This is a genomic window from Neorhizobium sp. S3-V5DH, from assembly GCF_004343065.1.
In the GTDB taxonomy this organism is placed as follows: domain Bacteria; phylum Pseudomonadota; class Alphaproteobacteria; order Rhizobiales; family Rhizobiaceae; genus Neorhizobium; species Neorhizobium huautlense.
This window is the reverse complement of sequence record NZ_SMCL01000002.1, coordinates 110,962-335,817: the sequence shown is the minus strand read 5'-3', so window position 1 is coordinate 335,817 and position 224,856 is coordinate 110,962. Positions and strand designations below refer to the sequence as shown.

At 61.2% G+C, this 224,856-nt stretch carries 216 protein-coding genes, 1 tRNA gene and 2 pseudogenes (2 of these 219 cut by a window edge); 120 read left to right on the top strand and 99 right to left on the bottom strand.

Annotated elements, in window-relative coordinates:
• Window positions 1-896 carry the 5' portion of a glutamine synthetase beta-grasp domain-containing protein gene (locus EDE09_RS05120; protein ID WP_105372952.1) on the bottom strand. 145 nt of this gene lie to the left of the window's left edge, so 896 of the gene's 1,041 nt are visible here — the first part of the coding sequence; it begins with the start codon at window positions 894-896; the stop codon falls past the left edge of the window.
• 443 nt (window positions 897-1,339) lie between these two features.
• On the opposite strand from EDE09_RS05120, the gene EDE09_RS05115 reads away from it, so the two are divergent.
• Window positions 1,340-1,537 carry a DUF2735 domain-containing protein gene (locus EDE09_RS05115; RefSeq protein ID WP_105372951.1) on the top strand — a complete coding sequence of 66 codons (198 nt, stop codon included), beginning with the start codon at window positions 1,340-1,342 and terminating at the stop codon, window positions 1,535-1,537.
• A gap of 57 nt (window positions 1,538-1,594) precedes the next feature.
• On the opposite strand, the gene EDE09_RS05110 is transcribed toward EDE09_RS05115, so the two are convergent.
• Window positions 1,595-2,632 carry a putative sulfate exporter family transporter gene (locus tag EDE09_RS05110; RefSeq protein ID WP_105372950.1) on the bottom strand — a complete coding sequence of 346 codons (1,038 nt, stop codon included), beginning with the start codon at window positions 2,630-2,632 and terminating at the stop codon, window positions 1,595-1,597.
• 114 nt (window positions 2,633-2,746) lie between these two features.
• Between EDE09_RS05110 and EDE09_RS05105 the strand changes: the two genes are divergently transcribed.
• The 4 genes from EDE09_RS05105 to EDE09_RS05090 all read left to right on the top strand — a co-directional run bounded on the left by EDE09_RS05105 (window position 2,747) and on the right by EDE09_RS05090 (window position 4,750).
• Complete coding sequence (locus EDE09_RS05105; protein ID WP_105372949.1) at window positions 2,747-3,646, top strand: LysR substrate-binding domain-containing protein; 900 nt, start codon at window positions 2,747-2,749, stop codon at window positions 3,644-3,646.
• Window positions 3,647-3,731: 85 nt separating this feature from the next.
• Window positions 3,732-3,911 carry a hypothetical protein gene (locus EDE09_RS05100; RefSeq protein ID WP_105372948.1) on the top strand — a complete coding sequence of 60 codons (180 nt, stop codon included), beginning with the start codon at window positions 3,732-3,734 and terminating at the stop codon, window positions 3,909-3,911.
• 73 nt (window positions 3,912-3,984) lie between these two features.
• Window positions 3,985-4,374 (top strand): group II truncated hemoglobin, encoded by a 390-nt coding sequence (locus tag EDE09_RS05095; RefSeq protein ID WP_105372947.1) that lies wholly within the window; start codon window positions 3,985-3,987, stop codon window positions 4,372-4,374.
• 55 nt (window positions 4,375-4,429) lie between these two features.
• A complete protein-coding gene (locus tag EDE09_RS05090) occupies window positions 4,430-4,750 on the top strand; it encodes a DUF423 domain-containing protein (protein WP_105373064.1) in 321 nt (106 codons plus the stop codon).
• Window positions 4,751-4,778: 28 nt separating this feature from the next.
• Here EDE09_RS05090 and EDE09_RS05085 read toward each other — a convergent pair whose 3' ends face one another.
• From EDE09_RS05085 to EDE09_RS05075, 3 genes are all read right to left on the bottom strand, one after another.
• Window positions 4,779-5,279, bottom strand: coding sequence for a DUF4405 domain-containing protein (locus EDE09_RS05085; RefSeq protein ID WP_105372946.1), 501 nt, complete (start codon window positions 5,277-5,279; stop codon window positions 4,779-4,781).
• A 71-nt stretch (window positions 5,280-5,350) separates the two neighbouring features.
• Entirely contained in the window at window positions 5,351-5,581 is a 231-nt protein-coding gene (locus EDE09_RS05080) for a hypothetical protein (RefSeq protein WP_105373063.1), read from the bottom strand.
• Entirely contained in the window at window positions 5,562-5,972 is a 411-nt protein-coding gene (locus EDE09_RS05075; protein ID WP_105372945.1) for a DUF2325 domain-containing protein, read from the bottom strand. Before EDE09_RS05075 ends, EDE09_RS05080 begins: the two co-directional genes overlap by 20 nt.
• Before the next feature lie 225 nt (window positions 5,973-6,197).
• On the opposite strand from EDE09_RS05075, the gene EDE09_RS05070 reads away from it, so the two are divergent.
• Both EDE09_RS05070 and preA read left to right on the top strand, forming a co-directional pair.
• Window positions 6,198-7,559 carry an NAD(P)-dependent oxidoreductase gene (locus EDE09_RS05070; protein WP_132409267.1) on the top strand — a complete coding sequence of 454 codons (1,362 nt, stop codon included), beginning with the start codon at window positions 6,198-6,200 and terminating at the stop codon, window positions 7,557-7,559.
• A 14-nt stretch (window positions 7,560-7,573) separates the two neighbouring features.
• Window positions 7,574-8,887, top strand: coding sequence for an NAD-dependent dihydropyrimidine dehydrogenase subunit PreA (gene preA, locus EDE09_RS05065; protein ID WP_105372943.1), 1,314 nt, complete (start codon window positions 7,574-7,576; stop codon window positions 8,885-8,887).
• A 50-nt stretch (window positions 8,888-8,937) separates the two neighbouring features.
• On the opposite strand, the gene EDE09_RS28075 is transcribed toward preA, so the two are convergent.
• Both EDE09_RS28075 and EDE09_RS05060 read right to left on the bottom strand, forming a co-directional pair.
• Window positions 8,938-9,108, bottom strand: coding sequence for a hypothetical protein (locus EDE09_RS28075; RefSeq protein ID WP_165924113.1), 171 nt, complete (start codon window positions 9,106-9,108; stop codon window positions 8,938-8,940).
• Between the two features lie 18 nt (window positions 9,109-9,126).
• On the bottom strand, window positions 9,127-9,618 hold the full coding sequence (locus EDE09_RS05060) for a low affinity iron permease family protein (RefSeq protein ID WP_105372942.1): 492 nt from the start codon (window positions 9,616-9,618) through the stop codon (window positions 9,127-9,129).
• 383 nt (window positions 9,619-10,001) lie between these two features.
• Here EDE09_RS05060 and EDE09_RS05055 point away from each other — a divergent pair, with 383 nt between their 5' ends.
• Together EDE09_RS05055 and EDE09_RS05050 are read left to right on the top strand one after the other, a co-directional pair.
• A complete protein-coding gene (locus tag EDE09_RS05055; RefSeq protein ID WP_165924112.1) occupies window positions 10,002-11,768 on the top strand; it encodes a diguanylate cyclase in 1,767 nt (588 codons plus the stop codon).
• 289 nt (window positions 11,769-12,057) lie between these two features.
• Window positions 12,058-13,041 (top strand): sensor histidine kinase, encoded by a 984-nt coding sequence (locus EDE09_RS05050; RefSeq protein WP_157949058.1) that lies wholly within the window; start codon window positions 12,058-12,060, stop codon window positions 13,039-13,041.
• A 95-nt stretch (window positions 13,042-13,136) separates the two neighbouring features.
• Here the strand turns inward: EDE09_RS05050 and EDE09_RS05045 are convergent, their stop codons facing one another.
• From EDE09_RS05045 to EDE09_RS05030, 4 genes are all read right to left on the bottom strand, one after another.
• On the bottom strand, window positions 13,137-13,946 hold the full coding sequence (locus EDE09_RS05045; protein WP_105372938.1) for a galactosyl transferase: 810 nt from the start codon (window positions 13,944-13,946) through the stop codon (window positions 13,137-13,139).
• A gap of 31 nt (window positions 13,947-13,977) precedes the next feature.
• Window positions 13,978-14,976 carry a polysaccharide pyruvyl transferase family protein gene (locus EDE09_RS05040; RefSeq protein WP_105372937.1) on the bottom strand — a complete coding sequence of 333 codons (999 nt, stop codon included), beginning with the start codon at window positions 14,974-14,976 and terminating at the stop codon, window positions 13,978-13,980.
• Window positions 14,977-15,017: 41 nt separating this feature from the next.
• Window positions 15,018-16,499 (bottom strand): lipopolysaccharide biosynthesis protein, encoded by a 1,482-nt coding sequence (locus EDE09_RS05035; RefSeq protein WP_105373062.1) that lies wholly within the window; start codon window positions 16,497-16,499, stop codon window positions 15,018-15,020.
• A 553-nt stretch (window positions 16,500-17,052) separates the two neighbouring features.
• Window positions 17,053-17,625 (bottom strand): CGNR zinc finger domain-containing protein, encoded by a 573-nt coding sequence (locus EDE09_RS05030; protein ID WP_105372936.1) that lies wholly within the window; start codon window positions 17,623-17,625, stop codon window positions 17,053-17,055.
• 124 nt (window positions 17,626-17,749) lie between these two features.
• Here EDE09_RS05030 and EDE09_RS05025 point away from each other — a divergent pair, with 124 nt between their 5' ends.
• Window positions 17,750-18,646, top strand: coding sequence for an alpha/beta hydrolase (locus tag EDE09_RS05025; RefSeq protein ID WP_105372935.1), 897 nt, complete (start codon window positions 17,750-17,752; stop codon window positions 18,644-18,646).
• A 43-nt stretch (window positions 18,647-18,689) separates the two neighbouring features.
• On the opposite strand, the gene EDE09_RS05020 is transcribed toward EDE09_RS05025, so the two are convergent.
• Window positions 18,690-19,508 carry a helix-turn-helix domain-containing protein gene (locus EDE09_RS05020; RefSeq protein ID WP_105372934.1) on the bottom strand — a complete coding sequence of 273 codons (819 nt, stop codon included), beginning with the start codon at window positions 19,506-19,508 and terminating at the stop codon, window positions 18,690-18,692.
• Between the two features lie 119 nt (window positions 19,509-19,627).
• Between EDE09_RS05020 and EDE09_RS05015 the strand changes: the two genes are divergently transcribed.
• From EDE09_RS05015 to EDE09_RS04980, 8 genes are all read left to right on the top strand, one after another.
• Complete coding sequence (locus tag EDE09_RS05015) at window positions 19,628-20,575, top strand: DUF6282 family protein (RefSeq protein WP_105372933.1); 948 nt, start codon at window positions 19,628-19,630, stop codon at window positions 20,573-20,575.
• Window positions 20,576-20,596: 21 nt separating this feature from the next.
• The gene (locus EDE09_RS05010; protein ID WP_105372932.1) at window positions 20,597-21,619 is read left to right on the top strand and encodes an NAD(P)H-quinone oxidoreductase; all 1,023 of its coding nucleotides are present in this window, start codon (window positions 20,597-20,599) and stop codon (window positions 21,617-21,619) included.
• A 16-nt stretch (window positions 21,620-21,635) separates the two neighbouring features.
• Entirely contained in the window at window positions 21,636-22,409 is a 774-nt protein-coding gene (locus EDE09_RS05005; protein WP_245422923.1) for an aldolase/citrate lyase family protein, read from the top strand.
• Window positions 22,410-22,448: 39 nt separating this feature from the next.
• Window positions 22,449-23,210, top strand: a complete 762-nt coding sequence (locus tag EDE09_RS05000) for an SDR family oxidoreductase (protein WP_245422922.1) — start codon at window positions 22,449-22,451, stop codon at window positions 23,208-23,210.
• A 115-nt stretch (window positions 23,211-23,325) separates the two neighbouring features.
• Window positions 23,326-23,778, top strand: coding sequence for a tripartite tricarboxylate transporter TctB family protein (locus tag EDE09_RS04995; RefSeq protein WP_157949057.1), 453 nt, complete (start codon window positions 23,326-23,328; stop codon window positions 23,776-23,778).
• A 16-nt stretch (window positions 23,779-23,794) separates the two neighbouring features.
• The gene (locus EDE09_RS04990; protein WP_105372929.1) at window positions 23,795-25,300 is read left to right on the top strand and encodes a tripartite tricarboxylate transporter permease; all 1,506 of its coding nucleotides are present in this window, start codon (window positions 23,795-23,797) and stop codon (window positions 25,298-25,300) included.
• 57 nt (window positions 25,301-25,357) lie between these two features.
• The gene (locus tag EDE09_RS04985; RefSeq protein WP_105372928.1) at window positions 25,358-25,981 is read left to right on the top strand and encodes a nuclear transport factor 2 family protein; all 624 of its coding nucleotides are present in this window, start codon (window positions 25,358-25,360) and stop codon (window positions 25,979-25,981) included.
• 111 nt (window positions 25,982-26,092) lie between these two features.
• Window positions 26,093-27,070, top strand: coding sequence for a tripartite tricarboxylate transporter substrate binding protein (locus EDE09_RS04980; protein ID WP_105372927.1), 978 nt, complete (start codon window positions 26,093-26,095; stop codon window positions 27,068-27,070).
• Between the two features lie 61 nt (window positions 27,071-27,131).
• On the opposite strand, the gene EDE09_RS04975 is transcribed toward EDE09_RS04980, so the two are convergent.
• A complete protein-coding gene (locus EDE09_RS04975) occupies window positions 27,132-28,043 on the bottom strand; it encodes a hypothetical protein (protein WP_105374368.1) in 912 nt (303 codons plus the stop codon).
• Window positions 28,044-28,093: 50 nt separating this feature from the next.
• Window positions 28,094-28,981 (bottom strand): 3-keto-5-aminohexanoate cleavage protein, encoded by an 888-nt coding sequence (locus EDE09_RS04970; protein WP_105374373.1) that lies wholly within the window; start codon window positions 28,979-28,981, stop codon window positions 28,094-28,096.
• Window positions 28,982-29,503: 522 nt separating this feature from the next.
• On the opposite strand from EDE09_RS04970, the gene EDE09_RS04965 reads away from it, so the two are divergent.
• Genes EDE09_RS04965 through EDE09_RS04955 form a run of 3 tightly spaced genes read left to right on the top strand, consistent with a single transcriptional unit; the run spans window position 29,504 to window position 32,832 of the window.
• A complete protein-coding gene (locus EDE09_RS04965; protein WP_105374367.1) occupies window positions 29,504-29,983 on the top strand; it encodes a (2Fe-2S)-binding protein in 480 nt (159 codons plus the stop codon).
• Window positions 29,983-32,091, top strand: a complete 2,109-nt coding sequence (locus EDE09_RS04960) for a molybdopterin cofactor-binding domain-containing protein (protein ID WP_105374366.1) — start codon at window positions 29,983-29,985, stop codon at window positions 32,089-32,091. Before EDE09_RS04965 ends, EDE09_RS04960 begins: the two co-directional genes overlap by 1 nt.
• 36 nt (window positions 32,092-32,127) lie before the next feature.
• Window positions 32,128-32,832, top strand: a complete 705-nt coding sequence (locus EDE09_RS04955; protein WP_105374365.1) for a glutathione S-transferase N-terminal domain-containing protein — start codon at window positions 32,128-32,130, stop codon at window positions 32,830-32,832.
• A gap of 248 nt (window positions 32,833-33,080) precedes the next feature.
• On the opposite strand, the pseudogene EDE09_RS28580 reads toward EDE09_RS04955, so the two are convergent.
• Together EDE09_RS28580 and EDE09_RS04945 are read right to left on the bottom strand one after the other, a co-directional pair.
• Window positions 33,081-33,254 (bottom strand): annotated as a pseudogene (locus tag EDE09_RS28580) (outer membrane beta-barrel protein); the annotation flags it as partial.
• Between the two features lie 32 nt (window positions 33,255-33,286).
• Entirely contained in the window at window positions 33,287-34,327 is a 1,041-nt protein-coding gene (locus EDE09_RS04945) for a LacI family DNA-binding transcriptional regulator (protein WP_105374364.1), read from the bottom strand.
• Between the two features lie 166 nt (window positions 34,328-34,493).
• On the opposite strand from EDE09_RS04945, the gene EDE09_RS04940 reads away from it, so the two are divergent.
• The 8 genes from EDE09_RS04940 (at window position 34,494) to EDE09_RS04905 (ending at window position 46,589) form a co-directional block, all read left to right on the top strand.
• Window positions 34,494-36,419 (top strand): ABC transporter substrate-binding protein, encoded by a 1,926-nt coding sequence (locus EDE09_RS04940; protein ID WP_105374363.1) that lies wholly within the window; start codon window positions 34,494-34,496, stop codon window positions 36,417-36,419.
• Window positions 36,420-36,556: 137 nt separating this feature from the next.
• Window positions 36,557-38,665 carry an alpha-amylase family protein gene (locus tag EDE09_RS04935; protein WP_105374372.1) on the top strand — a complete coding sequence of 703 codons (2,109 nt, stop codon included), beginning with the start codon at window positions 36,557-36,559 and terminating at the stop codon, window positions 38,663-38,665.
• A 143-nt stretch (window positions 38,666-38,808) separates the two neighbouring features.
• The gene (locus EDE09_RS04930; protein ID WP_105374362.1) at window positions 38,809-39,795 is read left to right on the top strand and encodes an ABC transporter permease; all 987 of its coding nucleotides are present in this window, start codon (window positions 38,809-38,811) and stop codon (window positions 39,793-39,795) included.
• Between the two features lie 10 nt (window positions 39,796-39,805).
• Complete coding sequence (locus EDE09_RS04925; RefSeq protein WP_105374361.1) at window positions 39,806-40,996, top strand: ABC transporter permease; 1,191 nt, start codon at window positions 39,806-39,808, stop codon at window positions 40,994-40,996.
• Between the two features lie 10 nt (window positions 40,997-41,006).
• Window positions 41,007-42,704, top strand: coding sequence for an ABC transporter ATP-binding protein (locus EDE09_RS04920; protein ID WP_105374360.1), 1,698 nt, complete (start codon window positions 41,007-41,009; stop codon window positions 42,702-42,704).
• Window positions 42,705-42,714: 10 nt separating this feature from the next.
• A complete protein-coding gene (otnI, locus tag EDE09_RS04915) occupies window positions 42,715-43,494 on the top strand; it encodes a 2-oxo-tetronate isomerase (protein WP_105374359.1) in 780 nt (259 codons plus the stop codon).
• 7 nt (window positions 43,495-43,501) lie between these two features.
• Entirely contained in the window at window positions 43,502-44,377 is an 876-nt protein-coding gene (locus tag EDE09_RS04910) for a 2-hydroxy-3-oxopropionate reductase (protein ID WP_105374371.1), read from the top strand.
• A gap of 88 nt (window positions 44,378-44,465) precedes the next feature.
• Window positions 44,466-46,589, top strand: coding sequence for a beta-galactosidase (locus EDE09_RS04905; protein ID WP_132409263.1), 2,124 nt, complete (start codon window positions 44,466-44,468; stop codon window positions 46,587-46,589).
• A 490-nt stretch (window positions 46,590-47,079) separates the two neighbouring features.
• Here the strand turns inward: EDE09_RS04905 and EDE09_RS04900 are convergent, their stop codons facing one another.
• Window positions 47,080-48,030, bottom strand: a complete 951-nt coding sequence (locus EDE09_RS04900; protein WP_105374357.1) for a LysR family transcriptional regulator — start codon at window positions 48,028-48,030, stop codon at window positions 47,080-47,082.
• A gap of 126 nt (window positions 48,031-48,156) precedes the next feature.
• On the opposite strand from EDE09_RS04900, the gene EDE09_RS04895 reads away from it, so the two are divergent.
• From EDE09_RS04895 to EDE09_RS04860, 8 genes are all read left to right on the top strand, one after another.
• Entirely contained in the window at window positions 48,157-49,680 is a 1,524-nt protein-coding gene (locus tag EDE09_RS04895; protein ID WP_105374356.1) for an extracellular solute-binding protein, read from the top strand.
• Window positions 49,681-49,788: 108 nt separating this feature from the next.
• Window positions 49,789-50,751, top strand: coding sequence for a sugar ABC transporter permease (locus EDE09_RS04890; RefSeq protein ID WP_132409261.1), 963 nt, complete (start codon window positions 49,789-49,791; stop codon window positions 50,749-50,751).
• Window positions 50,744-51,613 carry a carbohydrate ABC transporter permease gene (locus EDE09_RS04885; RefSeq protein WP_132409259.1) on the top strand — a complete coding sequence of 290 codons (870 nt, stop codon included), beginning with the start codon at window positions 50,744-50,746 and terminating at the stop codon, window positions 51,611-51,613. The genes EDE09_RS04890 and EDE09_RS04885 overlap by 8 nt, the downstream gene beginning before the upstream one ends.
• A 13-nt stretch (window positions 51,614-51,626) precedes the next feature.
• Complete coding sequence (gene ugpC, locus EDE09_RS04880; RefSeq protein ID WP_132409257.1) at window positions 51,627-52,706, top strand: sn-glycerol-3-phosphate ABC transporter ATP-binding protein UgpC; 1,080 nt, start codon at window positions 51,627-51,629, stop codon at window positions 52,704-52,706.
• Between the two features lie 18 nt (window positions 52,707-52,724).
• On the top strand, window positions 52,725-54,281 hold the full coding sequence (locus tag EDE09_RS04875) for a sulfatase (RefSeq protein ID WP_132409255.1): 1,557 nt from the start codon (window positions 52,725-52,727) through the stop codon (window positions 54,279-54,281).
• A 1-nt stretch (window position 54,282) separates the two neighbouring features.
• Window positions 54,283-55,224, top strand: a complete 942-nt coding sequence (locus tag EDE09_RS04870; protein ID WP_132409253.1) for a formylglycine-generating enzyme family protein — start codon at window positions 54,283-54,285, stop codon at window positions 55,222-55,224.
• Between the two features lie 8 nt (window positions 55,225-55,232).
• Window positions 55,233-56,735 (top strand): sulfatase, encoded by a 1,503-nt coding sequence (locus EDE09_RS04865; RefSeq protein ID WP_132409251.1) that lies wholly within the window; start codon window positions 55,233-55,235, stop codon window positions 56,733-56,735.
• Between the two features lie 60 nt (window positions 56,736-56,795).
• Entirely contained in the window at window positions 56,796-58,487 is a 1,692-nt protein-coding gene (locus EDE09_RS04860; RefSeq protein ID WP_132409249.1) for a glycoside hydrolase family 3 N-terminal domain-containing protein, read from the top strand.
• Window positions 58,488-58,656: 169 nt separating this feature from the next.
• Here EDE09_RS04860 and EDE09_RS04855 read toward each other — a convergent pair.
• The 4 genes from EDE09_RS04855 to xylF form a co-directional block, all read right to left on the bottom strand.
• A tRNA-Arg gene (locus EDE09_RS04855) sits at window positions 58,657-58,733 on the bottom strand.
• Window positions 58,734-58,929: 196 nt separating this feature from the next.
• On the bottom strand, window positions 58,930-59,715 hold the full coding sequence (locus EDE09_RS04850; RefSeq protein ID WP_132409247.1) for an ATP-binding cassette domain-containing protein: 786 nt from the start codon (window positions 59,713-59,715) through the stop codon (window positions 58,930-58,932).
• A gap of 15 nt (window positions 59,716-59,730) precedes the next feature.
• Window positions 59,731-61,056, bottom strand: coding sequence for a sugar ABC transporter permease (locus EDE09_RS04845; RefSeq protein ID WP_132409245.1), 1,326 nt, complete (start codon window positions 61,054-61,056; stop codon window positions 59,731-59,733).
• A 182-nt stretch (window positions 61,057-61,238) separates the two neighbouring features.
• Window positions 61,239-62,279: a D-xylose ABC transporter substrate-binding protein gene (xylF, locus tag EDE09_RS04840; RefSeq protein WP_105373971.1), complete on the bottom strand. Its 1,041-nt coding sequence runs from the start codon at window positions 62,277-62,279 to the stop codon at window positions 61,239-61,241.
• A gap of 199 nt (window positions 62,280-62,478) precedes the next feature.
• Between xylF and EDE09_RS04835 the strand changes: the two genes are divergently transcribed.
• Entirely contained in the window at window positions 62,479-63,711 is a 1,233-nt protein-coding gene (locus tag EDE09_RS04835; protein WP_132409243.1) for an ROK family transcriptional regulator, read from the top strand.
• 3 nt (window positions 63,712-63,714) lie between these two features.
• Entirely contained in the window at window positions 63,715-63,927 is a 213-nt protein-coding gene (locus EDE09_RS04830) for a DUF3329 domain-containing protein (protein ID WP_132409241.1), read from the top strand.
• Window positions 63,928-63,972: 45 nt separating this feature from the next.
• On the opposite strand, the gene EDE09_RS04825 is transcribed toward EDE09_RS04830, so the two are convergent.
• Window positions 63,973-64,446: a hypothetical protein gene (locus EDE09_RS04825; protein ID WP_132409239.1), complete on the bottom strand. Its 474-nt coding sequence runs from the start codon at window positions 64,444-64,446 to the stop codon at window positions 63,973-63,975.
• Window positions 64,447-64,564: 118 nt separating this feature from the next.
• Here EDE09_RS04825 and EDE09_RS04820 point away from each other — a divergent pair, with 118 nt between their 5' ends.
• Both EDE09_RS04820 and EDE09_RS04815 read left to right on the top strand, forming a co-directional pair.
• Window positions 64,565-64,813 (top strand): type II toxin-antitoxin system Phd/YefM family antitoxin, encoded by a 249-nt coding sequence (locus EDE09_RS04820; RefSeq protein ID WP_132409237.1) that lies wholly within the window; start codon window positions 64,565-64,567, stop codon window positions 64,811-64,813.
• Entirely contained in the window at window positions 64,795-65,226 is a 432-nt protein-coding gene (locus EDE09_RS04815) for a type II toxin-antitoxin system VapC family toxin (RefSeq protein ID WP_245505073.1), read from the top strand. The genes EDE09_RS04820 and EDE09_RS04815 overlap by 19 nt, the downstream gene beginning before the upstream one ends.
• Before the next feature lie 84 nt (window positions 65,227-65,310).
• Here the strand turns inward: EDE09_RS04815 and EDE09_RS04810 are convergent, their stop codons facing one another.
• From EDE09_RS04810 to EDE09_RS04800, 3 genes are read right to left on the bottom strand one after another with little or no spacing between them, the layout of a single operon-like run.
• Window positions 65,311-66,159, bottom strand: coding sequence for a transglutaminase family protein (locus EDE09_RS04810; protein ID WP_132409233.1), 849 nt, complete (start codon window positions 66,157-66,159; stop codon window positions 65,311-65,313).
• A gap of 26 nt (window positions 66,160-66,185) precedes the next feature.
• Window positions 66,186-67,127 carry an alpha-E domain-containing protein gene (locus EDE09_RS04805; protein WP_105373976.1) on the bottom strand — a complete coding sequence of 314 codons (942 nt, stop codon included), beginning with the start codon at window positions 67,125-67,127 and terminating at the stop codon, window positions 66,186-66,188.
• Window positions 67,128-67,136: 9 nt separating this feature from the next.
• Complete coding sequence (locus EDE09_RS04800) at window positions 67,137-68,546, bottom strand: circularly permuted type 2 ATP-grasp protein (protein ID WP_132409231.1); 1,410 nt, start codon at window positions 68,544-68,546, stop codon at window positions 67,137-67,139.
• A 335-nt stretch (window positions 68,547-68,881) separates the two neighbouring features.
• Here EDE09_RS04800 and EDE09_RS04795 point away from each other — a divergent pair, with 335 nt between their 5' ends.
• Window positions 68,882-69,754, top strand: a complete 873-nt coding sequence (locus tag EDE09_RS04795) for a DMT family transporter (RefSeq protein ID WP_132409229.1) — start codon at window positions 68,882-68,884, stop codon at window positions 69,752-69,754.
• A gap of 86 nt (window positions 69,755-69,840) precedes the next feature.
• Window positions 69,841-70,584: an SDR family oxidoreductase gene (locus EDE09_RS04790; RefSeq protein WP_132409227.1), complete on the top strand. Its 744-nt coding sequence runs from the start codon at window positions 69,841-69,843 to the stop codon at window positions 70,582-70,584.
• Between the two features lie 44 nt (window positions 70,585-70,628).
• Here the strand turns inward: EDE09_RS04790 and EDE09_RS04785 are convergent, their stop codons facing one another.
• Window positions 70,629-72,392 carry a DEAD/DEAH box helicase gene (locus EDE09_RS04785; protein ID WP_132409225.1) on the bottom strand — a complete coding sequence of 588 codons (1,764 nt, stop codon included), beginning with the start codon at window positions 72,390-72,392 and terminating at the stop codon, window positions 70,629-70,631.
• 396 nt (window positions 72,393-72,788) lie between these two features.
• Window positions 72,789-73,121, bottom strand: coding sequence for a hypothetical protein (locus tag EDE09_RS04780; protein ID WP_105373980.1), 333 nt, complete (start codon window positions 73,119-73,121; stop codon window positions 72,789-72,791).
• A gap of 401 nt (window positions 73,122-73,522) precedes the next feature.
• Between EDE09_RS04780 and EDE09_RS04775 the strand changes: the two genes are divergently transcribed.
• Together EDE09_RS04775 and EDE09_RS28065 are read left to right on the top strand one after the other, a co-directional pair.
• Window positions 73,523-77,221: a response regulator gene (locus EDE09_RS04775; protein ID WP_132409223.1), complete on the top strand. Its 3,699-nt coding sequence runs from the start codon at window positions 73,523-73,525 to the stop codon at window positions 77,219-77,221.
• 413 nt (window positions 77,222-77,634) lie between these two features.
• Window positions 77,635-78,513, top strand: coding sequence for a hypothetical protein (locus tag EDE09_RS28065; protein WP_207914808.1), 879 nt, complete (start codon window positions 77,635-77,637; stop codon window positions 78,511-78,513).
• 886 nt (window positions 78,514-79,399) lie between these two features.
• Here the strand turns inward: EDE09_RS28065 and mnmD are convergent.
• Window positions 79,400-80,146 carry a tRNA (5-methylaminomethyl-2-thiouridine)(34)-methyltransferase MnmD gene (gene mnmD / locus EDE09_RS04765; RefSeq protein WP_165924111.1) on the bottom strand — a complete coding sequence of 249 codons (747 nt, stop codon included), beginning with the start codon at window positions 80,144-80,146 and terminating at the stop codon, window positions 79,400-79,402.
• Here mnmD and EDE09_RS04760 point away from each other — a divergent pair.
• From EDE09_RS04760 to EDE09_RS04690, 15 genes are all read left to right on the top strand, one after another.
• A complete protein-coding gene (locus tag EDE09_RS04760; protein WP_132409219.1) occupies window positions 80,145-81,353 on the top strand; it encodes an FAD-binding oxidoreductase in 1,209 nt (402 codons plus the stop codon). The two genes, mnmD and EDE09_RS04760, sit on opposite strands and share 2 nt — an antisense overlap.
• A gap of 126 nt (window positions 81,354-81,479) precedes the next feature.
• Window positions 81,480-82,187: a DUF1045 domain-containing protein gene (locus EDE09_RS04755; RefSeq protein ID WP_132409217.1), complete on the top strand. Its 708-nt coding sequence runs from the start codon at window positions 81,480-81,482 to the stop codon at window positions 82,185-82,187.
• 59 nt (window positions 82,188-82,246) lie between these two features.
• Complete coding sequence (locus tag EDE09_RS04750) at window positions 82,247-83,104, top strand: AraC family transcriptional regulator (RefSeq protein WP_132409339.1); 858 nt, start codon at window positions 82,247-82,249, stop codon at window positions 83,102-83,104.
• Window positions 83,105-83,182: 78 nt separating this feature from the next.
• Window positions 83,183-83,920, top strand: a complete 738-nt coding sequence (locus EDE09_RS04745) for an AzlC family ABC transporter permease (protein WP_132409215.1) — start codon at window positions 83,183-83,185, stop codon at window positions 83,918-83,920.
• Window positions 83,917-84,219 carry an AzlD domain-containing protein gene (locus tag EDE09_RS04740; protein ID WP_132409213.1) on the top strand — a complete coding sequence of 101 codons (303 nt, stop codon included), beginning with the start codon at window positions 83,917-83,919 and terminating at the stop codon, window positions 84,217-84,219. The genes EDE09_RS04745 and EDE09_RS04740 overlap by 4 nt, the downstream gene beginning before the upstream one ends.
• Window positions 84,220-84,288: 69 nt before the next feature.
• Complete coding sequence (gene puuE / locus EDE09_RS04735; protein ID WP_132409211.1) at window positions 84,289-85,215, top strand: allantoinase PuuE; 927 nt, start codon at window positions 84,289-84,291, stop codon at window positions 85,213-85,215.
• Window positions 85,212-85,709 (top strand): 2-oxo-4-hydroxy-4-carboxy-5-ureidoimidazoline decarboxylase, encoded by a 498-nt coding sequence (gene uraD / locus EDE09_RS04730; protein WP_132409209.1) that lies wholly within the window; start codon window positions 85,212-85,214, stop codon window positions 85,707-85,709. The genes puuE and uraD overlap by 4 nt, the downstream gene beginning before the upstream one ends.
• Before the next feature lie 65 nt (window positions 85,710-85,774).
• Window positions 85,775-86,065, top strand: a complete 291-nt coding sequence (locus EDE09_RS04725) for a nucleotidyltransferase domain-containing protein (RefSeq protein WP_105374052.1) — start codon at window positions 85,775-85,777, stop codon at window positions 86,063-86,065.
• Window positions 86,062-86,412, top strand: coding sequence for a HepT-like ribonuclease domain-containing protein (locus EDE09_RS04720; protein WP_132409207.1), 351 nt, complete (start codon window positions 86,062-86,064; stop codon window positions 86,410-86,412). The genes EDE09_RS04725 and EDE09_RS04720 overlap by 4 nt, the downstream gene beginning before the upstream one ends.
• 71 nt (window positions 86,413-86,483) lie before the next feature.
• Complete coding sequence (locus EDE09_RS04715) at window positions 86,484-86,774, top strand: nucleotidyltransferase family protein (protein ID WP_132409205.1); 291 nt, start codon at window positions 86,484-86,486, stop codon at window positions 86,772-86,774.
• Window positions 86,771-87,133, top strand: coding sequence for a DUF86 domain-containing protein (locus EDE09_RS04710; RefSeq protein ID WP_105373992.1), 363 nt, complete (start codon window positions 86,771-86,773; stop codon window positions 87,131-87,133). Before EDE09_RS04715 ends, EDE09_RS04710 begins: the two co-directional genes overlap by 4 nt.
• Window positions 87,134-87,148: 15 nt before the next feature.
• Window positions 87,149-87,649, top strand: a complete 501-nt coding sequence (locus tag EDE09_RS04705; protein WP_132409203.1) for an ureidoglycolate lyase — start codon at window positions 87,149-87,151, stop codon at window positions 87,647-87,649.
• The gene (gene uraH / locus EDE09_RS04700; protein WP_132409201.1) at window positions 87,646-88,002 is read left to right on the top strand and encodes a hydroxyisourate hydrolase; all 357 of its coding nucleotides are present in this window, start codon (window positions 87,646-87,648) and stop codon (window positions 88,000-88,002) included. Before EDE09_RS04705 ends, uraH begins: the two co-directional genes overlap by 4 nt.
• Window positions 88,002-88,751, top strand: coding sequence for a metallophosphoesterase family protein (locus EDE09_RS04695; RefSeq protein ID WP_132409199.1), 750 nt, complete (start codon window positions 88,002-88,004; stop codon window positions 88,749-88,751). Before uraH ends, EDE09_RS04695 begins: the two co-directional genes overlap by 1 nt.
• Window positions 88,752-88,868: 117 nt before the next feature.
• The gene (locus EDE09_RS04690) at window positions 88,869-89,621 is read left to right on the top strand and encodes a hypothetical protein (RefSeq protein ID WP_132409197.1); all 753 of its coding nucleotides are present in this window, start codon (window positions 88,869-88,871) and stop codon (window positions 89,619-89,621) included.
• A 22-nt stretch (window positions 89,622-89,643) separates the two neighbouring features.
• On the opposite strand, the gene EDE09_RS04685 is transcribed toward EDE09_RS04690, so the two are convergent.
• From EDE09_RS04685 to puuD, 3 genes are all read right to left on the bottom strand, one after another.
• Complete coding sequence (locus tag EDE09_RS04685; RefSeq protein ID WP_105373997.1) at window positions 89,644-90,789, bottom strand: alpha-hydroxy acid oxidase; 1,146 nt, start codon at window positions 90,787-90,789, stop codon at window positions 89,644-89,646.
• A gap of 85 nt (window positions 90,790-90,874) precedes the next feature.
• Complete coding sequence (gene guaD / locus EDE09_RS04680) at window positions 90,875-92,188, bottom strand: guanine deaminase (protein WP_132409195.1); 1,314 nt, start codon at window positions 92,186-92,188, stop codon at window positions 90,875-90,877.
• The gene (puuD, locus tag EDE09_RS04675; RefSeq protein ID WP_132409193.1) at window positions 92,185-93,423 is read right to left on the bottom strand and encodes a urate hydroxylase PuuD; all 1,239 of its coding nucleotides are present in this window, start codon (window positions 93,421-93,423) and stop codon (window positions 92,185-92,187) included. The genes guaD and puuD overlap by 4 nt, the downstream gene beginning before the upstream one ends.
• Before the next feature lie 311 nt (window positions 93,424-93,734).
• On the opposite strand from puuD, the gene EDE09_RS04670 reads away from it, so the two are divergent.
• Complete coding sequence (locus EDE09_RS04670; protein ID WP_132409191.1) at window positions 93,735-94,094, top strand: hypothetical protein; 360 nt, start codon at window positions 93,735-93,737, stop codon at window positions 94,092-94,094.
• A gap of 61 nt (window positions 94,095-94,155) precedes the next feature.
• Here the strand turns inward: EDE09_RS04670 and EDE09_RS04665 are convergent, their stop codons facing one another.
• Complete coding sequence (locus EDE09_RS04665; RefSeq protein WP_112800442.1) at window positions 94,156-95,073, bottom strand: LysR substrate-binding domain-containing protein; 918 nt, start codon at window positions 95,071-95,073, stop codon at window positions 94,156-94,158.
• Window positions 95,074-95,169: 96 nt separating this feature from the next.
• Here EDE09_RS04665 and EDE09_RS04660 point away from each other — a divergent pair, with 96 nt between their 5' ends.
• Window positions 95,170-95,397, top strand: coding sequence for a hypothetical protein (locus EDE09_RS04660; protein WP_112800441.1), 228 nt, complete (start codon window positions 95,170-95,172; stop codon window positions 95,395-95,397).
• A 15-nt stretch (window positions 95,398-95,412) separates the two neighbouring features.
• Here the strand turns inward: EDE09_RS04660 and EDE09_RS04655 are convergent, their stop codons facing one another.
• Together EDE09_RS04655 and xdhC are read right to left on the bottom strand one after the other, a co-directional pair.
• Window positions 95,413-96,342 carry a LysR substrate-binding domain-containing protein gene (locus EDE09_RS04655; protein WP_112800440.1) on the bottom strand — a complete coding sequence of 310 codons (930 nt, stop codon included), beginning with the start codon at window positions 96,340-96,342 and terminating at the stop codon, window positions 95,413-95,415.
• A gap of 346 nt (window positions 96,343-96,688) precedes the next feature.
• Window positions 96,689-97,525 (bottom strand): xanthine dehydrogenase accessory protein XdhC, encoded by an 837-nt coding sequence (xdhC, locus tag EDE09_RS04650; RefSeq protein ID WP_132409189.1) that lies wholly within the window; start codon window positions 97,523-97,525, stop codon window positions 96,689-96,691.
• Window positions 97,526-97,802: 277 nt separating this feature from the next.
• Between xdhC and EDE09_RS04645 the strand changes: the two genes are divergently transcribed.
• A complete protein-coding gene (locus EDE09_RS04645; protein WP_132409187.1) occupies window positions 97,803-98,660 on the top strand; it encodes a manganese catalase family protein in 858 nt (285 codons plus the stop codon).
• An 82-nt stretch (window positions 98,661-98,742) separates the two neighbouring features.
• On the opposite strand, the gene EDE09_RS04640 is transcribed toward EDE09_RS04645, so the two are convergent.
• Genes EDE09_RS04640 through EDE09_RS04625 form a run of 4 tightly spaced genes read right to left on the bottom strand, consistent with a single transcriptional unit; the run spans window position 98,743 to window position 103,895 of the window.
• On the bottom strand, window positions 98,743-99,252 hold the full coding sequence (locus EDE09_RS04640) for an N-acetyltransferase (RefSeq protein ID WP_132409337.1): 510 nt from the start codon (window positions 99,250-99,252) through the stop codon (window positions 98,743-98,745).
• Window positions 99,253-99,254: 2 nt separating this feature from the next.
• Window positions 99,255-101,594, bottom strand: a complete 2,340-nt coding sequence (gene xdhB / locus EDE09_RS04635; RefSeq protein WP_132409185.1) for a xanthine dehydrogenase molybdopterin binding subunit — start codon at window positions 101,592-101,594, stop codon at window positions 99,255-99,257.
• Window positions 101,595-101,596: 2 nt separating this feature from the next.
• On the bottom strand, window positions 101,597-103,069 hold the full coding sequence (gene xdhA, locus EDE09_RS04630; RefSeq protein WP_132409183.1) for a xanthine dehydrogenase small subunit: 1,473 nt from the start codon (window positions 103,067-103,069) through the stop codon (window positions 101,597-101,599).
• A gap of 49 nt (window positions 103,070-103,118) precedes the next feature.
• Window positions 103,119-103,895: a 3-hydroxybutyrate dehydrogenase gene (locus EDE09_RS04625; protein WP_132409181.1), complete on the bottom strand. Its 777-nt coding sequence runs from the start codon at window positions 103,893-103,895 to the stop codon at window positions 103,119-103,121.
• 289 nt (window positions 103,896-104,184) lie between these two features.
• Here EDE09_RS04625 and EDE09_RS04620 point away from each other — a divergent pair, with 289 nt between their 5' ends.
• The 5 genes from EDE09_RS04620 (at window position 104,185) to EDE09_RS04600 (ending at window position 110,907) form a co-directional block, all read left to right on the top strand.
• Complete coding sequence (locus tag EDE09_RS04620) at window positions 104,185-106,161, top strand: HAMP domain-containing methyl-accepting chemotaxis protein (protein ID WP_132409179.1); 1,977 nt, start codon at window positions 104,185-104,187, stop codon at window positions 106,159-106,161.
• Between the two features lie 146 nt (window positions 106,162-106,307).
• Window positions 106,308-107,801, top strand: coding sequence for a glycerol kinase GlpK (gene glpK, locus EDE09_RS04615; protein ID WP_132409177.1), 1,494 nt, complete (start codon window positions 106,308-106,310; stop codon window positions 107,799-107,801).
• 108 nt (window positions 107,802-107,909) lie between these two features.
• Window positions 107,910-109,130: a D-alanyl-D-alanine carboxypeptidase gene (locus tag EDE09_RS04610; protein WP_132409175.1), complete on the top strand. Its 1,221-nt coding sequence runs from the start codon at window positions 107,910-107,912 to the stop codon at window positions 109,128-109,130.
• A gap of 131 nt (window positions 109,131-109,261) precedes the next feature.
• Entirely contained in the window at window positions 109,262-110,107 is an 846-nt protein-coding gene (locus EDE09_RS04605; protein WP_132409173.1) for an RHS repeat-associated core domain-containing protein, read from the top strand.
• Window positions 110,101-110,907 carry a hypothetical protein gene (locus EDE09_RS04600; protein ID WP_245505072.1) on the top strand — a complete coding sequence of 269 codons (807 nt, stop codon included), beginning with the start codon at window positions 110,101-110,103 and terminating at the stop codon, window positions 110,905-110,907. Before EDE09_RS04605 ends, EDE09_RS04600 begins: the two co-directional genes overlap by 7 nt.
• A gap of 79 nt (window positions 110,908-110,986) precedes the next feature.
• Here EDE09_RS04600 and EDE09_RS04595 read toward each other — a convergent pair whose 3' ends face one another.
• From EDE09_RS04595 to EDE09_RS04575, 5 genes are all read right to left on the bottom strand, one after another.
• Window positions 110,987-111,481, bottom strand: coding sequence for an invasion associated locus B family protein (locus tag EDE09_RS04595; RefSeq protein ID WP_348631304.1), 495 nt, complete (start codon window positions 111,479-111,481; stop codon window positions 110,987-110,989).
• Window positions 111,482-111,721: 240 nt separating this feature from the next.
• Entirely contained in the window at window positions 111,722-112,153 is a 432-nt protein-coding gene (locus tag EDE09_RS04590) for a glyoxalase/bleomycin resistance/extradiol dioxygenase family protein (protein WP_132409171.1), read from the bottom strand.
• Between the two features lie 94 nt (window positions 112,154-112,247).
• A complete protein-coding gene (locus tag EDE09_RS04585) occupies window positions 112,248-112,703 on the bottom strand; it encodes a GFA family protein (protein ID WP_132409169.1) in 456 nt (151 codons plus the stop codon).
• A 42-nt stretch (window positions 112,704-112,745) separates the two neighbouring features.
• Window positions 112,746-113,450: a glutathione S-transferase N-terminal domain-containing protein gene (locus EDE09_RS04580; protein ID WP_132409167.1), complete on the bottom strand. Its 705-nt coding sequence runs from the start codon at window positions 113,448-113,450 to the stop codon at window positions 112,746-112,748.
• 89 nt (window positions 113,451-113,539) lie between these two features.
• Window positions 113,540-114,379: an N-acyl homoserine lactonase family protein gene (locus tag EDE09_RS04575; protein ID WP_132409165.1), complete on the bottom strand. Its 840-nt coding sequence runs from the start codon at window positions 114,377-114,379 to the stop codon at window positions 113,540-113,542.
• 136 nt (window positions 114,380-114,515) lie between these two features.
• Here EDE09_RS04575 and EDE09_RS04570 point away from each other — a divergent pair, with 136 nt between their 5' ends.
• The 3 genes from EDE09_RS04570 to EDE09_RS04560 all read left to right on the top strand — a co-directional run bounded on the left by EDE09_RS04570 (window position 114,516) and on the right by EDE09_RS04560 (window position 117,079).
• Window positions 114,516-115,379: a helix-turn-helix domain-containing protein gene (locus EDE09_RS04570; RefSeq protein WP_132409163.1), complete on the top strand. Its 864-nt coding sequence runs from the start codon at window positions 114,516-114,518 to the stop codon at window positions 115,377-115,379.
• Between the two features lie 75 nt (window positions 115,380-115,454).
• Complete coding sequence (locus EDE09_RS04565; RefSeq protein ID WP_105374016.1) at window positions 115,455-115,829, top strand: YciI family protein; 375 nt, start codon at window positions 115,455-115,457, stop codon at window positions 115,827-115,829.
• Window positions 115,826-117,079, top strand: a complete 1,254-nt coding sequence (locus EDE09_RS04560; RefSeq protein ID WP_132409161.1) for an RNA polymerase sigma factor — start codon at window positions 115,826-115,828, stop codon at window positions 117,077-117,079. The genes EDE09_RS04565 and EDE09_RS04560 overlap by 4 nt, the downstream gene beginning before the upstream one ends.
• 21 nt (window positions 117,080-117,100) lie before the next feature.
• On the opposite strand, the gene EDE09_RS04555 is transcribed toward EDE09_RS04560, so the two are convergent.
• Window positions 117,101-117,352: a DUF1127 domain-containing protein gene (locus EDE09_RS04555; RefSeq protein ID WP_132409159.1), complete on the bottom strand. Its 252-nt coding sequence runs from the start codon at window positions 117,350-117,352 to the stop codon at window positions 117,101-117,103.
• A gap of 241 nt (window positions 117,353-117,593) precedes the next feature.
• Between EDE09_RS04555 and EDE09_RS04550 the strand changes: the two genes are divergently transcribed.
• The 5 genes from EDE09_RS04550 (at window position 117,594) to map (ending at window position 122,170) form a co-directional block, all read left to right on the top strand.
• The gene (locus EDE09_RS04550; protein WP_132409157.1) at window positions 117,594-118,064 is read left to right on the top strand and encodes an SRPBCC family protein; all 471 of its coding nucleotides are present in this window, start codon (window positions 117,594-117,596) and stop codon (window positions 118,062-118,064) included.
• 295 nt (window positions 118,065-118,359) lie between these two features.
• Window positions 118,360-119,829 carry an HWE histidine kinase domain-containing protein gene (locus EDE09_RS04545; protein WP_245505071.1) on the top strand — a complete coding sequence of 490 codons (1,470 nt, stop codon included), beginning with the start codon at window positions 118,360-118,362 and terminating at the stop codon, window positions 119,827-119,829.
• Between the two features lies 1 nt (window position 119,830).
• Window positions 119,831-120,193: a response regulator gene (locus tag EDE09_RS04540; protein ID WP_132409155.1), complete on the top strand. Its 363-nt coding sequence runs from the start codon at window positions 119,831-119,833 to the stop codon at window positions 120,191-120,193.
• Between the two features lie 113 nt (window positions 120,194-120,306).
• A complete protein-coding gene (locus EDE09_RS04535) occupies window positions 120,307-121,389 on the top strand; it encodes an LLM class flavin-dependent oxidoreductase (protein ID WP_132409153.1) in 1,083 nt (360 codons plus the stop codon).
• Window positions 121,390-121,414: 25 nt separating this feature from the next.
• On the top strand, window positions 121,415-122,170 hold the full coding sequence (gene map / locus EDE09_RS04530; RefSeq protein WP_132409151.1) for a type I methionyl aminopeptidase: 756 nt from the start codon (window positions 121,415-121,417) through the stop codon (window positions 122,168-122,170).
• Window positions 122,171-122,173: 3 nt separating this feature from the next.
• Here the strand turns inward: map and EDE09_RS04525 are convergent, their stop codons facing one another.
• Complete coding sequence (locus tag EDE09_RS04525; protein WP_105374022.1) at window positions 122,174-122,389, bottom strand: hypothetical protein; 216 nt, start codon at window positions 122,387-122,389, stop codon at window positions 122,174-122,176.
• A gap of 194 nt (window positions 122,390-122,583) precedes the next feature.
• Here EDE09_RS04525 and EDE09_RS04520 point away from each other — a divergent pair, with 194 nt between their 5' ends.
• Both EDE09_RS04520 and sbmA read left to right on the top strand, forming a co-directional pair.
• Window positions 122,584-123,759 carry a YbfB/YjiJ family MFS transporter gene (locus EDE09_RS04520; RefSeq protein ID WP_132409149.1) on the top strand — a complete coding sequence of 392 codons (1,176 nt, stop codon included), beginning with the start codon at window positions 122,584-122,586 and terminating at the stop codon, window positions 123,757-123,759.
• A gap of 129 nt (window positions 123,760-123,888) precedes the next feature.
• On the top strand, window positions 123,889-125,169 hold the full coding sequence (gene sbmA / locus EDE09_RS04515; protein WP_132409147.1) for a peptide antibiotic transporter SbmA: 1,281 nt from the start codon (window positions 123,889-123,891) through the stop codon (window positions 125,167-125,169).
• 381 nt (window positions 125,170-125,550) lie between these two features.
• Here sbmA and EDE09_RS04510 read toward each other — a convergent pair whose 3' ends face one another.
• On the bottom strand, window positions 125,551-126,537 hold the full coding sequence (locus EDE09_RS04510) for a polysaccharide deacetylase (RefSeq protein ID WP_132409145.1): 987 nt from the start codon (window positions 126,535-126,537) through the stop codon (window positions 125,551-125,553).
• Between the two features lie 208 nt (window positions 126,538-126,745).
• Between EDE09_RS04510 and EDE09_RS04505 the strand changes: the two genes are divergently transcribed.
• Both EDE09_RS04505 and der read left to right on the top strand, forming a co-directional pair.
• Entirely contained in the window at window positions 126,746-127,420 is a 675-nt protein-coding gene (locus EDE09_RS04505; protein ID WP_105374026.1) for a tetratricopeptide repeat protein, read from the top strand.
• Between the two features lie 31 nt (window positions 127,421-127,451).
• Window positions 127,452-128,885, top strand: a complete 1,434-nt coding sequence (der, locus tag EDE09_RS04500) for a ribosome biogenesis GTPase Der (protein WP_105374027.1) — start codon at window positions 127,452-127,454, stop codon at window positions 128,883-128,885.
• A gap of 16 nt (window positions 128,886-128,901) precedes the next feature.
• Here the strand turns inward: der and EDE09_RS04495 are convergent, their stop codons facing one another.
• Window positions 128,902-129,966 (bottom strand): glycosyltransferase family 1 protein, encoded by a 1,065-nt coding sequence (locus EDE09_RS04495; protein WP_132409143.1) that lies wholly within the window; start codon window positions 129,964-129,966, stop codon window positions 128,902-128,904.
• Between the two features lie 159 nt (window positions 129,967-130,125).
• Between EDE09_RS04495 and EDE09_RS04490 the strand changes: the two genes are divergently transcribed.
• Window positions 130,126-131,004 carry a hypothetical protein gene (locus EDE09_RS04490; RefSeq protein ID WP_348631301.1) on the top strand — a complete coding sequence of 293 codons (879 nt, stop codon included), beginning with the start codon at window positions 130,126-130,128 and terminating at the stop codon, window positions 131,002-131,004.
• 15 nt (window positions 131,005-131,019) lie between these two features.
• On the opposite strand, the gene EDE09_RS04485 is transcribed toward EDE09_RS04490, so the two are convergent.
• Complete coding sequence (locus tag EDE09_RS04485) at window positions 131,020-131,934, bottom strand: sugar kinase (RefSeq protein WP_132409327.1); 915 nt, start codon at window positions 131,932-131,934, stop codon at window positions 131,020-131,022.
• Between the two features lie 142 nt (window positions 131,935-132,076).
• On the opposite strand from EDE09_RS04485, the gene EDE09_RS04480 reads away from it, so the two are divergent.
• Window positions 132,077-133,738 carry an alpha-glucosidase family protein gene (locus tag EDE09_RS04480; protein WP_132409141.1) on the top strand — a complete coding sequence of 554 codons (1,662 nt, stop codon included), beginning with the start codon at window positions 132,077-132,079 and terminating at the stop codon, window positions 133,736-133,738.
• Between the two features lie 93 nt (window positions 133,739-133,831).
• Here the strand turns inward: EDE09_RS04480 and EDE09_RS04475 are convergent, their stop codons facing one another.
• The 6 genes from EDE09_RS04475 to EDE09_RS04450 form a co-directional block, all read right to left on the bottom strand.
• Window positions 133,832-134,077: a DUF2442 domain-containing protein gene (locus EDE09_RS04475; RefSeq protein ID WP_132409139.1), complete on the bottom strand. Its 246-nt coding sequence runs from the start codon at window positions 134,075-134,077 to the stop codon at window positions 133,832-133,834.
• On the bottom strand, window positions 134,058-134,303 hold the full coding sequence (locus EDE09_RS04470) for a DUF4160 domain-containing protein (RefSeq protein WP_132409137.1): 246 nt from the start codon (window positions 134,301-134,303) through the stop codon (window positions 134,058-134,060). Before EDE09_RS04470 ends, EDE09_RS04475 begins: the two co-directional genes overlap by 20 nt.
• A gap of 75 nt (window positions 134,304-134,378) precedes the next feature.
• A complete protein-coding gene (gene ade, locus EDE09_RS04465) occupies window positions 134,379-136,076 on the bottom strand; it encodes an adenine deaminase (protein ID WP_132409135.1) in 1,698 nt (565 codons plus the stop codon).
• Between the two features lie 90 nt (window positions 136,077-136,166).
• Entirely contained in the window at window positions 136,167-136,676 is a 510-nt protein-coding gene (locus EDE09_RS04460; protein WP_132409133.1) for an AAA family ATPase, read from the bottom strand.
• Window positions 136,677-136,747: 71 nt separating this feature from the next.
• Window positions 136,748-137,854, bottom strand: coding sequence for a branched-chain amino acid ABC transporter substrate-binding protein (locus EDE09_RS04455; RefSeq protein WP_132409131.1), 1,107 nt, complete (start codon window positions 137,852-137,854; stop codon window positions 136,748-136,750).
• 274 nt (window positions 137,855-138,128) lie between these two features.
• A complete protein-coding gene (locus EDE09_RS04450; protein WP_132409129.1) occupies window positions 138,129-138,569 on the bottom strand; it encodes a MarR family transcriptional regulator in 441 nt (146 codons plus the stop codon).
• Between the two features lie 282 nt (window positions 138,570-138,851).
• Here EDE09_RS04450 and EDE09_RS04445 point away from each other — a divergent pair, with 282 nt between their 5' ends.
• Window positions 138,852-139,691 (top strand): alpha/beta hydrolase, encoded by an 840-nt coding sequence (locus EDE09_RS04445; protein WP_245505075.1) that lies wholly within the window; start codon window positions 138,852-138,854, stop codon window positions 139,689-139,691.
• 52 nt (window positions 139,692-139,743) lie between these two features.
• On the opposite strand, the gene EDE09_RS04440 is transcribed toward EDE09_RS04445, so the two are convergent.
• From EDE09_RS04440 to EDE09_RS04410, 7 genes are all read right to left on the bottom strand, one after another.
• The gene (locus EDE09_RS04440; RefSeq protein WP_132409125.1) at window positions 139,744-141,465 is read right to left on the bottom strand and encodes an ABC transporter ATP-binding protein; all 1,722 of its coding nucleotides are present in this window, start codon (window positions 141,463-141,465) and stop codon (window positions 139,744-139,746) included.
• 275 nt (window positions 141,466-141,740) lie between these two features.
• Window positions 141,741-143,069, bottom strand: coding sequence for an aspartate aminotransferase family protein (locus tag EDE09_RS04435; protein ID WP_105374062.1), 1,329 nt, complete (start codon window positions 143,067-143,069; stop codon window positions 141,741-141,743).
• A 231-nt stretch (window positions 143,070-143,300) separates the two neighbouring features.
• Window positions 143,301-143,621: a metalloregulator ArsR/SmtB family transcription factor gene (locus tag EDE09_RS04430; RefSeq protein ID WP_105374035.1), complete on the bottom strand. Its 321-nt coding sequence runs from the start codon at window positions 143,619-143,621 to the stop codon at window positions 143,301-143,303.
• Window positions 143,622-143,743: 122 nt separating this feature from the next.
• Window positions 143,744-144,523: a pyridoxamine 5'-phosphate oxidase family protein gene (locus tag EDE09_RS04425; RefSeq protein WP_132409123.1), complete on the bottom strand. Its 780-nt coding sequence runs from the start codon at window positions 144,521-144,523 to the stop codon at window positions 143,744-143,746.
• Between the two features lie 102 nt (window positions 144,524-144,625).
• Window positions 144,626-145,693 (bottom strand): choline ABC transporter ATP-binding protein, encoded by a 1,068-nt coding sequence (gene choV / locus EDE09_RS04420; RefSeq protein WP_132409325.1) that lies wholly within the window; start codon window positions 145,691-145,693, stop codon window positions 144,626-144,628.
• A gap of 23 nt (window positions 145,694-145,716) precedes the next feature.
• On the bottom strand, window positions 145,717-146,577 hold the full coding sequence (gene choW / locus EDE09_RS04415) for a choline ABC transporter permease subunit (RefSeq protein WP_105374036.1): 861 nt from the start codon (window positions 146,575-146,577) through the stop codon (window positions 145,717-145,719).
• A 73-nt stretch (window positions 146,578-146,650) separates the two neighbouring features.
• On the bottom strand, window positions 146,651-147,604 hold the full coding sequence (locus tag EDE09_RS04410; protein WP_112800377.1) for a choline ABC transporter substrate-binding protein: 954 nt from the start codon (window positions 147,602-147,604) through the stop codon (window positions 146,651-146,653).
• Window positions 147,605-147,803: 199 nt separating this feature from the next.
• On the opposite strand from EDE09_RS04410, the gene EDE09_RS04405 reads away from it, so the two are divergent.
• From EDE09_RS04405 to EDE09_RS04390, 4 genes are all read left to right on the top strand, one after another.
• The gene (locus tag EDE09_RS04405) at window positions 147,804-148,385 is read left to right on the top strand and encodes a thymidine kinase (RefSeq protein ID WP_112800471.1); all 582 of its coding nucleotides are present in this window, start codon (window positions 147,804-147,806) and stop codon (window positions 148,383-148,385) included.
• A gap of 108 nt (window positions 148,386-148,493) precedes the next feature.
• Window positions 148,494-149,429, top strand: a complete 936-nt coding sequence (locus EDE09_RS04400; protein WP_132409121.1) for a hypothetical protein — start codon at window positions 148,494-148,496, stop codon at window positions 149,427-149,429.
• A gap of 86 nt (window positions 149,430-149,515) precedes the next feature.
• The gene (locus tag EDE09_RS04395) at window positions 149,516-150,664 is read left to right on the top strand and encodes a DUF2333 family protein (RefSeq protein WP_132409119.1); all 1,149 of its coding nucleotides are present in this window, start codon (window positions 149,516-149,518) and stop codon (window positions 150,662-150,664) included.
• Between the two features lie 40 nt (window positions 150,665-150,704).
• Entirely contained in the window at window positions 150,705-151,586 is an 882-nt protein-coding gene (locus EDE09_RS04390; protein ID WP_132409117.1) for a bifunctional helix-turn-helix transcriptional regulator/GNAT family N-acetyltransferase, read from the top strand.
• A 13-nt stretch (window positions 151,587-151,599) separates the two neighbouring features.
• On the opposite strand, the gene EDE09_RS04385 is transcribed toward EDE09_RS04390, so the two are convergent.
• The 3 genes from EDE09_RS04385 to EDE09_RS04375 form a co-directional block, all read right to left on the bottom strand.
• Complete coding sequence (locus EDE09_RS04385) at window positions 151,600-152,070, bottom strand: PAS domain-containing protein (protein ID WP_105374041.1); 471 nt, start codon at window positions 152,068-152,070, stop codon at window positions 151,600-151,602.
• A 37-nt stretch (window positions 152,071-152,107) separates the two neighbouring features.
• Window positions 152,108-152,806, bottom strand: a complete 699-nt coding sequence (locus tag EDE09_RS04380) for a LuxR C-terminal-related transcriptional regulator (RefSeq protein ID WP_162712440.1) — start codon at window positions 152,804-152,806, stop codon at window positions 152,108-152,110.
• Window positions 152,807-152,989: 183 nt separating this feature from the next.
• The gene (locus tag EDE09_RS04375) at window positions 152,990-153,451 is read right to left on the bottom strand and encodes an Lrp/AsnC ligand binding domain-containing protein (protein WP_105374043.1); all 462 of its coding nucleotides are present in this window, start codon (window positions 153,449-153,451) and stop codon (window positions 152,990-152,992) included.
• 111 nt (window positions 153,452-153,562) lie between these two features.
• Between EDE09_RS04375 and putA the strand changes: the two genes are divergently transcribed.
• The 3 genes from putA (at window position 153,563) to EDE09_RS04360 (ending at window position 161,219) form a co-directional block, all read left to right on the top strand.
• Window positions 153,563-156,685 (top strand): bifunctional proline dehydrogenase/L-glutamate gamma-semialdehyde dehydrogenase PutA, encoded by a 3,123-nt coding sequence (putA, locus tag EDE09_RS04370; protein ID WP_132409115.1) that lies wholly within the window; start codon window positions 153,563-153,565, stop codon window positions 156,683-156,685.
• Between the two features lie 447 nt (window positions 156,686-157,132).
• Complete coding sequence (locus tag EDE09_RS04365; RefSeq protein ID WP_132409113.1) at window positions 157,133-159,379, top strand: TonB-dependent hemoglobin/transferrin/lactoferrin family receptor; 2,247 nt, start codon at window positions 157,133-157,135, stop codon at window positions 159,377-159,379.
• 160 nt (window positions 159,380-159,539) lie between these two features.
• A complete protein-coding gene (locus tag EDE09_RS04360; RefSeq protein ID WP_132409111.1) occupies window positions 159,540-161,219 on the top strand; it encodes a formate--tetrahydrofolate ligase in 1,680 nt (559 codons plus the stop codon).
• A 42-nt stretch (window positions 161,220-161,261) separates the two neighbouring features.
• Here the strand turns inward: EDE09_RS04360 and EDE09_RS04355 are convergent, their stop codons facing one another.
• Window positions 161,262-161,834 (bottom strand): TetR/AcrR family transcriptional regulator, encoded by a 573-nt coding sequence (locus tag EDE09_RS04355; protein WP_132409109.1) that lies wholly within the window; start codon window positions 161,832-161,834, stop codon window positions 161,262-161,264.
• 132 nt (window positions 161,835-161,966) lie between these two features.
• Here EDE09_RS04355 and EDE09_RS04350 point away from each other — a divergent pair, with 132 nt between their 5' ends.
• The gene (locus EDE09_RS04350) at window positions 161,967-162,530 is read left to right on the top strand and encodes a DUF308 domain-containing protein (RefSeq protein ID WP_132409107.1); all 564 of its coding nucleotides are present in this window, start codon (window positions 161,967-161,969) and stop codon (window positions 162,528-162,530) included.
• Window positions 162,531-162,586: 56 nt separating this feature from the next.
• Here EDE09_RS04350 and EDE09_RS04345 read toward each other — a convergent pair whose 3' ends face one another.
• Window positions 162,587-163,768: an extensin family protein gene (locus EDE09_RS04345; protein WP_165924110.1), complete on the bottom strand. Its 1,182-nt coding sequence runs from the start codon at window positions 163,766-163,768 to the stop codon at window positions 162,587-162,589.
• 277 nt (window positions 163,769-164,045) lie between these two features.
• On the opposite strand from EDE09_RS04345, the gene EDE09_RS04340 reads away from it, so the two are divergent.
• The 4 genes from EDE09_RS04340 to queF all read left to right on the top strand — a co-directional run bounded on the left by EDE09_RS04340 (window position 164,046) and on the right by queF (window position 168,357).
• Window positions 164,046-166,235 carry an anthranilate synthase gene (locus EDE09_RS04340; protein ID WP_132409103.1) on the top strand — a complete coding sequence of 730 codons (2,190 nt, stop codon included), beginning with the start codon at window positions 164,046-164,048 and terminating at the stop codon, window positions 166,233-166,235.
• A complete protein-coding gene (locus EDE09_RS04335; RefSeq protein ID WP_105370330.1) occupies window positions 166,228-166,737 on the top strand; it encodes a GNAT family N-acetyltransferase in 510 nt (169 codons plus the stop codon). Before EDE09_RS04340 ends, EDE09_RS04335 begins: the two co-directional genes overlap by 8 nt.
• Before the next feature lie 238 nt (window positions 166,738-166,975).
• Window positions 166,976-167,896, top strand: a complete 921-nt coding sequence (locus EDE09_RS04330; RefSeq protein WP_132409101.1) for a cation diffusion facilitator family transporter — start codon at window positions 166,976-166,978, stop codon at window positions 167,894-167,896.
• Window positions 167,893-168,357 (top strand): preQ(1) synthase, encoded by a 465-nt coding sequence (queF, locus tag EDE09_RS04325; RefSeq protein ID WP_105370328.1) that lies wholly within the window; start codon window positions 167,893-167,895, stop codon window positions 168,355-168,357. The genes EDE09_RS04330 and queF overlap by 4 nt, the downstream gene beginning before the upstream one ends.
• An 88-nt stretch (window positions 168,358-168,445) precedes the next feature.
• On the opposite strand, the gene EDE09_RS04320 is transcribed toward queF, so the two are convergent.
• Window positions 168,446-169,258, bottom strand: a complete 813-nt coding sequence (locus tag EDE09_RS04320) for a DUF2076 domain-containing protein (protein ID WP_112800894.1) — start codon at window positions 169,256-169,258, stop codon at window positions 168,446-168,448.
• Window positions 169,259-169,349: 91 nt separating this feature from the next.
• The gene (locus EDE09_RS04315) at window positions 169,350-169,922 is read right to left on the bottom strand and encodes a HupE/UreJ family protein (RefSeq protein WP_132409099.1); all 573 of its coding nucleotides are present in this window, start codon (window positions 169,920-169,922) and stop codon (window positions 169,350-169,352) included.
• A 210-nt stretch (window positions 169,923-170,132) separates the two neighbouring features.
• On the opposite strand from EDE09_RS04315, the gene EDE09_RS04310 reads away from it, so the two are divergent.
• Entirely contained in the window at window positions 170,133-170,720 is a 588-nt protein-coding gene (locus EDE09_RS04310) for an ATP-dependent Clp protease proteolytic subunit (RefSeq protein ID WP_105370325.1), read from the top strand.
• 80 nt (window positions 170,721-170,800) lie between these two features.
• Here EDE09_RS04310 and EDE09_RS04305 read toward each other — a convergent pair whose 3' ends face one another.
• The gene (locus EDE09_RS04305; RefSeq protein ID WP_112800897.1) at window positions 170,801-171,400 is read right to left on the bottom strand and encodes a hypothetical protein; all 600 of its coding nucleotides are present in this window, start codon (window positions 171,398-171,400) and stop codon (window positions 170,801-170,803) included.
• A gap of 138 nt (window positions 171,401-171,538) precedes the next feature.
• Here EDE09_RS04305 and EDE09_RS04300 point away from each other — a divergent pair, with 138 nt between their 5' ends.
• Entirely contained in the window at window positions 171,539-172,195 is a 657-nt protein-coding gene (locus EDE09_RS04300; protein ID WP_132409097.1) for a TetR/AcrR family transcriptional regulator, read from the top strand.
• Here EDE09_RS04300 and EDE09_RS04295 read toward each other — a convergent pair.
• From EDE09_RS04295 to EDE09_RS04285, 4 genes and pseudogenes are all read right to left on the bottom strand, one after another.
• Window positions 172,152-172,955 carry an ATP-binding protein gene (locus tag EDE09_RS04295; RefSeq protein WP_245505076.1) on the bottom strand — a complete coding sequence of 268 codons (804 nt, stop codon included), beginning with the start codon at window positions 172,953-172,955 and terminating at the stop codon, window positions 172,152-172,154. The two genes, EDE09_RS04300 and EDE09_RS04295, sit on opposite strands and share 44 nt — an antisense overlap.
• Before the next feature lie 80 nt (window positions 172,956-173,035).
• A pseudogene (locus EDE09_RS28575) lies at window positions 173,036-173,197 on the bottom strand (MerR family transcriptional regulator); the annotation flags it as partial.
• A gap of 130 nt (window positions 173,198-173,327) precedes the next feature.
• Window positions 173,328-176,024 carry an EAL domain-containing protein gene (locus tag EDE09_RS04290; protein ID WP_132409095.1) on the bottom strand — a complete coding sequence of 899 codons (2,697 nt, stop codon included), beginning with the start codon at window positions 176,022-176,024 and terminating at the stop codon, window positions 173,328-173,330.
• 82 nt (window positions 176,025-176,106) lie between these two features.
• Window positions 176,107-177,054, bottom strand: a complete 948-nt coding sequence (locus tag EDE09_RS04285; protein ID WP_132409093.1) for a diguanylate cyclase — start codon at window positions 177,052-177,054, stop codon at window positions 176,107-176,109.
• A 283-nt stretch (window positions 177,055-177,337) separates the two neighbouring features.
• On the opposite strand from EDE09_RS04285, the gene EDE09_RS04280 reads away from it, so the two are divergent.
• From EDE09_RS04280 to EDE09_RS04270, 3 genes are all read left to right on the top strand, one after another.
• On the top strand, window positions 177,338-178,522 hold the full coding sequence (locus tag EDE09_RS04280; RefSeq protein WP_132409091.1) for a benzoate/H(+) symporter BenE family transporter: 1,185 nt from the start codon (window positions 177,338-177,340) through the stop codon (window positions 178,520-178,522).
• Between the two features lie 325 nt (window positions 178,523-178,847).
• Window positions 178,848-180,566, top strand: coding sequence for a 2-isopropylmalate synthase (gene leuA / locus EDE09_RS04275; RefSeq protein WP_132409089.1), 1,719 nt, complete (start codon window positions 178,848-178,850; stop codon window positions 180,564-180,566).
• 1 nt (window position 180,567) lies between these two features.
• A complete protein-coding gene (locus EDE09_RS04270) occupies window positions 180,568-181,344 on the top strand; it encodes an alpha/beta fold hydrolase (RefSeq protein WP_132409087.1) in 777 nt (258 codons plus the stop codon).
• Here the strand turns inward: EDE09_RS04270 and EDE09_RS04265 are convergent.
• The 3 genes from EDE09_RS04265 to EDE09_RS04255 form a co-directional block, all read right to left on the bottom strand.
• Window positions 181,341-182,189 carry an anti-sigma factor gene (locus EDE09_RS04265; protein ID WP_132409085.1) on the bottom strand — a complete coding sequence of 283 codons (849 nt, stop codon included), beginning with the start codon at window positions 182,187-182,189 and terminating at the stop codon, window positions 181,341-181,343. The genes EDE09_RS04270 and EDE09_RS04265 overlap by 4 nt on opposite strands.
• Window positions 182,190-182,191: 2 nt before the next feature.
• A complete protein-coding gene (locus EDE09_RS04260) occupies window positions 182,192-182,671 on the bottom strand; it encodes a sigma factor (protein ID WP_105370317.1) in 480 nt (159 codons plus the stop codon).
• A gap of 104 nt (window positions 182,672-182,775) precedes the next feature.
• Window positions 182,776-183,729 carry a metallophosphoesterase gene (locus EDE09_RS04255; RefSeq protein ID WP_132409323.1) on the bottom strand — a complete coding sequence of 318 codons (954 nt, stop codon included), beginning with the start codon at window positions 183,727-183,729 and terminating at the stop codon, window positions 182,776-182,778.
• 65 nt (window positions 183,730-183,794) lie between these two features.
• Between EDE09_RS04255 and EDE09_RS04250 the strand changes: the two genes are divergently transcribed.
• Window positions 183,795-184,283: an NUDIX domain-containing protein gene (locus EDE09_RS04250; protein WP_132409083.1), complete on the top strand. Its 489-nt coding sequence runs from the start codon at window positions 183,795-183,797 to the stop codon at window positions 184,281-184,283.
• Between the two features lie 432 nt (window positions 184,284-184,715).
• Here the strand turns inward: EDE09_RS04250 and EDE09_RS04245 are convergent, their stop codons facing one another.
• Window positions 184,716-185,705, bottom strand: coding sequence for a glutathione S-transferase family protein (locus EDE09_RS04245; protein ID WP_132409081.1), 990 nt, complete (start codon window positions 185,703-185,705; stop codon window positions 184,716-184,718).
• A gap of 277 nt (window positions 185,706-185,982) precedes the next feature.
• On the opposite strand from EDE09_RS04245, the gene EDE09_RS04240 reads away from it, so the two are divergent.
• Window positions 185,983-186,483 carry an N-acetyltransferase gene (locus EDE09_RS04240; RefSeq protein ID WP_132409321.1) on the top strand — a complete coding sequence of 167 codons (501 nt, stop codon included), beginning with the start codon at window positions 185,983-185,985 and terminating at the stop codon, window positions 186,481-186,483.
• Window positions 186,484-186,560: 77 nt separating this feature from the next.
• On the top strand, window positions 186,561-187,874 hold the full coding sequence (locus EDE09_RS04235; RefSeq protein ID WP_132409079.1) for an MFS transporter: 1,314 nt from the start codon (window positions 186,561-186,563) through the stop codon (window positions 187,872-187,874).
• A gap of 12 nt (window positions 187,875-187,886) precedes the next feature.
• Here the strand turns inward: EDE09_RS04235 and EDE09_RS04230 are convergent, their stop codons facing one another.
• Genes EDE09_RS04230 through EDE09_RS04205 form a run of 6 tightly spaced genes read right to left on the bottom strand, consistent with a single transcriptional unit; the run spans window position 187,887 to window position 195,643 of the window.
• Window positions 187,887-188,306, bottom strand: a complete 420-nt coding sequence (locus EDE09_RS04230) for a GNAT family N-acetyltransferase (RefSeq protein ID WP_132409077.1) — start codon at window positions 188,304-188,306, stop codon at window positions 187,887-187,889.
• A 44-nt stretch (window positions 188,307-188,350) separates the two neighbouring features.
• Entirely contained in the window at window positions 188,351-188,767 is a 417-nt protein-coding gene (locus EDE09_RS04225) for a GNAT family N-acetyltransferase (RefSeq protein WP_112800913.1), read from the bottom strand.
• Between the two features lie 2 nt (window positions 188,768-188,769).
• Window positions 188,770-190,836: a hypothetical protein gene (locus EDE09_RS04220; RefSeq protein ID WP_132409075.1), complete on the bottom strand. Its 2,067-nt coding sequence runs from the start codon at window positions 190,834-190,836 to the stop codon at window positions 188,770-188,772.
• A gap of 11 nt (window positions 190,837-190,847) precedes the next feature.
• Window positions 190,848-193,688: a DUF4159 domain-containing protein gene (locus EDE09_RS04215; protein WP_132409073.1), complete on the bottom strand. Its 2,841-nt coding sequence runs from the start codon at window positions 193,686-193,688 to the stop codon at window positions 190,848-190,850.
• Window positions 193,685-194,602, bottom strand: coding sequence for a DUF58 domain-containing protein (locus EDE09_RS04210; RefSeq protein ID WP_105370308.1), 918 nt, complete (start codon window positions 194,600-194,602; stop codon window positions 193,685-193,687). The genes EDE09_RS04215 and EDE09_RS04210 overlap by 4 nt, the downstream gene beginning before the upstream one ends.
• A gap of 27 nt (window positions 194,603-194,629) precedes the next feature.
• A complete protein-coding gene (locus EDE09_RS04205; protein WP_105370307.1) occupies window positions 194,630-195,643 on the bottom strand; it encodes a MoxR family ATPase in 1,014 nt (337 codons plus the stop codon).
• Between the two features lie 194 nt (window positions 195,644-195,837).
• On the opposite strand from EDE09_RS04205, the gene EDE09_RS04200 reads away from it, so the two are divergent.
• Genes EDE09_RS04200 through EDE09_RS04190 form a run of 3 tightly spaced genes read left to right on the top strand, consistent with a single transcriptional unit; the run spans window position 195,838 to window position 198,352 of the window.
• Window positions 195,838-196,461 (top strand): DUF1285 domain-containing protein, encoded by a 624-nt coding sequence (locus EDE09_RS04200; RefSeq protein ID WP_132409071.1) that lies wholly within the window; start codon window positions 195,838-195,840, stop codon window positions 196,459-196,461.
• Window positions 196,458-197,093, top strand: a complete 636-nt coding sequence (locus EDE09_RS04195; RefSeq protein WP_132409069.1) for a CoA pyrophosphatase — start codon at window positions 196,458-196,460, stop codon at window positions 197,091-197,093. Before EDE09_RS04200 ends, EDE09_RS04195 begins: the two co-directional genes overlap by 4 nt.
• Window positions 197,090-198,352, top strand: coding sequence for a CCA tRNA nucleotidyltransferase (locus EDE09_RS04190; RefSeq protein ID WP_112800921.1), 1,263 nt, complete (start codon window positions 197,090-197,092; stop codon window positions 198,350-198,352). Before EDE09_RS04195 ends, EDE09_RS04190 begins: the two co-directional genes overlap by 4 nt.
• Before the next feature lie 18 nt (window positions 198,353-198,370).
• On the opposite strand, the gene EDE09_RS04185 is transcribed toward EDE09_RS04190, so the two are convergent.
• Window positions 198,371-198,562 (bottom strand): DUF1059 domain-containing protein, encoded by a 192-nt coding sequence (locus EDE09_RS04185; RefSeq protein WP_105370303.1) that lies wholly within the window; start codon window positions 198,560-198,562, stop codon window positions 198,371-198,373.
• A 479-nt stretch (window positions 198,563-199,041) separates the two neighbouring features.
• On the bottom strand, window positions 199,042-199,956 hold the full coding sequence (hemF, locus tag EDE09_RS04180; RefSeq protein WP_105370371.1) for an oxygen-dependent coproporphyrinogen oxidase: 915 nt from the start codon (window positions 199,954-199,956) through the stop codon (window positions 199,042-199,044).
• A 172-nt stretch (window positions 199,957-200,128) separates the two neighbouring features.
• On the opposite strand from hemF, the gene EDE09_RS04175 reads away from it, so the two are divergent.
• The gene (locus EDE09_RS04175; protein ID WP_105370301.1) at window positions 200,129-200,386 is read left to right on the top strand and encodes a hypothetical protein; all 258 of its coding nucleotides are present in this window, start codon (window positions 200,129-200,131) and stop codon (window positions 200,384-200,386) included.
• Between the two features lie 21 nt (window positions 200,387-200,407).
• On the opposite strand, the gene EDE09_RS04170 is transcribed toward EDE09_RS04175, so the two are convergent.
• On the bottom strand, window positions 200,408-201,619 hold the full coding sequence (locus tag EDE09_RS04170; RefSeq protein WP_132409067.1) for a hypothetical protein: 1,212 nt from the start codon (window positions 201,617-201,619) through the stop codon (window positions 200,408-200,410).
• Between the two features lie 110 nt (window positions 201,620-201,729).
• Entirely contained in the window at window positions 201,730-202,167 is a 438-nt protein-coding gene (locus EDE09_RS04165; protein WP_245505070.1) for a hypothetical protein, read from the bottom strand.
• Window positions 202,168-202,436: 269 nt separating this feature from the next.
• Here EDE09_RS04165 and EDE09_RS04160 point away from each other — a divergent pair, with 269 nt between their 5' ends.
• The 3 genes from EDE09_RS04160 to EDE09_RS04150 are packed head-to-tail and all read left to right on the top strand — an operon-like array spanning window position 202,437 to window position 203,680.
• On the top strand, window positions 202,437-202,751 hold the full coding sequence (locus tag EDE09_RS04160; RefSeq protein ID WP_132409065.1) for a helix-turn-helix domain-containing protein: 315 nt from the start codon (window positions 202,437-202,439) through the stop codon (window positions 202,749-202,751).
• Between the two features lies 1 nt (window position 202,752).
• The gene (locus tag EDE09_RS04155) at window positions 202,753-203,217 is read left to right on the top strand and encodes an SRPBCC family protein (protein WP_132409063.1); all 465 of its coding nucleotides are present in this window, start codon (window positions 202,753-202,755) and stop codon (window positions 203,215-203,217) included.
• A gap of 46 nt (window positions 203,218-203,263) precedes the next feature.
• Window positions 203,264-203,680 (top strand): GFA family protein, encoded by a 417-nt coding sequence (locus tag EDE09_RS04150; RefSeq protein ID WP_112800930.1) that lies wholly within the window; start codon window positions 203,264-203,266, stop codon window positions 203,678-203,680.
• Window positions 203,681-203,762: 82 nt separating this feature from the next.
• Here EDE09_RS04150 and soxR read toward each other — a convergent pair whose 3' ends face one another.
• Window positions 203,763-204,257, bottom strand: coding sequence for a redox-sensitive transcriptional activator SoxR (soxR, locus tag EDE09_RS04145; RefSeq protein WP_105370296.1), 495 nt, complete (start codon window positions 204,255-204,257; stop codon window positions 203,763-203,765).
• A 78-nt stretch (window positions 204,258-204,335) separates the two neighbouring features.
• Here soxR and EDE09_RS04140 point away from each other — a divergent pair, with 78 nt between their 5' ends.
• The gene (locus EDE09_RS04140) at window positions 204,336-204,533 is read left to right on the top strand and encodes a hypothetical protein (RefSeq protein ID WP_132409061.1); all 198 of its coding nucleotides are present in this window, start codon (window positions 204,336-204,338) and stop codon (window positions 204,531-204,533) included.
• A gap of 11 nt (window positions 204,534-204,544) precedes the next feature.
• Here EDE09_RS04140 and EDE09_RS04135 read toward each other — a convergent pair whose 3' ends face one another.
• Together EDE09_RS04135 and EDE09_RS04130 are read right to left on the bottom strand one after the other, a co-directional pair.
• Window positions 204,545-206,197 carry a Na/Pi cotransporter family protein gene (locus tag EDE09_RS04135; RefSeq protein ID WP_132409059.1) on the bottom strand — a complete coding sequence of 551 codons (1,653 nt, stop codon included), beginning with the start codon at window positions 206,195-206,197 and terminating at the stop codon, window positions 204,545-204,547.
• A gap of 139 nt (window positions 206,198-206,336) precedes the next feature.
• The gene (locus EDE09_RS04130; RefSeq protein WP_105370293.1) at window positions 206,337-206,798 is read right to left on the bottom strand and encodes a tRNA (cytidine(34)-2'-O)-methyltransferase; all 462 of its coding nucleotides are present in this window, start codon (window positions 206,796-206,798) and stop codon (window positions 206,337-206,339) included.
• A gap of 383 nt (window positions 206,799-207,181) precedes the next feature.
• Between EDE09_RS04130 and EDE09_RS04125 the strand changes: the two genes are divergently transcribed.
• Window positions 207,182-209,035: an ABC transporter ATP-binding protein gene (locus EDE09_RS04125; protein WP_132409057.1), complete on the top strand. Its 1,854-nt coding sequence runs from the start codon at window positions 207,182-207,184 to the stop codon at window positions 209,033-209,035.
• Window positions 209,036-209,145: 110 nt separating this feature from the next.
• A complete protein-coding gene (locus EDE09_RS04120) occupies window positions 209,146-211,011 on the top strand; it encodes an ABC transporter ATP-binding protein (protein WP_132409055.1) in 1,866 nt (621 codons plus the stop codon).
• Window positions 211,012-211,014: 3 nt separating this feature from the next.
• Here the strand turns inward: EDE09_RS04120 and EDE09_RS04115 are convergent, their stop codons facing one another.
• The gene (locus tag EDE09_RS04115) at window positions 211,015-211,959 is read right to left on the bottom strand and encodes an endonuclease/exonuclease/phosphatase family protein (RefSeq protein ID WP_132409053.1); all 945 of its coding nucleotides are present in this window, start codon (window positions 211,957-211,959) and stop codon (window positions 211,015-211,017) included.
• A gap of 394 nt (window positions 211,960-212,353) precedes the next feature.
• Here EDE09_RS04115 and petA point away from each other — a divergent pair, with 394 nt between their 5' ends.
• From petA to EDE09_RS04095, 4 genes are all read left to right on the top strand, one after another.
• Window positions 212,354-212,932: a ubiquinol-cytochrome c reductase iron-sulfur subunit gene (gene petA, locus EDE09_RS04110; protein WP_105370289.1), complete on the top strand. Its 579-nt coding sequence runs from the start codon at window positions 212,354-212,356 to the stop codon at window positions 212,930-212,932.
• Between the two features lie 14 nt (window positions 212,933-212,946).
• Window positions 212,947-214,269, top strand: coding sequence for a cytochrome b N-terminal domain-containing protein (locus tag EDE09_RS04105; RefSeq protein ID WP_105370288.1), 1,323 nt, complete (start codon window positions 212,947-212,949; stop codon window positions 214,267-214,269).
• A gap of 28 nt (window positions 214,270-214,297) precedes the next feature.
• The gene (locus tag EDE09_RS04100) at window positions 214,298-215,182 is read left to right on the top strand and encodes a cytochrome c1 (RefSeq protein ID WP_105370287.1); all 885 of its coding nucleotides are present in this window, start codon (window positions 214,298-214,300) and stop codon (window positions 215,180-215,182) included.
• Window positions 215,183-215,295: 113 nt separating this feature from the next.
• Window positions 215,296-215,832 (top strand): adenine phosphoribosyltransferase, encoded by a 537-nt coding sequence (locus EDE09_RS04095; protein WP_132409051.1) that lies wholly within the window; start codon window positions 215,296-215,298, stop codon window positions 215,830-215,832.
• A gap of 25 nt (window positions 215,833-215,857) precedes the next feature.
• Here the strand turns inward: EDE09_RS04095 and EDE09_RS04090 are convergent, their stop codons facing one another.
• The 3 genes from EDE09_RS04090 to ychF are packed head-to-tail and all read right to left on the bottom strand — an operon-like array spanning window position 215,858 to window position 217,917.
• Window positions 215,858-216,325 carry a MaoC family dehydratase gene (locus EDE09_RS04090; RefSeq protein WP_132409049.1) on the bottom strand — a complete coding sequence of 156 codons (468 nt, stop codon included), beginning with the start codon at window positions 216,323-216,325 and terminating at the stop codon, window positions 215,858-215,860.
• Window positions 216,322-216,792: a MaoC family dehydratase gene (locus tag EDE09_RS04085; protein WP_105370285.1), complete on the bottom strand. Its 471-nt coding sequence runs from the start codon at window positions 216,790-216,792 to the stop codon at window positions 216,322-216,324. The genes EDE09_RS04090 and EDE09_RS04085 overlap by 4 nt, the downstream gene beginning before the upstream one ends.
• Before the next feature lie 21 nt (window positions 216,793-216,813).
• Window positions 216,814-217,917, bottom strand: a complete 1,104-nt coding sequence (ychF, locus tag EDE09_RS04080) for a redox-regulated ATPase YchF (protein ID WP_105370284.1) — start codon at window positions 217,915-217,917, stop codon at window positions 216,814-216,816.
• A gap of 161 nt (window positions 217,918-218,078) precedes the next feature.
• Here ychF and EDE09_RS04075 point away from each other — a divergent pair, with 161 nt between their 5' ends.
• The 3 genes from EDE09_RS04075 to clpS all read left to right on the top strand — a co-directional run bounded on the left by EDE09_RS04075 (window position 218,079) and on the right by clpS (window position 219,164).
• On the top strand, window positions 218,079-218,369 hold the full coding sequence (locus EDE09_RS04075; protein ID WP_112800942.1) for an AbrB/MazE/SpoVT family DNA-binding domain-containing protein: 291 nt from the start codon (window positions 218,079-218,081) through the stop codon (window positions 218,367-218,369).
• Window positions 218,356-218,760 carry a type II toxin-antitoxin system VapC family toxin gene (locus EDE09_RS04070; protein ID WP_105370282.1) on the top strand — a complete coding sequence of 135 codons (405 nt, stop codon included), beginning with the start codon at window positions 218,356-218,358 and terminating at the stop codon, window positions 218,758-218,760. Before EDE09_RS04075 ends, EDE09_RS04070 begins: the two co-directional genes overlap by 14 nt.
• A 95-nt stretch (window positions 218,761-218,855) precedes the next feature.
• Window positions 218,856-219,164, top strand: coding sequence for an ATP-dependent Clp protease adapter ClpS (clpS, locus tag EDE09_RS04065; RefSeq protein WP_105370281.1), 309 nt, complete (start codon window positions 218,856-218,858; stop codon window positions 219,162-219,164).
• A gap of 3 nt (window positions 219,165-219,167) precedes the next feature.
• Here clpS and prmB read toward each other — a convergent pair whose 3' ends face one another.
• The 5 genes from prmB to EDE09_RS04040 form a co-directional block, all read right to left on the bottom strand.
• Window positions 219,168-220,106: a 50S ribosomal protein L3 N(5)-glutamine methyltransferase gene (gene prmB, locus EDE09_RS04060; protein WP_105370280.1), complete on the bottom strand. Its 939-nt coding sequence runs from the start codon at window positions 220,104-220,106 to the stop codon at window positions 219,168-219,170.
• A gap of 50 nt (window positions 220,107-220,156) precedes the next feature.
• Window positions 220,157-220,885: an aminoacyl-tRNA hydrolase gene (pth, locus tag EDE09_RS04055; RefSeq protein ID WP_132409047.1), complete on the bottom strand. Its 729-nt coding sequence runs from the start codon at window positions 220,883-220,885 to the stop codon at window positions 220,157-220,159.
• Window positions 220,886-220,964: 79 nt separating this feature from the next.
• Entirely contained in the window at window positions 220,965-221,690 is a 726-nt protein-coding gene (locus tag EDE09_RS04050; RefSeq protein ID WP_105370278.1) for a transporter substrate-binding domain-containing protein, read from the bottom strand.
• 65 nt (window positions 221,691-221,755) lie between these two features.
• The gene (locus EDE09_RS04045; RefSeq protein WP_132409045.1) at window positions 221,756-224,134 is read right to left on the bottom strand and encodes an EAL domain-containing protein; all 2,379 of its coding nucleotides are present in this window, start codon (window positions 224,132-224,134) and stop codon (window positions 221,756-221,758) included.
• Window positions 224,135-224,343: 209 nt separating this feature from the next.
• Window positions 224,344-224,856 carry the 3' portion of a 50S ribosomal protein L25/general stress protein Ctc gene (locus EDE09_RS04040; RefSeq protein ID WP_105370276.1) on the bottom strand. 96 nt of this gene lie beyond the right edge of the window, so only the last 513 of its 609 coding nucleotides appear in the window; its start codon lies off the right edge, out of view; the stop codon is at window positions 224,344-224,346.

Below are 224,856 nucleotides of genomic sequence, written 5' to 3'. Positions count from 1 at the left end.
GGAACGCGGATCGAAGCGCCGCGGTCGGCAACGCCGTAGGAGAACTTGTTCCACGGAGCCGTTTCGTGCTTGCCGGTCAGGCGCTTGTCGTTGTCCGGGCCATAGACGTTGATGTGGTCCATGAGATTCTTTTCGAACTGGGCCATCAACGCCTCGAAATAGGCCTTGCCGCCGACTTCGCGCATGAACTTGGTGGAGAAGTTGCAGTGCATGCCCGAACCGTTCCAGTCCGTGTCGCCGAGCGGCTTGCAGTGGAACTCGATGTCGATGCCGTACTTTTCGCAGAGGCGGAGAAGCAGGTAGCGCGCCATCCAGATCTGGTCGGCGGCCTTCTTGGAGCCCTTGCCGAAAACCTGGAATTCCCACTGGCCCTTTGCCACTTCGGCATTGATGCCTTCGTGGTTGATGCCGGCAGCGAGGCAGAGGTCTAGGTGCTCTTCAACGATTTCGCGGGCGATTGAACCGACGTTCTTGTAGCCGACGCCGGTATAATACGGACCCTGGGGAGCCGGGAAGCCGGATTCCGGGAAGCCGAGCGGGCGGCCGTTTTCGTAGAAGAAATATTCCTGCTCGAAACCGAACCACGCGTCCTCGTCGTCGAGGATGGTTGCGCGGCTGTTCGACGGATGCGGCGTGACGCCATCGGGCATCATCACTTCACACATTACCAGCACGCCGTTGGTGCGGGCTGGGTCAGGATAAAGCGCGACGGGCTTCAGCACGCAATCGGAGCTGCGGCCTTCGGCCTGCATGGTCGACGAACCGTCAAAGCCCCAGAGCGGAAGCTGCTCGAGCGTCGGGAAGCTGTCGAATTCCTTGATCTGCGTCTTGCCACGCAGGTTCGGGGTCGGGGTGTAACCGTCGAGCCAGATGTACTCGAGCTTATACTTCGTCATTTTTTATCTCTCAGGCCGTGGTGTTCATGGTTGAGCCATCCTGAGGAAGCGGCGCCTGAATGGGCCGCGCCTCGGGCATGAACAAGGGGAGTGCATATCCCGTGCCAGTTTGAAGGCCGGGTGTCATTTTTTCTTAAAAAAGTGTGAAGGCGAGAGATGCCGGCCTATCCGACCGGGCGGCTGCGTCCCATAAATAAGCGCTCGCTCATGAAAATGGCGGCTTTTGCGCCTCTCCGGCACCTCGTCTGGAACTGCCGGAGACGAAAGACGTTTGCCTTGCGGGCGCTCGAAAAGAGCAAATTTAGCTTCGGCAGGCACAAGCGGCTAAATTAGTGCCTAGCGCCCGAGATTGAAGTGATATAAAATCGTGCAATCAGCACAAAAAATGTGCAATTTGTGCTGGTGTGTATCTATATGCACCATTCGGTTTAGGAGACGATAGGATGACCACTGACATCCATCGTGAAACGGCCAGAATCTACCAGTTCCCCATCCGTCCCCGGCGGCGGCTCGATAACGGTGCTACGGCACCGAGCAGCGATCTGGAGATCGCCGGCAACGTTGTCGACACGTGCTGGTATCACGACGAAGCGGTCAAGGATTCGACCTCAAAGACCAACGAGCGCCCGAAGCCCTGCTGAGCGCTTATGGAGAGGCTTTGCCTTTCCGGCGGAGCTTTGCCTTTTTCTCCCGACTTATCAAAAAGCAAATAGCTTGAGCATCGCATATCCGAAGATTGCGATGAACAGCCATCCGAAGGCGCCGAGCGCGAGGGGGCGCCAGCCCTCCGCTTTCAAGTTTCCGATATCCGTATGCAGCCCCATGGCAGCGAGGGCCATGGAGAGAAGAAAGGCAGTCGCTGTCGCGAGCGCCTGGCTGATGCCGGCAGGGATGGGGACGGCACTGTTGAACAGCATCATGCCGACAAACCCCAGCACGAACCATGGCATCGGTATGGCACCCTTTGCGGCGCCCGCCGGACCGGAGCGCATGGCGAGCGCCAGCGTCATGACCAGCGGCGCCAGCATGACGACGCGGGCGAGCTTCGAGATCGTCCCGAACTGGCCAGCGACATCGCCGCCCTGGAAGGCCGCCGCCACCACCTGTGCCACTTCATGGATCGTGGTGCCCGTCCAGAGGCCGAAACCGCGAGCATCGAGGCCAAGAGGGGCGGCCAGCAGAGGATAAACAAGCATCGACAGTGAGCCGAACAGCGTGACGCAGGCAACCGCATAGGCGACGTGTTCCTGCTTTCCGCGAATCACGGTGTTGGCCGCGATGACTGCCGACGCACCGCAGACCGAGGTGCCGGCGGCAATCAGATCGGTCAGCGAGCGGTCGACACCCATCATCCGGCCGGCGATGCGGATCGCGACGAAGGTCGCGGCGAGGGTCAGCGCGACCATCGCAAGACCACCGCCGCCAAGGGACAAGATCTGTGCTGCAGTCACCTGCAGGCCAAGCAGAATGATGCCGAAGCGCAGAATACGCTTCAGCGAAAAGGTGATTCCGGCTTGCGTCGCGGCTGGAACCGTGGCGCCGTTGCGGATCAGTATGCCGATGAGGATCGAGAGAATAAGCGGGCTCAGCGCCATCCATCCGGTCAGATTGCGGATGGCAATCGCCGTCGCGGCGATCGCGGCCGTCAGAACGAGGCCGGGAAGAACAGGGGCGACAGCGGCGAAGCGGAACGAAGAGGCGGAGGAGTGTTCTGCTGCCGGTTGGATCTGCTTCATGATTTTTCCAAAGCGTGAGGCGATGATGGAAAATCATTCTCCATGGAGAAGAAACACAAATCCAATTGATAAGTCTTGTGATACCGTTCTTAAAAATCGAATGGTTTGGCTAGCATGACCCTTGAACAGCTCAGGATATTTCTCGAAGTAGCAGAGCGCGAACACGTCACGCGGGCGGCGGAGGCGTTGAACCTTACCCAATCCGCCGTGAGTGCGGCGGTCTCGGCGCTGGAAGCGCGGCATTCCGTCATCCTGTTCAACCGCGTCGGACGCCGGATCGAGTTGACGGAAGCGGGGCGGCTCTTCGTGCCGGAGGCACGGGCGGTGCTGGAGCGTGCCCGGACGGCAGAGCACATGCTTGCCGATCTCGGAGGTTCGGCTTCGGGGGTGCTGCGCGTTCACGCCAGCCAGACGGTGGCGAGCTACTGGCTGCCGGCGCGGCTCGTCGGTTATCATGAGCGCTTTCCGCGCGTCGACGTGCAGCTGACCGTGGGCAATACGCAGAGCGCTGCGGAAGCAGTGCTCGCTGGAGCGGCCGAGCTTGCGGTGGTGGAAGGCGAAGTCCTGCTGCCCGGCCTCAAGCGTCGCAAGGTGGCAGAAGACCGGCTGGTGCTGGTCGTCGGCCGCCGTCATCCCTGGGCCGACGGGAGAAAGATACGGTCCGGCGATTTCCTTGAGACCAACTGGATCATGCGCGAAAAAGGGTCCGGGACGCGTTCGGCCTTCGAAGCGCTGCTCGTCAATCTCGGCATCGAGCCGCAATCCCTGTCCGTCGTGCTTGAACTGCCGTCGAACGAAGCGGCCATGGCCGCAGCCGAGGCAGGCCTTGCCGCGACCGTGATTTCGAGCCGCGCTGCCCAACCTCATTCTTCTTCCGGCCGACTGCATGTCGCCGATTTTTCAATGCCGGTGCGGCAGTTTTCTGCGCTCCATCACGCCGAACGGCATGCGACGCGGGCGCTGCGGGCCATGCTCGACGTCCTCAGCGAACCGATGGAAGAGGAAAGCATCTAACCGCAAGAACTGGAAGAGCGCGAAGAACCGGAACTCCTTCCTTCTGCAGAACGTTTGCCCGGCAGGACGAACCAAGGGATCGGATATGGCAGAAGACAAGAAAGCTCAAGAAGCGGTGGAGCATGTCGGGAAACCGGGAGACGCGGCAAAACATCCCGCTGCCGGACCGCATGCCAAGCCGCACCTCACCGACAAGGAGAAGACGCCGGGGACCGGCTCGCTGCCCGAGCCGGATGCAAAGGAAGCCGACGCCGGACCGGATTAGGTGCGACGCCGTGCCCCTTGCCCTGATGAGGAGACGCCATTAACACCATGACGCAGCAAATGTGGCGGTGGGCATGGCAGGCGAAACAATCACACTCTATGAAGCGATCGGCGGAGACGCGACGGTGCGTGCTCTGGTCAGGCGCTTCTACGAGCTGATGGACACGCTGCCCGAAGCCGCCCGCTGCCGGGCCGTGCATCCGCCGAGCCTCGAAGGCAGCGAAGCCAAACTGTACGATTATCTGACCGGCTATCTCGGCGGCCCTCCCGTCTATGTGGAGAAATACGGTCATCCAAGGCTGCGCTCGCGCCATTTCGGCGCCGCCATCGGCCCCGAGGAGCGGGACGAATGGATACTCTGTTTCCGTCGGGCGATGGACGAGACCATCGAGAATCCGAAACTGCGCGATATCATCTGGGCGCCGGTCGAACGGCTGGCCTTCCACATGCAGAACAAGGAATAGGCCGTTGAAGGGGCTGGACAAACTGCGACCGTTGATCCTGCTTGTGAGCGGTCTGATGGGCGCTGCGGGGGTGGCTCTGGCAGCGGCTGCCAGCCACGGCGGCGATACTGTTTTCCTGGGCTCGGCCTCGACCATGTGCCTGGCACATGCGCCGGTCCTGCTCGGGCTCTATCTTGGCCACCTGCATTTTCGAACGGCAACGCTTGCCGCTCTGGTGCTCGGGTTGGGCACGATCATCTTCGCCGGCGACCTGGTGTCACGGCACTATCTCGGCGACCGGCTGTTTCCTTTTGCGGCGCCGACCGGCGGCACATTGATGATGCTCGGCTGGCTGGCGGTGGCGGCAGGCACGTTTCTCACCGTAAGACGCGCCTGAACCTTGCCTGATGGCGGCAGAGGAGGTTCTACTGCCTCGCTGGTATGATCGCCTGGATGAGCTGACCCTCGCTTTTGCCGGATTTCGTCGCAATATCGATCAGGGCAAGATCGGCCGCGGCCGCGGAGAAACCCTGTTCATTGAGATGTTTCACCAGATTGTCCGACGTATCCCCCAGCAACGGGGCGACTTGCGACAATGGATTCTTGATGATTTCGCGCGTGAATGCAAACTGGGGCGGGCCGCCGGCCTGCGGTTCGCTGCTCGGCCAGATGAAATAGGCGCTCCCCAATACGGAGACGAGCAGCGCCACGGTCATCGGCAGGTGCCGGAAATAGTTGGTAAACGGCCGCCAGTTCTTCCAAACGTGCAGGACGAAGGGCAAGATAAGCGCCACGCTCAGCCATTCGTGCATTCCGTGAAACCATGCCGTACCGACATGGAAGAAAAGGGCGACGCCGGAGATGAGCGAGACCAGGAAAAGGCCGGTGATAAGCGGGGTCGCGTAGCGGAGAAAGAAGTTTTTCATGTGAGGCACCGTCGTTCGTTTCAACGATATCTGCCCCAGCACTACGCCTTGTTGTAGTTAAATCCCTGTAACTATTGATGCCTGTCAAAAGCCAACACCACTCCCGTCTCCGCAGCGGAAAGGGTCGGCTCGTCACGTCGGCGCGGGGCGACCGGCAACGCCACCACATTGGTCATGTCCGGCGCCGCATTGGCCCGATTTGCCAGCAGCGCATAAAGCTCGGGCACCAGACCGTCGCCATTTTGTTCAGCAAGCTTGTGGAGGCCGATAAAGAGGCTCACGTCACGACGTTCTTCGTTCATCATTGCGTTCCTTCATCGTCTGGAGCGCCCGCTCCAGACTCGATTTCGATCCGTTGCGCAGGGGCACGAAGGCGACGCCGAACTTCTTGCAGCCGGTCTTCACCCTCAGGCATGCATCGTGGCTGATACAGTCGATGGGGCAGAAAACGCAGTCCACCGAGGGCAGCACCGTATCGATGCGCGAAACTGCTTCACGCAAACCCCCGTCGTGGTGAATTAGTTCCGCACCGAAATCGCTGGCAATCTCGCGAAGGTGCGCCACCTGACAATCGCGGCCGCCGACATAAAGGAAACTGCGGACGTCGATCGCGCCGTTGCCGGCGGCGGCCGATGTTCTGGATGCCTTCTCGGCGTCGCTATTGCCGTTCTTGCGCTTCTGCTTCTTTGCCATGACGCTCCCCGTTTGGCCGAGTCTGTGCGGGCGGAACCCCTCGATGGCGCGCACCATAGTAAAGTTGATTTTGTGAGTAAAGATTAAAGTTGATTGATTAAGTCATGATATCGAAGGCCGGCTTACCAGTCGGCTTCGGCAAAAATTTACCGTTTGATAAATTTTTTTGCTGTGGTACCTTTTTCCCAATAGTTGTCCATGAATCCATAAAAGAGGGAACATAAGATGGATCGACTGGGAAACGGTATTGAGGCCGGACGCCTCACGCCGGCGGAATACGAGTCGAATTTCGCCGATCTCCACCCGCGTCTCGACAGTCACGAGGCGCTGGTCGCCGCCGACCGCTGTTATTTCTGCTACGACGCGCCGTGCATGACGGCCTGTCCCACCGCCATCGATATCCCGCTGTTCATCCGGCAGATATCGACGGGCAATCCGATCGGATCAGCCAAGACGATTTTCGACCAGAATATCCTGGGCGGCATGTGCGCCCGCGTCTGTCCCACCGAAACGCTCTGCGAGCAGGTCTGCGTGCGCAACACCGCCGAGGACCGTCCGGTGGAGATCGGCAGGCTGCAGCGCTACGCGACCGATATCGCCATGGAGCAGGGGCGGCAGTTCTATAGCCGAAAAGCATCTACCGGAAAGACCGTCGCAATCGTCGGGGCAGGGCCTGCGGGACTTGCGGCCGCCCACCGCCTTGCCATGCACGGACATTCGGTGGTGATGCTGGAGGCCCGCGAAAAAGCGGGCGGGCTCAACGAATACGGTATCGCCACTTACAAGGCGGTCGACGACTTTGCCCGGCGCGAGGTCGAGTACGTTACGGCGATCGGCGGTATCGAGATCAGGAACGGCGTGGCGCTCGGCCGCGACTTCTCGCTTTCGGATCTGACGGCGAACTATGACGCCGTCTTCCTCGCCATGGGGCTTGCCGGCGTCAATGGGCTCGGCATCGAGGGCGAGGAACTCGAAGGCGTCGAGGATGCCGTCGATTTCATCGCGGCTCTCCGCCAGACAGCCGACAAGGCCACCGTTCCGATCGGACGGCGGGTCGTCGTGCTCGGCGGCGGCATGACCGCGATCGATGCGGCGATCCAGGCAAAGCTGCTCGGCGCCGAAGAAGTGACCATCTGCTATCGGCGCGGCAAGGAGAATATGAATGCGTCCGCCTATGAGCAGGATCTGGCGACCGCCAACGGCGTCATCATCCGCCATTGGCTGGCGCCTAAGGTAATTCTCGGTCAGGACGGCAAGGTGGCCGGTATCGAGGTGGAATATACCGCGATGCGCGACGGCAAGCTCGTCGGTACCGGCGAAACCGGCGTGATTGCCGCCGACCAGATCATGAAGGCGATCGGCCAGAGCTTCCTTGCCTCCGGTCTCGGGGCGCTGCAGATCGAGAGGGGCAAGATCTCGACCGACATCGAAGGCAGGACTTCGATCGAGGGCGTCTGGGCCGGCGGCGACTGCATCGGCCTTGGCGAGGATCTCACCGTTTCGGCCGTGGCGCAGGGGCGCGACGCCGCCGAGAGCATCAACCGTGTCCTGGCCGCCGGGGCGCGGCCGGCGACCGCCGTCGCCTGAGGGGAGATCGAACCATGGCTGATATCCGCAACAACTTCGTCGGCATCAAATCCCCCAATCCGTTCTGGCTGGCTTCCGCGCCGCCGACCGACAAGGCCTATAATGTCGAGCGCGCTTTCAAGGCGGGCTGGGGCGGCGTGGTCTGGAAGACGCTGGGCGAAGAAGGACCGCCGGTCGTCAACGTCAACGGCCCGCGCTACGGCGCGATCTGGGGCGCCGACCGGAGGCTTCTCGGGCTCAACAACATCGAGTTGATCACAGACCGCGACCTCTATACGAACCTGCGCGAAATGAAGCAGGTGAAGATGAACTGGCCGGACCGGGCGCTCATCGCCTCGATCATGGTTCCTTGCGAGGAAAATGCCTGGAAGGCGATCCTGCCGCTTGTCGAAGAGACGGGCGCCGACGGCATCGAACTCAACTTCGGCTGTCCGCACGGCATGTCCGAGCGCGGCATGGGCTCGGCGGTTGGTCAGGTGCCGGAATATATCGAGATGGTGGTGCGCTGGTGCAAGCAGTACACCCGCATGCCTGTCATCACCAAGCTGACGCCCAATATCACCGACATCCGCAAGCCGGCGCGGGCGGCACGAGCCGGCGGCACGGATGCCGTGTCGCTGATCAATACGATCAACTCGATCACCGGGGTCAATCTCGACACCTTCTCGCCTGAACCTTCGATCGACGGCCGCGGCAGCCATGGCGGCTATTGCGGTCCCGCGGTCAAGCCGATCGCGCTGAACATGGTGGCTGAAATCGCTCGCGATCCGGAAACCTACGGGCTGCCGATTTCCGGCATCGGCGGCGTCACGACCTGGCGCGACGCGGCAGAATTTCTGGTACTCGGCGCCGGCAACGTGCAGGTCTGCACGGCCGCGATGACCTACGGGTTCAAGATCGTCCAGGAGATGATCACCGGCCTCTCCGACTGGATGGACTCCAAGGGCCACCGGACGCTCGACGACATTACCGGTCGAGCCGTCCCGAACGTCTCCGACTGGCAATATCTGAACCTCAACTATGTGTCCAAGGCGCATATCGACCAGGATGCCTGCATCAAGTGCGGCCGCTGTCACATCGCGTGCGAGGACACCTCGCACCAGGCGATCACCAACGTCGTCAACGGTATCCGGCATTTCGAGGTGATCGAGGAGGAATGCGTCGGGTGCAATCTCTGCGTCAATGTCTGTCCGGTCCAGAACTGCATCACGATGGTGCCGCTTGCCGCCGGCGATCTCGACAAACGCACCGGCAAGGTGGTCGAGCCGACCTATGCCAACTGGACGACCCATCCCAACAATCCGATGGCGCGGCAGGCCGCGGAATAGGTTTCAATCCAAGAAAGGGCGGCGCGAGCCGCCCTTTTCGTATTCGTTTCTCAACCGCTGCTGATCCCGGCATAGATGCCGATGGTCAAGTATAGCAGCAGCGCCGCGACCGCGACGCCGACGATGAACAGAACAAGGCCTTTGCCGGCGCGGGCCTTTTTCACCTTCTGCCCGTGGCTATCGGCTGACGGCGCCAGTCCTGGTTCGTCCTCGGGTTTCATTCTGCCGCACTCCGTTTCTCAGGGCATTGAACATCGTTTTTTTTCATCAGGTTCCTGGAGTCCTGAAGATTTCGCGCCAATTGCCGAAAAGAGCGGGTCAGTGCTTTCCTGCGCTTCCTCGATGTTGTCCGCCTGATCATCGAGCGCTTTGGCCTGTTCCTCGAGGCGGTCGCTCAGTTTGCGGAGTTCCCGCTCGTCAAGCTTTTCGATGCCGACAAATCCGTTGGCTGCCTTGCTTGTAAGGATGAGTTCATCGAGTTTCGCCTGAACTGCCCTGCCATCCCGGTTCTGCGAGTTCTGCAGAACAAACACCATCAGGAACGTGACGATCGTGGTGGCGGTGTTGACGACGAGCTGCCAGGTTTCGGAGAAGCCGAAGAGAGGCCCGGTCAGCGCCCAGATAATGATGAAAACGACGGCCGAAACAAAAGCGACTGGTTTGCCCGACCATTCGGCAATGGCGCTCGAGAATCGGTCGAATATGTTGTTGCGTCCGCGGGGCGAAGCCATTTTCAATGTTCCAGGTGTCCTCTGCAGCTGCGTTCTGACGCTAGAAAGTTTAAAAGCGCGCCGAAGGTTCCACCGGCCGTTACAATCGAGGGGAATTGCGCCGCTCAAATGCCGGAACGGCCTTGAAGGCTCCGGGCATCGCCACACCTACTGTTTTTCGCCTATGATTTCCCGGACTAGCGGAAGCGAAGTTCTTTAGCGTTTTGTAATGTATTCTGGAATATTCGAGTCGAAGGCGGCTCTGGAGTGATTCTATGAAGGCCTTGGTGATCCGGTCAACGAAGACGACCCCCATTGCCGTCTTGCTCGGGTTCCTGGCCTTTTCCGCTCTGCTTGGGTGGACGGAGTACTCAAATTGGAGGGCCGAGGTCGGACGGGTCGAGATGAGCCTGGAGCAGACCGCGGAGGCAATTGCCCAGCATGCGGACGATGTCATCGAGACCTCGCGGCTCCCCCTTGCCAGCCTGATCGCGGTGATTGGCGATGAAGAGGGGCATCCCCATATTGCGGCGAAAATCAAATCGCTGATCACACGCCAGATGAAGGCGTCGCCGACGCTCGACACACTTTCCTATATCGATGCGGAAGGCCGCATGATCGCGACATCGGCTGACCGGCCGCCGGCGGGCGTGCTCTATACGGACCGGGAATATTTCCAGTACCACAAGGCCAAGCCCTTCCCGTTGCCGGTCCTCGGCAAGCCGATCAAGAGCCGCCTGTCGGGGGATTGGGTCTGGCCGATTTCACAGAAGGTCCTGCGGGCCGACGGCTCGTTCGGAGGCGTTGTCGTCTCCACCATTCGCGTCAAGCATTTCATCAATTTCTTCCGAAATTTCCCGGTCGGGAGCGACGGGTCTTTCCTGATGGCGCGCGGCGACGGCATGATTCTCGCTCGCGGTCCGATGGCGGAAAACTTCCTGGGCACCAACATGGCCGCGCACGAACTCTTTGCGCGACACCTGAGAGCGAGAACGGCGGGAGCCTTTCATTACCGATCTCCGGTGGACCAGCAGCAGCGGATCGGCGGCTTCTATCAGAGCGAGCGGACCGGCATCGTCGTTCTCGCCGCGGCCGCGAAGCAGCAGATCCTGCTTGAGTGGATGACACAGGCCAAGCTCCGCTGGATCTATGCCTTGGTTTTGATGGCCATTTCGGTCCTTGCCGCGTCCCATTGGCGCCAGCAGCTCAAGCGGCGCGAGGAAAGCGAGGCCCAGCTTGCGGCGCGCGAAGCCGAATTCAGGTTGCTTGCCGAATCATCGAGCGACGTCATCTCCCGTTTTGATGAGAACGGCATCCGGGAATATGTCTCTCCATCCTCGGCCGCGATCCTGGGCATCGAGGCGGATAGATTGATCGGAAAAAGCGTCTATGCCGGCATGACGGAAGAAGCCGAGGCAACCATTCGGGAGGCTGCAGCGCGGTTGCAGAACGGGTCGACCCACGAGAAATTCCTCATCAAGCATGTGAAGCCGAGCGGCGAGGAGGTGTGGCTCGAGACGGCCCTGAGCAAATTGCCGGAGCAAAACAAAGCGAGCGCGACGAGGGTCGTTGCGATCACTCGCGACGTCACGACACACAAGATCATGCATGATCAACTGGATCAGCTTGCCAGTACCGACGATCTGACGAAGCTCGCCAACCGCCGGTCCTTCAACGTCCGATTTGAAGAGGCAATGAAGCGGGCCCGGCGCGGCAGGACGCCATTGTCCCTGCTGATGATCGATGCCGACCGCTTCAAGCTGTTGAACGACATTTACGGTCATGCCGCCGGCGACGAATGCCTCGCACAGATTGCCGCTGTCGTCAGGAACTGCGTCAAGCGTCCCGGCGACATCGCCGCCCGTTACGGCGGCGAAGAAATGGCGGTGCTGCTGTCGGATGCGGATATCGGCGGGGCGTGGACAGTGGCTGAAAGAATTCGCGTGCAGGTCAGTGCGCTGGCCTTGCCGCATACGGGCAATCCGCCGTTCGGCCACGTCACCGTCAGCATCGGAACGGCCACGCTGCCACCGGAGGCGCCGGGCGACATCACTGCTCAGGCTCTGTTCACGCAGGCCGACGCGGCGCTTTATCGGGCGAAGGAAGCGGGGCGCAATCAGGTCATCAACGCCAACCGGACGTGGTACCAGATCGCGAAGTCGGCCACATGACCGGTATTTCCTACAAGCCCGTTGCTCTTGGCGAATATGTCGCGGATTTGCCGCGTGCATCGACTGTATCGGACATGCGCTTCAACTGTATCGAATGGCGACAAATGTCCCTATCCGATGCTTCGACGCCATGGAAGCGTTCACCGAATAGCGGCTGGTTGCTGTTGATCTTGTGGATCGGGGGATGCGCGATCTAGAACTTCTGTCTATGCTGCGTCAGCATTGTCTGACGATGATTTGCTCGGGACAGGGATTATCGTCGCAGATGCGGCCGGCAGAGGGGAATTTGATGGAGCGCAAGCGAGTCTGGGCTGGCGGAGAGTTATGGAAGCGTTTGCTGCCGGAAGAACCGCCATCATGGAAACGCGGGCTGGCCGTCGCTTTTGCATGCCTGCTCATCGGTTTCGCCATTCGCGCTTTTCTTTCGATATGGCTGACCGGTGCGCCATTTCTTACCTTTTACCCGCTGATCGTGGTGTCTGCAGCCTGGGGAGGCCCGTGGGCCGGCGCCCTGGTGATTGTCGCGGCCGCTTCTTTCGCTTTGGCCGGCGCTACCACCGGTGGCGCCTGGGCGGGCACGATGGCGGCGACCGTCATGTTCGTCGTATTCGGCGGCTTGATGGTCACCATCATCCACGCGCTTCAGCAGGCTATTCAGGCTCAGCAGGCCGCCGAAAGGGAAGCCGAAATCATGGCGCGCGAAATGCGCCATCGCGTTTCGAACATCATGCAGCTCGTTCTGTCCATTGCCCAGCTGACATGGCGCAATACCAAGGAGCCGGAACGCTTTATGCCGCTGTTCGAAGGCCGCCTCTCGGCGCTGTCGCAGTCGCATCGCATTTCTTCCGGCAGCGCCGGCGCGCCGCCCGATCTGCACGCGCTCCTTCGGGTTCTGCTCTCGCCCTATGGTCCCGAGCGGTTTCGCTTCTCCGGACCGAGCGTTCAGCTGCATGAAGCCATTACGCCGCGGATCGGTTTGATCATCCACGAACTCGCCACCAATGCCGCCAAATACGGCGCTCTCTCGGTGCCGGAGGGAATTGTCAGCGTGGAATGGAAGATGCTGCCGCAGCTCGTCGAGATCCACTGGACCGAAAGCAACGGCCCTTCGGTCACCCAGCCCGAGCGCCAGGGGTTCGGGAGCAAGCTCATTCCTGCCGCTCTATCGGGAGGAATGGGCGAGGTGGAGACGGTATTTGCACCCGAAGGCGTGCGAAGCTGTCTGCGCATACATTACGACGAGGCGCCGCCCGAGGCGCGGCTCTCCGCCTGAACGGCGGGTGTGCCTCCGTGTACCGCCGTTGATCGTCAATTGCACGGCGATCCCGAAAGCGAAGCCGCGTTTCGGGATCGCCAGCCCCAAATGACCTATTTCGAAAGCCCGAAGAACTCTCTTTTGTGTTCAACCGACAGAAGCCGCAGCCGCGCAAGGTTCCTCAGAATATTGACAGGCCGCTTCAGAGCGCTCCTGTTCAGGAAATACATCTCGATAAGACTGGGCGCCTTGCTGTGCGATCCCTTGTGCGCGACGCGATAGACCGCGCCCGGGAATGGCAGTGATTTCAATGGTGTTCCGCGCGCAGCCAAAGCTGGCGCTATGCGGACATGGCTGCCGAGCATATCCTTGATCCATTCGAGGGAAGCATCTTCTGCGCTCGGCGGCAGCCCGTAGAGATCCGAGCGGATGATCAGCGATGTTCCGCAATAGTGGCTGAACTGGTCCCGACCCAACAAAAGACTGCCGCCGTCGTCCCAGATATAGCCCTTGTCGATCGTCCAGCCGTTCTCGTTATGATGCTGCGACACATACTCGACAATCCGGGCGCTTACAAAATCGTCGTCGTCGACGATCATGAAGAAACGGCTGTCTCTGGCATCGAGCATGCCTGCAAGCACGCGCCGGCCCTTGTCGGCGCGGAAGGAATCGAGAAATTCTTCCTGGGTCGCATTGCCGCGATCATGGATGTCGTTCGGCGGAAAATCCACCCAGGTCACCGAGAATTTGTCCGGCAGCGCGGGAAGATCAGCGCCTCTGTTGGCGACGATCACTCCTCGCCAGTCAGGGCTGGTTTGATTGGAAATCGAGGCGACGGTCTGCGTCAGATTTTTCTTCAGCAGGCCCCAGTCGCGCGCATTTTTCTGGTGCCTCACGGGGATGATGAACGTTACTACGGTCATGACGGCCTCCGGTCGTTGTCTTTGGGCTGGGTCACGCTGCGACACCCGCCTGTTCCCTTGCCCATCGGATGCCGTCGTCGAGCGAGGTTGCCTTGTAAGAGAGATCCGTGCCTCCCGAAAAAGCATTCATGAAGCGCCGGATCTTGCCGTAATTGTTGTCGAGTACGGCATGGCGGCGTCCGATCAGGAGAGAGCAGATATGCACGTGCAGGCGGTCGGTCACGATAGCCTTGCCGCGGGAGATCTGCCGGATACCGCGCTGGAAGCGGTTGTTGGCCGCGGCATCCAGTTTGCGCAGCCGTACTTCCGAGGGACTGAGATGCAGCAGTGCGGATGCCGCGCCGAGCGCCTTTGCGACGCGCACCTTCGAACGGTTCTCGGTAATCCAGTCTTCCTTCGGGATGTCGGGATAGGCGGAAAAATCGACCGTCCCGACCTGTTCCTTATCCTGGCGGAGCATTGCAAGGACGGGGAATTGCGGCGTGTCGGGCTCTATACTGCCGATGCAAAATGCCATGTCCGGGCACAGATGCACCTGGCAATCGAAATTTTCCTTGGCGAACTGAAACGACTCCTCGTCCCGCACCAAGAGCACGAAGTTGCCGTGCCTGCCGATCGCGCGCTTGCTCTGCTCCAGCCGTTCCGGAGACTTGTAGTGAATCGACTGCGGAAACTGGACGATCTGCCGGTTCGGAAACAGCTCCATCACCCGCTCCCGGAAATCCTGGTGGAAGACCCAAACGTCGCCGAAATTGCCGCCCCCGTGAATGAAGATCGGACCGCTTGGGGCCGCGCTCTTGAGTTCGTCCGGTGAAAAATCGTCGGTCGTGCAGACGTAGGAGGGCCGCTTTGCGTAGCGATCCTTCAAATAAGCCATTTCCCCCAGCCAGATCGCGGAATCTCCGCAGTTCTTGATGTCGGGAAAATCCAGTATCGCCAAAGGTTCATCGGGCTTGACGAATTGCTTCAGGCAATCGTGCGTTCTGTTCTGGAGCCTGGTGATGAGTTCGGATTGCTGTACCGCGGGCATCGTACCTCTCTTTCGAAAGTTGTAATTAAACAGGCCTCTGATCAGGCGTGGCTGACTTTGGAAATCACCTTGGAGGCGATTCTTCGTATTTCGGTCTCGGGACCGTTTGGACGGTCCATGACCAGCCAAAGAAGGATACTGGAGGTGCAATAGAGAACGCCTCCAAGGCAAATGAGGATGGCGAGCTGCAGAGCCAGCGCCGTCGAGGTGGTCTCAACCCCCATCTGGCGGTGAGCAAGCAAGACGCCTGCCGCCATGATGGCCGAGCTCGCGAGCGCCCGGAAATTCGCCCACAGTTGTGCCGTCACCGGAACATTGATGAAGCGTTTGACGATGATCATGTTGACGAAAGCGCTGAAGAGACCGGTGAGCACCCGGCTGACGATCAGCCCCGGCAGGCCCCAGAAGACTAGGCCGACGGTGATCACTGGAACCCGCACCAGAAGCATCTGGGTATCGCGGATGAACAGGGTGCGGGTGTGGCCGAGAGCCATGCCGAGCGGCTGGTTGAGCGAGCCCAGCGTCTGCAGGGCGTAAACGGACGAGAGCGCTTGGATGATGAAGATGACAGGAAGCCACTTTTCTCCGAGAACGAGCCGGACGAGGGGGTCGGCAACGACCGCCATTCCTATGCCGGCAGGCAAGGCAACGGCCGTCAGCAGCGCCTGCGCCCGCTGATAGGCTGCCGCCAGACGATGGGGGTCGTGGCGGACATTGGCGAAACCGGGATAGATGGTCGCCGTCAGCGGCGCCGTCGCCTCGCGCGTCGGCGTCATGGCGAGCTGGCCGCCGAGCGAATAATAGCCGAGCGCGGAGCCGTCCAGCAGCTTGCCGATGAGCAGGTAGTCGAAACGCCAATTGAGCGTATTGACGATCTGCCCGGCGGTAATCCAGAGGGAAAACGAAAAGAACTCCCGCATATGGGAGAAGGTGAGGCGGGGGCGGAAGGGCATCACAAGGTATGACGTCAGGACGTTCGTCGCCTGCATGACCAGAGTGCCGACCACAAGCGCCCAGTAGCTGTGGTAGATGACGGCTATGGCGACGGTCGCGACGAATCCGGCAACTTTCTGGGCGACATTCAGTACGAATTCTTGCCAGAAGATCAGCTCCCGCTGGAGCATGATCCTGCGCGGATTGGCAAGCCCGTTGATCAGCAGGCTGAGGCTGAGCGCGAGCAGGACCCCGAACAGGCGCGGCTCCTCGTAAAGGACGGAGGCCGGATAGGCGAATGCGGCGAAGAGAAGGCACAATATCAGGCCGCGGGTCGCAGCCAATGTCCATGCGGCGCTGAAATGGGATTCTCCGGGATCTTCGTGCCGGATCAGCGCTTCGCCGAGGGAAAGCTCGGTAACCGTCGTGACGATGGCGAGCATGGTTGTCGCAAGCGCCACCACGCCAAAATCCGAAGGCAATAGATACCAGGCCAGGATAATGGTGCTGAGGGTCGACAATCCATTGACGATGACCCTCGAGAGGGTGACCCAGAGACTTCCCGTCACCAACCGATCAGCGATGCTCATGGCAGGCCCCTTCGATGCAATGTCGGGCATGGCTCATCCGGAACCGCCGCAGGCCGACAGCTACGCGAGGCGGCCATAAGCGGTCGACGTCGCTCGCGCCAAGCGAAAGCTTTTCCGGGTGAGCCGCGTCCGAAAGACACGGGTTGCCTATTGGGCACTACGCTCATTGAGCCCCCTATCTGCACTCTCCTCCCTGATGGAATTGCCACGACTTCCGTGACTGACGACGACCGCCCCCTCCCGGCGGGTGATATAGCGGAGCCCAAAGCCACGGCCAGAGGTCCTTCATCAACTACTTGGCTGCGAATAATGTTGGTTTTGTGGAAGGCCGCGGGCAAGTGCGGAGGCGGTGTGGCGCGGCTGCGGTCCGAATGGCGGGATGACGACGTTCCGTCACGCTGCGTCGGTTCAGCGAGGCCATGTCTTTAGAGGCGCCCGAGCCGCCTCGGTTCAGAGCGATTGGCACGCTATGATTTGGCCGTGCATAAGCTATGTCGGTATTGGCGGCGGGCGACCTGGATCCGGGCCTTGCGCTTTAACAGAATGCCGCCGGTCAAGATCCCACATGCCCCCTGTGGCGGGATATCTTTTCGCGATTTCCGCAAATCCGCATGTTGCACCAGCGGCGCTTCCCGCCTCGCGACGTGTCTATGAACAGCCATCCACATCGTGGGCATGCATGCAGCCTTGTGCGCGGCAGCGTAAAGAATGCCTCGATCGACAGGCAGGCGAGGAATGCGGTCACAAGGGCCGGATCTTGCCATTGATTGGAGGCCAAAGCGGGCCTTTCCGCCTTCCACCCGACCGGCTGGGCTCCGAGGCCCTGCGCTGCGCCTGAGAACAAAAGGCCAAGCGGCTGCGCGGGTATCTCCTCATCCGAGGTGATCGCGTCGAAGACCTCGTACGACGATTCCCGTATCTCACGAACGCTGTCGAGGAAATTCCGATCCCATATCTCGGCGACCGCTGCTGCTCCACGCTCGTCTGCCAGGCCCGCCGCAAGGAGCCACGTCCCGACGTCCCGGCAGGACTTAAAAAGTTCATTGTCCGGCGGTGGCGCGCGCCGGTCATAGACCGCGTTCGAAAGGTCCAGAGCGGGGTGACCGCCTATGAAGTGCTCCGGCACCCAGGCCGTGTGATCGCTCGACAGGGAACGTAACCTCTTAAAGCTAGTTATACGGTTACAACCACGTAACCGTATAAATCAAATTATCAGGTTTCAACGACAACGGCAAACTCAGGAGCGAATCATGCAAACCCAGTCTGACAAAATTGCCCGGCGCCGATTGGGTCTATCCGGGGGAGGCGAGCTCGCCTACGTCACGGCGGGCGATCCCTCCTACCCCGGACTATTGCTGCTGCACGGTTATGCAAGCTCATCGGCCACGTTCCGTGACGTGATCCTTCCGCTGTCGCGCGCCGCCCATGTGATCGCGCCCGATCTGCCCGGATACGGGGAATCCGATCCGCTTCCCGCGCCGTCGTTTGCAGCGCTCAGCGACGCCATCGGCGAGCTGTTGCGCCATCTCGCGGTGGGGCAGCGTTTCATCTACCTGCATGATTGGGGTGCGCCTGTCGGATTGTCGATCGCCATGCAATCGCCTGAGCTGGTGGAAGGCCTCATCATTCAGAACGCCAATGCGCACCGGAGCGGATTTGCGCCGCAATGGGAGGCGACATTCGCGTACTGGTCCGATCCAACCCCGGAAAACAAGGCCAGGGCGACCACGTTTCTCACCTATGAAGGCACGCGCGACCAGTATACGCGCGACGTGCCGGCAGAGGTCGTCGCCAAAATCAAGGGCGAGCCCTGGGTCGAGGATTGGAGGGTGCTGAACCTGCCCGGCCGCATGGAGATGCAGCGCACCCTGCTTGCGGACTACGGCAAATACGTCGCCCGCTTCGATGCGATCGGCGCGTATCTCAAGCAGTGGCAGCCGCCGGCGCTGATGATCTGGGGCCGCCATGACGCCTTTTTCGACATCGCCGAAACGCTCTCCTGGATACAGGACCTTCCACGCATGGAAGCGCACATCCTCGACGGCGGACACTTTCTCCTCGAAACTCACCCCGAGCCGGCAGCAGCCTTCATGACGGGGTTCATCAAGCAAACACGAGAGAGAAGCGCAACCCGCCTCAGGGATTAACGCCTACCGCGCCGCGACCGTATCACGGCATCCCGGTCGGTGCTCATCCTAGTGCTTCGGCCTCGCCCGACGAACTCACTTCGATGGCCATGCTGTTCGACAACCGGGCCAAGTCCTCCGAAATGGCAGTTGCTGCCGATCTGAGAACAGGAACATAGCGCTCACGGGGCTCCTGGTTCGAATCAAATGCGGACTTGAAATAGGTGAGGCCGAGGCTCGCGAGAACTCTTCCATCCTTGGCGATGATCGGAACGGCGATTGTATCGGAGTTTCGTGGTTCGACAGTCGAGGAACGGGTCGCATAACCGTTCTTCCGCACTTGCCTGAGCACGCGCAGAAGTTCATCGCGATGATGGCTTAGTGCATTCTCCGGGTTCTCCGACTTCTGCAAAATATCGATCATGACGTCGCGATCTTCAGAATCGAGAAAGGCTAGATAAGCAAGGCCCAACCCGCGCGTGAGCATGCACAGGCGCTTGTTCACCGTGCTGTGGAACGGCGAAACAAGGCTGTCTGGAACCGTGCTGAAGCGGATGATCATTCCGTCATAGTCAGGCAAGGCGATGGCGACCGGCCACTTGTGCTTGCGAGTGATTGCGATCGCCCAGGCTCGGCCAGCCTCCACGACCAGCGGCCCCTTGTGGAAGCCGGAGCTCAGCGATGTAACCAGAGCGCTCACCTGATAACCACCCTGACGCGTGTCGTTCTCGACATAGCCGGCCTCCTCGAGTGTTCGAAGGATGCGTACAAGGGTCGGCTTGGGCAGTTTCGTGCGGGCATGGAGCTGCGCGATCGTGTTGATCGGCTGCTGATTCAATTCCTGGAGCACGTTCATTGCGCGCTCGATGGCTCGAATGGTCATGGGTCCTCCTCCCAGACATCCTGCGGGTATATTTCGGCTCGCGAAACGCTGACGACGATAGGTTGTCGGTGAACCAAGTCAAGCTTTAAGGCTTCCTTAGATACGCAGAGGAGGGTTTCATGGCGACAGCAGATGATTCGAAACGCAATCGCGAGGAAGTGCGCAAGCTGATAGCGGGCGTTGACGAGGCGCTGGCGGCCAGCCTCTTACGCGGCGCACTGGATCTCCACGTGCATTCGGGTCCTTCGACAATGCCGCGGCAGCTAGATCACTTGCAAGCGGCCGAAGAAGCGGCGGCAGCCGGAATGCGCGGCCTGCTGTTCAAGGACCACCATTACTCCGTAGCGCCCTTCATTCCCCTGATGGAGCGAGTTCTCGGGGATCGAGGCCTTGCCATGTATAGCGGCCTCGTGCTCAACAATTCGACAGGGGGCTTCAACCCATTCGTCGTGGACGCTCAGTTGAAGATGGGCGCAAAGCTCATCTGGATGCCGACGGCGCAGGCTGCCAATCATATCAGAAGCGCCCACCGGAAGGTTCGGCTGGCTTCAAACGTGGAATTGAGGAGCTCGCCGGCACTGAGCGTGGTCGATGGCTACGGCAACATCCTGGACGAGGTGAAGCAGATCCTCGACATGATCGCCGAATTTGATGCCATTCTGTCGTCCGGTCATTTGCATGTCTGGGAGATCTGGCGACTGTTTGAGGAGGCGAAGAAGCGAGGAGTCAAGCGCCTGCTCATAAATCACCCGATGTACGGCCTGCACTTCACCTATGACGATATCCGCGACCTGGCAGCTATGGGCGCACTGGTCGAACAGTCCGCCGGCATGTATGTCGACAGCCGCTTCAACGTATACAGCCCGCAGGAGCTAAAGGAGCACATCTTGGCTGCCGGCGTCGCTCGCTCCTCGATCGGCTCCGACCTCGGGCAGGTGGACAATCCGACGCCTGTCGAAGGCATGAGGCAGGCCATCAAGCTCTGCCTCGCACTCGGTTTCACTGAGGTCGAGGTGCGGACCATGGTGGCCGACAATCCTGCGCGTCTGGTCGGCCTGTCCGATTGACACGACAGCGGATACGAGCCGGTGAAAGTTGTTGAGATCGAAAGGCCGGGTGGTCCGGAGGTTCTCCGGATTGTCGAACGGCAACGGCCCCGTCCCGGTCCCGGCGAGGTGCTGATCCGGGTGGTCGCGGCAGGCGTCAATCGGCCGGATGTCCAACAGCGGCGCGGGCTTTATCCGCCACCGCCAGGCGCGTCCGATATCCCTGGTCTCGATGCTGCGGGCTTCGTCGAAGAGGTTGGTGCGGGCGTGAAGACGCTGAGGGTCGGGGCTCCAGTCTGCGCATTGGTCAATGGCGGGGGATATGCGCAATATTGCTTGGCGCCGGCGGTCCAATGCATGCCAATTCCGCGTGGGCTCAACTTTATTGAAGGTGCTTCGCTTCCGGAGGTATTCTTCACCGCCTGGAACAACCTGATCTGGCTGGCGCATCTTGCCGATGGAGAAACGCTACTGATCCAGGGAGGTGCAAGCGGCGTCGGGATGGCCGGAATCCAGATCGCTCGGCATTTGCGGCAAGCGACAGTTTTTGCAACGGCAGGCAGCCCGGAGAAGCGCGACGTCTGTCTGTCTGTCGGTGCAAAAGTAGCAGTCGACTACAGGGGAGCCTGGGACGACGAAATTCGCAAACATACCGGCGGCGCGGGCGTCGACGTCATCCTGGATGGACAGGCAGGTCCGAAGACTCAGCGGCAGCTTGACCTGCTCAAGATGGATGGGCGCCTGGTCTTCATTGCAAGCCACGAGGGCGAAACGGCAGAGGTCAATGTAAGGTCGCTGGTTCGCCGCCGCCTGACTATCGCGGGCTCAACCCTGAGGCCTCGAACAGCGGATTACAAAGGTCGGCTGGCGCGCGAGCTTGTCGCGCAGGTCTGGCCGCTGATTGAGGATGGGCGCATCAAGACGCACATTCACCAGGCTGTACAGTTTCATCAGGTGGAGGACGCTCACGCCATTCTCGACGAGAACCGGCAGATCGGCAAAGTCGTGCTGGTCCTCGATCCGGCGATTGCGACCACTGTGCCCGGACCAATGCAGCCATTCTAGAAAGCGAGAGACAAAGATGACCGATCAACGACCGAGCTTCACCATGTTCCGTGAGCGTCTTCTTGCCCGTGAGCGGATGCTGGGAACCTTCCTGAAGCTGCCGACGACCCAGGTGGTCGAAATGCTCGGGCCGCTTGGCTACGATTTCGTCGTCATCGACCAGGAGCACGCGCCGCTGGATCGCGGCATCACCGATCTGATGATCCTTGCGGCCCGCGCATCCAACATCGCGCCTCTGGTCCGCATTGCCGAATTCAGTGCCGCGACCATCCTTTCGGCGCTGGACTGCGGAGCCATGGGAATCATGGTTCCGCATGTCAATTCGGTCGAAAAAGCTGAGGCTGTTGCCCAAAGCTGCCGTTATGCGGGGGGCACTCGGGGCTTTGCCGGCCTGACGCGCGCCAGCACCTGGGGCAGTGTCGCCGGCGCGCAGCACATGAAGGCGCAGGACAGGCAGGTTGCCTGCATCGTCATGATCGAAGATCAGGATGCGATCGAGCACGCGGAAGCAATCGCCCGAGTCGATGGAGTGGATGCGCTATTCATCGGTCGGGGCGATCTCACCGCTTCGTTCGGGAACGATCCGGATGCCGGCAGCAAGGTTGCGGAGATCAGCAGGAAAGTCGCTGCCGCAGCCCGAGAGGCCGGCGTTCCGCTCTTGATGTTGCCGACGACCAGAGACGATTTTGAATTTGCGAAAGGTCTCGGGGCAAGCGCCTTGTTGCTCTCAAGCGATCATGGCTTCATCCGCTCCGCCGCGGCCAAGACGATCAAAGACTTCTCAGACTGATTCAGCGTTTAACAAATGAGCATTCGATCGGAGAGAGATGTGACTGCAATCGATATCCCCATGGCCACGGTACCCGAAGTGGCCGTTGTCACAGGAGGAAGCAGCGGTATCGGCAAGGCTACAGCAGCCCGCCTGGCGGAGCTGGGTTCAACCGTCGTCGTCGGCTACAACAGCCGGGCGGATGCCGCCAACGACGTGGTAGGCAGCCTCAAAGGAACGGGCCACATCGCCATGCGCATCTCGATCGATGATCCCGCATCAATCGCCGACGCTGCTGCTGCCGTAGGCGACCGATTTGGGAAGATCGATACGCTCGTCAACTGCGGTGGTGCGACGACGCCGGTTCCCGCCGCTGACCTAGAGGGTCTTACAGACGACATATTCGACCGCACGGTTATGCTTAACCTCCGCGGCCCATTCGCAGTGATCCGTGCGTTTCGGCCGCTGCTGGAACAGGGCGACAACGCTTCCATCGTTAATCTTTCCTCGATTGCTGCGCGCACGGGGATCGGAAGCAGCCTCGCCTATCTTGCGGCAAAGGGTGGGCTTGATTCACTGACGATTGCGCTTGCCAAGGTGCTGGCGCCGAAAGTGAGGGTGTTTTCGGTATCGCCTGCAGGTGTCGACACCGATTTCGTGCCCAACCGCAGCCGCGAGCAGCTCGAAAAGGTCGCAGAAAAACTGCCGCTGGGGCGGGTGACGACACCCGACGACGTGGCGCGCGCGGTGATTGCCTGTATCGTTAACCTGACGAGTTCCACCGGGATCATTGTGCCGGTGGATGAAGGCCGGCATCTATAAGGAGCGTTTCGAGCCAGTGCCAGGGCCGTCAGGCGAAACGCCGAGGAGATTACGTTGCCACCGGCGCCCGGTCCTGTACTGCTCTCAAACTCCGAGTCTTCTGGGGAGGATGCCGATGAAGATCAGTCGAGATAGTATATTAGGGCTTTTTTTTGCAGTGACCGGCTGTGTCGTGCTGGGGATTGCAGTCCAGTATCCATTCGGCACGGCAGGCCGCATGGGGCCAGGCTTTTTTCCCGTCATCGTATCAGGCCTTCTTGTCGCGACCGGTATCGGCGTTCTTGTCCGGTCGGTTTCCGGATCAGTTGAAGTCTTGTCTGCGATCAACTGGAAGGCGCTAATCATGGTGCCTGCAGCGATCGTTGTCTTCGGTTTAGCGATCGAGCCGCTTGGCTTCCTGCCAGCCGTGCTGCTGCTCCTCGTCCTATGCGCCGTGACGAGCGTCAAGTTTCACATTGAGTTGAAGTCGGCAGTCGGAGCGCTGGCCTTCACCGGACTGTGTACCGTGCTCTTCATCGAACTGATCGGGTTGCCGATTCCGGTGCTCGGCACCTGGCTACACGAATAGGACTTGTGGTTCCAACATGGATATCTTCAACGGACTTCTGCTGGGCTTCTCGACTGCCACGACGTTTAGTAATTTTCTCTATTGCTTCCTTGGGGTTTTGCTCGGCACGACTGTCGGCGTGTTGCCCGGACTGGGGCCGGTCGCGACAATCTCCATGCTTCTGCCCTTCACTTTCGGACTTCCCGTCGATACTGCACTGATCATGCTGGCCGGCATTTTCTATGGATCGCAATATGGCGGGTCGACAACCGCGATCCTGATGAACCTTCCGGGCGAGGCTTCCTCGGTCGTAACCACGCTTGATGGCCATGCAATGGCCAAACAGGGCAAGGCGGGCCGTGCTCTTGCAGCAGCGGCGATCGGCAGCTTCTTCGCCGGCACTGTGGGCACGCTTTTCATCGTGGTCTCGGCGCCGTTGCTTGCCAGTTTTGCTCTGACTTTCGGCCCGGCGGAATATTTCTCCTTGATCGTGCTTGGGTTGATCACGTCGATGGTGCTGGCCAGCGGGTCGATGCTCACTGCTTTGGGTATGGCCCTGTTCGGCGTCATGCTGGGGATGATCGGAACAGACGTTAATTCGGGCGCTGCGCGTTTTACCTTCGGCACACCGAACCTGCTCGACGGGTTGAACTTCGTGGTGGTCGCGACGGGCATCTTCGGCCTAGGCGATGTCCTTGCTAATCTCGAGGACGAACGCAGCCGGCCGGCCAGCGTCGCGACCGTCAGCAGTCTCTTCCCGACCCGCGAGGACTGGAAACGCATCATAGCGCCGGTGCTTCGCGGTACTGGGATTGGCGTCCTGCTCGGCGTCCTGCCCGGAGCGGGGGTTCTCCTTGCGTCCTTCTCGGCCTACGCGCTGGAAAAGAAGGTTTCGCGTCGTCCCGACGAGTTCGGCAAGGGAGCGATCGAAGGTGTGGCTGCACCCGAAGCGGCCAACAACGCGGCGGCTCAGACATGTTTCATCCCGATGCTGACGCTCGGTCTGCCCGGCACGGCAACCATGGCGCTGATGATCGGGGCCTTGGTGGTGCAGGGTGTGCAGCCAGGACCGGAAATCTTGACACAGCAACCGGCACTCTTCTGGGGCCTCGTGGTGTCCATGTGGCTTGGCAACCTGATGTTGCTGTTCTTGAATCTCCCGCTCGTCGGCTTGTGGGCCAAACTGATTTCGGTGCCGTATCACTACCTGTTCCCGATGATTTGTGTCTTCGTGGCGATCGGCGTCTACAGCATCAACAACAGCGTGTTTGACGTTTACATGATGGCCCTGTTCGGGGTGCTGGGATATTTCTTCAGGAAGGTCGGCGCAGAACCCGCGCCGCTCATCCTCGCGATGATCCTCGGTCCGATGGCCGAGGAATATCTGCGCCGGGCGCTGCTGATCTCGCATGGCGACGCCAGCGTCTTCTTCACCAGTCCGCTCAGCCTTGGGACCCTCATTGTTGCAGCGTTGCTGCTTCTATCGATCATATCTCCACGTTTTCGCAAAGTACGCGAGGAAGGGCTGCAGGAGGCAGACTAAAAGTCGTCGGCTTCCTGCACCTTCGCACGATCGGCATTCAACACATCAGGAAACGCTATGCCACAAGACCTCGACGCTCGCTTGCGTGCACATCTCGACCGGGAGGAAATCTTTGACCTTGTCAGGCGCGAGCGCTTTGCACGCGACCAGCGCCGTTTCGACGTGATGGCCGAATGTTTTCATCGCGACGCCTATGTCCGCACGAGTTGGTATGACGGCCATGGCGGTGATGTCTATGTGGAGGCGACGCGGAAATGGATGGGTGATACCGGCAACAGCAAGCACTGGGTATTTCCGGCCTTTGCCCAAATAGCGGAAGACCGGGCGACGGTGGAAAGCCCGGCGATGATCTTCAATCGCGCGCGGCTTGGGGATGTTGAGGTAGATTTTCATGTGTTCTGCCGCTTCTTCTCCCGCGTAATCAGGGAGGGCGGTGTGTGGAAACTCCTGTCCTTCCACGTTTTCTTCGAGCGCGACGTGATGAAGCCGGTTAACCCGTCCGAAACGCTTCCGATCGACTGGAGGCAGCTCAACATGATGCGGCCCTCCTACAAGTTCCTCACCTATATCCAGACTGTAAGGGGAGTGAAGGTCAATCCCGACCTGCTTGGCGACGACCGGCCGGATGAACTTGCGGCCTTCCACGCAAGTGAGGAGGTTTGGTTGGCCGGGGGCGAGTAGGAAGGGTTCCTGGTTGTCTGGGCCATTCCATAGAGCGAAACAACGGAAGCCAGATGTTCGAAAGGTGACCGGGTTGTTTTAGTTTAACACTCAAGAGTGGGAGGAAGAACAATGAAGAGACGCGAATTCATGGTGCTCAGCGGCACTGCATCCTTGTTGGCCGCAAGCGGAACCGCATGGTCAGCGAGCAAGTGGCCGAGTAAATCCGGTGTGGTAATATCGGCGTACCCCCCAGGTGGCACGAGTGACATCATCACCCGCCTAGTGGCGGATGCCTTGACCGCCAAGTTCGGCCAGCAGTTCGTCGTGGAGAACTACGCCGGCGCGGCGGGGGCGTTAGCCGGCGGCAAGCTCGCTCGCGCGGCGCCTGACGGTTACACGATCATGGTAAGCGGCAGCGCGCCGATCGCGGCAAACAAGGTCGTGCAGAAGAACCTTGCTTACGATCCTCAGGTGGATTTCACTCCGATTTCGATCGTCGCCGAGAGCCCCGCGCTACTGACTGCGAGTGCTTCTGCCCCAGCGAAGTCGCTTCAGGAGCTCGTTGCTTACGCCAAGGCGAACCCCGGCAAAGTAAATATCGGCAATCCCGGCGCCGGTACGAAGGGACATATCGCAGCGGCGATCATAGGGCAGATGGCAGGGGTCGAAATCAACCACATCCCCTATAAGGGGTCACCGCCGCTGCTGACGGATCTGCTTGGCGGCCATATCCATTTCGCTCTCGATGCCCCCTCGAACTATCTGCCGCATATCCGTGACGCCAAGATTCGCGGGCTTGCTGTGACATCTCTCAAGCGTGCCAGTGAGATGCCGGATGTGCCCACGGTCGCTGAACAAGGGTTCAAGGATTACAACCAGACTTTGTGGTTCGGTGCCGTCGGTCCGAAGGGCATGCCTGCCGAAATCGTCGACGCGCTCCATGGCGCTATCAAGGAATGGACGGACATGCCGGCGACACAGGAAAAGCTGAAATCGCTTGGCCTCACTCCGATTGCCAATACTCCGGACGAAATGCGAGCCGCAATCGACAAAGAAATCGAATCCATCCGGCCACTTGTAGACGCTGGTCTCGTGCAGCCGACCTGATTCTGATCAACATCCAAAGCTGGATGACAAGAAGCCCCGGAGAAATCCGGGGCTTCTCGGGTCAGGCTCCTGGCATCGGGTAGTCACCCTCGTTGAGGACCCAGCCGGGCTTAAGTGAAAAATCCATGCGCGGCGGTGCAAAAATGTCGACGAGCTGGTTCACGCCGCCCGATTCTGCTGTGGTGGTGTGGATCGATGGGGGTGGGATAACGCAGGCTGACGGTGACTCGCAGTAGAGATGCTCATCTTCCCGCCAGATGTTCATGTTCGTTGTCCACGGCCAACGCAGATGGTGCGTGAACGCACCGCTCAGCGCCAGCGAGCATTGTTCAAAATCGTCATGATGATGCGGCGAGACCTGGTCGCGTGCCCGGGGTCCAACACGCGGCGTGAGGTAGTTGATCATGAAGGTTGTGCAGCGATAAATCCTGCCGAACCGTGATGTATCCTCGGGAACATCCAACGTGTACCACCTGAGCTTTAGTCCGTCTTTTGGCTCCGGCCATGCTTCGAAGGGTGGAACGTTGGGATGCTCTCCTTTGAAGGCGTCCGCATTGGAAGCCGCACTGGCCAGGTCATCCGATTTCGGCGTGAAGAGCCGGACAATGTTGCCTGAGCTCAGCATGCGGATGCTGCTTTCACCTGGCGGCACAAAGGCGACGGAGTAGCCCGGAACAATAGTGACGCCCTCCTTTGTCGTGATTTCGACGCTGGTGTCCCGGTCAGGGATGATCAGGGCGTATTCGTCGGGTTGGGCGCTGCGTGGAAAGACGCCGTTCTGCTGCGCGTCACTGTAAGCGATGACAAAATTCTCGCCACGGCTGATCCAAGTCTTGCCGTTCTGGTCCGAAACCTGCGGTTCGGTCGCGTAATAGAGGCTGAGCTGCGAGCCGAAATAGCTCTGGTGCACATGGTTCTTCTTTGGCGTCGCAGCTTGGATCAGGCTGGCTCTGGGGTCACTCTGGTCGTACATGGTTCCTCCGCTTCGGTTTGGAATTGGTCGGCAGGCATCAACGGCCTCGCTCACTTGGGCAACTGTTTCTTCAGCCTCAGGATCTCGCGCGCATCTCCAGGCGTGGCGATCGAGCCACCCAGTTCCTTCAGGATGCGTACGGCTTTCTGGACGAGCTCCGCATTGCTTTTGGCCAGCACGCCCTTTTCAAGGTAGATGTTGTCCTCCAGCCCGACGCGCACATGCCCGCCCAGCAGCCAGGCCTGCGCCAACATGGGAAACTCCCATCGGCCAATGCCGAACGCGGCCCAGTGGGAGCCGGCGGGCAATAGCGATTTCATATAGGCAAGGGTTTCCGGTGTAGCGATTGCGCCATAACGGACGCCGAGCACGATCTGGAAGAGGGCGGGCGAGTCGAGACGGCCTTCTTCGATGAACTGGTTGGCGAGTTGAATATCACCGGTATCGAAAACTTCCAGTTCGGGAAGGACGCCTGCTTCGCGAATGATGTCGGCCATGATGGCGAGGTTGCGCGGCGTGTTGATCACCACTGACGTGCCGGAATACATCGTATTGAAATCGAGGCTGCAGATTTCCGGCCGGAGTGTCGCGATATGCTCGACGCGTCGCTCGGGCGGCAGCAGCGTGGTTCCGGGCCCGGCAATGCTCGGATCCTTTTCGCCAGGCACGTACCTTCCTCCAGGTCCGGTGGTAAGATTGATGATGACATCCTCATCGGCCGCGCGAAGGCGATCCACGACTTCGCGATAGTGTTGCAGTTCCATGCTTGGACGCCCGTCAGGATGCCGGACGTGAATATGCACGATCGCCGCGCCGGCCCTGACCGCTTCGAGGCAGGAATTAGCGATCTGCTCAGGCGTGACCGGCAGATAGGGGGTCGATTCGACGCTGGTGATATTACCCGTGACGGCGCAACTGATGATCGTAGGATAGGCCAAGCTTTTCTCCGTGCTTCCAAAGGCGGTGCTATGATGGTGACGGTCTCCTCGCTCGCATCTGCGCCAGCCGAGGGCAAAGCAATTCCGGAAGCGTTCCGCGGACAGAAATGCTGTCTCCGCATCCATCCGCAGACAGAAGATGACCGGCGACGCGGCTGCTCTCACCGGTCCTGCCGAAGCGGCGGCGGCCATTGTCCCTGGCGCTAGCGGGTCGCGTGAGACGATCTGATTGGCAAGTTGAGCGTGCCGTTTCGAGCGGCGAAACGCCGTGAGTGTCGGGTTCAAAGAAACGGGAGGGCAGGATAGGTGTGACAGACGGGCTCAAGCTGCATGCGAGGAGTGGCAACGGAAAGCGCTAACGAAACCTGATCTTCAGATGACACGACAGGTCGCCGAGCCTGCTCGCACCGAGATTGCGGTCGCCGGTATTCCCTCTTTGGCGCACGACGGGGCGTCGGTCTATGGCGCTGGCAGCGCACCAGCAAAAGGTCCTCCATTGAGACAAGAACGAGGCAGGGTGGCATGAGCGGGCAATTTACTTTGAACATAAATGGACGAGATCACTGTGTGGATGTTCCCTCCGACATGCCTCTGCTCGATGTGCTGCGCAATCATCTGGGGCTGAAGGGCAGCCGCTATGGCTGCGGCCTCGAGCAATGCGGGGCCTGTATGGTCCTGGTGGATGGAGAGGCGACATATTCCTGCAGTCGTGAGGTCGGCACGTTTGTCGGTAAACGCATCACCACCGTTGAGGGCCTGGCCTCTGATGGAAAGTTGCATCCGCTTCAGCAAGCGTTTCTCGATGAGCAGGCAGGGCAATGCGGATATTGCCTCTCCGGAATCCTGATTGCGTCGAAGGCTTTTCTGGATCGCAATCCCAATCCGACGCGGGCCGAGGTCGCTGCGGCACTTGATGCAAACCTCTGTCGCTGTGGTTCGCATCCCAGGATCCTGCGCGCGGTACTGAGGGCTGCGGCCGCAATGCGAGGGGAGGTGGTCTGATGGCTGCGCTTTCACATAGCCTCAAGGAAAACCCGCGTCTCGACCTTTGGCTTCGCTTCCTGGACGACCGCACGGTCCGGATCGGCACTGGGAAGGTCGAACTCGGGCAGGGGGTACTGACGGCACTTAGTCAGATCGCTGCAGAAGAGCTGGATCTGAGGGTTGATCAGATCAGCATAATGTCCGGCAACAGCCTTCAGGGGCCGGGGGAGGGTTATACCGCCTCCAGCTGGTCAATCGAACATTCAGGGTCAGCAATCCGCCTCGTCGCAGCCGAGGTTCGCGCGCTCGCGCGCATGCATGCAGGGTTGCGCCTGAACGCATCGCCAGACGAGTTGACAATCGTCGAGGGGGCCTTCTTCAAGAATGGTGTTGCGAGTGGGCTCGATTACTGGGCAATCGCCGACGATCTCGATCTTTCCGTGGAAGTGAGCGGCAGGTTCTTGCCAAAATCGGCGGACCAGTATCGCATCGTCGGAGCCTCCATTCCACGACTCGATCTTCCGGAAAAACTCACCGGATCCGGATTCATTCATGACATGACCCTGCCGGGCATGCTTCATGCGCGTACCCTGCGTCAGCCGGGTCGCGGCGCAAGGCTGGTTACGCTCGACGAGGCCGCCATCAAGCGCAGGGCGGGTGGCGATATCAGTATCATACGTATCGACAGTTTCGTGGCCTTCGTCGGTGCCAGCGAGACTGTCGTCCGCGCTGCGGCCGACGCTGCTGCGACATATGCGGTGTGGGACAATGCGCGGATGCTTTCTCCCGAAGCTGCAACGGCCGAATGGGTGGCGGCGCAGCCCTCGACGGACCTGATGATGGGCGATCCGCCTCAAGATGCGGTTCACGATCGGGTATCGCTCAGCTTCACGCGCTCCTTTCTATCTCATGGGTCTCTCGCACCGTCATGCGCATTGGCACTTTACCAGCACGGCACGTTGACCGTCTGGTCTCATGGCCAGGGCATGCATCCATTGCGGGAGAACATTGCCAAGACGCTCGGCCTTCCTTTGGAAAGCGTGGCGTGCCACCACGTTCAGGGCGCTGGGTGCTACGGGCACAATGGCGCTGATGATGCCGCTTTGGATGCTGCTCTTGTGGCACGGGTGCTTCCTGATCAGCCGATCCGACTGATGTGGCGGCGCCAGGAGGAGTTCGGTTACGAACCGCTTTCCTCCGCCATGACTGTCGCCGTCCATGTGAATCTCGATGTCAATGGGCGTCCCGATGATTGGACGACCGAGGTGTGGAGCGCCACCCACGGCCAACGCCCGGGTGTCGGCGGGGCGTACCTGCTTGCCGCTGAGGCGATGAATGAGCCGCCTCCTGAACGGAAGCCGTTCGATATTCCACTTGAGCGAGGCGGCGGCGCTGTTCGCAACGCAATTCCCCTCTATGACGTCTCCGGCAAGCGGATCAGCTTTCACCTGATCCACGACGTGCCAGTGCGCACATCTTCCCTACGCGGGCTTGGCGCCACTCTGAATGTCTTTGCGATCGAAGCTGTTATGGATGAGCTTGCGGCTCGCGTGGGCGAAGATCCTATCACCTACCGCCTTTCGGCCCTTTCAGACCCGCGCGCCCGAGCGGTGCTTGAACGGGTCGCGGCAATGGCAGGTTGGTCATCTCGTGGTACCGGCGGCGCGGGGGTCGGCCTGGGGGTAGGGATCGCTCGCTACAAGAACTCCTCAGCCTATGCCGCAGTCGTCGCAGCGGTCGAGGTGGAAGAAGCAGTGCGCGTCACCGATGTCTGGTGCGCCGTGGATGCGGGTCTCGTCATCAATCCGGACGGCGCCGAAAATCAGATCGAGGGCAATATCGTCCAGGCCATCAGCTGGGCCTTGATGGAAGAAGTCCGCTTTGACGCCCAGGGCATTTCCACGCTCGATTGGCAAAGCTACCCAGTCATCCGATTCAAGGACATCCCCGAAATCCGGGTTGAACTGATCGAGGCGAGCCAGCACGAAGCACTCGGGATAGGAGAATGCGCTGGCGGACCTGCCGCCGCGGCCATCGGCAATGCCGTGGCACACGCTTTGGGCATGTGCATCCACCACATGCCGATGACACGCGAGCGCATCATGGCTGCTGCTTTGCAGGCCTGAGTGCCTGACACGAACATTATACAGAGGATCGGGGACATGGAAAATATTGCGTCGATTTCGGGCGGACTTGCGGGATTGAAGGGAGAAACGGTTCTCTTCTACAGCCCCGGCGCCTGTTCACTTGCCTCCCATATTGCCCTGGAGGAGACCGGCAGGCCGTTTCGCCCGGTCGAGACGCTGCTTGGGAAACAACAGCATCTGTCGGAGGACTACCTTTCCATTAATCCCAGGGGCAAGGTTCCCGCCCTCGTGACCCCGGACGGCGAGGTCCTGACCGAAAACACCGCGATCCTGACCTACATCGCTCTTAGTAATCCCGAGACCGCTCTTCTTCCGACCCGCCTCCTCGACCAGGCGCGTTGCATCGCGCAGATGGCCTGGTTCTCAAACACCCCCCACATGTTTCAGAAAGCAAAATATCGTCCCTACCATTTCGCAGACAGGGAAGAGGTTCACGGCGATATCCGGGAGAAGGCGACTGCAAAATATTGGGAGTGCGTCGTCGAAATCGACCGGATGATTGGCGACCAGGAATGGATCATGGGTGACCGCTATACGGTCGTCGATCCCTATGCGCTCGTCTTCTATGGCTGGGGAACGAGCAACGGCCTACCGATGGAGACGCTGGCGCATTTTAATCGGCACAAAGACCAGATGCTCGAAAGAGCTGCCGTGCGCGCCGTGCTGGAGCGGGAGAAGAACCCGCATTTCGAGGCGTATCGTCTCAAGTCGCAGCGCTGAAGGCCGGCTGCTATAGGAGCGTCATCCGAACCTACGCGGGGAGCGGGGAAAAGATGGGAGTGTCCATTGACCAATACACCTTCACCGCGCTGGTGAGGCAAAACCCTCAACAAGGCGACAGCAGCCACAGAGGCTTAGTAGGCGAAGAGGCCGCAGGTGATCGGCCCTTGATCTTCCGGACGCATTGCCAGTCGCGAACGCAGAGCCTGGTGAAGAACATCAGCGATTATCGCAAAGCCTGAGTATTGGAACTTCACACCCAAGCCGACTTTAACAGCGTGCTGATTAAGGTCCGCATCGATGGTCCCAGGACCGAAATCGAACGTCTTGCAGCCGAAGTCGCTGTAACGATACTCCACGCGAGCGAAGATGTTGCCCGTAAACGCGTAATCGGCACCAGCGCCAACGGTGTAACCGCTAAACATTCCCTCTTCAGTGCCGAAGCCAAGTACGCTCACCCGCCATGACTTGAAGATGTCTTTGGCCGGCCCTCGACTTTGACGGCGGCACGGCACGGCCCGGTAGAACGACGTTCGATGATGCGTGAAGCGACGTAGATCCGTCTTGCCGGATTTCCTCGCTGGCGGGGATGTTCGATGCGCTCCATCAAGAGTTGCAGCCCGACAGCGCCGCATTCCTGGCCTTCCATGCGCACGGTGGTGAGCGGCGGCGAGATCTGCGTCGCCGGCGAGAAATCGCCGAACCCCACGACCGACACGTCGTCGGGAATGCGATAGCCCTGACCCAGCAGTTCCGATACCACCGTCAGCGCCAGGCCGTCATGGGCGCAGAAGAAGGCGGTGGGCTGTACGCCGCTCTCCTTGAGCTCGGCAAAGGCTTCCGCAAATCCGCCATGCTCCTCGAATTGCAGCACATGCAGCGCGACGTCGTCATTGCGTTCGGCCACCTCGCGCGCGCCATAGAAGCGTTCCCGCCGGCCGCGATAGCCCGGCACGCCGTAGACATAGGCGATGTTGCGATGGCCGAGCCGCAGAAGATATTCCATCACGGCCTGTCCCGCTTCGTGGTCGGTGCCGGAGACCTGGTCGGCATCCTCGAGCGGATCAATCCAGCCGAGGCGCACCACCGGAATGCCGCTTGCGGTCACGGCGGCGACCGCGGCGCTGTCATGAGGGCCGACCAGCAGAAGCCCCGCGCAGGTCTTGGCGAGATCCTCGAGCTGCCCGGCGCCATGGGTCCAGCGGATCCTGAGCCCCATGCCGATGCGGTGGGCCTGGGCCTGCACGCCGTTCTGGATCTGCATGTAGAGTTCACTGTTGACGGGGTCGTGGTCGTGGAACACCACGGCGATCTCGCGAAGCTCGTCCTTGTTGACGGGCCTGATATAGCCGAGCCGCTGGGCAGTTTCCCGAATACGCTCGCGGGTCTCCTCGCTGACGCCGCTCTTGCCCGAAAGCGAGCGCGACACCGCGTATTTGGAAAGCCCGACCTCTCGTGCGATCGTCTCCAGGCTGACCTTGTCCCTGCTCTTCATCCCGTGCCCTCTGTCCCCGCTTTGTCAGCTACACTGTTGCGCCGCAAAACACAAACATGAAGCGCAATATAACATAACACTTTACCTAACGATATTATATTGCAAACCTCTCGTTATCCAAGCCCTGGGGAGGAACAAAGGGGGTGGATGTGTGGAGGAGACACTCATGATCAAGATGAAACGTCGTACCTTTCTGGCCGGCAGTTCGGCCGTTCTCGTATTGCCCGCGCTGCCTGCGGTTGCTGCATCCTATAAGGAAGCGGATATCCTGAAGGAAAAGGTCGCGAGCGGGGTGCTGCCTGCCGTCGCGGAGCGGCTGCCGGAAAACCCCCTGGTGATCAAGCCGGTCGAAGACATCGGCAAATATGGCGGCGACTGGAAGATGGCGCTAGTCGGGGGTGGGTCGCTGTCGATGCTGTTCCGCTACCAGGCCTATGAGCCGCTTTTGCGTTATACGCCCGACTGGTCGGGGGTGACGCTCAATATCGCCGAAGCCTTCGATGCCAACGACGACGCGACCGTCTACACCATCCGCCTGCGCAAGGGCATGAAGTGGTCCGACGGCCACCCCTATACCACCGCCGACGTGAAGTTCTGGTATGACACCGTGCTGACCGACAAGCGCGTCGCCGTCACCAGCCAAGGCCACTGGAAGACGGCCGGCAAGCCGGCCAAGCTCGAAGTGGTGGACGAACAGACCTTCAAGGTGATCTTCGAGAAACCTAACGGTATGTTCCCGCTGCAGGTGGCCTGGTCCAACTGGGATCACACCACCCGCTGCCCGAAGCATTATCTCGAGCAGTTCCACATCGACTACAATCCGAAGGCCGACGAGCTTGCCAAGCAGCGCGGTTTCGACAGCTGGATTGCCTCGTTCCAGTCGGCCTCGGGTTTCCAGGAAGACAATACCTTCTTCCTGAATTCGTCGAAGAAGCCGACCCTGAATGCCTGGGCGTTCACCATCGCGCCCGGCGAAAACACCGAGCGGGTCGTGGCGGAGCGCAATCCCTATTACTGGAAGGTGGATACCGAGGGCAATCAGCTGCCCTATATGGACCGTATCGTCTACCAGATGGTCGCCGACCCGCAGGTCCTGCTCTTGAAGGCGATGCAGGGCGAAATCGACATGATGGACCAGTATATCGCCACGCCGAACAACAAGGCGGTGCTTTATGATGCGCGCCAGCAGGGCGATTACGACTTCTACACGCTGACCTCCACCGAGGCCAACGTGATGAACTTCATCTTCAACCTGAACCATAACGATGCGACCAAGCGCAAGCTCTTCCGCGACAAGCGGTTCCGCGCGGCCCTCTCCACCGCGCTGGATCGACAGGCGCTGATCGACGTCGTTCTGGTTGGCCAGGGCGCGCCCGCGCAGCCTTCCATCAAGGAGGGTGATCCGCTCTACAACGAGCAACTGGCCAAGCAGTTTACCGCCTATGACGAGGCCCAGGCCAATGCCCTGCTCGACGAGATCATCCCGAAGCGCGATGCCCAGGGCTTCCGTCTCGACGATGAGGGCCGCCGCGTCACCGTCATCTTCGAGATCGACCAGGCGCGCGCGGTGTTCCTCGATCTGTTCCAGTTGGTCATTCCGATGTTCCAGGCTGTCGGCATCGACGCGCAGATGCGCTCCATGGACCGGTCGCTATGGGAGACCCGGGTGCGGCAGGGACGCGATTTCGATGCCACCGCCCACCAGTTCGGCGCCAATGGCGGCGTCGCGGCCGTGCTCGACCCGCGCTACTTCGTGCCGACGGATTCCAACGCGATGTATGCGCCAGCCTGGCAGCTCTGGTATCTCGACCGCAACAACGCCAATGCAGAAGAGCCGCCGCCGGAAACGAAGAGACAGCTTGAGCTCTACGATTCGCTCAAGGCCACCTCCGACCCGGCTGCGCGCAACGAGATCATGAAGCAGATCCTGCAGATGGCTGCGGACAACTTCTATGTGTTCGGCGTTTCGCTGCCGCCCGACGGCTACGGCATCGTCAAGAACAACATGAGGAACATCACCCGCGTGATGCCGAACTCCTTTGGCTGGCCGACACCCGCGCCGACCATGCCGGAGCAATTCTACAAGGTCTGATCCGGCCGCACCGAACCATGCCGAACGCCGGCCCGCAAGGGCCGGCGAACGGGAAAGCCTTGCCTGAAGCAGTTTCAGCCGAACTGCGCGGACGACAAACGGATAGAGCGGAAATGCTCTGGGAATGGATGACGACGATGCTTGAATCCGTAAGAGAAACTGCCGGCACGCTGAGAACGCTGGAGTGGTACCGGACCGCGACCCGCTGGACCCAGTTGACCTTTGTCGAGGACGATCCGGACCGCTACGATCCGGCCTTCTGGATCGAGGTGTTCAAGCGGACCAGGTCCAATGCGCTGTGCCTCAGCGCCGGCGGCTATGTCGCTTACTATCCCAGCAAGGTGCCCTACCACTATGTCAGCCGCCATCTGGGCGACCGCGATATCTTCGGCGCCCTGGTCGATGCCGCGCGCCGGCTCGACATGCATGTCATGGCCCGCGTCGATCCCCATGCCATCCATGACGACGCCGCCAAGGCCCATCCGGAATGGGTGATGATCGATGCCGACGGCGCGCCGCGGCGCCACTGGGCCTATCCGGATGTCTGGGTCACTAATGCCTATGGCGACTACAATTCGGTTTTCATGCCCGATGTGGTGAAGGAAATCGTCCGCGACTACGATATCGACGCGATCTTTGCCAATCGCTGGCAGGGCCACGGCGTCGACTATAGCGAGGACAGCGCCCGCCGCTTCCGCGACATGAGCGGCTACGACCTGCCGAAGATCGCCGATGCGGACGATCCAGCCTGGCAGGCCTGGCTGCAATGGCGCCGGCGCGTGCTCACCGAAGTCATCGCCCAATGGGACGATGCGGTGAAGGCGATCCGCCCGCATGCAAGCTTCATTCCCAATATGAGCGGCGCTTCGCTGATGGAGTTCGACCTGTCCGTCATCACCAAACACTGCCCCTTTCTCGTCGTCGATCACCAGGGTCGCAAGGGGCTGGAGGTCGGCTGGTCGGCCGGGCGCAACGGCAAGCGTATCCGCGCCACCTTCCCGGATCGGCCCGTTATCCTCATCACCTCGATCGGCCCGGAAGAAGCCTATCGGTGGAAGGATGCCGTAACCTCAGCCGAGGAGATCCAGCTGTGGATCAACAACGGCACCGCCCATGGCCTCAGCGCCTGGTTCACCAAGTTCAACGGCGTCGTGCCGGACGAGCGCTGGGTGGAGCCCGTGGCGGCCGCCTTCGGCTTGCAGGCGGCGATCGAGCCTGTCCTGGCCGACATGGCCCCGACGGCCGAAATCGCCGTCATCGATCCGTCCACCACCCTGCGCCACTGGGCGCCGGAAGACAGGCACAATGCCGAAAAGCACGATCTCGGCTTCTATCACGCGCTGGTCGAGGCCCGGCTGCCCTTCGAGCTTTTGTCGGATCAGGTGCTGACGGCGAGCGAGCTCGACCGCTTCAAGGTGATCGTGCTTGCCAATGCTGCCTGCCTGTCGGACGCCCAGGTCAAGGCGATCCGCGATTATGTGGCGCGCGGCGGCAGCGTCGTCGCCGCCTACGAGACCTCCCTGCGCGACGAGTTCGGCAAGTTGCGAACGGAATTCGGCCTCTCGGATGTTCTCGCCGCCCGCTACCAGTCCGGGCCGCGCGGCATCGTCAAGAACACCTATGTGGCGCTATCGGGCGAACATCCCGTCAACCAGGGCTATGAGGGCGCGGCCCGCATCATGGGGGGCACGCGGCTCATCCATGTCGAACCCACTGATGGGGCGGACACGCCCTTCCTCTATGTGCCCGATTTCCCCGACCTGCCGATGGAGGAAGTCTATCCGCGCAAGGCGCCTGAAGGTGCCGCCGTGATTGCTCGCGAGACCGGCAAGGGCGGCCGCACGGTCTACATCCCCTGGAATATCGGCGAGATCTTCTGGGAAGTCTTTGCCATCGATCATGGGCGCCTGATCGCCAATGCCGTGCGCTGGGCGCTCGGAAAAACCTCCCGCGTCACGGTGGAAGGGCCCGGCGTGATCGACCTTGCGCTACGGGAGAACGAGCAAGGCCTCGCGCTCAGCCTGTTCAACCTCACCAATCCCATGATGATGAAGGGACCGATCCGGGAAAACTTGCCCTTGGCGGCGCAGACCGTTTCGGTGGACATTCCCCAGGGCAAATCGCTGGGGCGGGCCTGGCTTGTCGTTGCCGATCGCGCCGCCGAGGTCCGGATCGAAAACGGCCGCGCCGTCGTCGTGGTGCCGGGGATCGAGCGGCTGGAGGTCTTGCACCTTGCCTGGGCCTGAGGCGACAGGCAAACGAAGCGCTTCGGGGCTGGAGGGCCCCGAGGTCAGGAACCTCCCGGGATTTCCCCGATGGTGCCTTGACCGGGAGCGGAGGAGCGCCGGCGGTGAGGTCCGCAGGTGTTCGAGTGGAGGAGAATGAATTGATGCTTGGCTACATCTTCAAGCGCCTTGTCTACATGATACCGACCCTGTTCGGCATGTCGCTGATCTCGTTTCTGATCATCCAGCTGCCGCCCGGCGACTATCTGAGCTCGATGATCGCGACCATGAGTGACAGCGGACAGGCGGTCGATCCGGACGAAATCGAGCGGCTGAAGCAGATCTACGGCTTCGACGATCCCTTCTATATCCAATATGTCAAATGGATCTGGGGCATCCTGAGCCGCGGCGATTTCGGCTGGTCCTTCGAATGGAACCAGCCCGTCTCCGGCCTGATCTGGGCGCGCATGGGTTCCACCCTGGTGATCTCGCTCCTGAGCCTGCTGTTCGTCTGGATCGTGGCCTTGCCGATCGGCATCTATTCGGCCGTTCGCCGCCATTCGATCGGCGACCACGTCTTCACCTTCCTCGGCTTCATCGGCCTTGCGGTGCCGAATTTCATCCTGGCGCTGACGCTGATGTATGTCGCCTATCGCTATCTCGGCCAGAGCGTCGGCGGCTTCTTCTCGCCCGAGTATGCGGAGGCCCCCTGGAGCCTCGCCAAGCTCTGGGACCTGCTCGCCCATCTCTGGATACCGATTATCATTATCGGAGCGTCGGGAACGGCAGCGCTGATCCGGATACTGAGGGCTAACCTGACAGACGAGTTGCACAAGCCCTATGTGGTGACCGCCCGCGCCAAGGGACTGCCGGAATACAAGGTGATCCTCAAATATCCGGTGCGGATCGCCCTCAATCCCTTCGTCTCGGCCATCGGCTGGGTCCTGCCCCATCTCGTATCGGGAGTGACGATCACCGCCATCGTCCTGAACCTGCCGACCGCCGGGCCGTTGCTGTTTCGCGCGCTTGTCTCCCAGGACATGTATCTCGCCGGCAGCTTCATCCTGCTTTTGAGCGCGCTTACCCTCGTCGGCATGCTGCTGTCGGATCTGCTGCTGGCGATCCTCGACCCGCGCATCCGGTTCAATTGAGGAGGCGACCATGACGCTGCAAGAAAATCTGGGGCCTCGCATCGACCGGCCCCTTGTGGTCGCCGACGGCCCCTCGATCAGTCCGCTGAAGCAGGGGGGGACGGTCTCCACGGCAACCATCGGTCCCTGGCGGCTGATCGGTCGCAAGCTCTTGCGCCAGAAGGTGGCGATGATCGCGGGCGCGGTCATCCTGATCCTCTATCTGGTCGGCCTGTTCGCCGAATTCCTGGCGCCCTTCCTTCCGACCACGTCGAAGCCGCAATATACCTATGCGCCGCCCCAGGCGATCAGCCTCTTCGTTACCAATCCCGACGGCAGCAGCGACTTCCGGCCGCATGTAAAGGGCTATCGCGTGGAGATCGACAAGGTGGCGCTCAGGCGCACCTTCGTCGTCGACGAGACGAAGGTCGTTCCGATCGGCTTCTTCGTGAAGGGTCCGGCCTACCACCTGTTCGGCCTCATCCCCATGGACCGCCATCTGATCGGGCCGCTCAATCCGGCCGATCCGATGTATCTGCTGGGCACCGACCGGCTCGGACGCGATGTGTTCTCCCGCCTTGTCCATGGCACCCGGGTGTCGATGTCGATCGGCCTTGTCGGGGTCGGGGTCTCCCTGGTGCTTGGCGTCGTGTTTGGGGCGATTTCCGGCTTCTACGGCGGTTGGGTCGACATGCTGATCCAGCGCGTCATCGAGGTGGTGAGCGCCATGCCGACGATCCCCTTGTGGCTCGGACTGGCGGCAGCCATCCCGCTGACATGGTCGCCGCTCACGGTCTATTTCGTCATCACCATCATCGTCTCGCTGCTCGGCTGGACTAGCCTGGCGCGCGAGGTGCGGGGCCGCTTCCTGGCTCTCCGCAGCGAGGATTTCGTCACCGCGGCCCGGCTCGACGGGTCGAGCGAGACGCGACTGATCTTCCGCCACATCCTGCCCTCGCTGACGAGCCACATCCTTGCCGTCGTGACGCTTGCGGTGCCGACCATGATCGTGGCGGAGACCTCGCTCTCCTTCCTGGGTATCGGGCTGAAGCCGCCGGTGGTCAGTTGGGGGGTGCTGTTGCAGGACGCCCAGAACATCCGCACGGTCGCGACCGCGCCCTGGCTGCTGATCTGGCCGTCGCTTGCGGTGGTCGTCGCCGTCCTCTCCTTCAACTTCTTCGGCGACGGCCTGCGCGACGCGGCCGATCCCTATGACAACTGAGGAGCACGGTATGGTTGCCCCCACAGATGACACCGTTCTTTCGGTCGAAGACCTCTCGATCGATTTCCGCCTGCGCACCCATATCCTCCATGCGGTGGAGAAGGTGAGCTTCGAGCTGAAACAGGGCCAGACGCTGTGCCTGGTCGGCGAGAGCGGGTCGGGCAAGAGCGTGACGGCCCGCTCGCTGCTGCAGATCGTCGATCGCCCCGGCCGCATAACGGGCGGGCGCATCCTGCTGACCACGGAGGGCGTCGTCACCGACATCGCCGCCCTGTCTCCCGACAGCACGGCCATGCGCGCCATCCGCGGCCGGCGCATCGGGCTGATCTTCCAGGAACCGATGAGTTCGCTGTCGCCGGTCCACACCATCGGCTCGCAGATCATCGAGGCGATCCGCCTGCATTCGGCATTGGACGCGAAAGCCGCGCGCGAACGCATGATCGAACTGCTCCGGCAGGTCGAAATCGCGGCTCCCGAAAAGATGGCAGACCGCTACACCTTCGAATATTCCGGCGGCATGCGGCAGCGGGCGATGATCGCGATGGCGCTGGCGGGCAATCCCGATATCCTGATCGCCGACGAGCCGACGACCGCGCTCGATGTCACCACGCAGGCGGAGATCCTCGACCTCATCAAGCGGCTGCAGGTCAGCCGCGGCATGGCCATGCTGCTCATCACCCACGACATGGGCGTGGTGGCGGAAGTGGCGGACAAAGTTGCCGTGATGCGTTTCGGCCGCCTCGTCGAGCAGGGTCCGGTCGATCAGATCTACCATCAGCCGGTGCATCCCTATACCTCCCAGTTGCTCGCGTCGACGGTGAAGCTCACGCGCCACGCAGAAGCCCGGCCGCCGGCGGTGACCTCCGGGCCGGAACCGGTGCTGTCCGTGCGCAATCTTAGCAAGACTTTCGGCTCCAACGGCCCTAATGCCATCAAGGCTGTCGACGATGCCAGCTTCGATCTCTATCCCGGCGAAAATCTCGGCATTGTCGGCGAAAGCGGTTCCGGCAAGACCACGCTCGGCCGGCTGATCCTGCGCACGGTCGAGCCCAGCTCGGGAAGCGTGCTCTATCGGGATGGACAGGGCGTGGAGACCGATGTGACGCGGCTTGGCAGGAAGGAGCTGCGGCGCTTCCACCGGGATGTCCGCCTCGTCTTCCAGGATCCCTTTGCCTCGCTCAATCCGCGCATGACGGTCAAGGAGGTGATCGGCGATCCGCTTGTTGTCAACGGTCTCGCCAGGGGCCGGGCGCTGGAGGAGCGGGTTGCCGAGCTGATGCGGCTGGTCGGGCTCGATCCGCAAGCCATGGAACGTTACCCCCACGCCTTTTCCGGTGGCCAGCGCCAACGCATCGGCATCGCCCGGGCGCTGGCGCTCGATCCGCGCATCATCATCGCCGACGAGGCGACCTCTGCGCTCGACGTCTCGATCCGCAGCCAGATCCTCGACCTGCTGCTCGACCTGCGCAAACGGCTGGATCTGAGCTTCCTGTTCATCTCCCACGACATTTCCGTGGTGCGCTATTTCTGCGACCGCGTCGCCGTCATGCATCGCGGCCGGATCGTCGAGATCGGCGATGCCGAGCAGATCTGCACCGCGCCGCGGGAGGCCTATACCCGCAGCCTCATCTCCGCCGTTCCCAATCCCGATCCCCGCGACAAGCGCATGATGCACCGCCAGCGCTTCGTTGCCGCCACGCCTGCCTGAGGATATCCGCATGCCGAAATTTTCCGCCAACCTTTCGTTTCTCTATCAGGAGCTTCCGTTCCTGGAGCGCTTCGCCGCCGCCGCGCGGGATGGCTTCGGCGCGCTGGAATATCTCGGGCCCTATGCCGAGCCCAAGGAAAAGGTCGCAGACGCGCTCGGCGCCAGCGGCCTCGTCCAGGCGCTGTTCAACGTCCCCTCGGGCGATTGGGCCGGCGGCGAGCGGGGTATCGCCTGCCTGCCGGATCGGGTTGAGGAGTTTCGCCAGGGTGTGGCGCAGGCGCTCGATTATGCCGCGGCGTTGAAATGCCCGCAGGTCAACGTGATTTCCGGCTTGGTGCCTGATGGCGCCGATCTCGCGGTTCTCGAAGATACCCTGGTCGACAATCTCAGATATGCCGCCGCGCGCTGTTCCGATGCTGGCGTCAGGCTGCTGATCGAGCCGATCAACCTGCGCGACATCAAGGGCTTCTTCCTGTCGACGACCGACCATGCCGAGCGGATCCTTGAGAGGGTCGGCTCCGACAATCTCTATATCCAATATGATTTCTACCACATGCAGATCATGCAAGGTGACCTGATCCCGACCTTCGCGCGGCTGCAGGAGCGGATCGCCCATGTGCAGATCGCCGACAATCCCGGCCGGGGCGAACCGGGCACGGGCGAGATCAACTACGGCTTCATTCTCTCCGAACTCGACCGCCTCGGCTACGACGGCTGGGTGGGCTGCGAATACAAGCCGCGCGCCGGCACCAGCGAAGGTCTCGGCTGGATGAAACCTTTCCTTGGATGAGGGCAAGATGAATATCGGATTCATAGGACTTGGCGTCATGGGGCGCCCCATGGCGGAACATTTGATCGATGCCGGCCACGCGCTGCATCTGAGCCGCGTCAAGCCGGTGTCGCAGCATCTGGTGGACAAGGGGGCCAAGGCGGCGCCAAGCGCAAGCGCTGTGGCCAGCGCCTGCGACATCGTCATCCTGATGTTGCCCGACACGCCTGATGTGGAGACGGTGCTGTTCGGCAAGGATGGCGTTGCCGAGGGCCTGTCGCCCGGAAAGCTCGTCATCGACATGAGCTCCATTTCGCCCGTGGCCACCAAGGAGTTTGCCCGCCGGATCGAGGCGTTGGGCTGCGACTATCTCGACGCGCCGGTTTCCGGCGGCGAGGTCGGCGCCCGCGCCGCCTCTCTCACCATCATGGTCGGCGGCAGCGAGGCGGCCTTTGCCCGCGCACGGCCGCTATTTGAAAAAATGGGCAAGAACATCACCCTTGTCGGCGGCACCGGTGACGGTCAGACGGCCAAGGTGGCCAACCAGATCATCGTCGGGCTTACCATCGAGGCCGTGTCCGAGGCGCTGCTCTTTGCCCGCCGCGCCGGCGCCGATCCGGCCCGGGTGCGCGAGGCGCTGATGGGCGGCTTTGCCGCCTCTCGCATCCTTGAGGTTCACGGCGACCGCATGGTCAAGCAGACCTTCGATCCCGGCTTTCGCATCCGCCTGCACCGCAAGGACCTGACGCTCGCGGTCGATGCGGCCCGCGCGCTTGATCTCGCTTTGCCCAACACCGCCGCCACCCAGCAGCTGATGAATGCCGCCATCGCCATGGGTGATGGCGATCGCGATCACTCCGCGCTGATCCGCACGCTGGACCTCATCTCAGGCGGAGCCTGCTGACCGCAATCCTGGGCGCGATGGCCTAGCCGACGTGACCGGAGTTTCTCCGGACGGCGAAGCCTTGCCCTGTTACTCGAGAGGACAGACCATGCCGATGACAGACCTGCAATTCCCCTATGGCGCCGTCTATTTCCGCAAGTCGAACCCGCCCCAGGAGCATTGGGAGCGCGATTATGCCGTCGCCGCGCAGGACGGGCTCAACATCTTCCGCCACTGGTTCATGTGGGGTGCGATCGAGACGGCGCCCGGTGTCTATGATTGGGAGGAATATGACCGCCAGCTCGATCTTGCCGCCAAGAACGGGCTGAAGACGGTCATCGCGGAACTGATCCATGCGGTGCCGGACTGGGCCGTGCGCAAGTTTTCCCACGCGCTGCAGGTCAATGCCGATGGCAGCAAGCTCGGCTCCTATATGGGGGTTTCGGCCGCCACGGGCGGCTTCTCCAACAATGGCGGCGGCGCCGGCGCGCTGACCCTCAACTGCCCCGAAGTGAAGGAAGCTGCCGGCGCCTTCCTGACGGCGCTTGCCACCCGCTACAAGGACCATCCGGCCATCTACGGCTACGATGTCTGGAACGAATGCAACTATTCCGCTGACGTGGATTATAGCAGCTATGCCAAGGAAGCCTTCCGCACGTGGCTGGAGGCCAAGTATGGGAGCCTGAAAGCGCTCGCCAAGGCCTGGCACCGCTACAGCTATGCAGAATGGGACGATATCGAGCCGCCGATCCATATGGCTCCCTATCCCGAATGCATCGACTGGCTGCAGTTCAAGCGTGACAACTTCTATGGTCAGATGCAGTGGCGCATCGATACGATCCGGGCGGTCGACAAGAAGAACGTCATCGCCGCCCACGGCATTTCAGGCGCGATCCCCAACATGGCGGCCAATGGCTGCGACGACTGGCTCGCCGCCTCCAAGGTCGATGTCTACGGTTTCACCTGGATCCAGGCGCGCAAGGGCACGGAGCCGTGGAAAAGCTGGTATGGGGTCGATATCAACCGTGCCGCCGCGCGCGGCAAGACCTTCTGGCATGCCGAGCGCCAGGGCGGGCCGCTCTGGCTGCAGCCCCAGGTGATCGGCCGCGACAAGGAGGATGGCCGTGTCGCCGAGCCCGAGGACATTCGCATCTGGAGCATGATCTCGCTTGCGGGCGGCGCGCGCGGCGTGCTGAACCTGCGCTGGCGGCCCCTGCTCGACGGCCCGCTGTTCGGCGCCTTCGGCTCCTATGGCATGGATGGCAGCCGCACCCCGCGCTCGCAAATCGCAAGCGCGATGGCAAAATGGGCCAATGCGCCGGAACAGGCAGCGCTCTGGAAGGCAAAGCCCGTCCGCGGCGAGATCGGCATCCTGGTCGTGCCGGAAACCCAGGAATGGGATTACCTGCTCAATCAGGAGCGGAAGGAGAAGCCCTATCCGGCTGCGATGTGGGGCGCCTATCGCGGCTTCCTCGACCAAGGGCTTCAGCCGGACTGGGTCCATATCGACGACATCGACGCCTATGACCTCCTCTACTTCCCCTACCCCATCATGTTCACGTCTGAGCAGGCGCGGCGACTGGCGGCCTGGGTGGACAAGGGCGGTACGCTGATTGCCGAGGCCTGCCCCGGCTATTTCGGCGATCGCGGCCATGTCGGCCAGGTCCAGCCGAACTTGGGCCTCGATACCGTCTTCGGCGCCCGGGAGGAGGAGGTCGAGTTCATGCCGGATATCGGCGACCGCATTGCCTTGGATTTCGGCGATGTCGCGGTCAAGGGTGGCGGCTTCCTGCAATCCTATCGGCTTGAAGGAGGTACTGCGCGCGGCTATTTCGCGGACGGTCGGCTCGCAGTTGTCGAACACGCTCACGGGAAGGGACGAACCCTGCTGATTGGCACCAACCCGTCCGCGGCCTATTATCGCTCCAACGGCAGTGCCAATGCCGGCTTCTTTGCTGCGCTCCTCGACTGGAGTGAGGTGCGGCGGCATGTGACGCTGTCGAACAGCGCGCTTTCTGCCCGCATCCACCAGGGCGATACCGGGAACTTCCTCTGGCTGGTCAATCCCACACGGGAGTCCCAGACAACGTTGGCCGAACCGGCGCAAGGTCACGGAGCGCCGAAGCCCGGCCCAGCCCTCTGGCCGGCGGGCTACACCTATGATGGAGGGCCTGTCCAGGTGCCGGCGCGCGACGTGGTAATCCTGCCTCTCGTTCCAGCTCAGAAGAGCTGACGGTGCTGGCGATGTAGCGCCGTCGCGACCGGAAGCCACTGCCGGTTGCCCGAGGGGAAACGGCCTGACACGATCGGGCCTCTTGAGTTGTCTCTTTCGTGAGAGTCGTCCTGCCAACGGCTTCCATCGCCTTGAGACACTACAGGGCCGCGGAATTGCCGGCTGCCTGCAAGGAGGAGGGGATGCGATTCTGCCGGGCGAAGAAGCTTCGCCCATTGCCGGCTTTCCGCGTCGCGCGTCCAGAACGCGCTCTGCGTACTAAGACGCAATGCCGAGACCTCTGGAGATCTCATTCAGGCCGGCTGTGCTAACTTCCTTCATGGATCTTCTTCCGATTGCGACTTTTGACAGCCACAGTATGGCGCAACGATGCCGAGTGCGGAGGCTACTTCCCGGCCATTCCTCGATTTCTTCGGCATCGATCTTGAAGGTGAAGAGCCGGGCGCATGACGAGGAGGAAATCCTCTATGAGAGAGGAGCAATGAACGCTTTAAGTCGGTATTGCCTTTGACGCCGTCGCCCCGTGTTGCTTGCCAAAATGCCGCTCGCATAGCTTCAGCAGTTCGACCATCGGAGGCCACTCCGACATTTCTTCGCGAAAGATGATGCCCGAGCGGATCATGCGGCCTCCGAATTCGACAGGCACGGGAAGGATTTTGGGTGAATTTGCTCCGGCGACGGCGGCCTCGGGCAACATGCACAGATAGTCTCCGCGTTGCAGGAAGCCGATCACCGCGACAAGGGATTCCGACCGCACGCGAATATCCGGCGCTTGGCCGAGCCGTTCTATGGCGCCATGGACAGTCTCAAGTTCATAGACCGGATCTGCCGTGTAGACGATCCAGGGATAATCGAGCAGACGCTGGGGCGTACAATTCCCTTTCCCATCCCCGGCCTTGAAGATCGGGTGGTTTTCGCGCGCCACGACACGATCGTAGACGGTCGTGAATTGAAGCTGTCTCAGCCGTTGGCCCGGGCCCTCCGGCATCTCGATTCCTCCAAACACCGCGTCGATGCGGCCCTCTGAGAGATCCGCGGCCGTTTCGCCCCTGAGGCTGCTGCCGATCTCGATCACGACAGCAGGAAACGTGTTCTGCAATTCGCTGATGATCTCCGGCAGTACCACCGCGCGCCAGAGCGGACCGGCGCGCAAACGCAGGCGACCCCTCATGGCGCTTGATGGGTGAGCAAGATCGCTTTCCGCGATCTCCCAATAGCGAGAGAGACGGCTGGCTGCCGTCATTACGCGCGCTCCAAACTCCGTCAGCGACACCCCTTTGGAATGGCGGGTCAGCACAGCCTGGCCGAAATGCTTTTCAAGTTGGGCGATCGAGCGGGTAAGCGCCGGCTGGGTGACATTGAGAAGGGTCGCGGCGCGCCGCAGGCTGCCCGCCTCCGCGATGACCTGCAACCGGAATAGATGGGTGATCTGATCGAGCATCGCGATAAACTCCGTTAATCGCGCCTGAGACTATTTGCATTATCTCTGCATAACAAATTTGACTAGTCTCAAGAATAACCGCTCTGGCAAGGGAAGAGGATGATCCGAGCGGGTGGGAGGAAGATCATGACAAACACGTTTTCCCGTGGCCTTTCGCGCCGCGCATTTCTGCAAACCACCGCGCTCCTGGGGCTCGGCCTCGGCGCCGGCCCGGGTTTCGCACAGAACCTCGTCAAAACGGAAGGTCTCAAGCCTGCAATTGGGCCTTTTCGGTGGCTCGACTCCGGTGGCCAGAAAGGCGAATTCTTCAAGCAATACCTGGCCAAATACGCGCAGATCCAAGGCATTGAAGTCGTCTATGACGGCTTGCCGTGGAAGGAAATCTCGTCGGTCTTGCCGCTCGGCATTCGCAACCAGTCAGCCCCGGACACATTTAACCTTCCTATCGGCATGGAGCCATCGGTCGCCATCGCGGAAGGTTGGCTCCAGCCGATCGACAACTTGATTCCCGATTTCGACACCTGGAAGAAGGCTTATCCCGACGGCGCGTTCGTTGAGGGCGTCAACGTCTTCGGTGGCAGGACTTATGGTTTTCCCTTCTCCACCGAGCGCCGCTTCAACAACGCCCTGCTGTTCAACCAGGATATGATGAACGCTGCCGGTTATGATAAGATCGGTGCCGATCGCGCCCTGACGTTTGAGGAAATGCGGGATGCAGCGAAGAAAATGACCGAAGGCTCCGGCGGTCGGTCCTTCGGCTTCATCATCGGCGGTGCCCAGGAGCAACGCTGGGGAGATGTCGCAACGATGCTGGCCCAGCGCGGCGGCGCGACCGTGGGCAACACCGGCCTGCTGCAGGGCATGGACCTCAAGACCGGCCAGTTTGCCTTTGACCACGATGCTTACGTCGCCGGCGTCGAACTGCTGCTCGCGATGCGCGATGACGGTTCCGTGTTTCCGGGGTGCCTTACCATCATCGCTCCCCAGGCCCGCGAATTCATCACCCAAGGCGCCGCGGGCATGATCATCCAGGGTCCGTGGAATGTGCCGATCTGGGAGGCCACGGCGCCGAGCTTCAAGTTCGGCGTTTCGCCGGGACCGGCGCCCGACGAGGCGTCGCTCGACAACCCGATCTGGGTCATGCAACTGCCGAACTCCGCGAACATGATGTGGTTGAATGCCAAGGCGAAGAATCCCCAATATGCCGGCGACATCTTCCATTGGTTGGGGACCGTCGAAGGCCAGGTGGCCTATGCCAATGTCGCCAGTTCGGCAGACCCCGCCATTTTCCCGGAATCGATCAAGCTCGCCAAACTCAGCGACCGGGCGAAGATCATGTTGAAGATGGCCGAAGATCGCGTGCGCGTCGCGCCCAATCCGCTTGTCCGCCAACCCGGTCTTTCCAAGGTGGCTGCGGCCTATGTCGATCCTACGCCTAATCTGGCCCAGGCGGTCCAGGGTCTTTTCTCGGGCCAGCTCAGTGGCGTGAAGGCAACCTTGAAAAAGGCGTCCGATGCCCGCAACAAAGCCCTCGACACAGCGATTGCCAAGGCGAAGGCCGCCGGTGCGGGTGTCAGTCGCGACGACTTCGTTTTCGCAAACTGGGACCCTTCCCGTGACTTCGGTCCCGCAGACTACGCCAAGCTCTAGCTTCGCGCGAAGGTCCGGCTGGCTCCACGTTCGCTAGCGTCTCCTCCCGGTGGTCCCGGGGCTCATGTCCCGGACGACCTTTACAGCAACGAAAAAGGCAAGGCTGCCATGGCGGCAATTTCACATATACTGGAGCGCGGCGCTGAGGGCGCCACGCTCGGCCAGCGGATCTGGAAATCGCGGATCGACTACCTGTTCCTCATTCCCGGCATGCTGGTGTTCGGCGCGTTCATTTTCTGGCCGATGATTGCCTCGTTCTACTATTCGACGCTGGACTGGACCGGCTTCGGGGCACATTCCGAATTCATCGGCCTTGCAAACTACGCCGAGCTCTTGAACGACGAGTTCTTCTACTCGGCTTTCAAACGCTCATTCCTGTTCATGCTGGCGACGGTGCCGTTCCAGATGATCGTCGGTCTCATGCTCGCGATTGTGCTGAACAACAAGTTTTTGAAGCTTGCGACCGTCTTCCGAGCCATGATCTTTCTTCCCGTCGTCTCACCGGTCGCCGTCATCGCAATTGTGATGGTGCTGATGCTCAGTCCCTTTAACGGGCCGATCAATGGTTTCCTGATCGAGACCCATCTCGTCTCCCGCGCGGTCGATCTACTCGGTTCGCCGCAGATGGTGCTGTGGACCCTTGCGGGCATTTTCGTCTGGAAATGGACAGGCATCACCCTCGTCTACTGGCTTGCGGCGTTGCAAACGGTTCCGGACGAACTCTACGAGGCCGCCAAGCTCGACGGTGTGAAAACATGGCAGGTCATCGTGCACATCGTGCTGCCGATCGTCGCGCCATTCGCTGTCGTTATCGGGCTCATCTCGGCCATCAGCGCTCTCAACGTGTTTCCGCTGATCCAGGCGACCACGCAGGGAGGTCCGTTCTTTTCGTCGGAGGTCATGGAGGTCTACATCTTCCGTACCGCCTTCGCACCGTCGTCGGGGCAGTTCCCACGCCTTGGTTATGCGTCTGCTGCAGGCGTGATCTTCGGCCTCTCGATCATGGCGCTTACCATTCTCCAGGTCATTGCGGTGCGCCGCGTCCGTCGCAAGGAGGCAGAAAATGTCTGATGCCGCTCTGCCCTCAGGCCGCATGCGGCAATCGATCTTCACACCCAGGCGCAAGCGGTTCATCACCTCGATTGTGCTTGCCGTGATGTGCGTGATCTGGATCTACCCGCTGATCTGGATGATCGCCGCGTCGTTCAAGCCCAATTCGGAACTGTTCACCAACCCGGGAATGATCCCCTACAAACCGACCTTTGAGAACTACGAGCGTGCCTGGACCGAAGCCAACATGCAGCGCTATTTCTTCAACACGCTGTTCGTGACGGTCGGTTCGGTCTTGATTACCACGATCGCGGCAGCGCTCGGTGGCTATGTCCTCGGACGCCGGGAGTTTCCCGGAAAATGGCCTCTGATGGGGCTGATGGTGTTTACCCTCTTCATTCCGCAGGGCTACACGATCATTCCCGTGTTCCAGCTGCTCACCACGCTTGGCCTTGGCCAGTCGCTCTGGGGCTTGATGCTCGCGACCTGCGGCCACTCGATCGTGATCTTCATCCTGCTGTTTGCCGGATATTTCACGCAAATGCCGAGGGAGCTGGAAGAGGCCAGCCGCATGGACGGTGTCGGACCGGTCAAGACCTTCTGGTACGTCATGCTACCGCTCGCCAAGCCGATCGTGGTGACTGTCGTGGTCATGCAGTCGCTGCAGGCCTGGAACGACTTCCTTTTGCCGCTCGTCATCACGCTTGCCAATCCGGCGATGCGCACGCTCAGCGTCGGCATCTATTCCTTCAAGGGTGAGCATTTTGTCGACTGGGGTGGAATGATGGCGGCGTCCACGATCGCCATCGGCCCCATCGTGCTGCTGTTCCTCTTCCTTCAACGCTACTTCATCGACGGCCTCGCCGGCGCAGTCAAAGGCTGATCTGGAGATCATCATGTCTGGTGTCAAACTCACAAACGTCAAAAAAAGCTATGGCGCGCTCGAGGTTATCCGCGGGGTCGATATCGTTATCGAAGAGGGCGAATTCTGCGTCTTCGTCGGCCCATCAGGTTGCGGAAAATCAACGCTTCTGCGGATGATCGCCGGCCTTGAGGAGATATCGGCCGGGACAATCGCGATTGGTGATCGCAGGGTCAACGACCTCGATCCGAGCCAGCGCGGCACGGCCATGGTGTTCCAAACCTACGCGCTCTATCCGCATATGACCGTCGAACGCAATATGGGTTTCGGACTGCTTATGAACGGTGTCGCCAAGAGCGAGGTCAAGGCCAAGGTCGATAAAGCTGCAAAGATCCTGCAGATCGAGACACTGCTCAACCGCAAACCCAGGCAGTTGTCCGGCGGCCAGCGTCAGCGTGTCGCCATCGGCCGTGCCATTGTCCGGGATCCGGAAGTTTTCCTGTTCGATGAGCCGCTATCCAACCTGGATGCCGAACTGCGGGTCGCCACGCGCCTGGAGATCGCCAAGCTTCACAGCCAACTCCAGGGCGCCACCATGGTCTATGTCACCCATGACCAGGTCGAGGCGATGACACTTGCGGACAAGATAGTGGTGCTGCGCGATGGCCGGGTTGAGCAGATCGGCGCGCCCATGGAGCTTTACGAGAGCCCCGACAATATCTTCGTCGCCGGCTTCATCGGTTCACCAAAGATGAATTTCGTCGAAGTGAAGCACGGTAAGCTGCCGGATGGCAGCCCGCTTAAGCTTTCGGGATCGCAATCCGATGCCGTCGCAACGCTCGGCGTACGGGCCGATGCGCTGGGGGCCGGGCCAGATGCCGGAACGATTGCAGGCGAGGTCAGTGTCGTCGAGCGGCTGGGCGACGCCGAATTCGTTCATTTCCGTACCCCTTGGGGACAGGAACTCGTGGCCCGCTTTCCACCCGGCGCCGCTGTGCGCGTCAGGGACAGTTTGCAATTCGCGCTGACCGGCAAGGTTCATTTCTTTGATGCAGAGGGAAGGGTGCTCCGGGATGTCGCCATGGCCGGCAACCCGGTGGCGGCCGAGGCCTGATGAAGGAGTAAAGACAGAATGCGCCCCAACATTATTTTCATCCTTTCCGACGATCACGCGGCCCGCGCGATCAGCGCCTATGGTGCTGGACTGAACAATACCCCCAATCTCGACCGGCTTGCCAATGAGGGGCTGCGTCACGACGCCTGCTATGTGACCAACTCGATCTGCACGCCTTCGCGCGCCGCGATCCTCACGGGCACGCACAACCACGTAAATTGCGTGACGACGCTGGATACGCATATCGACAATCGCTGGCCGAACGTTGCCAAGACGCTGAGGGCAAACGGATATGCTACGGCGATCTTCGGCAAGTGGCATCTCGGCGAAGGTCCGGTTCACGAGCCGACCGGCTTTGACGAATGGGCAGTTGTGCCGGGCCAGGGCGATTATTGGGATCCGGCCTTCATCTCGCCGGAGGGGCGCAAGCGGATCCCCGGATATGCGACCGACATCATCACCGATATGTCGATCGACTTCATCCAACGGAAGAAGGAAGATGACGCCCCCTTCTTCCTGATGTGCCACCACAAGGCGCCGCATCGCAACTTCATCCCCCATCCCAAATGGGACCATCTGTGGGCGGACGAAGATCTGCCGCTGCCCGAGACCTTCAACGACGACTATGCCAATCGCGCCAAAGCCGCCCAGGCGGCCAGGATGCGCATCAGACATGACATGAACTGGGAAGACCTGGGTCTCGTCCAGCCTGAAGGTCCGCAAGGTGTCGCCGGCGAGCTGATGGTGGATGGCTGGCACATTCGCAAGGTACCGGAATTGATGGAAGGCGAGACCATCACCGTCATCGACTCCAAGACGGGGGAGAACTACACGTTCGACGACCCGCGATCCTTCGCCGAGTTCAAGTACCAGCGTTACATGAAGCGCTACCTGCGAACCGTGCAGTCGATCGACGAAAATGTCGGCCGCCTGCTCGATTACCTCGATGAAGCCGGCCTCGCCGACAATACGCTGGTCATCTACTCTTCCGATCAGGGTTTCTTTCTGGGCGAGCATGGCTGGTTCGACAAGCGCTTCATGTACGAGGAAAGCCTGCAGATGCCTCTTTTGGCCAGGCTTCCGGGCTCCATTCCGGCGGGCCGTATCACCAGGGACATCTCCTGTAATGTCGACTTTGCCCCGACTTTCCTGGATTATGCCGGGATCGCGAAACCCTCCTACATGCAGGGCACCAGCCTGCGCTCTGTTTTCGAAGGCAATACCCCGAAAGACTGGGACCAGCTCGCCTATCACCGCTACTGGATGCATAACGACATCATCCACGGCGCCTGGGCCCATTACGGTGTGCGCGACCAGCGCTATAAGCTGATCTACTGGTACAATGACGACCTGGGCCAGCTCGGCGCACACCCCAACGGAGCGCCACCCGAATGGGAGTTGTTCGATTGCGAAAAGGATCCGTCCGAGATCAACAACCTTGCAGATGATCCCGCCTACGCCGGCGTGTTCGAGATGATGATCGCCAAGCTGGATCGCAAGATGGCCGATATCGGCGACATGCCGGAGCACGACACGGCGGCAGCCCTTTCCGCCCGAGCTGCAAAAGCGGCCTGACATGAGCTGCTGCGGATCAACAGGTGGCCATGTCCGGCGGCAAAAGACAGAGGGCGGCGCACATGCCGTCGCCCCCGACATTGCCGATGCGCGGGCGCCGGCGCGCGTGGCCTTTCCTGCCGCCAGGGTGCATACCGGCACGCGAACCCCGTCAATTCCGCTCGATGGCGAAGGGGTCTACCGGGAGCACAAGCTTAAGGGATTTTCTGTCGACGCCACCCTTGTCACCAATTCCCGCTTTGCCGCTTTCGTGGCGGAGACGGGCTATGTCACCGAATCCGAGCGGTTCGGGTGGGGCCTGGTCTTCCGGGGTCTCCTCCCGAAGCCGCAGACGGTGGCACCTTCGCGCTCAGAGACCCCCTGGTGGGTCAAGATCGATGGCGCCTGCTGGCATTCGCCCATGGGTCCCGGAAGTTCGGTAGCGGATCGGGCGGACCATCCCGTCAGCCACATTTCCTGGGAGGACGCCAACGCCTTTGCCAAGTGGGCCGGAGGTCGGCTGCCAACGGAAGCGGAATGGGAATACGCCGCCCGCGGCGGACTCCCCGATCCGAAATTTCCGTGGGGAGACAAAGAGCCGGACGACACGTCATTCATGCCCTGCAACATCTGGCAGGGGCGATTTCCGGAGGAAAATACGCTGGCCGATGGATGGATCGGCACGTCGCCGGTCACGGCTTTCCCGCCAAACGGCGCGGGCCTTTTTGACATGGCCGGAAATGTCTGGGAATGGACCGCCGAGCCGTTCCGGATACGCTCTGCGAGCCGGTTGGCCGCACAACGCAACGAGGCTTCCCGAACCCTCGGTCAGAAGCTGATGAAGGGCGGCAGTTTCCTCTGCCATATCAGCTATTGCTATCGCTATCGGATTGCCGCTCGTCTCGCACTCGTGGCGGACAGCGGGGCGTGCAATTCCGGCCTTCGGGTATTTTATGACGGTTGAGGTAAGTGATGCGTCTGATCTTCCTTCTGTTCGATTCACTCAACCGTAGCGCCCTTGGCGCCTATGGCGGCAAGATTGAAACTCCCAATTTCGATCGCCTCGCGGCACGCTCGGTCACCTTCGACAGCCATTATGTGGGCAGCCTTCCGTGCATTCCGGCGCGCCGCGACATACAGACCGGCCGCGCCAACTTTTTTCATCGCTCATGGGGGCCGATGGAACCCTATGACACCAGCTTCTGTGAAATGCTCCGTGCGAAGGGAATTTATTCGCACCTTGTCACAGACCATTTCCATTATTTTCAGAATGGGGGCTCGGGCTACAACACCCGCTACGACAGCTGGGATTTCATTCGAGGCCAGGAATACGACACCTGGAAGGCCGTGGTCGAACCACCTTTGGCCCAGTTCGCCGAAGAGTATGATCAGCGTCACTATGATCCGAAGAAGAAGCCCGGGCGGATCGTCCATGCGATCAACCGCCTTTACGAGAAGGATGAGAGCGACCTTCCCACTCCGCGCTGTTTCGCATCGGCTTTCGAGTTTCTCGAGGCCAACAAATCCGCCGACAACTGGATGCTGCAGCTTGAGCTTTTCGATCCGCATGAGCCGTTTCATGCCCCGTCGCGCTTCCGGCGCGAAGGCGACAGCAACTGGAAGGGCGGGGTGCTGAACTGGCCGGATTACGTGCCGGTCAACGAGACGGATGATGAGATCGCTGAGATCCGCGCCAACTATGCGGCCCAGATCCGCATGCTCGATGAATATCTCGGCCGGCTGTTCGATTTCATGGACAGCAACGAAATGTGGAGTGACACGGCGATCGTACTCTCCACCGATCACGGCTTCTTGCTCGGCGAACATGGCTGGTGGGGCAAGAGCCGGATGCCGTATTATGAAGAGATGTCGCATATCCCCCTGATCGTCTATCATCCTGCGCATGCCGAACAAGCGGGCCAGCGCTTGCAGGTGTTGACGCAGACCGTCGACATCATGCCAACCATCCTCGATGTTTTCGGTATCCCGCCTGAAACTGATGTGACCGGACGCTCACTTCTCTCGGCTGTAGCCGGCAAGACCTGCGACGACAGGATCATCGCATTCGGTCTCTTTGCCGGGCCTATCGGCGTGACCGATGGCCGGTACGTGATGCTGCACTACCCGCCCGATGTGTTAGGCGACGGCCTTTGCGAATATACATTGATGCCGCAGCATATGGTTCAACCATTCACGGCCGCCGAGATGGCCACGGCGAGGATGGCGCCGCCCTTTAACTTCACGAAGAGCATGCCACTGCTGCGCATCGAGGCGACGCGCGAGGCACGACGACCGCCCAATCTCGGCGGTTCATTCCTCGACCAAGGTTTTCGTCTCTTCGATCTTCAGATGGACCCGCAGCAGCAGAAACCCATACGCGACGCGAATGTGGAAGCGCGGCTTTACGAGGGCCTAAGGCATTATATGCAGGCTCATGATGCACCCGCCGAAAGCTATGGCTGGCAAGGGCTCTGAGACGGATGGACAGGCAAAGCCAAGACGAGATTAGTCAGCGGCTTATGACAGAGAACACGTATGATTTCCGATAGATATCCGCTCCATCTTTTGACCGGGCCGCCATTTAACCTGAAAGCAAAAGACCTTGCCTGGGTTGCCGAGCAGGCCGAAGCACTGAGCGGCGACCTTGACCGCAAGATCGCGCAACTGTTCGTACTTGGGCTTCACGGGCCAGCCGCGCCCTGGATATCGGAACTCGATCACCTTCGTCCGGGCGGCGTGACCCGCTTCTTTTCCGAAAGCGGAATTGACGAACTGGAACTTCTGGAAACAATCCAGGAGAGGGCGGATATTCCGCTCCTGGTTTCCGCCGACCTCGAAGGGTCGCGCATGTCGTTTCCCTTCGGTACACAGGTGCCCAATCCGCTGGCTTTGGCCGCCGCCGATGATATCGACCTGACGCGGCGCGTGTACAGCCTGCTTGCCGATGAGGCGCAGGCCGTCGGCACCAACTGGTCCTTCACGCCCGTCGTCGATATCAATGCCGCCTTCCGCTCCGCGATTGTCGCAACCCGCGGGTTCGGAGCCGATCCCGAGCTGATCGAACGTCATGCACTGGTGCAGATCGAAGTGCTGCAGCAGCACGGCATCGCGGCCTGCCTGAAGCACTGGCCCGGGGAGGGATACGACGATCGCGACCAGCATCTGGTAACGACCGTCAACCCGTTGTCGATGGAAGAATGGGACGCGACCTTCGGCAAGCTTTATCGCGCCGGCATCTCATGCAATGTGCTTTCCGTCATGTCGGCACATATCGCGATGCCCGCCTTCGTTCGCTCGCTTGTCCCCGACGCGGGACTGGAAGAACTCTATCGGCCGGCCTCGATGTCGCGTTTGCTCAATCTCGAACTGCTGCGCGGACGGCTCGGTTTTAACGGCCTTATCGTTTCAGATGCTTCAGAGATGGCGGGGGCCACCTCCTACATGGCGGCGGCACCGGCGAAGGTCGAGATGCTGAGAGCCGGCTGTGACATGGTGCTGTTCACTGGCGACCTGCCGGGGGATATCGCCAATATCAAGGAGGCGCTCAAGGATGGAAAGCTTTCTCATGCGCGCCTGGACGAAGCGTTGACGCGTGTTCTGGGGCTCAAGGCCGCCCTTGGTCTGCATCGCCGACAACCGCAATCGCGGCAGCAGCGGCTTGGCCGTATTGCAAGGCCGCAGGCAAAGGCGACCGCAAAAGAAGCCTTTGCTCGGGCGCCTACGCTGGTGAAGGATGTCAGCGGATTGTTTCCGCTAACTCCAAAGACCCATCGCCGTGTGCTTGTTATCTCCGGTGGTATCGTCTCGCCCATCCACGGCGATCCGATCCCGCTTGCGCTCCCCGCGATGATGCGGGAACGCGGCTTCAATGTCACTTTATTTTCGCCGGGAGATGACTGGCGTCCGGAACTCTATGACCTCGTCCTTTATCTCTTGGCAGAAGAGACGCTTCTGACCCGCGGTCACATCTTTCTCGACTGGGCGCGACTGATGGGTGATTTTCGAATGGCAATGAAACGGCCCTGGTACCAAGTGCCCACGGCATTGATTTCATTCGGCTATCCCTATTATCTTTACGATGCGCCGCGGATGCCAGCCGTCATCAATGCATATGCCACTTCCGACGAGATGCAGGAAGCGGTGCTCAACTGTATGACAGGTGTTGCGCCATTCCTCGGAAAAAGTCCTGTAGACGCCTTCTGCGGGCAGGATCAGGCTCGGATATAAGACACTGCGGCGCAGACCCCGAGCGGGCCCATGGGTTTGAACGCGTTCAAGACGCAGGTTCGAATCCTGTCCCCGCGACCAATCCTGAGAGCTCTTGTTTGAGAAAACGTGCCTGCCTGTGGTCAAGCTTCACTAGGTTTATGACATTCGATGTAATGCTTGAAAAGATTGGCGCACCCGACAGGATTCGAACCTGTGACCTTTGGAATCGGAATCCAACACTCTATCCAGCTGAGCTACGGGTGCTAACCGTGAGGCGATGACTCGCCCTGTCCGATGGCAGGTTCTTAACCCAGGATCTTCGCCGCATCAATCGCCAATTTCAACGGATGTCGATTTCGGCGGAATAGGCGGAACCGGAGGAGAGTTTCCGGTTCCGCCTTGCCGCGCCTCTCCACGGCGGCGGACCGGGAAAGGCGGGCAGGCAATGGATTGACGCAAATCACGCCACTTTCATGGCGCCGGGGCCGGGGGTCGCGCCGGGCGGCACCTTGCCGAGGATGATCATGCCGAGTACTTCGTCCTTGGTGACGTCTTCGGTGCGCGCGTGGCCCACCACCTTGCCGTTTTTCATCACAAAGACCCGGTCGGCCAGATCGAAGACATCGTGGATGTCGTGGCTGATCAGGAAGATGCCGATCCCCTCGCGCTTGAGCTGCTTGATGAGATCGCCGACCTGCGCCGTCTCCTGCGGTCCAAGCGCTGCGGTCGGCTCGTCCATGATCAGGATGCGGGCGTCGAAGAGGATGGCCCGGGCAATCGCCACCGATTGCCGCTGACCGCCGGAAAGCGCCTTCACCGGCTCCTTGAAGCGCTTGAAATTGGGGTTCAGGCGGCCCATCACCTCACGGGTGTTGGCCTCCATCGCCACATCGTCGAGCGTCCCCCACTTGGTCTGCAGTTCGCGGCCGAGATAGAGGTTGGCGGCGGCATCGACATTGTCGGCCACGGCGAGCGTCTGGTAGATCGTTTCGATGCCGAACTTCTTGGCATCGCGGGGGGTGCGGATATCGGCCTGCTCTCCGTTGATCAGGATGTCGCCGGCATCGCGCTTGTAGGCGCCCGACAGGATCTTGATCAGCGTCGACTTGCCGGCGCCGTTGTGGCCGAGCAAAGCCACGACCTCGCCGGGAAACAGGTCGACCGAGGCGTTCTCGACAGCGTGGATCCCGCCGAAGGAGATGGAAATGTTCTTCATTTCCACGAGCGGAGTGTGTTGGTCCGTCACGATGAAAACTCCTATTTACTTGGCTCTGGCGCGATAGACGGTGTCGAGCCATACGGCGACGACGAGCACCATGCCCACGACGATGCGCTGGAAGGGCGTGTCGATGCCGAGCAGCACCATGCCGGACTGAAGGGACTGCATGACGAGCGCCCCCAGCATTGCGCCGGCGATCGATCCCATGCCGCCGGCAAGCGACGTGCCGCCGATGACCGCCGCGGCGATGGTATAAAGCTCGTCGAGTTCACCCTGCGCATTGGTCGCAGCGTTGAGGCGGGCGGTTGAGATCGCCGCGGCGATGGCGCAGAGCACGCCCATCAGCGCGAAGATCTTGACCGTCACCCAGCGCGTCTTGATGCCGGCGAGTTCTGCCGCTTCCGGATTGCCGCCGATCGCAAAGACATAACGGCCGAAGCGGAGCCTGGTGGCGATGAAGGTCATGACGATACCGACGGCGATCGCCATCAGAACCGGCACCGCAATGCCTTGCGAAATGAACAGTCCGCCTTCCGGCCAGGCAATGTTGTTCGCTTCGGCGTAGCGGCGGGCGATATTGATCGGCCAGTAATAGTTATTGGCGATATAGACCGCTCCGAGCACGATGGCGCAGCCGAGCGCGACCAGCACGTATTCGGCCCATACCGGCCGGCGGGGGAAGTGGAAGCGCTTGCGCTGATGCCTTGCATTAATGATCGCTGCGACGATCGCAAGACAGGCCAGCACGCCGACGACCCAGCTCCAGGTGGCGCCGATAGACCCTTCCGTGCCACCACCCATCAGGCGGAAATTTGCATCCATCGGGGCAACTGTCTGGCCGCTCGTGACGAACCAGGTGGCACCGCGCCAGACAAGCAGACCGCCGAGCGTGACGATGAAGGAGGGGACGTTGAGGAAGGCGATGATGGCGCCGTGCAGCGTGCCGATCAGGCCGCCGATCAGCAGTCCCGCGCAGAGCGTGATCAGCCAGATGGCGGGATGATTGAATCCCAGCATTTCCGGCAGCAGTCGGGCCTGAAGCACGCCCATGATCATGCCGGTGAAGCCGAGGATGGAACCGACCGAAAGGTCGATATTGCGGGTCACGATGACCAGCACCATGCCCGTTGCCATGACGGCGACGGAGGCGGTCTGTACCGAAAGGTTCCAGAGGTTTCGCGGCGTCAGGAAGAGGCCGCCCGTCAATATGTGGAAACCGACCCAGATGATCAGCAGCGCGCCGATCATGCCGAGCATGCGGGTGTCGATCTCGGTTGCGCGGAAGAAGCGCGACAGCAGGTTGCCCTCCGCCTGACCCGTCCCCCCCGATGTCGTCGATTTCGTTGTGGTTTGCATTGTATCGGCCATCTTTCGCCGTTCCCCACCTTTTTGAAGGCATTGCAGCCGGAAATCACCGGCCGGTCAGCACCTCTCAATGGCGCTTTGCCGCTTCTCGCTTGTTCACGCGGCCGCGCATCTTACGCCGAAAGCCGACGCCGCGGCAGAAACGCTGCGGCGTCGGCATGTTTATCGGCTGGATATGGCCATTCTTACTTGCAGGCTGCGACCGCGCCAGCCTTGACGCCCTGGCAGGCTTCAGCCTTGCTGATCCAGCCGGCCTTGATGACCACGTCGAGGTTGTCCTTGGTGATCGGCAGGGGCTTCAGGAAGACCGACTGCATCTTCTGCTTCTTCGGCCCGCCGTCGAAGGTCTGGACGTTCGGGATCTCGGTCATCTTCTTGCCGGAAGCGAGTGCGAGGGCGATTTCAGCAGCGGTCTTGCCGAGTTCGCGGCTGTCTTTCCAGACGGAAACCGTCTGGGTGCCAAGGGCAACGCGGTTGAGCGCGGCCTTGTCGGCATCCTGGCCGGAGACCGGTACCGAGCCTGCCAGGCCCTGCGCGTCGAGTGCCGCAATCGCGCCGCCGGCAGTGCCGTCGTTCGATGCGACGACCGCGTCGACCTTGTTGTTGTTCTTGGTCAGGAACTGCTCCATGTTCTTCTGGGCGTTCTCGGGCTTCCAGCCGTCCGTATAGGCTTCGCCGACATTCTTGATCTTGCCGGCATCGACCGCTGCCTTCAGCACTTCCATCTGGCCGGCGAACAGGAAGTCCGCGTTCGGGTCGGAAGACGAGCCCTTGATGAAGACATAGTTGCCTTCCGGCTTCACCTTGAAGACGCCCTGCGCCTGCATGCGGCCGACTTCCTTGTTGTCGAAGGTGATGTAGAAGGCCTCAGGGTTTTCGATCAGGCGGTCGTAGCCGACAACCGGAATGCCTTCGGCGGTTGCCTTTTCGATCGCGGGCGCAATGGCGTCGCTGTCCTGGGCGAGCACGATCAGCGCGTTGGCGCCCTGCGAAATCAGTGATTCGACGTCGGTCAGCTGCTTGGCGGCGGAAGACTGGGCGTCAGCGGAAATGTACTTTGCACCGGCAGCTTCGAGCGCCTTCTTGATCGCGGCTTCGTCCGTCTTCCAGCGTTCTTCCTGGAAGTTCGACCAGGATACACCGACGACGAGGTCGGCTGCCATGGCAGCGGTTTGCATGGAAACGAGGATGGCCGCGCCGGCCATCAGCTTTACAAAAGATCTCATAATGTCCTCCCGAGTGACGGCGGATGGGCCAAAAGCCTCCGTGCTCTCCCCCCGCCAGATTACCTGTCGGGCAAAGCCTCCGAGCTTTTTTCTCGACAGTCGAGAAATTAGATGTCAGAGATTCAAATGGCTGTCAATCGGCACTTGTGGAGGACAGGGCGCTGCCGTATCGACAGAGGCGAGGAGAACCCCGGAAGGCATGCTGGCGAAATCGAGTACCGAACTGGTCCGGCAGCAGAACAGCGCACTCGTGCTGTCTGCATTGCGTCGCCATGGCCGTCTCGCCCATACCGAGATTTCCGATGCGACGGGCCTGGCTTCGGCCACCATATCCGCCATCACGGCCGAGCTGGAGCGTGCAGGCGTCATCGAAAAGATCGAGCAGCAGGCGGCGACGGGCCGGGGGCGGCCGCGCGTGCTCTTCAGCCAGCGGCGCAGTTGCGGCTACCTGATCATCGTCATTATTTCATCGGATTCCATTCAGTATTCCCTGGTGGATTATGCCGGCACACTTCTCGACCGGTTTGCCGAGCCGCGTGGGGAGGGCGGTACTGCGGCCTTCATCGATTCCATTTCGGCAGCGCTGGCACGAGCGCTCACCCGCTCGCGGATCGGTCCGAACGAGGTCCTGCTGGTCTCGGTCAGCAGCAAGGGCCTGGCGCATGCGTCGGAACCTGTCCTTGTCTGGTCGCCGGTCTTCGGCGCCCAGCCGGTGGATTTCACCGCGGTATTAAAGGGCGAGTGGCACGCGAAAGTCATCCTCAACAACGAGACCCTGCTCGTTGCCGGCGCGCTTCTGGAGCGCGAGGAAAAAAAGGAGCGTGAAGGCGAACCGGTTCTTGCGGCGCTTTCGCTCGGCCACAGCATCGGCCTGGGGATCGGACGCCGCGGCACGGCGGCAGGGCCGGACATATCGGCTCCAAATTTCGGGCATATGCTGCATATCCCCAACGGAGCCCTCTGTCGCTGCGGAGCCCGTGGCTGCATCGAGGCCTATGCGGGCCTTTATGCCATCCTGCGCACCGCGTTCGAAGTGCCGATCGATACCATTCCGGCCAAGTTCGTGCCGCTTGCCGAGATCGACAAGATCGCCGCTCAGGCCCGGCAGGGCAATCGCAGGGCGCAGCTCGCCTTCCGGCAGGCCGGCGTTGCGCTCGGAAATGGGCTTTCGCGCCTGCTCAGCCTGCATGGCCATATGCCGGTCTACATCACCGGGCCGGGAACGCGGCATCAGGACCTTCTGCAGGCAGGCATCGAAGAGGGGCTTTCCGAAGCGCAGGTGGTGCGGCTCGGCGGCATGCCGGCCCTGACGGTGGCGCCGGACGAGCCGTCGCTTGTCTTCGAAGGCCATCTCAATCTTGCTTTTTCGATCGCGGACCAGGATATCATTCTCTCAAGGCCGCATCCCCCTGTTCGCGCGGCAGGAGAATAAGACATGATCGATCCGAACCATCCGTTCTACGCACCGCTCTGGCGGCGGCTTCTGATTGTCGCCGTCTGCTTCGTCTGGGCAGGGTTCGAATTCTACAGCGGCGAGCCGTTCTGGGGGATCATTGTCGGTGCCGTCGGCATCTATGCGACCTATAAGCTGTTTTTGGAAAAGCGCAGCGCACCGGCAGAAAAGCCTTCGGAGGAGCCGAGGGACTGACTTTGCCTATCCGCCGTCCCTCAAGGCCAGGTCGCCTGACGCAAGCTATCGCCAGGAAAGCCCCTTGATTGCCGTGTCGATCAACAGGTTGGCCGTCTTCATGCGGATATCGGCGTTGTCGCGAAATTCCGGCGCGACCCCGTCGGGGTGGTTGGCCTTGGCGAATCGCCGCCGCTTTTCAGCAAGCGTCGCCTCCGTATCGCCAGCGGTAATCGCCAGTTCCTCTGCAATCTCTTCCTGTGTCACCCGAAGCAGGTGGGGTGGGATCTGCGGCACAGGCGAGCCTTCCGGCTCCGGCTCATATAAGGCGGGTTCGATGTCCGCCAGTTCGGGCAGGAATGCGAAATAGGCTTCCGTCCCGGTCGCGGTGCCGGTGGGGCCATCGTCCGCTGGGGCGACGAAACCGAGGCCAAGTCCCTTTATGCGGAACCCAGCATCCGTCTCGTCGGCGTCTTCCTCGCCCTGTTCTTCCTTCAGCCGCGTCAGCACCGACTGAAAGACGGATTGCCCAAACAGCATGGGTCACCTCGCTTTTCGGATGAGGAGCGGACCATGCGGAGGTGGAGCCGAGCTTGCGGCCTATTGAGCGAGGTCGAAAATGACTATATAGAAGTAATCATGTACAGGAAATATGGTCATGACAGCCAAGACAGTTGCCGCAGCCGAGTTTAAGGCCACATGCCTGCGCTTGATCGACGAAATGAATGAAGATGGTCAGCCGATCACCATCACCAAACGTGGGCGGCCGGTGGCCGTACTCACGCCCGTCCTTGAGGCGCCTACCGGAAAGAAGGGCATTGTGGGGGTCATGAAAGGTTCCGTGCTTCGCTATGACGACCCCTTTGCCCCGGCAATCGACCCCGGCGAATGGGACGCCTTGAAGTGATCCTGGCTGACACTCATGTGGTGGTTTGGGCCGTGGAGGAGGACAAACGCCTCGGCCGCAATGCGATTCGGCTTCTGAATGAGGCCGCCGAGGGCGATGATCTGTTTATATCGGTCATCACCTGCTGGGAGATTGCGTTGTTGGCGGAACGGGGCAAACTCGCTCTCAGCCTTGAAGTCGGATTGTGGCTCGAGCGAAACCTTAACAGGCCGGGAGTCAGATGGACTCAGCTCGAGCCGGCCATATCAGTCGACAGTGTCCGCCTGCCTGGAAACTTTCACAGCGATCCCGCCGACAGATGGCTCGTAGCGACTGCCCGTCACTTCGGAATCCCGCTTTTAACGGCGGATCGCGCAATCCTTGCATACAGCAACGATCAGGGGCACGTTGCGACGGTTGACGCCTCGCTTTGATGAGCACTCGATGACGCCACGCCTCCCGGCGGCTTGTTCGGTTCGGCGCGCGTTCGTCGCCGCAATCGGCTCTGCCGAACGCTTCTATCCCTGCGTCTGGCTCTGACTTTGACCGTTCTGGCTCTGGCTTTGCGTCTGGCTCGGCGCGACCGTCAGGGAAACCTTGAGATTTTCGCCGGCAAGGCCGAGGCGCATCCCGGACACCGGCGCGCAGTCGCGGTAGCAGAGCCCGGAGGCGATCCGCACATAACGGTCGTCCGGGCAGATATTGTTCGCGGCATCAAACCCGACCCAGCCGAGACCGGGCAGGTGCACTTCGGCCCAAGCATGAGTTGCCACCTGTTCGATCGTGCCTTCCATCAGCAGATAACCGGAAACGTAGCGGGCCGGGATATCGAGGAGCCGGGCCGCGGAGACGAAGATATGTGCGTGGTCCTGGCAGACGCCGGTCTTCGCCTCCAGGGCCTCTTCCGCGGTGGTCTCGGTGTCGGTCGTTCCCGGCGTATAGGCGACCGTTCCGTGGATCGCCTCCATCAGCGCGTGCATCCTGGCAAGCTCGCTGTCGCCCGTCAGGCTTTTGGCGAGGCCCTTGATCAGCTTGCCCGCCTTGGTGCGCGGCGTCTCGCGCAGGAAAAGCCAGAGCGGACAAAAGCCCTGATGCGGTCCGAAGACGCCGGCTTTGTCGCTGGTCTCGACCTCTCCGGATGCGCTGATGCGGATCGTGTGTTCCGTGCCTTCGGCCGATACAAGCTCGATCCGGTTGCCGTACTGGTCGGCGTAGCCGGCCTCGACCTTGGCGCCGTCGACGGTGATTGCCCAGTTGATGACTTTCTGGGTCGGTCCGTCGACCGGCGTCAACCGCAGCCGCTGCAGCGAGTAGGGCACCGGCTGGTCGTAGAGATATTCGGTCGTGTGGGAAATCTTCAGCCGCATGTGCGGTAAATCCTGTGCCTGTGGGCCTAGTGGTAGAAGCGGTAGCCTTCGGAAATCTCGGCACTCAACTGATTGTTGCGGCTGACGAAGTCTTCCAGAAATTCATGCAGGCCCTGATCCATGATGTCGGTGATCGAGCCGCGCTTCAGCGTCGAACGGATCGCGTCGGCCGTCTCATGGGCCTTCAGCCGCTCGCCGTAGTCTTCGGCGATATAACCGAGATTGCTGACGATCTTCTCGTAGCAATAGGCAAGCGAGCGGGGCATCTGGACCTTGAGGATCAGGAAGTCTGCGATATTCGCCGACTGGTATTCGCCGTCGTAGACCCAGCCATAGGAGCGGTGGGCGGAGACCGAACGCAGGATCGATTCCCATTGGAAATTGTCGAGCGCCGAGCCCACGTGGCTGACGGCCGGCAACAGCACGTAATATTTCACGTCGAGGATGCGGCTGGTATTGTCCGCTCTCTCGATGAAGGTGCCGATGCGCGAGAAGTTGTAAAGATCGTTCCTGAGCATCGAGCCGTGGAAGGCGCCGCGGATCAGCCCGCAGCGGTGCTTGATCCCGTCGATCAGTTCGGGCAGGTCGGCCTGTTTCGGCTTGCGGGCAAGCCGTGCCTTCAGGTCGATCCACGCCTCGTTGGTGGCTTCCCAGGTCTCCCGCGTCAGAGCCGTCCGCACCATGCGGGCATTGTTGCGCCCCCAGTCGATGCAGGACATGACGCTCGACGGGTTGGACTGGTCGCGCAGCAGATAGTCGATGGCATCGGCGGCAGTCAGTTGCGGGTGCACTTCCGAATAGGCTTCGCGGACGCCGGCGCTCTGCAGCACCCCGTCCCAGTCCTCGTCGCTCGAACCGGCGCGGGTCAGCGAGACGCGCAAGCCGGCATCGACCAGGCGGGCGATATTTTCGGCCCTCTCGATGTAGCGAAACATCCAGTAGAGGCCGTTTGCAGTTCTTCCAAGCATTCTACCGCCTCAATCTTCCAGAACCCAGGTGTCCTTGGTGCCGCCGCCCTGGCTGGAATTGACAACCAGGGATCCTTGTTTCAGCGCCACGCGGGTCAGTCCGCCGGGAATGATCTTCACCTTGTCGGAAACCAGCACGTAGGGGCGCAGGTCGACGTGCCGGGGGGCGATGCCCTTGTTGACGAAGATCGGCACGGTGGACAGCGCCAGCGTCGGCTGGGCGATGTAGTTGTTCGGCTTGGCGGCGAGTTTCTCGGCGAAGTCGGAGCGCTCCTTCTTGGTGGCCGTCGGGCCCACCAACATGCCGTAGCCGCCGGAGCCGTGCACCTCCTTGATCACCAGTTCCTCGATATGCTCCAGCACGTATTTCAGGCTGTCGGGCTCGGAACAGCGCCAGGTCGGCACGTTTTCCAGAAGCGCCTTGCGGCCGGTGTAGAACTCGACGATCTCCGGCATATAGGAGTAGATCGCCTTGTCGTCGGAAATGCCGGTGCCCGGCGCATTGGCGATGGTGATGTTGCCGGCGCGGTAGACGTCCATGATGCCGGGAATGCCGAGCGCGGAATCGGGCCGGAAGGTGAGGGGATCGAGAAAGTCGTCGTCGACGCGGCGGTAGAGCACGTCGATCGCCTCGTAGCCCCTCGTTGTGCGCATCTTGACGCGCCCGTCGATGACGCGCAGGTCGCCGCCTTCGACGAGTTCGACGCCCATCTGGTCGGCAAGGAACGAGTGTTCGTAATAGGCGGAATTGAAGATGCCCGGCGTCAGCACTGCGACGCGCGGTTTGCCCTTGCAGCCGGCCGGCGCCAGCGAGGCGAGCGACTGGCGCAGGAGCCTCGGATAGTCCTCGACCCGCTGCACCTTGTTCAGCGCAAACAGCTCCGGGAACATCTGCATCATGGTTTCCCGGTTTTCCAGCATGTAGCTGACGCCGGACGGCGTGCGGGCATTGTCCTCCAGCACGTAGAACTGGTCCTCGCCGGTACGCACGATATCGGTGCCGACGATATGGGTATAGACGCCGCCGGGCGGCTTGAAACCGATCATCTCCGGCAGGAAGGCGACGTTCTTCTCGATCAGTTCGCGCGGAATGCGGCCTGCCTTGATGATTTCCTGCTTGTGGTAGATGTCGTCGAGGAAGGCGTTGAGCGCCAGAACCCGCTGCTCGATGCCTTGCGCCAGCTTGCGCCATTCGCGAGCGGAAATGATGCGGGGGATGATGTCGAAGGGGATGAGCTTTTCGGAACTGTCTGCGTGTCCGTAGACCGCGAAGGTGATGCCGGTTTTCCTGAAGATGTCTTCCGCGTCCTGGGTCTTGCGGATCAGATGGGCCGCATCCTGGCTGGTATACCATTCATGATAGGTCTTGTAGGGCGGGCGCGGAAGATTTTCCGCAGTCAACATTTCATCAAATGCCAAAGGCGCGTTCCCCTTTTTTCAGCCATTTGAATACAACGCAGATCGCAATGCAAGAACCATGCACAATTGCCCGCGAAGATTCCGGCGCGTTGAAAATCATGGAATTCGGCGCGCCGCCACATCCATAGATGTGCCGTTCCCGCGGGAGGACAAGTTCCATCTCCAGGGGCCGGTGGTGACCCCACTGCCTGCAAAAGCGCCAGATGCCCAAGCGCTGTTCAGGCCTTTGAAGCTTTGTTCAATGAAGTGATCAGTTTTTCTGCTTTGACCATCGAGGCAGCCCCGCATAGACAGGCGCCACCTGCCTTTTGTGACAATCAGCCGGAAAATCCCTCATGCTTGATCGCCTGGCTCCGGCCCTTTTCGTTCTCCTGTGGTCCACGGGCTGGATCGTCGCGAAATATGCGGTGGTGCACGCCGATCCCCTGACTTTCCTCGTCGTGCGCCACTCGCTTGCCGCGATAGCCTTCTTCGCCGTCTGTTTGGTCGTGGGGGCGAAATGGCCGCGAACGAAAATCCAATTCGGCTATGCGATCATCTCCGGCATCTTCCTGCACGGCCTCTATCTGTCAGGCGTCTGGTATGCGATCGGGCAGGGCGTGCCTGCGGGCTTGTCCGGCATCATTGCCGGTCTGCAGCCACTGCTGACTGCGCTCGCCGCCCCCTTCTTCATCAGCGAGCGGCTGCGGCCGATGCAGAAGCTCGGGCTGGTGCTCGGCTTTGCCGGCATCCTGATCGCGATTTCGCCGCAGCTCCTCGACGTGTTCGATCGAGGTCTTGCGGGGCTTGCCTTTCCGGTGCTGATCAATCTCGTCGCGATGACCTCGGTGACCTACGGGACGCTCTACCAGAAACGGCACCTGCAGGAGGGTGATCTTTTCTCGATCGCCACGCTGCAATTCGTCGGCGCGCTGATCGTGACGGTGCCGCTCGCGCTTCTCCTGGAGAACCTGCGTTTCGATTGGACGCACGAGGCGATGTTCGCCATGGCATGGTCCGTCTTCGGCATTTCGATGGGCGCGGTCGGCCTGCTGCTCTATCTCATCCGCCGCGGCCAGGTGTCTCGCGCGGCCTCGCTGATCTACCTCATGCCGCCGGTCGTGGCGATCGAGGCCGCGATCCTCTTCGGCGAGCCGCTGACACTGCCGATGATCGTCGGAACGGTGATCGTCGTGCTGGGCGTCTACCTGGTGAACCGGCGGGCCTGAGGGGCTTTCTTTTCGGGTCAAGAAACGGGTGTCGGCGGGAGCCGGGCAGCCATAGACAGCAGATGTAACCCAACAGGAGCTACATCATGCTGAATAACAAAGTTGCCATCGTCACCGGCGCATCGAGCGGCATCGGCCGCGCCTCCGCGCTGCTCTTTGCGGCAGAGGGAGCCGCCGTCGTCGCCAATGCGCGAGGGGAGGCGGAACTGCAGAAGCTGGTTTCGGAAATCCAGGCTGCCGGCGGCCGCGCGATTGCCGTAGCGGGCGATGTTGCCGAAGAGGAGACACACCGAAGACTGATCGATGCGGCGACGGAGCGCTTCGGCGGTCTCGACATCGCCTTGAACAATGCCGGCACGGTCGGGCCTTACAAGCCGCTGGCGGAGGTGACACTGGATGAATGGCAGCAGACCATGACCATGAATCTTGCCAGCGCCTTTCTCGGCGCACGCTCACAAATCCCGGCCATGCTCGAACGCGGCGGCGGTTCGATCATCTTCACCTCCACCTTCGTCGGCACCAGCGTCGGCATTCCCGGCATGGCCACCTATGGCGCTTCCAAGGCGGGCTTGATGGGATTGGTCAAGGGGATTACAGCCGACTATGGGGCGCAAGGCATTCGCGCCAATGCGCTATTGCCCGGCGGTACGGACACCCCTATGGCCGGTGACGCGGCGCAGAAGGAATGGGCGGCCGGGCTGCATGCAATGAAACGCATCGCACATCCGGACGAGATTGCCCGGGCCGCTCTTTTCCTCGCCGGCCCGATGGCAAGTTTCGTCGCCGGGACAGCGCTTTTTGCAGACGGCGGAAACGCTGCCGTCAAATGACAAAAAAAGAGGCCGCTTCAAGCGGCCTCTTTTTTAGTCGTTGTTCATGCCCGGCTGCGTTTGCGGCCCTGCTGGCCGCCATTGCGGTTGTCGTTGCCGAAACGGACGGGGCCGCGGTTTTCACCCTGCGGCTGACCGGCATGTGCCGGACGGCCCTGGCCGCCGTTATGCGCCTTGCGCTGGTTGCCGGATTCATGCGGGGCATGTGCCGCATGCGGGTTCTGGCCGCCATTGCCCTTGCGATGTTCCTTGCGAGCCGGTCTGCCTTCGGCGCCGGCCGTTATCCCATCCCTGGGGCCGAACTGCTTCTTGGCGGAGCGAAAATCCGACGTCGTGGAAAGATCATTGTCGGCTTCGAAACGCGGTGCTTCTTCGCCGCGACGCTGGCCGCGGAAGTCCTCGTTACGGCGTTCGCCCCGGTTCGGACGGTCGCCATGCGGACGCTGCGGGCGATCGCCACGGAACGGACGATCCTGACGCTCGCCGCGTTCTTCCGAACGGGCGCCGCCCTCGGCACCTTCGGCCGCGAAGAAGGGCTTGCGGGCCGGGCGTTCGCGGCGCTCGGGACGGCCTTCGCCGTTTCCACGACCGCGACCCTGGCCTGCGCCGTTGCCGCCACGGCCGCGATTGGCGCCGCCACGGTTGCCGCCGCCACGCGACGGACGGCTCATGCCCTCCGGACGCTCGCCGGAGGCGGTTGCGATTTCGATGCCCATCAGGCGCTCGATGTCACGCAGAAGACCGGCTTCGTCCGGTGCGCAGAAGGCAATTGCGATGCCGTCGCGGCCGGCACGGGCGGTGCGGCCGATGCGGTGCACGTAGGCGTCCGGCACTTCCGGCAGATCATAGTTGAAGACATGCGTCACGCCGGGGATGTCGATGCCGCGGGCAGCGACGTCGGTTGCCACGAGCACGCGGATCTCGTTGTCGCGGAATGCTTTCAGCGCCCGCTCGCGCTGACCCTGGCTCTTGTTGCCGTGGATCGAGGCAACCTTGAAGCCGATATGTTCGAGATGCTTTGAAAGCTTCTCGGCGCCGTGCTTGGTGCGCAGGAAGACCATGGCGCGGCCATCGGGATTGGTTTCGAGCGACTTCTTGAGAAGATCGGTCTTGTCGTTCTTGCCGACGACGAAGTGGACGAATTGCTCTACCTTGTCGGCAGCCTTGCCCGGAGGGGTGACCGATACCTGGACCGGATCCTTGAGGAAGTCGGCTGCGAGATCGGCGATCGCCTTCGGCATGGTGGCGGAGAACAGAAGCGTCTGACGGTTCTTTGGAACCATCTTCGAGATCTTGCGCAGATCGTGAATAAAGCCGAGGTCGAGCATCTGGTCGGCTTCGTCGAGCACCAGGTAGCGCACCGTCGTCAAGCCGATTGCGCGGCGGGCGATCAGGTCAAGCAGGCGGCCGGGGGTGGCAACGAGAATGTCGGTGCCTTTTTCCAGCTGCAACTGCTGCTTGTTGATCGATGCGCCGCCGACAACGGCGTTGATCTTCAGCGGCGTGTTGCGGACATAGCTCTTCAGGTTGGCAGCGATCTGGTTCACCAGTTCGCGGGTCGGCGCCAGCACGAGGGTGCGGGTGGTGCGGTTGTCGGGACGCTTGGGGTCCTTCAGGAGCATTTCGATGAGCGGGAGGCCGAACGCAGCGGTCTTGCCGGTGCCGGTCTGTGCCAGGCCGATCATGTCGCGGCCTTCGAGAAGCTGTGGGATCGCCTGGGCCTGGATCGGCGTGGGCGTTTCGTAACCAAGCGCAAAAAGAGTGGCTACGAGCTGCTTGGCAAGGCCAAGCTCTTGGAAATTCGTCAAGTCGAATACCTTTTCGGGGCGCCGCAAGCCTATGCCGGGGCCGGCACCATGCCGTCCGGTCTGCCTGTGGCGTCAAGAACCCCGCGTGAAGTGGGAACTTGCAAGTTGGAAATTGCTTTCCAGCGCTTAAACCCTGAGGGTCAGGGCGATCTATCTATGCGCCTTGTTCCTTCTTCGCGGTTATTTTGAACGCGGGGCCAGCTCACGCGGCGGCCGGAAGGTGAAAGCTGATGCGCATTTGGTGGATCTGGGGGCAAAAGTCAAGTGAATGTTTCGCAATTGCGAGAGGGGGAACCGGGTCTCGCTCCATTTCGTCGCCCCATGGAGCCCCACCGGCTGAAAGGAAAAGCCCGCGCTCGTGCGAGCGCGGGCTTGGCATGAACTGCTGTTGTCGGGTCAGTAGCGCGGGCAGACGCGGGCGCGATAGGCTTCGCCCCACTCGTTCTCGACCCATTCATAATGGCAGCGCGGTGCATACTGGGTGCGGTAGTAGACGCGCCGCGGCGGCGGCGGTGCATAATCGTATTCCGGTTCTACGTAAACCGGCCGCTGCGATCCTGAGACGATCGCACCGCCGATGATGCCGCCCGCAAGCCCGGCTGCGACGCCGGTCCAGACGTCGTCATGATGTCGGTCGCGGGCTTGAGCAGCCGGAGCGGCCGCCGTTAAAGCGCCAGCTACCGTAAGTGCCATGAGGCCCGCGGAGATGCTCTTTTGCAGTACGGACATGTCTTTGTTCCTTTCCCTCTCGTGATTAAGGGCACGGAAGAAAAGTCGCCTGCAAAGGCGGCGGATTCATGAAATCCCACGACGAGTAGTCTGAACGGCTGTTCAGCCTCTCTCGACCTCAAGTTGAAAATATCGAGGCTCATGCGTCCTGTGATGGTTACTTTGGCAAAATATTGGTTAAATAAAGGCGATTTTAGGATCTGCCGAATCTCCTCGTTCCGCCGCTCCTTCGCAGCGCTGCGATTCCTCTTGGGAGAAATTGCCGAACGATCCGGATAAATCGCTGAAATTGCGCCGCTTGCCTGCCGCATCAACAACGCGTTGTTAACGTGCGCGTGCTGTTATCCGTCAATTGGGAACCAACGAATCGAACCGGTTTCGGCCGGAGCGCGGAGTGGAAGGTGGAGACGGAAAGTGAACTGCTGAGAACGGCGTGCGAGCGGATCAACGATCTCGCCGAACCCGCCTTCATCAAGGACAGCGCCCTCACTTACGTGGCGGTGAATGCCGCCTATGCCCGGCTCTTCGGCAAACACGCGCATGAACTCATCGGCAAAACGAGCGGCGGCCTCTTCGGCGGCGGGGTGGACGCCGATCGCAAGGAAAAGGAATGCCGGGCGATCGTCTTCGGTACCGAGGAAGCCGCCTTCTGTTACGACCGCGCGGGCGTCGCGCGGCATCAAATCCACATCGAGCGCTTTCTCACAGAAGATGACCATACCTATCTCTTCGGCTCGTTCGTGCCGGCGACGACGCTGAGCGTTGCCGGAGGGCTGAACGTCGAGATGCAGGGCGGGCAAGCCGGCCAGTCCAGCGAACCCATGTCGGTGTTCGATAGCGCCCTGGTCGACGATGCACTCGACATGCTCGAAATGGGCATCGGCATCTACGACAGGAACGACTCGCTGCTCTACTGGAACTCGGAGCTGTCGAACTATTTCGCGTCGATGTCGATCGAGGTAAGGCGTGGCATGACGCTGAGGGAAATCCTCGGTCATGCCTATGACCGGCGCAAGCGGTTGTCGCCGGAGAAGATCGCGGCGGAAACGCCCGGCAAGGCGGCCTGGATCGAGGAGCGGATGAAACCGTTCCGGCTGCCCTACTCGGAAAGCATCTATCAGCTGTCCGATGGGCGGTGGATGCGGAGCCTCAACAAGCGCCTCGAGAATGGGTTGCTGCTTGCCGTTCGTCACGACGTGACGGACTTCAAGGAGCAGGAAATGCTCCTGCGGGCGCGGGTCGCCGAGACGGAGCTGCTGCGCGCCGTGCTGGAGGATCTGCCGGTCCCGGTTTTCGCCCGCAACAGCGATCACCAGCTGACCTATGCCAATGCCGCCTACGAAGCGATGCTCGGCGCCCCGCGCGAGCAGTTTCTCGGCAAGACGGAAACGGAGATGTTTCCGGACGCGGCGGAGAGGTTCCGTCTTGAAAACGACCGCATCATGGATGGGGAGACGATCGACAAGTCGGAGGACGTGACCTTCCCCGACGGCTCGATCGTGCCGGTCATCACGCGCCTGCGGCGGATCACGACCGCTGACGGCGCCCACCATCTGGTGGGTTCGCGGATGGATGTCTCGCTTATCAAGGAAGCCCAGAGGAAGGCGGAGAAGGTCGGCGAAGATCTGCAGACCATCCTCAGCGCCATTCCGGTCGGCATTGCCATTCTCGACGAGACGTTCAACTTCGAATACGCAAACCCGACATTTTACGATTTCTGGGATGCAGGCGAGCAGTTCGACCTGCCCGGCCGCTCCTATCGCGACTTCCTCAAGGTCAATTTCGATCGCGGCATCTATGCCGGTTCGAACCTCAGCTTCGAGGAGATCTACCAGGGCCGGATCGCGGCGCTGACGGAAGGCGACGACAGGCCGCCGATCGAGGTGAAAAGCCGCAACGGCCGCAGCATCGTCATTTCCGGTACCGGGCTTTCCGGCGGCAAGACGCTGCTGACCTACATGGACATCACCGCCATCCGCAAGCGGGAGCAGGAGATCCACGAGGCCCGCGCGGCACTCGAACAGCACGGCGCGCTGATGCGCGACGCCACCAGCGCGATGTCGCAGGGCCTTCTGATCCTGCATGACGGCGAAATCATCTTCTGCAACGACGCTTTGGCGAGCATGCTCGAAATGCCGGCGGAAATGGCCACGCCTGGCAAACAGTGGCGGGACATCTTCCGCTTCTGCGTCAGGCGCGGCGACCTCGGTCCGCCGGACGTGGCCGCCGATACGCTCAGGAGCTGGGAGGAAAACCTGGCCGCCGGAAAGCCGGTATTCGCCGATTTCCGGGTCGAAGGGCGCAAGTGGATCCATGTCGAAGCCAATATCACCGGCAGCGATCACTGGCTTGCCATCTTCACGGATGTGACCGACACGAAGGAACGCGAGGAGGAGCTGACGCGGCTTCTGCAGCGCGCCGAGGCGGCAGACCGGGCGAAGTCCGAATTCCTCGCCAACATGAGCCACGAAATCCGCACTCCGATGAACGGCGTGCTGGGCATGGCCGAGCTGCTCGCCAAGTCCAATCTCGATACCCGCCAAAAGACGTTCATCGACATCATCGTCAAGTCGGGCAATGCGCTGCTCACCATCATCAACGACATCCTCGACTTCTCCAAGATCGATGCAGGCCAGATGAAGCTCCGCAAGGCGCCCTTCGATCCGGTCGAGGCGATCGAGGACGTGGCGACGCTGCTCTCCTCATCAGCCGCGGAAAAGGACATCGAGCTCATCGTGCGCGGCGATGCGTCCGTGCGCGAGACGGTCATGGGAGATGCGGGCCGGTTCCGCCAGATCATCACCAACCTGGTCGGCAATGCGGTGAAGTTCACCGAAAAGGGCCATGTCTTCATCGACCTGATGTCGAAGCCGGCAGGCCCAGGCAAGATGATGCTCACCGTCCGCATCGAGGATACCGGCCTCGGTATCCCGGAAGAGAAGCTCCGAGCAGTTTTCGAGAAGTTCTCGCAGGTGGATACGTCCTCCACCCGCCGCCACGAAGGCACCGGGCTCGGGCTTGCCATTACCGCCGGCCTTACGGAGCTCTTCGGCGGGCGCATCGAGGTCGAAAGCGAGCTGGGACGGGGTTCGGCCTTTACCGTGCATCTGCCGTTCGACGTCGTCAGCGAACGCAACGTCCAGACGGTTTTGCCGATCAATACGAGCGGCGCGCGCATCCTGGTGGTCGACGACAATCCCGTCAACCGCCGAATCCTTGGCGAGCAGCTTTCGATGTGGGGCTTCGATGCAGTCGCCGCCGACGGCGGTGCCGAGGGGCTTGCGATCCTCGGCGAGGCCGCCCGGATCGGCGTGGTTGTCGATGCCATTGTGCTCGACTACCACATGCCGGAAATGAACGGCCTCGACTTCGCCCGTAACCTGCGGCGCGACGCCCGGTTCGACGGCACCGGTGTCATCTTTCTGACCTCCATGGACATGGCCAGCGACGACAGCACCTTCCAGGCGCTCAATATCCAGGCGCATCTGATGAAGCCCGCCCGCGCCAACCTACTGCGCAGCACGATCATCGACGTGGTTCGCTCGATCCGCACGAAGCGGCGCGCGCTGGAGAACCTTCAGGTCCGGTCGGAGGCAATTCCTGTCCCTTCCCATCGGACGGAGCCCAACTCCCGTCCGGTACCTTCTTCCGTGCCCGTCATCGCCGACGAACCGGTCTCCACACCTCCCATGCGTTCCAGTCCGGCCCTCGATGTGCTGGTTGCGGAGGACAACGAGGTCAATCAGATCGTCTTCACGCAGATCCTGCAATCGACCGGCTGGCTATTCCAAATCGTCAAGAACGGTGCCGAGGCCGTCGAGGCCTGGAAAGAGCACGAGCCGGCGGTGATCCTGATGGACGTGTCCATGCCGGTCATGAACGGACATCAAGCGACCCAGAAGATCCGCGAGCTGGAGAAGCAGAGCGGGTCGCACACGCCGATCATCGGGGTGACCGCGCATGCGCTGGAAAGCGACCGTGAACTCTGCATCAAGGCCGGCATGGACGATTATCTGTCGAAGCCGATCAGCCCGGAGGCTCTGGAATCCAAGATCCGTGCCTGGATCGGCGGCGGTGCCGCGCATTCGGTTTCAGGCTAGCTCACAGTGGATTGCCTACTCCCATTGTACTAACCCGTATGGGGGGTTTTTCGGCGCAACGATTGTGCCATTCTCCATTCGCTCAACAGACTGTTGAGGGCTCGAACGGGAAAAACGGTCGAGCCCTAATTTTCCCAGTAAGTGCTGCGTCTGGTGAAGGGCTCGCGCCTTGGCGGACCGGCGCGAGCCCTCAGGCGGGCTCCGGCTCGCTGAGATGGCCGGTTTTTTCGCATCCCGCTTCAAACGACCGTTTCCTTCTTCAACCCGGTCTCGCCCGCTCCCTGCGCAAATAAATAACTGAACAGGCGGCGAAAGCTCGAATTGTAAGTACGTGCTAAAATAGATGTTTATAAACATGCTGTTCTCTTTGAGCCTGTGCACAGGGCTTCCCCAAGCAGGTCAGAAGGAACATCATGCAGCTCTCCCATATCCTCGGCGTTCTCTGTCTTTCCACGACATTGGCGCTTGCCCCTCTGAACATGATCTTGGTCGATAGTTCGCCAGCCTTTGCAAAGGGCGGCAACGGCGGCGGTAATGGTGGTGGCGGAGGCGGCGGTAACGGCGGTGGTGGAGGCGGCGGCGGTGGCGGCAATGGAGGAGGAGGCGGAGGAGGCGGTCACGGCGGCGGTGGCCACAGTGGCGGCAAAAGCGGCGACCGTTCGGGAAGCAAGGGGGCGAACGGCCGGAGCGCCGACAGCCGGACCGACAAGGCCAGCAGATCGCAGCAGGCCGGCAAGTCGAAGCCGAACGTAAAGACCGTCGGCAAGGGGGCGACCACGGCAGTTGGCCGGAAGTCAGCGGCGGCTCAGAAGGCAAAGCCGGAGAAAAATCTCGCTGCCCAACTGGCCGGGCTGAATTCGCTGAAACGCAATTACCACGCGCTGATGAATACGGCCGATCCTCGGATGGCGGCGATTTCCGCCTTCAGCACTGCCTACGCACAATATGAGCTCACGCACGGCGCCGCGCCGCCGGCGGACGATCCTGTTCTCGGCGATGCGGCCCTGAGCGAGGCTTTGGCGGCGGCGGGAAAAATGGAGACGGTCGCGCCGGAAGCCCTCGGCTGGGCGAAGGACGTGCTTGGCGTCGGACCGGCGGTCGGCACGATCGACAAGATGAGAGAAGCGCTGGCGAAGCAGACGACCGAACCCACCGACGATACGGATGCGGATGAGGACACAACCGAAACGCCTTCGCCGGACGAAACCGTTAACGGAGAGCCGGACGATACCGATCCGGTCGAAACCGCCGCCAGCGGAGACACTGCTACGGCCGAAGCGGCAACTCCCTGAGTTGATGCCGTGTGGCACGACAATACCGGCAAAGTCCCGGCCAAACCTTTTCCGGAAGGTAGCCATCTACTGACACAAAAGCACATCGGCACGGTGGAACCGGTGGTGGGCGAGGTGGCCTACCCGTTTCAGCCAGCCTGCCTTTGACGATGCAGCATTTCACGCACCAGGCTCACAAGCTCCAGCAGCGGCGTTCCCCGTCGCTGCTCCACATCGATCCGACGACAAATCAAACGCAGGTCCAAGCCCACAAACATCATGCTTACCCCAATGAATCAGCCCACCTGATATATAGCTGGATTTGCGGCCGAGGAGTATTTTCGTGTGCGCGGATCAGGAGAGTGACTTTGGCCGGCTTCCATTCGATTTAGGCCATAAGGGGATGTTGATGCAGCCGTTTCACCCAATGTCGAAGTTGATCTGGGTCAAGAACTAGGGTCACTTGAGATGTGAGACGGCACCATTGTACCCCCCAACGCAGTGCGGTCTTAGCGGCCGGTATTCATTGACCGGCCGCTTCCTTTTATCGGTACTTCGCCCTGGGCCGGGTCTTCTCGATTTATGAAGTCCAATAGATTGGAGCAGAAGAATGTGCCCTTGGATATTGTCGAGGATTGTTTGAAGATAGTAAGTGTGTTCTTTCATTTTGTATCTGATGCGACAGAAACACTACCCACAACGGATGATCTTCCAGACTGCGGTCTAGCTCCTTTGAGGGAATTGTGAGTTTCCATCCAGAGCGTAATGTTCTCTTTCTTCCCAGGTCATGCATAGAAGAGTCTTGAACTTGGGAGAGGCCCGCGCAGGGGGAACAGGCGCGGGCCTTCTGCTATTCAGGAGAATAGCGATCGTCGCTGTTATTGCAGCAAGGGTGCGGGACAGCGGGTCAGGCTTTGACGCCGCACAGCATCTCGCGTTTTCCGGCAAATCCGGGGCGACGTTCGACGGCGAAGCCGGCCGCGGATAAGTTGCGGCGCACGAAGCCGGCAGCGGCGTAGGTACCGAACGTCCCTCCCGGTACCGTCTTCTCGTGGATTGCCTGCATCAGGTCCGGCGACCACATGTCCGGATTGCGGGACGGGGCGAAGCCGTCGAGGAACCAGGCGTCGAAACCCAGTTCGATGGCCATCACGGATTCCAGCGCGGGACCGCAGACGACGGTGAGCCGGGTTTGCCGGTCCGCTTCGATCTCGACCCTTCCGGCGGGTTTATCCGGCCAGACGGCGGTAAGCGCTGTATGCTCCGCATCGATTTCCGGCCAACGGGCCAACGCGCGGTCGATCTCCTCGCTCTTCATCGGGTAGAGTTCGAAGGAAATGAAGTGAAGTTTTCCGGCCGGGAGGCGGGTGAGCTTCCATTGGCGCCAGGTTTCGCAGAAATTCAGACCCGTGCCGAAACCGAGTTCTCCGATCTTGAAGTCTCCGGATGGTGACCCGCAGTCCCGCCAACGATCCGGCAGGCCGTTGCCTGCGAGGAAGGTGTGGCCGCATTCCAGCCGCCCATCGGTGCGACAATAAAAGTGATCGCCAAACTTTTGCGAATAGGGCATATCGCCCTCGTGCCAGTCCAGCGGCTGGTCTTCCCGGGCAACACTGTCGGGGGTCGCAAGCTTTTCGAGGTCATCGTCGCTCATGGGACATGCGGATAATCCTGCCGGGTCCAAGGGTCAATCGGATCTTGGCGGTCGATCTCACGATCTTCCGGCAGCTGTCGATCTCGTCATCCTCGGAGGCGGCGTCATGGGCCTCTGGGCGGCGGTCAAGGCAGAGCGCCTCGGTATCAGGACGCTGCTCGTCGATGCGGGCCGGATGGGGCAGGGGGCGAGCGGCGGACTGCTCGGCGCGCTGATGCCGCATATGCCGGACAAATGGAACGAGAAGAAACAGTTCCAGTTCGACGCGCTGCTGTCGCTCGAAGAGGAGGTCGCCGGCATCGAGCAGGCGACCGGCATGACCTGCGGGTACCGCCGTTGCGGTCGGCTGATCCCCTTGCCGAAACCGCATCTCAGAACGATCGCCTTGCGGCACTCGCAGGATGCCGAAATCTGTTGGCATCAGCATGGCCGCCGTTTCCACTGGCATGTCGTCGATCGCGGCGTTCAGGAGGGTTGGCCGGATGCAACCTTTACCGAAGCCGGTCTTGTTCATGACACTTTCGCGGCGCGCGTTTCGCCGCGCGGTCTTACTGCGGCGCTTGTGGCTTTCCTGCGTGCGGCAAGACACGTCCGGATTATCGAGGGGCTTGTCGCCGATCGGGTCGATCCGGAGAAAAACCGTGTGATTTTCGCAGGCGGCGAAAGTACTGCCTTCGGACATTGCATCGTGGCGGCGGGCCACCAGTCCTTCCCGTTGCTGGGGGAAATCTCTCCGCCGCTGCCACGGCCGCTCGGACAGGCAGTGAAGGGCCAGGCGGCATTGCTCAGGGCCGACGTCGATCCGACACTGCCGATCATCTTCCTCAACGGGCTCTATGTCGTCGCCCACGAGGGCGGGCATGTCGCGGTCGGCAGCACCAGCGAGGACGTGTTCGAAGACGCAGCCTCGACGGACGGTCTGCTCGACGATCTGGTCAGCCGCGCTCGCGATCTCGTGCCGGCCCTGAGGGAAGCGCCGGTGATCGAGCGCTGGGCGGGGCTTCGGCCCAAAGCCATCGACCGCGACCCGATGGTCGGGCCGCATCCGGATCACCGCAAGGTGATTGCTCTTACCGGGGGCTTCAAGGTCAGCTTTGGGCTCGCCCACAAGCTCGCCGAAGTAGCACTCCGTACGGTAAACGGCGAGGAAATGCAGCTTCCGGACTCCTTTGCCCTGGAAAGCCACCTGGCCGCTGCCGCGCGCTAAACGCGAATCCTTCCGTCGCCCTCGTCGTTAATCTGTCACGCAAATCACGTACCTCCATTCGTGGGGTCGATGAGCAATACGTAAAATACCGGGGCGGAAAAGAAGGGACGCACGAGAAGGTGATGCATGCGTTATGCCATATATTTCACGCCTCCGGCTTATGATCCGCTGACGCTGGCCGCCGCCCAATGGCTTGGCCGCAACGCCTTTTCCGGCGAGGCCATGGAGCCGCCGGCGATCCGAGGCATCGGCATCCACGACATCGCCTTCAACACCGCGCTACCGCGCCGCTCCGGTTTCCACGCCACGCTGAAGTCGCCCTTCCGGCTTGCACCCGGCGTTACCGAACAGGCACTGCTGCGGCACCTGATGCGATTTGCGGGCGCGCACGATCCGTTTGATCTGCCGAGACTGGAAGTCGTTCGGCTCGGCAATTTCTTCGGCCTTGCACCGGTGCTGCCCTGCGAGACCATGCGGTTTCTCGCTGCCGCCGTCGTGCAGGAGTTCGACGCCTTTCGCGCTCCGCTTTCCGAAGCGGAGCTGGAGCGCTGCGATCCGGGCGACCTGACAGCTCCGCAATTTGCAAACCTGCACCGCTGGGGCCACCCTTACGTGATGGACGAATTCCGCTTCCACATGACCCTCACGGGGCCGCTTTCCGCGATCGACATGCCGCGCTTCGAGCTGGCGTTGCGCGATCACTTCGAACCCTTCCTCAGGAAGCCGGTCGAGGTCGCCAACCTCGCCCTATTCGTCGAGGAGGAGCAGGGCGCACCTCTCCTCGTCCACTCCCTGCATCCCATGGGTCGGGTGGCGTCACGCAAGATCGCCTGAGACCCTCCGGCGTCACTTTTGTTCAAGAAGCCAAGGCGCAAATCTGCTATATCCGCGTGATGGACAATATCTCGCAGGAGCAGGCAGCCGACCACATGCCGCTCGCGGACGCGGAAACCACCCGCTTCTGGCGGGACAGCCGCTTCGGCGGCATGGAGTGCCTGACCGCCACCTTCCTGACCCACGAATTCGCCCCGCATGCCCATGACACATTCAGCATCGGCGCCATCGAGAGTGGTGGCCAGATCGCCACGATCCGCGGCACAAGGGAAGCGTCCGGACCGGGCGACCTCTATCTCATCAACCCGGGCGAGATCCATGATGGAGCGCCCTACGAGGGCGGCTACCGCTACCGCATGATCTATCCGGACCTCTCGCTGCTGCGCGAAATCCTGGAAGACGTCACCGGGAAGCCTTTTCGGGGCATGCCCGCCTTCGGCAGGCAGATACTTCGCGACCAGTCGCTCGCGGATGCTTTCCATGCGGCGCATCGCACCCTCGAGTTGGGGTCCGGCGCGCTGGAGACGAGCCAGGCAATGTTCCTGGTGCTGGACGCCATGTTCCGGCGGCACGGCAGCTCGATCATCGTGCCGACCGATACAGCTGAAAGATCGGCCGTGCATCGGGCGCGCGACTACCTGGTGGAGAATTTCGCCAGCGATGTCGGACTGGAGGAACTTGCCGAAGTGGCGGGCTTGAGCCGTGCCCATCTCATCCGCGCCTTCCGCAAGGAATTTCACATCACGCCGCATTCCTTCCTCACCGACATTCGCATCCGCGAGGCGCGCAAGCGCTTGAGTCGGGGCGGTCCGCCGGCGGAAATCGCGCTCGAATGCGGCTTTGCCGACCAGGCCCATTTCACCCGCCACTTCAAATCGCGAACCGGACTGACCCCCGGGCAGTATCGCGCCCGCTGAACATCTCTTCCCATCGGCGACGGCCGTTGCGGGTCATAGGTGTCACTTTCCTTCAAGACGATAAATTTTCGCCGGCCTATGACCTCTGCTCCAATCGGAGGTTTTGACGTGAAAGAGAATGCAAGACTTGCGGATTTTCTCGGCGGCATGCGGGCGATCGCGCCGCTGATCGCTGCAGTGATCCCGATCGGCCTCGTCTTCGGGGCGGTGGCGGCGACCAAGGGGCTAACCCCGGCCGAAGCCGGGTTGATGAGCACGCTGGTGTTTGCCGGGGGTTCGCAATTCGTGGCAATGGACATCTGGACCCATCCGGCATCCTGGGCGGGCGTCGGCTTCGCCGCATTGCTGGTCAACATCCGCCATGTGCTGATGAGCGCATCGCTCGGCACCAGGATGCAAGGCTTCGGCCCGCGCGAGCGGTATTTCGCGATGCTTTTCCTGGCCGACGAGATCTGGGCGATGGCCGAGTTCCGGGCGAAGGTCGCCCGGCTGACGCCTGCATGGTTTGCCGGCCTGGTGGCACCCTTCTATCTTGCCTGGGTCGTCTCCGGTATCGGCGGGGCGGGGCTTGGCGCATTCCTCGGCGATCCGGTAGTGCTCGGGCTCGATTTTGCCTTTCCCGCGGTCTTCATCGTGCTGGTCATGGGTTTCTGGAAAGGGTCTGAGACCGGCGCCGTCCTGCTGGCAAGCGGTGCTGCCGCTGTCGCTACCCAGCATTTCGTGCCGGGCGTTTGGTACATTGCCGCCGGAGCGGTCGCGGGTCTGCTTACCGCCGTGGTTTCCGGCAACCGCCGCAGCGTGGAGGTGACGTCATGACCGTCGATCTCACGACCCTGCTCGCCATCATTGCCATGGCGGCGGCGACGGCGCTTACCCGCATCAGCGGCCTCATCCTCATTCGCCATGTCTCGCTCGAGGGCAGCCGCCGCAAGGCGATCGAATCGATTCCGCCGGCGGTGCTGATGGCGGTCGTCGCGCCGACGGCATTCGCGACCGGGCCTGCCGAAACAATCGCCTGCGCGGTGACTGCTTTTGCAGCACTTCGCCTCCCGATGCTCGTTTCGGTGGCACTCGGCGTCGTCTCGGTCGCCTCTCTCAGGGCGTTTGGTATCTGAGCCCGCTTTCGGCCTCGACATTGCGCAAAACGGTGGGCTACCGTCGCGGTAAAGTTCGAGGGTGATTTGATGCAGGCACAAGACTATCCGCGCGATCTCATCGGCTACGGCCGCTCCACTCCCGATCCAAAGTGGCCGGGCGGCGCGCATGTCGCCGTTCAGTTCGTGATCAATTACGAGGAGGGCGGCGAGAGTTCCATCCTCGATGGCGACGCTGCTTCCGAATCGCTGCTCTCGGAGATCGTCGGGGCCGCCCCCTGGCCCGGCCAGCGCAACCTCAACATGGAGTCGATCTATGAATACGGCTCTCGCGCCGGCTTCTGGCGGCTCTGGCGCATGTTCACCGAGCTCAAGGTGCAGGCAACCGTCTATGGCGTGACACTTGCCATGGCCCGCAACCCGGAAGCGGTCGCCGCGATGAAGGAGGCGGGCTGGGAAATCGCCAGCCACGGCTATCGCTGGCTGGAATACAAGGATTTTTCCGAGGAGAAGGAACGCGAGCATATCCTTGAGGCGGTGCGCCTTCACACGGAACTCGTCGGCGAGCGGCCCTATGGCATGTACCAGGGCAAACCGTCGGGCAACACGCTTCGGCTGGTGATGGAGGAGGGCGGTTTCCTCTATTCCTCCGATTCCTACGCCGATGATTTGCCCTATTGGGTGCCGGGTCTCGGTGGTAAGCCGTTCCTGATCATTCCCTATACGCTCGAGACCAACGATATGCGGTTTGCGACGCCGCAGGGGTTCAATGCCGGGGATCAGTTCTTCAATTACCTGAAGGATGCCTTCGACGTGCTCTATCAGGAAGGTAAGGAGGGCAGCCCAAAGATGATGTCCGTCGGTCTTCACTGCCGCCTTGTCGGGCGGCCGGGTCGCGCTGCGGCACTGCGGCGCTTCATCGAATATGTGCTCGGCCACGACAAGGTCTGGCTGCCGCGCCGCATCGAGATCGCCCATCATTGGCACCAGCATCACAAGCCGGCAGGCGCGCCATGACTGCGCGGGGAGATTTCATCGCGAAATTCGGCGGCGTTTTCGAGCATTCGCCGTTTATTGCCGAGCGCGCCTACGATGGCGGCCTCGTCTTCGTACCGCTGTCGGCGAAGGGGGTCCATGCCGCGCTGGTCTCGGTTTTCCGCAAGGCGGGCCGCGAGGAGCGGCTGGGTGTGCTGCGCGCCCACCCCGACCTCGCAGGCAGGCTCGCGATCGCCGGAGAATTGACCGAAGACAGTAAAAGGGAGCAGGCGGGTGCGGGGCTCGACCAACTGAGCGCGGAAGAACATGCGCGCTTCACCGAGCTCAACACGGCTTATACGGAAAAATTCGGCTTTCCCTTCATCATCGCGGTCAAGGGCCTCGGCAAGCAAGACATCCTCGCCGCCTTCGAAAAGCGCATCCACAACAGCGTCGAAGAAGAATTCGAAACCGCCGCCGCACAGGTTGAGCGGATCGCGCTGCTGCGGCTGCTTTCGATGCTGCCGGAGGGGTGATGGATGCGGTTCTTTCCTCTAGACCTTGCCTCGCTTATATTGATGACATCAGGAGTGATGCTCTCATGAGACCGTCGGAAGTGTTGGAGAGGAACAGGGAGATTATTCGAGCGATCGTGGCCCGTCGGCAGGTCTTCAACCCGCGTGTCTATGGGTCAGTGCTTTACGGTAGCGACCGTGTGGACAGCGATCTGGACATCTTGGTGGATCCATCGCCGACGACATCGCTCTTTACGCTCGGCGGCCTCCAGGGTGATTTAGAGGAAGCCCTCGGAATTCCGGTAGACGTAAAGGTGCCTGGGGATTTCCCACCCGACATCCGCGCGCGCGTCGTAGCGGAAGCTGCCGCTATATGAGTTCCGAGCGCCTTCAAACACATCTCGACCGCATGATTTTCGCCGGCGAAAAGGCCGTGAAATATGTGCGAGGTATGGATGGGGATGGCTTCCGCGAAAACGAAATCATACAGGATGCGGTCATTGCCAACATCATGGCAATCGGCGAATGCGCGACAAAGATAATGGAGCAGTCCCCGGATTTCGTTGTAGGACATCCCGAGATTCCCTGGCGGGATATCAAGAACATGCGCAACCGTATTGCGCATCAATATTTTCAGCTCGATATCGAAACGGTCTGGCGGACTGTGGATCAGATGATTCCTCAGCTACTCTCGCAACTCCAGGCCGCCCGCCCCAGTGAATAGAAGCACCTTCCATAACGCTTTTCTCCCGATCTTCCGTCCCCTATATTGTCAGTATCAGGAGTGATGCCGTCATGAGACCGTCGGAAGTCTTGGAGAAGAACAGGGAAGCGATCCGGGAAGCGACAAAGCGCTTTAACGCGGCCAATCCGCGTGTCTTCGGCTCGGTGGCCCGCGGCGAGGACGGACCGGAGAGCGATCTCGACATCCTGGTCGACGCACTTCCGGGGACAACGCTGTTCGATCTGGGCGGGCTTCAGGCTACACTCGAGACGCTTCTGAGGATCAGGGTCGACATTGTTACCTCGGGTGGCCTGAAGCCGTCCATGCGGGAACGGATACTGTCGGAAGCGGCCGCTATATGAGCGCGGATCGCCTGAAGGAATATCTCGACCAAATGCGATCGGCCGCGTCTCGGGCCTGCGAATTTATAGATGGCACGACACAGGAAGCCTTTCTCTCCGACGTTCGCACTCAGATGGCGGTGGCGATGGCGCTGGTTTTGATCGGCGAAAGCGCGGCGCGTATCATGATGCATCATCCGGATTTTCCTGTCGATCATCCCGAAATTCCTTGGTCGAAAATGCGGGGAATGCGCAATTTCGTCGTCCATGATTATTACGAGCTTGAGCTTCCCGTTGTCTGGGAAACCGTGCAGACATCTCTCCCGGCGCTGATTTCCAACCTCGATTCCCTCCGCCACTGGCGTGCTCAAGGCGAATAATAAAAGGCTTTTGAATTGACAGATTTTCTCCAGATCCGACCGCTCACGAAGGAAGCCTTTGCGCCCTTCGGGGACGTGATCGAGGCCGATCCTGCGACCATGAAACTCATCAATGGCGGCACGACGGAGCGCTTCCATGCGCTGGCAGCACCCGAGGCAGCGGGCGAGGGCGCGCGGATCATCCTCAGCATATTCCGTGGTCAGCCGCGGCAATTTCCCTACTCCGTCACGATGATGGAACGGCATCCGTTCGGCAGCCAGAGCTTTTCGCCGCTATCGCAACGGCCGTTCCTCGTCGCGGTCTCACAGGATCGGAACGGCAAACCCGATATTCCCCTGATATTCCTGGCGCGAGGAGACCAAGGGGTGAACTATCGTCGGAACGTCTGGCATCATCCGCTGATGGCGGTCGGCACTGCCAGCGATTTCCTGGTTGCCGACCGTGAAGGTCCAGGCAACAATCTCGAAGAATTCTTCTTCGAAACTCCCTATCTGATTGCGGAGCCTAGCCTATGACAGGCCTCACCACCCATGTGCTCGATACCGCCAGCGGCCGGCCTGCCGAAGGGTTGAAAATCGATCTCTACCGGTTGAGCGGTGAGTCCCGCGAGAAGATCAGATCCGTCGCCACCAACGCAGACGGGCGCGTCGACGGCGGGCCGATCCTGATGGGCGAGAGCTTTCTTGCCGGCGAATACGAACTCGTCTTTCACGCGGGCGATTATCTTCGCGCGCAGGGGACGAAGCTTACCGAACCCGCCTTTCTCGACATTGTCCCGATCCGCTTCGGCATCTCCGACACGGCGGCGCATTATCACGTGCCGCTGCTTCTCTCGCCCTATGGTTATTCCACCTACAGGGGAAGCTGATGCGTTTTGCCGCGATCGCCGACATCCATGGAAACTGCGCGGCGTTGCGGGCCGTCCTGGACGACATCGCCTCGATCGGCATCCGCGACATCGTCAATCTCGGCGATTGCTTTAGCGGGCCTTTGGAAGCGGATCGGACCGGCGATCTCCTCTTGCTTCTCGATATGCACGCGGTGCAGACGGTTCGGGGCAATCACGACCGTTATCTTATGGAAACGCCGACCGAGGTGCTTGCACCCTCCGACGCGCATGCCCATGCGCAGCTTGCCGAGCGGCATTTCGACTGGCTGCGCAAATTGCCGTTCAGCATGGTTTATCGTGACGAGGTTTTTCTCTGCCATGCCACGCCACATGAGGATAATGTTTATTGGCTGGAGCAGGTGTCCAGCGACGGGCATGTCTTTCTAAAGCCGCTCTCCGAGATCGACGCAATTGCGGAGGGCGTCGATCAGACTTTGATCCTGTGCGGCCACAGCCATATTCCCCGCGCGGTACAGCTTTCGGACGGCCGCCTCATCGTCAATCCGGGCAGCGTCGGTTGCCCCGCCTATGACGACGACAGGCCGTTCGTTCACAAGGCGGAGACAGGCCACTGCATGGCGTCATACGTCGTCATCGAAAAGACCGCTTCCGGCTGGGTGCCGCAATTCCGCAATGTGCCATATGACCACATGGCGATGTCACGGCTGGCGGCCGAAAACGGTCGTCTCGATTGGGCCACGGCGCTGGCGACGGGCCGGGTGGGCTAGCCGTCCGGCGCAACGTTGCTTTGATTTCGCACACTGAGCCCGCTTGAAGGAGATCGGAAACCATTCGGCAATCCTTGCCCCCGATACTTCTCCTCGATTCGGAAAGTGGAGATGGTCATGGCTCAATCGCGCGCAAAATCGGCTTCACGGCGTAAAGGCGGCAAGCGCTCGTCGGCGGCTTCCGGCTCTTCGCTCCTGCCGTGGGTGGGCGCTCTGGCGGCCGTGGCCGGCGGCATTGCGCTCTATGATAATTCGGCGGCGGCGCGGAGGTTCATTGCCAGTCTGACGGCTGAAAGGCCGGTTCAGGTTGCGGCGAGACCCAATTCCGCCTCCGACAAGCCGGTTCCGCCTAAACCTGTTGCCGCAACCGCTCATCGTCCCGCGACCTCAAAGCCTGCAACACCGCCGGACCAGAGCCATACGGCGGCGATCATCCCGCCGGCACCGATCGGCAAGCCAATCGCCGAGGAGACGCCGAAGGTCGGGGAACCGTCGAAAGCGGACGAGGGGCCTGCCGGTGCCTATCAGGCGAAATTCTATCTCTGCGGAACGGCCAAGCAGGACGATTGCGTCGTCTCGGCGGATCGCTTCGTTTTCCACGGACAGAAGATCCGCCTTGTCGGCATCGAGGTGCCGGACATCAAGAAACCGGCCTGCGAGGCAGAACGCATCAAGGCAAGCGACGCGGAACTGCGGGTGCGCGCCTTTCTTGATTCTGGTCCCTTCGAGCTGGTCACCTGGCAGGGGAACGATTCCGAGATCGACGGCCACAAGCTGAGACAGGTTACCCGCAACGGCATGTCGCTCTCCGATATCCTCGTGCGCGAAGGCCTTGCCCGCAAGCCGGGTGCCAAGGGCGGCTGGTGCTGAGCCGCCCGGTCGCCGATGCAAATCAGAACGGCATGTTAGCCAGGATATTGCGGTCCACCGTCTGAATGTCCCGCTTGCCGCAAAGCGCCATGGTGATATCCATCTCCTTGCGGATGATTTCCAGTGCTGCGGTCACGCCGGGCTTGCCCATGGCGCCGAGGCCGTAGAGGAAAGGCCGGCCGATATAGGTGCCGCGGGCGCCGAGCGCCACGGCCTTCAAGACGTCCTGGCCGGAGCGGATGCCGCTGTCGAAATGCACTTCGATGCGATCGCCCACCGCATCGACGATCCTCGGCAGCATGCTGATGGAGGAAGGGGCGCCGTCGAGCTGGCGGCCGCCATGGTTCGAAACGATGATCGCATCCGCCCCGGTATCGGCAGCAGCGCGCGCATCCTCCTCGTCGAGGATGCCCTTGATGATCAGTTTGCCGCCCCAGAGGTCCTTGATCCAGCGGACGTCTTCCCAGGAAAGTCGCGGGTCGAACTGCTCGGCGGTCCAGGCGCCGAGCGAGGAAAGGTCGGAGACGTTGCTCGCATGGCCGACGATATTGCCGAAACCGCGGCGCTTGGTGCCCAGCATTTCCAGGCACCAGCGCGGCCGGGTCACGAGCTGCAGAGCTGCGTTGAGCGTCGGCTTCGGCGGAGCGGCAAGGCCGTTGCGCAGGTCCTTGTGGCGCTGGCCGAGAATCTGCAGATCGGCGGTGACGACGAGCGCCGAGCACTTGGCAGCCTTGGCGCGACCGATCAGCCGCTCGATGAAGCCACGATCCTTCATCACATAGAGCTGGAACCAGAAGGGTTTCGTCGTCACCGAAGCGACGTCCTCGATCGAGCAGATGCTCATGGTGGAGAGCGTGAAAGGTACGCCGAACTCTTCTGCGGCCTTCGCCGCCAGCATCTCGCCGTCGGCATGCTGCATGCCAGTCATTCCGGTCGGCGCCAGCGCCACGGGCATCGCCGCCTTCTGTCCGATCATGGTGGTTTCCAGCGAGCGATTGGTCATGTCGACGAGCACGCGCTGGCGCAGCTTGATCTTGGCGAAATCGTCCTCGTTCGCCCGGTAGGTTCCTTCGGTCCAGGCGCCGCTGTCGGCATAGTCGAAGAACATTTTCGGGACACGGCGGCGGGCGAGGGTTTTGAGGTCTGCAATGGTCAGCGGCTTGGACATATTTCGCGGTTTCCTCCGGACAGTGCCGGAGAACTACCACATCCGGAACCGGGCGCCAGAGGAATATCCGTCGCAGCCCGGCTTTTCAGCCGACGATTCTCGCCTTCATCGCCTGTCCCGCCACATAGGTCTCGACGACGGCGCGGTCGTCGCCCATGGTCTGCAGCAGGAACAGTTCTTCCGGCAGCGTCTTGACGGTCTCCATGCGCAGTTTCATCGCAGGCGTCGGCGCAGCATCCAGCACCACCAGGTCGGCGTCGGTGCCGGGTTCCAGCGTGCCGATCCGGTCTGTCAGCGACAGCGCCTCGGCGTTGCCGCGGGTCATCAGGTAGAAGCTTTCGAGCGGGTTAAGCCGCTCGCCCAGAAGCTGCTGGATCTTGTAGGCCTCGTCGAGGGTGCGCAGCATCGAATAGCTCGATCCGCCGCCGATATCGGTCGCGACAGCCACGCGCACCGGCTTTTCCCGCCGCATCAGCGATTTCATCGGAAAGAGACCGGAGCCGAGGAAAAGGTTGGAGGTCGGGCAGTGGACGGCGACCGCGCCTGCTTCGGAGAGCACGTCCGCTTCTCGTTCCGAGAGGTGGATAGCATGGCCGAGCAGGGTCTTCTTTCCCAAAAGCCCGTAGCGGGCATAGATATCCGTATAGTCCTTCGCCTCCGGATAGAGTTCGCAGGTGTAGCGGATTTCCTCGTGGTTCTCGGAAAGATGAGTCTGAATGTGGAGGTCCGGGAACTCCTCCGCCAGCGCCTGGGCCGCCTTCATTTGCCCCGGCGTCGAGGTGATCGCGAAGCGCGGCGTAATGGCGACGTGGTTACGGCCCTTGCCGTGCCAGTCGGCGATCACGGCCCGCGTCTCGTCATAGCCCATTTCCGGCGTGTCGAGCAGGCCCTGCGGCGCGTTGCGGTCCATCATCACCTTGCCGCCGACCATGCACATGCCCCGCTTCAGGGCTTCGGCGAAATAGGCATCGGCGGAGGTCTTGTGGACGGAGCAATAGGCGACGGCCGTCGTCGTGCCTTGGCGGATGAGTTCGTCGTAGAAATGGGTGGCGATCCGCGCCGCGTGGTCGCTTTCGACGAACCGGCATTCCTCCGGGAATGTATAGGTGTTCAGCCATTCCAGAAGATTGGCGGCATAGGAGGCGATCACCTGCATCTGCGGGAAATGCATGTGGGTGTCGATAAACCCCGGCAGGATGAGATGCGGCCGGTGGTCGATTTCCTCAATCCCATCCGCCGCCTTTGCCTTGACCGTCGCGTAATCGCCGACGGCTGCAATTTTGCCGCTCTCGATCAAAAGTGCGCCATCGCTTTCATACGCATAGCTTTCGCTATCGGTCAGGGAAAGCGGCGCCCGCTTGAAGGAGAGCAGCCGTCCGCGGATAAGCATCTGGGTCATTGCGATATCGTGCTTTCGTACCAGGCGGTCAGCAGCTTGCGTTCCTCCGGCGAGATGCCGGTAACATTGCCGGGGGGCATGGCATGGCTCCGGCCGGCCTGGATATAGATTTCCCGTGCATGCGCCGCAATCTCCCGGTCCGTCTCCAGCCTGACGGATTTCGGCGTGAAGGAAATGCCTTCCCAGACCGGTTCAGCCGCGTGGCACATCGAACAGCGTGCGAGGACCACGTCCTTTGCGGCGCCGAAATGCGCGTTGGAGGCAAACTTCTGCTCCATCGGAGTTATTGGCGGCGTCATCGATGTCTCGATCTCGCCGGTCAGTACCTTCGGGACAGTCGAAAGCCAGATGATGACGATGAAGATGAGGACCGTCACCAGCCAGGTCCAGGTCGGCTTACCCTTCCTTGCGTGCGTGGTGTTGAACCAGTGCCTTATTGTGACCCCCATCAGGAAGACGAGCGCGGCGATCAACCAGTTGAAGGCGGTCGCAAACGCCAGCGGATAGTGGTTCGACAGCATGAAGAAGATGACGGGCAGCGTCAGGTAGTTGTTGTGAAGCGAGCGCTGCTTGGCGACGAAGCCGTATTTCGGGTCCGGCGTGCGGCCGGCGATCAGGTCCGCCACGACGATCTTCTGGTTGGGAATGATGATGAAAAAGACATTGGCGGACATGATCGTCGCGGTGAAGGCGCCGAGGTGCAGGAAGGCGGCGCGGCCGGTGAAGACCTGGGTGTAACCCCAGGCCATGGCGATCAGCACCACATAAAGTACTGCCATCAGGCCCCAGGTATTGTTGCCGATCGGCGACTTGCAGAGCTGATCGTAGATGATCCAGCCGATTGCCAGCGAGGCCAGCGAGATGAGGATGGCCTGCCAGGGGGCGAGCTCCATCACCGTCGGATCGATCAGGAAGAGGTCGGCGCCGCCATAATAGACGATGCAGAGCATCAGGAAGCCGGAGAGCCAGGTGAAATAGCTCTCGTATTTGAACCACGTCAGATGCTCGGGCATCTCGGCCGGCGCCACCAGATATTTCTGGACATGGTAGAAGCCGCCGCCGTGCACCTGCCACTCTTCGCCATAGACACCGGCCGGCAGGTGCTGCCGTTTTACCAGACCGAGATCCAGCGCGATGAAATAAAAAGACGAACCGATCCAGGCGATCGCGGTAATGACGTGAAACCAGCGGGCGGCAAAGCTCAGCCACTCCCAGGCAACGGCGTATTCATACATTCAGGGTCCCCTTCGATTCCCTTTATTGCCCCCCGGCCCGCCACTCTGCGAAAAAAACGGGAAGGAGGGAAGCGATTATCTGCGGGAACATTTTTGTTCCTCTCGACGGAACTCACGTCGGTGACTCCGAGTTCTCACCTGCGCGTGATCTTAAGATGACCATTTTCGAATGTATTAATTGTGCATTGCGGAATATCGGAATGGCCGGCTAGGCCGACTCACGTAATGTGACAAATGCAAGTCAACCGGCGAGGTCCGGGTATTGCGTGAAAAGCTCGCCGGAGATGGCATCATCAACGGAGACTAAGCTCATGCGTGGTATTCTGACAGGTGTGATGATTGCGTTTGTATCCTGCGTTGAGGCCGGCACGGCAACCGCCCACGAGGCCCATAGCCCAACCGGCGTCACCTGGAAATATGACGGCTTCTGCTGCAATGGAGACAACCATACCGGCGACTGCCAGATGATCTCGACGAAGAACGTCAAGGTTACGAAAGGCGGCTATGAGATCTCGCTTGGTCCCGGCGACCACAGGCTGATCACCAGGCCGCACCATTTCTCGCTGAAACAGAGCCAGGCGCGGCGCAGCTATGATGAGGAATATCATCTCTGCCTGTATCCGACCGAGGATACGCTTCGCTGTTTCTATGCGCCGGACATGAGTTACTGAGGCCGCCGAAAACGGCCAGACGGTTTTCCCTCCGGAGGTGCGGCGGATAGGAAACCGGCTGCTAACCTTCGGTGCCCGGCATGGTTTTGAGCAGAAAGTCACGAAAGGCGCGGATTTTTCGGGAGTTCCTGCGCGCCTCCGGATAGGCGATCCAATAGTCGCTGCCGTCATGGCCCAGAATGTCGAACGGCTGGATCAGTCGCCCGAGGGCGATATCGGCGGTATAAAATTCCGGATGCAGAATCGCCACGCCCTGACCGGCGATCGCGGCGGATGCCTCGAAGGCCTGCGCGCCGAATCTGCTGACCGGCCGACCGGTGAGATCCACATCCGGCAGGCCGGCTGCGGCAAACCAGACCGGCCACCACGGATCGCCCGGATCGATTATCCTGAGTTTGAGGATATCCTCAGGCGTTTTCACCCCACCGATCGTCGCGGCCAAAGCCGGGCTCAGCATCGGCGTAAAATGATTATGCATCAGAAAATGCGTGCGTAAGCCAGGCCATTCGCCCTTTCCGCTGCGGATCGCTATGTCCGCCTGGGTGCGCGAGAAATCGACCATCTCCTGCGATGTCTCCAGTCTCACGGCAATGCCGGGATTTTCGAGCTGGAACGTGCCGAGATGCCGCGCCAGCCATTGCGCGGCGAAAGTAGCTGTCGAATGGACGATCAGCGTGCTTTCCGCCGCGTTGCTGAGGCTCGCAACGGCGCTTTCCATGATCGCGAAGGCTTCCGTGAGCCTCGGCGCCAGCCGCTCGCCGGCCTCGGTCAACGTGACTTGCCGCGGACGGCGCAGGAAAAGCTGTTCCTTCAGTGTGTCTTCCAGAAGCTTGATCTGATAGCTGACGGCGGTCTGCGTCAGCCCCAGTTCCTCGCCGGCCTTGGTGAAGCTCATCTGCCGCGCGGCGGATTCGAAGACCCGCAAGGCGTTTAACGGGAACTGTTTCGACATCTTCATGGATGAGTTCTCTTGATGCATAGATACGGTTATTCGATTGGATAACCGCCGATCCCGAGCGCACATTACCTCCACAGCGAACCTATGGAAACGGATTTATCCCGTTGGAGGTCAACAATGTTTTCCATAACCCACATGCATTTCGGGCGGCTTCTGCCGCATGTCTCTCTGGCTGAACTGTTCCATCGCTTGCTCCGGAAGCATCAAGACAGCGTCGATATGGAAGAGATGCCGGAAAGCTGGCAGCGGGATATCGGCATGCTGGACGGACGGGACCGGCGAGGTGCGCCGGAAGAAGGCTCATTCAAAGCGGCGCGGACGATCTATACTCAACGAAGCCTGTAGGCGATGCGAAGAGCGTCAGGCCAACGGCGGGGCGAGCTGGCCCGGCGCCAGTGCCAGTTCACGGGCTACGGCCGCCTGGATCCAGGCGGCGAAGGCCTTGACCTTTGCCGCATTCTTGCGCCCAGGCGGATAACAAAGCCAATAGGTCTTGGTATCGCTGAGGGCGAGATCGAAAGGCTGCACGAGGCGACCCGAGGCAAGTTCGGCCTTGAACAGGAAGGGGCTGAGCATGGCAACGCCATGGCCGGCGATTGCGGCATTCGCTTCCAGGTCCAGCGCCCCATATGCATCGAGCTGCATCTGCCTGATGCCGATAGGATCAAGGCCGACGGCCTGGAACCAGTCGTTCCACAGCCCCTTGCCGTTCGAAATCCACGGCGGCTTCATCAGGTCGGCGGGCGTCTCGATGCCGCCGACGCTTTCGGCGAGTTGCGGATTGAGCATGGGCGCATAGGTTAGGCGCAATATCGGATGGCAGATCAAGCCGTCCCAAGGGTTTGCCCCAATGCGGATCGCCACATCGGTCGGTTGCGGATATTGCCCGTCGTGGGCATCGCTGCGCACCAGCCGCACGGCGATATGCGGATGTTCGAGCTGGAATTCGCCGATATGCCGTGCCAGCCAGTGAGAGGCGAAGGTCGGCGGGGAGTGGATTTCCAATGTCTCCTCCGTCGTGCCGCGCGCTTCCTGCATCGCTTCAGACAAAAGGGAAAAAGCCTCGGCTACTTTCGGCAGGAGATTGCGGCCGGTTTCCGTCAGCTGCAGCGCCCGCGGCTTGCGGAGGAATACCGCGTCGCCGAGATAGTCTTCGAGCAGTTTGATCTGGTAGCTGACCGCGGTCTGGGTCATGCCGAGCTCTTCCGCCGCGCGGGTGAAATTTTGAAGGCGCGCGACCACCTCGAAAACCCTAAGTGCATTCAGCGGAAAACGGCGCGACAATTTCATCAGGAGGCTTTCATCGATAAGCTCTCTTTATCGCTGCCCACTGTAATTGAATTGGAAATCCCCGGCAATCCGGGGCATTCATGATCTCGCGCAACCAATATTATTGATCGATGTGGAGCAGACCATGCTGTCCGCAAACGCTAAAGCCGTGTCTCTTGCACCCGGCCCCCTGCAATCCAATGGCTTTGATGGCGCTTGGCGTGCCTTCGGCCGGTTCCTCTCTCGTCTCGTCATGCGCGGTCCGCGGCGAGTGCCCGACTTGCCGGCTGATCTGTGCGGCGATGTCGGATTTGCCGACAGCCTGCCCCTCGATCGCGAAACCGCCTTCTGGGATGCTAGACAGCGTTCAAACGCTCGGGACCTGCCGCTTTGAGGCGGTTTCCTCCAGCGCGGCGTGGGTCTCCAGCAGTTCAGCTGCGACCATCGCTGCGATGACGGCGGGCCGCTTGTCCTTCACCGCATTGCCGCCGATCGGCAGGATGAGATGGGAAAGCATCGCCTCGTTGCCGCCCTCACGCTTCAGCCAATGGGAGAATGTCGCGCGCTTGGTAAGCGAGCCGATCATGCCGACATAGGCGAGGTCGGGACGCGAAAGAGCCTCTTTGGCGATCAGGAAATCCAGCGCGTGATCGTGGGTAAGGATGATCGCTGCACCGCCGGCTGGGATCTTCTTCACCAAGGTTTCCGGCATGGCGGTCAGATGCGTTTCCGTTCCCGCCGGCAGATCCTCGAGGGCTTCGGGCCGCGTCTCGACGACGGTCACGGCGAAGGGCAGGGGTGCCAGCGCGCTGGCGAGCGCCTGACCGACATGACCTGCACCGAAGATGAAGACCGAGGGGCGCTGCTCCAGTTTGCCTCGCATTCGCGCCTCCAGCGCGTCGGCCAGCGCCTGGGACATCGGCGTAAAGGCAAGCCGCGTGCGTCCGCCGCAGCACTGGCCGATTTCCGGGCCAAGCGGGATATCCATCACGCTCTCGCCGCCGCCGCCAAGCATCGCACGGGCATTGTCGATCGCCATGTATTCGAACTGGCCGCCGCCGATCGTGCCCCAGATCGCTTTCTCGGCCACCAGCATGAAGGTGCCGGCCTCACGCGGCGTCGACCCCTTCGCCTGCGCGATCTCGACCAGCACGCAGGCGGGATGAGCGGCGATGAATGAGGCGAGGCGAAAGTCTGTCGTCATGGTCTCACTCTGTGCACCAATCCAAATTCAGTGCAAGGCCTGCGCCTTGAGCTTGCAGGGCGGCTTGATCCCTGTTCAGCGCGGATTTCTCGATCCTGATCCGGAAGCGGTAGGGCCCGGTCGGTAGGTCCCGTCTCTCCCGGAGCAGGGTTGCCCCCAGGGCCTTCGAAAAGAAGAGCTAAATCGGGAACTATCCGTGGTGCCGCCAGTTCGCTCCCCGGACGTTCGTAGCGTCGCTTTACCACTTCCAGTTTACTTTCCAGCACGAGGAATAACCATGTTCAGCTTTGACAAGCGGTTGCAGTATCCGGTGAAGGTTACTGCCCCGGATCCCATTTTCGCGAGGATGTTGCAGCAGGCGATCGGCGGCGTCGAAGGAGAAATCCGGGTCTGTATGCAGTATTTCTTTCAGGCCTGGGGCGCGCGGGGGCCGAATACCAAATATCGCGACATGCTCCTGCACACGGCAACGGAGGAGATCGGTCATATCGAAATGTTAGCGACCGCGGTCGCGCTCAATCTTGATAAGGCACCGGTTGCATTGCAGGAAGCCGGATCTGCGGATGGCGTCGTCGGCGCCGTGATGGGCGGAGAAAATCCGCGCCACGTGATCGAAGGAATGCTGCACCGCCACATCCTCTCCACCGGTCTTGCGGCATTTCCGGCCAATTCCGAAGGCGTGCCCTTCGACATGTCGCATATCTATGCGAGCGGCAATCTGGCAGCCGACATGTATTGCAACGTCGCTGCAGAAGCCACCGGCCGGGTTCTAGCTGTCCGTCTCTACAATGCCGCGCATGATGAAGGCATGAAGGATATGCTGCATTTCATGATTGCGCGTGACACCATGCATCAGCAGCAGTGGCTCGCAGTGATCGAGGAACTGGGCGGGCACGAAAAGGTCCTGCCGATTCCGAACAGTTTCCCGCAGGAAAAGGAAGACCAGCGTCACAACTACGACTTCTTTGCCACGGCAGCCGACGGGTCCGTGCCGCCTCCCGCGCGCTGGAACGACGGCCTCACCATGGATGGAAAGGGCAAGTTCACCGTCTTCCAGAACGAGCCGATGGGTGAGGAGCCCGTGCTTGGTCCCGCAAGACCGGACAGCGGCGCCCAGACCGACCAGATCGGCTAAAGCCGCTCTTTAGCGGAACGCAATAGCTCCAGAGGGCGGGCCGCTCTTGCGGCCCGTCTTATGTTAGAGGGATGATTGACCATCACTCGGTGTTATTTTCTGTTTCGAAGACCGGAGCAAATCGCAGCCGCCCGCGCGGCACGGGTCCATGGAACAGGATCCTCTGCACGTAGCGGCTGTCCACTCCTTCATACGAGAGCAGGCCGTCACTTTCAAAACCCGAGCCGCGATAAACGTCCGGGTTGCCGATCAGGGCGCAGCCCGCCGCGCCGCGCTGCTTCAGCCTCTCCAGCCCTTCGCTTATGAGCGCTTTGCCGATTCCCTGCCGTTGCCGCTCCGGTTGCACCGATATGGGGCCAAGCCCGAACCAGCCGCCGTGGATGCCGTCGATGGTGACAGGCGAAAAGGCAACATGCGCGACGATGGCTCCATCATCCTCCGCAACCAGCGACAGCGTAAGATCGCCGGATTTTCGCAGCCCCCGGATAATGGCTCCCTCTGTTCCCGAGCTATAGGGCATGGCCGCAAACGCCGTCTGGGTCAGCTCATGGATTATGTCTTCGTCGCCGGGGCGTTCGGGGCGGATGTTCAAGGTCATCCCATAGATTTCAGCCGTTCGACCGCCATCAGCACGCGTTCGGGTGTGGCCGGCGCGTCGAGCCGCGGGCAGATCCGGTAGTCGGCGACGCTTGCCACCGCCATGGATATCGCCTCGAACACCGAGATCGCCAACATGAAGGGCGGCTCACCGACAGCCTTGGAACGGCCGATGGTCGGCTCGGCGTTTTCGGACCATTCCGCCAGCTTGACATTGAAGGTCTTCGGCCGATCGGAGGCGAGCGGGATCTTATAGGTCGACGGCGCATGGGTGCGCAGCCGGCCCCTGGCATCCCACCACAGTTCTTCGGTGGTCAGCCAGCCGAGGCCCTGCACGAAACCGCCCTCGATCTGGCCGATATCGATGGCCGGATTGAGCGACTTGCCGACATCGTGGAGGATGTCGGTGCGCTCCACGAGATATTCTCCCGTCAGCGTGTCGATCGCCACCTCCGAACAGGCGGCGCCATAGGCGAAATAATAGAACGGCCTGCCGCGGCCTGCCTTTCGGTCCCAATGGATCTTCGGCGTCTTGTAAAAGCCTGCGGCCGAAAGCTGGACCCGGTCGTAATAGGCGGCGCGGACGAAGGTGTCGAAGGGCACGATCTCGGTGCCGATCCGCACGCGGTTCGGCAGGAATTCGATCTTGTCGCGCCCGACCTTCCACTGGCGGGTGGCGAAGTCGATCAGCCGCTCCTTGATCTGCCGGCACGCGTCATAGGCCGCCATGCCGTTGAGGTCGGAGCCGGAGGAGGCGGCGGTCGCCGAAGTGTTCGGAACCTTGCCGGTTGTCGTTGCGGTGATCTTCACCCGGTCGATATCGACCTGGAACGCATCGGCCACCACCTGAGCCACCTTGGTATAGAGGCCCTGGCCCATTTCGGTGCCGCCATGGTTCAGGTGGATCGAACCGTCGTTGTAGATGTGCACCAGGGCACCGGCCTGATTATAGGCGGTCATGGTGAAAGAGATCCCGAACTTCACTGGCGTCAGCGCGATGCCCTTGCGGATCACCGGACTGTCGGCGTTGAAGTCGATGATCGCCTGGCGACGCGCCTGATAGTCGGAGGAGGTCTCCAGCTCTTCGACGACCTTGGCGATGATGTTGTCCTCGACCTCCTGGTGATAGGGCGTCACCGTCCGCTCGGAGCCCCGTTTGCCGTAAAAATTCAGCTTGCGGATTTCGAGCGGATCCTTGCCCGTTGCGTAGGCGATCTCCTCGATGATGCGCTCGGCCCCGAGCATGCCCTGCGGTCCGCCGAAACCGCGGAAGGCGGTGTTGGATACCGTATGCGTCTTCAAAGGCTGCGAGGTCAGCCGGACATGCGGGTAATAGTAGCTGGAATCGGCGTGGAAGAGGGCGCGGTCGGTGACCGGGCCGGAAAGGTCGGCGGAAAAGCCGCAGCGTGCCGCATAGGTCGCTTCGACCGCATGGATGCGGCCCTCTTCGTCGAAGGCGACGTCGTAATCCACCCGGAAATCGTGCCGTTTGCCCGTGACCGCCATGTCCTCGTCGCGGTCCGGGCGGAATTTTACCGCCCGCTTCAGCTTCTTGGCCGCCACCGAAGCGAGGCAGGCGAAGTGATTGCCCTGGGTTTCCTTGCCGCCGAAGCCGCCTCCCATGCGGCGGGTCATGACCGTCACCGCGTTGTTGGCGATGCCGAGCACATGCGCCACCATGTGCTGCACCTCGCTCGGATGCTGGGTGGAGGACCAGACGGTGATGTCCTCGTCCTCGCCGGGTATGGCGAGGGCAATATGGCTCTCCAGATAAAAATGCTCCTGGCCGCCGATATACATATGAGCCTGCACGCGAAGGGGAGAATTCGCGATCTCGGTTTCCGGTTCGCCGCGCTTCAGCACCATCGGTTCGACGACGAGCGGTGCACCGTTTTCGCGTGCGCCGTCGATGTCGGTCCAGTGCGGCAGGTCGCGGTATTCGATCCTGGCAAGCGTTGCCGCGCGCCGCGCCTGGTCGCGGGTTTCGGCAATCACGGCAAAGACCGGTTGGCCATGGAACTCTACCTTGGTGGTTGCCAGCAGCGGTTCGTCATGCTGGCCGGTCGAGGCGACGTCGTTGAAGCCCGGTATGTCGGCGGCCGTCATCACCCAGACGACGCCGGGTGCGGCCTTGACTGCGGAAAGATCGATCGAGACGATTTCCGCATGCGCCCGATCCGATAGCCCGAGACCTCCATGCAGAGTGCCCGCGGGTTCGGGAATATCATCGATATATTCGGCACTTCCGGTAACATGCTTATGCGCTGAATCATGTTTCAGCGCACTGTGCATGGGTCCCTTGATGATCGGTTTGGTTTCGAAGGTCGACTTGTCCATTCTCACGCCTCCTCCAGTTCGAAACGGCGGAGTTCGGTCGGCGCGCCGGCGGTTTCCAGGAAGAAGCGGGTCAAAAGGTTCTTGGCGGCGAGGCTGCGGTATTCCGCCGTCGCCCGCCAATCGGTCAGCGGCTGGTAGTCTTCGTCGAACGCATTGCGGGCGGCCGAAACGGTCTCCCAGTTCCAGTCTTTTCCCAACAGCGCTTCCTCCACATGCCTGGCCCGTTTCGGGGTGGCGGCCATGCCGCCGAAGGCGATGCGGATTTGGGCGACCTTGCCCTCGGCGTCGAGGCTCAGGTTGAAGGCGCCGCAAAGCGCGGAAATATCCTCGTCGCGCCGTTTGGAAATCTTGTAGACGGCGAAATGGCTGCCTTCGGCCGGACGCGGCACGCAAACCTTCTCGACAAATTCGCCCTGCAGCCGGTCCTGCTTTCCGTAGGCGAGGAAATAGTCCTCAAGCGCTATGGTGCGTCGGCCGGCATGGGTCCGGAGCGTCAGCTCGGCGCCGAGCGCAATCAGCGGCGGGGGCGTATCGCCGATCGGCGAGCCGTTGGCGATATTGCCTCCGATCGTGCCCATATTGCGGACCTGCTGCCCGCCGATCCGGTCGATCAGCCGGCCGAGCGGGGGGATTTCGTCGGCCAGGACATCGAAGGCCTGGGCATAGCTGACGCCGGCGCCGATGGTGATGGTCGTCTCATCGGCGGCAATGGACTGCAGCTCGGTCAGGTGATTGATGAAGATCACCGGATTGAGAAGCCGCATCTGCTTGGTGACCCAGAGGCCGACATCGGTGGCGCCGGCGACGATGGTCGCGTCCGGCTCTTCCGCCAGGATATCGGAGAAGGTCGCGACCGAGGCCGGTATGATGGAACGGGCGCCATCCTTTTCAACGACAATCGTGTCGGCTTCGGAATGGATCGACCAGAGCTTTGCCATGATCTGGATGTGGTCGCGCTCCAGCGGATCGAAGAGCGAGCTTGGCCGGTTCTGCGAAACCTGCTCGGCTGCCTTCACGATCGGCTCATAGCCGGTGCAGCGACAGAGATTGCCCTGCAGCGCGCTTTCGATATCGGCGCGGGTCGGCGCCTGGTTGGAAAGCCAGAGGCCGTAGAGCGACATCACGAAGCCCGGGGTGCAGAAACCGCATTGCGAACCGTCGCAGTCGACAAGGGCCTGCTGAACCGGATGCAGCGCGCCATCCCGGCCGGCCAGGTGCTCGACCGTCACCACATGGGTCCCGTGCAAAGAGCCCAGGAAGCGGATGCAGGCATTGACGCTTTCGTAGCGCAAGCCCTGTTCCGTCAGCCGCCCGACGAGCACCGTGCAGGCGCCGCAATCGCCCTCGGCGCATCCTTCCTTGGTTCCTGTCAGCCGCCGCCTCAGGCGCAGATAATCGAGTAAGGTCTCCGTCGGTCCGAAATCTCCAAGGGTGACCTCTTCTCCGTTCAGGATGAAGCGGATGGCTTCGCTCATTTCTCTCCTTCGTCCGCCGTTTCCGGCTAAAAACCCTTTGTTCTCGATCCTATTGAGCGGTCCAGCCGCCGTCGATCGAGATATGCGTGCCGGTGATGCTTCTTGCCGCATCGCTCGCCAGATAGATAGCGGTTGCGGCAACCTCGTCGATCGAGACGAATTCCTTTGTCGCCTGCAGCCGCAGCATCACCTCGCTCTTGACCTCAGCCTCCGAAATGCCGCGCTCGCGGGCCGTATCGGGGATCTGCTTTTCCACAAGCGGCGTCAATACGTAGCCCGGGCATATCGCATTCACGGTAATCCCGAATTCGGCAAGTTCCAAGGCCGCCGTTTTGGTAAGCCCCAATATGCCGTGCTTGGCGGCAACATAGGCCGACTTGAACGGCGAGGCGACCAGCGCGTGGGCGGAAGCGACATTGATGATGCGGCCCTTGCCGGCCTGCTTCATCAGCGGGATCGTGTGCCGCATCGTGTGGAAGGCGGAGGATAGCAGGATGGCGATCAGCTGGTCCCACTTTTCGACCGGAAACTCCTCGATCTTCGCCACATGCTGGATGCCGGCATTGTTGACGAGAACGTCGACGGTCCCGAAGCTCTTCGCGGCCGTGGCGATCAGGTCCTCGATCTCCTCCGGCCGGGTCATGTCGGCGCCGTGATAAAGAACCGTTCCGGCGCTCGCATCGTCCAGCGCCTTGCGGACCGCCTCGATTTCGTCCGCCTTGCCAAAGCCGTTGATGACGACATTGGCGCCCTCGGCTGCAAACGCTTTCGCGATGCCGAGCCCGATGCCGCTCGTTGAGCCGGTGACGACGACGGTTCTGGTCATGCCATATCTCCTCCAACGCGGCGTTCTTGTGCGCCGCAACGTCGGACAGGTTATTCCCAATTCGGGCGAAATGGCAATCGGTAGCGGATCGGAGGCTGCAACGGCAGAGCAGTTGCCGCTATCTGCCCGTTTCTGTTGCGATTAACCGCTAATAAATCTTGGGCTTATAGGCTGGCGACATTCATCGGGTGACATGACGTCACCTGCAGGGGAGGTGTGTGCCGGTCGGCTGGCGCCCGCCTGACGATCCATGGAATCGGATCCCCCCGTCACATTCAACAGGTCTTCCATGAAAAACCTACCCATTATCGGCAAGTTCCTGGTCCTGCTCGTCGCCTTCGGCCTGTTTGCCGTCGGTCTTTCCTTTTATGCGGGCCATCAGATCAACAGCGTCAGCGGCGCCTATTCCGATCTCCTGGAGCGGGAGGCGGATGCCTCCATTACGCTGTCGCGGGCGACCGGCGCCTTCCAGTCCGTCCGCGGATCGATCTACGATCTGCTTCTGTCGACGGAAAAGGAGCGGGACAAGGCGTCCCTCGAGGCACTGGCGGCGAGCCGTGGACGTTTCGTCGAATTCATGGACCTGGCGGTTGCCGACCTGCCGGAAGACGCATCGATCAAGGATATCCGGGCCCGAGGCATCGAGACCGTGGACAACCTCTGCCGGGCGACGGTCGAAGCCGGCACCAAGGCCATCACCTATATCGACATCAAGAGCGCCACCTCGCTCTTTTTCAAGGATTGCTCTCCCCAGTTCGAAGAGATGACCAAGGCGCTCGTCGGGAAGGTCGCTGAAATCACCAAGGCGACGACCGTGCGCAGCGACGAATTGTCGGAACAGTCGGCTGCTACTTACTGGACCTCCATCGGCTCGATGGTCGGCGGGCTGGTGCTGATGACGATTGTCAGCGGCTGGGCACTGCGCGCCTATGTCGCCGCACCGATCCGGTCGCTTGGCAGCGTCATGGGGCGGCTTGCCGAAGGCGATCTCACGGCCGTCGTGGTGGGTGAGGATCGCAAGGACGAAGTCGGCAGCATGGCGCAGGCGGTCCAGGTCTTCAAGGACAATGCGCTGAAGGCCAAGGAACTTGAGGGCGAGGCAGAGACCCAGCGCAACCAGACGGAAGCGGAACGTCGCCGTTCGGCCGAACTGGAACGGATCCGCGCCGAAGCGATGACACAGGCGACGAACGGGCTTGCGGAAGGGCTCAAGCACCTTGCCGCAGGCAATCTTTCCTTCCAGCTCGGCCAGCCCTTTGCTGAGGACTTCGAGACGCTCCGCACGGATTTCAATCGTGCGGTGGAACAGTTGAGCATAACGCTTGGGACGGTGGCGGATGTCAGCGCCTCGATCGATGGCGGTGCGCGGGAGGTCAGCCAGAGCGCCGACGATCTTTCGAGACGCACCGAACAGCAGGCCGCATCGCTCGAAGAGACTGCGGCAGCGCTCGACGAGATCACCGTTAACGTCTCCAATTCCTCCAGACGCGCCGAGGAGGCCCGCATCGTCGCCATCCAGGCGAACGAGAGCGCCCGCCAGTCGGAAACCGTGGTCGCCAACGCGGTCGACGCCATGGGCAAGATCGAACAGTCGTCGAGCCAGATCTCCAACATCATCGGCGTGATCGACGATATTGCCTTCCAGACCAACCTTCTCGCCCTCAACGCGGGTGTCGAGGCAGCGCGTGCAGGCGAGGCCGGCAAGGGTTTCGCTGTGGTCGCGCAGGAAGTGCGCGAACTCGCCCAGCGGTCGGCAAAGGCTGCCAAGGAGATCAAGGAGCTAATCCGCAATTCGTCCGTCGAAGTGGAAAGCGGCGTCAAGCTGGTCAGCGAGACAGGCGAGGCGCTGAAGGCGATCGAAGCCTATATCGTCTCGATCAATCAGCACATGGACGCCATCGCCACATCGGCGAAGGAACAGTCGGTCGGGCTTTCCGAAGTCAATACCGCGATCAACCAGATGGATCAGGTGACGCAGCAGAACGCCGCCATGGTCGAAGAAGCCAATGCGGCGGGTGCTACGCTCGCGACCGAGGCCGGCCGCCTGCGCGAGCTGATCGGAAACTTCCAGCTCGGCCGGAATGCCTCGGTGCCTCCGGTTTCGGTTCGCCAGGCAGCGGCAGTCACTCCGGCGACCGTGCGCTCGGTGCCTGCCGCATCTCCGGCCCGCTCCATGGTCAGCAAGATCGCCAGGGCCTTTTCCGGCGGTGGCGCGCCTGTCGCGGCTTCGCCTGCGGCATCGGCGGACAACTGGGAAGAATTCTAAGCGCCCCGCCCAGTCCGACCTTACCAAAACCTTCATCGAGCCTGCCGATCGAACTTCCGATCGGCAGGCTCGATGTTTTTGTTTGACACATGGCGATCCGGCCTGCTGAAACCGTCTCCACAAGACTCTCAGGGAGGAGGAGCAGCATGGCGGGTTATGTTCTGGCGATCGACCAGGGGACGACCTCGACGCGGGCGATCGTTTTTGACGGCAAGATGAAAATTGCCGGCATCGGCCAGAAGGAATTCAAGCAGATCTTTCCAAAGCCCGGCTGGGTGGAGCACGATCCGGAGGAGATCTGGGAAACCGTGCTGTGGACGATCAAGCAGGCTCTCAGGGAAGCAAAGATCGAATCCGCCGATATTGCCGCGATCGGCATCACAAACCAGCGCGAGACGGTCGTCGTCTGGGAACGCGACACGGGAAAACCGATCCACAACGCCATCGTATGGCAGGACCGCCGCACCGCGAGTTATTGCGAAAAGCTGAAACGGCAGGATCTCGAAAAGCTGTTCACCCGCCGTACCGGCCTGCTCCTCGATCCTTATTTTTCCGGCACCAAGCTGTCCTGGATGCTCGCCAACGTCAAAGGCGCCCGGGCGCGGGCGGCCAAGGGCGAGCTTTGCTTCGGCACCATCGACACCTTCCTCATCTGGCGGCTGACCGGCGGCAGGAGCTTTGTCACCGACGCCACCAATGCGTCGCGCACGCTGATCTACAACATCGCCGACAACCGCTGGGATGAGGAACTCCTGGATATACTCCGCATTCCCGCCGCGATGCTGCCGGAGGTCAAGGACTGCGCCGACGATTTCGGCGTCACCGACGAAAGCCTGCTTGGAGCGGTCATCCCTATTCTCGGCGTCGCCGGGGACCAGCAGGCGGCAACCATCGGCCAGGCCTGCTTCGAACCGGGCATGATGAAATCCACCTACGGCACCGGATGTTTTGCCGTGCTGAATACCGGTGCCGACATGTGCCGCTCCAAAAACCGGCTTCTGACGACCATTGCCTACCGGCTCGATGGCGAGACGACTTATGCGCTCGAAGGCTCCATCTTCATCGCAGGCGCTGCCGTACAATGGCTGCGCGACGGGCTCGGCATCATCGAAAAGGCGAGTCAATCCGGCGACTTGGCGGCGGAAGCCGATCCTCAACAGGAGGTTTATCTGGTGCCGGCCTTCACCGGTCTTGGCGCGCCGCACTGGGACGCCGAGGCGAGGGGGGCGATCTTCGGCCTGACACGGGCGACGGGACCTGCCGAATTTGCGCGGGCCGCGCTCGAAGCCGTCTGCTACCAGACCCGCGATCTGCTCGACGCGATGCGCCGGGACTGGCGCAATGCCAATGGCGACACCGTCCTGCGCGTCGACGGTGGTATGGTCGCCTCCGACTGGACCATGCAGCGGCTCTCCGATCTGCTCGACGCGCCCGTCGACCGGCCAACCATCCTCGAGACGACCGCGCTCGGGGCCGCCTGGCTTGCCGGCTCCAGGGCCGGGGTCTGGCCGGACAGGAAGGCGTTCGCAAAGAGCTGGGCACGCCAGCGCCGCTTCGAACCGGAGATGGACGAGAAGGCCCGCGGCGCAAAAATCCGGGGCTGGAAGGACGCCGTAAGACGCACGCTGGCCGTCGGCTAGACGACCTTTCCGGGGACGCAAGTGCGGAAATTTCACTAAAATTCAGTTCCGCCATTTTCGCACCAGCATCCTTGGCCTATGTTCGTGCGCACTTAGCGAGGTTGATCGATGTCAAGAATTGCGCATGTCCTGGCCTTCCTGTTTCTCGTCGGCGCGTCTCTGGCGATGAGCCGAACGTCTGCCGAGGCGGGTTATGCGCATTTCATCTACGACGCCCAGAGCGGCAAGGTCCTGGCTTCGGAAAACGCCGACGTCATCAATCATCCGGCCTCGCTCACCAAGATGATGACGCTCTACATGACCTTCGAGGCGCTCAAGCAGGGCCGCCTGGATTGGGACGAGCAGATCGTCATGACGGCGAATGCAGCCTCCAAGATCCCGTTCAAGCTGGGGGTCAAGGCAGGCCAGACGCTCACGGTGCGCGAGGCGGTGCTTGCGATGGCGGTGCGTTCCGCCAATGACGCTGCCGCCGCGATGGCCGATCATCTCGGCGGTACCGAGGCGCGGTTCGGCATGATGATGACCCAGAAGGCGCGCCAGCTCGGCATGACGCGGACGGTGTTCCGCAATGCCTCCGGCCTACCGGATGACGACCAGGTAACCACTGCGCGGGACATGGGCACGATGGCGCTTGCGCTCATCCGCGACTTCCCCCGCGAATACCAGCTCTTCTCGATGCGTGCCTTCGAGTTCCGGGGCAAGCGCATTCGCGGCCATAACAACCTGATGTATCGCTATCCCGGCATGGACGGGGTGAAGACCGGTTATATCCGCGCTTCGGGCTTCAATATCGCGAGCGCCGTCAATATCAACGGAAGACGGGTGATCGGTGTCGTCCTCGGCGGCAAGTCGGCCCGTAAGCGCGACGACCAGATGGCGGCTCTCCTCGACAAGTATGTGCCAGGCGCCGGCACTCCCGCCGCTGACGGTCTCATCGCTCTGGAAAACCAGGGAAAACGACCGGCCGAAAGCGCCGCGCCGCTGGCCTTCGCCGCGCCGCGCAAGGAAATTTCGCTCGGTGCTCCGCCGGCAAGGGTTTCGATTGCCAATCTTTATGCCGCCCCGACGCCGCGGGAACCCGTCGGCCCGCTTTGGCAAATCCAGATCGCCGCGGCCGGCAGCCGCGATGCAGCCTCCGCCATGCTTGAAAAGGCGGTTTCGCTGCTGGCGACGGATTTCGGCCGCATCGCCCCAAGCGTCGAGAGCTATGCGGAGGCCGGAAAGGAATATTTCCGGGCCCGCTTCGTCGGCTTCGCGGACCAGACCGCCGCCGCTCGCGCCTGCTCGGTGCTGCAGGCAAAAGCGGTGAACTGCTTCGTGGTGCGGTGAAGCTGGCGCCAGCTACGTCATATTCATTTCAGCTTTCTCATCATATGACGAGCCACAGGCCGTCGTTATCGTCTTGACGAATCGGCCCCTTTCTCTGCAACTAATGCGATATTACGAGATTGGGGGGCGGTATGAGTTATTTCAATTCTTACTTGTGGGGCAGAGTAGTTAGAGCCTTTTTCACGGTTTTGTTGCTTGTGGCGATGACATCTACGTCTGCTGCGAGGTTCATCTCACCAGACACGCTGGATCCTTCTATCGAAGGAGTGGGTACCAATCGCTATGCCTATGCGGCGAACGATCCCATCAATAAAAGCGATCCTACCGGCCATATACTGGACACGGCATGGGACTTATTAAATGTTGTTATTGATATCGGTACCATAGGGTACGGGCATTATACTGACAACAAGGAAATGGTGACACAGGGCACTATTGACCTCGGCGTAGATGCCGCATCCGCCATGGTTCCGTTTGTCCCCGCAGGGATTTCAAAAGCGGCGCGAGCGGTTGAAAAGGTCGATGATGCCAAAGCTCTAGCAAAGGTTGATTTCGATCCCGATTGGGCCGGGAAGATACATGGTTACGGTCAGCAGGCTGGGAAGGACACTTGGCACGCCGATGTTAGCTACGCGAAAGCCGTCGAGTATGCTAAGGACCCAAATGTAGCCTCGGTTCATCTGAACAGAACCATCGATTCAGCTCTTGGCACGAAAGGCGTCTCACAAAATCGCCCTGACGTTACAGTTGTGTACAAGGACGGGACGACTGTGAAGATCTGCGAGTGCGTTTCGCCCAGCCAAAAGGCTGTAGAGATGGAGGCGAAGAACACAACCAACGTTTCCAAAATCGACGCTGCTGGGTTTAAGGGCGAAGGTGACGTTACTACCCGTGGCGGAGATGGAGATCCCACAGGAGGGAATCCCACTGGAGAAGCACCGACTAAGGGTTCGAGTTCCAGAGATAACCGATGGTAGATGAGGCACTATTCAAAGAAACCAATACTGTTCATTCCTTGGCTGTGTATGAGTGGGAACGGAAGATTGATTTCTTAGCTGCAACTCGTCTGTGCGATCAATTATTTAAGATCCTAGGATCTCAACCGGATTTTCTGACGTTGGTGGGTCAAGAGAAATATAAGTCATATCGCTACAGAAACTACATAAAAAAACGCTCATCCTTGATTGATGGATGGGAAGGTATCGGATTTTGCTGGTGGAGGAGGAAGGGGATATTATCTGAGGATTCCATTCAGGTTAGTTTTGATGTTGGTAGATTTGCCAAGTTCTACGTCCATATCGACGAATGTGCCGTTCCTGATGTCATGGGAGTTTACAAAAAGGTTCTTGATCTTTTAGTGGCTGAACTGGCACCGATCTACGGCATCGGCTACCGGGTACCGTTTTACTGGGGACCCTCTTCTTTTGCGATCGGGCAAGGCTATTCTCGCTTCGCGACAGTTGATCGGACTTTTTATGGTTCGCCAAAAGAGATCCAACCTCGAAACTACGAGTTTGGCCGCGTCTTTCGTCGATTGCCTGGACAGCGACAGCTTGAAACCAAATTGCGCGATGTTTTTGAGATCAACTTGCTCTCCGCGGGGCATCTCTCACAGAAGGTGGGAAACGGCACGCTTGCAGAATGGATCGAGAGGGACAAGATTGGTGATTTGGTACGCCTCTCTGATGTGACATGGTTATGGTCGGTGCCGCCGGAGCGGATAGAAGCGGTGAGGCCGGTGATACTCGGCGCAGGATTGATGGTAATAACGTCATAATTTCCCTCGCTTGTTCACTGTTGCAAGCGAAGGCGGTTGAGCTCTTTGTGGAGCGATAGATATTGGCGCTGAGAGACGATCAACGGCATTTGCGCACTTCCTGGAGTGCGGCGCTGACGCCGCGCAGCGAATAGGAATAGCTGGTGTTGGTGCCGCGGCGGGAAATGGCTTCGAGGGTCATGTCGCGTCCACCGCGCATGGCGTCGACCAGAACCGGCTCGCGATCCTTGTTGCGCAGCCAGGCGATCTTGTCCTCGGGCAGCAGGCGGAAGGCCTCGTCCCCTACCTTGATACTGATCTCGGACCCTTCCTGAAGGGGGTAGCCCATGACCACCTGCGGCGCATAGGCCGTCTCGCCCTGGGGCGCGATCAGGAAAAAATTGTCCCCATGATCGACGCCGCGGGGCGCCGCATTCATAGGCACCGAGAGTGCGTAGCAGGTCGTCTGGCCGGCGTCCGTATAGGAATAGACGCCCCAGGCGTCGAATTGCGCGACCCGGGTCGGCTGGGCGGTCGCGGAGGCAGCTGCGACGAGAGTGAAGGAAAGAGCGAGGGCGAAGGGCTTGATCTGCATGATATCTCCACAAAGCAACAGGCCCGAGGTCAAGAACTGCCGGTCCTCGGCCTGGAGATGGGCCTCATTTCAGGATGGCCCCATTCAAGGTCCGGACGGTTACCGAGACGTTAATTCTTGTGTCGAAGCAGAGGCGTTTCCGGTCACAAAGGTTTGAGCCAATCGTGTTCGCTCGGCGCCAAAATGGAAAAAGGGCGACCGAACCGGCCGCCCTCAGAGCCTTCATTGATCAGACCGGGGTTATTTTACCGGTGCGTTCATCGACCAGTTGACCCCGAAAGGATCGCGGAGCTGGCCGTAGCGGTCGCCCCAGAACATCACCTGCAGCTCGAGGGTGATTTCAAGCCCGGCATCCACGGCACGCTTCCACCAGAAATCGATGTCCCCGCTCGTCAGCGGCAGCAGCACGGTGTAACCCTGCGGTTTTTCGAAGGGATGGCCGTAGTCCGGAAAGGGGTCACACAACATCAGCGAGCTGCCGTTGACGTAGAGATGGATGTGCATCGTACGGCCCTGCTCATCCACCGGATGGAAGGACTCGATGGTGGCGCCGAAGGCCTTTTTGTAGAACTCCGCCGCCTTCATCGCGCCGTCCACCTGCAGATAGGCCACAAGCCCGCCGCGGACGGGCGAGGGTGCCGGATTGTCATTCGTCTGAACTGCCGCTTCCATGAAAATCTCCCTCCTTGTTCGGTTGAGGTTCGGGTTGAACCTGCCCAAGGACGAGCGAGATGCGTGGAGGCCGACAAATGGGCTGAGATATTTTTTAGCTTTTTTCCGCGAATTCCCTGACCAGTCCTTCATATGCCTCAAAAGGCGGGAAGGTCTCGTAGGAATGCACGGCGGGGGTCGTCGCCCAGGGCAGCTTTTCGGATGTGTAGGTCTCGATGAAGGGCGAGAACCATTTTGCGTCGTCGAGCATGGTGGGGCGCAGGTTGACGAACCAGTCCATGCCTTCCGGGCGGGTAAACATCCAGCTCTTGCAGTGCGGGCAATGGTAGTGGTGTGCGTCCGGGCCATGCAGGCCGCCGATCACCGGCTCGCCCTCGATGACCTCGAAACCCTCCGCCGGAACGGCGGCGGAGAGCGAGTAGGCGCTGGCGCTCATCTTCTGGCAGCCGCTGCAATGGCAGGCCATGGTGAGGATCGGCTGGGCGCTGATCCTCAGCCGGACCCGACCGCAGCGGCATGAACCTTCGATCGGGAGTGTGGGTTTTGTCATGGGAGTCTCTATGTCTTTCTAGGCTGGGTGCGTGGGCGAGACCTAGGGCCGCTTCGGGATTTCCAGGCCCCGCTGAACCGCGGGCCGGGCAAGGCCGCGTTCCAGCCATTTGGGGACCAGCTTCAGCTGGTCGTATTCGATCAGTTCGCCGGCGCCGTAAAAACCGATCAGGTTGCGCACCCAGCCGAGCATGGAAATATCGGCAATCGTGTATTCGTCGCCCATGATCCAGTCGCGGCCTTCGAGCCGGGTCTCGATGACGCGGATGAGGCGGGCCGATTCCTTGACGTAACGGTCGCGCGGGCGCTTGTCTTCGTAATCCTTGCCGGCGAATTTGTGGAAGAAGCCGAGCTGGCCGAACATCGGCCCCAAACCGCCCATCTGGAACATCACCCACTGGATGGTTTCGTAGCGCCTGGCAGGGTCGGCGGGCAGCAGCTTGCCAGTCTTTTCGGCGAGGTAGATCAGGATCGCACCGGATTCGAAGAGACCCAGCGGCTTGCCGCCCGGACCGTCCGGATCGATGATCGCCGGGATCTTGCCGTTCGGATTGAGAGACAGATATTCCGGTCCCCAGGTCTCGTTTTCACCGATATTGATGAAATGCGGCTCGTAGGGCAGGCCGATCTCCTCCAGCATGATCGAAACCTTTACGCCGTTCGGCGTCGGCGTCGAATAGAGCTGCAGGATGTTCGGGTTCTGGGCGGGCCATTTCGCGGTGATGGGAAAGGCGGAGAGATCGGCCATGCGGGTTCCTCGGCTGCAATTTGTTCCCGCGGAATATAGCCACCGGCGCGCGATGCGCCAGTGGCGATCTCATGAATAGGGCGTTCCCGCTAGCGGGCGCTGGCGGGGAAAGCCGGGAGGCGGCCGATATGGCTCGCATCGTGCTGGACGATCAGCTTTGCATCGAGCTTTTCGGCAATGTCAGCCATGCGTTCCATCGAGGCGAGGCTTTCGGCCCTGTTGACGTTGAACGGCGGCACGCCCCGGTTGGCGATCTGCTCTTCGAAATGCACGACGTCGCCGGACAGCAGCACCGGTCCCGTTTGCGGCAGGTTTACCAGCAATGCCGTTTCGCCTTCGGTGTGGCCCGGCATGGCGAGCATCATCACCTGGCCGTCGCCGAACACGTCGCGATCGCCGGTAACCGGATCGACCTTGGCCTTTCCGTCCATCCACGGCTGAACCAGCGCGGACATCATCGCGAAGGGCGGGGGATCGGCATGCAGGCTCTTCCAGTCGCCGGCACCGATCATCAGCGTCGCTTGGGGGAAGCTGGCTGCCTGGCCCATATGGTCGAAGTGGTTGTGGCTGACGCCGACGATGCCGATCTGCTCCGGCTTGATGCCGATTTTGGCAAGCTGGGTCGGTATATCGATGGCGAGCGCCGGCGCCATCGCCTGGCTTGTATCCGCTGCCTTGCCGATCAACGCTGCCGGCAGCCCGGCATCCCAGAGCATATAGTCGGTGCCGTGGCGGATTAGGTAGCAACTGGCGGTCAGGGTGCGGGTCTCTCCCTTGTAGCTGAAGGTATCGGAAAAACTCGACAGGTCCTTGATCACGACGGAGCCGCAGTCGAGCCGCCAAAGTTCGAGATCGGCTGCTGCCTTGGCCGGGGCGGACAGCGCCAGCAATGCGGCGCCGAGGCTGAAGAGGGACGCAAGGGTCTTCATGAGAATGTCTCCTGTGTTGAAGCCGCCGCCTTTTGCCCGTTCCTGAAGGTCCGCTGGTGCCGGAAATTCATCGCCTTGAGCCCGAAACGCTCAGCGGAGATATTTTTTGCATAGCCCGATGCGCTATAGTGCGCCCATGAACCTTTTCATCCGCGACCGTTTTCCCGATCTCTCCCACCGCCTGCTCGACCGCCTGCGCCCGGTCGTTTCCGGCCGGCTTGACAGGGGGATGCACCCCTATGGCGGGCAGCTCTTTGCCTATTGCTGTTTCGACCGCGAGCGGATGACGGCACTGCAGCTCGACTGTCCGATGATCTGCATCGTGCTCTATGGTCAGAAGGACGTGTGGCTGGGCGACCGGGCGCAATCCTTTCCGGCGGGCTCGGTCTTCGTGCTGCCGGCCGGGGTGCCGATGGACGTCCTCAACATTCCCGACGAGATGAACGGCCTTTACGTCGCGCTTCGCCTCGACGTGCCGAGCCTGCCGGAAGGGATTACGCCGCTTTCCGCAGCGGAGAGACTGGAAGGCCGCGCGGCGGGCTCGTTCGGCGTGCCGCTCGGCGAAGATCTGGTGGAAGCGCTCTGCCATGCGGCAACGTCGATTGCCGACGAGTCCACTGGCGAGACGATAAAACGGCTGAGGATGACCGAAGTCCTTGCACTCCTGAGGCCGCTGCCGCAAGCGCGCGCCTTGTTTCGCCAGAGCGTCGCGGAAGAGGTCGCCTGGCTGATCGCAACGGCTCCTTCCGAACAGTGGAGCGTTGCTGAGGTGGCGAGAGAATTGGGTTTCGGTGCCTCGACATTGAGGCGCCGTCTTTCCGTCGAAGGCACCTCCTTCCGAACAATCCTGCGTCGCGAGCGTCTCCGGGCAGGGCACAATGCACTTGCCGCCGGTGCATCCAGTCTCGCAGCCGCCGAGGCGGCGGGTTATTCCTCGCGCTCGCATTTCTCCCGCCGCTTCCGGGAAAGTTTTGGAACAAGCCCCTCGGGGCGGCGCTAGGTTTCTCAAAAAAATTTGCTGCGGCCGGTCGGATCAGCGGCTACTCCTTCGTCTTCAACTGGAGAGGAAGCCGAGATGTTATACGCCATCCTTTGTTACGCCCATGAAGAGACGGTCTTTGCCTGGTCCAAGGAGGAGGAGGCGGCCGTTATGGACAGGCTTATCGAGGTCCAGCAGCCGTTGATGCAGGCCGGCAAGCTCGGACCTGTGGCCCGCCTCATGCCGACGACCGCCGCGACGACCGTGCGCAAGGGCAAGGACGAGCCGCTGGTGATCGACGGCCCGTTCGCGGAAACCAAGGAGGCGCTGCTCGGTTTCTACACCGTGGACGCCGAAACACTCGACGAGGCGGTCGCCTTCGCCAAGCAGCTGTCGAGCGTCAATCCAGGCTCGAGTTCCTACGAGATCCGGCCCTTCCACGTCTTTTACCCGGGAGCGATCCAGACATGACCGATATCGCGTGGATCGAACTTGCACTGACGGCCGCCCGGCCGCAGGCCCTCGGCGCCCTGCTTCGCTATTTCCGCGATCTCGACACCGCGGAAGAGGCGTTTCAGGAAGCCTGCCTGCGGGCCATCCGGACCTGGCCGGAAAAGGGTGCGCCGCGAGACCCGACCGCCTGGCTGATCTTCGTCGGCCGCAACAGCGGCATCGACGCGGTCCGCAAGCGCGCCAAGAACGATCCACTGCCGGAGGAGGAAGCCTTCTCCGATCTTTCCGACGCGGAAGACGATATCGCCGACCGGCTCGACAATTCCAATTATCGGGACGACATCCTGCGCCTGATGTTCATCTGCTGCCATCCGGACCTGCCGAATACCCAGCAGATTGCGCTGGCGCTCCGGATCGTTTCTGGGCTCACCGTGCCGCAGATCGCCCGCGCCTTCCTCGTCAGCGAGGCGGCGATGGAGCAGCGCATCACGCGGGCCAAGGCGCGCGTCGCAAAAGCGGGCGTCCCCTTCGAGACGCCGGATGCGGCCGAGCGGGCGAGAAGGCTCGGCATCGTGTCCTCGATGATTTATCTCGTCTTCAACGAGGGATATTCCGCCGGCGTCAACAATCCCGACAATGCCGCCTTCTGCGAGGAAGCGATCAGGCTCGCCCGGCTGCTCCTGCGCATCTTCCCGTCAGAACTCGAGATCATGGGCCTGCTCGCGCTGATGATGCTGCAGCATTCCCGCGCTGGAGCGCGTTTCGATGGACAAGGCCAGATCATTTTGCTGGAAGACCAGGATCGCTCTCTCTGGGACCGCAAGCTGATCAACGAGGCCCTGGTGCTGCTCGACAAGGCGATCCGCCATCGCCAGCCCGGCCCCTATCAGGTGCAGGCGGCGATCTCCGCCCTGCATGCGCGCGCCGCCAGGCCCGAGGAGACAGATTGGGCGGAGATCAACCAGCTCTACGGTCTCCTGGAACGCCTCCGGCCGTCGCCTGTCGTCACCCTCAACCGGGCGGTCGCCGTCTCCAAACTCGAGGGTCCGGAACAAGCGCTCGAGCTGATCGCTCCGCTCTCCGAAAGGCTCGACGGCTATTTCTATTTCCACGGGGTGCGCGGCAGCTTCCTGATGCAGCTGGATCGCAAGGCCGAGGCGCGCGAAGCCTTCGACCGGGCGATCGCGCTCGCCAATTCTGCGGCCGAATGCGCCCATATCCGCCAGCAGATCGACAAGCTCGGCGCAGTTCCTTCGCCGGTGGAATGACGGAAGGCTCCGCCATCCTTGTCAGCGAAGCGAGAGCAGGGTGGTCATGAGCCGCGCGTCCACGCGCAATTGCGGGCCGGTGCGAACAAGCGACGGGTTGATGCCGATGTCCCGGAGCTGGTCGTCGCTGAGTTCGTGCAGGGCCTTCAGAGTTCGCGCAAGGCCTGCCTGCCTGCGTTTCTCGCCGAACCAGAAGCCTGTGGCTCCGATCAGGAGATCGATCAGTCCTCGAGTGAGGCGGGTGGTGTTGGTGGTGGTCAGGGTATTGGTCATTGCGGATCTCCCGAAAAACGCGGCAAGTCAATTTTACGATGGCGGGAGGATTGCATCGCGGCGTCTGCCCAGCGTGCGGACGGCCGTGAAATTTCCGTCAAATCGACGGTCGCGACGATCTCTTTGATATCCTCGACAAAAATACCCGAAATCTTTGCTCGTGCTGTCGGATTTCCTTTCGGCCGCTCGTCCTTGGGGCAACATCTGATAGGATGTCTTTCAAACCACGGGAGATGGAAAAATGACTGCCAATACCGCCGCTTACGCCCTGCAGCTCGTACGTGAGATCGACGCGCCGGCCGAACAGCTTTTCAAGGCCTGGACCACACCGGAGAGAATGGGCGAATGGTTCTGCCCGAAGCCGTGGAAGGTGACCGAGGCCAGGGTCGACCTGCGTCCCGGCGGATCCAGTTACATCCTCATGGAAGGTCCGGACGGCGAGAAGATCCCCAGTCACGGGATCTATCTGGAAGTCGTGCCGAACAGGAAACTGGTCTTCACCGACGCTTATACGAGCGCCTGGGTGCCGTCGGAAAAGCCGTTCATGACGGCAGTGGTCGAATTCGAGGACCTTGGCAACGGCCGCACCCGCTATACCGCGACCGCCCTGCACTGGACGGAAGAGGATAAAAAAGCCCATGAGGAAATGGGCTTTCACGAAGGCTGGGGCACCGTGGCGGATCAGCTCGCCCAGATCGCTAGGACTTTCTGAAAGAACGAATCAAATCGGGGAGATGGCGCCATCTCCTCGATTTTCGATTCAATGGTTTTGTAACCCGCCAGCAGATCAGAACGGGTTCCGAAAAAAAGCACGAAAGCGTCGCCCGCCGCCGTTCTGTTCGAGACGATGTTCCGCCCGATATCATTGAAGTTGTGAATGGTCTAAGATCAGTATCGAAATTGCTTGAGGCGGAACGGCCAGCTGGTGATATAGTGACGTGCAGGACAATTTCAGGTGGTGCCTTCAACCTGCGTCAGGCAGTTCCCGCAATGATCTGGAGCTCTTCGTGGTTGCACATCCGGCGGCGAAAGACGAACATCCGGCCTTTTCCGGCACCGGGGAAATGGGAAACCTGATCAGGCGTTTCGACTGGTCGAAAACGCCGCTCGGGCCGATTTCGGATTGGCCGCAAAGTCTCAGAACCGTGACCGGCATGCTGCTTCTGTCACCCGTGCCCATTGTGGTTCTGTGGGGTGCCGACGGCATCATGATCTATAACGACGCCTATTCCGTTTTTGCCGGGGAGCGCCACCCGCAACTGCTCGGATCGAAGGTCCGGGAAGGCTGGGAAGAGGTCGCGGACTTCAACGACAACGTGATGAAGATCTGCATGGCCGGCGGCGTGCTCTCCTACGAGAACCAGAAGCTCACGCTTGTCCGTCACGGCGAGCCGGAGCCGGTGTGGATGAACCTGGACTATTCTCCGGTCCTCGACGAAAGTGGCGAACCCGCCGGCGTCATTGCAATCGTGGTGGAAACCACCAAGAGCGTCCTGGGGCAACGCAGGCTTCGCGAGAGCGAGGGGCGCTTCAGGGCTCTTACCAATGCCACGTCCGATGTCGTCTATTCCATGAGTGCGGACTGGAAGGAGATGCGCCAGCTCGACGGCCGGGGCTTTCTCGCCGATACGGAAAGCCCGCGCATCGCCTGGCAGGAACTCTATCTTTTCCCCGAGGACCGGGAACACATACAGTCGGTGATCGACGAGGCGATCCGCACGAAGAGCGTCTTCCAGCTCGAACACCGCGTCCGGCGCGCGGACGGTACGGTCGGCTGGACCTCGTCGCGGGCCGTGCCGATCTTCGATGAAAGGGGCCGGATCGTGGAATGGTTCGGCGCCGCGTCCGACATCACCCAGCGACGACAGAACGAGGAGCATCTCAAGCTCGTCGTCCACGAGCTCAATCACCGCGTCAAGAACAACCTGGCCATGATCCAGGCGATCGCCATGCAGACCTTCCGGAAAAACACGGACCTGAAGGACGCGCAGATGCGCTTTTCCGCCCGCATAGTGGCGCTCGGCCAGGCGAACGATCTTCTGACCGGCGAGCGCTGGGCAGGCGCCTCGCTGCGCGGTGCCGTCGAGCAGGCCGTCCGACCCCATTGCCCGGAGAAGGACCGCTGCGTTATCGAGGGCGACGACGTCACGCTTTCGGCGAAGACCGCGCTTGCCCTGACGCTCGCCATGCATGAAATGGCCACCAATGCGCTCAAATACGGCGCCTGGTCGAATTCCTCGGGAAAGGTATCCGTCTCATGGTTCACCTATCTGAAGGACGGCGCAAAGCGTCTGCGGATCGAATGGCGCGAGGAGGGCGGTCCCAGGGTGCAGCCGCCGGATCAGCGTGGATTCGGATCGGCACTGATCGAGCGGGGACTGGCAAGAGAAGTGGGTGGAGAGGCCAAGATGGAATTCTTGCCGGATGGTTTCGTCTGCAGGATCGACGCATCCGAATCCGTTTATGCGAGCCGCTGAGATGACGTTGCGAATTCTTGTCGTCGAGGACGAGATGACCATCTCGCTGCTGGTCGAGGACATGCTGACCGAGCTCGGCCATGAGGTCGTCGATCTCGCGATGCGCCTCAAACAGGCAGAGGAGATGGCGGCGACCTTCGACATTGATCTGGCCATACTCGACGTCAATCTCGACGGGCACAAATCGTTTCCGGTCGCAGACATCCTCGCCGCCCGCGGCATCCCGTTCGTTTTCGCGACCGGATATGGTGCTGCCGGCATCGATCCAGGCTATCAGCAATGGCCCGTCATCACCAAGCCGTTCCTGATCGACGACCTGCGGCGGGCGGTCGAACTGCTGGCTCCCCGGCCGGCCGGCCTCTGACGGCGCTGCAGACAACCTATCCAATCGATCGAAGAGATCCTTCGAAAGTTTCGCGTTTGCGCGCCGGCGGCCGGATAACTATCTGACCGACATCAACGAACGGATTTTTCGCGATGGAACTCGGACTGCACACCTTCGGCGATGTCGACGCCGCTGCACTCGACAAGGGCGCGGAAGGCGCCCGCCGGATCAGGGATCTTCTGGAAGAAATCGAGCTCGCCGATCAGGTGGGCCTCGACGTCTTCGGGCTTGGCGAACACCACCGCCCGGATTACGTGGTTTCCTCGCCCGCGGTGGTGCTTGCAGCCGCCGCTGCGCGAACGAAGACCATCCGGCTGACCAGCGCCGTTTCGGTGCTGAGCTCGGATGACCCGGTGCGGGTTTTCCAGCAGTTTTCGACGCTTGACCTCATTTCGAACGGCCGGGCGGAGATCATGGCGGGCCGCGGCTCGTTCATCGAATCCTTCCCGCTCTTCGGCTATGACCTCGGCGACTACGACCAGTTGTTTACGGAGAAGCTGGATCTGTTGCTGGCGATCCGCGATGAGGAGATCGTGACGTGGTCGGAGGGCCAGCTGCGGCCGGCCATCAACGGCCGCGGCGTCTATCCGCGTCCGCTCCAGGATCCGCTGCCGGTCTGGATCGCGGTGGGCGGTACGCCGCAATCGGTGGCGCGGGCAGGGGCCATGGGCCTGCCGCTCGCGGTCGCCATAATCGGTGGCGAATATCCGCGGTTTGCGCCCTTATTCAACCTCTATCGCGAGGCTGCCCAGCGGGCGGGCCAGGATGCCGCAAAGCTCAAGACGAGCATCAACGTGCACGGCTTTATCGCCGATACGACGGAGGCGGCGGCCGAGCAGTTCTACGGCCCGCAGGCGGAAGTGATGAACCGTATCGGCCGCGAGCGCGGCTGGGGGCCGACCAGCCGGGCACATTTCGACCAGTCGCGCGGGCCGCTTGGAAATCTCTTCGTCGGCGAGCCGGAGTTGGTGGCCGAAAAGATCATCGCTGCACACAAGGTGTTCGGCATGGACCGGTTTCTGCTGCAGATGGCGATCGGGCCGATGCCGCACGACCAGGTGATGCGCGGCATCGAGCTTTACGGCATGAAAGTCGCCCCGATCGTCAGAAAAGAGGTCGGAGCTGTCAGAAAAGAATTGACGGGCGGCGGCGATGGGGCGAAACCCGCCGCCTGACGGACAAGGACGAAGACGGGCACCCATGGTCATTTCCACCGAAGACGAACTCGCGAAGCTGAAGGAGATCGGAAAACTTTGCGCGCAGGCGATGGAGGCGATGGGCAAGGCGCTGGAGCCGGGGATCACCACCCGCGAACTGGACGATATCGGCCGCAGGATGCTTGAAAATGCCGGCGCCCAATCGGCGCCGGAGACCTGCTACCAGTTCCCTGCCGCCACCTGCATCAGCGTCAACGAGGAAGTGGCCCACGGGATTCCGGGCGACCGGGTGATCAAGGCGGGCGATCTCGTCAATATCGACGTCTCGGCGGTCAAGGACGGCTTCTTCGGCGATACCGGGGCTTCCTATGCCGTGCCGCCGGTGAAGCGCGAGATCGAAAAGCTCTGCCGCGACGGACGGCGGGCGCTCTGGACCGGTCTGCAGCAGGTGAAAACCGGCAAGCCGATCGCCGGCATCGGCAATGCCATCGGCGCGTTTGCCAAGAAAAACCGCTACACGCTGATCACCAATCTATCGAGCCACGGCATCGGCCGCTCGCTGCACGAGGAGCCGAAGGAAGTTCCGACCTGGCCGGATCCGGACGAGGACCGGATCCTGGAGGAGGGGCTGGTCCTCACTGTCGAGCCGTTCCTTTCGCTCGGCGCCAACTGGGCCGAGGACGGCGGCAACGGCGACGTCTGGACACTCTACAGCGACCCGAAGGCACCGACAGTGCAATACGAGCATACGGTAGTGGTGACCCGCAACGGACCAATGATCCTGACGCTTCCGGCGTAAGATTTAGGAAAGTTCGCTCTGTTCGGATATCGCTGCGACGCGCCGATAGAAGGCCTCGACACGTTCCTCGTTCAGATGTCCGAGACGCTGTCGGGTGTGAACGCGAGCAGCGCTCTCCAGCAATTGTGCAAAGGCGGCATAGCCGACATGGTCGGCCCTGCGGACCTGCGCGATGAGCGGGTCGACGAGCACTTCCGATAAGGTCAGGTCGGTGTCCATGTTCAATCCTCCGCCGTGCAATATGACGACACGCTAAGATTGCCTTGCATTCATGACAGCAACAAGACGAAAGTCGTATTGCGGCGCATCAAATCGTCGCGGCAGTTGCGTGATGATTCGTGATCAGCAAGTCTGATTGCAGGGATGACAATTCCTGATTTGTACCGGGGGGCCGCGGCTGCGATAAGCGAAGCATGCTGCAGAAGAACACCGAGCATTCCAGCCATCCTCTCTTGATCGGATTTGCCGGCGCCATCGCCATGGCGGCGGCGATGGGGTTCGGGCGTTTCTTCTACACGCCGATCCTGCCCGGCATGATGGGCGGAATTCCGCTTTCGGCAGCCGATGCTGGTTTTATCGCGGCGGGCAATTTCGCCGGTTACCTGGCCGGCGCGATCCTCTCGGCCTATGGCTGGGCGGCCGGACGCGAGCGGCAGGTGGCGCTTGGCGGGCTGCTGGCGACGGCCATTCTGCTCGCGGCGATGGCCGCAACCACGTCGGTCTTCGCCTTCACCGTCATCCGCTTCCTTGCCGGTCTCGCAAGCGCCCTTGCGATGATCTTCACCTCGTCGATCGTGCTGCCCCATGCGGCCGGCCGGGACAATGTGAACGTCCTGCATTTCGGCGGCGTCGGAGCGGGGATCGCGCTTTCCTCGGCGCTTGCGCTCACCGTCAATGCGCTCGCCGGTGACGGGTCGCACGGCTGGCGGGCGAACTGGCTCGCCGGGGCTGCGATCGTTGCCGTCATATCGGCCGTTGTCGCGCGATTGCTGCCGCAGGCGGCATCGGCGGCGGGTTCCGTTGTGGAGCCGCCGCTTCGCTGGCGCTTGCCGCTCGTCCTTCTCACTGTCTCCTATGGATTGTTCGGCTTTGGATATGTCATCACCGCGACCTTTCTCGTGGCGATCGCACGTATGGGGGAGGCCGGCCCGGTCGTGGAATTCCTCGCCTGGTTCCTGACCGGCACGGCTGCGGCGGTCTCGCTTCTTCTCTGGCGCCCGGCCGTGCGGCGATACCGACTGGGGCTGGCCTATGTCGCGGCGCTCGGGCTGCAGGCAGTCGGGGTGCTCGGTTCCGTCCTGCTGCCGTCGACGGCGGGCGCGCTCGCCGGCGGGCTTCTGCTCGGCGCAACCTTCATGGTGGTGACAGCTTACGGGCTGCAGATCGCTCGCTCGCTGTCGCCGGACAGCCCGCGCCGGGCGCTCGCCTTCATGACCGCGGCCTTCGGCACCGGCCAGATCATCGGCCCGCTGGTGGCAGGCTGGGTGGCGGAGCGAAGCGGCAGCTTTACGCTCCCGACCATTCTTGCGGCAGCCGCCCTTGTCGTCTGCCTCCTGCTCGCATTGCCGGTTGCACGGGCACGGAGCTAATAATCCCGTGGTTACAATTGTGTAAGCATCGATTGCGGCCATTGCCGCATTCTTGGAACTGCCTTAGTTTCGCGCTCTACAGTCGTTCCCGACCGTCACAGATCTCGAACTCAGGAAAGCCAAAGCTCCGTGTTCCATTCGTTCTTTCCCCGACCGAAGTTATTTTTCACATCCGCTGCCATCTGGACGCTCGTTTGCATCCTCGTCTGGTACACGGTAGGGCCGCAGATGGGAGCTGCGGTGGGTTTGCCGCCGCTTGCTCCGGGCGAGAAAGCGCCTCTCGGGCTGGCCTACTTCTTCTCTCGGGACAATCTCTGGTTCTATCTCTACTTCTTCCTTTTCGTGCTAGTTTTCGGGCTCGCTTGGAAAGCCATCGAGCGCGATCATCCTTGGACCAACTGGTCGATTTGGGGGTCTGCCTTCATCATCTTCATCGCTTATTTCGCGGTGCAGTTGCAGGTAGCTCTGAACAACTGGCGTGGCCCCTTCTTCGACCTTTTCCAGAAAGGTCTTTCCGGCGACAAGAGTGTCACCGCCGAAGCACTCTGGAGCTTGCAATGGTACTTCTTTGAAATCGGCATTGTTTCGGTTGTAATCAATGTCGTCACCGCCTTCTTTACCAACCACTATGTTTTCCGCTGGCGCACAGCGATGAACGACTTCTACATGTCCAAATGGGATAAGCTGCGTCATATCGAGGGTGCCTCGCAGCGTGTCCAAGAAGATACGATGCGCTTTGCCAACATTCTCGAAACACTTGGCGTCGTCTTCATCAATTCGATCATGACGCTCGTCGTCTTCCTTCCGCTGCTTTTTCAGATATCGGAATATGTCGGCAACGTGCCGATTCTCGGAGCAGTACCGCATTCGCTGTTTTGGCTAGCGATTGGTTGGTCGCTGTTCGGTACGGCGCTGCTTGCGTTCGCCGGTATTAAGCTTCCAGGCTTGAACTTCCGAAATCAACGTGTGGAGGCGGCCTATCGAAAGGAGCTCGTCTATGGTGAGGACTATGCAGATCGCGCGGATCCTGTCACTGTACGAGAACTATTTGTGAATGTCCGGCGAAATTATTTTCGGATGTACTGGCACTATTGCTACTTCAACGCAGCGCGCTTCACTTATGGCCAGCTTGATGCAACGCTGCTAACGTTCATTCTTATCCCTACGGTCGCCGCTGGCCGTATCACCATGGGGGTCTGGCAGCAAATAGCAACTGCGTTCGGCGAGGTCAGCAATTCCTTCCAGTATCTCGTCAGTTACTGGTCCACGATCATCGAGCTTCTGTCCATCCACAAACGTCTCGTAGCCTTCGAGGCGGCAATCGACGACAAGCCACTGCCGGAGATCGACCAGCACTATCTCGAGCGTGAAGCAGAAGGGGGCGAACTCGCTGCCGACCGGCCGTACTGACTTTTTCGGAATTCAACTCAGCACATTTGGCCGCGCCGGATCGTCACTCCGGCGCGGTTTTGCTTGGGACTGGGGCAGGCGGGCATTTCAGGGGTATTGGTATCAGGCTTTCCACCTGCCCCGACCGTTTTCATGGTTTTCAGAGGATTTCCCAGCCCTCTTCGGCCACTTCCACGACCATCACCGGAAACCGAGTTTCGAACCCAGAGGAGGAGGCCGGTTCGCGAACCCGGTTTCCCGTCCGATGACGATGAGAATTATGGCTTGGCTTCGGAACGCGGGGATGAGATGGGGATATGAGCGAAGATAAACGGTTGAAACCAGGAGCGGATATTTTTCGCAGCAGGGCGAATCGTCCCCGGCAGGCCGGCAGGGTTATCTCTACAGTCCCGACGTTTCCTTCGGCCTCTCCCGATCCTTCAGCATGTCGATCGCTTCCGAATAACTCACGCAGGCAACATCTTCTTTTCCGCAGACCTCCGTCACCAGCCGCTCCATGGCCCGCCAATAGGCGCCGCCATTCATTTCCACGAAATGCAGGCCGATCTGGAGCGGAATGCGGCCTCCGTCATACTGCCTGTCGAAAGCGGCCCGGAAGGCGGAATAGGCGCGTTCCTCGAATTCGGCACTTCGGCTCGGATTGTCGAGGCCGCCCGAATGACGGATGAAGAGATTGTAGTCCATGGCGATGATCGGCCGGTTCGACGGGCCTTCCGGGATCAGCGGCAGACCGAAGCGGATGAGCCCGTTCTTTTCCTCCGGCCACATTGGCCCTTTGGTCACCAGGCTTGCGTCATACCGGATGCCGGCCTGTTTTTCCGCTTCCACCATGCCCGGACCCGTCGAGAAGTAGGGCGCGCGAAAACCGCCGATGCCGTTTGCGACGAATTCCTTCCAGCCGGGCGGCTCCTCGGCCTCGGCGCCAGCCATTTTCCAGGCACCGGCCAGCACGTCCTCAAAGCTTCTGAATTCGCTTGCCCAGTCGGCGGCCGTCCAGTCTCCGCCGTCAAAGTGGCCGCAGGTATGACTCGATATCTCATGACCTTCGAGATGCGCCTGCCAGATATGGCCGAGCCGCTCGCGTGCCTCCGAAGCCGTCTGGGCGAAGCCTATATTGGATCTGCCGGGCTTCTGGCCCGGGCCTTGATAACTTCTCGCCTTCGCCCGCTCGATAACCAGTGTGCAGGAGAGGAAGTAGGTGAAATGGGCGTCGACGCGGCTCGCGAGATCGCGGCTCCTTTGCCAGAGATGGTTGGCGCCGGCTCCGTCGAAGGAAATCATCACCAGCTGCTTCGGCTTTTCGACGGCGTGCGACATCGCAGGGACGAGCGAAAGGCAAAGCGCGAGGGGAAGGGCAAACGGACGCATCAACGAACCTGAATCGGAAATAAAGGAAGCGGGTGTTGTGGTTGGCGAATAAGGCGAAGCTGGGGAGGCGCGGCACGAAAGCGAGATTGATGCCTCAGAGCCGTTAACAAGCTTTGTCAGAATCGTGAGAGGGGCCTTACATCTCAGGGAAAATAGGCTAGAAGGCGCTTTCTTATGGAGATTGAGGCCGCTTTGGCCGGAGACTTTGATGGCGCAGCACGACGACGACAGTTTTATCCGCGAGGTGAACGAGGAGCTCCGCTCCGACCAGATGAAGTATGCCTGGAGCCGTTACCGCTCGCTGGTAATCGCGATTATCGTGCTGATCATCGGCGGCACGACCGCCAGCGTGCTTTACGAATGGTATGATACCCACACGTCTTCGAAGTCCGGCGACCAGTTCCTGGCAGCCTTGAAGCTTGCCGAAGACAACAAGCTGGACGAGGCGCTTTCGGCATTCGAGGCGCTGGAAAAGGATGGCACCGGCGCCTATCCCGTCCTCGCCCGGATGCGTGCCGCCTCGGTCAAGCAGGCCAAGGGCGACACGGCCGGCGCGATCGCCGAATTTTCCGAGATCGGCAAGGAAGCCGCCGCACCGCAGGCCGTCCGCGATCTTGCCAAGATGCGCGCCGCCTGGCTGCTGATCGACACCGGTACCTACGATCAGGTCGCCGCCGAAGTGCAGGCAACGGCCAATCCGGGCAATCCGCTCGCCAATTCCGCCCGCGAGGCGCTCGGGCTTGCCGCCTACAAGGCCGGCGACATGGCAAAAGCCAAGGAATGGTTCCAGCAGATTACCAAGGACACCGCCGCGCCGCGCAATATCGCAAATCGCGCGCAGATCATGCTCGACAATATCGCCTCTTCCGGCAAGGCGCCCTAACTTTCTGCCGGTCGAGGTCTAAGGAAAAAAGATGAGCTTCACCGTCGCCATCGTCGGACGCCCGAATGTCGGAAAGTCCACGCTCTTCAACCGGCTGGTGGGCAAGAAGCTGGCGCTTGTCGACGACACGCCGGGGGTTACCCGTGACCGCCGTCCGGGCGACGCCAAGCTCGTGGACCTCAGGTTCACGATCATCGACACCGCCGGTCTCGAAGAGGCCGGACCCACGACGCTGGAAGGCCGGATGCGCGCCCAGACAGAGGCGGCGATCGAAGACGCCGATCTGACGCTCTTCGTGGTCGATGCCAAATCCGGCCTGACGCCGCTCGACAAGACGTTCGGCGAGCTCCTGCGCCGCAGCGGCAAACCTGTCGTGCTGGTTGCCAACAAGTCGGAAGCGCGCGGCTCGGATGCCGGTTTCTACGACGCCTTCACGCTGGGCCTCGGCGAACCCGTGCCGATTTCCGCCGAGCACGGCGAGGGGATGATCGACCTGCGCGACGCAATCGTCGAGGCGCTCGGCGAGGACAGGGCCTTTCCCGACGATGATTTCGAGGCCGAGACCGATGTCGACGTTTCTCAGTCCGAAGTCGGCGCCGACGGCGAGGCGGACGAGGACATCGAACCGGCCTACGACGAGACGAAGCCGCTTCGCGTGGCGATCGTCGGACGGCCGAATGCTGGCAAATCGACGCTGATCAACCGCTTTCTCGGCGAAGACCGGCTGCTGACCGGCCCGGAAGCCGGCATCACGCGCGATTCGATCTCGGTCGAATGGGATTGGCGCGGCCGCACCATCAAGATGTTCGACACCGCGGGCATGCGCCGCAAGGCAAGGGTTCAGGAAAAGCTCGAAAAACTCTCCGTTGCCGATGCGCTGCGCGCCATCCGCTTTGCCGAGACAGTGGTGATCGTCTTCGACGCGACGATCCCCTTCGAAAAGCAGGACCTGCAGATCGCCGATCTGGTGCTGCGCGAAGGGCGCGCCGCGGTGCTCGCCTTCAACAAGTGGGATCTCGTGGAGGATCCGCAGGCGGTGCTGGCCGATCTTCGCGAAAAGACCGAGCGCCTGTTGCCGCAGGCGCGCGGTATCCGTGCGGTGCCGATCTCGGGCCAGACAGGCTACGGGCTCGACAAGCTGATGCAGAACATCATCGACACCGACCGGGTGTGGAACAAGCGCATTTCCACCGCAAGGCTCAATCGCTGGCTGGATGGGGTGCAGATCCAGCATCCGCCACCGGCCGTCTCCGGGCGCCGCCTGAGGCTCAAATACATGACCCAGGTAAAAGCCCGCCCGCCGGCCTTCATGGTGTCCTGCACCAGACCCGACGCGCTTCCGGAAAGTTATGTGCGCTACCTGATCAACGGGCTGCGCAACGATTTCCAGATGCCCGGCGTGCCGATCCGCATTCATTTCAAGGCGGGCGAAAACCCGTTCGAAGGCCGGAAAAAGAAGCGGTAGATGACCAACCTCCCGGTCACACTGCCGAGGGGCTGACACCCTTCGTGGGCCCGGGCAAAGCCGGGCGGCGGCCCTGCGCCGTCAATACGTTGTTGAGGAACTGCCTTGACGCAGCCTCCCAGGTGAAATTGCGGGCGAGCTTTTGAGCGTTCTCCCGCGAGCATTTCAGCGCGGCGAGACATGCTTCCCGCAGGTCCTCATTCAGCGCGCCGGCACCGGACCCTTCCTCGATGATGTCGACCGGCCCGGTGACCGGGTAGGCGGCGACCGGCACACCGCTCGCCAGCGCCTCGAGAATGGTGTTGCCGAAGGTATCTGTCCTGGACGGGAAAACGAAGACATCGGCCTGGGCATAGGCGCGGGCGAGATCCTCTCCGGTCTTCATGCCGGTGAAAAGGACGTTCGGGTAGCGCTTTTCGAGTTCGGCACGGGCCGGGCCATCCCCGACGACAACCTTGGAGCCGGGGAGGTCCAGATCGAGGAAGGCCGGCAGGTTCTTTTCCACGGCGACGCGTCCGACTGTCATGAAGATAGGCCGCGGCAGGTCGAACGGGCGCTCGTCGAGTACCATCGGGTGAAAGACCGTCTGGTCGATGCCGCGGCTCCAGCGGAGCAGGTTCTTGATGCCGAGCTTGCCCAGTTCCCGCTCCAGGCTGGCGGTCGCCACCATGCAGCCATTGCCGGCATTGTGGAACCAGCGCACGAAGGCATGCAGCCAGCGGAGCGGCACCGGGAAACGGGCGGCGACATATTCCGGAAAACGGGTGTGGTAGCTGGTCGAAAAGGGTACCCGGTTCTTGAGGCACCAGCGCCGGGCGAGCAGGCCGAGCGGTCCTTCCGTGGCGATATGCACGGCGGTCGGCTGCGAGGCTTCGATCGCGGCCGCCACCTGGCCATAGGTCGCCAGCGAGAGCCGGATCTCGGGATAGGTCGGGCAGGGGATGTTGGTGAAATCCTGCGGCGTGACCATCACCACCTCGACATCCATGCGGGCAAGTTCCCGATTGGTGTTCTCGATGGAGCGGACGACGCCATTCACCTGAGGATACCAGGCATCCGTCACGATAGTGATTCTGGTCATTCGATTGCCGACCCGATTGCCGCTCGCCGGCGACTCGGATGCCGCTTAGCGTGTTCGGTCATCTATCTTAAAAAAATGTAACAGAAGCATGTCACTCTGGACAGGTAGAGTAGTCCTCTACGACACATTTCCGACCATTTTGCCGGGCTCAACATCCCCATGATCAGCCGATACACCAAAATCGAGACCGTCGACCTGCCGAGCCTGGTGCTGGCCCTGAAGCTCGCAGCGGGCAGCCTGCCGGTTGCTGCCGACGACCTGACCCCGATCGATGTAAGCCTGATCACGCAGGCGGAGGAGGCGGGATTGCTGCTGGTCAGCCGTAATCCGGCCGGCCAGCCGGAAAGGTTGGTTTTAACCGATGTCGGCGCAGGCACGATGTTCTTCGCGGAGGACGGCCGCCCCGATGCGGGCGCTTACAGGGGGATCTCGGGCGTGCTCTTTGGCGCTTTGAACGGGATGAACGGCCTCGCCCGCAGCCGGCGCCTGATGAATGGCATTGGCGCTCTCGGCATCCTGGCGTTGCTGGCGGGCAGTTTCCTCACCTATCTCAAGATTTCCGGCAATTTCCACCCCGTCATTGCGGCGGAGCTTTACCGATCCGCCCAGCCGACCGGAGAAGATGTGGTCCGCTATGCCAGCGAACATGGCATCCGTTCGGTCATCAACCTTCGCGGTGCCAATCACGGCCGGACCTGGTACGACGCCGAGGTGTCGGCCTCTCGATCCCTCGGGATCGCCCACTACGACTTCCAGATGTCCGAAAACCGCGATCTTTCGCAACCGGAAGCGCAGGAACTGATCGCCCTGATGCGGCGGGCGGAAAAACCCTTGCTGATCCATTGCGACGAAGGGGCCGACCGCAGCAGCCTTGCCTCAGCCCTCTATCTGGCGGCCGTTGCCAAGCAGGGCGAGGAGAAGGCGGAGGGGCAGATGTCCTTCTGGTACGGCCACCTGTCGGTTCCCTTTACCACCGCCTACCGAATGGACGAGGCTTTCGAAGCGCTCGAGCCCTGGCTCGGGTTTCCGAACTCTTGAGCCGCCGAGAACTGATCAGCCGGGCAGCAGGGCCGGGCTGATCAGTGCGCCGTGGTGGCCGATGACGATGGAGGCGACTGCCGCGCCGTAGGCGGCCGCGTCGGCGGGCGAGGCTCCCCGCACCAGAGCCGAGAGGAAAGCCCCGTTGAAACTGTCGCCGGCACTCGTCGTATCGATGACTTCCGTCGTCTTGACGGCCGGCACATGGACCGCATCGGCGCCGCCGAAGCTCAAGGTCGCCCCTTCCGCACCATTCTTCACCACGACGTTTTCGACGCCCAGCGCACGGTAGCGGGCGATGGTGTCGGCAACGGTCTGATCGCCGAAATGGGCGGCCTCGTCATCGAAGCTCGGCAGGACGAGGGTGGCGGCGCGGGCGCCTGCCTCGATCGTCCTCAGCATATAATCCTTGTTCGGCCAGAGGCGGGGACGGATGTTCGGGTCGAATGCGACGGTCTTGCCCGCCGCCTTGGCGCGGCGCAATTCGGAAAGCAGCGTCTCGACGGCTTCGGGCGCCAGAATGCCGAGCGTGATGCCGGAGAAATAAACGATATCGGCTGCCTCGACCGCGTTTCGCAAATGGTCGGCGTCGTCGGCGAGCTTTCTGGCGGCGGCGGTATCGCGCCAGTAGCTGAAGGTGCGCTCCCCGTTTTTCAAGGTGATGAGATAGAGACCGGGCGTCTTGCCTTCTATGCGGCGGATATAGCCGGTGCCGATGCCCGCTTCCTTCATCATCGTCAGCATGTCCGACGAAAGCGGATCGTCGCCGACGGCGGTGAAATAATCGACCTGCCATTCGGCGGTCAGGCAGGCGCGGGCATACCACGCCGTGTTGAAGGTGTCGCCAGCAAAACCCTTGCGCAACAAACCTTCGCCTGCCTGCGACAGTTCCACCATGCATTCGCCGATCGAAAGAAGCCGCCCGCCCAAAGTCATCCCTCCGTATCCTCGGACAAATCGCATAGGCCGAACTTGGGGTCATGGCAAGAGCAGTCAGGCCCTTGCTTTTGCGTTGTCTTTTACGTCGGCGGCTCTAGGTTGCGTGGGACGACAGACAGAGGAGAGTCGAGGCATGGCGACGGAAACGGCGAAGGCGGCCACGGACGATCAGGGGGCGAACTGGTGGCGCGGCGCGGTGATCTATCAGATCTATCCGCGATCCTTCCAGGACACGACCGGCGACGGGCTTGGCGACATCAAGGGGATCACCGCACGCCTGCCGCATGTCGCCTCGCTCGGCGTCGATGCGATATGGCTGTCGCCTTTCTTTACGTCGCCCATGGCCGACATGGGGTACGATGTTTCGGACTACTGCAATGTGGATCCGATGTTCGGGACGCTGGCCGACTTCGACGAGATGATGGCGGAGGCGCATCGGCTCGGCTTGAAGGTCATCATCGACCAGGTGATTTCCCACACCTCCGACCGTCACCCGTGGTTCGTCGAGAGCCGGTCGAGCCGCACCAACCCGAAAGCTGACTGGTATGTCTGGGCCAATCCGAAGCCCGACGGAACGGTGCCGACCAACTGGCTGTCGATCTTCGGCGGGCCGGCCTGGGAGTGGGACGGCGTGCGCAAACAATATTACATGCACAACTTCCTAATCTCGCAGCCGGACCTCAACTTCCACAATCCGGAGGTCCAACAGGCGGTGCTGGATACCGTAAGGTTCTGGCTCGACCGCGGAGTGGACGGCTTCCGGCTCGACACGGTGAACTACTATTTCCACGACAAGCAGCTCCGCAACAATCCGCCGATGATCTATGACACCGACGGCGCGGGCATGGAAACCGACACCAATCCCTATTCCATGCAGAACCATCTCTACGACAAGACGCAGCCGGAGAATATCGGCTTCCTGAAGAGGCTGAGGGCGCTGCTCGACAGCTATGACAACCGGGCGACCGTCGGCGAGGTGGGTGACGGGCCGCGGTCTCTCTCGACGCTGGCGCTCTACACCACCGGCAACGACAAGCTGCATATGTGCTACACCTTCGATTTGCTGGGGCCGGCTTTCGAGGCGAGCTACATCCGCAAGGTAATGACGACGGTGGCGGACACCGTCAGCAACGGCTGGGTCTGCTGGGCCTTTTCGAACCATGACGTGGTACGGCACGTGACCCGCTTCACCGAGGACGCCCAGGAGCGGGACCGGGTGGCGAAACTGTCGATCACGCTTCTTTCGATGCTGCGCGGCTCGATCTGCCTCTATCAGGGCGAAGAACTGGGCCTGACGGAGGCGGAACTCGCCTACGAAGACCTTCGCGATCCCTACGGCATCCGCTTCTGGCCGGCCTTCAAGGGCCGAGACGGATGCCGCACGCCGATGGTCTGGGAGGCCAGCGTGCCGCATGCCGGGTTCACCGAAGGGCCAAAGACCTGGTTGCCGGTCCCAAGCGAACACGCCGCCCGCGCAGTCGATATCCAAGAGAAGCTGGCGGATTCGGTCCTCAACCACTATCGGGCGGCGCTCACCTTCCGCAAGGCTCATCCGCCGCTGGTCGACGGCGACATGACCTTCCTCGATACCAACCAGGACCTTCTGGCTTTCGTGCGTGAGAAGGGCGGCGAAAAGCTGTTTTTCGTCTTCAATCTCACTCGCGAGGCGCAAGATTTCACACTGCCAAAGCGGCTCGGCGACTGCCTACCGGTGTCCTTGCCGGGCTTTTCCTCCCGGCTCGTCAAGGGTGTGGTGAAGCTCGATGCGCTGGACGTGTTCTGCGCCAGGGTGTGAGGATGGCCCGAGTAGGGCCGTACCTCAGGCCCCGGCAGAATTGCAGCAGGCCCATCGCCGTCACAGCTTGCTCACCGACGATCCTGACAGGATTTATGCGGCAGGACGTTTCACCGTCCTGTCGCCGCGTCCTTCCAGAAGGCCGGCGATGGAGATGTCCTCGTCGAGATCATCCCAGTGAATGCCACCCGGGCTCAGTTTGAATTTCTCGCGATCGGCCGGCTTCGCAAGAAGCAGACGGGGGAACCAGGCAAGCGGTACGCCCAATGTGCGGCCGTCGTTGAGCGAGACCCACATTGTGTCGTCGTCGAATTTCACCTCAGTTGCCGAAATGCTCATGCCATGCCCGCTTGATCAGAGAACGATTGTCGATGACGAGCCGGATAATAGCAGACAGGTCACGGCTGTTGAAGCCGTCGCTTTCCGCCACTCCGATAGTCGGCTCCAACCAAATCTTTGCATTGGCGCCGCCGCCTCGGACATGCATATGCACAGGCTCACGCGGGTCGCCTTCGTTGGAATAAAAATAGAATTTTAGCGCGCCAGAACGGAAGACGATGGGCATTAGGTCCTCTTTCAATGTTCTTTGAGGACAGAACAATTTGCAATGGTTGCTGTCACCAACGCCTGGCTTTCGATCTCACCCGATCAGTGCGAACCGATCCACATCCACCATGCCCTTGTCGGAAATCTTCAGGTGGGGGATGACCGGGAGCGGCAGGAAAGCGACCTGCAGAAAGGGTTCCTGCAGCGTCGTGCCAAGCGCGTAGGCGGCATGGCGCAGGTGGTGGAGGGTATCGCGGACGATTTCGTAGGGCTCAAGGCTCATCAGGCCGGCGACGGGAAGAGCGATCTCGCCGGTGACCTTGCCGTCCTCGACCACGACGAAGCCGCCGTGGATCTCGCCAAGGCGGTTGACGGCGAGCGCCATGTCGTCCTCGTCGACACCGACGACGCAGATATTGTGGCTGTCGTGTCCGACCGTCGAGGCGATCGCGCCCTTCTTCAGGCCGAAACCCTGGACGAAGCCGTTGGCATGGTTGCCATTCTTGCCGTGGCGCTCGATGACGGCGACCTTGATAATGTCGCGGGAGAGATCGACCACGGTCTGGTTGCCGGACGACGGGAGCTTGTAGCGGCGGTGCTCGGTGATGATCTTGCCGGGCATGACACCGATCACGGGCGTTTCGCCCTCTGTGACAGGCACGCCGAAATGGGCGGCCTCCACGGGCCTTGCCCTGACGCTGTCGAGGCCGACGGGGGCAACCGGTTTGCGGCTCGCGAAAAGTTCGTCGGTGACCCTGCGGCCGGCGGAAAAGATCATTTCCGCCTTGCAGTTTTCAAGGCTGTCGATGATCACGAGATCGGCCCGCCAGCCCGGGGCGACGAGGCCGCGGTCGCGAAGCCCAAAGGCGCGGGCAGCCGAGATCGAGGCGGCGCGGTAGATCGCCAGCGGCTCGACGCCCTCGGCAATCGCGGTGCGGATCATATAGTCGAGATGGCCCTGTTCGGCGATGTCGAGCGGATTGCGGTCGTCGGTGCAGAGCGCCAGGAACGGCGACAGGCGCTCGGTGATGATCGGCATCAGCGCATGGAGATCCTTGGAGACGGATCCTTCCCGCACCAGGATATGCATGCCCTTGCGGATCTTTTCGAGCGCCTCTTCGGCGGTGGTGCACTCGTGTTCGGTGCGGATGCCGGCCGAGAGATAGCCATTCAGATCGAGCCCACGCAAAAGCGGCGCATGGCCGTCGATATGGTCGCCATAGAAGGCCTCGAGCTTGGCGAGGCAGATGGGGTCCTTGTGGATGACGCCCGGGAAATTCATGAACTCGGCAAGGCCGATGACCTTGGGGTGGTTGCGGAAGGGCAGGAGCTTTTCGATCGGCAGGTCGGCGCCGGCCGTTTCCAGATGGGTCGCAGGCACGCAGGAGGAAAGCTGGACGCGGATGTCCATGATGGTTTCGAGCGAGGAATTCAGAAAGAACTCGATGCCTTCGGTGCCGAGCACATTGGCAATTTCATGCGGATCGCAGATCGCCGTCGTCACACCATAAGGCAGCACGCAGCGGTCGAATTCGTGCGGGGTCACCAGCGAGGATTCGATGTGCAGATGGGTATCGATGAAACCCGGCACGACGATCTTGCCGGAAATGTCGATCTCGGTGACACCGGAATAGGCGCCGCAGGTGCCGACGATGCGGTCGGCCGAGAGGGCGATGTCGGAGGCGACGAGCTCTCCGGTGACGAGATCGAAGAATCTTCCGCCCTTCAGCACGATATCGGCAGGCTGCCGGCCGGTGCCCTGATCGATGAGGGTTTCAAGTCTAGCGGTCATTCTGGCCTCCGAATCCGTCGGATCATCTTAGCGGGGCCGGTGGCCGAGTGGAATGGTGCCAAAGGAACCGGTAGGGCATTGCGGGAGCCGTTACCGACGCGGCAGGGACCGGATTATCCGATCGACGCTTTGGGCAATCGGGGACGTGGCGGTATCGATCTGCAGACGGGGCCTGTCCCAGGCCTCGTAACGACGTGTCCGAACGGCTTCCCAGCTCGGAGGCGTATGGCCTTCGGTGTCGGAACTCCGTTCCTCTACGCGGCGCCGGTGTTCCTCGACGTCGGAACAGATGGTCTCAACTTCCAGGAATGCGACACCCGCCCGTTCTGCGACTTCTCTAAAGGCGTCGCGGGTGATTTTCAGCGGATTGACGGAATCTGCCACAACCCAGGCGCCCATGCGAAGGTTGTCGGCGGCCAGCCGATAGGTGGTGATATAGCCGGCCGGGCCTACCTCCGCGCCCGGAGCCAGTACTCCCGAGGTGCGGATGGCCTCCTCAATGGTATCGATGCGCAGATAACAGGCGCGCAGGCGTTCGGCGAGCTGCCGCGCAATGGTGCTTTTGCCCGTTCCCGGCAGACCGCCAAATATCACAAGCATCAGATCCGCCTCCGGGCTTCCCGCAAGATCCACGGGCGCCTTGGGGCGCCCGTGGAATGTGCTTGTCGAGGTTACTCGACGGCGACGACCTTGCCGTCTTCCCACTTGAAGAGCGAGAAGCTCTGTGAAGTAAGGTCGCCCGTCTCGCCGTAGGTGAGTTTGCCGATGGCGGTCGCAATTGGCTCGCCGGACTTGATGGCGGCGGCGACCGCTTCCGTATCCTCAGCGCTTTTGGCCTTTTCGATGCCGGCCTTGATGACCTCGACGGCAGCATAGGCATTCAGCGTGAAGGCTTCGGCAGGAATCTTGCGGGCAGCGAGAGCTTCGGCGGCGGCCTTTGAATCGGGGCTCTTCGTTGCATCCGAGGCATTGGTGAAGACGGTGCCGGCGGCAGCCTTCGTGCCAATGTTCCAGAACTCGCTGTTCGACAGGCCGTCGCCGCCGATGATCGTCGCCTTGACGCCGAGATCGGCGAGCTGGCGGGCGAGCAGACCGCCTTCGGGATGGTAGCCGCCGAAATAGATCACTTCGACATTTTCCGATTTGAGCCGCGTGGTGAGCGCGCTGAAATCCTTGTCGCCGGGAGTGACGGCGTCATCGAGAACTTCCTTGACGCCACCCGCATTGAGGGTGGCCTTGAACGCATCGGCTAGACCTTTGCCATAGGCGCCCTTGTCGTTGATGATCGCGATCTTCTTGTCCTTGAACTTGTCGAGGACGTATTTGGCGGCGACTTCGGCCTGCTGGTCGTCGCGGCCGCAGGTGCGCAACACATTGGCGAGGTCGCGCTTGGTGAGTTCCGGTGTGGTCGCGGTCGGGGTGACCATCAGTACGCCGTTTTCGGCAAGCACATCCGAGGCCGGCATGGCGACGCCTGACGTGACCGGGCCGACGACGAAGCGGATGCCTTCGCCAACCAGCTGGTTTGCGGCCGACACGCCTTGCTTGGGTTCGCCGGCATCGTCGGCGGCCTTCAGCACGACCTGCTCGCCGAGGATGCCGCCCTTCTTGTTGATCTCGGCGACGGCGGTCTCGGCGCCGTTCTTGACCTGATCGCCGTAAGCCGCCACCGGGCCGGTCAGCGGCGCGATCAGGCCGATGACGATCTCCGCATGGGCAAGCGGTGCAAATGTCAGGGAGGCGAGGGCTGTTGCCCCCAGAAGCGTCTTGAGGTTCATTTCGGTTCTCCTTGGGTGGGCTTCAAAACAGCCCTCGATCAACGCCGCACCCGTGCCCGTCGTCTCCGAAGGTCCTTCGGACATTTCGCGCCAATGACGAAAGGCGATGCGGTCGATGCCGGGCCGCGCCATGTTTGGCTTTCGGCGGTCGGCGAACAATTCTGTAGGAATTCGGCCGAGATTTCGCAAGAAGATAACAAAAGGGCACGGAGTTTTGTTGATCCGGCGAAGGATTTCGCCGAAATCGACGCTTGGGCTCTGATTTTTCAGAGATCTATGCGTTGCTGACCAGCGTCTCGAGAAATGCCTGGACCTGCCGGTTGAACGACTGGAACTGCTCAGGCGTCATGCCCGAACGTTTGACAAGCGTATCTCCAAGGCACCTGCTTTCCTGGATCAGGGCGCTGCCGGCATCCGTCAGCCGAACAAGGACCTGCCGTTCGTCGGCCTTGCTGCGCTGGCGCTCCACCAGGCCCGCCTGCTCCAGCCGCTTCACCGGAGGGGTTACCGTGCTCGATTCCAGAGAAAGGCGGTCTGCGATCGCACCGATCGTCATCTCCTGCTGCTCGGCAACCGCGCTCAGAACGAGGTATTGCGGGTAGGTAATGCCCATCCTGTCGAGCATGGGTTTGTAAAGGCGGTTGATCGCAATGCTCGCCGCATAGAGCGAGAAACACAGCTGATCGTCCAGGGGGACGGGTTTCTGGTCGGACATGCAAAACCTCCGGAAGATGCAGAGAATTCGATATCACAAAAAAATGTATCGCGATAACTATTTCTTCTGGACAGGCTCCGTTCAGTTCTCTATGAAGTAACTTATCGCGAAAATAATTATCGCGATAACAAGCTGGAGACAGAGATGAACGAGACAATCATCTGGACGACACGTCGAAATGTCATGAAGGCCGGGCTGATTGTCGGCGCAGCCGCTGCGGCTCCGTCCTTCATCCAGATCGCCCAGGCATCCACACCATCAACCCACGAGGACAAGAAGACCATGACCAGCAGTTTCATCACCACAAAGGACGGCACCGAGATCTTCTACAAGGACTGGGGCCCAAAGGACGCCCAGCCGATCGTCTTCCACCACGGCTGGCCCCTCAGCGCCGACGACTGGGACGCCCAGATGCTGTTCTTCCTGAACGAGGGTTGCCGGGTGATCGCCCATGACCGCCGCGGCCACGGTCGCTCGACCCAGACCGCGACCGGCAACGAGATGGATACCTATGCGGCCGATGTCGCCGAATTGGCCGAACATCTCGATCTCAGGAACGCCATCCATGTCGGCCATTCGACCGGCGGCGGTGAAGTCGCCCGTTATGTCGCCCAGTATGGCGACCGCGGCCGGGTTGCCAAGGCTGTTCTCGTCGGCGCCGTACCGCCGGTCATGGTCAAGTCCGACAAGAACCCGGGCGGTCTGCCGATCGAAGTCTTCGACGGGTTCCGCTCGGCGCTGCTCGCAAACCGGGCGCAGTTCTTCCTGGATATCCCGACCGGGCCGTTCTTCGGCTTCAACCGTCCGGGTGCACAGGTCTCGGAAGGGGCGATCCGCAATTGGTGGAGGCAGGGCATGATGGGCGGAGCCAAGGCCCATTACGATTGCATCAAGGCCTTTTCGGAAACCGACTTTACCGAAGACCTCAAGACGATCGAAGTGCCGGTTCTCGTCATGCATGGCGACGACGACCAGATCGTGCCGATCGCCGACTCCGCGCATCTTGCCATCAAGCTCTTGAAGAACGGCACGCTGAAGGTCTACGAAGGCCTTCCGCATGGCATGGCGACGACGCATGCCGAGGTGATCAACGCGGACCTCCTGGCGTTTTTCAAGGCTTGAACCGCCGCTTGCCCCGTTCTCCCCGCAAGGGGGAGAACGGATGAGGATGCCCTCACGCCACTGCACCGAACTGGGCCTCGTGGAGTTTCGCATAGGCGCCGTTCGCCTTCAGCAATTCCGCGTGGGTACCCAGCTCGACGATGCCGTCCGCCCCCATCACCACGATCCGGTCGGCATTGCGGATGGTGGCGAGACGGTGGGCGACGACCAGAGTGGTTCGGCCCTTGGAGAGGTCTGCCAGCGCGTGCTGGATCGCCAGTTCCGTGGCCGAATCCAGCGCCGATGTCGCCTCGTCGAGGATGAGGATCGGCGGGTTCTTGAGGAAGATGCGGGCGATCGCCAGCCGCTGCTTCTGGCCGCCCGACAGTTTTGCGCCCCGCTCGCCCGTCGGCGTGTCTAGGCCCTGCGGCAGCGACAGGACGAATTCGTCGAGCGATGCCCGGCGCAGCGCCTCCATGATCTCCTCGTCGCTCGCGCCGAGCCGACCATAGGCGATGTTTTCGCGGATGGTCGAGCCGAACATGAAGACGTCCTGCTGGACGATGCCGATCTGGCCCCGCAGCGAGGCCTGCGTCATGTCTCGGATGTCGATGCCGTCTATGGTGATGGCGCCTGCGGTGACATCGTAGAAGCGCGGCAGCAGCGAGCAGATGGTCGTTTTACCGGCACCAGAAGGACCGACGAAGGCGAACGTTTCCCCTGCGGCGATTTCGAGGTCGAGATGCTCGAAGACCATGGCGGTTTCGGAATAACCGAAGCTGACATCACGATAGACGATGTCGCCCGCAAGCGTGCTGACGGCGATCGCATCCGGCCGGTCGGCGAGATCGGGCTGGGTGTCGATGAGATCGGTGAAGCGGCGGAAGCCCGCAAAGCCCTTCGGATACATTTCCAGCACCGAGGTGATCTTGTCGATCGGGTGGAAGAAGACGTTGACGAGCAGCAGGAAGCCGACAAAGCCGCCGTAGGAAAGCTCTCCCGCCACGACGAACCAGGTGCCGGCGATCATTACCGAAAGCTGCACCAGCCGGGTGCCGAGATAGCTGAGCGCAATGCTTGCCGTCATATAGGCATAAGCGTTGAGCTTGGTTTCCCTGTAGCCCTCGTTGTTGCGGGCAAAAAGCTGGCTTTCGTAGTCCTCGTTGGCAAACGCCTTGACGACGCGGATGCCGCCGACGCTTTCCTGGACCCGGGTGTTGAAATCTCCCACCTTGCCGAACAGGGTGCGCCAGTTGACCGTCATGCGGGCTCCGTAACGGCTGACCAGCCAGGTCATGAACGGCACGATCACGGTGGTCAGCAGCGCCAGCTTCCAATGCACGGTGAACATCAAGATGAAGGCGCCGATGAAGGTCATGATCGCGATGAACAGATCTTCCGGCCCGTGATGGGCAATCTCGCCGACCTCTTCCAGGTCTTTCGTGACATGGGTGATCAGGTGGCCGGTGCGGGTGTTGTCGAAATACCGGAAGGACAGCTTCTGGATATGGTCGAATGCCTGCCGGCGCATGTCGGATTCGATCGAGATACCGAGCGCATGGCCCCAGTAGTTGACGACGGCCATTAGGCCGGTGTTCAGGGCGTAGACGGCGAGTAGGCCCACGCCGACGGCAACGATCAGTGTCCAGTCGCGACCGGGCAAGAGTTGGTCAACGAAGAGCTTGACGGCGATCGGGAAGCCGAGTTCGAGCAGGCCGGCAAAAACCGCACAGCCGAAATCGAGCAGAAACAGCCTCTTGTAAGGCGCATAATAGGAAAAGAAACGACGAAGCATGAAGGCCCCCTCCAGGGGCGAAAGGCTCAAAATTCGAAGAGGACGGACTAAACGACAGCCCTGATCCGGCACCGCCATTCAGCGTTGAAAAGTGCCGATCTGCCTCATCTTCTGAGCCTCCTTCAAAGGTCGTCTTAGTGCTTATAGTGCCGTATGGCGGCGATGTCTACCGGGTCCGGCCGATCTGGACGTTCCGTCCCCGGTCCCGGACGCCGGTCGGCATGTCCTTGACGGGAACGGGGACGAAGGTCCGGGAAATACTGCGATCCGAAACCTCAGACGCCGGTCGTCAGAATATCTCTCAGCTTGCCGACGATTTCGTCGATGTGGTGTTTTTCGACGATCAGCGGCGGCGACATGGCGATGGTGTCGCCCGTGGTACGGATCAGCAGGCCGTCCTCATAAGCTTTCAGGAAGGCGGAGAAGGCGCGTTTGGTGGGTTCGCCTGCGATCGGATCGAGTTCGATCGCGCCGATCAGCCCGATATTGCGGATATCGATGACGTTCGGAACGTCCTTCAGCGAATGCAGCGCCTCTTCCCAATAAGGCGCGATGTCGCGGGCGCGGTCGAAGAGGCCTTCTTCCTTGTAGGTCTCAAGCGTGGCAAGGCCTGCGGCCGACGCGATCGGATTGCCCGAATAGGTGTAGCCGTGGAAGAACTCGATCAGGTGTTCCGGGCCGTTCATGAATGTGTCGTGGATTTCCGAAGTCACCAGCACCGCGCCCATCGGGATGACGCCGTTGGTCAGGCCTTTGGCGGTGGTGATGATATCGGGCGTGACGCCGTAATATTGAGCCGCGAACGGGGCGCCCATGCGACCGAAACCGGTGATGACTTCATCGAAGATCAGGAGGATACCGTGCTTGGTACAGATGTCGCGAAGTTTCTGGAGGTAGCCCTTCGGCGGGATCAGCACGCCGGTGGAGCCTGCGACAGGTTCGACGATGACGGCCGCGATGGTCGAGGCGTCGTGAAGCGTAACAATGCGCTCGAGTTCGGTCGCCAGATCGCCGCCATGCTCCGGCTCACCGCGGGTGAAAGCGTTCTTGGCCGGAAGGTGGGTGTGCGGCATGTGGTCGACGCCGGTCAGAAGCGTGCCGAACATCTTGCGGTTGGCGACAATACCGCCGACGGAAATGCCGCCGAAATTGACGCCGTGATAACCGCGCTCGCGACCGATCAGGCGAAAGCGCGAGCCGTTGCCCTTGGCGCGATGATAGGCGAGCGCAACCTTCAGCGCCGTGTCGACCGATTCTGAACCGGAATTCGTGTAGAGAACGTGATTGATGCCCTCCGGGGCAATGTCGACCAGGCGGTTGGCAAGCTCGAAAGCCTTCGGATGGCCGAGCTGGAAGGCCGGTGCATAGTCCAGCTCACCTGCCTGTTCGCGGATCGCCTCGGTGATCTTCGGGCGGCAGTGGCCGGCATTGACGCACCAGAGGCCGGCGGTCGCATCGAGCACCTGGCGGCCGTCATGGGTCGTGTAGTGCATATCCTTGGCACTCACGAAAAGACGGGGTTCCTTCTTGAACTGGCGGTTTGCCGTAAACGGCATCCAAAACGCCCTGAGGTCATTGGGCGTGGTATTCAGGCGGTTGGACATGCGGCTCTCCATGGCCATTCGGATCGTCAGGTGGCCATTCCCGGTCGGCGGCTCAGCGCCAAGTTTTGACTGCATGGTCAAATTATCAGGGCAAGCGGAGCCGTCAACCGCATTCGGCGGAGCAGCGAGAAGGGAATGGATGAAAGCCACAGACTGGAAAGCCCAGCCTCCGGCGATGCATGCCGCAGGCTGGGCCGCAAGCAGCGAGACGTCATGTCTGCGCTGTCAAGCTCACGCGGCTGCCGACGTCTTCTGGGCCGGCACGCAGTAGATGTCCTCCAGGGTCTCAAGAACCTTGATCACCGATTCCGACGAGCTGGAATAATAAATCGTCTGCGCGTCGCGGCGGGTCTTCACCAATTTCTGCGCACGCAGCTTGGAAAGATGTTGAGACAGCGCCGACTGGCTGAGCCCGACCTGGGAAGCGAGCGCGCCGACCGCGACCTCGCCTTTGACCAGGCAGCACAGGATCATCAGCCGCTTCGGATTGGCCATGGCAGACAACAAGCCTGCCGCGGCGGTGGAGTGCTCAGATAGCGCCATCGTATCCATCAGCTACAATTCCCCTCGATCTAAAGCGGCTTCCCGCCCAAAAAATAATCGCCCCTCGTCCCTAGGGCAAAAATTAACAACGAGCAAAAGGGATTGTATATCCCTAAATTTCAGGTAACCGATCATTGTACTTTAGATGTGGCAAAAATATAATCAAGTACTGCCTGTGGTGAGTCTACCAAGCGTTCAAATTCGTGCCTGAGTTGCAAATCGCCCGAAATGAGGTTGATTCCGGCGCGGTCCACCCCAGCGAAGCGCCAATTGTGGCTCTCTGCCGCTCCGAGATTCGCCGCAAATTTCTCGGCGGTCTCCGTCATGTTTCCTAAATCTTTCTGGAGTTCGAGCCAGTCCGACGTGATTCCCGGCGAGGGAATCAGCAAATCGAATCCCGGCAGCATGTATGCACGGCCGAAGCCGCCATTGAGCGACGCGGCCTGCGGCGTGATTCGAAAAAAGCGGAAATCGGGAAAATCCGCATAGAGGGCAGCTTTCGGATGCCGGTCGAGAAAACGGCTTCGGATGCGGGTGTGGTCAGGCGTGTCGCGGGCAACGCTTTCGGCCAGGCATTGCAGCGTGATCCGCGGATGGGCGAGCGGGTCGCCCTTGCCGGGCTCGCCTGCGAGCAGCGAACAACGGGGATCGGCCACCAGCCCCCTGGTGTGGCCGGAGAGGCCCGAGACGAGAATCACGGGCGTGCCATCGACATCGGTGCCGGTCAACGTCCGGCTGACGGAGGGAAAGCCGGTTTCCGGATCGAGAACGGCGAGCGCCATGAAGCGTGCTCCGCGCACCAACGTCCGCGCGAGGCGGCGAGCGTCCTCGTCCGTTTCACGCAGAACCTGCGGCCGGTCTCTTGCAGGGCCGTCTGTTGCAGGTTTTTCCGACGAGGAATTGTCAGCCATTTCGTCCACCTTGTCCTCCTCGCGGGCAGACCGGCGAAGCCAGCAGGTGATACCACCAGTGGCCCGGCCAGGAAAGCGGAGTTTTTAGCTCCGCTTTCTCTCTCAGGCGCTCCGGCGGCGGTGGCGAGTGAGGCCGGCAATCACATCGTCTGCGGATATCGTGCCGATGACAGTGCCATTGTCGACGACGCCGATCGTTCCCGGCTGGCGGGAAAGCGCATCGAGGATATCGACCAGCGGTGTGTCCGAACGGGCGGTCGCAGAGACGCCGCCGGAGCCGGCCGGCGCGCTGACGCCCACACGCATCACGTCATTCGCCGTCAGCATGCTGATCGGGTTCATGTGCTGGACGAAATCCGCCACATACTGGTCTGCCGGCGCGCGGACGATTTCCTGCGGCGTGCCGCACTGGATGATGCGGCCGCCTTCCATGATGGCGATGCGGTTGCCGATGCGGAAGGCCTCGTCGAGATCATGGCTGACGAAGAGGATGGTCTTCTTGAGCCGCCGCTGGAACTCCAGAAGCTCGTCCTGAAGGCGGGTGCGGATCAGCGGATCGAGGGCGGAAAAAGGCTCGTCCATCAGGAGGATCGGCGCGCCGGTCGCAAAGGCGCGGGCAAGACCGACACGCTGCTGCATGCCGCCGGAAAGTTCGCCGACCTTGCGGTCGGCCCATTTGGTCAAGTTGACTAGTTCCAGCTGTTCGTCGACCTGCTTCTTGCGCTCGGCCTCCGCAACGCCGGCCAGTTCGAGGCCGAAGCCGACATTTTCCGAGACGGTGCGCCAGGGCAGAAGGCCGAATTGCTGGAAGACCATGGAGACCGTGTGCATGCGCAAGTCCCGCAGCACCTTGGGGCTTGCCTTGTAGGGATCGACGGGGCCTGAAGGCGTTGCGACCTTCACGCCGCCGCGCACCACCGGGGCGAGGCCGTTGACGGCGCGCAGCAGCGTCGATTTGCCGGAGCCGGACAGGCCCATGAGCACGAGGATCTCGCCTTCGTGGATGGTCAACGAGGCATCGGCGACGCCGAGCACGATGCCGGTCGCAGCGCTGATCTCGTCGCGGCTCTTGCCCTGGTCGACCATCGTCAGCGCCCGCTCCGGGTTGTCGCCGAAAATGATGTCGACCCGATCGAAGACGACGCAGTCATTCGGAGCATCGGAATGCATTGCCGGTTGGGCTGTCATCTCGGTCATGCGCCGTCTCCCGTCGAGCTGCGGAATATTCGGTCGAGGATGATCGCCAGGATGACGATGCAGAGGCCGGCTTCGAAGCCGCGGGCGATATTGACGGTATTGAGCGCGCGGACCACCGGTACGCCGAGGCCGTTCGCGCCCACCAATGCGGCGATCACCACCATCGACAAGGACAGCATGATCGTCTGGGTGAGGCCGGCCATGATTTGCGGCATTGCAAAGGGGAGCTCGACCTTGCGCAGCACCTGGCCCGGTGTCGCACCGAAGGCGACGGCGGCTTCGGTGAGCGCATCAGGGGTCGACACGATGCCGAGGCGGGTGAGCCGGATCGGCGCCGGGATGGCGAATATGACCGTGGCGATCAGACCGGGGACCATGCCGAGGCCGAAGAGGATCAGGGCCGGGATCAGATAAACGAAGGTGGGGATCGTCTGCATCAGGTCGAGGATCGGCCGCATCACTTCATAGACCCAGGCCCGGCGGGCGGCAGCGATGCCGAGCGGTATGCCGACCGCCATGCTGACCGCGGTCGAAGCGAGCACCAGCGCCAGCGTCTCGGTCGTTTCCTTCCAATAGCCCTGGTTGTAGATGACGAGCAACCCAAGACAGGTGAAAAGCGTGACGCCGACCGAACGGCGCAGCCACCAGGCAAGCGCCGTGAAGAGAGCGATCAAGGCATAAGCGTTCGGCCATTGCAGCACGAACAGCATCGCATCGATGACTGCCGAGAGCACATCCGATAAAAAGTCAAAAAACCAATCGGCGTTGGCGGTGAGCCAATCGACGAAATCCTTCGCCCAATTGCCGAGGCGCACCTTGCCGCCGGAATCCACGAGCCATTCGGGAAGCCAATTCACGTTGAAGCCTGCCTGATCCGGAGAAAATTTTCGATGAATGGCAGACGGGCCGGCTTGCCGGCCCGTTCAAAGGTCAGAGGCCGAGCTCTGACTTGACTGCCGCCATGCCCGGCTTGCCGTCCTTGGTGGTGACGCCGGCAAGCCAGGGTTCGACCGCCGCACCGTTCGCCTTCAGCCATTTGGTCGCCGCGGCTTCCGGCTCGTCGCCGTCGTTGAGGATGCTTCCCATGATCTCGTTTTCCATGGGCAGCGAGAACTTCAGATTCTTGATGAAGGCACCGACATTTGAGCACTCTTCGGTGAAGCCGGCGCGGACATTGGTGAAGACCTCGGCGCCGCCGAAATTCGGTCCGAAGACGTCGTCGCCGCCCGTCAGGTAAGTCAGCTTGAAATTGGCGTTCATCGGATGCGGTTCCCAGCCGAGGAAGACGACCGGATCGCCGGCCTTTTCGGCGCGGGCCACCTGGGCGAGCATGCCCTGTTCGGAGGATTCCACCACTTCGAAACCTTTAAGGCCGAACGTGTTCTTCTCGACCATGTCGAGGATCAGTCGATTGCCGTCGTTGCCCGGCTCGATGCCGTAGATCTTCCCGTCCAGCGCATCCTTCTGTTTGGCGATATCCTTGAAATCCTTGATGCCGAGTTCGGCGCCCTTGGCATTGGTCGCAAGCGTGTATTTGGCGCCGACGAGGTTCGGCCCGAAGGATTCCACCGACTTATCGTTGAGATAGGGCCGCACGTCGGCTTCCTGGGTCGGCATCCAGTTGCCGAGGAAAACATCGATGTCCTTGTTCTTCAGCGAGCTGTAGGTGACCGGCACGGAGAGAACCTTGACGTCCGTTTCGTAACCCAGCGCCTTCAAAAGCACGGTCGCGGTCGCCGTCGTGGCTGTTATGTCGGTCCAGCCGACATCAGAAAATCGGACCGTGCCGCACGCTTCCGGTTCCGCGGCAGAAACGCCCGTCGCAAGCACCAGCATGGAGGCGGCAGCTGCTAACATAGTCTTCAGCGAGGTGGTGGTGCGCATGAGTTGTTCCCCTGTTTTTCGTGTTCCCGCCATTATCAATATCTCCTGAGATGAGGCAAGCGCGTGCATTCGCGGCGGAAGGCAGGGTGCATTTGCGACATTTTTTGCAAACTCTGATCCTTCCTTTGCGCCGCAGTTTTTCTGTGATTATCGTCGTTGGCCGCTTTTCATGGAGGCAGATCGCGATCAGAAGCAGGTTATGGCCAAGCTCTATTTCCACTATGCAACGATGAATGCCGGCAAGTCGACCATGCTCTTGCAGGCCTCCTACAATTATCGGGAACGCGGGATGCGGACCGCGATCTTCATCGCCGCGCTGGACGACCGGGCGGGGACGGGGAGGGTTGCCTCGCGGATTGGTCTGTCCGCAGATGCGATTCCCTTCAGCGACCTGGACGATCTCTTCGGGGTGATCGAGACCATGCATGGCGAGGAGCCGATCGCCTGCGTCTTCGTCGACGAGGCGCAGTTCCTGACCGCCGAGCAGGTCTGGCAGCTCGCCCGCGTCTGCGACCGGATCGGCATTCCGGTGATGGCCTATGGATTGAGGACCGATTTCCAGGGCAAGCTTTTTCCTGGCTCGCTCGAGCTTCTCGCCATCGCCGACGAATTGCGCGAGGTGCGCACCATCTGCTTCTGCGGCCGCAAGGCCACCATGGTCGTCCGGCTCGACCAGGAAGGGAAGCTGGTGCGGGAAGGGGCACAGGTGGAAGTCGGAGGAAACGAGAAATACGTTTCGCTCTGCCGTCGGCACTGGGAAAACCAGATGCGTTGCGAGTAAGGCCAGGTAGAGCCCGAACTGCAAAGGGCAGGCAACAGCGGCGTTCCTATCGAGTGGCATAATTTGCCTGTCGCCGCTATTCTATCGGAAGACGGCGGGAGAGATGGCGTGGCGGCAAAGCAGGTTTTCGACGGCGAGATCGAGCGGATAGCCGAGATTTTCAGGATCTTGCGCGAGGCGCAGCAACCTCTGGCGGCGATGCTGGACAAGGTTGCGCGGGAGGGCAGGTTGCCCGACGACGCCGAACTTGAAGACGAAGCCGACCGTCTGAGGCGCGAGGCGCCGGAGCGCCAGGCAGCCGAGACCGCCCTTGCGCGGCTTGTGGCGAAACAGGCGGCGGCGATCAGCATCCGCAAGACGCAATTTGACAATCGCGAATTGCCGACGCGTCTGGAAAGGGCGATCGGCTTCGTTTCCGGGGCAGCAATGCTGCGGCGCCAGCGGCGGCGCTGGGAAAGCCGGACGCCGCTTACCCAGCTCGGCGAACTTCTGCGGCGAGCCGACATGCTGGCGGGGCTGGTAGAAAGCGAGCGCGACTTGCTGCTTTCCCGGCGCAGGGAAAGCGAAAACGACCTGGTGACATTTGTCGATCACCGGACGGAGATCATCGAAAAGCTTCGTGGAGAGGACGGGGAGGCAATGACAGCCGTCGAGGCAACCCGGCGGACCGAACATTGCGTGGAGATCTTCCAGACTTTCGTCAACGGGCTGAACACATCCGCCGCCGCCTGCAATGTCCTGCTGCACAAGCTTGGCGCCGACACGGAAGACTTGCTCATCCTTTATCAGATCGTGTTCAACGCGGTCCGGCGACACGGCGACGAAAACTTGAAACCGGACGCCTTTCCAAATCTCGCAAGTCAGATGAAGCGTTTTTCAGACGGAATGCTGACCGTCCACGGCCTCGACCGCCGCCGCAACCTTGCCGATCAAGCGTTTGCGGAGCGATTTCCTGCGGAAGCCGCCGCCGAGACCGCAGTCGAGGCACACCAGGCGGCGGGTATGCGCTGGCCTCCTTTCGGCCTCAAGCCGGCCCGGTCATGAAGTCGCGCCCCGTTGTGATCGCCGTCTGGAACACATATGTGTGAGGCAGCTCACTCGGATGCGCCCCCGCCTGACAGGAGACAGCGATGCTCGACCGAATTACCGCCTTCTTTCAACGGATCGGCCAAGCCGTCGGAAGAGGCATCGGACTTCTGGTCGCCTGGCTGGTCTGGCCCTTCATGGCCGCGCACGGCTGGTATGGTCGACGTCACTGGATGGTGAAGGGGCCAATTCTGGCACTTCTGGTGCTCCTTGTCGGTCTCTATGGCTATTTCATCTGGCAGACGCAGGTCTGGAGCGGGTTCAATCCGAATTTCGTGGAGAGCTATCGCTGGTCCGAGCGCACCGTGCCGGCCGGTCAAGAACTGCCGGCTGAGGCGCGCCCCGGCGACGCAGCCGCCACCACGACCTCCGCGGCGCGTCAATGCCAGTCCTCCGCCCTTGTCGACGCTTCGGCCGATCTGATCGACATGAATGTCAACCAGAACGCCTGGATTTCGTCGATGCTGCTCTACCGGCTCGGCTTCTTCGGCATCGACTGGGATCATACGCCCTTCCTCGACAACAAGGCGTCGTTCCAGCGGGGCGTCCATCAGGCGGTCCGGCGCACCTCGGCGGAGCTCGTCGATACGCTCGGCCGCGTCCGCGGGACGTCCGGGATCAACAGCAACCTGCAGGACGCGCGCGGAAACCTGCAGTTCGACGAGTATTCGTGGTATTTCGGCCTCGACCCCTTCGGCTTCAAAACCCCGTCGCCCGCCTATTATCGCACGGCAACCGAAAAGCTCAGGGCCTTCAATGCCGACCTGACCTCCTGCAATGCCACGTTCGACACGCGCGCCGACAACCTCATCCAGTTCGTCGACCGCATCGCCAATGACCTGGGCGGCACGGCGGCGATCCTCCGCGAGCGGTCGGAAAACAACAGCGCCGGCTGGTTCGACACGCGGGCCGACGACCGCTTCTGGTTCGCATACGGCCAGCTCTACGGTTATTATGCAGTGCTTTCAGGCGCCGGCGCCGATTTTTCCCAGGTCATCCGCGAACGCAATCTCGGCCCCCTGTGGGCCGAAACGCTTGCCAGGTTTCGCTCCGCCCTGCGCGTCCAGCCGGCAATCGTCTCGAACGGCAGCGAAGACGGCCTGATCATGCCGAGCCATCTCGCCGTGATGGGTTTCCACACGCTGATGGTCCGGTCCAACCTGGTGGAAGTCCGTTCGGTGCTCGATCGATAGAAACTCTTGCGGCGCCTGAATATCTGACTAAAGTCAGGGAATGGAGAAGGAGCATATTGCGCAGGTCCGCCGCTTCAATCGTACCGTCACCCAGCATGTCGGCGCGCTCGAGGACAGTTATCTGAAACGTGGCCGGCCGTTGGGCGAGGCGCGTCTCATTCACGAGATCGGCGCGGACGGTATCGACATACGCAGGCTTCGGGAGCGCCTGAAGCTGGATTCCGGATATGTCAGTCGACTTCTGCGTTCGCTTGAAGGACAGGGGCTTGTCGAGACCGGTCACAACGCCGCCGATCGCCGGCGGCGGCGCGTCGTGCTGACACCCGAGGGACGCGCCGAACATGCGACTTACGACATGCTTTCGGATGAGCTTGCGGAGTCGTTCCTGAAGCCTCTCAGTACAAGGCAGCGCGGCCGGCTTGTTGCGGCCATGTCGGAAGTGGAACGGCTGCTGCGGGCAGGCTCCGTCGAAGTTCATTTCCGGGCGGCCGACAGCCCCAACGCCCAGGTTTGCCTCTCGCGCTATTTCGAAGAGTTGTCCCGGCGCTTCGACGTGGGTTTTGATCCATCCAGAAGCAATTCCGCCACGGCCGCCGAAATGACGCCGCCTGCAGGCCACTTCGTTCTGGCGGAACTCGATGGAGAGCCCGTCGGATGCGGAGCTTTGAAAGTGGCCGGTCGCTCCATCGGCGAAATCAAGCGGATGTGGACGGCACCCGATGCGCGCGGGCTCGGAATTTCACGACGCATCCTGCATGTCCTGGAGGCCAAGGCGCTGGAAATCGGGCTTCGCGCGCTTCGCCTCGAAACCAATCGCGTTCTGGTGGAAGCACAGGCGCTCTATCGCAGCGAAGGCTACCGGGAAGTCGCGGCTTTCAACTCGGAACCTTATGCCCATCACTGGTTCGAAAAACAGCTATAGGCAATCATGCGCGTCAGGCCTGATCGCCGGGCATGTCGTTGAGGAAAAAGGTTACGCCGGGACGTTGGGCGAAGAACTCGTAGGTGAGGCCGACGACTTCTCCGGCGCTGCCGGCTTTGTCGCGAAACTTGCCGACCGAACGGACATATTTGTAGTCCTCGGCATCTGTCCTGACCCGATAGATGTTGTGGTAGGTGAGCCTTTCGGCGCTGGCACGCTCGAAGGTTTCCATCAATCTCGGCATGTCTTCGGGATGGATGCGGGCGGTAACGGCCATGAGATTGATGGGACCTTCCTGGGGCTCCATGCCGAAGATGCGGCAAACGTCCTCGGTTGCGAAAAAAAGGCCGGAGTCCAGTTCAATGCGCCAAAAACCGTAGAGGCGAAATGAAGCCGAAAGCTCCACTACCTCGTCAGACGAAAGCCCCACCTGCTGATATTGAGTATTGACGCGTTTTTCGGCGTGTTGAACCCAAAACGGCAATCTCTTCCTCCTAAGAGGCCGGGCGACAGCTCCCGCGCTACACTATGAGTCTTAGCCTCAACGCCTTTGCTACCAACTGGGTGCGGTTGACGCAATCCAGTTTCTTGATGGCATTGTTCATGTAGGCGTTGATGGTGTGATCGGACAACGAAAGGATCCGACCGATCTCGGCCGACGTCTTGCCCTGAGCGGTCCAGCGAACGACCTCCAACTCCCGGGTGGTCAGCGGCCCGACCGCTACCGCCTTGATGCCGCGTCGAATTTTGTCGAAGACATCGAAGGCATGCAGCACCACCATGCCCATCTCATTGAGTTCAGCCTGACTCAGTTGCTGACGGACGCCGTCGAACCGCAGCATAAAACGGTCGCCATCGATTGAGTTCAGCGCCATCGCGACGCTGGTGACGAGATCGTAGCGGCGCTGCAGCTCCTGCATCGTTGCAGGGATTGCAAATCCCCGGACGGTCTCCGGATCGTCGAGAGACCAGCAGATCGGCAGGACCGAGTTGTTGATGATCGGTGCGACGGGGCAGAGCCGCAGGAGGCGGCGGCGGTCGAATTCCTGGACATAGGCAGCGGGAAGCGTCGTCTCGACGATCATCCGCGACATCAATACCTCATCCGGCGAGGTGGCAGCAAACAAGGTGACGTGCAGAAAACCGAATTCCCGGGCGGTTCGCTTCAACGCCGCAAAAATTTCACCCTGCGAATCGGCAGCGGAAATCTCGCTGTTCAAGATTGACTGCCGTTGAAGGGTGATCATGCTGGGCAAAGCTGATAAGGATTTATGTTATCGGTAAGAGATATACGAAGTGACTTGAATAGCTAGTGAAAATTCATAGTCCGGGCAGTTATTCCCGATATTTGCGATAGTCAATCAGTTTCTTTGTCATTTCCAAACTGAAAGAGGAAGGTTTTTTCAAACCGGCAGGTGACCGGCGCTCTTAATTTCCTCCATGACCGCATAGGTGTGGGTCTCCCGCACCCCAGGCAAAGGCAGAATCACCTCCGATAAAAACTGCCGATAGGCTTCCATTCCGGCGACGCGGGCCTTCACCAGATAGTCGAAGCCGCCGGCCACCATGTGGCACTCCATGACGTCGTCACTGCGTTTGACGGCGGCTGCGAAGGCGTCGAAAACGTCGGGCGTCGTCCGGTCGAGCTTGACCTGCACGAAGACCAGCAGATTGCGGCCGAGCTTTTCCGGAGACAATTGCGCGCTATATCCGAGGATATAACCTTCGCGGGTGAGCCGCTTGACGCGTTCGGCCGTTGCGGTCGGCGAAAGGCTGACGCGATCGGCAAGTTCTATGTTGCTCAGACGCCCCTCTTTCTGAAGTGCGCGGAGGATTTTGCGGTCGAGGCGATCGAGTTCCCTCATGTTTCGCTACTAATCCAGTGAAATGCGCTTGAACATGCCGTCACTATTTCAAAAATCCGCGGAAATCACCAGAGAATTCCGGCTATGTGGAGAATGAAACGGAGATATTCCATGAACCAGCAGATCCTCGCCGAACCCTTCATTCCCTTTACCGCGCCCTATGCCGGGGACGACGACCGGCTGGTCCGGCAATTCGCTGCCCGCACGACCTTTACGCCCGCACAGGATGCGGCGATCGATCAACGGGCTCGCCGCATGATCAACGCGATCCGCGACGGATCGGGCAAGGTCGGAGGCGTCGAGGATTTTTTGCGCGAATACGGGCTTTCGACGCGGGAAGGGCTGGCGCTGATGGTGCTTGCCGAAGCGCTGCTGCGGGTGCCCGATGCCCTGACCCAGGACCGGCTGATCGAGGACAAGCTGCGCGAGGGCGGCTGGAGCACCCATGAGGCTTCCGGCGAAAGCTGGTTCGTCTCCGCTTCCGCCTGGGCGCTTGCCGTCTCGGCGCGCGTGATCGGGCCCGGCGAGACGCCGGAAGGCATCCTGCGCGGTCTCGTGAAGCGCGTCGGGCTGCCGACGGTGCGCAGTGCCACGAAACAGGCGATGCGGTTCCTCGGCCATCACTTCGTGCTCGGGGAGACGATGAAGGACGCACTGTCTCGCGCCGCCAAGAGCGAGGAAAAGGGATATAGGCACTCCTTCGATATGCTGGGCGAAGGTGCCCGAACGGCGGAGGATGCGAAACGCTATTTCCGCTCCTATGCCGACGCGATCCAGTCAATCGGCGCCCATATGGCTAGGCACGGCAAGGCCAAGCAACTTCCCGACCGGATGGGAATTTCGGTCAAGCTTTCGGCGCTGCATCCGCGCTATCTTGCGACCCATCGCGATCGGGTGATGAAGGAACTCGTTCCTGATCTCCTCGACCTGGCGCGCATGGCCAAGCAGCACCAGCTCAACTTTACGGTGGATGCGGAGGAAGCCGACCGGCTGGAACTTTCGCTCGACGTGATCGCCGCGGTCTTCTCCGATTCCTCGCTTGCCGGCTGGGACGGGTTCGGGCTCGCGATCCAGGCCTACCAGAAACGGGCTCCGGCGGTGATCGACTATATCGACCAGCTCTGCACGACGCATAACCGCCGGATGATGGTGCGGCTCGTCAAGGGCGCCTATTGGGATACCGAGGTGAAACGCGCACAGGAGCGGGGGCTCGAGGACTATCCGGTCTGGACGCGCAAACCGGCGACGGACCTTGCCTATCTCGCCTGCGCGCAGCAACTGCTTTCCAAGCGGGCGCGGATCTTCCCGCAGTTTGCGACCCATAATGCGCTGACCGTCTCGACTATTCTGGAGCTTGCGGGGCCGGAACGCTCCGGTTTCGAATTCCAGCGGCTGCACGGCATGGGTGAGGCGCTCTACGACGACCTCCTGGAAAGCAATGACCGGATCGCCTGCCGCATCTATGCGCCGGTCGGCGGTTACCGGGACCTGCTTGCCTATCTCGTCCGCCGGCTTCTGGAGAATGGCGCCAATTCCTCCTTCGTGGCGGTGGCCGGCGACAAGCAGGTGCCGGTCGAAAAGCTCCTGGAGCGCCCGGCGGTGCGGCTCGGCCTCGACAACGGCATCAGCGCGCGCCACAAGCAGATCCCGCTGCCATCCGATATCTACGGCCGGCGCAAGAACAGCGCCGGTCTCGAATTCGGCCATCGGGAGAATCTCGAGCGGCTGATGGCGAGCGTTTCCAGACCGTGGGGCGAGGTGAAAGCCGCGCCGCTGGTCGCAGGCGTCACCTCCAAGGCCGAGGAGAAGCCGGTGCGCTCGCCGTCCGATCGTGCGACGATCGTCGGCACCGTCAAGGATGCGACGCCAGCCGATGTGGATGCCGCCTTCGCGGCTGCCGGCAAGGCGTTCCGGGCCTGGTCGCGGCAGCCGGTGGAAATCCGCGCCGCCTGCCTGGAACGTGCAGCCGGCCTCCTGGAAGAGAACCGCGACCGGCTGCTGGCACTGCTTGCCGCCGAGGCCGGCAAGACGCTGGACGACGGGATGGCGGAAATCCGCGAGGCGGTGGATTTCTGCCGCTATTATGCCGACAAGGGCCGCGAGCTTTTCGGTGCTGCGACACCGATGCCGGGACCGACCGGCGAGGACAACCGCCACCTCTGGCGCGGCCGCGGGGTTTTCGGCTGCATCTCGCCCTGGAATTTCCCGCTGGCGATCTTCCTCGGGCAGATTTCCGCGGCGCTTGTTGCCGGCAATACGGTGGTCGCAAAACCTGCGCCGCAGACGCCGCTGATCGCTCATGAGGCGGTGAAGCTCTTGCATCGGGCCGGCGTGCCGGCAGAAGCGCTGGCGCTGGTGCCGGGCGGACCGGATGTCGGTTCCGCGATCACCGCGCATCCAAAACTCGCCGGCATCGCCTTCACCGGCTCCACCAAAACGGCTCATGCGATCAACCGGGCGCTCGCCGCCAAGGACGGGCCGATCGTACCGCTGATTGCCGAGACCGGCGGCATCAATGCGATGATCGTCGATGCGACGGCGCTTTCCGAACAGGTGGCGGACGACGTGGTGATGTCGGCCTTCCGGTCTGCCGGGCAGCGCTGCTCGGCGCTCAGGCTGCTTTTCCTGCAGGAGGATGTCGCCGACGGCATGCTGAAGATGATCGAAGGGGCGGCGGCCGAACTCAACATCGGCGATCCCATCAAGGTGAATACGGATGTCGGCCCGATCATCGACGAGAGCCAGCGGCAGATGCTGGCTGATCATGTGACGGCCATGAAGGCGAAGCAGAAGGTGCGCTATGCGGGCAAGGCGCCGGCAACCGGCAATTTCTTTGCGCCCCATATCATCGAACTCGATAGCGCCGCGGCGCTCACCAGGGAGGTATTCGGGCCGGTCCTGCATGTGGTGCGCTGGAAGGCCAAGGATCTGGACAAGGTTCTGGCGGCGATCGATGCCACCGGTTACGGCCTCACCCTCGGCGTGCACAGCCGCATCGAGGCGACGATCCGCAAGGTGACCGAAGCGCTCGACGTCGGCAATGTCTATGTCAACCGCAACATGATCGGCGCCGTGGTCGGTACCCAGCCGTTCGGCGGTTCGGGGCTTTCCGGCACGGGCTTCAAGGCAGGCGGGCCGGCTTATCTGATGCGGTTTGCGGAGGAGCAGGTGATTTCGGTCAACACTGCGGCGGCTGGCGGGAACGCGAGCCTGATCGCAATCGGCGAAGGGTGAGGCAAGACCGCTTGCCGGCTTCCATCGATCAAAGGACCCCGGGAACCCGGGTTCCTTACCGTTGATGGCTTAAATCTTTTCCTTCCTTGTCGACCCGGGCCTTCGACGTGATGCGGCCTAACCGAGCGTCACTGCGGGGACAATCAAGGCTTGGTGGATGGGCTGTATTGATGGGGCGTTCTCGACGCCGCGGCCCATTTCGGTGCCGATGATGACCGCTCGCGAGGCCGCGGGGTATTGTTGCTTTTCTGCAACTTGCTGATGCCTCCAAAAATATGATTGAACGAGTCATATTTTAATAATTGACAAAGTTACTCATGTTTTCTAATGGCATGATTAAGGCAATATTCTGCCTCCCGCCACATTTTAGCCAGATTTAAAACGGGTCACCGCAACCGGTGCGCTATTGCGCGCCGAGGGTCGATGCGCCTGTGTGAAAGGACTGTCATGACACGCCGGCAGACGCAATCGATCCTGCTTACTTGCACCGCACTTGCTGTGTTTTCCCTCGGGCCGAGCGCTGCGGCGCAAGAGGCCGCGCGGTCGGACACCACGCTGCGGCCGATTACGCTCAAGGGCAAAAGAGTTGCGCAACCGGGGGGCGTGGCGGACACGCCTCTGGCGACCCAAACCACGCGGGAGCAGATAGAAAACAAGCAGATCACCAACGTTGAGGATATTGGCCGGGTGGTGGAACCGGGAGTAAATTTCAATCGCACGACCGGCGCCATCAACATCCGCGGTCTTGAAGGAAACCGCGTGCTGACGACGGTGGACGGCATCCCGACGCCGTTCATCGACGACGTTACGCGTAGCGCGACCGGCGGCGTCGATGCTTTCGATTTCGGTTCGCTTTCGGGGGTCGATGTCGTCCGCGGCGCCGATTCCAGTCGAGCCGGTCCGGGCGCGCTTGGCGGTGTCCTTGGCCTCAGGACGCTGGAGCCGGAAGACCTCATCAGCGAGGGGCGAGATTGGGGCGGTATAGCACGCACCGGCTATGACAGCGCCGACAGTAGCGGCTTCGGCTCGCTCGGCATCGCGAAGAAAATCGAAAACAGCTCAATCCTTTTCCAGGGCGGATATAAGAAGGGACAGGAGCGGAAGACAAATGGCGATGTCGACGCGTTAAGCACGGCACGCACGGAAGCCAATCCGTCGGACTATGATCAATATAACCTGCTCTTCAAACTGCGACACGAATTCGACGGAGGGCATACCTTCGGGCTAACCGCAGAGCGCTTCCGCCGGGACCGCGAGACCGACCAGCGCACCATGCAGACGGCAACGGGGAACTACCGGGCCGGCAATTACACGACGATCAAGGACGCGGACCGCGACCGCATTTCGCTCGATTACAAGTACGAGTCCCAGAGCGACGACAGCCCGATCGACAGAGCCTGGGCCTCCCTCTATTACATGAACCAGAAGACCGTCGACGGCTATGACGGAATCCGCTCAACCTCGGTGACCGGACCGATCGGCCGACGCAATGACTATGAACAAGATAGCTTCGGCCTGGTCGGCGCGCTGGAAAAGAATATCGATGCGGGTGCTCTCAGCCATCGGCTCACCTTCGGTTTCGATCTGGCGCGCATCACCTCGGAACAATATTCCTCCGGTTACGACAATTGCCCGCCGGAGATATCTCCCGGAGTTTATCCGCCGGGCTTCTCTGCCTGCGCCAACCTGCACACCAACCAGGCCGACACACCGAAGGTCGAGACGAGCCGTATCGGCTTCTATCTCGACGACGAGATCGGTTTGGAAAATTCCGCTTTCACCCTGACACCCGGGATACGCTTCGACTGGGTTCGCCATGCGCCGAAGATGACTTCCGCGTATGACAACAACGCCAGCAACCCCGCACTGCCGGACGGCTTCGAGGACTGGGCGCTGTCTCCGAAGCTGCGCCTCGGCTACGAGGTGAACAAGGATGTCGAACTCTTCGCGCAGTGGGCAATGGGCTTTCGCGCTCCGACGGCCGGAGAGCTCTATAGCGTGTTCGGGGGACCTGGGACCTACTTGCGCCTCGGCAATCCAAATCTGGAATCGGAAACCAGTCACGGGTTCGAAGTCGGCGCAAATCTGGGCGACGAAAGGTTGGGCGGTCGCATCAACCTATTCTACAACCGTTACAGGAACTTCATCGACACACGCAGCTTCACTGCGGCTGAAACGATTGCAGCAGGCTATAACCCAGCTGATTTCCCGTTCGGCGTTACAGGTTTTCAGAACATTGCCACCGCCGAGATATTCGGGATCGAGGCGAGCTTCCATAAGTATTTCGACAATGGGTTCAGAATTGGCGGCGGCCTTGCGGCGGCTCGCGGAAACGATCTCGAAAATCATACGTTCCTGCGTTCGGTTCCGCCTTTGAAGGCCGTCGCAAGCGTTGGCTACGATACCGAAGCATGGGGTGTCGGGGTCGATGTGATCGGTGTTCAATCGTCGCGCGCCGATGATGGCAAAGGCGGAACGTATTTCAGGACGCCGGGCTATGCCATCGCGGATCTGACCGCGTGGTGGGAGCCCGAGCAGGTCAAGGGGCTGAGGATAAACGCCGGAATTTATAACGTATTTGATCGGACGTACTACGACTATTCAACCGTAAGGCAGAACGGCTCCGCCCAAGCCCGCGAATTCTATTCCGAGCCCGGCCGGACGTTTAAGATCTCGCTGACGCAGCGGTTCTGACCGCAACACAGGGCGGGGGCGCCTCGGGGGCGGTGCGAGCACTCGTACCGCTCCCTTTTCTCACCTCGACACAGGCCATTGCTCCCATTCCCTCACTACCTTTCCTTGGCTATTCATAAGGGAGCGGACGGTGCGAGCCGCGGGGAACGGGGAGAGTGGTATGACAGCCGTCAAGTCGGACATAGAAATTGCGCGTGCCGCGAGGAAGAAACCTATTGCGGAGATCGGAGCGGGGCTGGCGATCCCGGCCGATGCCTTGGCGCCCTATGGCATCGACAAGGCCAAGGTGAGTGCCGACTTCATCAGGTCCCTATCGAAGCGCCCGGATGGCAAGCTCATTCTCGTGACTGCGATCAATCCGACGCCTGCGGGCGAAGGCAAGACCACCACCACGGTCGGTCTTGGGGACGGTCTCAACCGGATCGGCAAAAAAGCCGTGATCTGCGTTCGCGAGCCTTCGCTCGGGCCCTGTTTCGGCACCAAGGGCGGGGCTGCCGGTGGCGGTTATGCGCAGGTGGTGCCGATGGAGGACATCAACCTCCATTTTACGGGCGATTTTCATGCGATCACCTCGGCCCATAACCTCCTCTCGGCGATGATCGACAATCATATCTACTGGGGAAATGCGGAAAATATCGACGTGCGCCGGATCACCTGGCGGCGGGTAATGGACATGAACGACCGGGCTTTGCGGCAGGTGGTCGCCTCGCTCGGCGGCGTCGCCAACGGTTTTCCCCGCGAGAGCGGGTTCGACATTACCGTCGCCTCGGAGGTGATGGCGATCCTTTGCCTTGCCGCCGACCTCGAGGATCTCGAAAAGCGCCTCGGCAACATCGTGATCGGTTATCGCTTCGACCGGTCGCCGGTTTTTGCCCGCGACCTCAAGGCGGACAAGGCGATGACGGTGCTCCTGAAGGACGCCATGCAGCCGAACCTGGTTCAGACGCTCGAAAACAATCCGGCCTTCGTGCATGGCGGGCCTTTCGCCAATATCGCCCATGGCTGCAATTCGGTGATTGCCACAAGGACGGCGCTGAAGCTCGGCGATTATGTGGTGACCGAAGCTGGCTTCGGGGCAGATCTCGGCGCCGAAAAATTCTTCGACATCAAATGCCGCAAGGCGGGGCTCACGCCGGATGCCGCAGTGATCGTCGCCACCGTCCGGGCGCTCAAGATGAACGGCGGCGTGCGCAAGGACGACCTCGGGCGTGAAGACGTCGAGGCGCTGAAGCGCGGTTGTTCCAATCTCGGGCGTCACATCGCCAATGTGCGCAAGTTCGGCGTGCCGGTCGTGGTTGCGATCAATCACTTCACCTCGGATACGGATGCCGAGGTGGCGGCGGTGAAGGACTATGTGGCGCGGCACGGGGCGGACGCAATCCTCTGCCGGCATTGGGCGGAGGGCTCTGCCGGTATCGAGGAGCTGGCTCAGAAGGTGGTGGAGCTTGCCGAAGGCGGCCAGGCGAAATTTCAGCCGCTTTATCCCGACAACCTGCCGCTGATGGAGAAGATAGAGATCATCGCGTCGAAGATCTATCACGCCGGGGAGGTGACCGCCGACAAGGGTGTGCGCGACCAGCTCAAGGCATGGGAGGGGCAGGGTTATGGCTACCTGCCGATCTGCATGGCGAAAACGCAATATTCCTTCTCGACCGACCCCAACCTGCGCGGGGCGCCGGAAGGACATGTGGTGGACGTGCGCGAGGTGCGCCTGTCGGCCGGCGCCGGCTTCGTGGTGGCGATTACAGGTGAGATCATGACGATGCCGGGGCTCCCGAAGATCCCTTCGGCAGAGCGGATCTTCCTCAATGAGGCGGGATATGTGGAGGGGTTGTTCTGAGGTTTGTGACGCAGCCCGGCATTCCAGTGGGGCTCCACAATCCTATGTCTGCAGCCTGACAATCTGCGGGCTGACGATGGCAAGGAAAAGGTTGGGGTCACCGAGAGCTCGCGCAGAGAGCATCGCTCCATGAACCGAGGCCATCAGAATCTGCGCTTCTTCTTCCGGCGTATTGTCCAATCGAAACAGGCCCTGATCCGCGCCGGCTTTTAAGACGGATGCCAGCCACCCCGCCAGGTTGCGGAAATGGGCGCGGACACGGGATGCGACGGCCTCGGGCAGCATCTGCATCTCTCCGGCGAGCATCGCGCAGACGCAGAAGGATTGCGAGGCATCGAGGACACACTTTTGCCAGTAGCCCAGATAAGCTTGCAGCTGTTCTGCGGGGTCGGGGATCTGCTGGCTGAGAGACTTCAAGCCGCTCTGTGCCTGTTGCGTGTAACGATCGACCATGACGGCGACCAGTTCGGCCTTGGTGGGAAAGTGGTGGTGTATGCTTGCCTTCCGGATGCCGATCGCATCCGAGATGTCCGCATAGCTGAAGCCGTTATAGCCGCCCGCCACAACCAGCGCCTGGGCCTTTTCGAGTATCTTTTCCGAGGTCGTTAGTTCCATGCAATGGCCTACCTCCTGGTAGGGAGGCTGTCAAGTCGGCTCTCTTTGCGCTCGATTTCAAACATTCCCCCGAATGGGTTGACTTCCTAAATTTACCTTCCTACTAGTAGGTAGATGAATAAGGAGACTGTCATGCAAAATCAAACGTCGCCCCAGCCGCGGTGGTTGCGGTCCTACTATTTCACACGGGCGCTCTTTTCCGTCGCCTGGATTGCTGCAGCCATTCTATCGGGCGGTCATTCAGCCCTGGTCTCAGCATTGTTCGTGATCTATCCGGCGTGGGACGCCGTCGCCAACCTGGTCGATGCCCGATCGAACGGCGGTCTGAAAACGAACTTCCCCCAGGCGCTGAACGTCGCCGTCAGCACGATCACGACCGTGGCCGTGATTCTGGCGGCGATGAATAATACGCACGCGGTCCTGGCAGTCTTCGGTGTCTGGGCAATTCTGTCGGGTCTGTTGCAACTCTTTACCGGGGTGCGGCGGTGGCGGTCCTATGGCGCGCAGTGGGTGATGATCCTGAGCGGCGCGCAGTCGACCTTGGCCGGCGGCTTCATGATTACGCAGGCCCTCGGTGCCGCTCAGCCGACGATCTTCGACATCGTTCCATATGCGGGCTTCGGCGCGTTCTATTTCCTGCTTTCGGCAATCTGGCTAATGGTCACAGTCTATCGACAGGCAAACGCGAAAGGTTAGGTGCTATCTGCCCCGGATGGCTGATAAAAAGCTGTGGCGCGACAGGCTGCAGACGGCTACCGACAATACCGATACCCGTTCTCCCGCTCCATCACGTCGAGATGCAGGTGGTTTTGGTGGGCGGCGTCACTGCCTGGCGACAGGACGGTGGTGAAATGTAGGCAGGCGCCGGCGGTGGCGGTGCGCTGGAAGGCGCCTTCGAGCGTCGAATCCTCTTCGCGCGGCTTCATTTCCATCATCTCGCCGTTGTCGAGCCTGAAGGCGGCGACGTCGATACCGTTGCCGCGGGCGTGTTCGGATATCTTACCGGTCGAGGCGCCGTTTCTCAACCGGCAGGCATAGGTGGAGCCGGGCACGATGCCGGTGATCTTTCGTCCCGGCATGGCGATGTTCATAGCCGGCTGGACGGTATCCTTTAGCCAGTGCGCCATGGTGACCGCTGTCTTGCAGCGCATGACCGAACCGCCGAGCTCGACGCCCGGCAAGACTTCCGCGACCTTGATCGGTTGTTCGATGCCGCAACCCTTGCCGTCGTCGATAGGGGTGGCGGGTTCGAATTTCGTGCCAAGCGCGGAGAGTTCGGCAAGGCAGACTTTCAGCTCCTCCGGATTTTCCTTGATGAGCGGCGGGGGCGGGGGAGGTGGCGGCGTCTCGGCCTTGTCCTCCTCCTCTTCCTTGCCATCAGGATTGGCCTCGTCCGGTTTTTCCGCGTTTTTCTCGTCCGGCGTCGCAGGCGCGATGTCGTCAGGTTTTGCGAGGGGCTTTGGGACTTCGGCTTCGTATGGAGGTTTGGTGGCGGTGCCGGGCTGCTCGACGAGAGGCGGTTCCGCCACGGGCGTGGTGGCCGGCGGGCTGTCTGGGCCTTGGCTTGTCTGGTTCTGCGCCGCGGGTGGCGGTGTTTCCGAAGCGGGCGGTTTGCTGGGGGCGCCGTCGGCCTGTTGAGGTCCGTCGGGCGGGCTCCCGGCTTGCGTTGTTGCGTCTGGGGCGGGCTTCGGAATCGGCACGGGGACGCTGGCCAGTGCCGGGGGGTTCGGGATCGTGTTGCGTCCGCGCGACGAAGACCCCCGGCGTTGATTCGAGGATGCACGTTTGGGCCTGCCGTCCTGCAAGAGGCGATCGAGGAAGCTCACTTCCTGCACATCGGCAGGCTGCGACCGCGGTATTGGTCGATCGAGCGGCAATCCGGCGCCTATGATCAGGGGCAGGCCTGCCAGAACTGCGATCCACGAATACTTCATGCCTTGTCCCTCTTGAATCCCCGGGGGATGATAAACGTCGATCCTCCGGTTTTGGTCGCATTGCTGGCGCAAGAAATTCGCTTGCGCACAACCGCGACCCACGGTAACAATTCCGTCCATGACGATTTTGATGAACATCGGCAACTGGTGGTGGGCACGCTTCGCGCGGCCTTGACCAGTCATGTCCATCGACAAGACGCAAAGCCGCCCGAGTACCGAGGCGGCTTTTTTATTGGCCGCTTGAGGGGTCGGGCAATACGATCGGAGAGGCAGGAAAATGGTGACGATCATTCGGGATGACGGTTCGGAGGTCTACGAGACCAAGGGGGGGATCGCGGTCAGCCGGCAGCGGCGGGCGGCAGAATATGCCAATGCGATCTCGAGCTATGTCGACAAGCTCGACGAGCGGCGCGGCGCGGTCTTCTCCTCCAACTATGAATATCCCGGCCGTTATACTCGTTGGGATACGGCGATCGTCGATCCGCCGCTCGGCATCTCCTCCCATGGCCGCAAGGTGTGGATCGAGGCCTATAACGGTCGTGGCGAGGTGCTTCTTGGTTTTGTCGCGGAGAAACTGAAGACGGTTTCCGACCTGACGCTCGGGCAACAGACCGCCCGCCGGCTGGACCTCACCGTCAACGAGCCGAACCGTATCTTCACGGAGGAAGAGCGCTCGAAGATGCCGACGGTGTTTACCGTGCTTCGTGCTGTTGTCGATCTCTTCTATTCCGAAGCGGATGCGGCGATCGGCCTGTTCGGCGCTTTCGGTTACGATCTCGCCTTCCAGTTCGACGCCATCAAGCTTTCCATGCAGCGGCCCGAAGACCAGCGCGACATGGTGCTCTTCCTCCCCGACGAGATCCTTGTCGTGGATCACTATTCGGCCAAGGCCTGGATCGATCGCTATGACTTTTCCAAGGACAGTGTGACCACCGAGGGCAAGTCGGGGGAGATTGCGCCTGAACCCTTCCAGCGAACGACGGCAATGCCGCCGAAGGGCGATCACAAGCCGGGCGAATATGCCGAACTGGTAACCAAGGCGAAGGAGAGCTTCCGCCGCGGCGACCTTTTCGAGGTCGTGCCGGGTCAGAAATTCATGGAGCGCTGCGACTCGAAGCCGTCGGAGATTTCCAATCGGCTGAAGGCGATCAACCCGTCGCCTTATTCCTTCTTCATCAATCTCGGCCATCAGGAATATCTGATCGGCGCCTCGCCGGAAATGTTCGTCCGCGTGTCCGGCCGGCGTATCGAAACCTGCCCGATCTCGGGCACGATCAAACGCGGCGAAGATCCGATCGCCGACAGCGAGCAGATCCTGAAGCTCCTGAATTCCAAGAAGGACGAATCTGAGCTCACCATGTGCTCGGATGTCGACCGCAACGACAAGTCGCGCGTTTGCGAGCCGGGGTCGGTGAAGGTGATCGGCCGCCGGCAGATCGAGATGTATTCGCGGCTGATCCACACAGTCGACCATATCGAAGGCCGTCTTCGGCCGGACATGGACGCATTCGACGGCTTCCTCAGCCACGCCTGGGCGGTGACGGTCACCGGGGCACCGAAACTCTGGGCGATGCGGTTTATCGAGAACCATGAGAAGAGCCCGCGCGCCTGGTATGGTGGCGCGATCGGCATGGTCGGATTTAATGGCGACATGAATACCGGCCTGACGCTCAGGACGATCCGCGTGAAGGACGGCATTGCAGAAGTAAGAGCGGGAGCCACTCTTTTGAATGACAGCGATCCCCATGAGGAAGAGGCCGAGACGGAATTGAAAGCATCGGCCATGCTCGCCGCGATCCGCGATGCGCGCGCCGGCAATACGGCCAAGGTCGGCCGCGACGTGGCGCGGGTGGGGCAGGGTGTGAAAATCCTGCTGGTCGACCACGAGGACAGCTTCGTCCACACGCTCGCCAACTATTTCCGCCAGACGGGAGCGGAAGTCTCGACCGTGCGCACCCCGGTACCGGAAGAAGTGTTCGACCGCTTCGATCCGGATCTCGTGGTGCTCTCGCCCGGGCCTGGCAACCCGAAGGACTTCGACTGCAAGGCGACGATCAAGACGGCGCGGGCGAAGAACCTGCCAATCTTCGGCGTCTGCCTCGGCCTGCAGGCGCTTGCCGAAGCCTATGGCGGCGAACTCAGGCATCTGGCGCTTCCGATGCACGGCAAGCCGTCGCGCATCCGCGTGCTGGAGCCCGGCATCGTCTTTTCCGGCCTGGCGCGCGAGGTGACGGTCGGCCGCTACCACTCGATCTTCGCCGATCCGAAGACGCTCGATCCGAATTTTATGATCACCGCCGAAAGCGAAGACGGCACGATCATGGGCATCGAGCATGTGAAGGAGCCGATCGCCGCCGTGCAGTTCCATCCGGAATCGATCATGACACTCGGCGGCGATGCCGGCATGCGGATGATCGAGAACGTGGTGGCGCATCTTTCGCGCAAGCGCGAGACCAAGGCTGCGTGAGGTGACGGAAACCATCGCGATTGAACGCATCCGTGAGGACCATATCGAGAGCTTTCACGAGGCTCTCGATACCGTATCCCGCGAGCGCAAGTACCTGACCTTCCTGGAGGCGCCGCCGCTTGAAGCGACGCGTGCCTTCGTGCAGGACATGATTAAAGGCGGTCATCCGCAAGTCGTCGCCATGGTGGACGGCAAAGTGGTCGGCTGGTGCGACATTCGCCGCAATGCCCGGGAGACGCATGCCCATTGCGGAGCGCTCGGCATGGGCATCATCCCCGGCTATCGCGACAAGGGGCTCGGCAGGCGGCTGATCACGGCGGCGCTGGATCTTGCGCGGGGGAGCGGCCTCCATCGTGTCGAACTGCACGTGCATGCGGACAATCCGCGCGCCATCGCACTTTACGAAAAAGTGGGTTTCGTGCGGGAGGGCGTGGCCCGCGATGCGGTGAAGATCGATGGGCGGTTTATCGACGCGATCCAGATGGCAGTGATTTTCGGATAAGGGTCAGGCGCTGACCGAGGTGCGGGTATGAATTAGGTATCATCGAGTGATACTCCGCGTGACGCTGCCATGAGAGTACATTCCGTCCGGCTGCTGCGATGTCTCCTTTGACAAAGCCCTCCACCTGAGTCATACACCCCGCCAATCGAAACCGCCGAGCGATAATGTCGCGCCGGCGGTTTCGGCGTTTTGGGGCTCGGCTCCTGCAAATCATTCGCATGCGCATGAGGAAACGACGATGGTGGCGGTCAAGGTTGATCCGGTGGTGGAGCGGCTTGCCTTCTGGGGCATTCCGATCTCCTTCGGTGTCATGGGGCTGAAAATGCTCGCCTGGTGGGTGACCGGATCGGTGGCGCTGCTGTCGGACGGGCTGGAATCGACCGTGAATGTCGTTGCAGCCTTCATCGCCTATTTCGTCATTCGCTACGCTCGACGGCCGGCGGACCAGGACCATCAGTTCGGACACTACAAGGCGGAGTATCTCTCGGCTGTCGTCGAGGGCGTGCTGATCGTCGTTGCGGCGCTTTTGATCATCCAGGAGGCATGGGGAGCGCTTTTTGAACCGAGACTGCCGGATGCCCCGGTGCTCGGCCTGGCGATCAACGGACTAGCCGGCGTCATCAATGCCGGCTGGGCGACCATTCTGATACGGACCGGCAAGTCGCATCGCTCACCGGCATTGGCCGCGGACGGCCATCACATCATGTCGGATGTGGTGACCTCGGCCGGCGTCTTCATCGGCCTTATCCTCGCCGTCTGGACGGGTTACGCGATCCTGGATCCGCTGCTCGCCATCGTCGTCGCCGTCAACATCCTCTGGCAGGGCTACAAGGTGATTTCCAATTCGCTCGGCGGTCTGATGGACCGGGCGCTTGAGCCGGACGAAGAGGCGGCGGTGCGCGAGGCGATCACCACGCATTCGGAAGGCGCGCTCGGCGTGCACGACCTGAAATCCCGGCGCGCAGGGGCGGCCGCTTTCATCGATTTCCACCTGGTCGTGACGGCCGGAATGAGTGTCGGTGAGGCTCATCACATCTGCGACCGCTTGGAAGATGCGATCAAAGCGATTATTCCGGGCGCCACATTGGCGATCCATGTGGAGCCCGAAGACGAGCGCCCCCATGGACAGAAAGTAGAAATTGAAGGAACAGTGAAATGACGATGACGGATGTAAGCGGGCTTTCCCAGCTCGGAGCCAATGTCAGCACCCCTCAAAGCCCGGAGGCTGCGGTCCTGGAAAAAGTGCCGAACGGCAACCAAGGCACGGACTACGTGGTGCGGTTCACGGCGCCGGAATTCACGTCGCTCTGCCCGATGACCGGGCAGCCGGATTTCGCCCATATCGTCATCGACTATATTCCGGACGGCTTTCTGGTCGAGTCGAAGTCGCTCAAATTGTTCCTGCATTCCTTCCGCAACCATGGCGCTTTCCACGAGGATTGCTCGATCTATATTGCCCGGCGGATCGTCGACCTCCTGCAGCCGAAATGGCTGCGGATAGGGGCTTATTGGTACCCCCGCGGCGGCATTCCGATCGACGTCTTTTGGCAGACCGGCGAGGCGCCGGCCGGTGTCTGGCTGCCGGAACAGGGCGTCCCGACCTATCGCGGGCGCGGGTGAGGAACGAGCCGGCGAAGCCGGCAATCGATCCAGTGGATCGATTGCAGCGACGAGCGCGCCGGGATTTGGCGCCGGAAATTCGCCTCGCTCACACGTCCATCGAGCTGTCGTCGGTGCCGAAGTCGCTGTTGTCGAAGTCCGGCTGGTCATCGGCAAAGTCGTCGTTGCCGTAATCAGCCTGCTGAAGCGCATCGTTCGAATTGTCGGCCGCTCCGGCCGCACCACGGTTGTCCGAAGCCTCGCGGATCGCGTCGTCGCCGAAGTAGTTGTTGACGGTGGTTTCCTCCGTCGGAGCATTGCCGAAGGGATTGGTGCCTTCCGAGGGCGAGCCCCATCCGAGCGACGACATATGATGGCCGAAGATTCCGGACAATGAATTGGCAAGCAGCATGCCGCCCGCCACACCCGCAGCCGTGCCGAGAGCTCCCCGCAGAAAGCTGCCGCCGGCCGATGGCGCAGAGGCTTGCTGCGCCCATGGACCGGGGAAAGCAGACTGGGATGATGCGGCCCGATAGCCATCGTCACCCTCGCGGTTTGTGCGGTAGGTCTGGCGAGGGGCCGCGTTCCATGGGCCGGATGAGGAAGCCGGAGCGGGTTGCTGCGGCTGGCTCGATCCGAAAATGGAGCTGAGGAAGCCGCCGCCCTGCTCGGCGCGATGGTGTTCGCTTTCGCCCGCCTCCAGCTGGCGGACCCGTTCTTCAAGTTCCCTGATCCGATTGGCCGCCGCTTCCAGACCCTTTTCCTGAACCACCACCGCCTGGGCCAGATAGTAAGTGGCATAGGGCTGTTCGCGGCTCGCCTGTTCGATGAAGATCTCGGCCTCGCGATCCCTCGGGGTGGAGGACGCGGTTCGAACGCGGTCGAACAGGGAGGTCAGGATCTGGCGTTCTTCCGGGGACATGATCTTACTCCTTGCGAGCAAATAGTTCTCACAAGGAGTTAGGTTCGGTTTGGGGCGTTTAAAGCCGACGCTTTCTTAATTCTCTGTAACTTTAGCCAAAGGCCAGCGACAGGCCGACAAGCGCGGTCGCGGCGCCGGCGACGCGCGTCAATGCCGGGGCGAAGCGGGAAATGCCGTGGCCGAGCTCGATACCGGCGGCGTGAAGCGCTGCGGTTGCAACAGCAAATCCAGAGCCGAACTGCAACGCTCCAGCCGAGCCAAGCTCGCCGCCATGGGCAAAACCGTGGAAGAGCGCGAAGACGGCAACGACGGCCGCAGACACCGATGCGGGGACTTTCACGGCCATCGATACCAGAAGGCCGAGGCCGATCACCGAGGCGAGGATCGCCGGCTCGACGAAGGGCAGGGCAAGCCCGGTCAGGGATGCGCCAAAGCCCAGCGCCATGGTGCCGACGAATGCTGCGGGCACCGTCCAAAGAGCCTTGCCGCCGATCTGTGCGGCCCAGAGGCCAACAGCCACCATGGCGAGGATGTGATCGAGACCAAAAAACGGGTGCGACACGCCGGCCAAAAACGAACCGTGCTCCGTCGGGTCAAGATGGGCGAAGGCCGGGGCGGAAAAAGCCGCAAGAATAGCGGTGGCGAGTAAAAGGCGTTTCAGCATTCGGGTCCCCTCGAAATCGTGATCGTGTGAAATGAGATCGAAGGATAGGCAAGCGGCGGCGCACTGTCCATTGTCAATCGCGGATCGGGCGGAATGCAGCCTACGTCATTCACCTTAGTCCGTGGAAGGTTGCTTCTTAGACTTCGTCTCCATTGTTTTACGGCCGCGAACGCATTATGTCCCGTATCAGAATCCATCCAGGAGACCGTAATGAACGACGAAGACGACAACGAAGACAAGACGAAGGAACTGCCGCTCGGCAAGGAAACGGAGGCGAATCTTTTCAAGTCGCGTTCGATCTTCATCTACGGGCCGATCACACAGGAATTGGCGCAGAAGGTCTGCACCCAGCTCGTGGCGCTCTCCGCGGCCAGCGACGAGGACATTCGGATCTACGTGAATTCGCCCGGCGGGCACGTCGAGTCCGGCGACTCGGTCCACGACATGATCAAGTTCATCAAGCCGAAGGTCTGGATGATCGGCACAGGCTGGGTGGCCTCAGCTGGCGCCCTGATCTATGTCGCCGCTCCCAAGGAGCGCCGCATCGCTCTGCCGAACACCCGTTTCCTGTTGCACCAACCGTCCGGCGGGACGCGCGGCATGGCTTCCGACATCGAAATCCAGGCTCGCGAAATCATCAAGATGAACGAGCGGCTGATCAAGATCTTCTCCAAGGCTACCGGTCAGCCGGAAGAGAAGATCGCCAAGGATATCGATCGCGACTACTGGCTCGGTGCCGAAGAGGCCGTCGCTTATGGCCTGGTTTCCAAAATCGTCACCTCTCAGAGCGAAATCTGAGCGGTCGAACCCAAAGCAAAGCCCCGCCAGCAGAAGCCGGCGGGGCTTTTTCTTATCCGGCTTTGCCGCGAGTGCCGGTGCTAGCCCGCAACGCCGATCCGGCGCGCCTTGAAATAGGCGAGCAGTCTGACAGACAGTGCCGCGGCGATGAGCACCATGGCGGGAAGATAAGCGGTGTCCATGACGGCCCGTTTTCCGAAGGTGAAGACGAAGGAAATCCAGATATACCAGGCGCCGAAACCGTGCACGCCGTGCCAGAGCCTGTCGCCCATCGCCGCAACAATCCGATCGAACGAACTTGCGGCCATGGCGGCGATGAAGAGATAGGCGAGGCTTCCGGTCAGGATCGTGACGGGGTTGGTCAATTTCCAGAACAGGTCCGGATCGACCGATGCCAGGAGCAGGATCGCCCCGAGATGCACGAAATGCGAGAGGGCGAAGGAAAGTCCGAGGTAACGCCGATTGCGGCGCTGCCAGATGGTGTATGCCCCCGGCACCAGCTTCACCCATGCCGAGGCCGTGAAGGCCATGAGGAAGAGGATGAGGGAGAGGCGTGCGGTCCACCGGATGACCATCCGCGCGCCCTCGGTGGTGGCGGTCGTCGATCCGGCGGCAACAGCCAGCAGAAGGAATAATACACATGCGACGGATGCGACCAGTCGCCAGCCATTCAATGCCATGTCGGCAGCCTCCCAAGGTTTAAACATGTAAGCAGTGATTACATGCCTTGAGCCAGTGAGCAAGGGATATAATCAGTGATTACAAAAAAGTGATGCCGTGCTAAGGTTGCGTGATCACGATACAGTTTGAAGAGAAACATGCCGAACACCAAAGACGCCAAGGTCCCCCGAGGGACCTATCACCACGGAAATCTGGTCGAAGCGTTGGTGGCGGCGGCTATCGCGATCGTGGAGGAAAAGGGCGTCGACAATCTCTCGGTGCGTGAGGTCGCGAAAAATGCCGGCGTTTCGCCGGGCGCTCCTTTTCGTCACTTCAGCAGCAAAGCCGCCTTGCTGACGGCGGTGGCCGAGCAGGCGATCCAACGCCTGGCCGGTTCGGTCGGGCAGGCGCTGTCGGTGCTTGCGCAGGACGATCCCATGGAACAGCTTCGGGCGATGGGCATGGGTTACATCGATTGGGCCCGGCTGAACCCGACACATTTCCAGATCGTCAGTTCGCGTACGCTGATCGACTTCCACGGCTCGGAAACTCTGGTGGCAGTGAACGAGGCATTGCGGCTACAGCTTGCGGACATCATTCGGCGGGCCAAGGACGAGGGGCGGATGAAAGCGTCGCTCGACGTCGAGGACGTCATGCTTTCGGCCCGCGCCCTCGTCTACGGATTGGCGCGGATGTATATCGACGGGCATTTCCCGGAATGGAAGGTTTCCCGGCCACCGGAGGATGCGATGCGCCGGGCGCTCGATCTGTTCATTGAGGGGCTTCGTGCATCGCCGCCGGGCGCCAGGCGATGAGGCCTTCGGTACGGGCGCGCACCTCGGGAGGGGCAAGACAGGTGGCGACCGCTTCGTAACCTGGAGCGCCCGGATAGGGAGCGACTCTCCTCGGCGGGCTGTGGTTGGCTGGGCAGAGCAGAATCGCCTCGTCCGGTCCAACGAGCGCGAGGTCGAGGATCGCGGAGGAGCGGGTCAGCATGAAGAGTGGCCTTTGGGCAGGTGTTCGATAGCGCAGGTAGGCAATCAACGCTTCCTGCGTGGCCCGGTCGAGGCCCTGTTCGATCATGTCTATGACCAGGACGCGTGGGCCCTCTGCTTCCAATGCGGCGAGAAGAACGGTGAGGTCGGGGGAGGGCGTAGCCCCATCCTCGGCGAGCCAGGCGAGCACCAGATCGACGCGAGCTCTCAATTCCTCATCGGCGGAAAGCTGGCGGTTTAGTTCCGAAGCATCGTCACCGGCCCGGTCTAGATCGAGAAAAAGCGCGCCGGGCAGGCGTTTCGCAATCTCCCTGGCGAGCCGCGTCTTGCCGCTGCCGAGCGGTCCGATGATGTAGTTGAGACGCCTGATGTCGCGCAGTTCGAACCGTTCACCACCCCAAGGCCAGGGAAGGTCGAAGCTCACGACGGGATCACCGGCCGGCTGCGCCAGCCGTATCAGGCTCTCGGTTCCCGGCGGACGACCATCCGCCAGCTCCGCGCGCAGGGTCCGGACCCGCTCGATTGTCTCCGTGACGCGGCGCGCCTCGAGCTTAAGCCTCGCATGATGCGCGGCAAGCACAGGCTCAAGATCCTGCGGTTGCCCTTCAGGACCCGGGCTATCTGCGCAAGACTGAGGCCCAGCGCCCTCAGGGCTGCGATCTCGGCGATGCGGGTCATCTGGACAGGGCCATAGGTGCGCCATCCGGCGGCGGTGCGGACGGGCGTGACAAGCCCACGCTGTTCATAAAGACGGAGCGCCTTCTGGGATATCCCAAGCCGTTCGGAGGCTTCGGAGGGGCTCAGATAGTGTGCGGACGTCATCAAGAATCACCTCGCCGGTTGTTGGCCGCAGCTTTTATCGGAGCGGACCCAGGGGCCAGGTCAATAGGTATCGGCAGGCGAGGACGACGGTTTTATCCGCATCCAGTACATCCCGCGGCCGGCACCGGGTTTAAGCCGACCGAACCAGGGCGGGAGGGAACGATGCGGGCCGGTCGCTCTGCCAGTTTTGCGCGAAGGCGATAAAGTCCGCCGACGACATCGGTTTTGCGAATGCGTATCCCTGGAGGATCTGACAACCGAGGCTGCGCAGTATTTCGATATGAGCCGGGGTCTCGACCCCTTCTGCGACGATCTCGATGCCTTGAGAGCGGCCGATCTCGATAATCGATGCGACGAGCTGCCGCTGGGAGCCGGATTCCAGCGGGGCGATGAGCTTGCGGTCGATCTTCAACCTCTTCGGGCCGAGTTCGAGCAGGCTGACGATAGAAGCATGGCCGGTTCCGAAATCGTCGATTTCGATGTCTATTCCGAGAGCTTTCAAATTGAGGATGGCGGCCTTCAGTTCCTTGTCCTGATCCTCGAACGAAATCGATTCCAGAAGCTCGAAGGAGAGCGTTCCGGGGGTGAATGACAGTTCCGTCACCCGCTTGAAGAGCCGCTCGTCCTTCAGTCTCTGGGCGGAGATATTGACCGACAGATGCGGAACGTCGATCCCGAGGGTTCGCCACCAGGTCGTCTGGAAGAGCGCCCGATCGAGAATGGTCGCGTCCATGTCGGCCGCCTTGTGCAGATTTTCGGCGATGTGGAGGAATTTATCGGGCGTCAGCAGGCCCCGGGTCGGATGCTGCCAGCGGGCGAGCGCCTCGACGCCGACGATTGCCAGCGAATGTGCGTCGAACTGGGGCTGGAAGTAGGGAATGATCTGGTCCTGCTCCAGCGCGCTCAGGAACTCGTCGGACAGCCGCTTTGTCAGCACGGCGGCGGCGCGCAGCTTTTCGGAGAACAGTTCGACCCGGTTGCGGCCGAGCTTCTTGGCCTCATAGAGCGCGATATCGGCGTTGATCAACAACTGGCCAAGCTCTTCACCAGCCCTCGTCTGGCACGCGATACCCGCGCTGCAGCCGATCCGGCACTGGTGCTCGCCGATATCCATCGGCCTTGAGAGCGCCGTCACGATCGATTGTGCAAGATGGCGGGCCCTTGCGAGCGGCTCGGCTCCGCCGGTAACGACAACGAATTCGTCGCCGCCGATGCGGGAGGCGAATTCGTCGTGCCCGATAAGATCGAGGAGGCGGGCCGTGGCCTCCTTGAGAACGGCATCGCCTGCCGCATGGCCGAAGGTATCGTTGACCTCCTTGAAGCGATCGAGGTCTATATGGATGAAGGCGAGCTTGTGATCATCCTGGCTCGCAGTTTCCTCGGCGGCCATGAACTGGTCGAGGAACCGGCGGTTGGGCAGGCCGGTCAGCGCATCGTGCAGAGACTGGTGCTCGAGCGTCCGCCTCGCAGACCGCAATTCGGCGTTCTGCCGCTCCGCCCGAGCCTTTGCTTCCCGCAGTTCGGCGTTCATTGTCACGTCCGTGGTGACGTCCCAGTTGGCGCCAACGACCCGCTTGATCCCGCTTGCTGCAACATATGTGGCACCGTGAGCGCGGATATGACGGATCTTTCCGTCACGCGACACCACGCGGAATTCCAGGCCGTGGCTTGTATCCTCGTGGATCGACTTGGCGAGCTGTTCGTTTACGGCCTGGACATCATCGGGATGGATCGCCTCCCGCCAGTCCCGATGTTCGCAAGTCTCTTTGTCCTGCGGCACGTCATAAAGCTCGCGCATGCGCCGATCCCAAATGAGCGCTTTGGACGATGGCTCGTATTCCCAAACACCGACGCCGGATGCTTCGAGGGCCAATTCCAGCCGCTGCGACAGGGTTTCGAGCTGCTCCTCGCGCTGTTGCAGAGTGAGCGTGTTGCGATGGCGCTGTTTCATCAGCAGGCCCGCCCAGATCAGCGGCCCGGCGATGCAAAGCGCGACCAGAAAGGCCGTGATGCGAAAACTGACGATATCCGGCGGCGAACCTTGCCACCCTTCTTTCGGTACAGCGGCAAGATACCAGGTATCGTGTCCGAGCTCGAACCGCGCCTTGACCGGTTCTTGCGAAAATACTTCGCGATTGCCAAGGAAAACATCTTCGTTGCCCGGCACGGGACGCTTTGCGATCGCTATGTCGAGGCTCTGGCGAGGCGTGTTGACGTTGCTGTCGGTATAAAGCCTTTGGAGGTCGATAACCGCCGAAATGACGCCCCAGAAGCGGCCATTAGAAAGCGAAAAGACGGGGTATCGGGCGATCAGTCCCTGTCCGCCCTGAACGAGGTTCACCGGGCCGGTGATGACCAGGGCCCGTCTTTCGATGGCCCTCATCACCGATCCCCTCTGCTGCTCATTGGTTCGGTAATCGAGGCCGATCGCTTTTTTGTTCGCGTGTTCCGGATAGACGAATTTGACGACGAGATCGGGCGCCGCCGCGATGTTTCGAAGCTGGGAGGGAACCCCGAAGATGCGCTCGGACAAGGCCGAAAACTGCGGCTGGGTCATGTTCGGGTTTGCAGCGACGGCTGCGATCAATCCATAGATCAGGTTGACGTTGCCGCGGACATTGGTTTCCAGGCTCGATGCGACCCGCGCGAGCTGCTCTGCCGCCTTGACCTGTTGCGCTACGCGAAATTGTTCATGCTTCTCGATATCTGCCCGAACCACCCCGATCACCACGGCTGCGGCAGCCACCAGGGCGGGAAGGAAATAGCCAAGCCCGTAGAAATGCGGCCTTAGCCATTTCGATTTCGAGGCGAGCGACAGTGGGATCATGCGGATTTCCGAAGAGGGTAAAGACTGTTGCTCATAAACTCTTGATTGCCATGGGGATCGGGTCGAGCACCGGCGTCCGACGTCAGGTGGAGTTGATCCGGTTCCTGCCGGTGCGCTTGGATCGATAAAGGCCGTCGTCAGCCCGCTTGAGAGCCTCGTCGGAAGATGCATCAAGCGCGGAAAAATCGCTCAAGCCGCCGCTGATCGTCACGTTGTGTCCGACTGCACGTTGAAGATTCGACGCAACCTGCTGCCGCAGCTTATTGGCGATGATAATGCCATGCTGCTTGCGGGTAGCAGGCATCACGATCACGAATTCATCCCCGCCGAGACGCGCCACGAAATCCGTCTTTCGCAATTCCTGGCGACAGACATTGGCAGTCACCTGCAGAACCATATCGCCCACCGCATGGCCCAGCTGATCGTTGACCGTTTTGAAATTGTCGATGTCGAACATCAGTATCGAGGTGGGGATGTGCTCATCGCGGAAGAGTTCGAATTTCAGCTGAAGGACGTCCAGCAGTTTTCTGCGATTGAAAAGCCCGGTCAGCGCATCGGTTTCGCTTTGATGACGCAGCTGGTTCTCGATCGCGTTCTTTTCGGTGATGTTGCTTGCCACCCATACGACCGCGTCCTCGTCGTCCACCTGGAAGTCCAGAGCCTGGACGCGTCCTTCGAACCAGATCGGATGGTCCGGTCCAGCGGAGTCCATTCCCAAGACATCGCGGGCGGAAAGGCTGTATTCGACGATGTGCAGGGAGCGCGAAGACAGCGCCTTGTCGATCTCGCGGACAAACCGACTGGCCTTTTCGAAGCTCAGGACGTCATAAACATTCTTGCCGACGAGCCCGCTGCCGTCATGGTAATGACGGGTATCCTTGCCGCCGAACAAAGCGGCATAACGACCGCTGCGCGTCAGAATGAAACAGGGGTCCGGCATGGCCGAGAGGATGAAGTAGAGCTGTTCGCGCGAAAAGAGAGAGTGAGTTCCGACGTCAATCTCTGCAAGGCGACCTGGCAATGCCGTCATGGATGGTCTCTAAGCTTCTCTCGTTGGCCCGTTTCTCCAATGGAGCGCGGTAGGAGGACATACCTCGACAAGGCTACAGCCAAGTTCCTTCGAAAGTATCAACGCATGCGAATATTCGCACAAACGACTGGACGGCCTGGATCGCGGCCGCAGGGCGCTCCGGGTGCGTGAACGGCCTTCCCGAGGTTTGTTCACCGCCGTACCTTTTTGCCGCCAACAGACCTTGCTTCGGCGGTGGCAGTGATGCTCCATGCCGGCTTTCGAGCTCACGAGTCCCGCCCGCATGCTCAAGGATTTTTCCATCTCCGCCCTGATGATGGGCCTGCTGACTGCATTTGTCGGCTTCATCAGTTCGTTCGCCGTCATCATGCAGGGGCTGCAGGCCATGGGCGCCAGCGCACCGGAGATCGCCTCGGCGCTGCTTGCGCAATCGGTGGCGATGGGCGTGCTGGCGGTCGTCTTCTCCTCCTGGTTCCGCATGCCGATCAGTATCGCCTGGTCGACTCCTGGCGCCGCGCTCCTGTCCGGCATCAGCGCGATCGAGGGCGGCTTTCCCGCCGTCGTCGGAGCGTTTGTGGTGTGTGGCGCGCTGATCATCCTTTCGGGCCTGTTCCGTCCGCTCGGCCGTGCGATCCGGATGATCCCGGCGCCGCTCGCCAATGCGATGCTTGCCGGCATTCTGCTGAGCTTGTGCCTGGCGCCGGTAAAAGCCGTCGCATTCAATCCGGCGCTCGGCCTGCCGATCGTCCTGACCTGGATGGTGGTGGTTTCCCGCTGGCGGCTCTGGGCCGTGCCGGCCGCGCTTGGCGCGCTCGTACTGGTATTGATCTTCGGGGTCGAATTGCCGCCGGACGTCTTTACCCAGATCGGCGCCGCCATCCATCCGGATCTGACCTTCATCAATCCCGTCTTTACCTGGAACGGCATCGTATCCGTGGGGATACCGCTCTTTATCGTCACCATGGCGTCCCAGAATATTCCGGGCATCGCGATCCTCAAGGTGCACCATTACGAGCCGCCGCCGGGCGTGCTCTTTGCCGGGACTGGCATATTTTCGATCCTCGGTGGATTGGTCGGCGGCGTGCCGGTCAACATGGCCGCGATCACGGCGGCCATGTGCGCCAGCGAGGATGCCCATCCCGATCCGAACAAGCGCTATTGGGCAGCGATCGTGGGCGGTTTCGGCTATATCGGCCTGGGTTTGGTTGCCGGAGGAATCATAGCTTTCGTATCGCTGGCGCCGCCGATCCTGCTGCAGGCCGTGGCGGGGTTGGGGCTGGTCGCGGCTTTTTCGAGCGCCGCTTTCGCCGCCTACAAGGAGCCCGACACGCGCGAGGCTGCGGCAATCACCTTTCTCGTCACCGCTTCCGGCACATCGTTTGCCGGTATATCCGGGGCTTTCTGGGGCCTGGTTGCAGGCGGCGTGATGTTGGGTTTGCGGCATTTCCTGCATACATCGAAAAGATGAGCAGGGACTTGCCTCGCTTTTCGGCTGCGGTTATACATCCGGGCATGACCATGACAGGCGCAATCATGTCCCACCGTTTGCCGACCCGCCGCACCGCGGCCGGGGCGACGGTTTTTGCGCTTTTCTCGCTTCTTAGCCTCGACCTTACGCGCGGTTGCCGGGTCCGTTGAGGAGCGCCCGGCGGCCGAAAGCCTGCCGGCGCAAGAGCTCCTCTCACGAACATTCAAGACATCGGCCACAATAGACCCTAAGGGTCCGCATCGCTGACGGCTTTTCCCGGAACGGGCGCCACAGCAACGCGTGAAGCGAGAAGAGAGTTCAAACCATGGACGCCAAGACCCACACCGTAAAACAGGGCATGCCGGAGGCAGCCGTGAAATACCGGCCTTATCCGGCGATCAATATTCCCGATCGGACCTGGCCTTCCAAGACGATTTCCAAGGCGCCGATCTGGTGTTCCGTCGACCTGCGCGACGGCAACCAGTCGCTGGTCAACCCGATGGGTCACGACCGCAAGGCGCGCATGTTCAAGCTGTTGCTGGACATGGGCTTCAAGGAGATCGAAATCGGATTTCCATCCGCATCCCAGACGGATTTCGATTTTGCACGCTGGTGCGTGGAAGAGGGCGGCGTGCCTGAAGACGTTTCGCTGCAGGTGCTTGTTCAGTGCCGCCCGGAGCTGATCACCCGCACCTTCGAGGCTTTGGAGGGCGCACACAAGCCGATCATCCATTTCTACAATTCGACCTCGGAACTGCAGCGGCGCGTGGTATTCGGCAAGGATGTCGCCGGCATCAAGCAGATCGCGGTCGATGCGGCGAAGATGATCACGGAAATGGCGGAAAAGGCAGGCGGCGGTTATCGCTTCGAATATTCTCCGGAAAGCTTCACCGGCACCGAACTGGAGGTCGCGCTCGAAATTTCGAATGCCATCATCGACATCATCAAGCCGACCGCGGACAACAAGCTGATCCTGAACCTGCCGTCCACTGTCGAGATGGCGACACCGAACATATATGCCGACCAGATCGAATGGATGTGCCGCAATATCGACAACCGCGAGAACGTCATCGTTTCGCTGCATCCCCACAACGATCGAGGCACGGGTATCGCCGCAACCGAGCTCGCTCTGATGGCCGGTGCCGACCGGGTGGAAGGCACGCTGTTCGGCAATGGTGAGCGCACCGGCAATGTAGATATCGTCACCCTGGCGCTCAACATGTACACGCAGGGCGTGGACCCGGAGCTGGACTGCTCCGACATCGAGCGGATCAAGGCTGTCTACGAATATTCCAACGAGATGAAGATCCCCGAACGGCACCCTTACGTCGGTGAACTGGTCTATACCGCGTTCTCCGGCTCGCATCAGGATGCGATCAACAAGGGCATGAAGGCGATCAAGGTGGCGAACCACCCCGTCTGGGAGGTGCCTTATCTGCCGATCGACCCACGGGATGTCGGCCGCTCCTATGAGGCGATCATCCGCATCAACTCGCAGTCCGGCAAGGGGGGCATCGCCTATATCCTGCAGGAAGACTACGGCCTCAATCTGCCGCGCAATCTCCAGGTCGAATTCCGGGAGGACATCCAGCGCATTACCGACGAAGAGGGCGTGGAACTTCCCTCGAGACGCATCTACGAGCGTTTTATCGAGCGCTATGTGGAACAGCCGGACGCTCGACTGAAATTCGTCGACCATCACACCTATCCAGCCGGCAGCGACCACAAGGGCGTGCGCGTCGTGGCCGCCGAGATCACGGACGGCGGCGAGGTGAAGCGCATCGAGGGCAAGGGCACCGGGCCGATCGACGGCTTCATCCATGCGCTGTCGACCTATCTCGGGATCGAGCTGTCGGTCGCGGATTACTCCGAACATTCGCTGCAGCACGGCTCCAACGCTTCTGCGATCGCCTATGTGGAAATGGAGCATCCGGGCGGAAAACTGTTCGGCGCCGGCATCAACAAGAACATCGTCGCGGCCTCGCTCGAAGCGATCGTATCAGCGGCGAACAGGGTACTGGAAGAGCGGGCGACAAAGGCCTGACATGAGCCTCCACGCCGAACTTTATGGTGAGCTGCATCGGGCAGCTCCCATCGTGCTTCTGCATGGGTTCGGCGGAACAGCCGCCGCCTGGACCGCCGTCGCCAAGACACTGGCGGCGGAACTGCCGGTCATCGCCTATGATTTGCCGGGACATGGCAGGTCGCTGTCCGTGGAGCCGGCCGGCGGCGCGGGATGGATGGCGAAAGCCATAGTTGCCGATCTTCACCAGCGCGATGTTGAGAAGTTCCACCTTGCCGGCCATTCCATGGGCGGCGCGGTGGCGGCGCTCATCGCATTGCGAACTCCGGAACAGGTCGCGAGCCTGACGCTTTTCGCACCGGGCGGCTTCGGCCGGGGGATCAATGGAGAAGCGTTGAGATGCTATGCCTCTGCCGGGAATAGGGAGGAGATGCGGGCCGCGCTTCTGATGATGAGCGGCCGACAACATCCTGTAAGCGACGCCGAGGTGGAAAGCACGCTGGAGCGGCGGCGCCTTTCCGGTGCGCGCGAGGCTTTGAAGCGGATTCTCGGTACCATCCTGGTCGATGCCGGAGGCCGTGAGCAAGGGATGCTACCGGTCGAAGATCTGGGACGGCTGGCAATGCCAGTGCGTGTTCTATGGGGCGAGGGAGACGGTATTCTTCCCGTTACGCAGGCCGACGGCTTACCCTCGAATGTCGCTGTTCACCGCTTGCCGGAGGCCGGTCATATGCTGATCGACGAATGTCCGGAGGCGGTCGTCCGCGTCATTCGGCTCGGTATTTCTCACGCGGTCTAGATCAGCCCCGCAGCCTTTGCGGCGATATCGTCCAGATCCGCGGCGGAAGAGGGGCCTATGACCATGTAGGTCGCAAGCGGGGTCACCCAGGTGACGATTCCCGTTTCGTTGCGGATTTCCTCGAGCGAGCGATTGCCCTCGGGCCGCGTCTTGGTGAAGGTGATGGCGATCACGTCGCCGTCCGCATCGCCATCGACGCGCCGGTAAAAAAGCTGCCCGGCCGGAGTGCCGCCGGCGGAAAACATGCGCGCTCCCTGAAAGACGAGGCCGCTGCCTTGAAGATCCGGAATGCGGAAGCTTATTCCGGTATTGGTCGTCAGCCATTCTAGGATGTCGGCGGCTCTTTCGGCGGGGATTTCCGTCAGATGATTGGTCTGGCGGGCATAAAGCCGATACTGGGCGATGATATCGTCCAGCCAATCGCGCGCGGCCTGCGCCGGCGCCGCAATGGCGACACGTCCCTGGGGCGCTGCCGGGCGGCTGCCAAGCATATAGCCGATTGCGCCGCCAAGCACGAATAGGGAGAGGCAGGCAATGAAGGTCCGCACGCCAGATGGTTTGAGCGAAAAGCCGGAGCGCGGAGCCTGCGGCAGCCGGACGGCACGGCGCGGCAACGGTGCGTGCTTGATGGAGCGGACCAGATCGAGCGGAACGGGTTCCTTCAGCATATCGTCGAACGCCCGTCGGCCGATTTCCGAGCCGTGCCGCAGCGCGTCGTGCAATGCGCGGACCTGAGGATCGTTCACCAGCAGTTCTTCGACATCGTGCCAGTCGCCGTCGCCCGTCTGTGCGTCGACATAGGCGGAGAGCCGCAATTCGAGCGGTGACGGCTGCGACGCGTTCACCGTCACGCCCTCCGCTCGGTTGTCACGGCGTTGAGCGATGAAAGACCAAGGCGGGCGGCACAGAGGCGGGCCGCAAGCTGATCTGCCGGAATACCCAGGATGGTGGCGGCTTCCTGACAGGTGAAGCCTTCCACATCGGTAAGCAGGAAAGCGGAGGCAAGCCCTTCCGGCATCGAGAGTACGGCACTCGCCGTCTTCTTCCTTTCGGGCGCCGAGCCGGCGTCGGTTCCGGCGGGTTCAGCCTTTCGGCGCTTCCTCGCTTCGTCCGACCAGATCGTCCGCATGATGCTGAATAGCCAGTTCTCGAGCCGTCCCTCTCCCTTCCAGTGGTGGCTTTTTTGAATCGCCCGCATGGCAGCGCCACGAACCAGCTGGTCGGCATCCGACGCATCGCCCGTGAGCGTCATCGCAAAACGACGCAGGCGTGGGAGGAGGGCGACGAGATCGCGCCGGATGTCGGTCGATGGGCTCGGTTGGCTCATAGGCAGAGAGCGGCTTTGCTATGGTTGATAATGTCGGTGATGACTTAGTCTGATACTAGCTATGACGGGAATGTGGCGATTCCGCAACAATCGCGACATTGATTCTACAACATTCTCGCGGCTTCCGGGATCGAAATGGTCGGCGGCATCTCGCCGTAGAGGAGCCGGCTGATATCGAGACCCACTCCGTCTCCATTCTCGGTGAGACTGTAGCGCTCGCAGAGGAGGTTCCAGGCGCCGGGTTCCCCGGAAAGGGTGAACAGGTTGTAGGCGGCCCGCGGTTTGTGCCCGCCCGGCCCCTGCGACGCAGAGGCTATGCCGAGGACGGGAACCTGACCGTGGTGACTTCTCAGCCAATAAAGCGTGTTGAGATGGGTGTGCCCGTGCAGCACCAGTTCGGCGCCGCCGGTCGAGATCGCGGCGGCAAAACGGCGGATGCCGATCATTCTCTTGTGCGAGGATGCCGCGCCATGAATCGGGGGGTGATGGATCAGCACGATGCGGAACAGACCCTCTTCGCCGGCCTTCTTCAGCAGGTTTACGGTTTCGCGCGCCTGCCTGGGACTGTAATAGCCGGAAGCCGAGAAAGGCGGGGTCGCATTGGATGTCGAGCAGCCGATGACCGCGATCGGCCCGCGGCGCCGATAGGTGGGGAAGATGTGGTCGTGCTCCGGCCAGATTTCCGGGTCGTCATCGCTGGCGATGAAGGGATACCATGCCGCCACCGACTTATCATGGGCGCCGGGGACATAGGCATCGTGATTGCCCGGCACGACCGTCGTTTCCAGAGGATCCCCGATGGTCTGCAGCCATTCGGCAGCCAGTCGGATCTCGATGCCGGTCGCAAGATTGACGAGATCACCGGTCACGACCAGATGATCCGGCTCGCGCGTCTTCAAATCGCTCAAAAGCAGGTCAAGCGTGTTGACGAAAAGATGCTTGCGGCGATTCCGGTGCCAATTGACAAAGCCGGTGATACGCTTCGAAAAGAGTTCGCGAAGCGTCAGTTTCGGAAGCGGGCCTAAATGGATGTCGGAAATATGCGCGAATTTGAACATGCCGCAGACATAACGCATAAGCCCGCAAATCGTTATCGATTTTCTGACGGCTCCCGGAGTTATGAATGAGCAATGACGGCATCCCGGAGGTCCGAGGTTTTCGAACAAGGATGATGGTCTGGCTGTTGCACCAGTTCTTCATCATGAGACGGGGCATGACGCTTGGCGTGCGCGCAGCCTGCTTCGATGCGGAAGGGCGCATCTTCCTGGTTCGCCATACCTATGTTCCCGGCTGGTACATGCCGGGCGGAGGCATGGAACGGCACGAGACTGCCCGCGCCGCACTCGCGAAGGAGCTGAGGGAAGAGGGCAATCTGGAAATCCTCGGAGAACCGGCCCTTTTTCACGTCTACTATAATCGCAATGCCAGCAAGCGGGATCACGTCCTCTTCTACCAGGTGACCGTCGATCAGATGGCACCGAGGGCTCCCAACAGGGAGATTGCGGAGAGCGGATTTTTCGCGTTGGATGCCTTGCCCGAGGACACGACGACTGCGACCCGGCGACGGCTCAAGGAACTGTGCGGCGAGGTTGAGAAGTCGGATTTCTGGTGAAGCTTGCCGACCGGTTGATCAGCCGGGAATCATTCCGCCAAAGCTGGTGTGTCCATTTTCCAGGCTCTCGAAACATCCGCCAGCTTCCATAGGCGCCCGCTTTACAATGCCAGCGCTAGGGGAAAATGACCTGTTCAGCCTGATGTATTGGCCCTCAGCCCAGGCGCGAGCGTGTACTTCGTAAAGAAACTCGCGTTCGGCTTCGGCGCCCTGTTCGACAATCCGTACGACCCAGTATTGGTTTCTGGGAAACACCGAAACTGCATTGCACATGGCTGCCTCCCTTCCGTCGGGGGAGAAGCGATTACTGGCGCCCGACCCGTGACCCTTCGTCTCCTTATTCATAGTCCGTTTGGACGCCAAAGTCGATCGAAATATTCTTTTGGATATATCGGCGGCGGTGTGTCGCAGCCGTCGCCGATGCGATGCCGATCATGCTGCGGTCTTCAATTTCTCCCTTCCGTGCGGTCCATCCAGATCGATCACCGGGCCCACGGGCACTATGCCGGTCGGATTGATCGTCCGGTGGCTGCCGTAATAGTGGTTCTTGATGTGCAGGAGATTGCAGGTCTCGGCGATACCCGGATGCTGGTAGAGGTCGCGCAGGTAGCCTGAGAGGTTCGGATAGTCGGCGATGCGGCGAATATTGCATTTGAAGTGGCCGACATAGACCGGATCGAAGCGGAAGAGTGTGGTGAAGAGCCGCCAATCGGCCTCTGTCAGCCGGTCGCCGAAGAGATAGCGGCTGGGGCCGAGGCGCTGTTCCAGCATGTCCAGAGTATCGAAAAGCCGGGCAACGGCCTGCGCATAGGCCTCCTGCTCGGTCGCGAAACCTGCCTTGTAGACGCCGTTGTTGACGGTGTCATAGACGAGCGTGTTCAGCTCATCGATTTCAGCGCGGAGATCTTCCGGATAGAGATCCGCAGCGGAGCCCGTCAGTCCGTCGAAGGCGCTGTTGAACATGCGGATGATTTCCGCGCTTTCGTTGGAGACGATCGTGTTCTGCTTCCTGTCCCAGAGAACCGGTACGGTGACGCGTCCGGTATAGTGCGGATCGGCCTTCAGATAGACCTGATAGAGATAGTCGTAATCGAAGAGGTCGTCGCCGGTCGCACCATCGCGCCTTTTAAACTCCCAGCCGTTCTCCAGCATCAGATAATCGACTACCGAAACAGAAATCAGCTCCTCGAGCTTCTTCAGTTTGCGGAAAATCAGCGTGCGATGCGCCCAGGGACAAGCGTAGGAGACATAGAGGTGGTAGCGCCCGGCCTCCGCCTTGAAACCGCCTATGCCAGACGGGCCGGCGGCGCCATCGGCAGTTACCCAGTTCCGGAATTGCGAAGCAGCCCGCTTGAAATGGCCCTTGCTTTCCTTCGTGTCGTACCAGACGTCCTGCCATTTTCCATCGACAAGCATGCCCATGGCATTCTCCTTGAGGTTATTTCGGCCAATAGATACGGCAGCGGTGACTTTTGGCGAGCCGCGTTTTTGCAAACACTGCGTTTTTCGATTGGACGGAAAGGAATTTTCCTGCTAGTTGGCTTTCCGCAATTTGGGGATATTTGTTTCCATGACTGAGGCACGGGCACTGCGACGACGCTGATCTTAGGGAAAGACGCTCACACGGCGTCATCGAGATCACTTGTCCTGTCCGCTCTTTTTCCACGGCTTCGGTCCTTTCATGTCTCAGCTCGAATTCCTGCACAAGCACGAACTTGTCTATCTCACCGAAGACGCGTCCCATGACGACGTCATCGAACTCATCAATGCGGAAGCTTTCGGGCCGGGCCGTCACACCCGTGCCGCCGCCCGGATCCGGGAGCAGGGGCCGCACGACCGCTCCTTGTCCTTCGTCTGCACCGATGATGGAGAGACGATCGCTTCGGTCCGGATGACCCCGGTTCTTGCCGGGGATGTAAAGGGCCATCTGCTGGGACCTCTCGCCGTGCGGCCGTCGCATAAAAATCGCGGCATCGGCCGCGAGCTGGTGCGGATTGCGATCGAGGCGGCGAAACGGAAGGGATCGGAAGCGGTGATCCTGGTGGGTGATCCGCCCTATTACAGCCCTCTCGGTTTCGAGAAGGTTGCGTATAACGCGCTCCAGTTCCCGGGGCCCGTGGATCCGAACCGGGTCCTCGTCGTACCCATTGCGGAAGACGTGCATACCCGTCTCAAGGGAACGATCGGCTGGCGTCCATAGCCCAAGTCCGCTAATCAACCTTTCCATTGGCCGGCAATGACTGCCGGGATGATTCGTCAACTCCGGGGGACAGGTGCATGACGGCAATCACGATGGACGACGCGCTGGACCGCGCCGGGGCGGGGACCTACCAGCGGCGATTGATGGGGATTTTTGGCCTCGTCTGGGCTGCGGATGCGATGCAGGTGCTGGCGGTCGGCTTCACCGCCGCCTCCATCGCGGCAACCTTCGGCCTGACGGTGCCTCAGGCATTGCAGACGGGCACGGCCTTCTTTTTCGGCATGCTTCTCGGTGCGATGGGTTTCGGCAGACTCGCCGACCGTATCGGCCGCCGCCGGGTGCTGATCGTGACCGTCGCCTGCGACGCTGTGTTCGGCACCCTTTCCATCTTCGCTCCGGACTTCACGATCCTCGTGATATTGCGCTTCCTGACCGGCGCTGCGGTCGGCGGCACACTGCCGGTGGATTATGCGATGATGGCGGAGTTCCTGCCGGCGAAGAACCGCGGGCGCTGGCTGGTGTTCCTCGAAGGGTTCTGGGCCGTCGGTACGCTGGTCGTGGCGCTCGCCGCTTGGGGGGCGAGCCTTGCCGGGGTAGCCGATGCCTGGCGCTATATCTTCGCGGTGACGGCAATTCCGGCTGTTGCGGGTATCGGCCTGCGGTTCCTGGTGCCGGAATCGCCGCTCTATCTCCTGCGTTCCGGCCGGAGTGACGAAGCCAAAGCGATCGTGGAGCGGATGCTCGTCGTCAACGGTCGGCCGCAGCTCGGAGCTGAAACCAGTCTCGTTTCGCCGCCGCCGGTGAAATCGACCGGCATCTTTTCGTCCGGACTGCGCCAGCGCAGCATCATGATCCTGGCGATCTGGTTTCTCGTGTCGGTGTCCTATTACGGCGTCTTCACCTGGATGCCGGCAAGGCTCGCCGGCGAAGGTTTCGGCTTCGTCCGCGGCTACGGTTTCCTGGTGCTCGTGGCGCTGGCGCAGCTTCCGGGTTATGCGCTCGCGGCCTACGGCGTCGAGAAATGGGGCCGCAAGCCGACCCTGATCGGTTTCTGCCTGCTGTCGGCGCTCGGTTGCCTGCTCTTCGTGATTGCCTCGGATGCCAGCCTCATCGCAGCGGCTCTGCTGCTGATGAGCTTTGCGCTGCTCGGCACCTGGGGCGCTCTCTACGCCTATACCCCGGAGCTTTATCCGACGGCGTCGCGTGCAACCGGCATGGGGGCGGCAGGCGCCATGGCCCGTCTCGGCGGCCTGCTCGCGCCGTCGCTGGTCGGTTATGTCGTGGTGCAGGGCCTCGGGCTCACCATCGGCATCTTTGCCGGACTGCTCGTGCTCGCCGCGCTTGCCGGGATCATGATCAATACGGAAACGCGCCAGACGTCGCTGACCTGAGGTGAGGGAAGGTCAAAAACGCTTTTGCAGCCAAGTGACAGAATGGCCTCCCGCAAGGCCGTTCAGGCTGCCGATGTCGACATAACCCTGTTTCCGGTAGACCCTCAAAGCGTCGGGGTTCATCGTATCGATATAGGCGCCGATGCAGCCCCGGGCGCGGGCTTCCGTTTCCGCCAAATCCAGCATGCGGGCGGCAAGGCCCTGGCCGCGCAGTTCATCGGGAACGTAAAGCATTGCCACATAGAGCCAGCCGCGGCCGGTATAGCCTGTCAATCCGCCGATCACCTTGCCTTCGGCGTTGTAGATCGGCACTGCAAGCTCCCGGCGGTCGCTCCTGCCGAACCTTTCGATATTGTAGGCCTTCAGTCGATCGAGGATGATTTCTTCTTCCTCGGGCGTGACCCCCTCGACCAATTTCAGTTCGATATCCATGCCGCCGGCGTCTTTGCGTAAAATTCCGTAAGCGGATGAATAACTCAAAGCGCCTTCTTGAGGAAGGTACGGGTCCGGCCACTCACAAAGCCGGGTAATTCGCCGAATGTCTCATAACCCTGACGCTTATAGGCTTCGAGGGCGACAGGATTGAAGGTGTCGATCCAGGCGCCATGGCAGCCGCGGCGGCGGGCTTCTTCCTCGGCCGTCCGAAGCAGCCGACCGGCCATACCATTGCCGCGCAGCGATTGCGGGATGAACAGCAGCTGGGTGAACAGCCAGCCCCAGGACGTGTAGCCGGAAAGACCGCCGATCACCTTTCTTTCTGGATCCCGGATCAGCACGGCCAGCGTCTGGCGTTCCGCCGCGCCCACTTCGCCTTCGTTGAAGGCGGTCAGCCCGTCCAGGATTACGGCAAGGTCCTCAGGCGAGGGCTCGGACGTCAGTTCAAGATCGGCCATGCTCAGCGCCCCTCGCGCCACCACATGGCAGCGACGGCAAAGAGGAGGGCGGAAAGCCCGGCAAAGCCGGCAAACAGCGGCAGCGTATCGATGCCGCGCAGCACGCTCTCGTCCGTCATGCGGATCACCATCCGGTCCGGGTCGTTGACGCGCACTTCACCGCGCACGGGCAGGATGTCCGGCAGCGATATTCCGTCCCCGGAGGCGACGCGCTTGACAAGGCCATGGGTTTTGTCGGCGTAGGGTTTCAGCGTGTTCTCGGTGGAGATCATCGCCTTGAATTCCGGCGCATCGACAGCGCCGACATGGACGAGGGTGGAAAACTCGCCACTGCTGACTTCGAAAAGGCCGGTTTCGTCCATCCGGCGCTCCAGCCGGTATTCGCCGGGGCCGGCGGAGGTCATAGGCACCGTCTCCGTGCGGCCGGAGGGATAACGAAGCCTGGCAGGACCCGGATCGTCGCCGATCGTCTGGCGTGTCGCCTCCAGCGTCCGGCCGAGGGCGCGAGCGGTCAATGCCTCTTCTTCGAGTTCCGGTTCCTTCATCAGCCAATGGGCGATGCGGCGGTAAAGCGAGACATGTGGCCCGCCCCCTTCGAAACCTCTCGCCCAGAGCCAGCCCTGGTCGGACAAGAGCATGGCGACGCGGCCTTCGCCTTGGCGGTTTAGCACGAGAAGCGGGCGGCTGCCGTCCCCTTCCATGACCGTCTGGCCCTGCGGCGTATTAACGTCAATGGTGCGGAACCAGCGGCCCCAGGCAGGCGGCGTCTGGTCCGATCCGTCCAGGCCGCGGGTGACGGGGTGTTTCTGGCCCGCTTCCGACAGATGCGGATAGAAAGCCGCGCTGTGGACCTCTCCAGTCGGTGCGGCGGGCAGAACCTGTTCGAGCGGAGTAGAGGCGATCGAATCTTCGCCAGCGTGCTCCGGACCTGCGGCGATCAGCAACGCGCCGCCGCTCTGCACATATTGGGCGATATAATCGTAATAGAGGATCGGCAACACGCCGCGATGCTTGTAGCGGTCGAAGATGATCAAGTCGAAATCCTTGATCTTCTCGACGAAAAGTTCGCGGGTGGGGAAGGCGATCAGCGACAGTTCGTTGATCGGTGTGCCGTCCTGCTTTTCCGGGGGCCGCAGGATGGTGAAATGGACGAGGTCGACCGAGGCATCCGATTTCAGGAGGTTGCGCCAGGCGCGCTCGCCGGCATGCGGTTCGCCGGACACCAGCAGGACGCGCAGGTTCTGCCGAATGCCGTCGATGACGTGGACGGCGCGATTGTTGGCGGTCGTGACTTCGCCCGGCAATTCGGCAACGGAGAATTCCATGACGTTGTTGCCGCCGCGTGGAACCGTGAAGGCAAACGGCGTTTCGATGCCGGTGCGCGCCTGAAGCGTGGCGATCTGCTGGCCGTTCATCCGCACCGTCACCTGGGCGGCGTTGCTGCCGGAACGGCCGTCGTCGAAGACGCGCAGCGTCAGTTCCTGTTCTTCGCCGACAATGCCGAAGCGGGGCGCACGCACCACCTCGACGCGGCGGTCGAACTCATCCGGCTGGCCGGTGATGAGACCATGGACGGGAGCGTTGAAGCCGAGGTTCTGATTGATGCCGGGAAGGTCATGGATCTGGCCGTCGGTCAGGAAAACCGCGCCGCCGATGCGTGCCGGGGGAACATCGGAAATGGCAGAACGCAGGGCGGTAAAGAGCTTCGTCGAGGGCGTGTCCGAATTTTCGTCGTCAGCGACATCGACCACCCTTGTCTCGATCCGCGGATATCGCGAGAACCGGTCGTTCAGGCTGGCGAGAGCCTCGTCGGTCTGCTCCTTACGCCCCGCGGTCTCCTGGCTTTGCGAGCGGTCTACAATGATCGGAACCACGGTCGAGAGCTGTTCCCGATCCTCCTGCATCAGGGTCGGATTGGCGAGCGCCAGAAGCAGCGCGGCAAGTGCCAGCGTGCGCAGCGTGGCTCCGCGCACGCCGCGCCAGAATGCGAGGCCGGCGAGGATAAGCGCCAGCACACCGAGAGCGGCAAGAACCGGCCAGGAGAAGAAGGGGGAGAATTCGATGGTCATCGGCTGCTCCCTTACTGGCCAAGACGCTCAAGCAGCGCCGGGACATGCACCTGATCGGCTTTGTAGTTGCCGGTCAGCATGTACATCATGATGTTGACGCCGGCGCGATAGGCGTATTCGCGCTGCATCTCATCGGGCGGCACCGTGGGCAATACGGGCGCTCCCTGCGGGTCGATGGCCCAGGCCCCTGCGAGATCATTGCCGGTGATGAGGAGCGGTGTGACGCCGTCGCCCGAAGACGACAGCTGGGCGCCGGTGTTTCTCGCCTCCTGCCGCGCCTCGACCCAGAGCGGACTGCCGGTATAGCGGCCCGGAAAATTGGTGAGCAGGTAGAATGAGCGCGTAAGGACATGATCCTCGGGCGTCGGCTCTAGCGGCGGTATGTCGATATTGGCAAGGATTGCCTGCAGGCGCTCGCCGTTCGGCGTTGTCCCGCCACCGTCGAGTGCGGAGTACTGGTCTCGCGTGTCGAAAAGAACGGTGCCGCCGTTGCGCATATAGGCATCGATGCGGGAAATCGCTGCCTGCGAGGGCATCGGCGCGTTGGCGGAAATCGGCCAGTAGATGATCGGATAGAAGGACAGGTCATCCTTGGTGATATCAAGCCCGACCGGCGCGCCGGGTTCGAGCGTGGTGCGATAGGTCAGGAACTGGCCGAGCCCTTCCAGCCCCTGTTCCGACAGGTTGTCGACGTCGGCCTCGCCGGTGACGACATAGGCCAGATGGGTGGTGTCCAGCCGCTCGAGGATCTGCTCGTCCCCTGGCTTGGCTCCCGCCCCCGGCGGCATGTCCTGCGCCATCATCCGGCCGGGTGCAAAAGTGAGGAGGCCCAAGGCAAGGGTCGCGACAATCGCGGCTGCAGCCGCGCCGCGATTTCGTCGCACGCCACCGCGGGCGAAGGCGCCATTCATGAACAGCACGATGAAGCTGTCGAGCACCAGCAGCGCGAAGGCTGCGGCAAACAGGGCAGGGCGGAGCGAAATGGCTTCACCGCCAGCCAGCCCTTCGCGCGCCACCGCTGCGCCGACAGGCGTCACATCGAAGGGCGCGATGACGGTTTTCGGAGCCAGCAGGTTGACGGCGGTAAAGCCGTCTTCGGTGCCATAGAGGCCCGGGGGATGATCGAAACTGGCGACCGGGGTCTCGTTGGCAGCGACGGCGATCGGCCGGGCGGTTCCGGTTTCGGTGGTCAGGATGCCGTCTGCGGTCAAAAGGCGATAGGGCGGCAAGGTTGCTGCCGCGCCATCCGAGGCCGGGCCGGAGGATGCGGCGCCGCCGGCGCGGGCGATCTGCACGAGACGGCGCAACATCTCCACGAAATTGCCTGACAGCGGCAGGTTGGACCAGGTTGCCTCGGCGGTGGTATGGACGAGGACGATGCGGCCGGCCTCGACTTCCTTGGTGGTGACAAGGGGGGTGCCGTCGGCGAGGCTCGCCCAGGTACGCTCGGCGAGATCCGGCGTCGGCTCGGCAAGAACCTGCCGCGTGACGGTGATATCCGTCGCCCGCGGCATGCCGGCGAAAGGACCGAAACTCGGGAAGTCGGCAAGCGGCTGGGGTTCGGACCAGGACATGGCACCGCCGAGCGCGCGCTCGCCCTGGCGGAGGATGACCGGAACCAGCGGGTCGTCGGAAGGCGCTGCGGCCAGGCGCGGTCCGGCAAAGCGGATCAACGTACCGCCACGGGAGATCCATTGCTGCAGCGGCGCATAGGTTTCCGCCGGCAGGCGGCCGACATCGGCCAGGATAATGGCGGAAGGATTGCCTTCGAGGATCTGCGGGATGGAGACGGACAGATCGGCGGTATTCGGCTGGATGACGTCCGCATAGGGCTGCAGTGCCCGGCTGATGTAATAGAGCGGCTGCAGGAGCGGCTGGAAATCACTGCCGCTCTCGCCGGCGAGAAGCGCGACGCGCCGGCGCTTGAAGCCGTCGTCGAGCAGGTGGGCCGAGCCTGCCGTTGCCAGGCCGTCGAGACCTAGGCGGGCAAAGTCGTTGCGAAGCTCGAAGGGCGAGGCGATCTCGGCCGTGGCGGTCGCGGCGCCGGCGGCAAATTCGAACGTTCCGGAGGCGAGTGCCCGGCCTTGCGCGTCTAGCGCATTGACCGCCAACTGCTGCGGCGCTCCGGTGGTAAGACGAGTGGCCGTGACCGACATCGCGCCGGCATTGTTGACCGCGTCGGTGATTGCCACGGCGCTCCGGCCGTCGCCCTCGATGAGGCGCAATTGGGCGGGTGAAAGCGCTGCCAGAACCGACAGTGCTTCGGCGTCCTGAGGGGCGGCCACGCCGTCCGACATCACGACGAGTGTTCCGGGACGGTTTCCGTTCATCGCTTCGCTGATGGCCTCGGCGGCGCGGGCGCGATCGGGAACCAGAGGCTTCGGGCGTGCTGCGGCGAGCTTTTCGCGGGCGGCTGCGGCGGTGCCGGGGACGGCGTCGTGGCTGGGATCGGCCGTAAAGGCGATGGAGACCGGCACATCGGCGCTTTCTGCGTCGTCGACCAGAAGATTTGCCGTCTGGACGCGCCGTTCCCAATCGGCGGCACTTGCCCAGCCGTTGTCGATGACGAGCACCAGCGGGCCGTCGGTATTCAACGAGTTGACACGCGGATTCATCACCGGATCGGCAATCGCCAATATCACGGCGGTGGCAAGAGCCATGCGCAGGAGCGTCAGCCACCAGGGGCTCTTCGAGGGCGTTTCTTCGCGCTTCAGGACGCTCGCCAGGATCTTCAGCGGCGGGAAGACCTCCGTCTTCGGGCGCGGCGGCGTGAGCCTCAGCAGCCACCAGATGACCGGAAGAGCGATCAGGCCGAAGAGGATGGCGGGGTTTGCAAAGATCAAACCGCTCATGCCCTGCCTCCCGGTTTCTGTGCCGGCAGGCCGGACAGATAGCCATGCACGGCGACGAGCGCTTCGGAAGCGAGATGATCGGTCCGGTGGAAGACGAAGCTCCATCCGAGCCGGCGCAGCCCATCGCCAAGGGCCATGCGCCGGGCGAGATAGGCGCGCTGATAATCCTCGCGGATCATTTCTGCGCGGCCAGAGACCAGCCTTTCACCGGTTTCCGGGTCGGTGAACTCGGTACGGCCGGCATAGGGGAAGGTTTCCTCGGCCGGATCGGCGATCTCGACTACGTGACCGCGCAGGCCGCGACGGCCGAGCGGCGTGATACGCTCCATCACCCTATCGGCATCATCCAGAAAATCGCCGATCAGGACGATATCGCTGTGGCCACGAATCATGCTGGTTTCCGGCAGCCCGGTGGTCAACGGGGCGTGCATGATGGCGGCGGCAAGCCGCTCCGCGGCATTGCGTGCCGAAACGGGCTCCATGATGCCGGGACACCCGATGCGCTCCCCGGAGCGGGCAAGGATTTCGGCAAGCGCCAGCATCAGCACCAGCGCACGGCTTTCCTTTGAAACCAGTGCCAGCGTCGACTTGTACATCATGGAGGGAGACATGTCGGCCCAGAGCCAGACTGTGTGGGCTGCCTCCCATTCCCGGTCGCGGACATAGGTGTGGTCGTCGCGGGCGGAACGCCGCCAGTCGATGCGCGAAAGGCTTTCGCCTTCCGCATAGGGCCTGAACTGCCAAAAATTTTCGCCGATGCCGCGTTTGCGGCGTCCATGCCAGCCCGCAATCACCGTATTGGCGATACGTTTTGCCTCCACCATGCAGTCAGGTACCAGTATGGCACGCGCTTGGGCGCGGGAGAGAACTTCGCTACTCGGTGTCTGCTCTACGATCTGGCCGATGGATGCCACGCATTGTCCTTTCTAACCCGACGGAGGCTATCCGCGCGCCTGCTTCACTAGGCCGCCGATCACGTCGCGTACCGACATGCCTTCTGCTCGCGCCGCGAAGGTGAGCGCCATGCGGTGCTCGAGGACGGGTTCGGCGAGTGCATAGACGTCGTCCAGCGAAGGCGCCAGCCGCCCTTCGTAGAGGGCGCGGGCACGGGCGGTCAGCATTAACGACTGCCCGGCGCGCGGGCCCGGACCCCAGGCGACATGCTTGTCGGTCGAGGCATTGCCGTGTCCGGGGCGTGCGGAGCGAACCAGCGACAGGATCGCATCCACGACCTTGTCGCTTACCGGCATCTGACGGATGAGCACCTGGATCTCCTGCAGGCGGGCAGAATCGATGATGCCCCGCGGCTTTGCTTCCGAAAGCCCAGTGGTTTCGAGCAGGATCTGCCGTTCGGCGGCAAGTTCGGGATAAAGCACGTCGACCTGCAGCAGGAAACGGTCGAGCTGTGCTTCCGGCAGCGGATAAGTGCCTTCCTGCTCCAGCGGATTCTGCGTCGCGAGCACGTGGAAGGGGGCGGGCAGATCATATCGCTGGCCCGCCACCGTGATATGATATTCCTGCATGGACTGAAGTAGCGCCGACTGGGTGCGCGGCGAGGCGCGGTTGATCTCGTCAGCCATCAGGAGCTGGGCAAAGACCGGACCCTTGACGAAGCGGAAGGAACGGCGTCCGGCATCGTCGGTATCCATCACTTCCGAGCCGAGGATATCCGACGGCATAAGGTCCGGTGTGAACTGGATGCGGTTGGAGTGGAGACCGAGGACCGCGCCAAGGGTGCTGACCAGCTTGGTCTTGGCGAGGCCCGGCACACCGACCAGCAGCGCATGGCCGCCGGAAAGCACCGCAAGCAGCGTATTTTCGACCACCTTTTCCTGCCCGAAGATCACCTTGGCGACTTCGGCGCGGATAGCGGCGATATCGGCAAGCGCATTTTCGGCGGCCGCGATGATGGCTTTTTCGTCCAGGACTGCTTCGGTGGAATTCATCATGCCCATGTCGTTCTCCATCATCCGGAACCGGCAGGCTCAGCCGGGTGGTCGTCGGCCGGCGGCGAATCGCTGCGGTGCAGCGCAGACCTCATCTGATCAAACTTATTACCCGAAACATGGCTGACAAGCTCGTTTCGAATGACTATCTCGTGAGGAACATTTGCTTCAGTGATTGATTACGGTTCAACCGGGACTGAAAGATGGCAGCGCAGACGATAAATTCCGCATCCGATGCGGCGGGGCTCGCCGCCCTGATTTCGCGCGCCTCGGAACAGAAGGGGGCGGGAAAAACCGGTCTTCCGCCGGTGGAGAAGTGGAATCCGCCTTTTTGCGGCGATATCGACATGGAGATCCGTGCCGATGGCACCTGGTATTACATGGGAACTCCGATCGGCCGGGCGCCGCTCGTCAGGCTCTTCTCGACGGTTCTGCGCAAGGATGAGGACGGCAGAACCTATCTCGTAACACCTGTGGAAAAGGTCGGCATCCGGATCGCCGACGCGCCCTTCCTGGCGGTCGAGATGCAGGTCACGCTGCGTGAGGGCCGTCAGATCCTCACGTTCAGGACAAATGTCGGTGACGTGGTGGAGGCGGGTGCGGGACATCCGATCCGCTTCGCGATATCAGGCGATAATCGCGAACTCAAACCCTATCTGCTGGTGCGCGGCCGGCTGGAGGCATTGGTGTCGCGGGCGGTGATGTACGATCTCGTGGAGCTCGGCGAGCCCGTGGTGGTGGATGGCGTCGAAATGTTCTCCGTTCGGTCCGGCGGTCAGACTTTCCCCGTGATGCCGGCAGCAGAACTGGATGCCTTGGCGCGATGAATGGATTTGCTCCCTATTCCGCCGCGGATTTTCGTAGGCGGGCACTGAACCAGAATGGCGGTCCGGTGGATCATGCCTGGCGCGACCACGGCGACCACCTTCTCAATCCCGGACTGGTGGACTTCGCTTCTGGCCTGAAATTGAAAGATGCCGCCGTGCTTGTGCCTGTCGTAGACGATGGCGACGAGGCCAAGGTCATCCTTACGCAACGGACATCGACTCTACGGAAGCACTCAGGTCAGATCGCTTTTCCCGGCGGAGCGATCGATCCCGAGGACGTCTCGCCGGAACAGGCGGCGCTGCGCGAGGCGGAGGAGGAAATCGGTCTCGACCGGTCTTTCGTCGAGCCGCTTTCCCGCTTGCCGACCTATTATGCCGCGACGGGGTTTCGCATCACGCCGGTGCTTTCGCTGGTCAGACGCGGCTTCGAGCTGAAACCAAATCCGACCGAGGTGGACGATGTCTTCGAAGTGCCGCTGTCGTTCCTCATGGACGAGGCGAACCATCAACGCGGCAGCCGCGTGTGGGATGGGCATGAGCGGCATTTCTATCTGATGCCCTATGAGGAGCGGAACATCTGGGGCATAACCGCCGGCATTCTGCGAACGCTTTACGAAAGGCTCTATGCATGACCTCGGTTGCCAACGAGGCCTGGTTTCAGGACCCGGCGCTGCAACGTGTGCTTAAGCTATTGAATGCCGATGGCGGCGAGGCTCGCGTTGCGGGCGGGGCGGTTCGTAATGCGCTGATGGGACTGCCGGTTGCCGATATAGACATCGCCACCACGCTTCTGCCGGAACAGGTCATGGAACGGGCGACGGAGGCCGGCATCAAGGCGGTGCCGACCGGGATCGAGCATGGCACGGTAACGCTCGTCGCCAACCACCATCCATTCGAGGTGACGACCCTGCGGCGCGACGTCGAGACCGATGGACGGCGCGCCAAGGTGGCGTTTGGTACCGGCTGGCAGGAAGACGCGGAAAGGCGCGACCTGACGATCAATGCGCTTTATGCCGACGTGAAGGGCGAGGTGATCGATCTTGTCGACGGTCTGCCGGATATCGAAAGGCGCATGGTCCGCTTTATCGGGGACCCCGCGCAAAGGATCGCCGAAGACCATCTGCGGATCCTGCGTTTCTTCCGCTTTTTTGCTCATTACGGGTCCGGCCGGCCTGATGCGGAGGGGCTGAGAGCCTGCGCGCGGGCCAAAGACAAGCTTGCGGCGCTTTCGGCGGAGCGGGTATGGGCCGAAACGAAAAAGCTGCTTTCCGCCGCCGATCCCTCCCGCGCATTGCTCTGGATGCGGCAGGTCGGCGTGCTGACGGAAATCCTTCCTGAAACGGAAAAATGGGGGATCGACAATATCCACCCTCTTGTCGCCACAGAGCAGGCACTGGGCTGGGTAGCCGATCCAATGCTGAGGCTCGCGGCAACCGTGCCTCCGGATGCGGAACGGCTGGAGGGGCTCGCAAAGCGCCTCAGGATGTCGAATGCCGAGGCAGCGAAGCTGACTGGCTGGGCCAGTGCTCCCATGCCGCCGGACGACATCACGGACGTGGTTTTCGACCGGCTGCTTTACCGCCACGGCACAGAAGGCGTCAAAATGCGGCTCAAGCTCGGCCTGTCCCTGGCGCGGGCAGGAGCGCAGGGCGACACGGCTGGGATGCGCAGATCAGCGCGTCTGTCGACGCTTCTTGAAAGGGCCGAGAGATATCAAAAGCCGATCTTCCCGTTTGGAGGCGCAGACGTCATTGCCGCCGGAGTGCCGTCGGGAAAACGTGTGGGCGAAATCCTCAATCAGTTGGAAGAGTTCTGGATCGAGCGCAATTTCAACCCCGACCGGGCAACGCTTGCCGCCCGGCTCGGCGAGATGATCCGCAAATCCCTCTAACGCTGATAGTTTACGGGATCAGGCCGCGGCGGCGCTATCGTCGTTGCGAATGCGCGCCTTGATGTTTTCGATCATGTTTTCGCGAATGGTTTCTTCGCCATGGGCCGTGCGCATGTGCTCCACGGCTCGGCGGACAACTTCGGCATCTTCCTCGGCGCGGGTGTGCCACTGGCAGCCCGGCACGAGAGTTCCGCATTCGAACAATCGCATGACGTCTCCTCCTGTTGCCGTCGGCGGGCGGAAAGAAATTCCTCCGTCTGCCCGCCTTAGAGCGATAACTCGGAACCCGTTCCGCCGTTCCCGCTAGTAATCACACAAGGCCCAGGCTTCGAAGACTGAAGCCTCCTGTGAGGTCCTGTGCCGGCCGGGTTGGTCATTGGCTGGCGCGGTCTCGTAAGCCTTGCCCGCAAGCTGACGCCTTACCTGTTCCACACAGAAGGCATGGGGCAGTTCGCCGCCGCTTTTCACCCGCATTTCTGTAGCGAGGCGTTCGATTATTTGGGGACTGTCGGTGGTTCGGAGCGCGTCCTTTGCATCGGACGCATTTGGCATTGGTATGCTAGTTGATGCAGTCATCGCATCCTCCTCCCGGTGCTACCGAAAGGGAAGCTAGCACAGCGCAGGAAATTTGAAATGACTTTTGTTAAGCTATAGCTAAAACGCCGCAGGTGACGCCGGACCAGGGCGTCTTACGGCCACCTGACTACCGGAGGAAGAGACGACAGGATGGATTCGACATTGCCGCCTGTCTTCAGACCGAAGATCGTGCCGCGGTCATAGAGCAGGTTGAATTCCACGTAACGGCCGCGGCGGATAAGCTGCTCGTCGCGGTCTTCTTCCGTCCATGGCTTGTTGAAATTGGACCGTACGATTTTCGGATAGGCCAGATTGAAGGCGCGTCCGACATCCTGAACGAAGGCGAAGTCGGCTGCCCAGCCGCCTTTTTCCTCGTCGGAATGCAGCCAATCGAAGAAAATGCCGCCGATGCCGCGTGGCTCGTTACGATGCTTGAGGAAGAAATAGTCGTCACACCAGGCCTTGTAGCGGTCGTAGTCGGCCACAGCCGCATGGCGGGTGCAGGTGATTTCCATCACCCGGTGGAAGAGCGTGCTGTCCGGATCGGTCTGGGTGCGACGGCGATCAAGCACCGGTGTCAGATCGGCTCCGCCGCCGAACCAGTTGCTCGACGTCACCACCATCCGCGTGTTCATATGGACCGTCGGCACATTGGGGTTGACCGGGTGGGCGATCAGCGAAATTCCGGATGCCCAGAAGCGGGGGTCTTCCTCTGCGCCTGGGATCTGGCTGCGGAAATCGGGCGAGAATTCGCCAAAGACGGTGGAGGTATGAACGCCGACCTTTTCGAAGACGCGGCCTTCCATCATCGACATCTTGCCGCCGCCGCCTGCGCCTTCGTCGCGCTGCCAGTCCTTCTTCTGGAAGCGTCCCGGCTCCTGATCGCAAAGCGGTCCGGTGAGCTCGTCTTCAAGCGATTCAAACGAGGCGCAGATGGTGTCGCGGAGGCTTTCGAACCACGCCCTGGCGACAGCCTTCTTCTCTTCGATATCCTCGGGCAAGCCCTTGGGTAGTTCCGGCCGTTCCATATTCAGTCCTCTCGCCATCTCCTTGGCGCGATTCGCATTTTTCCCGCTGGCCATTAGCATCTATAGCTTTCGCGGACCATTCCATAGCTTGTCGCGGGTAGAAAATGAGACTCGCAAAGCGTGTCTGCGAGCATTATTCTAAACTTCAGACAGGTGCGGATGAGAGGCTCTCATGGCGAAATTCACACCACCGCCGCTCGACGGGCTGAGGCGCAGGATCCAACGCCACCGGCAGGAGAAAGCCGGCGAGCGCTCCGGAATGTTCGTCCGGGAAACCTTCCTGCTGTCGCGGGAGGAGGCGCGCGAAAAAGCCCGGCAGTGGTTCGATGAATTTCCCAAGGCCGCATACTGGACCGAGGTGGAAAGCTGGCGCCAGCTCGACGGCGACCGCATCGAATTCACGATGCGGCGGCTACCGAGCGCAGATTGAGCCGCGAAGAAATTTTCCGGATTACCTCGCCTTTGAACCTGGACGCTTGCCGGACCGCGGCGCCCGGCGCATTGGCGGATGCGGTGCGGGAGCCACCGCAACGACCGGTGTCGGGGAAGGTTCCGGCTGAGCTGGAGATGTTTCCAGGGAAGGCTGTTCTTCGCCTTGCTCTTCGACCGATGGCGCAAATGGCGGCTCTTCAGGCGCCGGAACGGTCGATATGGCTGCTTGCACAGGTTCGGCTGGCGCGGCTTCCGGAGCGGTTGCAGCCGGCTGAGCCACTTCTTCGGGAGCTTCGGCGCGAGCCAGAATTTCGCGCAAGACTGCCGTTACCGGAAGATGGCTCGGAAGTTCCGTATTGGTGTGATGCCAGGCCTGGGGAACCACTTCATCATTGTGAATGAAGGTGCGGGAGTTGATCTCGCCGAACCAATCCCATCCTCCCATCACGTCCACCACATCCTTAAACAGGGGCGGCATGGCGATACGGGCGCTGAAGGTCACGATCTTGGCGTTCAGGGCAAGTTTTTCCGCAGCCGCTGCGTCCGTTTCCGCAAGGTCGTAAAGGGCCTCCGACAGAACCAGGTTTCCTTTGGAGTGACCGGTGAGCAGGCGGAAGGACAAGCGGGGATCTGCCAGCATTGCCCTGACAGTCTGCGTGTCGAGGCTGCGGCTTGCGAGCCGCTCGGGGTCGAGGTGCGGTGCGGCTCCAAATTTCGGCCGTCCGGAAAATTCGTCCAGAATTTCAAAGGTATGTCGGATCTGGTTAAGGTAGCCGAACAGGAAGTAGCCGCCCAGCGCCTCGGTTGCCACATCAGCGAGACCGTAACCCGAAACAACAACGGCCACCGGCCGCCCGGCAGCGTTGGCGACATTGCGGGCGAAGGCGGCCGAACCGAGGGCGGAACTTCCCACACCCGCCACGGCGAGGATGTCGATCTTGTCTCCGCCCGCGATGATGAAATCGTCCAGCGTATCATAAAGTTTCAGCAGAGGACCGTCCGAGGGCGGAACGATGAGGATCGCTCCTTCGGCGGCGAGGGAGTCGCTGATGTAGAAGGCCTCTTCCGGCGTGATGGTCTTGATGTCGTAGAAAAGGGAATCCAGCGTTGTGTTGCGCCGCCGCAAGGTTTCAAGGGACAGGTTGCGAAGCGGCGTGTTCTGCAGGCGCTCAGGCAGGCTGAGTGTGCGTGCAAACTGCGTGATGTTGTGAGTGAATGCGGTAGGGAACATGATGGCCTCGTCGGGTAGACGTTCGTTCGTGGCGAGCATTCATGTTCGAAGCTTCTCATAAACATGCTGCACTGCCAACCGCATTTTCGCAGGTGCGACAGCAAGTCCGCTTATCGGGGATCTTCGTAGGTATAAAGAGCGCACATCTCCTCGCTGCTTTTCGGAGGCCTGTTGCCGGTGAAGACGGCGATAGCCGACAGGCCGTCGCCCGCCGCCCAGTTGGCGACATAGGTGACGTCACCGGTTCCGCAGAGCTGGTTGCCGTTTTCGAGCTCGGGGTCGGCAGGATCCTCCACGCGATAGACTGAAGCCGGTATGCGCCTGCCATCGACACGGAAATGATCGGCGACCAGGTCCGAGAAGGCGAGAGATTCTTCGTTTTCGAACGTGATGCTGAAATCGTCCAACCAGATGTCCCCGGTCACGCTCATCGCCGTATTGCTTACCGCCGAGTAATGATCCGCCTGCTGCGCGGCGGCGGGAGAGGTGGCGATCGCCGAAATCAAAACCGGCAAGCTCAGAAGCAGACGAGGAAAACGAGCAGGCATCCATGGACCTTTGCTGCGGGTGGCGTGGGAACCAGGCCGGTTTCGGGCGGGCTTGGCATGGCTGCCATTTAACAGGGTGTTGGTTAAACCTGAACGAAGAAATTCAGGACTTTCTTCCGTAGGCAATCGAGCATCCCGGCGCGTCGTCCCGAATACACCGGCCGCCCTCCCGGTAGAGCGCCAGTGACGAACGACGGGTCAAGGGGCAACTGTCATTTGACATGCAGGTATTTACCTGCATATTCTACCTTCATAGATGAGCGAGATCGATGGGCACGGACAAGGTTTTTAAGGCGCTGGGCGACCCGACACGCAGAAAGCTGCTCGATCTTCTTTGCGAGAAGAACGGGCAGACGCTCGGCCAGCTTTGCGAGAATCTGGACATGGCCCGGCAGTCCGCCACCCAGCACCTTGAGATATTGGAGGCGGCCAATCTAGTGAGCACGGTCAAGCGCGGTCGGGAAAAGCTGCATTTCATCAACCCCGTGCCCCTCTACGAGGTCTACGAGCGGTGGGTGCGGAAATTCGAACATCAGCGGCTCAGCCTGCTGCACGATCTGAAGAAGGAACTCGAAGGAGAGTGATATGACCAAAGAGACAACCAGCTTTGTTTACGTGACCTACATTCTCTCGACGCCCGAAGAGGTGTTCGAGGCCATAACGAAACCGGATGTCGCAAGGCGCTACTGGGGCCACGAGAACGTCTCCGACTGGAGGCCCGGATCGAAATGGGAACATGTTCGCGCCAATGAAGAGCGCAGCGTCGAACTCGTCGGCGAGGTCGTCGAGGTTTCACCGCCCACCCGTCTCGTCATCACCTGGGCGAACGCTTCGCAGGCCTCCGATCCGGCAAGCTACAGCCGGGTGACGTTTTCGATCGAGGAATACGAGAACATGGTCCGGCTGACCGTCAGCCACGACGAGCTCGAAGCTGGTAGCGGGATGGCGAACGGCGTCATGCGCGGTTGGCCGGTCGTCCTTTCAAGCCTGAAATCCTTCCTGGAAACCGGGCAGGGGCTCGATGTTTTCGCCAAGCCGAAATCGGCATGAATTCCTTGCGGTGCCAATCAACAAGTCTGCCAGTGGGAGAATGACAATGACCAAGGCCTATATCGGCGGATGCGCGTGTGGCGCGATCCGCTATGAAACGAGCAGCCAACCCATCTTCGAGAACCATTGCCAATGTCGCGACTGCCAGAAGCGAAGCGGCACCGGGCACGGATCCTATCTGACCTTCCCCCGTCGCGCCGATGTGACGATTACCGGCGAAGCGAACACCTGGCGGGTGACGAGCGATAGCGGCAACGAAAAGATCCATGCCTTCTGCCCGACCTGCGGAACGCCGGTCTACCTGACATTTCCCGCAATGCCGGATCCGATTGCGATCTCCGCGGGGAGCCTCGACGACCCGGCCGCATTCAATCCGCAAGCCGTCACATACAGCATCCGGGGCCATGCGTGGGACACGATCGATGCCTCGCTGCACAGATTCGAGAAAATGCCGCCCCGATAACTCCGCCGCAACTGTTGACAATGTCGGTCAGTTCGACCCGGAGGTGCCAAGCAGCGGGAGTGGGCTACGGGTCCTGAACCTGCTATCCGGCGTGATCTTCCTCGGCGCCGGACAGTGTTTCGATGTCCAGAAGGATCGGCCCGGGCCCGGTCTCGCCGAGGACGTCGTGGGGATTGCGGAGCGGACAGTCCTGCATGGAGAGACAACCGCAGCCGATGCAACCGCTCAGTTGATCTCTCAACGCCGTAAGGCCGGCGATCCGCTCGTCAAGCTGGCGTTTCCAGGTCTCCGACAGCTTTTGCCAGTCCTTGGCAGTGAGGGGGCGGTCGTGGGGCAACACGGAGAGGGCATCGCGGATTTCGGCCAGCGGCACGCCCGTCTTCTGGGCAACCTTGATGATGGCAACCCGCCGCAATATCGACCGCGGATAGCGCCGCTGATTGCCGCGATTGCGGCGGCTCTGGATTAGGCCCTTCTCCTCATAGAAATGGAGCGTCGAGACGGCAACGCCGCTTCTGCGGGCCACGTCTCCGACGGAAAGCTCGAGCTGGATCCGTTCATCGAAATTTTTCTGCATTGCGACCCTTGACCTCAATATTACTTGAGGTTCTATAGCAGGTGCTCCCGTGAAACAAAACCCAGGGAGCGTCGTCTCATGAAGACAGAAACTGCCGGCAGCCTGCCTGCCAATCCGCATTTTTCCCGCAACTCCACCCTGCTTTCGGTCAGCACCTTGACCTTCATGTCCGGGGCGACGATTTCCGCGTCGCTGCCCGGCATTGCCGCACGGTTCTCCGGCTTGCCGAATGTGGAACCGCTCAGGGAGGCGAGGGCCGAAGGAGGCCGCTCATGACCTCGCACGGCTCAGTTGCGCGGTTCGGCGAGGCGAAGGCGGCTTTCGACCAGCATGCCGCTGTCGTCGAGGATCGGATGGGCGACGGACACGATATGGGCGTTGATACGTTTGAGATCGCGCAGCAGATCGAGATGCAGCGAGCTCGTCTGGAGGCTTTCCATCCTGCCATCGCGAAGACGCTCCAGGTGGCGCTCCGCCGATCGTTTCTCGAGGCGGCGGACATCGACCTTGATCTCCATCAGCTGGCGGGCGAGGTTGAAGTCGCCCGTCACGAAGATGGTCTGGGCGGCGCGCAGATTGTCGATGGTCAGATTGAAGAGGCTTTCAAGTTCCTGGTAGCCGTCGTCGGAGAATTTCAGGCCATTCGAGACCTTCTTGCGCACCTGCTCGCAGAGGCCCTTTTCGATGATGTCGCCGATATGCTCGAGGTTGATGGCATAGTCGATGATGGCGATCGAACGGCGCGCGCTCTCGGCATCGAGGCCCTGACGGCCGAGCTTCGACAGGTAGATCTTTACCTCTTGCTGAAGGCTGTCGACACGCTGCTCCAACGCGGCAATCTCCGCAAGCGGCGCAAGGTCGTTGTGCTTGAAGGCATTTTGCGCACGGATCAGCATCCGTTCGATCGCGTCGCCCACGCCCAGCACCTCGCGGGTGGCGTTGGCGAGCGCCATGACGGGATTTCCGAGCGCCTGGGGGTCAAGGAAGCGCGGTCCGCTTTCGACTTCCGGATCCGCCGCGACGAGGCGGGCGGTGATGTCGGATAAAAGCCTTGAAAAAGGCCAGGCGACAAGCGCCAGAAGGATGTTGAAGGCAAGATGCGCGTCAACGGGCAGTTTCGCGGGCGAGAGCGGCAGCGATTGCATGATTTCCGCGCCGAAGCCCGCGAGCGGCAGCGCGATGGCGCAGCCGATGCCCCGGACGATCAGGTTGCCGAGCGTGATGCGCCGGGCAGGGGCCGGCCCGGAGAGTGTGGCGACCACCGGCGGAATGGCGCCGCCGAGATTGGCGCCCAGGACCAGCACGATGATCAGGCCCGTCGACAGGATTCCCGTCGAGGCGAGCGACAGGATGAGCACGATGGCCGCCAGACTGGACGAGGAGACGAAGGCAAGTGCCGCAGAGACGACAAGTGCAACCGGCCAGGCGTTGTCGAGGAGGCCGATGAACGCGCCGAGCGCCGGCGACTGGCGCATCGGTTCGGTCGCGAGGCCGAGCAGCTGCAGCGACAGCAGCATCAGGCCGACTCCGATCAGCGCCGTGCCGGCGCCTTGCCGCGTACCCGAGCGCGCCCGATGGAGAACGAGGCCGATGAGAATGATGAGCGGCGAAAGCCATTCGATGCCGGTAGCGACGAGCCAGGCCGTGACGGCAGTGCCGACATTGGCGCCGAGCAAAACGATCTGCGCCATGCGCGGGCGGATCAGGTTGCGGTCCGCGAAGGAGGCGACGGTGAGCGCGGTTGCGGTGGAGCTCTGGAGCGCGATGGTCGCGATCAGGCCGGACACGAAAGATCGCCAGCCGCTGCGGGTGCCCGTGGCAAGCCCGGCGCGGAGACGGGTGCCGAAAGCTCTCGTCACACCATGCTTCACCTGCCCAAGGCCGAACAGCAACAGCGAGACGGCGCCGAGGAGGTTGATGATGACGATCGTCGATTGCATGCGGATGCTCCTTGGTCCCCGACGGCCGGCGACGGCGCAAACAGGCGGGAATTATAGGTTGCCGGCTAATGAATATAGGCCGGCTGCACACCTGTGCACAGTGCCGTTCGCGACAGTATATGGCTATATTGGTGTAGGATTAGTTCCAGCTGGTTTGCCGGAGCGCCTCGCCGGCGATCATCGCCGCCGACATGGCGACATTGATGGAGCGCTGGCCCTCGACCATGGGGATCAGGATACGCGCTTCAGCCGCCTCGTGCACGTGATCGGGCACGCCGGCGCTTTCGCGGCCGAAGAGAAGAATGTCGTCCGCCCGGAATTCAAAACGTGTATAGGGCAGGGCGGCCTTGGTGGAGGCAAGCACGAGGCGGCGGCCATTCTCCTTTCGCCATTCGTCGAAACGCTGCCAGTTGACGTGGCGCTCGAGAGCGACGCTTGCCAAATAGTCCATGCCGGCCCGCTTGAGATTGCGGTCGGAGATGTCGAAGCCGGCGGGTTCGATGACATCGACGCCGAGCCCCAGGCAGGCGGCGAGCCTGAGGATCGTACCGGTATTCCCGGCGATATCGGGCTGGTAAAGGGCGATGCGGAGCGTGGTCATTTCCGGTGCTTACGGGAAACCGGCAACAGGACACAAGTGTTTTCAGTACCCGGCATAGCTGTGACGATCGGGCAACATGAAAGCTGCGGAGGTAATGTTTGCGTCGATTTACCCTTTCCAAATTGTCGTGGACGGGATAGAAGGAACCTGCATTTCAACGCCAGCCGACGGAGGCCTACATGGATATGACCGTGCTCTCGCGCCTCCGCTGCCAGAACATTATTCGTCTGGCCTAGGCGTTTCGCGGTTTCACGCAAACTTTCCCATCTTTGATTCGTTCCGTGGCCGGCACAAGGCCGCGCTATCTTAAATTTCGCCGTCCGCCCCTGGTCTCTACCACGTCCACGGGAGAACGACGGCAGTCCGACTTACGGAGCTTTTTCATGTTCTCGTGGTTCGAACGGCGCATCAATCCCTATCCGGATGAGACGCCTACCTTGCCGCCTTCCGGCCTGCTGGCCTTCTTGTGGCATTATACCAAGCCGGTATGGCCATGGGTCGTGATCATGTCGATCTGCACGATGCTGATCGCGATCGGCGAAGTGATGCTCTTCCAGTTCCTCGGCGACATCGTCGACTGGCTGTCGAACGCCGACCGGGCGACCTTTCTTGAGAGGGAAGGGACGAAGCTCGTCTTCATGGCCTTCGTTGTCCTGATCGCGCTGCCGCTGATTGCCGGGTTCAATTCGCTGATCATGCACCAGATACTGATGGGCAACTTCCCGATGATCGCCCGCTGGCAGATGCATCGCTTCCTGCTCCGGCACTCGATGACGTTCTTCGCCAACGAGTTCGCCGGCCGGGTGTCGACCAAGGTGATGCAGACCTCTCTCGCGATCCGCGAAACGGTGATGAAGGTGCTCGACGTCTTCGTCTATGTCGTCACCTATTTCGTGTCGATGGTGGCGGTCGTGGCGTCGGCCGACCTGCGCCTGGCCGCACCGCTGGTGTTGTGGATCATCGTTTATTCGCTGACGGTCGCCTATTACGTGCCGCGCCTGCGCAAGATCTCGTCCGAACAGGCCGACGCACGGTCGATGATGACCGGCCGTGTGGTGGACAGCTATACCAATATCGCGACGGTGAAGCTGTTTTCGCACGCCGGTCGCGAGGAAGCCTATGCGCGCGATGCGATGGACGTCTTCCTCAAGACCGTTCACGCGCAGATGCGCAAGGTGACCGGCTTCCAGGCGCTGGTTTATTTTTACAACTGTGCGGCGCTGTTCGTCGTCGGAAGCCTGTCGATCTGGTTCTGGCTGGACAGCGCCATTTCGATCGGAGCCATCGCGATCGCCATCGGCCTCGCCATGCGCATCAACGGCATGTCGCAATGGGTGATGTGGGAGATTTCCGCGCTCTTCGAAAACATCGGCACCGTCTATGACGGCATGTCGATGATGACGAAACCGCATGATGTCGTCGACCAGCGCGAGGCGACCAGGCTTGCCGCGAAGAAGGGCCATATCCGCTACGACCATGTCCGGTTCCACTACGGCAAGGGCAAGGGTGTCATCGATGGCCTGACGCTGGATATTCCGGCGGGGCAGAAGGTGGGCCTCGTCGGTCGCTCGGGCGCCGGCAAGACGACGCTGATGAACCTCCTTCTTCGGTTCTACGATCTGGAAGGGGGGCGCATCACGGTCGACGGTCAGGATATCTCCGCTGTCACGCAGGACAGCCTGCGCTCGCTGATCGGCGTGGTGACGCAGGACACCTCGCTGCTGCATCGCTCGATCCGCGACAACATCGCCTATGGCAAGCCGGATGCCAGCGATGCGGATATCATCGAGGCGGCAAAGCGGGCGAATGCCTGGGAGTTCATCGAGGGACTTTCCGACATGCAGGGACGCCAGGGGCTCGAAGCGCATGTGGGCGAGCGGGGCGTGAAGCTCTCGGGCGGCCAGCGGCAGCGGATCGCGATCGCCCGCGTGTTCCTGAAGGATGCGCCGATCCTGGTGCTCGACGAAGCGACCTCGGCGCTCGATTCCGAAGTCGAGGCGGCGATCCAGGAAAACCTCTTTGCGCTGATGCAGGGCAAGACGGTGATCGCGATCGCCCACCGGCTCTCGACCTTGACGGAAATGGACCGGCTGATCGTACTCGACCGCGGCCGGATCGTGCAGGCCGGGACGCATCAGGAACTGGTCGCTTCCGGCGGCATCTATGCCGACCTCTGGAACCGCCAGTCCGGCGGCTTCCTCGGCGATCACGCGCTCGAAGACGAGGCGGCGGAGTAATCCGCCGCTTCTTCCATCATTCTCCTTCCCTCATGGCCGAAGTTACGAAAATGTAAGCCGGTCATCCGTCCATTCTCCTTTGCCGGAGAGGGGAATCCGCCTATATCGGGGTGATGTTGAAAACGGTCTTCCGCACTTTCGAAAACTGGATCAAGCCGTTCGAGAGGCGGGACGACCTGAAGCCGCCTGCCGGCCTGATAAGCTTCATCTGGTTTTACGTGCGGCAGGCCAAGCTTCCCTTCTTCGCCATGCTGGTGCTCGGCGGTCTTGCCGCGGGCGTCGAAGCGGCGATGTTCTGGTATGTGGGCCGGCTGGTCGATATCCTCGATACGGCCAAACCCGCGGACGGCTGGTCCGGGCTCTTTGCCGAACATGGGACAGAGCTGGTCGTCATGGCGCTGGTCGTTTTCATCGGCCGCTTCCTGATCGGCCTGTTCACCGCGCTGGTCGATCAGCAGATCATCACGCCCGGTTTCTACAACCTGGTGCGCTGGCAGTCGTATATCCATGTTTCCCGCCAGTCTCTGAGCTTCTTCCAGAACGATTTTTCTGGCCGGATCGTCACCAAGGTCTGGTCGGCGGGGCAGGCGACGGGGGACGTGCTGACGTCCTTCATGGAAAGCGTCTGGTTCGTCGGCATCTATTCGGTCTCTACGATTGCCCTGGTGGCGCAACTGGACTGGCGCCTAGCTGTCGTGGTCGTCGCCTGGCTTTCGATATTTGCGGTGCTTGCGAAATATTTCGTGCCGCGCATCCGCGAGCATTCCAAGGCATCGGCAGAGGCCGGTTCGATGATCAGCGGGAGGATGGTGGATGCCTATTCCAATATCCAGACGCTTCGTCTCTTCGGCCGCGACGAAGCCAACGACCGCTACATGCGGTCGGGCTTTGAGACTTTCCAGGAGACGATCATCGCTTTTACTCGCCTGCTCACCAGCGTGCGAGCCTCGATGGCTTTCCTCTCCGGCACGATGATCGTCACCATGGCCGCGATGAGCGTGCATCTCTGGCTGTCGGGGCTGATCAGCTCCGGCGCCGTCGCCTTCACGCTGGCGCTGATGCTGCGGCTGAACTTTCTCCTCGGCCGATTGATGACGCAGCTGAACAGTATCATGCGCAATATCGGCACGATCCAGAATTCCGCGGAACTGATCTCGCAGCCGATCGGGCTCGTGGATGCGCCGGATGCGGCGCCGCTTGTCGTCACGCGTCCGGAAATCCGGTTTGAGAATATCAGCTTCCATTACGGCAGGCGGAGGGGCGTCATCGACAACCTGTCGCTGACGATCCGGCCGGGAGAAAAGATCGGCATCGTCGGACGCTCGGGCGCCGGCAAGTCGACGCTCGTCAACCTGCTGCTGCGCTTTTACGACCTCGAAGGCGGGCGCATCCTCATCGACGGCCAGGATATTGCCAAGGCGACCCAGGAATCGCTGAGAGCGCAAATCGGCATGGTGACGCAGGACACTTCGCTGCTGCACCGGTCGATCCGCGACAATATCCTGTTCGGTCGGCCGGATGCGACGGAGGAGCAGCTTGTCGAGGCGGCGCGAAAGGCGGAGGCCGACGCGTTCATCGCAGCGCTGGAGGATCAGCGCGGCCGCAAGGGTTTCGATGCGCATGTGGGCGAACGGGGCGTCAAGCTTTCGGGCGGTCAGCGGCAGCGGGTTGCCATTGCCAGGGTGATGCTGAAGGACGCGCCGATCCTGGTTCTGGACGAGGCCACCTCGGCGCTCGATTCCGAGGTCGAAGCCGCCATCCAGTCCAATCTCCAGCGGCTCATGCACGGCAAGACGGTCATGGCGATCGCCCACCGGCTCTCCACGATCGCGGCGCTCGACCGGCTGATCGTCATGGACCAGGGACGGATCATCGAAGAAGGCTCGCACGGCCAGCTCATCGGCCGCGGCGGCCTCTATGCTGAGCTCTGGGCACGGCAATCGGGGGGCTTTCTGGCGGCGGATGCGGCCCAATAGGATTCAGGGTGCGGGGCCGGTAATGGCGATCTCGGCCATCAATCCGTAGTGGTTCGACCCGTGGGCGTCGGCAAGCCGCGTCAACGACTTTATCTTTAACGGTGGCCGCGCATAGACGTGGTCGATGGGGACGCCGAAGACGCCCGCGCGAATGGGCCAGGTCGCCGGCTCCCATTCCACCGTCTTGAGCCCGGTCAGGCGCAGGAAACGTCGCATGTTCGGCGCGAGGCTCGACGCGTTGAAATCGCCCGATAGCAGAAGCGGGCCTTCCGCTTCCGAAATCGCCAGAGCGGCACGGATCAGTTCCTGCGAGTGAAAATTGTCGAAATAGGGCTTCGTCGTGTGGATCCCGACGAGATTGACGGTCCGGCCGGCAACAGTGACCTTTGCGAGAATGAAGCGCGAGGGGAAGATGTCGCTGAGGCTGCGGACGATCGGCGTTTCGATCGGTGTCTTGGATAGCATCAACTGATCGCAGAGCGGAATGATGACGCCGCAGCCCACGCGGTAGGGATATGTCTTCGCCAGTTCATCAAGGTGAACGCGCAGCGGAGCCGCCTCCATAATGTTGACGAGATCGGCGCCCGATCCCGCAATGGCGCGGACGATGTCCCCAGCGTTTTCGTAGTTGTCGTTGAGGATGTTGAAAGAGAGAAGACGGACGGTCGGCGCTTGGGCCTCCTCCGCGGACGGCACTGCGGCAAACTCCCGGCCCATCAGCACCGCGTGGCCGGTAAAAAGAAGTGAGGCGGCAAACAGCAACCAGACGGAGAAGTGCCGCTTCACCGCCAGGGCAAGGATCATGGCGAGGACGCACAGCGCCGCTGCATGCAGCTGCAGGCTGTAAAGCGTTGCCAATATCCAGTGAGGATGGACGTAGCGGGTGCCGATTGCGGCAAGAACAAGCGACACGATGACGCAGATGGCAACCGATAATGCTTGTCTCATTCAGGTCCGTCCGCAGCGGCCGCCTTTCGCCGTGCGGTTCGCCTATCATGCGCTCCGGTCTGTTGCAATGCGGTGGGCTCGAAAGCGGTTAACGGTCGGCCCGGCGATTTTCGATCGAGCGCCATGAAAAACCGAGATTTTCGGGAGGCGCGGGATCGGTCCATTCTCGTGTCTGGGAGGCTTGTAGCGACCGCGTTACTAGAGCGCCGCAACCGTTCAGTTTTCCCGCGACAAACTGGCCCGCAGCACTTGCCAAGACTGGACATATTTTGCGATCAAGCATAGAACGCGCCGAATTGCCGGGGAATCTATGTTCGAATTGTGTTCAACCGAGATTCGCCTGGGACGGGAGCAATGCGGTTTTCGCGAATTGCGTGAGAAGGAAGATTGAGCCGTGAGCGAGCACGAGACACATAGCGAAACACTGGGCGAGCCTACGCGCCGTGATTTCCTTTACCTGACGACCGGCATGGCCGGCGTGGTCGGCGCGGTATCGGTCGCTTGGCCTTTCATCGATCAGATGCGTCCGGATGCCTCGACGCTGGCGCTGGCTTCGATCGAGGTGAATGTCGGAGCGCTCGAGCCGGGCATGTCTCTGACCGTCAAATGGCGCGGCAAGCCGGTCTTCATCCGGAACCGTACGCCGAAGGAAGTGGAAGAGGCGAATGCCGTTGCCTTGGCTGACCTGAAGGATCCTGTCGCCCGCAATGCCAACCTTCCGGCCGATGCAGAAGCGACGGCAGTTGATCGTTCGGCTGGCGAAGGCAAGGAAAACTGGATCGTCATGATCGGCTCCTGCACCCATCTCGGTTGCGTTCCGCTCGGCCAGGCCGGCGATTTCGGCGGATGGTTCTGTCCCTGCCACGGCTCGCACTACGACACGGCGGGCCGTATCCGCAAAGGTCCGGCGCCGGAGAACCTTGCCATTCCGACTTTCACGTTTACGTCCGACACAGTGATCCAGATCGGGTGAGGGGATAAATACTTATGAGCGGTCATTCCACATACCAGCCATCGACCGGCATCGAAAAGTGGATCGATTCGCGGCTTCCGCTGCCGCGCATGATCCATGACAGTTTCGTTTCCTACCCCGTTCCCCGCAATCTCAATTACGCATATACCTTCGGTGCCATGCTGTCGGTCATGCTGATCGTGCAGATCCTGACGGGCGTTGTGCTTGCGATGCACTATGCCGCAGCGACTGGCGTCGCCTTCGACAGCGTCGAAAAGATCATGCGCGACGTGAACCACGGCTGGCTCCTGCGCTATATGCACGCGAACGGCGCGTCGTTCTTCTTCATCGCCGTCTATCTGCATATCGCCCGCGGCCTCTACTACGGTTCCTACAAGGCGCCGCGCGAAATCCTCTGGATCCTCGGCGTCGTCATCTACCTCCTGATGATGGCCACCGGCTTCATGGGCTATGTGCTTCCGTGGGGTCAGATGTCCTTCTGGGGCGCAACCGTCATCACCGGCTTCTTCTCGGCCTTCCCGCTGGTCGGCGAGTGGATCCAGCAGTTCCTGCTCGGCGGTTTCGCCGTCGACCAGCCGACGCTCAACCGCTTCTTCTCTCTGCATTACCTGCTGCCCTTCATGATCGCCGGCGTCGTCGTCCTGCACGTCTGGGCGCTGCATGTCACCGGCCAGACGAACCCGACCGGCGTCGAAGTGAAGACCAAGACGGATACCGTCGCCTTCACCCCCTATGCGACGCTCAAGGACGCGCTCGGCGTATCGGTCTTCCTGATCGTCTATGCCTGGTTCATCTTCTACATGCCGAACTATCTCGGTCATCCGGACAACTACATTCCGGCTGACCCGTTGAAGACGCCTGCTCACATCGTTCCGGAATGGTATTACCTGCCGTTCTACGCGATGCTGCGCGCCATCACCTTCAATGTCGGCCCGATCGACTCCAAGCTCGGCGGCGTTCTGGTGATGTTCGGTTCGATCATCATCCTGTTCTTCCTGCCCTGGCTCGACACGTCAAAGGTCCGCTCCGCCGTCTACCGCCCCTGGTACAAGCTGTTTTTCTGGCTCTTCGTGGTCGATGCGATCATGCTCGGCTGGCTCGGCGCCATGCCCGCAGAAGGCGGCGGACTGCTGGCGCTGCTGTTCAAGGGCGAACTTGCGGGCAACTACGTCGGTTATTCCCAGCTCGGCACGCTCTACTACTTCGGCTTCTTCCTGGTCATCATGCCGTTGCTCGGCCTGTTCGAGACGCCGCGGCGCATTCCAAACTCCATCACGGAAGCCGTTCTCGAAAAGAACGGTAAATCCGCCGCAGCCGCTGCCACAGCCCGCGCCTGACAGTACGCGACCGAGAGGGATTAAAAAAATGAAAAAGCTTGTTGCAAGCCTCGTGTCGCTGGCCTTTCTGGCAGGGTTCGGCGCCGCTTCGGCGGTCGCTCAGGACGATCACGCTGCAGCACCTGCCGGCGGAGAGCACGCGGAAGGCGGCACGCCGCATTATCCGATCCAGCATCCGAAGCAGGTTGACTGGAGCTTTGCCGGTCCGTTCGGCCACTATGACAGGGGCCAGCTTCAGCGCGGCCTGAAGGTCTATACGGAAGTCTGTTCCGCCTGCCATTCCATGAAGCTGGTGTCCTTCCGCACGCTGGAAGACCTCGGTTATTCGGAAGCGCAGGTCAAAGCCTTCGCGGCGAACTACGAGGTTCAGGACGGCCCGAACGACGATGGCGAGATGTTTGCGCGCAAGGCCGTGCCGTCGGACTATTTCCCGTCGCCGTTCCCGAACGTGCAGGCCGCTGCCGCTGCCAACAACGGTGCGGCTCCTCCGGATTTCTCGCTGATCGCCAAGGCGCGCGGCGTCACCCGCGGCTTCCCGCAATTCGTCTTCGATATCTTCAGGCAGTATCAGGAAGGCGGACCGGACTATATTTATTCGCTGCTCACCGGTTATCAGGAGCCGCCTGCCGGTATGGAAGTCCCGGAAGGCACGCACTACAATCCTTATTTCGTTGCGTCCGCATCTCTTGCCATGGCTCCGCCGCTTAGCGCGGATCAGGTGACCTATGACGATGGGGCTCCGCAGACGGTCGATCAGTATGCCAAGGACGTTTCTGCCTTCCTGATGTGGGCTGCAGAGCCGCATCTGGAAGAGCGCAAGCGCACCGGCTTCATGGTCATGGTCTTCCTGGTGATCTTCACCGGCCTGATCTACCTGACGAAGAAGTCGGTCTACGCCAACAAGGAACACTGAGGCTTTCGCCTCGCATGAAAAAGCCGGCAGCGATGCCGGCTTTTTTGTTGGGAGAGAGTTGCCGACTTGATAGGCTAGCCTCCCGCCATCTGCCATTTTTCTCTCGGGGTCTCATGTCCAAATCCGATCTCTCCGCCGCAATCCGTTCCATCCGGGACTATCCGAAGCCTGGCATCATCTTTCGCGACATCACCACGCTGCTCGGCGACGCGGCCGCTTTCCGGCAGGCTGTGGACGAATTGGTGCGGCCTTATGTGGGCCTGGGTGTCGACAAGATCGCCGGCATCGAGGCGCGGGGCTTTATCCTCGGCGGCGCGCTCGCGCACCAGCTCTCGGCTGGCTTCGTGCCGATCCGCAAGAAAGGCAAACTTCCGCATGACACGGTGCGCATCGCCTACAGCCTGGAATATGGCGTCGACGAAATGGAGATGCATGCGGACGCGGTGAAGCCCGGCGAGAAGGTGATCCTGACGGACGACCTGATTGCGACCGGCGGCACTGCCGAGGGCGCTGTGAAGCTGCTGCGGCAGCTGGGCGCCGAGATCGTCTCGGCCTGCTTCGTGATCGACCTGCCGGACCTCGGCGGCCGCAAGAAGCTCGAAACGCTCGGCGTCGAGGTCAGGACATTGGTGGAGTTCGCAGGCCATTAGGGAGGAGGGCGAACGCCAGCCCGGCCTACGCAAACTCGAGAACAGTGCCTTCGTAGCGCATCACCACGTCGCCGTGCTGGTTTACGCCGTCGTTGATGGTCATGTTGATAAAGGTGCCGGAGCGCGAGGTGAGAGGGCGGCTTTCGGTGAGCTGGACGGAATAGGTGATAGTGTCGCCCGCATAAACCGGCTTCAGCCACTGAAGCTTCTTGAATCCGGCGGAGGGACCGAGCTTCGGAGCGATGAGACCTTCGCTCTCAAGGCGCGCGACCTCTTTCGTCCAATAGGCAATGTAGGTCTTCATCCAGCCGGCGCAGGTGTGCCAGCCGGAGGCGCAAAGGGCGCCGAAGACATAGTCCTTCGCCGCTTCCGCATCCACGTGAAAGGGCTGCGGATCGAACTTTTTCGCGAAACGGATGATATCCTCGGTGGTGAAAAGCAGGGTGCCGGTGACCACTTTGCGGCCCGGCGGGGAGAGTTCGATCAGCCTCATGCGGCGTCCTCGCGGGCCGCGCGCAAGCGCATCATGATGGGGTTTTCCCCGCGCATGACGATCTCGCCACGCTGGTTCTCCACCTGATGAAGGAACCTCACGAGGCCAATACCGGGGCGCGAGCGCAGGGGGCGAGACTCCAGAACGGTGGACCTGCCGGAAAGCGTATCGCCGGCAAGCACCGGCTTCTTCCATTCCATGAATTCGATGCCGGGAGAGCCTTCAGACGAGGAACGCGACAGCCAGCCGTCGAACATCATCCGCATGAATACACTGGCCGTGTGCCAGCCGGAGGCCGATAGCCCGCCGAGAATGCTGGCCCTGCCGGCTTCCTCCGACAGGTGCATGGGCTGCGGATCGAACTCCCCGGCGAATTCGATGATTTCGCCGGCCGTCACCAGTTTCGACGCGAGGGGAAAAACCCGCCCGGCCGTAAAGTCCTCGAAATAGAATTCGTTTCCCGCCATGAGGCCCTCCCGCCCTCGATATCAGGTGTTGAAGCGGAAGTGGATGACGTCGCCGTCATTGACGACATATTCCTTGCCTTCGTCACGCCCCTTGCCGGCTTCCTTGGCCCCGACTTCACCCTTGAAGTTGATGTAATCGTCGTAGGAGATCGTGAACGCACGGATGAAGCCGCGTTCGAAGTCGGTGTGGATGACGCCGGCGGCTTGCGGCGCCTTGGTGCCGCGCACGATCGTCCAGGCGCGTGTTTCCTTGGGGCCGACGGTGAAATAGGTGATCAGGTCCAGCAGATGGTAACCGGCGCGGATCAGCCGGTCCAGGCCTGCTTCTTCAAGCCCGAGCGCGGAGAGAAATTCCTTGGCCTCCTCTTCCGGAAGTTGCGCCACTTCGGACTCGATCGCGGCCGAGATGACGACGCATTCGGCGCCCTGTTCCTTGGCCATCGCCGCGACGGCCTCGGTGTGCTTGTTGCCGGTCGATGCATCGGCCTCCGCGACGTTGCAGACGTAGAGAACCGGGTGCGAGGTCAGAAGGTTGAGGCCCTTCAGGATCTCGATCTCTTCGGGCGCCAGCGTCTTCAAAAGCAGCCGGGCCGGCTTGCCGTCGTTCAGGAGCTTGATCACCGCTTCCATCACCGGCAGCTGCGCGATCGAATCCTTGTCCTTGCCGGTCGCCCGCTTGCGGGTCTGCTCGACACGGCGTTCCAGGCTTTCCAGATCGGCGAGCATTAGCTCGGTCTCGATGGTGTCGGCGTCACCGACCGGATCGATGCGGCCTTCGACATGGGTGATGTCGTCATCCTCGAAGCAGCGCAGCACATGCACGACCGCGTCGACTTCGCGGATGTTGGCCAGGAACTTGTTGCCGAGGCCTTCACCCTTCGACGCGCCGCGCACCAGGCCGGCGATATCCACGAAGGAGATGCGCGTCGGGATGATTTCCTTGGAGCCGGCGATTGCCGCAAGCTTCTGCATGCGGGGATCGGGAACGGCCACTTCGCCCGTGTTCGGTTCGATCGTGCAGAAGGGATAATTGGCGGCCTGCGCTGCCGCCGTCTTGGTGAGTGCGTTGAAGAGGGTGGACTTGCCGACATTCGGCAGGCCCACGATACCGCATTTAAAACCCATGGGTCCGGACCCTATATCGCTAGAAATTTCGTTGCTGTGGCTATGGGGGAAACTGTCCTGACGGTCAAGGCTTGGTCGGGACACTGCAAGGCGAAAGGGCCAGAGCGGTTGCCTTGCGGGCAGGGCCATTTGATCTTATTTTAACGGAGAAGGAGTCGGCAATGACCGTTTTCACAGTGACGAAAGAGGGCGAGGTAACGCTCACTCAGGATGTCCTGAAGCGTCTCGGGATGCGGCCGGGCGACCAGGTTGCCGTGGTGGAACGCGCCGACGGAACGCTCGAACTGTCAGCCCTGAAAACCACCGGTAAGGATGTCGTCAAAGCTAAGAAGACAGGCGGACTCGAAGCATTTTTCGGAAGCCTCAAGAATAAGCACAACGTTCACTTGACCATCGAGGAAATCAACGAAGAGATCGCGAAGGCCTGGGCGGGCGAAAATGATCATCGCTGATACGAACCTGCTCCTACGGGCGGTGCTCGATGACGATGTATGGCAGTCCCACCTGGCAAGACGTTATCTTGCCGAGCTTGATGCAATCGCGTTGCCGCTCCCGGCGATTTGCGAATTTGTCTGGGTCCTTTCGCGAAGCTATAAGCTTGATGCACCCGATATAGCATTGTCACTGCGTAAGCTTGTCGATGATCCAAGGATCTCCTGCAATCGCGACGCCGTTGAGGCCGGCCTCGCCTTTCTTGATGCCGGCGGAGATTTCGCTGACGGCGTGATCGAATTCGAAGGTCGACGAGTAGGTGGTGATACGTTTGTGAGTTTCGACAAGCGTGCGGTCGCTATCATCCGCGCAAAAGGCCGCGACTGCCTGTTGCTTTCCGATGCAGGCTGACCTGCCGTTCACCAACCGGTTGCTTGAAATATGGCGGTTGCGGTGCGATATAGCCGGCATGTCTCCCGATAGGATTGCATCGTCAGGAGAGGCCGATGGCCGAGGACACTACCCTAAAACCGAAAACGACCACAAAGCCCAAAGTCGAGCGGCCGAAGCTCTACAAGGTGATACTCGTCAATGACGACTATACGCCGCGCGAATTCGTCATCATGGTGCTGAAGGCCGTCTTCCGCATGAGCGAGGAGACCGGTTATCGGGTCATGTTGACGGCGCATCGCATGGGCACATGCGTGGTCGTGGTCTGCGCCAAGGATATCGCCGAGACCAAAGCCAAGGAGGCCGTGGATCTCGCCAAGGATGCGGGTTATCCGCTGATGTTCACGACGGAACCCGAGGAATAGGGCTTATTCCCCGGCTTGGACGCCCAGTGCTTCGGCGCTGACCCAGAAGACGGCATCCTGGGATTCCGCCGTTTCCAGCCACAGCAGTTCGAGATCCGGAAATTCCTCTTCAAGGATCTCCCGCCCCGAGCCGATCTCGCAAAGCATGCCACCGCCCGGGTTGAGGTGCTTTGGCGCTTCGGCAAGCAGCTGCCGGACGATATCGAGCCCGTCTTCACCCCCATCGAAAGCCATGGCGGGTTCGGCGCGGAACTCGTCTGGAAAGCCTTCCATTGCCTCATGATCCACATAAGGCGGATTGGTGATGATCAGATCGTATTTCTTCTTGCCCAGTGGCGCGAACAAGTCCCCTTCATAAAGGCTGACCTGGCCCTCGACCCCGTGCTCCGTGACATTGAGTTTCGCGACTTCCAGCGCATCGGGAGAGAGGTCGACAGCGTCGACTTCCGCATTGGGAAAGAACTTGGCCGCCAGAATGGCAAGGCATCCGGAACCGGTGCAGATGTCGACCGCGCTTTCCACGCTGAGGGGATCCGGGAGGAAGGACGAGCCTTCCCCGCTCAGGTATTCGGAGAACAGGATTTCGCCGATATGCGAGCGCGGCACGATGACCCGCTCGTCCACGTGGAAACGCACGCCCTGAATATAAGCATGGCCGGTAATGTACGACGTTGGTTTGCGGGTTGTGACGCGCGCCTCGATCCGCTCGGCGAGGAGACGGCGTTCAGCCGGCAGCAGGCGCGCATCGAGAAACGGATCGAGCGCGTCGATCGGCAGGTCGAGCGAATCGAGGATAAGAAACGCGGCGTCGTCACCCGCCGTCGTCGTGCCGTGCCCGAAGCTCAGGTTGGCCGCGTTGAAGCGGGAGATGGCGTAGCGCCAGTAGTCGCGAAGCGTGAAGAGCTCGCCGGTGACGTCGCTCGGGTTGGTAGCCTTGTTCATTCCAGATTTTCCGATTGTATCTGTTTTCTCGGGAAGCAGCCGGAGCCGTCTCACTTACCCTTGTCGCCGAACATCTTCTTCAGGATCTCGGCCATCGGGCCGCTAGTCGGGATATTCGCCTTGGCGCCGCCGCGGGCCTGATGAATATGCGATTTGCCGGCCAGCTTCGGTTGCGTGGCCTTCTCGGCCTTCGGCTTCTCGTCGTCCGGTTTGCTGCCGATGGCAAGCGCCAGCTTATTCATCAGCTGCGAATCCTCGGCCTTCACCAGCATCTCGGCATTGTCTGCGATCGCGTCGAGGAGAGGCGAAAGCCAGGACTGATCGGCCTTGGCGAAATCGCCGAGCACGTGATTGTGCACCAGTTCCTTGACGCCGGGGTGGCCGATGCCGAGGCGCAGGCGCCGATAGTCCTTGCCGCAATGGGCGTCGAGAGACTTGATGCCGTTGTGGCCCCCGTGGCCGCCGCCTGTCTTGATGCGGGCCTTGCCGGCGGGCAGGTCGAGTTCGTCATAGATCGCGACGACGTTTTCCGGGCCGAGTTTATAGAAACGCATCGCTTCGCCGACGGCTTCGCCGGAGAGGTTCATGAAGGTCTGCGGCTTCAGCAGCAGCACCTTTTCGCCGGCGAGTTCGCCTTCGGAGATTTCTGCCTTGAATTTCTTCGACCACGTGGAAAAGCCGGGCCGCCGCTGGATCGCGTCGACCGCCATGAAGCCGATATTGTGCCGGTTGCCCGCATATTTGGAACCGGGGTTGCCGAGACCCGCAATGATAAGCATGAAGAAATCCGTCCTTCGCTGATGGTCTTCACCAACGCGAAACGCCGGCAATGTCAACCGGTTTCATTGTCGAGCAGTGCTACTTGGGCTGGTTGATGCCGTAACGGTTGAAGATGGCGGTCTGAACGCCGTCCTTGATGAGCCTGTCGAGATTGGCCTGCATCGTCGTGATCAGCTCATCGGGCGTGGCCCTGTTGCAGGCAATGCCGAGATCCTGCTCTGAAAACACAAACACTTTCTCGACTGCGGTTCCGGCCGCTCTAAGCTTTTCGTAGGCGCCTTCCGACATGGGCATCATCTCGATGCGGTCCTCAAGCAATTTGCGAAGCGTCGTATCGAAGTCGGAACTGAGGTCGATCTTCGGGAAGCCGAAGCTCCTTAGAAGACCTTCGGTATAATCGGCACGATGGGTGCCGACCGTATAGTGCTTGGCTTCGTCCATTGTGGTCGCCGAAACTTTCGAGCTGCCGTGCCGGACCAGAATATTGCGGTCAATGAAAAGCGGAACCACCCACTTAAACCGGGCCTCGCGCTCCGCTGTTCGGGCTGCCGCGAAGATACAGTGGTCGGCTTGCGTTTCCGCCATGGCGATCGCTCGGGCCCAGGGCAGGATTTCCAGTGTGTATGGAACCTGGGTCTCCCGCATGATGATCTCGATCTGGTCGATGCCGGCGCCGCGATATTTGCCCCCCGGTTCCTGATAGCTGAAGGGCGGGTAGGATTCGGTCATGAAGACAACGGGGGTCTGGGCAGCGATACCAGACGCGAAACTGAAACTGGCGAGAAGCAGTAATGCCCTTTTCATCTGTTCCCCTCCAAACGAGCACGTTGTCTTCCTGACTCAGCATGTCGTCCGGCGGAGACGATGCTCTAACTCGCCATGGACCTCACTTCGGCCTGCCGGGCAGATAGGGCCGAGACCAGTTCGGAAATTTCGCGGGGCCTCGAGAAGAGATAGCCCTGAGCGTAGTCGATGCCCATCTGGCGGAGCAGCGCGCGCTGATCTTCCGTTTCAACGCCCTCGGCGACGACCTTGCAATTCATCTTATGGGAAATCGCGCTTATCCCTTCGACCAGCATCCGATTCTTGGTGGAGATATCGCCGGCCTGTTCCGTCAGCGAGCGAATGAAGGACTGGTCGATCTTGACGATATCGACCGGGAAACGGCTCATATAGCTGAGCGAAGAATAACCTGTTCCGAAGTCGTCGAGTGCGATGCGGCATCCGAGAGTGTGAAGATCGTTGAGGATGGTGCGGATCTCGGGATTGTCATGCATCAGCACTGCTTCGGTGATCTCGATGACGAGGCGGGAAGGTTCAATGCCGTGACGGCCGATCAGTCCGGCAAGGCGGGCGAGCAGGCCGGGCTCGAACTGCAGCGGCGAAAAATTGACGGCGACATAGGTTTCTTCCATCCCGGGCAGGTGCGAAACCCGGGCAAGGTTGGCCATCGCCTCTTCCAGGATGAGGTTGCCGATCTGGCCGATGGTCCCGGTTTCCTCGGCGACGCTGATAATGCCTGCCGGCGACAGCAAACCTTTGCGCGGATGACGCATGCGCATCAGCGCTTCGAAGCCCGATGGCATGTCCGTGTCGATGTCGACGATCGGCTGGAAATGTGCCTCGAACCAGTTGGCGGCAATGCCGGCTTCGATATCGCTTTCGATCTCGGCCCTTTCCCGTGTCTGGTCCAGAATGGCCGGATCATAGACCTGCGACCCATTCTTGCCGTCGCGTTTGCGGGCATACATGGCCATATCGGATTTCTGCAGGAGTTCTGCGGCGCTGGCGGCATGGGTGGGATAAAAGGCGAGACCGATGCTGGCGCTGAGCCGGACGCCGGTGCCGTGCGCGCAGAACGGCACCTCGAACATGTCGACGATCGTCTGGGCCAGGTCGATCGCGCGATGCTGGGCGTCGGCGCCAGCAATCAGGATTGCGAACTCGTCGCCCCCGAGACGCGATGCGCTGTCGTTCTCGTGCAGCATCGGTTTTGTTCGTTCGACAAACTGGCACAGGATGGCATCCCCGGCGGCATGGCCGAGATTGTCGTTAATCGCCTTGAATCGGTCGAGATCAACGAAAAGGCACGCGACTTCGGTTTCTGCCTCATCCGCCTCGGCAATCTTCCGGTCGAGCATCGCCTCGAAGCCCTGGCGGTTCAATAGCCCGGTCAGGTGATCGGATATGGCCTGCTGGTGATTGCGCAGTTCCGATTGCTTCAGCTCGGTGACATCGGTCATGACGCTGAGCGATCCGGGAATGCTGCCGCTTGCGGCACTCAATTCGGTTTCGACGATCAGAACGTCGATCATGCGGCCATCGGCACAAAGGAAGCGGACCGTCACCTCGATCACCGGACCGCTCGATTTTCCCTGTACCTTGCGCTCGTGGTAGATCTCCCTGTCTGCGGGAGCCACGAGATCGGCAAAGGGACGATTGATCACATCGTCGCGGCGATAACCGGTGGCAAGCAGCCAATAGTCGCTGACGGCAGCTATCTGGTCGCTGCGGTCAAGCGAGAACAACATGGCCGGAGTGAGATTGTAGATCTCCGTCGTCTGCTGATGTGCCCGTTTCAGTTCCCGTTCCTCGCGTTCGAGGAGGCTCTGCATCTCGTTGAAGCTTTTGGCCAGCCGGCCCATCTCGTCATTGGAGCGCCAGTCGACGTGGTGGCGCGAGCCGAGGCGGCGGGTTGCCTCGATAGCGGCCGTCAGCCGCATCAGCGGCTTGATCACCATCACGCGGTTGCCGAGGATGGCGGCTCCAAAAACGGTCAGGATGGCGATGATGAAGATGGAAATGAAGGCCATTTCCATCTCGTGCAGGGCGGAAAACCATCCTAGCTTTGGCACGTAGACGGTGATGCTGCCGACATTGCGCATTCCCTGCTGGGATTTGTAGAAGATCGGCTCGGAGATCGATTGCAGCCCGCGGAAATCAACCGGGTTGACATCCACCTCTGCAATATTGAGCTTGCCGGTGTTGTCGTTGATCTGCACGCCGAAAATGGCGGAGTCTGCGATGAGTACGGAGGCGATTTGGCGGATGCTGTCGGTGTCCAGGTCCCAAAGCGGCTTCCCAAGCGCCTGGGAGTTGGTGATCAGCATGACATTGACATGCTCACCCTGGTTCTTGGCTGCCTGTTGCGAAGAGAGCGCCAGAAACAGCGTGAAAAGCGGAGCGACGACGACCAGCAGGGCGCCAGAAATGATCGCGATGAAACGACTCTCCACAGAACGAGTCATTCGTCTTTCCCGCACTTATCCTCCGGTGATGCCGGATTGTTCCCTTATCCTCAAACTCAGTTCATGCTTTCACGCATTGATTAAACTTCACTGAACCGGGCTGGCGAGATTTGTCCGGTTGTAGAACCGTAGTAAAGAAGTTGTATATTCTGCAATAAAAAACCCGCCTTCGGACGAAGGCGGGTTCTTTTGTTGGATTGTCTGCTTCGTTATTCGGAAGCAGGCGCTTCTTCTGCAGCTTCTTCGACGCCGCCAGCCGGGGCAACGATCGTGGCGATGGTGAAGTCGCGGTCAGCGATGACCGGACGAACGCCCTTCGGCAGCTTTACCGCGGAGATGTGGAGGCTGTCGCCGATCTTGGCGCCAGCCAGATCGACCGTGATGAATTCCGGAATGTCGTTGGCCGGGCAGTAAAGCTCGACTTCGTGACGAACGACGTTCAGGACGCCGCCGATCTTGACTGCCGACTTCTCTTCGTTGACGAAGTGAACCGGAACTTCGACCGAAACCTCGGTGTCGCCGGAAACGCGCAGGAAATCGACATGCATGGTGAAGTCACGGACCGGATCCAGCTGGTAATCCTTCGGGAGAACCTGGATCTTCTGGCCTTCGACTTCGATGGTTGCGACGGTGGTCATGAAACCGCCGGCGTGGATGCGCTTCGTCACTTCGTTGGTCGAGAGTGCGATCGCGAGGGGGGCCTGCTTGTCACCATAGATGAC

Bases quoted from the DNA above. Each gene is read 5' to 3' on its own strand.
- EDE09_RS05115 (WP_105372951.1), top strand. From the start codon at position 1,340: ATGACCACTGACATCCATCGTGAAACGGCCAGAATCTACCAGTTCCCC.
- EDE09_RS05110 (WP_105372950.1), bottom strand. From the start codon at position 2,632: ATGAAGCAGATCCAACCGGCAGCAGAACACTCCTCCGCCTCTTCGTTC.
- EDE09_RS05105 (WP_105372949.1), top strand. From the start codon at position 2,747: ATGACCCTTGAACAGCTCAGGATATTTCTCGAAGTAGCAGAGCGCGAA.
- EDE09_RS05100 (WP_105372948.1), top strand. From the start codon at position 3,732: ATGGCAGAAGACAAGAAAGCTCAAGAAGCGGTGGAGCATGTCGGGAAA.
- EDE09_RS05095 (WP_105372947.1), top strand. From the start codon at position 3,985: ATGGCAGGCGAAACAATCACACTCTATGAAGCGATCGGCGGAGACGCG.
- EDE09_RS05090 (WP_105373064.1), top strand. From the start codon at position 4,430: ATGGGCGCTGCGGGGGTGGCTCTGGCAGCGGCTGCCAGCCACGGCGGC.
- EDE09_RS05085 (WP_105372946.1), bottom strand. From the start codon at position 5,279: ATGAAAAACTTCTTTCTCCGCTACGCGACCCCGCTTATCACCGGCCTT.
- EDE09_RS05080 (WP_105373063.1), bottom strand. From the start codon at position 5,581: ATGAACGAAGAACGTCGTGACGTGAGCCTCTTTATCGGCCTCCACAAG.
- EDE09_RS05075 (WP_105372945.1), bottom strand. From the start codon at position 5,972: ATGGCAAAGAAGCAGAAGCGCAAGAACGGCAATAGCGACGCCGAGAAG.
- EDE09_RS05070 (WP_132409267.1), top strand. From the start codon at position 6,198: ATGGATCGACTGGGAAACGGTATTGAGGCCGGACGCCTCACGCCGGCG.
- preA (WP_105372943.1), top strand. From the start codon at position 7,574: ATGGCTGATATCCGCAACAACTTCGTCGGCATCAAATCCCCCAATCCG.
- EDE09_RS28075 (WP_165924113.1), bottom strand. From the start codon at position 9,108: ATGAAACCCGAGGACGAACCAGGACTGGCGCCGTCAGCCGATAGCCAC.
- EDE09_RS05060 (WP_105372942.1), bottom strand. From the start codon at position 9,618: ATGGCTTCGCCCCGCGGACGCAACAACATATTCGACCGATTCTCGAGC.
- EDE09_RS05055 (WP_165924112.1), top strand. From the start codon at position 10,002: ATGAGCCTGGAGCAGACCGCGGAGGCAATTGCCCAGCATGCGGACGAT.
- EDE09_RS05050 (WP_157949058.1), top strand. From the start codon at position 12,058: ATGGAGCGCAAGCGAGTCTGGGCTGGCGGAGAGTTATGGAAGCGTTTG.
- EDE09_RS05045 (WP_105372938.1), bottom strand. From the start codon at position 13,946: ATGACCGTAGTAACGTTCATCATCCCCGTGAGGCACCAGAAAAATGCG.
- EDE09_RS05040 (WP_105372937.1), bottom strand. From the start codon at position 14,976: ATGCCCGCGGTACAGCAATCCGAACTCATCACCAGGCTCCAGAACAGA.
- EDE09_RS05035 (WP_105373062.1), bottom strand. From the start codon at position 16,499: ATGAGCATCGCTGATCGGTTGGTGACGGGAAGTCTCTGGGTCACCCTC.
- EDE09_RS05025 (WP_105372935.1), top strand. From the start codon at position 17,750: ATGCAAACCCAGTCTGACAAAATTGCCCGGCGCCGATTGGGTCTATCC.
- EDE09_RS05020 (WP_105372934.1), bottom strand. From the start codon at position 19,508: ATGACCATTCGAGCCATCGAGCGCGCAATGAACGTGCTCCAGGAATTG.
- EDE09_RS05015 (WP_105372933.1), top strand. From the start codon at position 19,628: ATGGCGACAGCAGATGATTCGAAACGCAATCGCGAGGAAGTGCGCAAG.
- EDE09_RS05005 (WP_245422923.1), top strand. From the start codon at position 21,636: ATGACCGATCAACGACCGAGCTTCACCATGTTCCGTGAGCGTCTTCTT.
- EDE09_RS04995 (WP_157949057.1), top strand. From the start codon at position 23,326: ATGAAGATCAGTCGAGATAGTATATTAGGGCTTTTTTTTGCAGTGACC.
- EDE09_RS04990 (WP_105372929.1), top strand. From the start codon at position 23,795: ATGGATATCTTCAACGGACTTCTGCTGGGCTTCTCGACTGCCACGACG.
- EDE09_RS04985 (WP_105372928.1), top strand. From the start codon at position 25,358: ATGCCACAAGACCTCGACGCTCGCTTGCGTGCACATCTCGACCGGGAG.
- EDE09_RS04980 (WP_105372927.1), top strand. From the start codon at position 26,093: ATGAAGAGACGCGAATTCATGGTGCTCAGCGGCACTGCATCCTTGTTG.
- EDE09_RS04975 (WP_105374368.1), bottom strand. From the start codon at position 28,043: ATGTACGACCAGAGTGACCCCAGAGCCAGCCTGATCCAAGCTGCGACG.
- EDE09_RS04965 (WP_105374367.1), top strand. From the start codon at position 29,504: ATGAGCGGGCAATTTACTTTGAACATAAATGGACGAGATCACTGTGTG.
- EDE09_RS04960 (WP_105374366.1), top strand. From the start codon at position 29,983: ATGGCTGCGCTTTCACATAGCCTCAAGGAAAACCCGCGTCTCGACCTT.
- EDE09_RS04955 (WP_105374365.1), top strand. From the start codon at position 32,128: ATGGAAAATATTGCGTCGATTTCGGGCGGACTTGCGGGATTGAAGGGA.
- EDE09_RS04945 (WP_105374364.1), bottom strand. From the start codon at position 34,327: ATGAAGAGCAGGGACAAGGTCAGCCTGGAGACGATCGCACGAGAGGTC.
- EDE09_RS04940 (WP_105374363.1), top strand. From the start codon at position 34,494: ATGATCAAGATGAAACGTCGTACCTTTCTGGCCGGCAGTTCGGCCGTT.
- EDE09_RS04935 (WP_105374372.1), top strand. From the start codon at position 36,557: ATGCTTGAATCCGTAAGAGAAACTGCCGGCACGCTGAGAACGCTGGAG.
- EDE09_RS04930 (WP_105374362.1), top strand. From the start codon at position 38,809: ATGCTTGGCTACATCTTCAAGCGCCTTGTCTACATGATACCGACCCTG.
- EDE09_RS04925 (WP_105374361.1), top strand. From the start codon at position 39,806: ATGACGCTGCAAGAAAATCTGGGGCCTCGCATCGACCGGCCCCTTGTG.
- EDE09_RS04920 (WP_105374360.1), top strand. From the start codon at position 41,007: ATGGTTGCCCCCACAGATGACACCGTTCTTTCGGTCGAAGACCTCTCG.
- otnI (WP_105374359.1), top strand. From the start codon at position 42,715: ATGCCGAAATTTTCCGCCAACCTTTCGTTTCTCTATCAGGAGCTTCCG.
- EDE09_RS04910 (WP_105374371.1), top strand. From the start codon at position 43,502: ATGAATATCGGATTCATAGGACTTGGCGTCATGGGGCGCCCCATGGCG.
- EDE09_RS04905 (WP_132409263.1), top strand. From the start codon at position 44,466: ATGCCGATGACAGACCTGCAATTCCCCTATGGCGCCGTCTATTTCCGC.
- EDE09_RS04900 (WP_105374357.1), bottom strand. From the start codon at position 48,030: ATGCTCGATCAGATCACCCATCTATTCCGGTTGCAGGTCATCGCGGAG.
- EDE09_RS04895 (WP_105374356.1), top strand. From the start codon at position 48,157: ATGACAAACACGTTTTCCCGTGGCCTTTCGCGCCGCGCATTTCTGCAA.
- EDE09_RS04890 (WP_132409261.1), top strand. From the start codon at position 49,789: ATGGCGGCAATTTCACATATACTGGAGCGCGGCGCTGAGGGCGCCACG.
- EDE09_RS04885 (WP_132409259.1), top strand. From the start codon at position 50,744: ATGTCTGATGCCGCTCTGCCCTCAGGCCGCATGCGGCAATCGATCTTC.
- ugpC (WP_132409257.1), top strand. From the start codon at position 51,627: ATGTCTGGTGTCAAACTCACAAACGTCAAAAAAAGCTATGGCGCGCTC.
- EDE09_RS04875 (WP_132409255.1), top strand. From the start codon at position 52,725: ATGCGCCCCAACATTATTTTCATCCTTTCCGACGATCACGCGGCCCGC.
- EDE09_RS04870 (WP_132409253.1), top strand. From the start codon at position 54,283: ATGAGCTGCTGCGGATCAACAGGTGGCCATGTCCGGCGGCAAAAGACA.
- EDE09_RS04865 (WP_132409251.1), top strand. From the start codon at position 55,233: ATGCGTCTGATCTTCCTTCTGTTCGATTCACTCAACCGTAGCGCCCTT.
- EDE09_RS04860 (WP_132409249.1), top strand. From the start codon at position 56,796: ATGATTTCCGATAGATATCCGCTCCATCTTTTGACCGGGCCGCCATTT.
- EDE09_RS04845 (WP_132409245.1), bottom strand. From the start codon at position 61,056: ATGGCCGATACAATGCAAACCACAACGAAATCGACGACATCGGGGGGG.
- xylF (WP_105373971.1), bottom strand. From the start codon at position 62,279: ATGAGATCTTTTGTAAAGCTGATGGCCGGCGCGGCCATCCTCGTTTCC.
- EDE09_RS04835 (WP_132409243.1), top strand. From the start codon at position 62,479: ATGCTGGCGAAATCGAGTACCGAACTGGTCCGGCAGCAGAACAGCGCA.
- EDE09_RS04830 (WP_132409241.1), top strand. From the start codon at position 63,715: ATGATCGATCCGAACCATCCGTTCTACGCACCGCTCTGGCGGCGGCTT.
- EDE09_RS04825 (WP_132409239.1), bottom strand. From the start codon at position 64,446: ATGCTGTTTGGGCAATCCGTCTTTCAGTCGGTGCTGACGCGGCTGAAG.
- EDE09_RS04820 (WP_132409237.1), top strand. From the start codon at position 64,565: ATGACAGCCAAGACAGTTGCCGCAGCCGAGTTTAAGGCCACATGCCTG.
- EDE09_RS04815 (WP_245505073.1), top strand. From the start codon at position 64,795: ATGGGACGCCTTGAAGTGATCCTGGCTGACACTCATGTGGTGGTTTGG.
- EDE09_RS04810 (WP_132409233.1), bottom strand. From the start codon at position 66,159: ATGCGGCTGAAGATTTCCCACACGACCGAATATCTCTACGACCAGCCG.
- EDE09_RS04805 (WP_105373976.1), bottom strand. From the start codon at position 67,127: ATGCTTGGAAGAACTGCAAACGGCCTCTACTGGATGTTTCGCTACATC.
- EDE09_RS04795 (WP_132409229.1), top strand. From the start codon at position 68,882: ATGCTTGATCGCCTGGCTCCGGCCCTTTTCGTTCTCCTGTGGTCCACG.
- EDE09_RS04790 (WP_132409227.1), top strand. From the start codon at position 69,841: ATGCTGAATAACAAAGTTGCCATCGTCACCGGCGCATCGAGCGGCATC.
- EDE09_RS04780 (WP_105373980.1), bottom strand. From the start codon at position 73,121: ATGTCCGTACTGCAAAAGAGCATCTCCGCGGGCCTCATGGCACTTACG.
- EDE09_RS28065 (WP_207914808.1), top strand. From the start codon at position 77,635: ATGCAGCTCTCCCATATCCTCGGCGTTCTCTGTCTTTCCACGACATTG.
- EDE09_RS04760 (WP_132409219.1), top strand. From the start codon at position 80,145: ATGGGACATGCGGATAATCCTGCCGGGTCCAAGGGTCAATCGGATCTT.
- mnmD (WP_165924111.1), bottom strand. From the start codon at position 80,146: ATGAGCGACGATGACCTCGAAAAGCTTGCGACCCCCGACAGTGTTGCC.
- EDE09_RS04755 (WP_132409217.1), top strand. From the start codon at position 81,480: ATGCGTTATGCCATATATTTCACGCCTCCGGCTTATGATCCGCTGACG.
- EDE09_RS04750 (WP_132409339.1), top strand. From the start codon at position 82,247: ATGGACAATATCTCGCAGGAGCAGGCAGCCGACCACATGCCGCTCGCG.
- EDE09_RS04745 (WP_132409215.1), top strand. From the start codon at position 83,183: ATGACCTCTGCTCCAATCGGAGGTTTTGACGTGAAAGAGAATGCAAGA.
- EDE09_RS04740 (WP_132409213.1), top strand. From the start codon at position 83,917: ATGACCGTCGATCTCACGACCCTGCTCGCCATCATTGCCATGGCGGCG.
- puuE (WP_132409211.1), top strand. From the start codon at position 84,289: ATGCAGGCACAAGACTATCCGCGCGATCTCATCGGCTACGGCCGCTCC.
- uraD (WP_132409209.1), top strand. From the start codon at position 85,212: ATGACTGCGCGGGGAGATTTCATCGCGAAATTCGGCGGCGTTTTCGAG.
- EDE09_RS04725 (WP_105374052.1), top strand. From the start codon at position 85,775: ATGAGACCGTCGGAAGTGTTGGAGAGGAACAGGGAGATTATTCGAGCG.
- EDE09_RS04720 (WP_132409207.1), top strand. From the start codon at position 86,062: ATGAGTTCCGAGCGCCTTCAAACACATCTCGACCGCATGATTTTCGCC.
- EDE09_RS04715 (WP_132409205.1), top strand. From the start codon at position 86,484: ATGAGACCGTCGGAAGTCTTGGAGAAGAACAGGGAAGCGATCCGGGAA.
- EDE09_RS04710 (WP_105373992.1), top strand. From the start codon at position 86,771: ATGAGCGCGGATCGCCTGAAGGAATATCTCGACCAAATGCGATCGGCC.
- uraH (WP_132409201.1), top strand. From the start codon at position 87,646: ATGACAGGCCTCACCACCCATGTGCTCGATACCGCCAGCGGCCGGCCT.
- EDE09_RS04695 (WP_132409199.1), top strand. From the start codon at position 88,002: ATGCGTTTTGCCGCGATCGCCGACATCCATGGAAACTGCGCGGCGTTG.
- EDE09_RS04690 (WP_132409197.1), top strand. From the start codon at position 88,869: ATGGCTCAATCGCGCGCAAAATCGGCTTCACGGCGTAAAGGCGGCAAG.
- EDE09_RS04685 (WP_105373997.1), bottom strand. From the start codon at position 90,789: ATGTCCAAGCCGCTGACCATTGCAGACCTCAAAACCCTCGCCCGCCGC.
- guaD (WP_132409195.1), bottom strand. From the start codon at position 92,188: ATGACCCAGATGCTTATCCGCGGACGGCTGCTCTCCTTCAAGCGGGCG.
- puuD (WP_132409193.1), bottom strand. From the start codon at position 93,423: ATGTATGAATACGCCGTTGCCTGGGAGTGGCTGAGCTTTGCCGCCCGC.
- EDE09_RS04670 (WP_132409191.1), top strand. From the start codon at position 93,735: ATGCGTGGTATTCTGACAGGTGTGATGATTGCGTTTGTATCCTGCGTT.
- EDE09_RS04665 (WP_112800442.1), bottom strand. From the start codon at position 95,073: ATGCATCAAGAGAACTCATCCATGAAGATGTCGAAACAGTTCCCGTTA.
- EDE09_RS04660 (WP_112800441.1), top strand. From the start codon at position 95,170: ATGTTTTCCATAACCCACATGCATTTCGGGCGGCTTCTGCCGCATGTC.
- EDE09_RS04655 (WP_112800440.1), bottom strand. From the start codon at position 96,342: ATGAAATTGTCGCGCCGTTTTCCGCTGAATGCACTTAGGGTTTTCGAG.
- xdhC (WP_132409189.1), bottom strand. From the start codon at position 97,525: ATGACGACAGACTTTCGCCTCGCCTCATTCATCGCCGCTCATCCCGCC.
- EDE09_RS04645 (WP_132409187.1), top strand. From the start codon at position 97,803: ATGTTCAGCTTTGACAAGCGGTTGCAGTATCCGGTGAAGGTTACTGCC.
- xdhB (WP_132409185.1), bottom strand. From the start codon at position 101,594: ATGGACAAGTCGACCTTCGAAACCAAACCGATCATCAAGGGACCCATG.
- xdhA (WP_132409183.1), bottom strand. From the start codon at position 103,069: ATGAGCGAAGCCATCCGCTTCATCCTGAACGGAGAAGAGGTCACCCTT.
- EDE09_RS04625 (WP_132409181.1), bottom strand. From the start codon at position 103,895: ATGACCAGAACCGTCGTCGTCACCGGCTCAACGAGCGGCATCGGGCTC.
- EDE09_RS04620 (WP_132409179.1), top strand. From the start codon at position 104,185: ATGAAAAACCTACCCATTATCGGCAAGTTCCTGGTCCTGCTCGTCGCC.
- glpK (WP_132409177.1), top strand. From the start codon at position 106,308: ATGGCGGGTTATGTTCTGGCGATCGACCAGGGGACGACCTCGACGCGG.
- EDE09_RS04610 (WP_132409175.1), top strand. From the start codon at position 107,910: ATGTCAAGAATTGCGCATGTCCTGGCCTTCCTGTTTCTCGTCGGCGCG.
- EDE09_RS04605 (WP_132409173.1), top strand. From the start codon at position 109,262: ATGAGTTATTTCAATTCTTACTTGTGGGGCAGAGTAGTTAGAGCCTTT.
- EDE09_RS04600 (WP_245505072.1), top strand. From the start codon at position 110,101: ATGGTAGATGAGGCACTATTCAAAGAAACCAATACTGTTCATTCCTTG.
- EDE09_RS04595 (WP_348631304.1), bottom strand. From the start codon at position 111,481: ATGCAGATCAAGCCCTTCGCCCTCGCTCTTTCCTTCACTCTCGTCGCA.
- EDE09_RS04590 (WP_132409171.1), bottom strand. From the start codon at position 112,153: ATGGAAGCGGCAGTTCAGACGAATGACAATCCGGCACCCTCGCCCGTC.
- EDE09_RS04585 (WP_132409169.1), bottom strand. From the start codon at position 112,703: ATGACAAAACCCACACTCCCGATCGAAGGTTCATGCCGCTGCGGTCGG.
- EDE09_RS04580 (WP_132409167.1), bottom strand. From the start codon at position 113,450: ATGGCCGATCTCTCCGCCTTTCCCATCACCGCGAAATGGCCCGCCCAG.
- EDE09_RS04575 (WP_132409165.1), bottom strand. From the start codon at position 114,379: ATGAAGACCCTTGCGTCCCTCTTCAGCCTCGGCGCCGCATTGCTGGCG.
- EDE09_RS04570 (WP_132409163.1), top strand. From the start codon at position 114,516: ATGAACCTTTTCATCCGCGACCGTTTTCCCGATCTCTCCCACCGCCTG.
- EDE09_RS04565 (WP_105374016.1), top strand. From the start codon at position 115,455: ATGTTATACGCCATCCTTTGTTACGCCCATGAAGAGACGGTCTTTGCC.
- EDE09_RS04560 (WP_132409161.1), top strand. From the start codon at position 115,826: ATGACCGATATCGCGTGGATCGAACTTGCACTGACGGCCGCCCGGCCG.
- EDE09_RS04555 (WP_132409159.1), bottom strand. From the start codon at position 117,352: ATGACCAATACCCTGACCACCACCAACACCACCCGCCTCACTCGAGGA.
- EDE09_RS04550 (WP_132409157.1), top strand. From the start codon at position 117,594: ATGACTGCCAATACCGCCGCTTACGCCCTGCAGCTCGTACGTGAGATC.
- EDE09_RS04540 (WP_132409155.1), top strand. From the start codon at position 119,831: ATGACGTTGCGAATTCTTGTCGTCGAGGACGAGATGACCATCTCGCTG.
- EDE09_RS04535 (WP_132409153.1), top strand. From the start codon at position 120,307: ATGGAACTCGGACTGCACACCTTCGGCGATGTCGACGCCGCTGCACTC.
- map (WP_132409151.1), top strand. From the start codon at position 121,415: ATGGTCATTTCCACCGAAGACGAACTCGCGAAGCTGAAGGAGATCGGA.
- EDE09_RS04525 (WP_105374022.1), bottom strand. From the start codon at position 122,389: ATGGACACCGACCTGACCTTATCGGAAGTGCTCGTCGACCCGCTCATC.
- EDE09_RS04520 (WP_132409149.1), top strand. From the start codon at position 122,584: ATGCTGCAGAAGAACACCGAGCATTCCAGCCATCCTCTCTTGATCGGA.
- EDE09_RS04510 (WP_132409145.1), bottom strand. From the start codon at position 126,537: ATGCGTCCGTTTGCCCTTCCCCTCGCGCTTTGCCTTTCGCTCGTCCCT.
- EDE09_RS04505 (WP_105374026.1), top strand. From the start codon at position 126,746: ATGGCGCAGCACGACGACGACAGTTTTATCCGCGAGGTGAACGAGGAG.
- der (WP_105374027.1), top strand. From the start codon at position 127,452: ATGAGCTTCACCGTCGCCATCGTCGGACGCCCGAATGTCGGAAAGTCC.
- EDE09_RS04495 (WP_132409143.1), bottom strand. From the start codon at position 129,966: ATGACCAGAATCACTATCGTGACGGATGCCTGGTATCCTCAGGTGAAT.
- EDE09_RS04490 (WP_348631301.1), top strand. From the start codon at position 130,126: ATGATCAGCCGATACACCAAAATCGAGACCGTCGACCTGCCGAGCCTG.
- EDE09_RS04480 (WP_132409141.1), top strand. From the start codon at position 132,077: ATGGCGACGGAAACGGCGAAGGCGGCCACGGACGATCAGGGGGCGAAC.
- EDE09_RS04475 (WP_132409139.1), bottom strand. From the start codon at position 134,077: ATGAGCATTTCGGCAACTGAGGTGAAATTCGACGACGACACAATGTGG.
- EDE09_RS04470 (WP_132409137.1), bottom strand. From the start codon at position 134,303: ATGCCCATCGTCTTCCGTTCTGGCGCGCTAAAATTCTATTTTTATTCC.
- ade (WP_132409135.1), bottom strand. From the start codon at position 136,076: ATGACCGCTAGACTTGAAACCCTCATCGATCAGGGCACCGGCCGGCAG.
- EDE09_RS04460 (WP_132409133.1), bottom strand. From the start codon at position 136,676: ATGCTTGTGATATTTGGCGGTCTGCCGGGAACGGGCAAAAGCACCATT.
- EDE09_RS04455 (WP_132409131.1), bottom strand. From the start codon at position 137,854: ATGAACCTCAAGACGCTTCTGGGGGCAACAGCCCTCGCCTCCCTGACA.
- EDE09_RS04450 (WP_132409129.1), bottom strand. From the start codon at position 138,569: ATGTCCGACCAGAAACCCGTCCCCCTGGACGATCAGCTGTGTTTCTCG.
- EDE09_RS04445 (WP_245505075.1), top strand. From the start codon at position 138,852: ATGACCAGCAGTTTCATCACCACAAAGGACGGCACCGAGATCTTCTAC.
- EDE09_RS04440 (WP_132409125.1), bottom strand. From the start codon at position 141,465: ATGCTTCGTCGTTTCTTTTCCTATTATGCGCCTTACAAGAGGCTGTTT.
- EDE09_RS04435 (WP_105374062.1), bottom strand. From the start codon at position 143,069: ATGTCCAACCGCCTGAATACCACGCCCAATGACCTCAGGGCGTTTTGG.
- EDE09_RS04430 (WP_105374035.1), bottom strand. From the start codon at position 143,621: ATGGATACGATGGCGCTATCTGAGCACTCCACCGCCGCGGCAGGCTTG.
- EDE09_RS04425 (WP_132409123.1), bottom strand. From the start codon at position 144,523: ATGGCTGACAATTCCTCGTCGGAAAAACCTGCAACAGACGGCCCTGCA.
- choV (WP_132409325.1), bottom strand. From the start codon at position 145,693: ATGCATTCCGATGCTCCGAATGACTGCGTCGTCTTCGATCGGGTCGAC.
- EDE09_RS04410 (WP_112800377.1), bottom strand. From the start codon at position 147,604: ATGCGCACCACCACCTCGCTGAAGACTATGTTAGCAGCTGCCGCCTCC.
- EDE09_RS04405 (WP_112800471.1), top strand. From the start codon at position 147,804: ATGGCCAAGCTCTATTTCCACTATGCAACGATGAATGCCGGCAAGTCG.
- EDE09_RS04395 (WP_132409119.1), top strand. From the start codon at position 149,516: ATGCTCGACCGAATTACCGCCTTCTTTCAACGGATCGGCCAAGCCGTC.
- EDE09_RS04390 (WP_132409117.1), top strand. From the start codon at position 150,705: ATGGAGAAGGAGCATATTGCGCAGGTCCGCCGCTTCAATCGTACCGTC.
- EDE09_RS04375 (WP_105374043.1), bottom strand. From the start codon at position 153,451: ATGAGGGAACTCGATCGCCTCGACCGCAAAATCCTCCGCGCACTTCAG.
- putA (WP_132409115.1), top strand. From the start codon at position 153,563: ATGAACCAGCAGATCCTCGCCGAACCCTTCATTCCCTTTACCGCGCCC.
- EDE09_RS04365 (WP_132409113.1), top strand. From the start codon at position 157,133: ATGACACGCCGGCAGACGCAATCGATCCTGCTTACTTGCACCGCACTT.
- EDE09_RS04360 (WP_132409111.1), top strand. From the start codon at position 159,540: ATGACAGCCGTCAAGTCGGACATAGAAATTGCGCGTGCCGCGAGGAAG.
- EDE09_RS04355 (WP_132409109.1), bottom strand. From the start codon at position 161,834: ATGGAACTAACGACCTCGGAAAAGATACTCGAAAAGGCCCAGGCGCTG.
- EDE09_RS04350 (WP_132409107.1), top strand. From the start codon at position 161,967: ATGCAAAATCAAACGTCGCCCCAGCCGCGGTGGTTGCGGTCCTACTAT.
- EDE09_RS04345 (WP_165924110.1), bottom strand. From the start codon at position 163,768: ATGAAGTATTCGTGGATCGCAGTTCTGGCAGGCCTGCCCCTGATCATA.
- EDE09_RS04340 (WP_132409103.1), top strand. From the start codon at position 164,046: ATGGTGACGATCATTCGGGATGACGGTTCGGAGGTCTACGAGACCAAG.
- EDE09_RS04330 (WP_132409101.1), top strand. From the start codon at position 166,976: ATGGTGGCGGTCAAGGTTGATCCGGTGGTGGAGCGGCTTGCCTTCTGG.
- queF (WP_105370328.1), top strand. From the start codon at position 167,893: ATGACGATGACGGATGTAAGCGGGCTTTCCCAGCTCGGAGCCAATGTC.
- EDE09_RS04320 (WP_112800894.1), bottom strand. From the start codon at position 169,258: ATGTCCCCGGAAGAACGCCAGATCCTGACCTCCCTGTTCGACCGCGTT.
- EDE09_RS04315 (WP_132409099.1), bottom strand. From the start codon at position 169,922: ATGCTGAAACGCCTTTTACTCGCCACCGCTATTCTTGCGGCTTTTTCC.
- EDE09_RS04310 (WP_105370325.1), top strand. From the start codon at position 170,133: ATGAACGACGAAGACGACAACGAAGACAAGACGAAGGAACTGCCGCTC.
- EDE09_RS04305 (WP_112800897.1), bottom strand. From the start codon at position 171,400: ATGGCATTGAATGGCTGGCGACTGGTCGCATCCGTCGCATGTGTATTA.
- EDE09_RS04300 (WP_132409097.1), top strand. From the start codon at position 171,539: ATGCCGAACACCAAAGACGCCAAGGTCCCCCGAGGGACCTATCACCAC.
- EDE09_RS04290 (WP_132409095.1), bottom strand. From the start codon at position 176,024: ATGATCCCACTGTCGCTCGCCTCGAAATCGAAATGGCTAAGGCCGCAT.
- EDE09_RS04285 (WP_132409093.1), bottom strand. From the start codon at position 177,054: ATGACGGCATTGCCAGGTCGCCTTGCAGAGATTGACGTCGGAACTCAC.
- EDE09_RS04280 (WP_132409091.1), top strand. From the start codon at position 177,338: ATGCTCAAGGATTTTTCCATCTCCGCCCTGATGATGGGCCTGCTGACT.
- leuA (WP_132409089.1), top strand. From the start codon at position 178,848: ATGGACGCCAAGACCCACACCGTAAAACAGGGCATGCCGGAGGCAGCC.
- EDE09_RS04270 (WP_132409087.1), top strand. From the start codon at position 180,568: ATGAGCCTCCACGCCGAACTTTATGGTGAGCTGCATCGGGCAGCTCCC.
- EDE09_RS04260 (WP_105370317.1), bottom strand. From the start codon at position 182,671: ATGAGCCAACCGAGCCCATCGACCGACATCCGGCGCGATCTCGTCGCC.
- EDE09_RS04255 (WP_132409323.1), bottom strand. From the start codon at position 183,729: ATGTTCAAATTCGCGCATATTTCCGACATCCATTTAGGCCCGCTTCCG.
- EDE09_RS04250 (WP_132409083.1), top strand. From the start codon at position 183,795: ATGAGCAATGACGGCATCCCGGAGGTCCGAGGTTTTCGAACAAGGATG.
- EDE09_RS04245 (WP_132409081.1), bottom strand. From the start codon at position 185,705: ATGGGCATGCTTGTCGATGGAAAATGGCAGGACGTCTGGTACGACACG.
- EDE09_RS04235 (WP_132409079.1), top strand. From the start codon at position 186,561: ATGACGGCAATCACGATGGACGACGCGCTGGACCGCGCCGGGGCGGGG.
- EDE09_RS04230 (WP_132409077.1), bottom strand. From the start codon at position 188,306: ATGGATATCGAACTGAAATTGGTCGAGGGGGTCACGCCCGAGGAAGAA.
- EDE09_RS04225 (WP_112800913.1), bottom strand. From the start codon at position 188,767: ATGGCCGATCTTGAACTGACGTCCGAGCCCTCGCCTGAGGACCTTGCC.
- EDE09_RS04220 (WP_132409075.1), bottom strand. From the start codon at position 190,836: ATGACCATCGAATTCTCCCCCTTCTTCTCCTGGCCGGTTCTTGCCGCT.
- EDE09_RS04215 (WP_132409073.1), bottom strand. From the start codon at position 193,688: ATGAGCGGTTTGATCTTTGCAAACCCCGCCATCCTCTTCGGCCTGATC.
- EDE09_RS04205 (WP_105370307.1), bottom strand. From the start codon at position 195,643: ATGGGCATGATGAATTCCACCGAAGCAGTCCTGGACGAAAAAGCCATC.
- EDE09_RS04200 (WP_132409071.1), top strand. From the start codon at position 195,838: ATGGCAGCGCAGACGATAAATTCCGCATCCGATGCGGCGGGGCTCGCC.
- EDE09_RS04195 (WP_132409069.1), top strand. From the start codon at position 196,458: ATGAATGGATTTGCTCCCTATTCCGCCGCGGATTTTCGTAGGCGGGCA.
- EDE09_RS04190 (WP_112800921.1), top strand. From the start codon at position 197,090: ATGACCTCGGTTGCCAACGAGGCCTGGTTTCAGGACCCGGCGCTGCAA.
- EDE09_RS04185 (WP_105370303.1), bottom strand. From the start codon at position 198,562: ATGCGATTGTTCGAATGCGGAACTCTCGTGCCGGGCTGCCAGTGGCAC.
- hemF (WP_105370371.1), bottom strand. From the start codon at position 199,956: ATGGAACGGCCGGAACTACCCAAGGGCTTGCCCGAGGATATCGAAGAG.
- EDE09_RS04175 (WP_105370301.1), top strand. From the start codon at position 200,129: ATGGCGAAATTCACACCACCGCCGCTCGACGGGCTGAGGCGCAGGATC.
- EDE09_RS04170 (WP_132409067.1), bottom strand. From the start codon at position 201,619: ATGTTCCCTACCGCATTCACTCACAACATCACGCAGTTTGCACGCACA.
- EDE09_RS04165 (WP_245505070.1), bottom strand. From the start codon at position 202,167: ATGCCTGCTCGTTTTCCTCGTCTGCTTCTGAGCTTGCCGGTTTTGATT.
- EDE09_RS04160 (WP_132409065.1), top strand. From the start codon at position 202,437: ATGGGCACGGACAAGGTTTTTAAGGCGCTGGGCGACCCGACACGCAGA.
- EDE09_RS04155 (WP_132409063.1), top strand. From the start codon at position 202,753: ATGACCAAAGAGACAACCAGCTTTGTTTACGTGACCTACATTCTCTCG.
- EDE09_RS04150 (WP_112800930.1), top strand. From the start codon at position 203,264: ATGACCAAGGCCTATATCGGCGGATGCGCGTGTGGCGCGATCCGCTAT.
- soxR (WP_105370296.1), bottom strand. From the start codon at position 204,257: ATGCAGAAAAATTTCGATGAACGGATCCAGCTCGAGCTTTCCGTCGGA.
- EDE09_RS04140 (WP_132409061.1), top strand. From the start codon at position 204,336: ATGAAGACAGAAACTGCCGGCAGCCTGCCTGCCAATCCGCATTTTTCC.
- EDE09_RS04135 (WP_132409059.1), bottom strand. From the start codon at position 206,197: ATGCAATCGACGATCGTCATCATCAACCTCCTCGGCGCCGTCTCGCTG.
- EDE09_RS04130 (WP_105370293.1), bottom strand. From the start codon at position 206,798: ATGACCACGCTCCGCATCGCCCTTTACCAGCCCGATATCGCCGGGAAT.
- EDE09_RS04125 (WP_132409057.1), top strand. From the start codon at position 207,182: ATGTTCTCGTGGTTCGAACGGCGCATCAATCCCTATCCGGATGAGACG.
- EDE09_RS04115 (WP_132409053.1), bottom strand. From the start codon at position 211,959: ATGAGACAAGCATTATCGGTTGCCATCTGCGTCATCGTGTCGCTTGTT.
- EDE09_RS04105 (WP_105370288.1), top strand. From the start codon at position 212,947: ATGAGCGGTCATTCCACATACCAGCCATCGACCGGCATCGAAAAGTGG.
- EDE09_RS04100 (WP_105370287.1), top strand. From the start codon at position 214,298: ATGAAAAAGCTTGTTGCAAGCCTCGTGTCGCTGGCCTTTCTGGCAGGG.
- EDE09_RS04095 (WP_132409051.1), top strand. From the start codon at position 215,296: ATGTCCAAATCCGATCTCTCCGCCGCAATCCGTTCCATCCGGGACTAT.
- EDE09_RS04090 (WP_132409049.1), bottom strand. From the start codon at position 216,325: ATGAGGCTGATCGAACTCTCCCCGCCGGGCCGCAAAGTGGTCACCGGC.
- EDE09_RS04085 (WP_105370285.1), bottom strand. From the start codon at position 216,792: ATGGCGGGAAACGAATTCTATTTCGAGGACTTTACGGCCGGGCGGGTT.
- ychF (WP_105370284.1), bottom strand. From the start codon at position 217,917: ATGGGTTTTAAATGCGGTATCGTGGGCCTGCCGAATGTCGGCAAGTCC.
- EDE09_RS04075 (WP_112800942.1), top strand. From the start codon at position 218,079: ATGACCGTTTTCACAGTGACGAAAGAGGGCGAGGTAACGCTCACTCAG.
- EDE09_RS04070 (WP_105370282.1), top strand. From the start codon at position 218,356: ATGATCATCGCTGATACGAACCTGCTCCTACGGGCGGTGCTCGATGAC.
- clpS (WP_105370281.1), top strand. From the start codon at position 218,856: ATGGCCGAGGACACTACCCTAAAACCGAAAACGACCACAAAGCCCAAA.
- prmB (WP_105370280.1), bottom strand. From the start codon at position 220,106: ATGAACAAGGCTACCAACCCGAGCGACGTCACCGGCGAGCTCTTCACG.
- pth (WP_132409047.1), bottom strand. From the start codon at position 220,885: ATGCTTATCATTGCGGGTCTCGGCAACCCCGGTTCCAAATATGCGGGC.
- EDE09_RS04050 (WP_105370278.1), bottom strand. From the start codon at position 221,690: ATGAAAAGGGCATTACTGCTTCTCGCCAGTTTCAGTTTCGCGTCTGGT.
- EDE09_RS04045 (WP_132409045.1), bottom strand. From the start codon at position 224,134: ATGACTCGTTCTGTGGAGAGTCGTTTCATCGCGATCATTTCTGGCGCC.